This window comes from Streptomyces sp. NPDC058257 (assembly GCF_042881845.1).
In the GTDB taxonomy this organism is placed as follows: Bacteria; Actinomycetota; Actinomycetes; order Streptomycetales; family Streptomycetaceae; genus Streptomyces.
Genome location: NZ_JBHVXJ010000016.1, coordinates 32,561 through 203,144 on the forward strand (window position 1 = coordinate 32,561; position 170,584 = coordinate 203,144).

159 protein-coding genes, 5 tRNA genes and 1 pseudogene are annotated in these 170,584 nt (G+C 70.7%); 94 read left to right on the forward strand and 71 right to left on the reverse strand.

Going from position 1 to position 170,584, the window contains the following annotated elements:
• Window positions 1-138: 138 nt before the first annotated feature.
• Together ACFVXC_RS30680 and ACFVXC_RS30685 are read right to left on the reverse strand one after the other, a co-directional pair.
• A complete protein-coding gene (locus tag ACFVXC_RS30680; RefSeq protein ID WP_389911703.1) occupies window positions 139-1,233 on the reverse strand; it encodes a PAC2 family protein in 1,095 nt (364 codons plus the stop codon).
• A gap of 141 nt (window positions 1,234-1,374) precedes the next feature.
• Window positions 1,375-2,046, reverse strand: a complete 672-nt coding sequence (locus ACFVXC_RS30685) for a FadR/GntR family transcriptional regulator (protein WP_135332691.1) — start codon at window positions 2,044-2,046, stop codon at window positions 1,375-1,377.
• A gap of 156 nt (window positions 2,047-2,202) precedes the next feature.
• On the opposite strand from ACFVXC_RS30685, the gene ACFVXC_RS30690 reads away from it, so the two are divergent.
• The gene (locus ACFVXC_RS30690) at window positions 2,203-2,745 is read left to right on the forward strand and encodes a MarR family winged helix-turn-helix transcriptional regulator (RefSeq protein WP_389911706.1); all 543 of its coding nucleotides are present in this window, start codon (window positions 2,203-2,205) and stop codon (window positions 2,743-2,745) included.
• Here ACFVXC_RS30690 and ACFVXC_RS30695 read toward each other — a convergent pair.
• From ACFVXC_RS30695 to ACFVXC_RS30745, 11 genes are read right to left on the reverse strand one after another with little or no spacing between them, the layout of a single operon-like run.
• Window positions 2,727-3,737, reverse strand: coding sequence for a Rieske 2Fe-2S domain-containing protein (locus tag ACFVXC_RS30695; protein ID WP_389911709.1), 1,011 nt, complete (start codon window positions 3,735-3,737; stop codon window positions 2,727-2,729). The two genes, ACFVXC_RS30690 and ACFVXC_RS30695, sit on opposite strands and share 19 nt — an antisense overlap.
• A 5-nt stretch (window positions 3,738-3,742) precedes the next feature.
• Window positions 3,743-3,967 (reverse strand): recombinase-like helix-turn-helix domain-containing protein, encoded by a 225-nt coding sequence (locus tag ACFVXC_RS30700; RefSeq protein WP_389911712.1) that lies wholly within the window; start codon window positions 3,965-3,967, stop codon window positions 3,743-3,745.
• A 19-nt stretch (window positions 3,968-3,986) separates the two neighbouring features.
• Window positions 3,987-4,931, reverse strand: a complete 945-nt coding sequence (locus tag ACFVXC_RS30705; protein WP_389912082.1) for a PDR/VanB family oxidoreductase — start codon at window positions 4,929-4,931, stop codon at window positions 3,987-3,989.
• A gap of 28 nt (window positions 4,932-4,959) precedes the next feature.
• A complete protein-coding gene (locus ACFVXC_RS30710; RefSeq protein ID WP_389911715.1) occupies window positions 4,960-6,900 on the reverse strand; it encodes a thiamine pyrophosphate-binding protein in 1,941 nt (646 codons plus the stop codon).
• Window positions 6,901-6,939: 39 nt separating this feature from the next.
• The gene (locus ACFVXC_RS30715) at window positions 6,940-7,725 is read right to left on the reverse strand and encodes an SDR family oxidoreductase (RefSeq protein ID WP_389911717.1); all 786 of its coding nucleotides are present in this window, start codon (window positions 7,723-7,725) and stop codon (window positions 6,940-6,942) included.
• A gap of 19 nt (window positions 7,726-7,744) precedes the next feature.
• Window positions 7,745-8,485, reverse strand: a complete 741-nt coding sequence (locus ACFVXC_RS30720) for an SDR family oxidoreductase (protein WP_389911719.1) — start codon at window positions 8,483-8,485, stop codon at window positions 7,745-7,747.
• Complete coding sequence (locus ACFVXC_RS30725) at window positions 8,478-8,999, reverse strand: cupin domain-containing protein (RefSeq protein ID WP_389911722.1); 522 nt, start codon at window positions 8,997-8,999, stop codon at window positions 8,478-8,480. The genes ACFVXC_RS30720 and ACFVXC_RS30725 overlap by 8 nt, the downstream gene beginning before the upstream one ends.
• A gap of 14 nt (window positions 9,000-9,013) precedes the next feature.
• Window positions 9,014-9,802, reverse strand: a complete 789-nt coding sequence (locus ACFVXC_RS30730) for an alpha/beta fold hydrolase (protein WP_389911725.1) — start codon at window positions 9,800-9,802, stop codon at window positions 9,014-9,016.
• Window positions 9,799-10,596, reverse strand: a complete 798-nt coding sequence (locus ACFVXC_RS30735) for an aspartate dehydrogenase domain-containing protein (protein ID WP_389911728.1) — start codon at window positions 10,594-10,596, stop codon at window positions 9,799-9,801. The genes ACFVXC_RS30730 and ACFVXC_RS30735 overlap by 4 nt, the downstream gene beginning before the upstream one ends.
• On the reverse strand, window positions 10,593-11,531 hold the full coding sequence (locus tag ACFVXC_RS30740; RefSeq protein ID WP_389911731.1) for a VOC family protein: 939 nt from the start codon (window positions 11,529-11,531) through the stop codon (window positions 10,593-10,595). The genes ACFVXC_RS30735 and ACFVXC_RS30740 overlap by 4 nt, the downstream gene beginning before the upstream one ends.
• A gap of 23 nt (window positions 11,532-11,554) precedes the next feature.
• A complete protein-coding gene (locus tag ACFVXC_RS30745) occupies window positions 11,555-13,042 on the reverse strand; it encodes an aldehyde dehydrogenase family protein (RefSeq protein ID WP_389911734.1) in 1,488 nt (495 codons plus the stop codon).
• Window positions 13,043-13,454: 412 nt separating this feature from the next.
• On the opposite strand from ACFVXC_RS30745, the gene ACFVXC_RS30750 reads away from it, so the two are divergent.
• Window positions 13,455-14,834: an MFS transporter gene (locus ACFVXC_RS30750; protein WP_389911736.1), complete on the forward strand. Its 1,380-nt coding sequence runs from the start codon at window positions 13,455-13,457 to the stop codon at window positions 14,832-14,834.
• Window positions 14,835-14,991: 157 nt separating this feature from the next.
• Here the strand turns inward: ACFVXC_RS30750 and ACFVXC_RS30755 are convergent, their stop codons facing one another.
• Genes ACFVXC_RS30755 through ACFVXC_RS30790 form a run of 8 tightly spaced genes read right to left on the reverse strand, consistent with a single transcriptional unit; the run spans window position 14,992 to window position 23,391 of the window.
• Complete coding sequence (locus ACFVXC_RS30755; RefSeq protein ID WP_389911739.1) at window positions 14,992-15,738, reverse strand: ferredoxin reductase; 747 nt, start codon at window positions 15,736-15,738, stop codon at window positions 14,992-14,994.
• A gap of 34 nt (window positions 15,739-15,772) precedes the next feature.
• On the reverse strand, window positions 15,773-16,411 hold the full coding sequence (locus tag ACFVXC_RS30760; protein WP_389911742.1) for a sulfite oxidase-like oxidoreductase: 639 nt from the start codon (window positions 16,409-16,411) through the stop codon (window positions 15,773-15,775).
• The gene (locus tag ACFVXC_RS30765; RefSeq protein WP_389911744.1) at window positions 16,408-17,808 is read right to left on the reverse strand and encodes an amidohydrolase; all 1,401 of its coding nucleotides are present in this window, start codon (window positions 17,806-17,808) and stop codon (window positions 16,408-16,410) included. Before ACFVXC_RS30765 ends, ACFVXC_RS30760 begins: the two co-directional genes overlap by 4 nt.
• A 60-nt stretch (window positions 17,809-17,868) precedes the next feature.
• The gene (locus tag ACFVXC_RS30770; RefSeq protein ID WP_389912085.1) at window positions 17,869-18,624 is read right to left on the reverse strand and encodes a nucleoside phosphorylase; all 756 of its coding nucleotides are present in this window, start codon (window positions 18,622-18,624) and stop codon (window positions 17,869-17,871) included.
• Window positions 18,625-18,638: 14 nt separating this feature from the next.
• Window positions 18,639-19,535 carry an ABC transporter permease gene (locus ACFVXC_RS30775; RefSeq protein WP_389911747.1) on the reverse strand — a complete coding sequence of 299 codons (897 nt, stop codon included), beginning with the start codon at window positions 19,533-19,535 and terminating at the stop codon, window positions 18,639-18,641.
• Window positions 19,532-20,620, reverse strand: coding sequence for an ABC transporter permease (locus ACFVXC_RS30780; protein WP_389911749.1), 1,089 nt, complete (start codon window positions 20,618-20,620; stop codon window positions 19,532-19,534). Before ACFVXC_RS30780 ends, ACFVXC_RS30775 begins: the two co-directional genes overlap by 4 nt.
• 1 nt (window position 20,621) lies before the next feature.
• Complete coding sequence (locus ACFVXC_RS30785) at window positions 20,622-22,331, reverse strand: ABC transporter ATP-binding protein (protein WP_389911752.1); 1,710 nt, start codon at window positions 22,329-22,331, stop codon at window positions 20,622-20,624.
• On the reverse strand, window positions 22,315-23,391 hold the full coding sequence (locus ACFVXC_RS30790; RefSeq protein ID WP_389911755.1) for a BMP family ABC transporter substrate-binding protein: 1,077 nt from the start codon (window positions 23,389-23,391) through the stop codon (window positions 22,315-22,317). The genes ACFVXC_RS30785 and ACFVXC_RS30790 overlap by 17 nt, the downstream gene beginning before the upstream one ends.
• A 349-nt stretch (window positions 23,392-23,740) precedes the next feature.
• On the opposite strand from ACFVXC_RS30790, the gene mtnA reads away from it, so the two are divergent.
• A complete protein-coding gene (mtnA, locus tag ACFVXC_RS30795) occupies window positions 23,741-24,844 on the forward strand; it encodes an S-methyl-5-thioribose-1-phosphate isomerase (protein ID WP_389911758.1) in 1,104 nt (367 codons plus the stop codon).
• 79 nt (window positions 24,845-24,923) lie between these two features.
• Here mtnA and mtnB read toward each other — a convergent pair whose 3' ends face one another.
• From mtnB to ACFVXC_RS30840, 9 genes are all read right to left on the reverse strand, one after another.
• Entirely contained in the window at window positions 24,924-25,541 is a 618-nt protein-coding gene (gene mtnB, locus ACFVXC_RS30800) for a methylthioribulose 1-phosphate dehydratase (protein ID WP_389911761.1), read from the reverse strand.
• Window positions 25,538-26,263 carry an acireductone synthase gene (gene mtnC, locus ACFVXC_RS30805; protein ID WP_389911764.1) on the reverse strand — a complete coding sequence of 242 codons (726 nt, stop codon included), beginning with the start codon at window positions 26,261-26,263 and terminating at the stop codon, window positions 25,538-25,540. The genes mtnB and mtnC overlap by 4 nt, the downstream gene beginning before the upstream one ends.
• A complete protein-coding gene (locus ACFVXC_RS30810; protein ID WP_389911766.1) occupies window positions 26,260-26,844 on the reverse strand; it encodes an acireductone dioxygenase in 585 nt (194 codons plus the stop codon). Before ACFVXC_RS30810 ends, mtnC begins: the two co-directional genes overlap by 4 nt.
• Before the next feature lie 71 nt (window positions 26,845-26,915).
• On the reverse strand, window positions 26,916-27,980 hold the full coding sequence (locus tag ACFVXC_RS30815) for an LLM class flavin-dependent oxidoreductase (RefSeq protein ID WP_389911769.1): 1,065 nt from the start codon (window positions 27,978-27,980) through the stop codon (window positions 26,916-26,918).
• Between the two features lie 79 nt (window positions 27,981-28,059).
• Window positions 28,060-29,145 (reverse strand): LLM class flavin-dependent oxidoreductase, encoded by a 1,086-nt coding sequence (locus tag ACFVXC_RS30820; RefSeq protein ID WP_389911772.1) that lies wholly within the window; start codon window positions 29,143-29,145, stop codon window positions 28,060-28,062.
• 132 nt (window positions 29,146-29,277) lie between these two features.
• Window positions 29,278-30,885 (reverse strand): FAD-dependent oxidoreductase, encoded by a 1,608-nt coding sequence (locus ACFVXC_RS30825; protein ID WP_389911775.1) that lies wholly within the window; start codon window positions 30,883-30,885, stop codon window positions 29,278-29,280.
• Window positions 30,886-30,890: 5 nt separating this feature from the next.
• Complete coding sequence (glpK, locus tag ACFVXC_RS30830) at window positions 30,891-32,438, reverse strand: glycerol kinase GlpK (RefSeq protein ID WP_389911778.1); 1,548 nt, start codon at window positions 32,436-32,438, stop codon at window positions 30,891-30,893.
• A gap of 67 nt (window positions 32,439-32,505) precedes the next feature.
• On the reverse strand, window positions 32,506-33,297 hold the full coding sequence (locus ACFVXC_RS30835) for an MIP/aquaporin family protein (protein WP_389911781.1): 792 nt from the start codon (window positions 33,295-33,297) through the stop codon (window positions 32,506-32,508).
• 344 nt (window positions 33,298-33,641) lie between these two features.
• Entirely contained in the window at window positions 33,642-34,406 is a 765-nt protein-coding gene (locus ACFVXC_RS30840; RefSeq protein ID WP_389911784.1) for an IclR family transcriptional regulator, read from the reverse strand.
• Window positions 34,407-34,685: 279 nt separating this feature from the next.
• On the opposite strand from ACFVXC_RS30840, the gene metH reads away from it, so the two are divergent.
• From metH to ACFVXC_RS30860, 4 genes are all read left to right on the forward strand, one after another.
• The gene (metH, locus tag ACFVXC_RS30845; protein WP_389911787.1) at window positions 34,686-38,204 is read left to right on the forward strand and encodes a methionine synthase; all 3,519 of its coding nucleotides are present in this window, start codon (window positions 34,686-34,688) and stop codon (window positions 38,202-38,204) included.
• A gap of 98 nt (window positions 38,205-38,302) precedes the next feature.
• Window positions 38,303-39,004 (forward strand): HAD-IA family hydrolase, encoded by a 702-nt coding sequence (locus ACFVXC_RS30850; protein WP_389911790.1) that lies wholly within the window; start codon window positions 38,303-38,305, stop codon window positions 39,002-39,004.
• A gap of 320 nt (window positions 39,005-39,324) precedes the next feature.
• The gene (locus tag ACFVXC_RS30855) at window positions 39,325-40,932 is read left to right on the forward strand and encodes an ABC transporter substrate-binding protein (RefSeq protein ID WP_389911793.1); all 1,608 of its coding nucleotides are present in this window, start codon (window positions 39,325-39,327) and stop codon (window positions 40,930-40,932) included.
• 71 nt (window positions 40,933-41,003) lie between these two features.
• Window positions 41,004-42,590: an ABC transporter substrate-binding protein gene (locus ACFVXC_RS30860; protein WP_389911795.1), complete on the forward strand. Its 1,587-nt coding sequence runs from the start codon at window positions 41,004-41,006 to the stop codon at window positions 42,588-42,590.
• 71 nt (window positions 42,591-42,661) lie between these two features.
• Here the strand turns inward: ACFVXC_RS30860 and ACFVXC_RS30865 are convergent, their stop codons facing one another.
• Window positions 42,662-43,333: a response regulator gene (locus ACFVXC_RS30865; RefSeq protein ID WP_389911797.1), complete on the reverse strand. Its 672-nt coding sequence runs from the start codon at window positions 43,331-43,333 to the stop codon at window positions 42,662-42,664.
• 14 nt (window positions 43,334-43,347) lie between these two features.
• Window positions 43,348-44,229, reverse strand: a complete 882-nt coding sequence (locus ACFVXC_RS30870) for a RecB family exonuclease (protein ID WP_389911800.1) — start codon at window positions 44,227-44,229, stop codon at window positions 43,348-43,350.
• A 128-nt stretch (window positions 44,230-44,357) separates the two neighbouring features.
• Between ACFVXC_RS30870 and ACFVXC_RS30875 the strand changes: the two genes are divergently transcribed.
• The 3 genes from ACFVXC_RS30875 to ACFVXC_RS30885 all read left to right on the forward strand — a co-directional run bounded on the left by ACFVXC_RS30875 (window position 44,358) and on the right by ACFVXC_RS30885 (window position 47,698).
• Window positions 44,358-45,953 (forward strand): site-2 protease family protein, encoded by a 1,596-nt coding sequence (locus ACFVXC_RS30875; RefSeq protein ID WP_389911802.1) that lies wholly within the window; start codon window positions 44,358-44,360, stop codon window positions 45,951-45,953.
• Window positions 45,954-46,000: 47 nt separating this feature from the next.
• Window positions 46,001-46,912, forward strand: a complete 912-nt coding sequence (locus ACFVXC_RS30880; RefSeq protein WP_383285533.1) for a tRNA (adenine-N1)-methyltransferase — start codon at window positions 46,001-46,003, stop codon at window positions 46,910-46,912.
• A 207-nt stretch (window positions 46,913-47,119) separates the two neighbouring features.
• Entirely contained in the window at window positions 47,120-47,698 is a 579-nt protein-coding gene (locus tag ACFVXC_RS30885) for a hypothetical protein (protein ID WP_389911805.1), read from the forward strand.
• A gap of 90 nt (window positions 47,699-47,788) precedes the next feature.
• Here ACFVXC_RS30885 and ACFVXC_RS30890 read toward each other — a convergent pair whose 3' ends face one another.
• Window positions 47,789-48,103 (reverse strand): ferredoxin, encoded by a 315-nt coding sequence (locus tag ACFVXC_RS30890; protein WP_389911807.1) that lies wholly within the window; start codon window positions 48,101-48,103, stop codon window positions 47,789-47,791.
• A gap of 254 nt (window positions 48,104-48,357) precedes the next feature.
• Here ACFVXC_RS30890 and arc point away from each other — a divergent pair, with 254 nt between their 5' ends.
• The 6 genes from arc (at window position 48,358) to prcA (ending at window position 54,144) form a co-directional block, all read left to right on the forward strand.
• The gene (gene arc, locus ACFVXC_RS30895) at window positions 48,358-50,124 is read left to right on the forward strand and encodes a proteasome ATPase (RefSeq protein ID WP_389911810.1); all 1,767 of its coding nucleotides are present in this window, start codon (window positions 48,358-48,360) and stop codon (window positions 50,122-50,124) included.
• Window positions 50,125-50,337: 213 nt separating this feature from the next.
• Entirely contained in the window at window positions 50,338-51,849 is a 1,512-nt protein-coding gene (gene dop / locus ACFVXC_RS30900) for a depupylase/deamidase Dop (RefSeq protein ID WP_389911813.1), read from the forward strand.
• Between the two features lie 124 nt (window positions 51,850-51,973).
• Entirely contained in the window at window positions 51,974-52,192 is a 219-nt protein-coding gene (locus ACFVXC_RS30905) for a ubiquitin-like protein Pup (protein WP_160503981.1), read from the forward strand.
• A gap of 97 nt (window positions 52,193-52,289) precedes the next feature.
• Window positions 52,290-52,529 carry an endonuclease domain-containing protein gene (locus ACFVXC_RS30910; RefSeq protein WP_389911815.1) on the forward strand — a complete coding sequence of 80 codons (240 nt, stop codon included), beginning with the start codon at window positions 52,290-52,292 and terminating at the stop codon, window positions 52,527-52,529.
• The gene (prcB, locus tag ACFVXC_RS30915; RefSeq protein ID WP_389911817.1) at window positions 52,481-53,326 is read left to right on the forward strand and encodes a proteasome subunit beta; all 846 of its coding nucleotides are present in this window, start codon (window positions 52,481-52,483) and stop codon (window positions 53,324-53,326) included. The genes ACFVXC_RS30910 and prcB overlap by 49 nt, the downstream gene beginning before the upstream one ends.
• A gap of 53 nt (window positions 53,327-53,379) precedes the next feature.
• Window positions 53,380-54,144, forward strand: coding sequence for a proteasome subunit alpha (gene prcA / locus ACFVXC_RS30920; protein ID WP_389911820.1), 765 nt, complete (start codon window positions 53,380-53,382; stop codon window positions 54,142-54,144).
• A gap of 96 nt (window positions 54,145-54,240) precedes the next feature.
• Here prcA and ACFVXC_RS30925 read toward each other — a convergent pair whose 3' ends face one another.
• Entirely contained in the window at window positions 54,241-55,266 is a 1,026-nt protein-coding gene (locus ACFVXC_RS30925) for a LacI family DNA-binding transcriptional regulator (RefSeq protein WP_389911823.1), read from the reverse strand.
• 127 nt (window positions 55,267-55,393) lie between these two features.
• Between ACFVXC_RS30925 and ACFVXC_RS30930 the strand changes: the two genes are divergently transcribed.
• From ACFVXC_RS30930 to ACFVXC_RS30985, 12 genes are all read left to right on the forward strand, one after another.
• Entirely contained in the window at window positions 55,394-56,653 is a 1,260-nt protein-coding gene (locus tag ACFVXC_RS30930) for an MFS transporter (protein WP_389911826.1), read from the forward strand.
• A 9-nt stretch (window positions 56,654-56,662) separates the two neighbouring features.
• Window positions 56,663-58,024 (forward strand): Pup--protein ligase, encoded by a 1,362-nt coding sequence (gene pafA / locus ACFVXC_RS30935; RefSeq protein WP_055550703.1) that lies wholly within the window; start codon window positions 56,663-56,665, stop codon window positions 58,022-58,024.
• Window positions 58,025-58,154: 130 nt separating this feature from the next.
• Window positions 58,155-59,159: an FKBP-type peptidyl-prolyl cis-trans isomerase gene (locus ACFVXC_RS30940; RefSeq protein WP_389912088.1), complete on the forward strand. Its 1,005-nt coding sequence runs from the start codon at window positions 58,155-58,157 to the stop codon at window positions 59,157-59,159.
• 43 nt (window positions 59,160-59,202) lie between these two features.
• Complete coding sequence (locus ACFVXC_RS30945; protein ID WP_389911829.1) at window positions 59,203-59,577, forward strand: FKBP-type peptidyl-prolyl cis-trans isomerase; 375 nt, start codon at window positions 59,203-59,205, stop codon at window positions 59,575-59,577.
• Between the two features lie 162 nt (window positions 59,578-59,739).
• A complete protein-coding gene (locus ACFVXC_RS30950) occupies window positions 59,740-60,693 on the forward strand; it encodes a helix-turn-helix transcriptional regulator (RefSeq protein WP_389911832.1) in 954 nt (317 codons plus the stop codon).
• Between the two features lie 14 nt (window positions 60,694-60,707).
• The gene (locus ACFVXC_RS30955) at window positions 60,708-61,706 is read left to right on the forward strand and encodes a helix-turn-helix transcriptional regulator (RefSeq protein WP_389911835.1); all 999 of its coding nucleotides are present in this window, start codon (window positions 60,708-60,710) and stop codon (window positions 61,704-61,706) included.
• A gap of 29 nt (window positions 61,707-61,735) precedes the next feature.
• On the forward strand, window positions 61,736-61,969 hold the full coding sequence (locus ACFVXC_RS30960; protein ID WP_383284939.1) for a hypothetical protein: 234 nt from the start codon (window positions 61,736-61,738) through the stop codon (window positions 61,967-61,969).
• Window positions 61,970-61,978: 9 nt separating this feature from the next.
• Window positions 61,979-62,176 (forward strand): hypothetical protein, encoded by a 198-nt coding sequence (locus tag ACFVXC_RS30965; protein ID WP_383284936.1) that lies wholly within the window; start codon window positions 61,979-61,981, stop codon window positions 62,174-62,176.
• Window positions 62,177-62,426: 250 nt separating this feature from the next.
• Complete coding sequence (gene tatA, locus ACFVXC_RS30970) at window positions 62,427-62,717, forward strand: Sec-independent protein translocase subunit TatA (protein ID WP_361057089.1); 291 nt, start codon at window positions 62,427-62,429, stop codon at window positions 62,715-62,717.
• 47 nt (window positions 62,718-62,764) lie between these two features.
• Entirely contained in the window at window positions 62,765-63,727 is a 963-nt protein-coding gene (gene tatC, locus ACFVXC_RS30975; protein WP_389911839.1) for a twin-arginine translocase subunit TatC, read from the forward strand.
• A gap of 43 nt (window positions 63,728-63,770) precedes the next feature.
• Window positions 63,771-64,688 (forward strand): diacylglycerol kinase, encoded by a 918-nt coding sequence (locus ACFVXC_RS30980; protein WP_389911842.1) that lies wholly within the window; start codon window positions 63,771-63,773, stop codon window positions 64,686-64,688.
• Between the two features lie 43 nt (window positions 64,689-64,731).
• The gene (locus ACFVXC_RS30985) at window positions 64,732-67,542 is read left to right on the forward strand and encodes a DEAD/DEAH box helicase (RefSeq protein ID WP_389911844.1); all 2,811 of its coding nucleotides are present in this window, start codon (window positions 64,732-64,734) and stop codon (window positions 67,540-67,542) included.
• Between the two features lie 211 nt (window positions 67,543-67,753).
• On the opposite strand, the gene ACFVXC_RS30990 is transcribed toward ACFVXC_RS30985, so the two are convergent.
• Window positions 67,754-68,884 carry an LLM class flavin-dependent oxidoreductase gene (locus tag ACFVXC_RS30990; RefSeq protein ID WP_389911846.1) on the reverse strand — a complete coding sequence of 377 codons (1,131 nt, stop codon included), beginning with the start codon at window positions 68,882-68,884 and terminating at the stop codon, window positions 67,754-67,756.
• Window positions 68,885-69,375: 491 nt separating this feature from the next.
• On the opposite strand from ACFVXC_RS30990, the gene ACFVXC_RS30995 reads away from it, so the two are divergent.
• From ACFVXC_RS30995 to ACFVXC_RS31015, 5 genes are all read left to right on the forward strand, one after another.
• On the forward strand, window positions 69,376-71,004 hold the full coding sequence (locus ACFVXC_RS30995) for an ATP-binding protein (protein ID WP_389911849.1): 1,629 nt from the start codon (window positions 69,376-69,378) through the stop codon (window positions 71,002-71,004).
• A complete protein-coding gene (locus tag ACFVXC_RS31000; RefSeq protein WP_389911852.1) occupies window positions 71,001-71,408 on the forward strand; it encodes a roadblock/LC7 domain-containing protein in 408 nt (135 codons plus the stop codon). Before ACFVXC_RS30995 ends, ACFVXC_RS31000 begins: the two co-directional genes overlap by 4 nt.
• Window positions 71,405-71,794, forward strand: coding sequence for a DUF742 domain-containing protein (locus tag ACFVXC_RS31005; RefSeq protein WP_389911855.1), 390 nt, complete (start codon window positions 71,405-71,407; stop codon window positions 71,792-71,794). The genes ACFVXC_RS31000 and ACFVXC_RS31005 overlap by 4 nt, the downstream gene beginning before the upstream one ends.
• Entirely contained in the window at window positions 71,775-72,389 is a 615-nt protein-coding gene (locus tag ACFVXC_RS31010; RefSeq protein ID WP_389911858.1) for an ATP/GTP-binding protein, read from the forward strand. Before ACFVXC_RS31005 ends, ACFVXC_RS31010 begins: the two co-directional genes overlap by 20 nt.
• A gap of 90 nt (window positions 72,390-72,479) precedes the next feature.
• Window positions 72,480-73,970: a cytochrome P450 gene (locus ACFVXC_RS31015; protein ID WP_389911861.1), complete on the forward strand. Its 1,491-nt coding sequence runs from the start codon at window positions 72,480-72,482 to the stop codon at window positions 73,968-73,970.
• Here ACFVXC_RS31015 and ACFVXC_RS31020 read toward each other — a convergent pair.
• The 4 genes from ACFVXC_RS31020 to ACFVXC_RS31035 all read right to left on the reverse strand — a co-directional run bounded on the left by ACFVXC_RS31020 (window position 73,964) and on the right by ACFVXC_RS31035 (window position 77,493).
• A complete protein-coding gene (locus ACFVXC_RS31020) occupies window positions 73,964-74,926 on the reverse strand; it encodes a pseudouridine synthase (protein WP_389911864.1) in 963 nt (320 codons plus the stop codon). The genes ACFVXC_RS31015 and ACFVXC_RS31020 overlap by 7 nt on opposite strands.
• A gap of 51 nt (window positions 74,927-74,977) precedes the next feature.
• Window positions 74,978-75,574 carry a GNAT family N-acetyltransferase gene (locus tag ACFVXC_RS31025; protein WP_389911867.1) on the reverse strand — a complete coding sequence of 199 codons (597 nt, stop codon included), beginning with the start codon at window positions 75,572-75,574 and terminating at the stop codon, window positions 74,978-74,980.
• A 118-nt stretch (window positions 75,575-75,692) separates the two neighbouring features.
• Window positions 75,693-76,535: a siderophore-interacting protein gene (locus tag ACFVXC_RS31030; RefSeq protein WP_389911870.1), complete on the reverse strand. Its 843-nt coding sequence runs from the start codon at window positions 76,533-76,535 to the stop codon at window positions 75,693-75,695.
• A 52-nt stretch (window positions 76,536-76,587) separates the two neighbouring features.
• Window positions 76,588-77,493 (reverse strand): 5'-3' exonuclease H3TH domain-containing protein, encoded by a 906-nt coding sequence (locus tag ACFVXC_RS31035; protein ID WP_389912091.1) that lies wholly within the window; start codon window positions 77,491-77,493, stop codon window positions 76,588-76,590.
• Between the two features lie 321 nt (window positions 77,494-77,814).
• Between ACFVXC_RS31035 and ACFVXC_RS31040 the strand changes: the two genes are divergently transcribed.
• From ACFVXC_RS31040 to ACFVXC_RS31060, 5 genes are all read left to right on the forward strand, one after another.
• Window positions 77,815-78,975, forward strand: coding sequence for a glycine betaine/L-proline ABC transporter ATP-binding protein (locus ACFVXC_RS31040; RefSeq protein WP_389911872.1), 1,161 nt, complete (start codon window positions 77,815-77,817; stop codon window positions 78,973-78,975).
• Window positions 78,968-81,580 carry an ABC transporter permease/substrate binding protein gene (locus ACFVXC_RS31045; protein WP_389911875.1) on the forward strand — a complete coding sequence of 871 codons (2,613 nt, stop codon included), beginning with the start codon at window positions 78,968-78,970 and terminating at the stop codon, window positions 81,578-81,580. The genes ACFVXC_RS31040 and ACFVXC_RS31045 overlap by 8 nt, the downstream gene beginning before the upstream one ends.
• A gap of 183 nt (window positions 81,581-81,763) precedes the next feature.
• Window positions 81,764-82,747 carry a hypothetical protein gene (locus ACFVXC_RS31050; RefSeq protein ID WP_389911878.1) on the forward strand — a complete coding sequence of 328 codons (984 nt, stop codon included), beginning with the start codon at window positions 81,764-81,766 and terminating at the stop codon, window positions 82,745-82,747.
• A 105-nt stretch (window positions 82,748-82,852) separates the two neighbouring features.
• A complete protein-coding gene (locus ACFVXC_RS31055) occupies window positions 82,853-83,425 on the forward strand; it encodes a helix-turn-helix domain-containing protein (RefSeq protein ID WP_389911881.1) in 573 nt (190 codons plus the stop codon).
• Window positions 83,426-83,448: 23 nt separating this feature from the next.
• Entirely contained in the window at window positions 83,449-84,171 is a 723-nt protein-coding gene (locus ACFVXC_RS31060) for a helical backbone metal receptor (RefSeq protein WP_389912094.1), read from the forward strand.
• A 63-nt stretch (window positions 84,172-84,234) separates the two neighbouring features.
• Here ACFVXC_RS31060 and eno read toward each other — a convergent pair whose 3' ends face one another.
• On the reverse strand, window positions 84,235-85,551 hold the full coding sequence (eno, locus tag ACFVXC_RS31065) for a phosphopyruvate hydratase (protein WP_389911884.1): 1,317 nt from the start codon (window positions 85,549-85,551) through the stop codon (window positions 84,235-84,237).
• A 179-nt stretch (window positions 85,552-85,730) separates the two neighbouring features.
• Between eno and ACFVXC_RS31070 the strand changes: the two genes are divergently transcribed.
• A complete protein-coding gene (locus ACFVXC_RS31070; protein WP_389911887.1) occupies window positions 85,731-86,153 on the forward strand; it encodes a MarR family winged helix-turn-helix transcriptional regulator in 423 nt (140 codons plus the stop codon).
• A gap of 16 nt (window positions 86,154-86,169) precedes the next feature.
• Here ACFVXC_RS31070 and ACFVXC_RS31075 read toward each other — a convergent pair whose 3' ends face one another.
• Entirely contained in the window at window positions 86,170-87,300 is a 1,131-nt protein-coding gene (locus ACFVXC_RS31075) for a TDT family transporter (RefSeq protein WP_389911890.1), read from the reverse strand.
• Between the two features lie 70 nt (window positions 87,301-87,370).
• Here ACFVXC_RS31075 and ACFVXC_RS31080 point away from each other — a divergent pair, with 70 nt between their 5' ends.
• Entirely contained in the window at window positions 87,371-88,321 is a 951-nt protein-coding gene (locus ACFVXC_RS31080) for a LysR family transcriptional regulator (protein ID WP_389911893.1), read from the forward strand.
• A gap of 230 nt (window positions 88,322-88,551) precedes the next feature.
• On the opposite strand, the gene ACFVXC_RS31085 is transcribed toward ACFVXC_RS31080, so the two are convergent.
• The 3 genes from ACFVXC_RS31085 to ACFVXC_RS31095 form a co-directional block, all read right to left on the reverse strand.
• Window positions 88,552-89,292: a gamma-glutamyl-gamma-aminobutyrate hydrolase family protein gene (locus ACFVXC_RS31085; RefSeq protein ID WP_389911896.1), complete on the reverse strand. Its 741-nt coding sequence runs from the start codon at window positions 89,290-89,292 to the stop codon at window positions 88,552-88,554.
• Between the two features lie 27 nt (window positions 89,293-89,319).
• Window positions 89,320-90,768 (reverse strand): ethanolamine permease, encoded by a 1,449-nt coding sequence (gene eat, locus ACFVXC_RS31090; RefSeq protein ID WP_389911898.1) that lies wholly within the window; start codon window positions 90,766-90,768, stop codon window positions 89,320-89,322.
• Window positions 90,769-90,915: 147 nt separating this feature from the next.
• Entirely contained in the window at window positions 90,916-91,662 is a 747-nt protein-coding gene (locus ACFVXC_RS31095) for a FadR/GntR family transcriptional regulator (protein ID WP_389911901.1), read from the reverse strand.
• 77 nt (window positions 91,663-91,739) lie between these two features.
• On the opposite strand from ACFVXC_RS31095, the gene ACFVXC_RS31100 reads away from it, so the two are divergent.
• The 6 genes from ACFVXC_RS31100 (at window position 91,740) to ACFVXC_RS31125 (ending at window position 99,018) form a co-directional block, all read left to right on the forward strand.
• Window positions 91,740-93,104, forward strand: a complete 1,365-nt coding sequence (locus tag ACFVXC_RS31100; RefSeq protein ID WP_389911904.1) for a glutamine synthetase family protein — start codon at window positions 91,740-91,742, stop codon at window positions 93,102-93,104.
• A 7-nt stretch (window positions 93,105-93,111) separates the two neighbouring features.
• Window positions 93,112-94,500: an aldehyde dehydrogenase family protein gene (locus ACFVXC_RS31105; protein ID WP_389911907.1), complete on the forward strand. Its 1,389-nt coding sequence runs from the start codon at window positions 93,112-93,114 to the stop codon at window positions 94,498-94,500.
• A gap of 6 nt (window positions 94,501-94,506) precedes the next feature.
• Window positions 94,507-95,289 carry a 3-oxoacyl-ACP reductase gene (locus tag ACFVXC_RS31110; protein WP_389911910.1) on the forward strand — a complete coding sequence of 261 codons (783 nt, stop codon included), beginning with the start codon at window positions 94,507-94,509 and terminating at the stop codon, window positions 95,287-95,289.
• Between the two features lie 94 nt (window positions 95,290-95,383).
• A complete protein-coding gene (locus ACFVXC_RS31115) occupies window positions 95,384-96,685 on the forward strand; it encodes an HAD family hydrolase (protein WP_389911913.1) in 1,302 nt (433 codons plus the stop codon).
• Window positions 96,686-96,719: 34 nt separating this feature from the next.
• Window positions 96,720-98,015 carry a haloacid dehalogenase-like hydrolase gene (locus ACFVXC_RS31120; protein ID WP_389911915.1) on the forward strand — a complete coding sequence of 432 codons (1,296 nt, stop codon included), beginning with the start codon at window positions 96,720-96,722 and terminating at the stop codon, window positions 98,013-98,015.
• Between the two features lie 28 nt (window positions 98,016-98,043).
• A complete protein-coding gene (locus ACFVXC_RS31125) occupies window positions 98,044-99,018 on the forward strand; it encodes a DUF2510 domain-containing protein (RefSeq protein ID WP_389911917.1) in 975 nt (324 codons plus the stop codon).
• Between the two features lie 14 nt (window positions 99,019-99,032).
• On the opposite strand, the gene ACFVXC_RS31130 is transcribed toward ACFVXC_RS31125, so the two are convergent.
• Window positions 99,033-100,235, reverse strand: coding sequence for an amino acid deaminase/aldolase (locus ACFVXC_RS31130; protein WP_389911920.1), 1,203 nt, complete (start codon window positions 100,233-100,235; stop codon window positions 99,033-99,035).
• Between the two features lie 321 nt (window positions 100,236-100,556).
• Here ACFVXC_RS31130 and ACFVXC_RS31135 point away from each other — a divergent pair, with 321 nt between their 5' ends.
• From ACFVXC_RS31135 to ACFVXC_RS31145, 3 genes are read left to right on the forward strand one after another with little or no spacing between them, the layout of a single operon-like run.
• Window positions 100,557-102,578, forward strand: a complete 2,022-nt coding sequence (locus ACFVXC_RS31135) for a hypothetical protein (RefSeq protein WP_389911923.1) — start codon at window positions 100,557-100,559, stop codon at window positions 102,576-102,578.
• The gene (gene mycP / locus ACFVXC_RS31140; protein WP_389911926.1) at window positions 102,575-103,744 is read left to right on the forward strand and encodes a type VII secretion-associated serine protease mycosin; all 1,170 of its coding nucleotides are present in this window, start codon (window positions 102,575-102,577) and stop codon (window positions 103,742-103,744) included. Before ACFVXC_RS31135 ends, mycP begins: the two co-directional genes overlap by 4 nt.
• 31 nt (window positions 103,745-103,775) lie before the next feature.
• On the forward strand, window positions 103,776-104,510 hold the full coding sequence (locus ACFVXC_RS31145) for an SseB family protein (RefSeq protein WP_389911928.1): 735 nt from the start codon (window positions 103,776-103,778) through the stop codon (window positions 104,508-104,510).
• A gap of 43 nt (window positions 104,511-104,553) precedes the next feature.
• On the opposite strand, the gene ACFVXC_RS31150 is transcribed toward ACFVXC_RS31145, so the two are convergent.
• Window positions 104,554-104,931: a DUF1844 domain-containing protein gene (locus ACFVXC_RS31150; RefSeq protein WP_389911930.1), complete on the reverse strand. Its 378-nt coding sequence runs from the start codon at window positions 104,929-104,931 to the stop codon at window positions 104,554-104,556.
• Window positions 104,932-105,376: 445 nt separating this feature from the next.
• On the opposite strand from ACFVXC_RS31150, the gene infC reads away from it, so the two are divergent.
• The 10 genes from infC to ACFVXC_RS31200 all read left to right on the forward strand — a co-directional run bounded on the left by infC (window position 105,377) and on the right by ACFVXC_RS31200 (window position 116,549).
• Window positions 105,377-106,060, forward strand: a complete 684-nt coding sequence (gene infC / locus ACFVXC_RS31155; protein ID WP_389912097.1) for a translation initiation factor IF-3 — start codon at window positions 105,377-105,379, stop codon at window positions 106,058-106,060.
• Between the two features lie 105 nt (window positions 106,061-106,165).
• Window positions 106,166-106,360: a 50S ribosomal protein L35 gene (rpmI, locus tag ACFVXC_RS31160; RefSeq protein WP_135330421.1), complete on the forward strand. Its 195-nt coding sequence runs from the start codon at window positions 106,166-106,168 to the stop codon at window positions 106,358-106,360.
• Between the two features lie 94 nt (window positions 106,361-106,454).
• Window positions 106,455-106,838 (forward strand): 50S ribosomal protein L20, encoded by a 384-nt coding sequence (gene rplT / locus ACFVXC_RS31165; RefSeq protein WP_030356289.1) that lies wholly within the window; start codon window positions 106,455-106,457, stop codon window positions 106,836-106,838.
• A gap of 181 nt (window positions 106,839-107,019) precedes the next feature.
• Window positions 107,020-107,865 carry a TrmH family RNA methyltransferase gene (locus ACFVXC_RS31170; RefSeq protein WP_389911931.1) on the forward strand — a complete coding sequence of 282 codons (846 nt, stop codon included), beginning with the start codon at window positions 107,020-107,022 and terminating at the stop codon, window positions 107,863-107,865.
• Window positions 107,866-107,920: 55 nt separating this feature from the next.
• Complete coding sequence (locus ACFVXC_RS31175) at window positions 107,921-109,063, forward strand: ATP-binding protein (protein WP_389911932.1); 1,143 nt, start codon at window positions 107,921-107,923, stop codon at window positions 109,061-109,063.
• Between the two features lie 187 nt (window positions 109,064-109,250).
• Window positions 109,251-110,387 carry a phenylalanine--tRNA ligase subunit alpha gene (pheS, locus tag ACFVXC_RS31180; protein ID WP_389911934.1) on the forward strand — a complete coding sequence of 379 codons (1,137 nt, stop codon included), beginning with the start codon at window positions 109,251-109,253 and terminating at the stop codon, window positions 110,385-110,387.
• On the forward strand, window positions 110,387-112,909 hold the full coding sequence (pheT, locus tag ACFVXC_RS31185; protein WP_389911937.1) for a phenylalanine--tRNA ligase subunit beta: 2,523 nt from the start codon (window positions 110,387-110,389) through the stop codon (window positions 112,907-112,909). Before pheS ends, pheT begins: the two co-directional genes overlap by 1 nt.
• 308 nt (window positions 112,910-113,217) lie before the next feature.
• Complete coding sequence (locus ACFVXC_RS31190) at window positions 113,218-114,264, forward strand: PP2C family protein-serine/threonine phosphatase (protein ID WP_389911939.1); 1,047 nt, start codon at window positions 113,218-113,220, stop codon at window positions 114,262-114,264.
• A gap of 268 nt (window positions 114,265-114,532) precedes the next feature.
• On the forward strand, window positions 114,533-115,882 hold the full coding sequence (locus ACFVXC_RS31195) for a transcriptional regulator (RefSeq protein WP_389911942.1): 1,350 nt from the start codon (window positions 114,533-114,535) through the stop codon (window positions 115,880-115,882).
• Window positions 115,883-116,006: 124 nt separating this feature from the next.
• Complete coding sequence (locus ACFVXC_RS31200; RefSeq protein WP_389911945.1) at window positions 116,007-116,549, forward strand: NUDIX hydrolase; 543 nt, start codon at window positions 116,007-116,009, stop codon at window positions 116,547-116,549.
• Here the strand turns inward: ACFVXC_RS31200 and ACFVXC_RS31205 are convergent.
• Both ACFVXC_RS31205 and ACFVXC_RS31210 read right to left on the reverse strand, forming a co-directional pair.
• The gene (locus tag ACFVXC_RS31205; RefSeq protein WP_389911948.1) at window positions 116,546-116,803 is read right to left on the reverse strand and encodes a hypothetical protein; all 258 of its coding nucleotides are present in this window, start codon (window positions 116,801-116,803) and stop codon (window positions 116,546-116,548) included. The genes ACFVXC_RS31200 and ACFVXC_RS31205 overlap by 4 nt on opposite strands.
• A 260-nt stretch (window positions 116,804-117,063) precedes the next feature.
• Window positions 117,064-117,924, reverse strand: a complete 861-nt coding sequence (locus ACFVXC_RS31210) for a 3-hydroxybutyryl-CoA dehydrogenase (RefSeq protein WP_383271622.1) — start codon at window positions 117,922-117,924, stop codon at window positions 117,064-117,066.
• A 180-nt stretch (window positions 117,925-118,104) separates the two neighbouring features.
• Here ACFVXC_RS31210 and ACFVXC_RS31215 point away from each other — a divergent pair, with 180 nt between their 5' ends.
• Complete coding sequence (locus ACFVXC_RS31215; RefSeq protein WP_389911951.1) at window positions 118,105-119,337, forward strand: glycoside hydrolase family 10 protein; 1,233 nt, start codon at window positions 118,105-118,107, stop codon at window positions 119,335-119,337.
• 19 nt (window positions 119,338-119,356) lie between these two features.
• Here ACFVXC_RS31215 and ACFVXC_RS31220 read toward each other — a convergent pair whose 3' ends face one another.
• Together ACFVXC_RS31220 and ACFVXC_RS31225 are read right to left on the reverse strand one after the other, a co-directional pair.
• Window positions 119,357-119,551: a DUF1918 domain-containing protein gene (locus tag ACFVXC_RS31220; RefSeq protein ID WP_389911954.1), complete on the reverse strand. Its 195-nt coding sequence runs from the start codon at window positions 119,549-119,551 to the stop codon at window positions 119,357-119,359.
• A gap of 106 nt (window positions 119,552-119,657) precedes the next feature.
• Window positions 119,658-120,611, reverse strand: coding sequence for a DMT family transporter (locus ACFVXC_RS31225; protein WP_389911957.1), 954 nt, complete (start codon window positions 120,609-120,611; stop codon window positions 119,658-119,660).
• Between ACFVXC_RS31225 and ACFVXC_RS31230 the strand changes: the two genes are divergently transcribed.
• Complete coding sequence (locus ACFVXC_RS31230) at window positions 120,610-122,055, forward strand: PLP-dependent aminotransferase family protein (protein ID WP_389911960.1); 1,446 nt, start codon at window positions 120,610-120,612, stop codon at window positions 122,053-122,055. The genes ACFVXC_RS31225 and ACFVXC_RS31230 overlap by 2 nt on opposite strands.
• A gap of 67 nt (window positions 122,056-122,122) precedes the next feature.
• Here the strand turns inward: ACFVXC_RS31230 and ACFVXC_RS31235 are convergent, their stop codons facing one another.
• The 3 genes from ACFVXC_RS31235 to ACFVXC_RS31245 form a co-directional block, all read right to left on the reverse strand.
• Entirely contained in the window at window positions 122,123-122,608 is a 486-nt protein-coding gene (locus tag ACFVXC_RS31235; RefSeq protein WP_389911963.1) for a DUF6314 family protein, read from the reverse strand.
• A gap of 65 nt (window positions 122,609-122,673) precedes the next feature.
• Complete coding sequence (locus ACFVXC_RS31240) at window positions 122,674-123,660, reverse strand: aldo/keto reductase (RefSeq protein WP_389911966.1); 987 nt, start codon at window positions 123,658-123,660, stop codon at window positions 122,674-122,676.
• A 127-nt stretch (window positions 123,661-123,787) separates the two neighbouring features.
• Complete coding sequence (locus tag ACFVXC_RS31245; protein ID WP_389911968.1) at window positions 123,788-124,261, reverse strand: VOC family protein; 474 nt, start codon at window positions 124,259-124,261, stop codon at window positions 123,788-123,790.
• 187 nt (window positions 124,262-124,448) lie between these two features.
• On the opposite strand from ACFVXC_RS31245, the gene ACFVXC_RS31250 reads away from it, so the two are divergent.
• The 7 genes from ACFVXC_RS31250 (at window position 124,449) to ACFVXC_RS31280 (ending at window position 131,269) form a co-directional block, all read left to right on the forward strand.
• The gene (locus ACFVXC_RS31250) at window positions 124,449-125,120 is read left to right on the forward strand and encodes a HEAT repeat domain-containing protein (RefSeq protein ID WP_389911971.1); all 672 of its coding nucleotides are present in this window, start codon (window positions 124,449-124,451) and stop codon (window positions 125,118-125,120) included.
• 23 nt (window positions 125,121-125,143) lie between these two features.
• Window positions 125,144-126,211: a MerR family transcriptional regulator gene (locus ACFVXC_RS31255; protein WP_389911973.1), complete on the forward strand. Its 1,068-nt coding sequence runs from the start codon at window positions 125,144-125,146 to the stop codon at window positions 126,209-126,211.
• Between the two features lie 69 nt (window positions 126,212-126,280).
• The gene (argC, locus tag ACFVXC_RS31260; RefSeq protein ID WP_389911975.1) at window positions 126,281-127,309 is read left to right on the forward strand and encodes an N-acetyl-gamma-glutamyl-phosphate reductase; all 1,029 of its coding nucleotides are present in this window, start codon (window positions 126,281-126,283) and stop codon (window positions 127,307-127,309) included.
• An 88-nt stretch (window positions 127,310-127,397) separates the two neighbouring features.
• Window positions 127,398-128,552, forward strand: coding sequence for a bifunctional glutamate N-acetyltransferase/amino-acid acetyltransferase ArgJ (gene argJ / locus ACFVXC_RS31265; protein WP_389911978.1), 1,155 nt, complete (start codon window positions 127,398-127,400; stop codon window positions 128,550-128,552).
• Window positions 128,549-129,502, forward strand: coding sequence for an acetylglutamate kinase (gene argB, locus ACFVXC_RS31270; protein WP_389911981.1), 954 nt, complete (start codon window positions 128,549-128,551; stop codon window positions 129,500-129,502). Before argJ ends, argB begins: the two co-directional genes overlap by 4 nt.
• Window positions 129,499-130,707 carry an acetylornithine transaminase gene (locus ACFVXC_RS31275; protein WP_389911984.1) on the forward strand — a complete coding sequence of 403 codons (1,209 nt, stop codon included), beginning with the start codon at window positions 129,499-129,501 and terminating at the stop codon, window positions 130,705-130,707. The genes argB and ACFVXC_RS31275 overlap by 4 nt, the downstream gene beginning before the upstream one ends.
• 7 nt (window positions 130,708-130,714) lie before the next feature.
• Window positions 130,715-131,269, forward strand: coding sequence for an arginine repressor (locus ACFVXC_RS31280; protein WP_389911987.1), 555 nt, complete (start codon window positions 130,715-130,717; stop codon window positions 131,267-131,269).
• A 148-nt stretch (window positions 131,270-131,417) separates the two neighbouring features.
• On the opposite strand, the gene ACFVXC_RS31285 is transcribed toward ACFVXC_RS31280, so the two are convergent.
• The 7 genes from ACFVXC_RS31285 to ACFVXC_RS31315 form a co-directional block, all read right to left on the reverse strand.
• Complete coding sequence (locus tag ACFVXC_RS31285) at window positions 131,418-132,392, reverse strand: PfkB family carbohydrate kinase (RefSeq protein WP_389911990.1); 975 nt, start codon at window positions 132,390-132,392, stop codon at window positions 131,418-131,420.
• A complete protein-coding gene (locus ACFVXC_RS31290; RefSeq protein WP_389911992.1) occupies window positions 132,389-133,855 on the reverse strand; it encodes a purine-cytosine permease family protein in 1,467 nt (488 codons plus the stop codon). Before ACFVXC_RS31290 ends, ACFVXC_RS31285 begins: the two co-directional genes overlap by 4 nt.
• Before the next feature lie 52 nt (window positions 133,856-133,907).
• Window positions 133,908-134,912: an ADP-ribosylglycohydrolase family protein gene (locus tag ACFVXC_RS31295; protein ID WP_389911995.1), complete on the reverse strand. Its 1,005-nt coding sequence runs from the start codon at window positions 134,910-134,912 to the stop codon at window positions 133,908-133,910.
• Window positions 134,912-135,628, reverse strand: a complete 717-nt coding sequence (locus ACFVXC_RS31300; RefSeq protein WP_389911997.1) for a GntR family transcriptional regulator — start codon at window positions 135,626-135,628, stop codon at window positions 134,912-134,914. Before ACFVXC_RS31300 ends, ACFVXC_RS31295 begins: the two co-directional genes overlap by 1 nt.
• Before the next feature lie 141 nt (window positions 135,629-135,769).
• On the reverse strand, window positions 135,770-136,753 hold the full coding sequence (locus tag ACFVXC_RS31305; protein ID WP_389911999.1) for a bile acid:sodium symporter family protein: 984 nt from the start codon (window positions 136,751-136,753) through the stop codon (window positions 135,770-135,772).
• Window positions 136,754-136,838: 85 nt separating this feature from the next.
• Window positions 136,839-137,552: a L,D-transpeptidase gene (locus tag ACFVXC_RS31310; RefSeq protein ID WP_389912000.1), complete on the reverse strand. Its 714-nt coding sequence runs from the start codon at window positions 137,550-137,552 to the stop codon at window positions 136,839-136,841.
• Window positions 137,553-137,555: 3 nt separating this feature from the next.
• On the reverse strand, window positions 137,556-138,143 hold the full coding sequence (locus ACFVXC_RS31315) for a pyridoxamine 5'-phosphate oxidase family protein (protein ID WP_389912003.1): 588 nt from the start codon (window positions 138,141-138,143) through the stop codon (window positions 137,556-137,558).
• Window positions 138,144-138,306: 163 nt separating this feature from the next.
• Here ACFVXC_RS31315 and argH point away from each other — a divergent pair, with 163 nt between their 5' ends.
• From argH to ACFVXC_RS31335, 4 genes are all read left to right on the forward strand, one after another.
• Complete coding sequence (gene argH / locus ACFVXC_RS31320) at window positions 138,307-139,737, forward strand: argininosuccinate lyase (protein ID WP_389912005.1); 1,431 nt, start codon at window positions 138,307-138,309, stop codon at window positions 139,735-139,737.
• Window positions 139,738-139,825: 88 nt separating this feature from the next.
• Window positions 139,826-140,800: an aldo/keto reductase gene (locus ACFVXC_RS31325; RefSeq protein ID WP_389912008.1), complete on the forward strand. Its 975-nt coding sequence runs from the start codon at window positions 139,826-139,828 to the stop codon at window positions 140,798-140,800.
• A gap of 81 nt (window positions 140,801-140,881) precedes the next feature.
• Window positions 140,882-141,433, forward strand: a complete 552-nt coding sequence (locus ACFVXC_RS31330; RefSeq protein WP_389912010.1) for a TetR/AcrR family transcriptional regulator — start codon at window positions 140,882-140,884, stop codon at window positions 141,431-141,433.
• A complete protein-coding gene (locus ACFVXC_RS31335) occupies window positions 141,430-142,971 on the forward strand; it encodes an MFS transporter (protein ID WP_389912013.1) in 1,542 nt (513 codons plus the stop codon). Before ACFVXC_RS31330 ends, ACFVXC_RS31335 begins: the two co-directional genes overlap by 4 nt.
• A gap of 142 nt (window positions 142,972-143,113) precedes the next feature.
• On the opposite strand, the gene ACFVXC_RS31340 is transcribed toward ACFVXC_RS31335, so the two are convergent.
• Complete coding sequence (locus ACFVXC_RS31340) at window positions 143,114-143,734, reverse strand: 1-acyl-sn-glycerol-3-phosphate acyltransferase (RefSeq protein ID WP_237330157.1); 621 nt, start codon at window positions 143,732-143,734, stop codon at window positions 143,114-143,116.
• A gap of 477 nt (window positions 143,735-144,211) precedes the next feature.
• Here ACFVXC_RS31340 and ACFVXC_RS31345 point away from each other — a divergent pair, with 477 nt between their 5' ends.
• From ACFVXC_RS31345 to ACFVXC_RS31355, 3 genes are all read left to right on the forward strand, one after another.
• On the forward strand, window positions 144,212-145,387 hold the full coding sequence (locus tag ACFVXC_RS31345) for a glycerophosphodiester phosphodiesterase (protein WP_389912015.1): 1,176 nt from the start codon (window positions 144,212-144,214) through the stop codon (window positions 145,385-145,387).
• A gap of 120 nt (window positions 145,388-145,507) precedes the next feature.
• Complete coding sequence (locus ACFVXC_RS31350; RefSeq protein ID WP_389912018.1) at window positions 145,508-146,023, forward strand: RNA polymerase sigma factor; 516 nt, start codon at window positions 145,508-145,510, stop codon at window positions 146,021-146,023.
• 37 nt (window positions 146,024-146,060) lie between these two features.
• The gene (locus tag ACFVXC_RS31355; protein ID WP_389912021.1) at window positions 146,061-146,564 is read left to right on the forward strand and encodes a GNAT family N-acetyltransferase; all 504 of its coding nucleotides are present in this window, start codon (window positions 146,061-146,063) and stop codon (window positions 146,562-146,564) included.
• Window positions 146,565-146,583: 19 nt separating this feature from the next.
• Here ACFVXC_RS31355 and ACFVXC_RS31360 read toward each other — a convergent pair whose 3' ends face one another.
• The gene (locus ACFVXC_RS31360) at window positions 146,584-147,027 is read right to left on the reverse strand and encodes a hypothetical protein (RefSeq protein WP_389912023.1); all 444 of its coding nucleotides are present in this window, start codon (window positions 147,025-147,027) and stop codon (window positions 146,584-146,586) included.
• Between the two features lies 1 nt (window position 147,028).
• The gene (locus tag ACFVXC_RS31365) at window positions 147,029-147,388 is read right to left on the reverse strand and encodes a hypothetical protein (RefSeq protein ID WP_389912025.1); all 360 of its coding nucleotides are present in this window, start codon (window positions 147,386-147,388) and stop codon (window positions 147,029-147,031) included.
• A 70-nt stretch (window positions 147,389-147,458) separates the two neighbouring features.
• On the opposite strand from ACFVXC_RS31365, the gene ACFVXC_RS31370 reads away from it, so the two are divergent.
• The 10 genes from ACFVXC_RS31370 (at window position 147,459) to ACFVXC_RS31415 (ending at window position 160,921) form a co-directional block, all read left to right on the forward strand.
• Entirely contained in the window at window positions 147,459-148,106 is a 648-nt protein-coding gene (locus ACFVXC_RS31370) for an HAD family hydrolase (protein WP_389912027.1), read from the forward strand.
• 407 nt (window positions 148,107-148,513) lie between these two features.
• Window positions 148,514-149,572: a methionine ABC transporter ATP-binding protein gene (locus ACFVXC_RS31375; RefSeq protein WP_389912030.1), complete on the forward strand. Its 1,059-nt coding sequence runs from the start codon at window positions 148,514-148,516 to the stop codon at window positions 149,570-149,572.
• Window positions 149,569-150,306 carry a methionine ABC transporter permease gene (locus ACFVXC_RS31380; protein WP_389912033.1) on the forward strand — a complete coding sequence of 246 codons (738 nt, stop codon included), beginning with the start codon at window positions 149,569-149,571 and terminating at the stop codon, window positions 150,304-150,306. Before ACFVXC_RS31375 ends, ACFVXC_RS31380 begins: the two co-directional genes overlap by 4 nt.
• A gap of 56 nt (window positions 150,307-150,362) precedes the next feature.
• The gene (locus ACFVXC_RS31385) at window positions 150,363-151,196 is read left to right on the forward strand and encodes a MetQ/NlpA family ABC transporter substrate-binding protein (protein ID WP_389912036.1); all 834 of its coding nucleotides are present in this window, start codon (window positions 150,363-150,365) and stop codon (window positions 151,194-151,196) included.
• 2 nt (window positions 151,197-151,198) lie between these two features.
• Window positions 151,199-152,032 (forward strand): MetQ/NlpA family ABC transporter substrate-binding protein, encoded by an 834-nt coding sequence (locus ACFVXC_RS31390; RefSeq protein ID WP_389912038.1) that lies wholly within the window; start codon window positions 151,199-151,201, stop codon window positions 152,030-152,032.
• Between the two features lie 135 nt (window positions 152,033-152,167).
• Window positions 152,168-152,809, forward strand: coding sequence for a GNAT family N-acetyltransferase (locus tag ACFVXC_RS31395; protein WP_389912041.1), 642 nt, complete (start codon window positions 152,168-152,170; stop codon window positions 152,807-152,809).
• Window positions 152,810-152,932: 123 nt separating this feature from the next.
• On the forward strand, window positions 152,933-154,150 hold the full coding sequence (cbiE, locus tag ACFVXC_RS31400; RefSeq protein ID WP_389912044.1) for a precorrin-6y C5,15-methyltransferase (decarboxylating) subunit CbiE: 1,218 nt from the start codon (window positions 152,933-152,935) through the stop codon (window positions 154,148-154,150).
• A 401-nt stretch (window positions 154,151-154,551) separates the two neighbouring features.
• Window positions 154,552-158,502, forward strand: a complete 3,951-nt coding sequence (gene cobT, locus ACFVXC_RS31405; RefSeq protein WP_389912047.1) for a nicotinate-nucleotide--dimethylbenzimidazole phosphoribosyltransferase — start codon at window positions 154,552-154,554, stop codon at window positions 158,500-158,502.
• 177 nt (window positions 158,503-158,679) lie between these two features.
• Window positions 158,680-159,912: a uroporphyrinogen-III C-methyltransferase gene (gene cobA, locus ACFVXC_RS31410; RefSeq protein WP_389912050.1), complete on the forward strand. Its 1,233-nt coding sequence runs from the start codon at window positions 158,680-158,682 to the stop codon at window positions 159,910-159,912.
• Window positions 159,913-160,102: 190 nt separating this feature from the next.
• Window positions 160,103-160,921, forward strand: a complete 819-nt coding sequence (locus ACFVXC_RS31415) for a TrmH family RNA methyltransferase (RefSeq protein WP_389912053.1) — start codon at window positions 160,103-160,105, stop codon at window positions 160,919-160,921.
• Here the strand turns inward: ACFVXC_RS31415 and ACFVXC_RS31420 are convergent.
• Window positions 160,912-162,240 carry a serine/threonine-protein kinase gene (locus ACFVXC_RS31420; protein ID WP_389912056.1) on the reverse strand — a complete coding sequence of 443 codons (1,329 nt, stop codon included), beginning with the start codon at window positions 162,238-162,240 and terminating at the stop codon, window positions 160,912-160,914. The genes ACFVXC_RS31415 and ACFVXC_RS31420 overlap by 10 nt on opposite strands.
• Window positions 162,241-162,436: 196 nt before the next feature.
• Between ACFVXC_RS31420 and ACFVXC_RS31425 the strand changes: the two are divergent.
• From ACFVXC_RS31425 to ACFVXC_RS31440, 4 genes and pseudogenes are all read left to right on the forward strand, one after another.
• Window positions 162,437-162,737, forward strand: a pseudogene (locus tag ACFVXC_RS31425) (hypothetical protein).
• A 219-nt stretch (window positions 162,738-162,956) separates the two neighbouring features.
• Window positions 162,957-163,163, forward strand: a complete 207-nt coding sequence (locus ACFVXC_RS31430) for a hypothetical protein (RefSeq protein WP_160503827.1) — start codon at window positions 162,957-162,959, stop codon at window positions 163,161-163,163.
• Between the two features lie 265 nt (window positions 163,164-163,428).
• A complete protein-coding gene (locus ACFVXC_RS31435; RefSeq protein ID WP_389912059.1) occupies window positions 163,429-164,373 on the forward strand; it encodes an aminoglycoside phosphotransferase family protein in 945 nt (314 codons plus the stop codon).
• Between the two features lie 69 nt (window positions 164,374-164,442).
• Window positions 164,443-164,748: a zf-TFIIB domain-containing protein gene (locus ACFVXC_RS31440; RefSeq protein WP_389912061.1), complete on the forward strand. Its 306-nt coding sequence runs from the start codon at window positions 164,443-164,445 to the stop codon at window positions 164,746-164,748.
• 60 nt (window positions 164,749-164,808) lie between these two features.
• Here the strand turns inward: ACFVXC_RS31440 and ACFVXC_RS31445 are convergent.
• The 5 genes from ACFVXC_RS31445 to ACFVXC_RS31465 form a co-directional block, all read right to left on the reverse strand.
• A tRNA-Val gene (locus ACFVXC_RS31445) sits at window positions 164,809-164,883 on the reverse strand.
• 29 nt (window positions 164,884-164,912) lie between these two features.
• Window positions 164,913-164,984, reverse strand: a tRNA-Val gene (locus ACFVXC_RS31450).
• A 37-nt stretch (window positions 164,985-165,021) separates the two neighbouring features.
• Window positions 165,022-165,093 (reverse strand) — tRNA-Val (locus tag ACFVXC_RS31455).
• A 1-nt stretch (window position 165,094) separates the two neighbouring features.
• Window positions 165,095-165,168 (reverse strand) — tRNA-Cys (locus ACFVXC_RS31460).
• Between the two features lie 39 nt (window positions 165,169-165,207).
• Window positions 165,208-165,280: transfer RNA gene (locus ACFVXC_RS31465), tRNA-Gly, on the reverse strand.
• A gap of 163 nt (window positions 165,281-165,443) precedes the next feature.
• Here ACFVXC_RS31465 and ACFVXC_RS31470 point away from each other — a divergent pair.
• From ACFVXC_RS31470 to ACFVXC_RS31480, 3 genes are all read left to right on the forward strand, one after another.
• Window positions 165,444-166,568 carry a chorismate-binding protein gene (locus ACFVXC_RS31470; RefSeq protein WP_389912100.1) on the forward strand — a complete coding sequence of 375 codons (1,125 nt, stop codon included), beginning with the start codon at window positions 165,444-165,446 and terminating at the stop codon, window positions 166,566-166,568.
• The gene (locus tag ACFVXC_RS31475; RefSeq protein ID WP_389912102.1) at window positions 166,565-167,386 is read left to right on the forward strand and encodes an aminotransferase class IV; all 822 of its coding nucleotides are present in this window, start codon (window positions 166,565-166,567) and stop codon (window positions 167,384-167,386) included. The genes ACFVXC_RS31470 and ACFVXC_RS31475 overlap by 4 nt, the downstream gene beginning before the upstream one ends.
• Before the next feature lie 74 nt (window positions 167,387-167,460).
• Complete coding sequence (locus ACFVXC_RS31480; protein ID WP_389912064.1) at window positions 167,461-168,285, forward strand: GNAT family N-acetyltransferase; 825 nt, start codon at window positions 167,461-167,463, stop codon at window positions 168,283-168,285.
• Window positions 168,286-168,311: 26 nt separating this feature from the next.
• Here ACFVXC_RS31480 and ACFVXC_RS31485 read toward each other — a convergent pair whose 3' ends face one another.
• Window positions 168,312-168,857, reverse strand: a complete 546-nt coding sequence (locus ACFVXC_RS31485) for a DsbA family protein (protein WP_389912067.1) — start codon at window positions 168,855-168,857, stop codon at window positions 168,312-168,314.
• A gap of 203 nt (window positions 168,858-169,060) precedes the next feature.
• Here ACFVXC_RS31485 and ACFVXC_RS31490 point away from each other — a divergent pair, with 203 nt between their 5' ends.
• Complete coding sequence (locus ACFVXC_RS31490) at window positions 169,061-169,507, forward strand: hypothetical protein (protein WP_389912070.1); 447 nt, start codon at window positions 169,061-169,063, stop codon at window positions 169,505-169,507.
• A gap of 211 nt (window positions 169,508-169,718) precedes the next feature.
• Window positions 169,719-169,889, forward strand: a complete 171-nt coding sequence (locus ACFVXC_RS31495; protein WP_389912073.1) for a hypothetical protein — start codon at window positions 169,719-169,721, stop codon at window positions 169,887-169,889.
• Window positions 169,890-169,903: 14 nt separating this feature from the next.
• On the opposite strand, the gene ACFVXC_RS31500 is transcribed toward ACFVXC_RS31495, so the two are convergent.
• Window positions 169,904-170,476 carry a CGNR zinc finger domain-containing protein gene (locus tag ACFVXC_RS31500; protein ID WP_389912076.1) on the reverse strand — a complete coding sequence of 191 codons (573 nt, stop codon included), beginning with the start codon at window positions 170,474-170,476 and terminating at the stop codon, window positions 169,904-169,906.
• Window positions 170,477-170,584: the final 108 nt, after the last annotated feature.

The following is a 170,584-nucleotide window of genomic DNA, read 5'->3' on the forward strand; positions in this document are numbered from 1 at the left end:
GCCCGCACCCAACACCCCCGCAGGCCCGCCCCAGCCCCGCCCCCCCACCCCCCCCACACAGCGGCCCGCCCCCCCAAAGCGGGGGGGGGGGCCCCGGGGGGGCGCCCCCCCCACGTGGTGTTCCGCTCTTCGCTCCAGTCACTCCTCGGAGGAATCAGACGGACCGGAATCGCCGCTGTTCTCCTCGTCCGGACCTGTTCCCGGACCTGTTCCCGTCCCTGTTCCCGGACCCGATCCCGGATCTGTTCCCGGACCCGTCCCCGTTCCCGGCTCCGGTTCAGGACGCGCCTGCGGCTTCGGCGGTCGTGTGCGGTCGCCGCCCTGGCTGTCGCGCAGGTACGAGGCCGCGTCACCGCCCTCCGTGGCGTGGCCGCCGGCTTGCGGAGGACCGCCGCCGTCGCGCCGCCGCAGATAACGCTCGAACTCACGGGCGATCGCCTCACCGGTCGCCTCGGGCAGCTCGGCGGTGTCCCGCGCCTCCTCAAGGGACTGGACGTACTCGGCGACCTCGCTGTCCTCGGCCGCCAGCTGGTCCACGCCCACCTGCCAGGCGCGCGCGTCCTCGGCGAGATCGCCGAGGGGGATCCGCATGCCGATGAGGTCTTCGAGGCGGTTCAGGAGCGCGAGCGTGGCCTTCGGGTTCGGCGGCTGCGACACGTAGTGCGGGACGGCCGCCCACAGGCTCACCGCGGGGACGCCCGCGTGCGTGCACGCTTCCTGGAGAATGCCGACAATTCCCGTCGGGCCTTCGTACTTCGTCTCTTCCAGGTCCATGGTGCGGGCCAGATCCGGGTCGGAGGTGACGCCGCTGACCGGGACGGGGCGCGTGTGCGGGGTGTCGCCGAGCAGCGCGCCCAGGATCACCACCAGCTCCACGCCCAGCTCGTGCGCGAAGCCGAGGATCTCGTTGCAGAACGAGCGCCAGCGCATCGACGGCTCGATCCCGCGGACCAGTACGAGGTCGCGCGGCTTGTCACCGCCGACGCGGACCACCGAGAGCCGGGTCGTCGGCCAGGTGATCTTGCGGACGCCGCCTTCCAGGAAGACCGTGGGGCGGTTGACCTGGAAGTCGTAGTAGTCCTCGGCGTCCAGTGCCGCGAAGACCTCGCCCTTCCACTCCTTGTCGAGATGCGCGACCGCGGTGGAGGCGGCGTCGCCGGCGTCGTTCCAGCCCTCGAACGCGGCCACCATGACCGGGTCGACCAGCTCGGGAACTCCCTCGAGCTCGATCACCCAGGCCTCCTTCCGACGTCCTTTATGTACGACCCAACCTTACGGCTTCCGGCGGGGCCCTCCGCAGCCCCCTCGCTCGGGCTTCAATGTCCGGATCACTGCCCCGCGAGAGGCCCGCGCACTCCCACGGCGGGGGGCGCTTCACAGCGTCGAGCGCAGCCACTGCTCCACGCTCGCGATGTGCACCGTCGCCCACGACCTGGCCGCTTCGGCGTCGCGGTCGCGCAGTGCGGTGAGGATCGCGCGGTGCTCGTGCAGGGTCCGGCTCACGGCGTCCTCCTGGGTGAGCCCGCGCCAGACACGGGCCCGTGTGGTGGGTCCGGAGAGGCCGTCGAGGAGCGAGCAGAGCACCGAGTTGCCGGACGACTGCACAATGCCGCGGTGGAACTCCAGGTCGCAGGCGACCAGTTCCTCCACCGAAGGTGCCGCCCCCAGGGCGTCCAACTGCGCCGTCAGCACGTCGAGTTCGGCCTCGGTGATGTGGACGCTGGCCATCGCCGTGGCGGCCGGCTCCAGGATGCGGCGTACCGCGAGGAACTCAAGGACCGTGTCGTCGCGGTGGAAGTCGACGACGAAGCTCAGGGCTTCGAGAAGCAGCTGCGGGTCCAGGCTCGTGACGTACGTGCCGTCGCCCTGCCGTACGTCGAGGATGCGGATCAAGGAGAGGGCACGCACCGCCTCGCGCAGCGAGTTGCGTGAAAGGCCCAGGTCGGCGGCGAGTTCACTCTCTTTGGGCAGCCGGTCGCCGGGGCGCAGGGCGCCGGAGACGATCATGCCCTTGATCTTTTCGATGGCCTCGTCGGTGACAGCCATGGGACCTCGCCTCGCAAGACAGAAGACATCCGATGTATCGGATGATTATGGCGTGTTCCATGACTGTCGTGCACGTGGGTCCGCCGCATACGTATTTCTCTCAGCGCTAAGATTTCCTTACTGACCACGGCGCGGGCGAGAGGGAGGCTACGGCACATGGCCGGGAAGAAGTCGGCGGGGGCCCAGCGGGACGCGGTCGCATCGATCATCGAGGACTGGGCGCGAGAACGGCCGGAGCTGGACACCGCGCCGCTCGAGGTCCTCGCGCGGCTGCACCGGACCTTCCTGCGCTACAACACCAGGCTCACCACCGCGATCGAGCGGCACGGCCTCGCGGTCGCGGGGTTCGACGTGCTGACCGCGCTCCGCAGGGCCGGGGCGCCTTACCGGCTCACGGCGGGCCAGCTCGCCGACTCCGGCCTCGTCTCGTCGGCGGGGGTGACGCTGCGCATCGACCGCCTGGAGAAGGACGGTCTCATCGTGCGCGAGCGCGACGCGGAGGACCGCCGCGTCGTCTACTCACGGCTCACCGAGACGGGCCTCGCCAAGATCGACGAGGTGTTCACCGAGCATCTCGACAACGAACGCCGGATGCTCGGCGGACTCACCCCGGCCGAGTGCCGCCAGCTGGCCCGTCTGATGTCCAAGCTGGAGCGGTCCATCACCGACTCCGACGAACCTCACGAGACAGAGGCTTGAGCCTGAGCCTCCGCGCGGTACATCCGGCGCAGCCGGACCACACCCAGGTCGTGCTGGTAGAGGTTCTCGCGCTGGTCGGCGTCGGCGGGCATCGCCTCCAGCATCACCCGGTCCTGTTCGAGTACCTGCCAGTGGCGCTCCTCGATGAGGGTCTTGTAGAGGAAGCGCCAGGTGTCGCGCTGCCAGCCCTGGACGCGCCGGTAGCGCCAGAAGAAGACGCCGGTCCGGTTCTCGTCGACGGGGCAGACCATGCCGACGATCCCGAACGGGCCCCCGGGGCCCGCCGACGGCGGGTACGGGATGGTCAGGTCCACCCAGTCCACCCCGGTGCGGCACAGCTCCACCCAGTCGAAGTTGACGCCCCGCTGGTCGGTCTTCTCGAAGAAGTAGCCGCGGTCCGTCTCCCGGATGCGGAACTTCGCGGTGGTGTCGCCGTCGAACATCGTGTGCGACTCGCGGTGCAGGAAGGCGCCGTGCATCGGGTCGAGGAGGTTCTCCACCGCGAACCGCCAAGGGCCGTCCCACTCCGCGTAACAGAGGATCGCGTCGACGTCGGGGTCGGTGAGCGGCTCGGGCAGCGTGAGTTCGGCGGGCTCCGGGTGCCGCTCGTCGCCGAAGTACGCGAGGATCGCGCCGCCGATCTCCCGTACGGGCAGCGACGCGACGAGCTTCCTGCCCTCCAGACTGCACCCCGGCAGTCCCGGTACGGAGGAGACGGTGCCGTCGGTCTCGATCTCCACGCCGTGGTACCAGCAGGCCACCCGGTCACCCAGATGTTTCCCCAGCGAGAGGGGCGCGCCGCGGTGCGGGCAGCGGTCGGCCAGCATCGACAGGGCGCCGTCCGAGCGGCGGAAGAGCAGCCACTGCTCGCCGAGCGCGGTGACCTTGCGCATGGCGCCGGGGGCGACGAAGTCCGAGGGGACGACGGGATGCCATTGGTTGCGCAGGCCGGTGGCGTAGATGTGGTCGGCGCTCGCGGTAAGGGCGGTCATCGGGGTCACGCTCCCAGTCGGATCATCTCGGCACGGAAGGACTCTTCGGTCCACTGGTCGCCGCCGGGCGCGGGCACCTGGCGGGCGTTCAAGCCACGTACGACATCGGGCAGTTCATGGCCCTCCTTGGTGAACACCTCTTCGAGGGTGGCGGCGAGCTTGTACTCGTAGGGGGTCGGCTCGTGTGTCCGGGACTGGTGGATGTGCAGGTAGGGCCAGGTGGTGGTCACTATTGCCTCCGGTGCGGGATTACAGGTCGAGGACGAGACGGCCGGACGCGCGGCGCGAGACGCAGATCATCATCGAGGCGTTCGCGGCGTGCTCGGCCTCGCTGAGCAGGAAGTCGCGGTGGTCGGGCGTGCCGCCGAGCACGCGGGTCTCGCAGCTGCCGCAGATGCCTTCCTGGCAGGAGCTCGTGACACTCAGGCCCGCGGTCTCGGCGGCCCGCAGGATGGACGTGCCGGCGTCGACGGAGAGGGTCACGCCGGAGCGGCGGCACTCCACCTCGAACGCGGAGTCGCCCCCGGCGCGCTCCACGACGGGCGCGGCGAACCGCTCCACGCGCAGCCGCTCGGCAGGGCAGAGCGCCTCCACGGCGGCGAGCAGCGGTTCGGGGCCGCAGCAGTACACGAGCGTGCCGTCGGGCAGTCCGTCGAGCGCCGTCGCGAGGTCGATGTGGCCGTGCTCGTCCTGCGGTACGACGGTCAAGTCGCCGCCCGAGTCGGCCAGTTCACCCAGCTCGTCGGTGAACGCCATCGATCCCCGGTCGCGCCCGCCGTACACCATGCGCCAGTCGGCTCCGCGCCGTGCCGCGTCGCGCGCCATCGCGAGGAGCGGAGTGACGCCGATGCCGCCCGCGACGAAGAGATAGCCGGGGGCATCCTCCAGCGCGAAGTGGTTGCGCGGCTCGGACGCGGTGACCGTCTGGCCGGGCCGCAGCGCGGTGTGCACGTGCCGTGAACCGCCGCGCGAGGAAGCCTCGTTGAGGACCCCGATGCGGTACGCGGACACGTTCCGCGGGTCGCCGCACAGGCTGTACTGGCGTACATGACCGCCGGTGTGGAGGTCGAGGTGCGCGCCGGGGGTCCACGCGGGCAGCGGCTTGCCGTCCGGGTGGGTGAGCTCGACGGAGAGGACTCCGTCCGCCTCCCAGGTCATGCGGCGCACAAGGAGCGTGAGTGCGCTCTCGTCCATAGCGGGGTTGTCCATGGTGGGGTCCTCCTCACTGGCCGGGGATCTTGACGGGCGGGGTGAACGGGTTCTTCATCGGTCCGAGCCGGGCCAGGTCGACCTCCACGAGGGTCGGCCCGGCGGAGGCGACGGCGTGGCTGATCACCGGGTGCGCGTGCTCCTCGGCGGCGATCCTGGCGTAGGCGAGACCGCACGCCCCGGCCAGAAGTTCGAAGTCGGGCGTGGCGAGATCGACTCCGGAGCGGCGCTCGCTGTAGCGGTCCTGCATGTTGCGGAGCACCCCGTATCCGCCGTCGTTGAAGACGATCAGGGTCAGCCGGGGCCGCTCCTGGGCGAGCGTGAGGAGTTCCCCCAGGTGGACGGCGAGCCCGCCGTCCCCCGCGAGGACGACGGTGGGCGCGTCGGGCCGTGCGAGCGCCGCGCCGATGCCCATGCCGAGCCCCTGCCCGATGCCGCCGCCGCGCGGGAAGACGTTGTCGCGGGGGTCGTACATCTCCAGGAGCCGGTTGCCCCAGCTGCTTGACGGGATGGTCACGTCGCGGGCGACGACCGCCTCGCGGGGCAGCGCGGCACGGATGGCGTCGCAGATCGCGGCCTGGGGGCCGATGCTGTCGTGCAGGGTGGCGCGGACGTCCTCGCGGACGGCCGCGACACGTCGCGTCCAGCTCTCGTCGGCCCGGCGGGCGTGCGGCAGCAGGGCCGCGAGCACGTCGGGCGCGTGACCGTGCAGGGCGTGGCGCGCCGGGTAGACGCGGCCGAGGGCGTCGGCGTCGATGTCGACCTGGATGTGTGCCTCGGGGAGCGTGAGTCCGTAGTCGGCGGTCTCGTTGGACCGGAAGTGCGTGCCGACGGTCAGGAGCAGGTCCGCGTCCGCGAGGAGGGAGCGGGCGGCCGGGGTGGTGGCGAAGTTTCCGATCACCTGCGGGTGGTCCTCGGGCACCGAGCCGCGGCCGGAGTTGGAGGTGAGCAGTCCCGCGCTGGTGGCGTGGAGCAGCTCGGCCAGCTCGCCGCGCGCGCGGGTGGCTCCGCCACCGGCCCAGACGACGGGGCGCCGGGCGGCGGCCAGAAGGGCTTGAGCGGAGGCCAGTTCGCCTTCGGCGGGAAACGGGTGACCGGAGCGCCGGTCGCCGAACGGCGAAGGAGCGGCGACTGACCCGCGGTCTGCGAGTGCGGGGGAGGGCGAACTGGGTGACCCGGGTGTCGCGGGTGACTCGGGTGACCCAGGTGTCGCGGGGGAGCCGGTGGCCTCCCGGCCCACGTCCGCCGCGTGGCCCGGACCGGTGGGACGGAGAGTTTCGGTGGTCACCGGTTCGCCTTCTGCCCGCACGCGACCCCAGGTGTCCGCGTCAGCGGCCGGTGCGCGCGCCGGTACTGCGTCGGATGGGTCGGCCGGGTCGGCCGGGTCGGCCGGGGGCGCGCTCGCCGGACTCTGTGGGTCCGTCTGGGCCGCGTACTGCAGATCCACCGGCCACTCCACGCTCGCCGGGCCGCCCGGATCCGTCAGCGCCGCCCGTGCCGCCTCGCGCAGGATCCGGCCCGCCGTGTCGGTGGACGGCACCGTCGCGGCGTACTTGGACACCGCCCCGAGCATGCCCAGCTGGTCCTTGGTCTCGTGGATGAAGCCCCGGCCGCTGCCCAGGAACTCGGCCTCCACCTGACCGGTGACGTGCAGGACGGACGTGCCCGCGCTCAGCGCCTCGACCAGGGAACCCGCCGCGTTGCCCGCGCCGGTGCCGGTCGAGGTGAGCGCGCAGCCCAGGGAGCCGCGCGCACGGCCGTAGGCGTCGGCGGCGTTCACGGCGGTCGCCTCGTGGCGTACCGGCACGAAGCGCAGCTCCCGGTCGACCGCCTCTACCAGCGGCAGATTGTGCACGCTGACGATCCCGAAGACCGTGTCGATGCCGAGTTCCCGCAGGACGGCGACGAGGAGATCGCCGCCGGTGGCGTAGCGCGCGGATGGCGTGGGTGACATGGATGGCGTGGGTGACATGGGTGGCATGGGGTGAGCTCCTCAGAGGATGCCGCGGCCGACGCCGCCGCAGACGTCGATGCTGGTGCCGGTGGTGTAGGAGGCGCGGGGCGAGAGCAGCGCGACGATCGCGTACGCGACCTCCTCCGCGCGGCCGAGCCGCCCGAGGGCGATACCGCGGTCCGCCGCGAGATCGGCCTGCCACTCCTCGTAACCGAGACCGGAGTCGGCAGCCGCGTGACGGCGGGTCCACTGGCCGGTGTCGATCAGGCCCAGGCAGACCGAGTTGACGCGGATGCCTTGCGGGGCGAGCTCCGTGGCCAGGGACTTGGAGAGGTTGAGGATGCCCGCGCGGGCCGCGCTCGTGGTGATGAGCCGGGGTTCGGGCTGCTTGGCGAGGACCGCGTTGACGTTGACGACACTCGCCGCGTCCGACGCCGCCAGGTGCGGCCGTGCGGCGTGCAGGGGGTTGAGAACGCCGGCGAACTTCAGTTCCAGCTCGTCGCGCCAGTCCTCGGCGGTCGACTCGTCCAGGCCCTTCATACGGGACTGCCCCGCGTTGTTGACGAGCCCGTCGACCGAGCCGAAGGTGTCGGCCGCGCGCTCGGTGAACTCCCGCACGGCGTCCGCGTCGCGTACGTCACACACGCCTGTGAGGAGGCGGTCGCCGCCGCCGAGTCCGGCCGCCGCCTTCGCGAGGCGGCCGGCGTCACGCCCGCAGGTCGCGACGCGCGCGCCCTCGTCGAGCAGGGCGCGGACCGTGGCCAGGCCGACGCCCGAGCTGCCGCCGGTGACCAGTACGGTCCGGTCGGAGAGGCCCAGATCCATGACTAGAAGCTCCGTTACGTCAGTTCATGGTGAAGCCGCCGTTTACGGCGATCACCTGTCCGGTCAGATAGCGGGACTCCTCGGAGAGGAGGAAGGAGACGAGCCCGACGAGGTCGTCCGGCTGCTGCGGGCGCGAGATCGCCCGGTTGTCCCGGTAGAGCGCGTGCCGCTCGGCCGGCACCGTCTCGGTGGCCTCGACCTCGGTCAGGCCGGGCGCCACCGCGTTCACGGTGACGCCCTTCTCGCCGAGCTCACGCGCCATCGCCCGGGTCAGCGCGATGACCGCGCCCTTGGAGGCGACGTAGTGGGCCAGGCGCGGCGATCCGTAAAGGGCTGCGTCAGAAGCGATGTTGACGATGCGCCCCGGCGTGCGGAAGAGCGGGTGGAGGGCCTTGGCGACCAGCCACGGGCCGCGGGCGTTGACCGCCATCAAGCGGTCCCACACCTCGACGTCGATGTCCTGGAACTCCTTGCCGCCGACGCCGTTGGCGAGCGCGGCACTGTTGACCAGGCCGTACAGAGGGCCCAAGTCGGCTACGGCGCGGGCGAGTTCTTCGACCGACGCAGGGTCCGCCACATCGCACCGTACGAAATGGGCGTCCAGACCCTCCGTGCGAAGCTCGGCGGCGGCTTCAGCGCCGCGCGCCTCGTCCACCTCCGCGACGACGACCCGAAAGCCGTCCGCGCCCACCCGGCGGGCCATGGCGAGTCCCAGGCCACGGCCCGCGCCGGTGATGACGACGGTGCGGTCGTCAGTCACGGGTGACGCCGTGCATCGGCGAGTGCTCGGGGTACGTGGGCACCTGCGGCTTCTGTGTGCCGATGACGACGCAGAAGAGCGCGTCGGTGTCGCCCTCGTTCTTCAGGGAGCGCGCCACGCCCGCCGGGACGACGATCATGTCGCGGTAGCCGAGCGTGCGGTACTCGGCCTCGCCGGACCCCCGGTGGATGCCCACCCTGACCTGCCCCTCCAGAACGAAGAAGGCCTCCTCGACGTCGTGGTGGGTGTGCTCGGGGCCCTCGGCGCCCGGCGGGAGCAGCATGTTGGAGAAGGTGAAGCCGCCGGACGGCAGGATGCGGCTGTCGTTCTCGTGGTTGCCGGTCGCGCCGGAGCCGACGTAACGGATCTGCCCGCGGCGGTACTGCGGGCCCGCCTTCTCCTGGAAGGACAGCGTGCTGAAGTCCGCGACGCGGGACTCCTTGGTGGCGATCAGCGAGTCGGTGTACTCGCCGAGGTCGCCGCCGTTGTCGTACCCGGTGGTGGTGAGAGGCATGGAGGGGCTCCTTCTCAGAGGTGTTCGGGGATGCGGGCGGTGATGCGGAGGTGGGAGAGGACCCAGGCGTTGAAGGCCTCGGGCCGCTCCTGGTTGGCCAGGTGACCGGCGTCCTTGACGATCACGTAGGCGGTTCTGTGCAGGGCGCCGGCGATGGCCTGTGAGGCCTCGACGCCGGTGACCCGGTCCTGGTCGCCGCAGAGGACGAGGGCGGGAGCGGTGATGGAGGGGATCTCGGCGCGCAGGTCGGCGGCGGCCATGGACTCGGCGGCGTACGCGTATCCGGGCAGGCGCACGGACTCGGCCATGGTGTCGACGACCCGCTGGACGAGCTGAGGGGGCGCTTCTGGCGAGACGAGCCGGGGTCCGCGCCGTTCGGCGAACGCCCGCGGCCCGAGTTCCGCAAGGTCGGCGGCCCGCTGCCGCATGGCGTCGGCCTTCGCGGGGTCGGTGCCGGAGCCGGAGCTGGAGTCCGCGACGATCAGCGAGTCGACCAGCTCCGGGTGCCGGGCCGCGAGCCGCAGCGCGATCACCCCGCCCCACGAGACACCGAGGACGTGGGCGCTCGTGCCGCGCTGCCGGATGAGGGAGGCCGCCGCGTCCGCGAAGCCGTCCAGGTCCAACGGCCCTTTCGGATCGGCTGACTTGGCGTATCCGGGAGCGTCCCAGGCCACGACTCTCACGTACGCGGACAGCTCGGCGAGCTGCGGTGCGAAGGCCGCGGACGAGGAGCCGATGCCGTGCAGGCAGAGCAGGAGCGGCCCGGCGGATCCCGCCTCCTCGACGTGGACGGCGGCGGTCACAGGATCTGCCCCGTCCGTCCCACGAGCGCCGCGAGGCTGCGCAGGACCGCGTACGGCACGACCTGGCTGGTCGCCGGGTTGTCCGGGTCGGGCAGATGCGCGACCTCGAAGCGGTACGTGCCGTGCGCGCCGGACGCCTCGACGACATGCCGCGTGTGGTGGGCGCCGGGATCGGCGACGACCTGGACCCGCACGGCGTCCAGGTCGCCGACGGCGAGGGCGACCGACGCCGCGACATTCGTCGATCTCGGGAACTTCACGGGGACATCGCGCGCGGTCCCGGACATGACCTGGACCGGTCCGGTCGCCGTCCGCATCCGGGACAGCAACTCCTCGTCCATCCAGGGCTGTTCGAGCGTGGACGGCAGCTTCGTGGTGGTGAGCCGCACCTCGTCGAGCGGGCCGAGCGAGCGCACCGCCTGGAGCAGATCGAGACCGCCGACCGCGCCACCGGTGAAGTAGACCCGGCCGGGCCCCGCGGAAAGGAGCCGTTTGGCGAGCTCCTCGTCGGTGAGCGCGCCGGTCGAGGCGATCAGCAGATCGGTCCCGGAGGTGAGGACGCGCTCGCCCCATTCCCGTACGACCCCTTGGCCCGCCGCCTCCACGATGAGATCGCAGCGCTCCATGGCATCGTCGAAGGAGACCTGCGGGGCGGGGGCGCTGTCGCCGAGCGCACGGTTGTCCACGAGGCACGTCAACTCGGCCCCGGTGACGTGGCGTTCGGCGAGTGCGGCACCGACGACGCGGCCGATCGCCCCCCAGCCGACGACGCCGACCTTGCGTACGGCGCTCATGCCTGGACCTCCCGTTCGTTCCGGGGGGACAGCGGGCCGGGATCGGGTGACCCCGCCATGTGGCAGCGGATCTCCTTCGAGGGCGGCCCGGCCGTGCCCCACAGGTCGGACAGCTCGGGGATCCGCCGCCAGACGCGGGCGATCCACGCGTCCTCGACGATCTGGGCGACCTCGGACGTGTACTCGCAGACGAGTCCGGAGGGGTCGGTGAAGTAGGAGAAGGTGTTGTTGCCGGGGCCGTGCCGTCCCGGGCCCCACTGCGGATCGATGCCGTGGTGCCTGAGCCGGCCCAGGCCCCGCATGAAGTGGTCGACCGAACTCATCTCGTACGCCACGTGGTTGAGCGAGGCCCACGGGGCCTGGTTGAAGGCGATGCAGTGGTGGTCGGCGTTGCAGCGCAGGAACGCCATCTGGTGCTCGGACCAGTCGGAGACGCGCAGCCCGAGCACATCGCGGTAGAAGGCGACGGAGGCGTCGATGTCCGCCGTGTTGAGCACCGCGTGCGTGACGCCGACCGGCACGGCGCCGTCCCGGCCGCGCGGCGCCACCGCGTGGACCTCCGCGCTGATCTCGACCAGGCGGTGCTCGGGGTCGGTGAAGCGCAGGCCGTAGCCGCCGCCGACCTGGTCGAGCGGCCCTGGTCCGGCGACCGGCGTGATGCCGCGCGCGAGGAGCCCGCGGGCGGCCTCGTCGACCTCGGCGGGCGTGCCCACCGCGAAGGAGAGCTTGCCCAGGCCCGTGCGGTCGGCGCGGGTGAGCTGGAGGGCGTGGTGCTCGGCGCCGGTGCCGCGCAGCCATGCGGCGGTGCCGCGCTCGGCCTCGACGGTCTCCAGGCCCCATACCTCCTGGTAGAAATCGGCCGCCTCGGTGAAGGAGGGGGTGCGGAGTTCGACGGAGCGCAGGGCTCGTAGACGGGCGATGGGCGGTTGGGTCATGACCTGCTCCAGAGGTACGGGGTTCAGTTGGCCCAGGGGAGAGGCGCGTCGGAGGTGCCCCAGTACAGGGACTTCTGGCGCTGGTAGGCGCGGATGCCGTCGCGGCCCTTCTCGCGGCCGAGGCCGCTCTCCTTCATGCCGCCGAAGGGCGTGGCGATGCTGAACTGCTTGTAGGTGTTGATCCAGACGGTGCCCGCGTCGACTCGCCGCGCGATCCGCCAGGCGGCGCGGTGGTCACGGGTCCAGATGCCGCAGGCGAGGCCGTGGACACTGGAGTTGGCCTGGTGCACGAGATCGTCCTCGTCGTCGAAGGGCAGCGCGACAAGGACGGGCCCGAAGATCTCCTCCTGGCAGGTCCGCGATGAGTTCGGGAGCCCGTCCAGGACGGTGGGCAGGTAGTACGCCCCGTCCCGGTACGCCGAGCCCTCCGGTACGCCTCCACCGCACAGCACCCGTGCGCCTTCCTCGCGGGCGAGATCGACGTACGAGGCGACGGAGTCCCGGTGCTCGTGATGGACGAGCGGGGCGACCTGGGTGCCGGGGTCGATGCCGGGACCGACCCGCAACTTCCGCACGCGCCGCACCAGTTCACCCACGAACTCCTCGTACAGCTCACGTGCGACGAAGAGCCGTGACCCCGCGACGCAGGACTGCCCGCTGGAGGAGAAGACGCCGAACATCACTCCGGCCAGGGCCTGTTCCACGTCGGCGTCGGCGAGGACGACCGTCGGCGACTTGCCGCCCAGTTCGAGCGAGAGGGGCATCAGCTTCTCGGCGGCCGCGTGCGCGAGCGTACGGCCCGTGCCCGTGCCTCCGGTGAAGGTGACCTTGCCGACGCGCGGATCGCGGACGATCGCGTCCCCGACGAGGCTGCCGCGCCCGGTGAGCACGGACAGCAGGCCTGCGGGAAGGCCGAGTTCATCCAGGGCGCGGGTGATCAGGCGGCCGAGCGCCAGGGAGACGAGCGGGGTCCACTCGGCGGGCTTGAGCAGGACCGCGTTTCCGCCCGCGAGGGCGGGGGCGAGCTTCTGGGCGTCGCTGGCGACCGGGGAGTTCCACGGGTTGATGGCGCCGACGACGCCGATCGGCTCGTACACGCTCAGCGTCACGTAGTCGCCGCGCGAGGGCGTGATCGCCTCTTCGGCGGTCTCCAGGGCGGCGGCCGTGTAGCGGAAGGTGGCCGCCGCGCTGCCCACCAGGGCGCGGGTCTCGGTGAGCGCCTTGCCGGTGTCGGCGGTCTGCAGGGCGGCGAGCTCGTCCGTGGACGCCTCGATCAACTCGGCGACGCGGTGCAGGAGCAGGGCGCGCCGGTGGGGCAGGAGGCCGCGCCAGCGGGGGTCAGCCGCGGCGGCGGCCGCTCCCCGCGCCGCTTCGGCGACCTCGTCGAGGGAGACCGCGTGGACGGTGGCGATGACGTGCCCCGTCGCCGGGTCGACGGTGTCGGCGGGGGCGCCCGCTCCGCGTCGCCACTCGCCCGCGATGAGTGCTTCGTCGGCTGGGATGCGGAGCATGGAGGCCTCCTGGCGGGACGGGACTTGGGTGTGGCCGGGCGTGGCTCGGGCGTGGCTCGGGTGTGACTGGGCGTGGCTTGGGCGTGGCTTGGGTGTGACTGGGCGTGGCTTGGGCGTGACTGGGCGGGACCGGGCGGGACTTGGGCCCCGGGCCGAGGTGAGCGCCCGACGTTTTTCGGTAAGCGCTAGAAATCTAAGGGCTTAAATATCCGGAGCGCAAGACCCGGCGGGGGAGCGCTCTTCGCTGATTTCCCCTGCACAGGCTCTTGACGTGCTCCGGGCCCGGGGCGGTACAACTTAAGCCCTTAGAAACTTTGCGCTTACCCGCTTCTTGGCCGGGGTTTCCCCAGACGCCGTGGCCGGTCGCCTCCCCCGCTCGTCCGCCCCCGCCCCCTCAGCAGCGGAGTTCCGCATGACGATCGACGCTTCCCCGGACCGAGCGGTCCGGGCCGCCATTGCCGCCCGCTTCGAGCGGCTCCCTCTGTGCCGCTGGCACGTCACCGTCCGGCTCATCGTGGGCGCGGTCACCTTCTTCGAGGCCTTCGACCAGCTCCTGATCGCCTACGCCCTGCCCGGACTGCGCCAGGAGTGGGACCTCAGCACCTCCGCCGCGACGCTGCTGCTCACCGTCGGCTCGATCGGCATGCTGATCGGGGCGTTGCTCTCCGGGCGGCTCGCGGACCGGATCGGCCGGGTGAAGGTCATCGCGCTGTGCGTGGCGGTGTCCAGCGTCGCCAGCCTGGCCCTCTCCTTCGCCACGTCGCCCGAATCCTTCATGGCCCTGAGGTTCGTCCAGGGCCTGGCGATCGGGGGTGAGGTGCCGGTGGCGGCGACCTTCATCGCCGAGATCACCCGCAGCCACCAGCGTGGCCGCTTCGTCCTGCTCTACGAGCTGGTGTTCCCGGCGGGTCTCACCGTGGGCGCGCTGGTCGCGGCCTGGGTGGTGCCGATTCTCGGCTGGCGCTGGATGTACGCCCTTGCCGCGCTGCCGGGTCTGCTCTGCGTCCTTGTACAGCGAAAGGTCCCCGAGTCGCCGCGGTGGCTGGCGGACCACGGCAGGTCCGATGAGGCGGCCGAGGTGATGAGCGGGATCGAGGCCGAGGTCGAACGGATCACGGGGAAACCCTTGCCGCCCGTTCCCAAGGCGCTGCCCGTCGCGGCTCCCGGGGAAGCCGCGTCCGGACTGCGCGGCCTCTTCACCGGCCGCTACCGGCGCCGGACGCTGGTGATCGGCGTGCTCTGGTTCACCGGCTACTTCGTCAACTACGGCATCACGTCGTGGCTACCGACGATCTACCAGAACCGCTACAGCCTCTCCCTCTCGGACGCGCTCCTCTACTCCACTGTCACGTCCTGCGCGGGCCTGCTCGGCTGCCTCGTCGCCGCGCTCACGGTCGACCGGGTGGGGCGGCGGAAGGTCATCGCCGGGTGTCTGGGAGGGGCGGCGGTGATGCTGGTGGGGCTCGCGGCGGTGGGTGCGGGTACGCCGGTTCAGGTCCTGGTGTGGACCTCGCTGGCGGCGGTCTTCTTCTTCGGCTCCAACATCTGCCTGTACCTGTACACGCCGGAGCTCTTTCCGACGCGGATGCGGGCCTTGGGGAGCAGCGTGGGCGGGGCGATGAACCGGCTCGGCGTCATTCTCGGCCCGATCGTGGTGGGGGCCGTGTACGCGGGCGGGAGTGTGTCCATGGTGTTCGTGATGCTGGGGGCGGTCGCCGTGGCCGGTTGTGTCGTGGCCGCCTTCGGGGCGGAGGAGACGGCGGGGCGGCGGTTGGAGGAGGTTTCGCCGTAGGCGGGGTGGGCCGGGGCGCCTCCAGCGGGCTTCATTTCCCCGACCCCGCCGCTTCCCGGCTGTGACACCTGCGGCTCCGCAGCGGGCCGCCGGCGCGGGGCCTGGTGCCTCGGTCGCCGTCATCACCGGCTCCGCCGAGTTCGTCCGAGGACATCCCCTACCCGAACCGCTCGATGCGGATCCGATCGACCGGCTGGCCCCCGGCGACCAGCAGGCGCGACGCGTGCTCGGCGAACCCGTTCGACCCGCAGACGTACGCCTCCCAGCCCCCCTCGGGCTGAGCCGCGCCGAGCAGCGGCGCCAAGTGCTCGGCGCTCAGCCTGCCCTCCCTGCGCGTGAACACGACCGTGGTCTCGTCGCCGTACTCGTCCGGGTAGATCAGATCCTCCGGCGTGCGCGCCGAGACGACGAGCCGCAGCGGCACCGGACGCCCGGCCCCCCGCCAGTGCCGCAGCATCGACATCAGCGGCACCACACCGGAGCCCGCCCCGAGGAGCAGCGCGGGGCGGTCCCCGGGCCAGGCGAAGAACCCGGACAGCGGACCCCGCACCTCCACCACGTCGCCGACGCGGGCGACCGTGTGCAGATGGCCGGAGACCTCGCCGTCCGGCACGTGGTCCAGGGTCAGCTCGATCTCGCCGCCCTCGTCAGGAGCTGAAGCGATCGAGTAATGGCGCTGAGCCACGTATCCGTCCGGCGCCGTGAGCCGCAGCATCAGGTGCTGGCCCGGCAGATGTCCCTGCCAGTCGGGCACCTTCAGGCGGAAGCTCGACACCGTGCCGGCCGCGTTCTCGCGCCGGACGTCCACCACCACGGCCCGCTGCCACTCCGCCGCCGCGCGATTGCTCACCGCGATCCGCCCGGGCACGGCGAACCGCGTCGGGGGCACGAAAGTCCCAGCCACAGTCCCAGTCCCAGCCACAGTCCCAGCCACAGTCTCAGTCACCGGAGTAACGCTCCTCCCGCCAGGGATTTCCCCGGGGGTGGTAGCCGTTCTGCTCCCAGAATCCGGGCTCGTCGTGGTCCAGGAGCCGCAGGCCCGCGACCCACTTCGCGCTCTTCCAGAAGTAGAGGTGGGGGACGATCAGGCGCGCCGGGCCACCGTGCTCGGGAGGCAGCGGGCCGTCCCCGTACTCCCAGACGATCCACGCCTTCCCGCCCGTCACATCGGAGAGCGGGAGGCTCGTGGTGTAGCCCGTGTACGAGTACGCGACGACGTGGGTGGCCTCGGGACGCGGCCCCGCGGCGGCCAGGAACGCGTCCAGGCTCACCCCGCCGAAGCGCACCCCGAACTTGGACCAGCTGGTCACGCAGTGGATGTCGCCGCGGTACTCGGACGCGGGCAGCGCGTGCGCCTCGTCCCACGTCCAGGTCCGCGGGGAGGTGACGAGACCGTCCACGCGGAACGTCCAGTCCGCGGACGTGAGCTCGGGCGTCACCTCGGCGGACAGGACGGGCCAGCCGTCCGCCGCGTCGTACTGCCCGGGAGGCAGCCGCGGGTCGCGGTCGGCGGCCCGGGCGCGGCCGGTGAAGCCGCGCGTGGGCTCGACGGTCATGCGGGCGGGTTCGATGGTCATACGGTGCTTGCCACTTCGGAGGTGCTTGAGGTGCTTGGTCGCGTTTCGGACGTGCTCGGCGCCGCGGAGGCCGCCGCGTCCCGCAGGGCTCGCAGCGCGCGCTGCTCGTCCACTGTCTCCAGCGTACGGTCCCGCATCAGGACACGACCGTCGACGACGGTGTCCCTGACGTCAAAGGACGCCGCCGCGTACGCCAGCATCGACCACGGGTCGTGCCGCGGTGTGAGATGCGGCCGGGAGAGGTCGAGGACGATCAGGTCCGCGCGCTTGCCCGCCTCCAGGGAACCCAGCTGGTCGCCGAGGCCCAGGGCCCGCGCGGATTCGATGGTCGCCATCCGTACGGCCTGCTCGGCGCCGACCGCCGTCGGATCACCGCCCGCCTTGTGCACGAGCGCCGCGAGCTTCACCGCGCCGAGCAGGTCGAGCGTGTTGGAACTCACCGCGCCGTCCGTGCCCAGGCCCACCGTGACGCCGGCGTCGAGCAGGTCGGGGACGCGCGCGATGCCGCAGCCCAGTTTCAGGTTCGACACCGGGCAGTGCGCGATCGCCGTGCCGGTGCGGGCGATGGTCTCGATCTCGGCGTCCGTGAGGTCGACCGCGTGTGCGAGCAGCGTGTCCGGGCCGAGTACGCCGAGCGAGTCGAGCAGCTCCACGGGCCGCATCCCGTGCTGCTCGGTGACCATCTCCACCTCGCCCGCGTTCTCGGCGGCGTGCAGGTGCAGCAGGGCGCCGTGCTCGCGGGCCAGCGCGCTGATCGCCGTCAGCTGCTCGGGGTCCAGCGTGTACGCCGAGTGCGCGAAGAGGACCGGGCGCGTGCCCGGCGCCGGGGTGCGGGCGGCCAGGTCGGCCGCGGCCCAGCCGAGCCGGTCGGCGTAGGCGCGGCCGTCCGGCGGGCCCGGTACGTCCATGAACGTGGGGCCCGTCAGGAGGCGCCACCCCGCGTCGCGGGCCACGGCCTCGGCCGCCTCGTGGAACCAGTACATGTCGAGCGCGGTGGTGACCCCGCCGCGTACGGACTCGGCGATCGCGCCCCGGATGCCCGCCGTCACCGTCTGCGGGGAGAGCCGCTCCGCCTCGGCCGGGATCACGCGGGCCAGGAAGCCCTGGAGCGTGACGTCGTCCGCGATGCCGCGGAAGAGGGTCATCGCCAGGTGGGTGTGCGTGTTGATGAGGCCGGGCAGGACGAGACAGCCGCGGGCGTCCAGCTCGTCGGCCGCCTCATAGGCGGCGCGCAGCCGCTCGGCCGGGCCGACCTCGACGATCCGCCCGTCGCGCACGGCGACGGCGCCGTGCTCCACGACAGTGCCCGACGCGTCGACGGTGAGGACGTCGCCGCCGTGGACCAGGAGATCTATGGAACCGCCCCGGTCCTGGGCCGGCAGGTCAGTGGGGTGCATCGCTTCTGTTCTCCGTGAGGTGGTTCGAGGCGTCGGTTCGCGTACGGCTCAGCGCTCCGCTCAGTGCTCCGTGGAGGCCAGCAGGCGCAGGGCGTCCAAGGCTATCCGGGCGCCGCGGTCGACTCCCTCGGCCACCACGTCCCGGTGCGGGTTGTAGCCACCGGTGGCTTCCTCGTCGACGAGTTCGTCGGCGTTGGCGCCGTCGACGACGAGCGCGCCGCCCGCCGTGAGGCCGTGCGTGGACGCGAAGACGTACAGCGCCGAGAGCTCCATCTCGATGGCCGTGATCCCGGCGGCCGCGTAGGCCTCGCCGGGCAGCGGCAGGAAGCCCGGCTGGAAAGCGGCCCGCGTCCACACCACGCCGCGGTGGTAGGGCGCGTCGGCGGCGCGGGCGGCACGCTGGAGCGCGATGACCGCCTCGGGAGCCGCGAAGGCCGGGTACTCGGCGGGGATCAGCTGCTGCGTCACGCCGTCGTCGCGTACCGCCGCGTCCGCGATGACCAGATCGCCGTCGCGGATGCCGGGGCGGATCGCGCCCGCGGTGCCGAGCCGCAGGATGGTGGTGACGCCGGCCTCCGCGAGCTCCTGGAAGAGCAGGATCGCGCCGGGGGCGCCGACGCCGTGCGAGGCGACGACGACCGGGGTGCCCTGCCAGCTGCCGGTGAAGGTGCGGTACTCGCGGTGGTACGACACCTCCTTCGCGTCGTCCAGGAGATCGGCGACGGCGCCGGCGCGCGCCGGGTCGCCGACGACGACCGCGCGGGTGGGCAGGCCGGCGCGGGGGACGCGGGTGATGGGCAGCGCGTCGGTGAGCATGTGGGCGTCGGTCGTCATGAAGGTGCTCCTACCAGGGGCGTCTTGCGGCGGCGCCTGCGCGCCGTGGACAGGAAGAGGGCGGCCAGGGTCACCACGTACGGGGCCGCGTCGGTCGCCTGTTGCGGCATGCCGAGCCCCTGGAGACGGAAGCCGACGGCCTCCGCGATGCCGAAGAGCAGCCCGGCGAGCAGGACGCCGAGCGGCAGGGCGCGGCCCAGCATCACGGCCACCACGGCGATCCAACCACGCCCGGCCGTCATGTCCTCGGAGAACAACGTGACGTTGCCGAGAGCCAGTTGGGCGCCCGCGAGACCGCACAGGACACCGGACGTCAGAACGGCGGCGTACTGGTACTTCGCCGGGTTCACACCCAGCGTCGCCGCCGCGTCGGGCGCCTCGCCGACGCCGCGCAGGCGAAGGCCCCAGGGGTGGCGGGCGAGGAAGACCGCCGCCACGGCGACGGCGGCCCACGAGAGGTACACGAGTGCGGAGTGCCCGGACAGGGCCGCCCCGACGAACGGGACGTCGATGCCGTCGAGCCCGGCAAGACCCGGATCGGAGAAGGTGCCCTGCACGCCGAAGACCGTGCGCAGCAGGAAGCCGGTCAGGCCGACCGCGAGGAGGTTGAGCGCGACGCCGAGGACGACGGCGTCCCCGCGCAGCGAGATCGTCCCGACGGCCAGGACCATCGAGTACGCGGCCGACGCGAGGGCGGCGAACACGACACCGAGCCAGGCGCTCCCGGTGAACCAGCTGCCCGCGACGCCGCTGAAGCAGCCGATCAGCATCATGCCTTCGAGGCCGATGTTGAAGACGCCCGCGCGCTCGCAGATCGCGCCGCCGAGTGCGGCGAGGAGGATCGGGGTGAGGGCGAGGAGCGCCGAATGGAACAGCGCGGAGTCGATGCTCATCGCACGCTCACTTCCTTCGTGTCGGTGGGCTCCTGCGCGCCGTCGGGCTTCTTCCTCGCCCGTCGCCACGTCAGGTTCAGCCGGGCCGCCAGAAAGACGATGACGACGGCTTGCAGGACCTGGGCCAGCTCGCGCGGCACCTCGGTGGTCCGCTCCATGGCGAGCCCGCCCACTTCGAGCGCCGCGAAGAACAGGGCGGCGACGGCGGTCCCGATGGGCGCGGCGGCGGCCAGCAGCGCGGCCGTGAGGCCGGTCCAGGTGTGCCCGGCCGCGGTCAGCGAACCGTCGATGAAGCGGTAGGGGAAGCTGAGCACGCCGACGGCACCCACCAGGCCCGCGACGGCGCCGGAGAGCGCCATGAGCCTGAGCGTGAGCCGTGGCCTGTCGACCCCCGCGTACGCGGCGAAGCGTGGATTGAGACCCGTCATGCGGATCTCGTAGCCGGTGGCGGTACGGGCGTCGGCGAACATGAAGACCGCGGCCGCGACCGCCACGAGGAGCAGTCCGACGGTGACGGTCGACGACCCGAACGCGGGCAGCTCGACCCCGTCCGGCAGCCGCCGGGTCTGCGGAAGGCTCGACCCCTCCTCCTTGAGCGGAAAACGCGCGAGGTAGGAGGCGAAGGACATCGCCGGATACCCGAGCAGCAGACTGCTGACGAGCAGCGGCACCCCGAACCGGTTCTGGCACACCGCTGCGAGTGCGGCGTAGGCGGCGCCTGCCGCCATCCCCGCGAGCAGCGAGGCGACGACGGTCAGCGGCGCGGGCAACGGCGAGTAGAGCCCGGTGGCAGCGGCGGCGATCCCGCCGAGCACCAACTGCCCGTCCCCGCCCAGGTTGAGCAGCCCCGCCCGCATGGGGATCGCCAGCGCGACGGCCAGGCCGATGATGCTGGTCCCGGTGGTGAGAGTGGACCCGATGCCGTCGGGCCCGAGCGCGCCACTGACGACGGAGCCGTACGCCCCGACGGGATCGGCGCCGGTCCCGATCAGGAAGAGGGCGCCGACGAGGACGGCGGCGACGACGGAGTGCAGAGCGGGGGAGCGCAGGCTCCGGCCGCCGAGGGAGCGGATCGTGGCGCCCATGTCAGGGAGCCTCCTTCGACGGGACGGGCCGACCGCTGTCGCGGGGAGGCGGAATGGCCGGGCCGGACCCGGGTCCGCCGCCAGGCACGGGCGAGGCGGGGGGAGCGTCCGGTGCGTCGGCGGCGACAGCGACGGGCGCGGTGTGCGAGCCGGTCGCCGCGGTCTCTGTGGCCTCTGCGGTCCCTGCGGTTCCTTCGGCGATGCGGCCCGGGTCGGCGCCGCCCGCCATCGCGAGCCCAAGGGTGCGCTCGTCGGCGTCCGCACGCGCGTACTCGGCGGCCACCCGGCCCTCGTACATCACCAGGACACGGTCGGACAGGCCCCGGATCTCGCTCAGTTCGGCCGAGACCATGAGGATGGCGTGGCCCGCGTCGCGGTGGGCGATCAGCTGGTCGTGGATCGTCTCGATGGCGCCGATGTCGACGCCTCGGGTGGGCTGTTCGACGATCAACAGGGGTGATTCATGGGCGAGTTCACGGCCGATCACCAGCTTCTGCAGATTGCCGCCCGACAGCGAGCCCGCCGTGTGGCGGGACGAGGCCGCCTTGATGCCGAAGCGGTCGATCAGGACGCGCGCGTGCTCACGGAACCAGGCGGGGCGCAGCAGGCCGTGCCCCCGGTGGTGGCCCATCGCCAGGTTCTCGGCGATCGTCGCCCCCGGCGCCGTGCCGACCGCCACGCGGTCCTCGGGGACGTACGAGAGACCCGCCGCCCGGCGCCCCGCGGCCGAGGAGTCCGTGATGTCCTGACCGGAGAGCGTGACCCGGCCGCCGGACACCGGGCGCAACCCGGCGATGGCCTCGACGAGTTCACTCTGACCGTTGCCCGCCACTCCCGCGATGCCCACGATCTCGCCCGCCCGCACGGAGAGCGTCGCCTCGCGCACCGCGTCCGTCGAGACGGACTCGACCGACAGGACCTCGCCGCCCGGCGCACCCGTCGGACGCACGCGGTCGAGCTCCACCGCGCGTCCCGTCATCGCAGCGGCGATCCCGTCCGCGCCGGTGTCGGCGGTCCGCATCCGCGCCGCGACCCGGCCGTCCCGCAGGACGGTCACCGCGTCGCTGCCCTCGATCACCTCACGCAGTTTGTGCGTGACGAGCAGAACCGTGCGCCCGTCGTCGGCCAGGGAGCGAAGGACGCCGAACAGGGCGTCGGCCTCCGCCGGGGTCAGGACGGCGGTCGGCTCGTCGAGGATCAGCGTACGGGCGCCGCGGTAGAGGAGTTTGAGGATCTCCACGCGCTGGCGCACGCCCACCGGCAGGTCCCCGACCTTCGCCGCCGGGTCCACGGCGAGCCCGTGCTCCTCCGCGAGCGCGCCCACCCGCCGCACGGCCTCCCGCCGGTCCGTCAGACCGAATCGGCGCGGCTCGGCGGCGTACACGACGTTCTCGGCGACCGTGAAGGACGGGAACAGCTTGAAGCTCTGGTGCACCATGCCGAGGCCCGCCGCGATCGCCTCGCTCGGACTCGCGAACGTGCGCTCGCGCCCGTCGAGCAGGATCTGCCCGGCGTCCGGCCGCTGAAGGCCGTAGAGCACGGACATCAGCGTCGACTTGCCCGCGCCGTTCTCGCCCATCAGGGCGTGGATCTCACCGCGCGCGACGGTCAGATCCACCCGGTCGTTGGCGAGGGTGCCGGGGTACTCCTTGGTGATGCCCCGCAGCTCCACCGCGGGGGCGGCGGTGGTGGACTCAGGCCGCGGGGTCATTGACCTTCAGCTTCCCCGCGACGATGTCGTCCCGCAGCGACTCGACGCGCTTCAGCACGTCCTTGTGGTCGGCGATCAGGCACTTGGAGTCCGCGAGCCCGGGCTCAAGACCGGTCAGCGACATACCGCCCTCCTTGAGGCCGTACGACACCGTGGTGCCGCCCTTGCCCTTCAGGATCTGCGCGATGCCCTTCTCGACGGCGACATCGGTCTTCTTCAGTACGTTGTCGACGACGGCCCCCGGACTTGTGAGGCACTGGTTCGCGTCGACGCCGTACGCCTCGAAGCCCTTGGACTTCGCGGCTTGGAACACACCGGTGTTGCCGCCCGCGGCGGCCGCCATCACCTGGTCGGCCCCGCCCGAACCGAGCGTCGAGGCCTGGTCCTTGGCACGCGCCGCGTCACTGAACGGGGACTGCCCGCCCACGAAGAGCGTGCGGGACCTGGCCGCCGCCTCGACCTTCTTCGCACCGGCCGCGAACGGCTCGCTGTAGCGCCGGAACTGCACGGAGTCGAGGACGACGACGGCTCCCACCTTCTTGCTCCTGGTGAGCAGCCCGGCCTCGGCGCCCGCGAGGTACACCGCCTCGTGCTCGCGGAAGACCGCACAGGTGACGTTCTCGTACGTCTTCTTCGTGCACGCGTCGACGAGCAGGAACTGCTGGTCGGGATGTGCCTCGGCCTGCTGTGCCGCGATGTCGGCGAACTCGAACCCGACGAGTGCGATGACGTCGGGCGCGGAGTCCACGGCCGACTGCACGTTCTGCTGCCGCGAGGCCGGGTCGCTGCTCTGGAAGACCTTCGGGGCCCCGGCGTCCTGCGCCTTCGCCGCCGACTTCACCCCGCTGACGGCCAGCTTGAGGAACTCGTTCTGGGCCACCGGGTCGGGCGTGACGAGCGTGAACGCCTTGGCTCCGTCGGCTCCGCCGCCGTCCGTACCGCCCCTCTTCGCCGCGGCGTTGCAGCCGGTGGCGAGAAGGGCGGCGCCGACGACGATCGAGGAGAGCCTAAGGGACGTACGACGGGATACGCGAAGCGACTTGCGCAGGGGCATGGACATACGGGAGCGCCTTCTCGAAGGAGCCTGGTGGCCCAGGCGATGGCAGGGAGGTCGGACGTGCGGGGCCGGAGAGCCGGAGCCGGTCAGCGACAACAGCGGCGACAGCGGCACATTCGGCGGCCGTCGGTCACGGCGGGGCAGCGCATGGAGCCGGCGGTCCGCTGGGATTTCATGGCCGTCCTCCTCGCACCGTGGGTCGATCCGTCCTGGGTGGCGGTGAGGGTAGCACCAGATTTCGGACAGCCGCACGAACGTCTCGAAATATGGTTCGAGCAGGTCAGGTACGGTGACGGCACCCCCTCCCCGCATGGCCACAAACGCCCCTGTTCTCCCGGAGTTGAGCAAGCACATGAGCAGCCAGGACCTGCGCGCCGTCACGTGGACGGCAGCCGTGGAGGGTGGCGCGCCGTCCCTCTCCCTCATCGACCAGACCGCGCTCCCGCACGCCTTGGAGCGTCTCGACGTCACGACCGTCGACCAGCTGATCGACGCCATCGTGCGCCTGGTGGTCCGTGGCGCCCCCGCGATCGGTGCGGCCGGCGGATACGGCGTCGCGCTCGCCATGGCGCAGGGCGCGCGCGAGGGTTGGGACCGGGCACGCCTGGACGCGGAGGTCGCGCGGGTGCGTGCGGCGCGGCCCACCGCGGTGAACCTCATGGTGTGCGTGGACCGGGTCGCTCCGCTCATCGGCGCGGGTCTGGCCGCGGTGCTCGCGGAAGCCGACGCGATCGTGCGCGAGGACCTGGAAGCGAACCACGCGATGGGCGCGTTCGGGGCGGACTGGCTCCTCAAGCGCGTGTCCGTGGACCGGCCGCTGCGGATCCTCACCCACTGCAACACGGGTGCGCTCGCCACGGCGGGGTGGGGCACGGCGCTGGGCGTCATACGCGAACTGCACGGCCGTGGAAGCCTGGAGACCGTGTACGCCGATGAGACCCGCCCCCTGCTCCAGGGTGCGCGGCTCACCGCGTGGGAGCTGGTGCAGGAGGGGATACCGCACTTCGTCCAGGCGGACGGGGCGGCCGCGGGCACGATCCTGCGGGGTGAGGTGGACGCGGCGATCGTCGGCGCCGACCGGATCGCTGCGAACGGGGACACGGCCAACAAGGTGGGCACGGTGGGGATCGCCCTCGCGTGCGCGTACGCGGGGATCCCGTTCGTGGTGGCCGCGCCGACGACGACGGTGGATCTCGCCACGGCGACGGGCTCCGACATCCACATCGAACTGCGGGGCGAGGACGAGGTCCTGGAGTGGGGCGGGGTGCGGACCGCTCCGGCGGGGTCGCGGGGCCACAACCCCGCCTTCGACGTGACGCCGGGTTCCTTGGTGACGGGGCTTGTGACGGAGCGGGGTGTGCTGGAGGTGGGCGCGGGGGAGTTGCCGACGGTGGGGCTGAGAGATTCAGCCCCACCGGCGTCCAAGGAGCGGGGTCCGGGACGGAGCCCCAGGTAGGTCCGGGGTGCGGGCACGCCCGCGGCGGAGCCGCTGATCGGTTATCGGTACAGCCGGGAAGCGGCGGGGTCGGGGAAGATCAGCCCCGCGTCAGCTCAAGCTCCAGCAACCACTCCACGACCTCCGTGCGGTGCCGCGCCTCCCGAGGATCCGCCCCCCACACGTACAGCCCGTGCCCGGCGACAACCACCGCCGGCATCCCCGGCTCCAGCGCGGCCTCAAGACGATCCCCCAGCACACCCATGTCCTGGCTGTTCTCGATCACCGGCAGCGTCACGGCGACCTCATGCGTCCCGTGCCCGAGCCCCTTCAGCATCTCCAGGTCCCGGAACGCCACACCCCCCGGCTTCCGGTGCCCCATGGCCACCGACGCCACGGTGTGGACGTGCACCACGGCCCCGGCCCCGGTGAGCGCGGCGACCCGGGCGTGCAGCGCGGCCTCCGCCGAAGGCCGCCCCGCGCCCAGCGCCGCACCGGACTCGTCCGTCAACACCACGTCCTTGGAGGTGAGTTCACCCTTGTCCCGCCCGCTCGCCGTCACCGCGAGCTGAAGCGGCGTACGCGAGAGGACCACGGACAGGTTCCCGGACGTACCCCGCATCCACCCGAACGACGCGAACCGCGCGGCCTCGGCGGCGAGGACGGCCCCCGCCTCCTCCAGGTCGAGAACAGCGGTGGTCCCACTCGTCGAACTCATCGAACGCTCCTCGCAAGGCTGATCTCGTCGAAGGCCGAAACCTCCGCATGCCCGCCGACCCCGGCGGCGAAGTACGGCTCCCCGGCCCGACGTACTCCCACGGTCCGCCACCCGGCGTCCCGCGCCGCGTCAAGCTCCCCGAGCCGGTCGGAGAGGAACAGCGTGCGGCCGGGGTGCACCCCGACCGCGGCCGAAATCGCGCGGTAAGAACCCGGCTCCTGCTTCGGGCCCGCGTTCTCGGTGTCGTAGAAACCGCTCACGAGGTCCATCAGGGAGCCCTCGGGCGAGTACGTGAACCACGCCCGCTGCGCCCCGACGGACCCGGACGAGTACACGTAAAGGCGTACCCCGTCCGCCGCCCAGCCGCGCAGCACGTCGATCACCTCGGGGTAGAAGTGCGAGACCAACTCGCCCCGCGCGAAGCCCTCCGCCCAGAGGATGCCCTGGAGCGTCTTCAGGGGCGTCGCCTTGCGGTCGGCGTCGGCCCATTCGCCCAGGACCTTCTCCACCCGCCCGGCGTCCGCGTCCGGCTCACCGGCCAGTTCCCGCACCTGGGCGAGGGCCCGCGCCACCTCCGGCTCCTCGCCCCGCGAGTCGAGCAGCGTCCCGAAGCGCTCGCGCGCGTAGGGATACAGCACATCCACCACGAACCCCGTGGCGCTCGTGGTGCCCTCGATGTCCAGCACGACAGCGTCGACGTCGAACCCCGAACCCGAGGTCACGCGGCGTATCCCGCGTGAATCGCGTCGAAGTCCGGGAAGCGGTCCGCGATCGGGCTTCCCGTGAACGTGCCGATCCAGCCGTCCTCCTCGTGGAAGAAGCGGATCGCCGTGAACGCGGGCGACGTGCCCATGTCGAACCAGTGGGTCGTGCCGCGCGGCACCCCGAGCAGATCGCCCTTCTCGCAGTAGACCGCGTGCACTTCGCCTGCCACGTGCAGATAGAAGATCCCGGCGCCCGCGACGAAGAACCGCACCTCGTCATCGTCGTCGTGCGTGTGCTCGGCGAGGAACTTCTGCCGGGCCGCCTTCGCCTTCTCGGGCCACTCGGGGTCGTCGCTGGGGTGCAGCGCGACCACGTCGACCGTCTGGAAGCCCTCCTCGGCGTTGAGCTTGTCGATCTCCGCGCGGTACGCGGCGAGGACGGTGTCGCTGTCCGCGTCGGCGGGTACGTCCTCGCGCACCGGCCACTGCTCGTAGCGCACGCCGACCGGGGCGAGCGCGGCGGCGATCTCGGCCGGGTCCGCCGTGCGGCGTATGACGGTCTCGGTGCCGGACTCCGGCCAGGTCGTCAGGAGGGTCATGGCTCGCTCCAGAAGGGGACAAGGTGGGTACGGGGGATCGTAACTCCCAGGTCAGCCGACGTCAGCCGCGCTCACTGGGTGTCCCACAGCGTGGACGGCGCGGCCCTGCGGACCACCGGCGCGATCTCCTCGGCGAACCGCTGGAGCGTCTCGATCTGCTCGCCACGCTCCAGACCGAACCCGTCCACGGTGATGGACTGCAGGTCGTGCCCGTACACCTCGTGGTAGCCGAGGATCTTGTCGATGATCTGCTGCGGCGAGCCGATGAGCTGCGGCCCGTCGGCGATCGCGTCCTCGATGGTGCGGAAGGGGGTGTTGTAGCCCGCCTTTCCCTCCAGATGCGGCTTGAAGGTCTGACGCACCTTCGCCTCGTACAGCTCGCGGTAGCGCGAGGCCGCCAGCTCCGCGGAGTCCGCGATGAGCAGCCCGCCGGAGCCCGCCGCCACCCGGGCGCGCGCCGGATCGTGCCCGTACTCCTCGAACCGCGCGCGATAGTGCGCGATCAGCTTCGCGTACGCGGCGCGCGGCTGGATGGCGTTGGCGGTGAAGAGCGGATCCCCGTGCTTGGCGGCCAGATCGGGGGAGTTGAGGGACGTCGCCGAGCCGTGCCAGACGCGCGGCAGGCCCGCGTACGGGCGCGGCACCGTGGTCACGTCCTTCAGGGCGGGCCTGAACTCGCCCTCCCAGTCGACGTTCTCCTCGCTCCACAGGCGGCGGAGCAGTTCGTACTTCTCCTTCTGCAGATCCCACTGCCGCTCCTCGTCGAGCCCGAAGAGATCGAAGTGCCCGGCCTCCGCGCCCTTCCCGATCACCAACTCGACGCGGCCGCGCGAGATCTGATCGAGTGTCGCGTAGTCCTCGGCGACCCGGACCGGGTCGAGGATCGCCACGACGGTGACACCGGTGAGCAGTTTGATCCGGGTGGTCCGGGCGGCGAGTGCGCCGAGCACGACGGTGGGGCTCGACGACAGGAATGCGCCCGCGTGCCGCTCTCCCACGGCGTACGCGTCGTAGCCGAGCCGCTCGGCGGCCACACCGACCTCGATCACGTCCGCCAACCGGTCGGCGGACGTGGGCAGGTGGCCGGTCAGCGGGTGGGGGGCATGCCCGATGATCGACAGGACCTGGAACTTCATGGTGCCCTCTTTCGTGAATCGAGCCGCGGCGAACCGTGCCGCGGCGAACCGTGCCGCGGCGAACCGTGCCGCGGTGGGATCAGCCCTGCTTCTGCCAGGCCTGCGCAAGCAACTCGTACGACCGCACCCGGTCCGCGTGGTCGTGCGTGATGGTGGTGATGAGCAACTCGTCCGCACCCGTGGCCTGCCGGAGTTCCGCCAGGCCGTCCGTCACCGTCTCGGGACCGCCCACGAACTGCGTGTCGACGCGGTCGGCGACCAACTCCCGGTCCTCCCGCGTCCATTCGATGCGGTCCGCCTCCTCCGGCGTGGGGAACTCGATCGCACCCTCCGCCCTGCGGATGGACCGCACCCACGGCGCGTACCCGGACGCGAGCCGCCGCGCCGAAGCGTCGTCGGGCCCGACCACGGCGTCGGCGGACACCAGGACATAGGGAGCGGAGAGCGCCGCCGATGGCCGGAACGCGGCGCGGTAGGCGTCCACCGCCTCGATCACCGTGGCCGGACTGACGTGGTAGTTCGCCCCGAACGGCAGCCCCCGCGCCCCCGCCACCTCGGCACTCTCGCCCGCGCCGCTGCCCAGGACCCACACGTCGACATCGGCGCCTTCACCGGGTATCGCGTGCGCCTCGGTGCCGTCATCGCCACGGTACGTACCGCCGAAGAGCGCGAGGATGTCGCCGACCTGCTCGTCGTACGCCGGAGTCCGCGCGCCCGGCTGCTGGAGCAGTTCGAACTGCAGCCGGAAGCGCGGCGACCGCAGCAGCCGGGCCAGGCCCGCGGGAACCCCGGAGCCTCCGGGGGCGTCGGACCCCGTGGCGCGCGGGCGCCCGGACCTGCCGAGCCCCAGATCGATCCGCCCCGGATACAGCGCGTCCAGAATCCCGAACTGCTCCACGACGGACAGCGGAGTCTGATGCCCGAGCAGCACCGCGCCGGAGCCCACCCGGATCTCCCGCGTCGCCTGCGCCACCGCCTGGATCACCAGGGCGGGCGCCGAACCCGCGACACCGGGATTGAGGTGGTGCTCGGCCAGCCAGTAGCGGCGGAAGCCGAACTCCTCGGCCGCGCGGGCCAGTTCGACGGTGTCGCGCAGCGCCGTCGGAGCGTTCGAACCGGAGGTGACGGGGACCAGATCGAGTACTGAGAGAGGAACCGGAGGCATCCTCCTACTCTCCCCGTGCCGTATTGCACGCGTATGTACGCGGTGTGGCGGCCCGGCCGGGTACGCCGAAGGGGCGGCCCCCAAAAGAGAGGGAGCCGCCCCTTCGACCAGCCAGTTTCTACCAGCCAGTGCTTACTTGCCGTCGAGCACGTCCTGGACCTTGCCGCGGACCTCGTCCGTGGCGAGGCCGCGGATCGTCAGCGTCGTACGGCGACGCAGGACGTCGTCCGCCGTCTCGGCCCACTCGTGGTCACGGGCGTAGACGACCTGCGCCCAGATCTCCGGGGCGTCCGGCGAGACGCGCTCGGCGAGCTCCGGGTTCTCGTTCGCGATACGGGCGATGTCGAAGGAGAGCGAGCCGTAGTGCGTCGCCAGGTGCTTGGCGGTGTCGGCGGACATGCGCGGGCCCGGCGCCGGACCGTCGACGAGCAGGCGGTGCGCGACCGCGCGCGGGTTGGCGATGCCGGGCAGCGGCAGACGCTTCTGCAACTGCGAGATCGGCTCGTAGTCGTCGCCGAGGGGGTGACCCGGCAGCGACTCCAGCTTCTTCATCACCGTACGGCCGATGTGGCGGAAGGTCGTCCACTTGCCGCCCGCGACGGAGAGCATGCCGGCCGCGCCCTCGGTGACGACCGTCTCGCGCTTGGCCTTCGACGTGTCGCCGGGCCCGCCGGGCAGCACGCGCAGACCCGCGAAGGAGTACGTGATCAGGTCGCGGGACAGCTGCTGGTCGCGGATGGAGAACGCGGCCTCGTCCAGGATCTGCGCGGTGTCGGACTCGGTGACGCTCACGTCGGCCGGGTCGCCCTCGAACTCCTCGTCCGTCGTGCCGAGAAGGAGCATGTCCTCCCACGGCAGGGCGAACGTGATGCGGTACTTGTCGATCGGCGTGGCCAGCGCGGCCTTCCAGGGTGCGGTGCGCTTGAGGACCAGGTGCGCGCCCTTGGAGAGGCGGATGGAGGGTGCCGCGTCCGGGTTCTCCATCTTGCGCAGGTGGTCGACCCAGGGGCCGGTCGCGTTGAGCACGAGGCGGGCGTTGACGCCGAACTCGTCGCCGCTCATGCGGTCCTTGAGCTCCGCGCCCGTGACCCGGCCCTTGGTGAAGCGAAGGCCCGTGACCTCGGCGTGGTTGAGGACGACGGCGCCGGCCTCGACAGCCGCGCGGACCGTCATCAGGGCCATGCGGGAGTCGTTCATCTGGTCGTCGCCGTACACGGCGACGGCCTTCAGGTTGTCCGTGCGCAGCTCCGGCACGTCCTGCGCGGCCTTCGAGGGGCTGAGCAGGTGGCCGACGCCGTCGCCGAAGGCGGAGAGCGCCGAGTAGGCGAAGACGCCCGCGCCCAGCTTGGCGGCGCCGTGCGGGCCGCCCTTGTAGACGGGCAGGTAGAAGGTGAGCGGGTTCGCCAGGTGGGGGGCCACCTGACGCGACACCGCGCGGCGCTCGAAGTGGTTCTCCGCGACCAGCTTCACCGCGCCGGTCTGCAGGTAGCGCAGACCGCCGTGGAGCAGCTTGGAGGAGGCGGAGGAGGTGGCGCCGGCGAAGTCACCGGCGTCCACCAGGGCCACCCGCAGGCCCGACTGCGCGGCATGCCAGGCGGTGGAGATGCCCAGGATCCCGCCGCCGATCACCAGGAGGTCGTACGTCGCCTTGGAAAGCTGCTCCCGGGTCTCGGCGCGGCTCGGGTTGGAACCGGCAGCCGGATGCGTCCCGAGGGCAGGGACGCTCTGCAGGGTGGTCATGTTGATTACTCCTCGCCACTTTCGTCGAGCCAGCCCATGGAACGTTCCACGGCCTTGAGCCAGCTCTTGTACTCACGGGCGCGGGTGTCCGCGTCCATGGAGGGGGTCCACTCCGCCGCCCGGCGCCAGTTGGCGCGCAGCTCGTCGGTGCCGGACCAGAAGCCGACGGCGAGACCGGCGGCGTAGGCGGCGCCGAGGCAGGTCGTCTCGGCCACCATCGGGCGCACCACCGGTGCGTCGAGGAAGTTCGAGAGCGTCTGCATCAGCAGGTTGTTGGAGGTCATGCCGCCGTCGACCTTGAGGGCCGTGAGCTCGACGCCGGAGTCCTTCGTCATGGCGTCGGTGATCTCACGGGTCTGCCAGGCCGTGGCCTCCAGGACGGCGCGCGCGATGTGCGCCTTGGTGACGTACCGGGTGAGACCGGTGATCACACCGCGGGCGTCGGAGCGCCAGTACGGGGCGAACAGGCCGGAGAAGGCCGGTACGAAGTAGGCGCCGCCGTTGTCCTCGACCGACGACGCGAGCGTCTCGATCTCGGCGGCGGAGTTGATCAGGCCCATCTGGTCGCGCATCCACTGCACCAGGGAACCGGTGACCGCGATGGAACCCTCGAGCGCGTAGACCGGCTTCTGGCCGCCGATCTGGTAGCCGACGGTGGTCAGCAGGCCCGAGTAGGAGTTGATGGCCGACTCACCGGTGTTCATCAGCATGAACGTGCCGGTGCCGTACGTCGACTTGGCCTCGCCCTTGGCGAAACAGGTCTGGCCGAAGAGGGCCGCCTGCTGGTCGCCGAGCGCGGAGGCGACGGGGACGCCGGGCAGGAGGTCGCCGAGCTTGCCGCCGGTGACCTCGCCGTAGACCTCGGCGGAGGAGCGGAGCTCGGGGAGCATCTGCATCGGCACGCCGATGGACTCGGCGATCTTCTCGTCCCACTTCATGGTGTGCAGGTTCATCAGCATGGTGCGCGACGCGTTGGTGACGTCGGTGACGTGCTTGCCGCCGTTGACACCGCCCGTCAGGTTCCAGATGACCCAGGAGTCCATGGTGCCGAAGAGGATGTCGCCCGCCTCGGCGCGCTCGCGAAGCCCTTCGACGTTGTCGAGCAGCCAGCGGGCCTTGGGCCCCGCGAAGTAGCTGGCGAGGGGCAGGCCCGTCTCACGGCGGAAGCGGTCCTTGCCGACGTTGCGGCCGAGCTCCCTGCACAGGCCGTCGGTGCGGGTGTCCTGCCAGACGATGGCGTTGTGCACCGGCTCGCCGGTGTTCTTGTCCCAGAGCAGCGTGGTCTCACGCTGGTTGGTGATGCCGATCGCCTTGATGTCCTCGTGGGTGATGCCGGCCTTGGAGATGGCGCCGGCGACCACTTCCTGGACGTTCGTCCAGATCTCGCTCGCGTCGTGCTCGACCCAGCCCGGCTTCGGGAAGATCTGCTCGTGCTCCTTCTGGTCGACCGAGACGATCCGGCCGTCCTTGTCGAAGACGATGCAGCGGCTCGAAGTGGTGCCCTGGTCGATGGCCGCGATGAAGGGGCCTGCGGTGTGTGCGTCGGTGCTCACGGTGTACTCCTGGTCTTCTTTGCTCTCGGCGGTCTTCCTGGGGCGGTCGTCGGCGGCGCTCGCGGTCCTACTTGAACGCGAGGTTGTAGATGCCTCCGGCGATGGCGCCACCGATCAGCGGACCGGCGATCGGCACCCATGCGTACGCCCAGTCCGAGCTGCCCTTGTTCGGCAGCGGGAGGAGGGAGTGCACGATGCGCGGACCCAGGTCACGGACCGGGTTGATCGCGTAGCCCGTGGGGCCACCGAGCGAGAGGCCGATGCTCACCACGACGAGGGCGGTGATCAGCGCGCCGAGAGTGCCGATGCCGTTGCCGCCGTCGTTCAGGCCCTGGGTGAGGATCGCGAGGACCAGTACGACCGTCGCGATGATCTCGGTGAGCACGTTCTGCGCGTAGTTGCGGATCTCGGGGCCGGTGGCGAAGACGCCGAGCACCGGGCCGGCCTTGGGCGCCGCCTTCTGATCGACGAGCCCCTCCTCCATCGGCTGCGCCGCGAGGACCTCCGGGTCGGTGAGGTGGGCCTTGAACTGACCCAGGTAGGCGAGCCAGACCAGGACGGCGCCGATGATCGCGCCGAGCAGCTGAGAGGCGAGGTAGAGCGGAACGTCGCTCCACTTCGTGCCGCCCTCGATGGCCAGGCCGATGGTGACCGCCGGGTTGAGGTGGGCGCCTGACACGCCACCTGCCAGGTAGGCGCCGGTGAGCACCGCGAAGCCCCACCCGAAGGTGATCGCGAGCCAGCCGGCGTCCTTGGCCTTGGAGGCCTTGAGCGTGACGGCGGCACAGACGCCGCCGCCGAGCAGTACGAGAATGGCGGTACCGATGGTCTCGCCGATGAAGATGTCGGAGCTGGACACCCGCGACTCCTTTGTCCTTCGTCCAGGGGAAGGCGAACCCCGGGTCCCTCCGGTGGTCCGCGACCTCAGGTGAGGTCTTGCCGGCCCTTGGCCTTGTCACACTCTAACGCGTAATGCCGGTAGGTGTTCGACAATGCCGACCGATGGACGCGAGTCTCACCCCGGCGTTACTTGCCCGTCAAGAGTTCTGTAATTGAAAATACGATCGTTATTGATCGTTTCGGGTTATCGGTCGCGGCAGGGGTCGCCACCGGACGAATCACCGTCACACGATGATCGCTCGGAAGGGTGTCCGCTGCATGTCGAGCAGCGGGGGGCGTGCCCCGTAAGGACGCTAGGGGCGCTCAGAAGCGCCCGGCACCCAGGTCCCGCGACACGGCGCGGGCGCAGTCCCGTACCGCCGCGATCAGATCGGGGCGCAGCTCCCCGTCCTTCTGGACGCGCTCCACCGCACCGGTGATGCCGACCGCGCCGACCGGCATGCGGCGCCGGTCGTGGATGGGGGCGGCCACGGAGGCGATGCCCTCCCAGGTCTCCTCGATGTCGGCGGCGTACCCGCGTGCGCGGGTCAGGTCGAGGATGCCCTCGAAGCCGTCGGGGTCCACGACGGTGCGCGAGGTGAAGCTCTGCCAGTCGGCCTCCGCGGCCTCACTGTGCGCCACGGGGTCGTTGGCGGCGAGCACCTTGCCCAGGGCCGTGGAGTGCAGCGGATGCATCGCGCCCACTTCCAGGACCTGGCGGCTGTCGTCGGGCCTGAAGACGTGGTGCACGATCAGGACGCCCTGCTGGTGCAGGACGCCGAGGTAGACGCTCTCGCCGCTGGACCGGGCCAGGTCGTCGGTCCAGACCAGGGCGCGGGCCCGCAGCTCGTGCACGTCCAGATAGCTGTTGCCCAGGCGCAGGAGCTCGGCGCCGAGCTGATAGCGGCCCGACGCGGACTCCTGTTCGACGAAGCCCTCCGCCTGCAGGGTGCGCAGAATGCCGTGAGCCGTGCCCTTGGCAAGGCCGAGGGCGGACGCGATCTCCGAGAGGCCGAGCCGCCGCTCCCCGCCCGCGAGGAGCCGCAGCATCGCGGCCGCCCGTTCGAGCGACTGGATGTTCCGTGCCATCGCAGCCCCTTCCTCCGTCCCCTCTGACTCCACGTTCGACAATGCTGAACACTATCGGTCGTTGCCGACCTCCCGCGACAGAGCGGCACGCTGGGTTTGTCGCGAGTTCTCGCCATTTCCCGCCGGGCCGCGAGCCACACCTCCTGGCGGCGATGGACCGGCCACGCGTCCGCCCCGTGAACACTCCAGCGCTCTGGACCTTCGTCCGGCTACCCTGACCGGGTGCGCCTTCCACCGAAGCGCAAAGCCGACAGCCGTCGCACCTCAGGGAGCTCTTTCATGGCCTCGTTGCCGACCCCCTCGTCCGGTTCCTCGAACGGAACCCGGGCCGACGCCCTCCGCGAAGCACTCGCCACCCGTGTGGTGGTGGCCGATGGTGCGATGGGCACCATGCTCCAGGCCCAGGACCCCAGCCTCGAGGACTTCCAGAACCTCGAGGGCTGTAACGAGATCCTGAACGTGACCCGCCCGGACATCGTCCGCTCGGTCCACGAGGAGTACTTCGCGGTCGGTGTGGACTGCGTGGAGACCAACACGTTCGGCACGAACTTCGCGGCCTTGAGCGAGTACGACATCCCCGAGCGGAACTTCGAGCTCTCCGAGGCGGGTGCCCGTATCGCCCGCGAGGTCGCCGACGAGTTCACCGCGTCCACCGGGCGGCAGCGCTGGGTCCTTGGCTCGATGGGCCCGGGCACGAAGCTGCCGACGCTGGGGCACGCCCCGTACACGGTGCTGCGTGACGCCTACCAGACCAACGCCGAGGGCATGATCGCGGGCGGCGCGGACGCCCTCCTGGTGGAGACCACCCAGGACCTCCTTCAGACCAAGTCCGCGATCCTCGGCGCCCGCCGCGCGCTGGACGCCACCGGCGCGAACCTCCCGCTGATCTGCTCGGTCACCGTCGAGACGACCGGCACGATGCTCCTCGGCTCGGAGATCGGCGCGGCGCTGACCGCCCTGGAGCCGCTGGGCATCGACATGATCGGCCTGAACTGCGCCACGGGCCCGGCCGAGATGAGCGAGCACCTGCGCTATCTGGCCCGCCACTCGCGCGTCCCGATCTCCTGCATGCCCAACGCGGGCCTGCCGGTCCTGGGCAAGAACGGCGCCCACTACCCGCTGACCGAGGCGGAGCTGGCCGACGCCCAGGAGACCTTCGTACGCGAGTACGGCCTCTCCCTGGTCGGTGGCTGCTGCGGCACGACGCCTGAGCACCTGCGCCAGGTCGTGGAGCGGGTGCGCGGCGCGGAGACGGTCCGCCGTGAGCCGCGCCCCGAGCCCGGCGCCGCCTCGCTCTACCAGACCGTGCCCTTCCGCCAGGACACCGCGTACATGGCGATCGGCGAGCGTACGAACGCCAACGGCTCGAAGAAGTTCCGCGAGGCCATGCTGGAGGGCCGCTGGGACGACTGCGTGGAGATGGCCCGCGACCAGATCCGCGAAGGCGCCCACATGCTCGACCTGTGCGTCGACTACGTGGGCCGCGACGGCGTGACGGACATGGCCGAGCTGGCGGGCCGCTTCGCCACCGCCTCCACCCTGCCCATCGTCCTGGACTCCACCGAACTGCCCGTCCTGCAGGCCGGGTTGGAGAAGCTGGGTGGGCGCGCCGTCATCAACTCCGTCAACTACGAGGACGGCGACGGACCCGAGTCCCGCTTCACGAAGGTCACCGCCCTCGCCAAGGAGCACGGCGCCGCGCTGATCGCGCTGACCATCGACGAGGAGGGCCAGGCCCGCACCCCCGAGCACAAGGTCGCCATCGCCGAGCGCCTCATCGACGACCTGACGGGCAACTGGGGCATCCACGAGTCGGACATCCTCATCGACACCCTGACCTTCACCATCTGCACCGGTCAGGAGGAGTCCCGCAAAGACGGCATCGCCACCATCGAGGCGATCCGCGAGCTCAAGCGCCGCCACCCGGACGTGCAGACCACCCTGGGCCTGTCGAACATCTCCTTCGGCCTCAACCCGGCCGCCCGTGTCGTCCTGAACTCCGTCTTCCTGGACGAGTGCGTCAAGGCCGGCCTGGACTCGGCGATCGTGCACGCCTCCAAGATCCTGCCCATCGCGCGCCTGGAGGAGGAGCAGGTCAAGGCCGCCCACGACCTGATCTACGACCGCCGAGAAGAGGGCTACGACCCCCTGCAGAAGCTCATGGAGCTCTTCGAGGGCGTCAACATGAAGTCGATGAAGGAGGGCAAGGCCGAGGAGCTTCTCGCCCTGCCGCTGGACGAGCGCCTGCAGCGCCGCATCATCGACGGCGAGAAGAAGGGCCTTGAGGCCGACCTGGACGAGGCCCTGGAGTCCCGGCCGGCGCTCGACATCGTCAACGACACCCTCTTGGAGGGCATGAAGGTCGTCGGCGAGCTCTTCGGCTCCGGCCAGATGCAGCTGCCCTTCGTGCTGCAGTCCGCAGAGGTGATGAAGACCGCGGTCGCCCATCTGGAGCCGCACATGGAGAAGTCGGACTCCGAGGGCAAGGGCACGATCGTCCTGGCCACCGTGCGCGGCGACGTCCACGACATCGGCAAGAACCTCGTCGACATCATCTTGTCCAACAACGGCTACAACGTGGTCAACCTCGGCATCAAGCAGCCGGTCGCCGCGATCCTGGACGCCGCGGCCGAGCACCGCGCGGACGTGATCGGCATGTCGGGCCTCCTGGTGAAGTCGACCGTGATCATGAAGGAGAACCTGGAGGAGCTCAACCAGCGCAAGATGGCCGCGGACTTCCCGGTCATCCTCGGCGGCGCCGCACTCACCCGTGCCTACGTCGAGCAGGACCTCCACGAGATCTACGAGGGCGAGGTCCGCTACGCCCGCGACGCGTTCGAGGGCCTGCGCCTGATGGACGCCCTCATCGCGGTCAAGCGCGGCGTCCCCGGCGCCACGCTGCCCGAGCTGAAGCAGCGCCGCGTGGCCAAGAAGGACACCCCCGCCCTGGAGGTCAGCGAGGACGAGGGCCCCGCCCGCTCGGACACCTCCGTCGACAACCCCGTGCCCACCCCGCCGTTCTGGGGCACCCGCGTCGTCAAGGGCATCCAGCTCAAGGAGTACGCCTCCTGGCTGGACGAGGGTGCCCTGTTCAAGGGCCAGTGGGGCCTCAAGCAGGCCAGGAAGGGCGACGGGCCCACCTATGAGGAGCTCGTCGAGACGGAGGGACGCCCCCACCTGCGCGGCTGGCTGGACGAGCTGCACACCAAGAACATGCTGGAGGCGGCCGTCGTCTACGGCTACTTCCCCTGTGTCTCCAAGGGCGACGACCTGATCATCCTGGACGACGAGGGCAACGAGCGCACCCGCTTCACCTTCCCGCGCCAGCGCCGCGGCCGGCGCCTGTGCCTGGCGGACTTCTTCCGCCCCGAGGAGTCAGGCGAGAGGGACGTGGTCGGCCTCCAGGTCGTCACCGTCGGCTCGAAGATCGGCGAGGCCACCGCGAAGCTCTTCGAGGCCGACTCCTACCGCGACTACCTCGAACTGCACGGCCTGTCCGTCCAGTTGGCCGAGGCTCTCGCCGAGTACTGGCACGCGCGCGTGCGCGCCGAACTCGGCTTCGGCGGCGAGGACCCCGCCGACGTCGAGGACATGTTCGCCCTGAAGTACCGCGGCGCGCGCTTCTCCCTCGGCTACGGCGCCTGCCCCGACCTGGAGGACCGCGCGAAGATCGCCGAGCTCCTGGAGCCGGAGCGGATCGGAGTGCAGCTCTCCGAGGAGTTCCAGCTCCATCCGGAGCAGTCCACGGACGCCATCGTCATCCACCATCCCGAGGCGAAATACTTCAACGCGCGCTAAGCCGACAAGTCGTACACTTGTCGGTCCAGCGCAGGCCGGTTGCTCACCCGTCAGAAGGGAGCAACCGGCCTTCTCGTCCCTCACGGAGGTGTGCCCGGATGACCAGTACGGTTCCCGCGCTCGATACCCGAACGGCCGAAGGCTCCGACCTTCAGGCGGTGCTTCTCGACATGGACGGAACACTCGTGGACACCGAGGGGTTCTGGTGGGACGCCGAGGTCGCGGTGTTCGCCGCACTCGGACACACGCTCGACGAGGCCTGGCGTGACGTCGTCGTCGGCGGGCCGATGACCCGCAGCGCCGGATTCCTCATCGCGTCCACCGGGGCCGACATCACGGTGCCCGAGCTGACCGTGCTGCTCAACGACGGCTTCGAGGACCGCATCGGCCGCGCCCTGCCGATGATGCCGGGCGCCGCCCGGCTGCTCGCCGAACTCGCCGCGCACGAGGTGCCGATGGCGCTGGTCTCCGCGTCGCACCGGCGCATCATCGACCGCGTGCTCGACTCGATCGGATCCCACCACTTCACGCTGACGATCGCGGGCGACGAGGTGACCCGGACCAAGCCGCACCCCGATCCCTATCTCCTCGCGGCGGCGGGGGTTGGGGCAGAACCGGCCAGATGTGCCGTCATCGAGGACACCGCGACCGGCGTCGCGGCGGCCGAGGCGGCGGGCTGCCGAGTGGTGGCCGTGCCGTCCGTCGCGCCCATCGCGGCGGCGGCAGGCAGAACCGTCGTCCCGTCCCTCGAACACGTCAACCTGCCTTTCCTGCAAGGTCTGATGGCCGGAAAGCGCTGAGCCGTCGAAGGTGTGATCTTTCCCACTTCACAGGGGGTCGACAGTCGGTCAGGGCTGTGTCGGAGCGCCGATTTGCGCGAGTTGCGGAGTGGTGTTGTGTCCTGATTGAGGGGAACCTGACGAAACCTTCCTGTGTCGGGTTATCGGTGTGTCCGCGCCCGGTTTCACTGTGTGATTGAGGGGCAACTCCGGTGCCTTCCGGCCCTCCTGGCGGCGCGGACTAATGTCTTCGCGAGAACAACGCCACACCCCACGGTCCGACTGACCCCACCCCTCGCTGTCGGTCCGCACGGGACCAACAGCTCTGGAGAACGTCGAGCATGAACCGTAAGACTTTGGTGCTGCCTGCCTTGGCAGGTCTGCTCGCTCCCGCGCTCGCGGCGTGCGGTGGGGCAGGTGACGGTGGGGGAGACGACGCGATCGCTGTCGGCACCACGGACGTGTTCTCCACCTCACCGGAGGTCCCTGCCCCCTTCGACCCGGCGTTCGCCTATGACGCGGGCTCCTGGAACATCCTGCGCCAGACGGTCCAGACGCTGATGGCGTCGCCGCGCGGCGACGGAGAGCCGGAGCCCGACGCCGCCCAGAAGTGCGGCTTCACCGACACCGGCAACGAGCGTTACGAGTGCACGCTCCGCAAGGGCCTGACGTTCGCCGACGGCAAGCCGCTGACCGTCAAAGATGTGAAGTTCTCCATCGAGCGCGTGCGCGACATGAAGATCAAGGACTCCACCGGCTCCTCCAGCCTGATGGCCAACGTCGACGCGATCGAGACCGAGGGCGACCGGGGCATCGTCTTCCACCTCAAGAGCGCCGACGCGACGTTCCCGTACAAGCTGGCCACGCCCGTCGCGGGCGTCGTCAGCTCGGAGCACTACGGGAAGAACAAGCTGCGCGACGGCTTCGACATCGACGGTTCGGGCCCCTACACCGCCAAGCAAGAGGTCAAGGGCGACACGCTCGTCAAGACGGTGTTCTCCAAGAACTCCAACTACAAGGGCGCGTTCAAGCCCAAGAGCGACAAGATCGAGCTGGTCGACTACGCCTCCACAGAGGCCATGGGCAAGGCCCTCAAGGACGGCGACATCGACATGATGACGCGCACCATGTCGCCGGAGCAGATCAAGCAGCTCGACGCGAACCCGGGCAACAACATCGACCTGGTCGAGACGCCGGGCCTCGAGATCCGCTACATCGGCTTCAACACGGACGCCACCACCGTCAAGTCCAAGGCGGTCCGTCAGGCCATGGCGCAGGTCGTCGACCGCGGCGCCCTCGCGGCCGGCGTCTACGGCGACGCGGCCGAACCGCTCTACTCCCTGGTGCCGGCCACGGTCGTGGGCCACACCAACTCGTTCTTCAACAAGTACGGCAACCCGAGCACCGCCAAGGCCCGCGACCTGCTGCAGAAGGCCGACATCAGCACGCCGGTGAAGCTCACCCTGCACTACACGACGGACCACTACGGACCGGGCACCAAGAAGGAATTCCAGGTCCTGCAGAAGCAGCTCAACGACAGCGGCCTGTTCGACGTGTCGATCAAGGGTGAGGGCTGGACCACCTTCCGCCCCGCCGAGCAGAAGGGCGCGTACGACGTCTACGGAATGGGCTGGTTCCCCGACTTCCCGGACCCCGACAGCTTCGTCGCGCCGTTCCTCGACAAGGGCAACTTCCTCAACTCGCCGTACGCGAACCCCACCATCATCGACGAGCTGATCCCGCACTCGCGCCGTGAGGCGGACCGCCTCTCCGCCGCCAAGAGCATCCAGAAGATCCAGGACATCGTCGCCGAGGACGTGCCGTTCATTCCCCTCTGGCAGGGTAAGCAGTACATCGCCGCCCGCGACGACATCACGGGCGTCGAGTGGGCCCTGAACTCCGCCTCGAGCCTGCAGCTGTGGGAGCTCGGCCGCGGTGTGAGCGACTAGTCCTCGCGCACACCGGCACACACCCCGCCGGGCTTCGCTTTACCGATTGACATCAACGACAAGGCACGTTCGTGAATTTGCGCAACCAGTGGCTGGCCCTCCCCCTCACGGGAGGGCTGGCCGCCGCCCTGCTGACCGGCTGCGGAACGGAATCCGGCGGAGCGGGGGCGGACGGTGACGCGGTGGTGATGGGCATGTCGGACGACGTCGTGGCCACCGACCCGGCATCGGGCTACGACCCCGGGTCGTGGCTCCTGTTCAACAACGTCTTCCAGTCCCTGATGAGCTTCCCGAGCGGGGCCACGGAGCCGGAGCCTGAGGCCGCCAAGGAGTGCGGCTTCACCGGCTCGGGGACCAAGGTCTTCGAGTGCACGCTGCGCGACGGCCTGAAGTTCAGCAACGGCAACGCGCTGACCTCGAAGGACGTCAAATACTCCTTCGACCGCATGATGAAGATGAACGACCGGGCCGGTCCGGCGATCATGTTCCCGATGCTCGACCGCGTCGAGACCCCGAACGCCAAGAAGGTCGTCTTCAAGCTCAAGTACGCCGACGCCACCTTCCCCAGCAAGATCGCGTCCGGTGCCGGATCCATCGTCGACCACGCCTCGTACGACATGGACCGGCTGCGCGGCGACGGCCAGGCCACGGGTTCGGGACCGTACAAGCTCGACTCCTTCAACGAGGATCAGGCGGTGTTCTCGGTCAACCCCGAGTACAAGGGCACCGCCAGGGTGAAGAACAAGGGCGTCACCCTCAAGTTCTTCCACGACGACCAGAAGGGCCTGAAGAAGGCACTCCTGGACGACAAGATCGACATCGCGTACCGGGGCCTCGCCTCCGACGACGTCGCGGACATCGAGCAGGACACCTCCGACGCGAGCCAGAACATCGACGTCGTCGAGGGCACGAGCGCCGAGGTGCAGCACCTGGTCTTCAACATGAAGGACCCGGTCGCGGGCAAGCTGGGCGTCCGCAAGGCCATGGCGTACCTGCTCGACCGTGACGCCCTGGTCAGAGACGTCTACCGGGACACGGCGACGCCGCTGTACTCGATCGTCCCGGCCGGGATCGGCGGTCACGGCACCGCCTTCTTCGACACCTACGGCGCCCGCCCGCAGCGCTCCAAGGCCGCGGCAGCCCTGCGCGACGAGGGCCTGAGCGGCAAGGTCGACCTCACCCTCTGGTCCACGCCCTCGCGTTACGGCCCCGCCACCGACCAGGAGCTGAAGACCATAGCCAAGCAGCTCAACGCGAGCGGACTCTTCGACGCCGACGTGAAGTCGGTCCCGTTCAGCCAGTACGAGCAGGACATCAAGGCCGGCAAGTACGGCGTCTACGTCAAGGGCTGGGTGCCTGACTACCCGGATCCGGACAACTTCACGCAGCCGTTCTTCGGCAAGGGCAACGTCCTTGGCAACGACTACCGGAACAGCGACATCACCGGGAAGATCATCCCCGGCACCGCCGCCGAGACCGACCGCACCAGGACCGACGAGGAGTACGCGCGGCTCCAGGACACCGTCGCCGACGAACTGCCGATCCTGCCCGTCTGGCAGGCCAAGCAGTACGCGGTCATCCGCGACGACGTGTACGGCGTGGAATCGTGCCTCGACGCGTCGACGGTCTTCCGCTTCTGGGAACTCAGCAAGTCCTGATCACACGGACACATGAGAAGGCGGCCGCCCCGGGAGGGACGGCCGCCTTCTCATGTGCCGCTGCACTGCTGTCACTGGGCGCCGGGACGCACCAGACCGCTCTCGTACGCGTACACGGCGGCCTGCACCCGGTCGCGGAGCCCGAGCTTGGTGAGCACATGGCCCACATGCGTCTTGACGGTCGTCTCGCTCACGAACAGGTCCGCCGCGATCTCCGCGTTCGACAGGCCGCGCGCCACCAGCTTGAGGACCTCGACCTCCCGCTCGGTGAGCGTGTGCAGAGTGTCCGGCACCGGCTCGTCGCCCGACGGGAGATGACCGGCGTACTTGTCGAGTAGCCTGCGCGTGATGCTCGGCGCGAGCATCGCCTCGCCCGAGGCGACCACCCGGATCGCCTGGACCAGCTCGACCGCGGGGGCATCCTTGAGCAGGAAGCCACTGGCACCCGCGCGCAGCGCCTCCACCACATACTCGTCGAGGTCGAAAGTGGTCAGGACCAGGACCTTCGCCGGTCCGTCCCGGCCAGGCCCGGTGATCTGCCGGGTCGCCTCGACGCCGTCCATCCGCGGCATACGGATGTCCATCAGGACCACATCCGGCTGCAGCGCCCGCACCTGGTCGAGAGCCTGCAGGCCGTCCCCGGCCTCGCCGACGACCGCGACATCCTGCTCGGCCTCCAGAATCATCCGGAACCCGGTGCGCAGCAGTGGCTGGTCATCGACCAGTAGGACACGGATCGCCACGTAACTCTCCTTCGCTAGCCCGGGGCCATTCTGCCCTGCGCGTCCTCTTCGGACTCGGGCACCCTCGCAGCAAGGGGGTACGGCGGGGGAGTCCCACCGAATTCGGGACAAACGGCCTGATGATCGCACCAACCGCAGAGTTTCGTCGGCCGGGGCCGCCAGTCACCGCTCTCGGTGGCGAGCGTGATCGCCTCCCACAGCGCGTGCAGCTTCCGCTCGACCTGCTCGAGGTCCTCGGTCCTGGGGTCGTACGTGATGACGTCCCCGCTGCCCAGATAGACGAGCTGGAGGCGGCGCGGGACCACGCCCTTCAGACGCCACACCACCAGGGCGTAGAACTTCATCTGGAAGAGCGCGCCCTCGGAGTACTCGGGGCGGGGGGCCTTGCCCGTCTTGTAGTCGACGATCCGCACCTCGCCGGTGGGCGCCACGTCCACGCGGTCGATGATGCCGCGCAGCTTCAGGCCCGAGTCCAGCTCAGCCTGCACGAACAGCTCGCGCTCGGCGGGCTCCAGACGGGTCGGGTCCTCCAGGGTGAACCACCGCTCGACGAGCTTCTCCGCGTCCGCGAGCCAGCGCGTGAGCCGCTCACCCTGCTCGTCGTCGGCGAACAGCTCCGTCAGCTCCGGCCTCGCCTCGCGCAGACGGTCCCACTGACCCGGGATCAGGGCCTTGGCGCGCGGCGCGGTCCGCTCGCCCGCGGGCGCGTCGAAGAGCCGCTCCAGGACGGCGTGCACCAGCGTGCCGCGGGTCGCCGCCTCGCTCGGCTTCTCCGGCAGCTTGTCGATCACCCGGAACCTGTAGAGCAACGGGCACTGCATGAAGTCACTGGCGCGCGAGGGCGACAGGGACGCCGGGCGCACGGCCTTCACGGCACCCTCGGTGCTGGTTTCCATGAGGACAGACCCTACGACCCGCCACTGACAACGGCCGCATACCATCGACGACAGACCCTCTCACCCTGCATGATCGTGCGTGTACCGCGCCGGACAGGGGCGAGGGACGCTTCGAACAAGGGGACATCGTGGACGAGAGCGCCGGGAGCGGCAGGCCGCAGCCCGACGGGACGGACGGTCGGAGGCCGGAGGCCCCAGACGGCTCCGGCCACTCGGAATCGTCACGTCCGGTGGACACGGCCGACTCCGCGAGGCCCGCGCGGGGCGGATCCGAGAGCGGGGAGGGCGCGGAGGGCGCCCGGCCCCAGGCTCCTGAGGAAGCACCCCGACAGGCGCCCGAGGAAGCACCCCGACAGGCGCCCGAGGAAGCGGGGCGCCCCCCGGAGGAGTCCACGCGCCCCGGCGACCGCCTCGCGAAGGCCCCGCACGACACGCCAGGCAAGGCCCCGCACGACACGCCAGGCAAGGCCCCGCACGACACGCCCGGGAAGAACCCGCACGACACTCATCCCGAGTTCGCGCACGCCACCCACGGCCCCGCGCCCAAGACGACCCCGCCCAAGGGGAAGAAGGGACCCGGGGGAGGGCTGCTCATGGGGCGGCCGTTCGGCGTGCCCGTGTACGTGGCGCCGAGCTGGTTCCTCGTGGCCGCCCTCATCACGTGGGTCTTCGGCGGCCAGCTCGACCGTGTCCTGCCCGAACTCGGCGCCGCCCGCTATCTCGTCTCGCTCTTCTTCGCCGTCGCCTTCTACGCCTCCGTGCTCGTCCACGAACTGGCCCACACCGTCGTCGCCCTGCGCTACAAGCTGCCGGTGCGCCGCATCCAGCTGCAGTTCTTCGGCGGCGTATCGGAGATCGAGAAGGAGTCGGAGACGCCCGGACGCGAGTTCGTCCTCGCGTTCGTCGGGCCGCTGCTCTCCCTCGTCCTCGCGGGCGTCTTCTACGCGGGCATGCGCGCCGTCGAGCCCGGCACCGTGCCCGGCGTCCTGCTCGCGGGACTGATGATCTCAAACCTCATCGTCGCCGCCTTCAACCTCCTGCCGGGCCTGCCCCTGGACGGCGGCCGCATGCTCCGCGCCGTCGTCTGGAAGATCACCGGCAAGCCCATGAGCGGCACGATCGCCGCGGCCTGGGTCGGCCGCGCGCTCGCCATCTCCGTCCTGATCGGCCTGCCCCTCCTCAACCAGTCCGGCGCGCTCGGCGGCGAGACCCAGGACATCGGCGGCATGGACACCGTCATGGACGCCCTGCTCGCCGCGATCCTCGCCGCGATCATCTGGACCGGCGCGGGCAACAGCCTCCGCATGGCCCGCCTGCGCGAACACCTGCCCGAGCTTCGCGCCCGTGCACTGACGCGCCGCGCGGTGCCCGTGGAGACAAGCACTCCGCTCTCCGAAGCGCTGCGCCGCGCCAACGACGCCGGGGCAAGGGCCCTCGTCGTGGTCGACGCCGACGGCGACCCCATGTCGGTGGTCCGCGAGGCCGCCATCGTCGGCGTGCCCGAGCACCGCCGCCCCTGGGTCACCGTCAGCGGCCTCGCCCAGGACATCACCGAGGGCATGCGGATCTCCGCCGAGCTGGCCGGCGAGGAACTCCTCGACACCCTCCGGGCGACGCCCGCCACGGAGTACCTCGTGGTCGAGGCCTCCGGCGAGATCTACGGAGTGCTCTCCGCCGCCGACGTGGAGCGCGCCTTCGTCAAGGCGATGGCCCGCCCCAGCTGACGCCCACCGTGGTCCTCGGCCCCCGCAGGGGCCGGTAGGCTGGTCACATGTCCGAACCGACCGGTGCCGCCCGCCGACGCGGGCCCTTCAAGGTCGGGGACCAGGTTCAGCTCACCGACCCCAAGGGCCGCCACTACACGTTCACGCTCGAGGCCGGGAAGAACTTCCACACCCACAAGGGTTCCTTCCCCCACGACGAGCTGATCGGTGCTCCCGAGGGCAGTGTTGTCCGCACCACGGGAAACGTCGCCTACCTCGCGCTGCGCCCCCTGCTCCCCGACTATGTCCTGTCCATGCCCCGCGGCGCCGCCGTGGTCTACCCCAAGGACGCGGGGCAGATCCTGGCCTTCGCCGACATCTTCCCCGGCGCACGCGTCGTCGAGGCGGGTGTGGGCTCCGGCTCGCTCAGCAGCTTCCTCCTGCGCGCCATCGGCGACCAGGGAATGCTGCACTCGTACGAGCGCCGCGAGGACTTCGCCGAGATCGCCCAGCAGAACGTGGAGCGCTACTTCGGCGCCCCGCACCCCGCCTGGCAGCTCACCGTCGGAGACCTCCAGGACAACCTGAGCGACACCGACGTCGACCGCGTCATCCTCGACATGCTCGCTCCCTGGGAGTGCCTGGACGTCGTCTCCAAGGCGCTCGTCCCCGGCGGCATCCTCTGCTGCTACGTGGCGACCACCACCCAGCTCGCGAGGACCGTCGAGTCCATCCGTGAGATCGGCGGCTTCAACGAGCCGACCGCCTGGGAATCGATGATCCGCAACTGGCACGTCGAGGGTCTCGCCGTCCGCCCCGACCACCGCATGATCGGGCACACCGGCTTCCTGCTCACCGCCCGCCGCCTCGCGGACGGCGTCGAGCCGCCCATGCGCCGCCGCCGCCCCTCCAAGGGCGCCTACGGCGACGACTACACAGGCCCGAACGCCGACGGCGGCACACCCCGCGCGGAGCGCTGAGAACCCCGCGGGTGCCGACACCCGCGCACCACCGTTGAACGCACTGGCGCCGCCGTCGAGTTCCCCCTTCGCCCGGGGAACTCGGCGGCGGCGTCTTTTCGTTCATGCCGGTCCGTTCACCGACCCCGGTGTTCCGCCGCACTGTGAGGTATGGCACGATGCTGGCCACCTCCCCCACCGGCACAGCCCTCACAGGAGACACTCCTAGTGCAGCACCCCGCCGTCCCGGAACTGGCACACAACACCACCCGCCCCATCCACTGGCTGGCCACCGCGGCCGCGCTCGCCGCCGTCATCGCGGGCTCGTCCTTCTTGCAGCCCGACCCCGCGAACGCCGCCCAGCCGAGTTCCAAGCCGCCCGGCAAGACGGCGGCGGCCCCCGCGCCCGCCCCGGATCCGGCCACCGTCACGTACCCCATCACCTGCGGCAACGTAAAACCCGTCGTCAAGACGAAGGCCTCCGGGGACCTCGACGGGGACGGCAGCCCCGAGACCGTCGCCGTGGTGCACTGCGCCGCCGGATCGGGCACGCCGCCCGACGGCGTGTACGTCGTCACCCGTGCCACCGGAGGCAAACCCCGGGTCGTCGCCACGCTCGTCGATCCGAAGGACCGCCAGAACGTCAGCGACTTCGCCGTACGTGCCGGTGTGATCACCGCCACGCTCCACGGCTATTCGACACCGGACGTGCCCAGCTGCTGTCCGGACCTCAAGGACGAGGCCAAGTGGCAATGGAAAGACGGCACGTTCGCCCGGTCCACGCCCGCCGGGGCTCACAGCGTGTGACGACAGCGCCATGAAGAAGGGCCTGTGCCCGCCGGTCGACGGCGGGCACAGGCCCTTCTTCATGGCTGAGTTGTCGGTGAGCTCGCGACCTCACGCCGCGTCGGGGCCGTAGACCTCCACGCTGTCCGAAACGCGACGCACGTGGATGCAGTCGCCGGGGCACTCCTTCGCCGAGTCCGCGACATCGCGCAGAAGCGTCGGCGGAACGGGCGTTGTGGCGCCCGGCGTCTGCAGGAGTGCGTCGTCACCGCTCTTCACATAGGCCAGACCGTCGATGTCCAGCTCGAAGACCTCGGGCGCGTACTGGGCGCAGATGCCGTCGCCGGTACAGAGGTCCTGGTCGATCCAGACCTCCAGGAGATCGCGCCCCTCAGGGCCGGTCCCAGCCTCGTTCTGCACGGTCATTTCTCCTGCCGATCGCTGCGTCGAGCGAACCGACTTGAGGACAAGTCGGGCCAGCCCTGACGGGTGTTGAACACTTCGACGATACAACCGCCCGCTTTCCGATGTTGTTGGGTGGGTATCCATCTGGTGTGAGGGAGAGCGCAAGGGTGAAGATCGGACACACCTCGACCGTCTTTGTGATCTAGGGGTTTCAATCGACACCCACCCAGGTAGGGTCTGGAAGCGTCCAGCTCCCCTTGGAGGAGGTGAGGACCGTGGCAGCCCACGACGACGACATCAACCGCGGCATCCGGCCGGGGCGAGGGTCTGAGGACCCCGCCGGTCAGGTTGCCTATCTCGAGCAGGAAATCGCCGTCCTGCGACGTAAGCTCGCCGACTCTCCGCGTCATACGAGGATTCTCGAAGAGCGGATCGTCGAGCTGCAGACAAATCTGGCCGGCGTATCCGCACAGAACGAGCGGCTCGCCAACACGCTCCGTGAGGCCCGCGACCAGATCGTGGCCCTCAAGGAGGAAGTCGACCGGCTCGCGCAGCCGCCGGCCGGCTTCGGAGTCTTCCTCATGGCGAATGAGGACGGCACGGCCGACATCTTCACCGGGGGCCGCAAGCTCCGGGTGAACGTCAGCCCCAGCGTCGAGCTCGAAGAGCTCAGGCGCGGCCAGGAACTCATGTTGAACGAAGCGCTCAACGTGGTCGAGGCCATGGAGTACGAGAGCGTGGGGGACATCGTCACCCTCAAGGAGATCCTTGAGGACGGCGAGCGTGCCCTGGTGGTCGGGCACACCGACGAGGAGCGAGTGGTGCGGCTCGCCGAACCACTCCTCGACGTCACCATCCGCCCCGGCGACGCACTCCTGCTCGAACCCCGCTCCGGGTACGTCTACGAAGTGGTTCCCAAGAGCGAGGTCGAAGAGCTCGTCCTCGAAGAGGTACCGGACATCGGCTACGAGCAGATCGGCGGCCTGGGCAACCAGATCGAGCTGATCCGCGACGCGGTCGAACTGCCCTACCTCTACCCGGACCTCTTTAGGGAGCACGAACTGCGGCCGCCCAAGGGCGTCCTGCTGTACGGGCCTCCCGGCTGCGGCAAGACACTGATCGCCAAGGCCGTCGCCAACTCCCTTGCCAAGAAGGTCGCCGAGGTGACCGGAGCGGCTCAAGGGAAGAGCTTCTTCCTCAACATCAAGGGCCCCGAGCTCCTCAACAAGTACGTCGGCGAGACCGAGCGTCACATCCGCCTGGTCTTCCAGCGTGCGAGGGAGAAGGCGAGCGAGGGAACCCCCGTCATCGTCTTCTTCGACGAGATGGAATCCCTCTTCCGCACCCGCGGATCCGGAGTCAGCTCGGACGTGGAGAACACCATCGTCCCCCAGCTGCTCGCCGAGATCGACGGCGTGGAAGGCCTGGAGAACGTCATCGTCATCGGCGCCTCCAACCGCGAGGACATGATCGACCCCGCGATCCTGCGGCCCGGACGACTCGACGTGAAGATCAAGATCGAGCGCCCCGACGCCCAGGCGGCGAAGGACATCTTCGCCAAGTACCTCACCGAGCGGCTCCCGCTGCACGCGGACGACCTCGCCGAGCACAGTGCCGACCGGCGCACCACTGTGGACGGCATGATCCAGTCGGTCGTGGAGCAGATGTACGCGGAGTCCGAGGAGAACCGCTTCCTCGAGGTGACGTACGCCAACGGAGACAAGGAAGTCCTGTACTTCAAGGACTTCAACTCGGGCGCCATGATCGAGAACATCGTCGGACGCGCCAAGAAGATGGCCATCAAGGCCTTCCTCGACGCCGACCAGAAGGGCATCAGGGTCTCTCACCTCCTGCAGGCTTGCATCGACGAGTTCAAGGAGAACGAGGACCTGCCCAACACCACCAACCCGGACGACTGGGCCCGCATCTCCGGCAAGAAGGGCGAACGGATCGTGTACATCCGTACGCTCGTCACCGGAAAGCAGGGCGCGGACACCGGACGCTCCATCGACACGGTGGCGAACACCGGTCAGTACCTGTAGAAAACAGGGCGGCTGCGGGTGTCCTTCGTGGGTACCCGCAGCTGTCTGTTTTTCAATGGACGCAATGATCTGCCCACCAGCGCAAAGGCGCTCTAGGCTCTTCGGTACCGCCGAGTCGCGCAGTGCGGGGACGGGCACCGCACACGCACCGGAGAACCAGCGGTACTTGAGCGCTGTTCCCGAAGGGGAGCGCCGCCGGGCAAGGAGGGCCGCATGACCGTACGGCGAGTAATGGGCATCGAGACGGAGTACGGCATCTCCGTCCCCGGCCACCCGAACGCCAATGCCATGCTCACCTCGTCCCAGATCGTCAACGCCTACGCCGCGGCGATGCACCGGGCGCGACGCGCCCGCTGGGACTTCGAGGAGGAGAATCCGCTGCGGGACGCACGGGGCTTCGACCTCGCACGTGAGACCGCCGATGCCAGTCAGCTCACGGACGAGGACATCGGTCTCGCCAATGTGATCCTCACCAATGGGGCGCGCCTCTACGTGGACCACGCGCACCCCGAGTACAGCTCACCCGAGGTCACCAATCCCTGGGACGCCGTCCTGTGGGACAAGGCCGGCGAACGCATCATGGCGGAGGCGGCCGAGCGGGCCGCGCAGCTGCCGGGTGCCCAGCCGATCCACCTCTACAAGAACAACACCGACAACAAGGGCGCGTCGTACGGCACGCACGAGAACTATCTGATGAAAAGGGAAACCCCCTTCTCGGACATCGTGCGCCACCTGACGCCGTTCTTCGTCTCCCGGCAGGTCGTCACGGGCGCGGGACGCGTCGGCATCGGCCAGGACGGGCACGAACACGGCTTCCAGCTCAGTCAGCGCTCCGATTACTTCGAGGTCGAGGTGGGCCTGGAGACCACCCTCAAGCGGCCCATCATCAACACCCGGGACGAGCCGCACTCCGACGCGGAGAAGTACCGCCGCCTGCACGTCATCATCGGCGACGCGAACCTCTCCGAGATCTCGACCTATCTCAAGCTCGGCACCACATCCCTGGTCCTCGCCATGATCGAGGACGGCTTCATCGCGGTGGATCTCGCCGTCGACCAGCCCGTGCGCACCCTGCACCAGGTCTCCCACGACCCGACGCTCAAGCGGCTCATCACGCTCCGTAGCGGCCGCACACTCACCGCCGTACAGCTCCAGATGGAGTACTTCGAACTGGCCCGCAAGTATGTGGAGGAGCGGTACGGCTCCGATGCCGACGAGCAGACCAAGGACGTCCTCAGCCGCTGGGAAGACGTCCTCGGCCGCCTGGAGAGCGACCCGATGAGCCTCTCCGGAGAGCTCGACTGGGTCGCCAAGCGAGAACTCATGGAGGGCTACCGCCGCCGTGACAGCCTCGACTGGGACGCGGCGCGGCTGCACCTCGTCGACCTTCAGTACGCGGACGTACGGCCCGACAAGGGCCTCTACAACCGTCTGGTGGCCCGCGGCAAGATGAAGCGCCTCCTGGAGGAGCCTCAGGTAGAGCGCGCCCAGACAAAACCGCCGGAGGACACCCGCGCGTACTTCCGCGGCCGCTGCCTGGAGCAGTACGCGGACGACGTGGCCGCGGCCTCCTGGGATTCGGTCATCTTCGACCTGCCGGGCCGCGACTCGCTCCAGCGTGTGCCCACACTGGAACCGCTGCGCGGGACGAGGAATCACGTCAAGGAGCTCCTCGACCGCTGCCGTACGGCGGAGGATCTGGTACGAGTGCTCTCCGGAGGCTGAAAGACCCGGCGTGTGGGAATCATCGAGGTGGTCCCCGGACGTTGCAGTAACTACGGGGCCGATGTCAGACCTGGCTTATAGGGTCTGATCAAGTGCATCGAACCTAACGAGCGGGGTGAGGTAGATGGCGACCAAGGACACCGGCGGCGGACAGCAGAAGGCGACGCGTTCCACCGAGGAGGTCGAGGAGCAGACAGAGGAAGCGCAGGGCTCCGAAGACCTCAAGGAGCGCCAGGAGAAGTTGAGCGACGACGTGGACTCCGTCCTGGACGAGATCGATGACGTCCTTGAGGAGAACGCCGAGGACTTCGTGCGGTCCTTCGTTCAAAAGGGTGGAGAGTAGGCGATTCCACCTTCGTTTCGAAGGGTGGAGTCGAAGTTCGGGATGGGGGTTGCTGGGTTGACCGACGACCGGCGGGCGCAAGACCGTCGTGCCTCGGATGACCTGGCGACGCTCCCCGGCGGGGCCCCGTGTGATCTCTGCGAACGCTCCAGCCGTTCATGTGGATCACCGCCATGAGGCGGGTAGGGTCCCTGGCATACGGTGCTTCAACTGCAATGCGGCCATCGGCAAGTTGGGAGATGTTCCCGACACCTTGCGTCGGGCCGTCACCTACCTGGAAGGAAACGCGTGGAAGCCAACACTCGTAGCACCGGGCGTCTACCGGCTGCCTTCCTGACGCCTGGTTCATCGTCCTTCATGGACTTTCTGTCCGAGCACCAGCCCGACATCCTGCCGGGCAACCGGCAGTTGCCGCCCACGCAGGGTGTGATCGAGGCGCCGCACGGCACGACGATCGTGGCGACGACGTTCCCCGGTGGAGTGGTGCTCGCCGGTGACCGGCGGGCGACCATGGGCAATGTCATCGCGCAGCGCGACATCGAGAAGGTCTTCCCGGCCGACGAGTACTCAGCGGTCGGCATCGCGGGCACCGCCGGTCTCGCCGTGGAGATGGTCAAGCTCTTCCAGCTGGAGCTTGAGCACTTCGAGAAGGTCGAGGGTGCCACGCTCTCCCTGGAGGGCAAGGCGAACCGCCTTTCCACGATGATCCGGTCAAACCTGGGAATGGCCATGCAGGGCCTGGCCGTCGTCCCGCTCTTCGCGGGGTACGACGTGGACCGCGAGAAGGGCCGCATCTTCTCGTACGACGTCACGGGCGGCCGCTCCGAGGAGCACGGCTTCGCGGCCACCGGCTCCGGTTCGGTCTTCGCGCGTGGTGCGATGAAGAAGCTCTACCGCAACGACCTGTCGGAACAGGAAGCCACGACACTCGTCGTCCAGGCGTTGTACGACGCCGCGGACGACGACTCGGCGACGGGTGGTCCGGATGTCGCTCGCCGCATCTATCCGATCGTCACTGTGATCTCCGACGAGGGTTTCCGGAGGCTGGGAGATGAGGAGTCTTCCGAGATCGCCCGCTCGATCCTTGAGCGGCGCCTGGAGCAGCCCGACGGCCCGCGGGCCGCGCTGCTCTGATCGATCCGTATTCGCCACTGACTGAGTCACTGACAGAAAGGGACGGATAGCCGGTGTCGACGCCGTTCTATGTCTCACCCCAGCAGGCCATGGCCGACCGGGCGGAATACGCCCGCAAGGGCATCGCCCGCGGTCGCAGCCTTGTAGTGCTGCAGTTCGCCGATGGCATCGTGTTCGTCGGCGAGAACCCGTCCCGTGCGCTGCACAAGTTCAGCGAGATCTATGACCGGATCGGCTTCGCGGCCGCCGGCAAGTACAACGAGTACGAGAACCTGCGGATCGGTGGCGTGCGGTACGCCGATCTCCGTGGATACACCTACGACCGTGACGACGTGACGGCCCGTGGGCTCGCGAACGTCTACGCCCAGACGCTGGGCACGATCTTCTCGAGCCAGGCGGAGAAGCCGTACGAGGTCGAGCTGGTCGTCGCCGAGGTGGGCGCCACGGCTGACTCCGATCAGATCTACCGGCTGCCGCACGACGGTTCGATCGTGGACGAGCACGGCTCGGTCGCGGTCGGCGGCAACGCCGAACAGATCAGCACGTATCTGGACCAGCGTCATCGTGACGGCATGACGCTCGCCGAGGCACTGAAGCTGGCCGTGCAGTCGCTCTCCCGCGACACGAACGGCAGCGAGCGGGAGATCCCCGCGGAACGGCTCGAAGTCGCGGTGCTCGACCGTACGAGGCCGCAGCAGCGGAAGTTCAAGCGGATCGTCGGGCGTCAGCTCGCTCGGCTGCTCGAAGGCGGCGCGTCGGCCCCCACGGACGCCGAGTCCGACAACGAAGAGCCGGATGCCGATTCCGACGAGAAGTAAGCCCGGGAAGCAAGCCGAGAGGTAAGTAGTCCGGTTTGGCGTACGCCCCGTGTTCCGGCCCCGTGGCCGGAACACGGGGCGTACGCATGTGCGCGGCTAGCGGGCGGCGGGGGCCGTCGAGCCTCGGGTCACCAGTTCGACGGGAAGGACGTCGGTCCGCGGCGTACGGCCGTCGAGGACGGCGAGCAGGGACGCCATTCCGCGTTCGCCGAACTGCTCGGCGGGCAGCCGCACGGTGGTGAGTTCGGGCTCCACGGCGGTCGCCAGGGTGAGGTCGTCGAAGCCGGTCACCGAGAGGTCCTCGGGTACGCGCAGGCCGAGGCGGCGGGCCGCCTTGCAGGCGCCCGCGGCGAGGATGTCGTCGTCGCAGACGAGTGCGGTGGGGCGGGGCCCGGGGGTGCGCAGGGCGGCTTCAGCGGCCGTGCGGGCGTCGTCGACGGTGAGGAGTGCCCGGGCGGTTCGTACGGCCGCTCCGGTGCCCCTCAGCGCCGCCGCGAGGGCGTCGGAGCGTACGTCGAAGGTCCAGGAGTCGACGCCCGCGGCGAGGTGCAGGAAGTCGCGGTGGCCCAGGGCGAGCAGATGCTCGGTCACCTGGCGCATGCCGTCGCCGATGTCGAGGTTGACGGTGGCCGCGCCGAGGCTGTCCGCCGGGTCGCTGTCGAGCATGACCAGGGGGAGCGCGTCACCCTGGATGGTGGCGAGGGCGTCGGAGGCCATGGAGGACGCGAGGACGCCGTCGAGGGCGCCCCGGCTGGAGTCGAAGGGGTCGCGGGCGGGGCCGACGCCTTCGGGGGAGGGGTAGAGGACGACTCCGACGCCGTGCTCGGCGGCGACGCGGGCGGCTCCGGTGTAGACACGGGCGAAGAACTCGTTCGTGAGGGCGGGGACGACGAGGAGCGCCGTCCTGGTGCGGCCGAGGCGGAGGTTCCGGGCGGCGAGGTTGGGGCGGTAGCCCAGTTCGCGCGCGGTGGCCCTGACGCGCTCGGCGGTGCGCTCGGCGACGCGGCCGCGCCACTTCTCGCCGAACACCAGGGAGACGGTGGCCTGGGACACCCCGGCGGCGCGTGCGACGTCGCGGCTCGTGGGGCGTGCGCCCCCGGCTTCTTGCTGCGGTCCGGCCACCGGCACCTCCCAGATAGTGCCCGCGGGACGGGGCAGCGGTGGACCCGTGGACAGCGCACATGGTACGTATGACGCTCGAAGTTATACGTAACACCTAGGCGCGTCAGCGCGGGGGAGGGAGCATCACATGGCTTCCGGATACGCGGAGATCCTCCGTGCGCGGTACGTGACGCGGCTGCTCGCGGGCACCTTGGTGGGGCGGCTGCCGAACGCGACCGCGCCGATCGCCATCGTGCTCTTCATCCGCGCCGAGGGAGGCTCGTACAGCCTGGCGGGAGCGCTTGCCGCGGTCTACGGAGTGGCCAACGCCGTCGGACAGCCGCTCCTCGGACGCCTGGTGGACCTCTACGGCCAGCCGCGCGTGCAGCTGCCCGCGGCCCTGCTCTCCGCCCTGGGCATGGCGGCCTTCGCCTTCACCGGCCCCGACGCGCTCGCCCTCGCCTACGCTTCGGTCGCCGCGGCGGGTCTGACCACGCCACCCCTGGAGGGCGGTCTGCGGGCGCTGTGGCCGAGCGTGCTTCGCGAGGAGAAGCAGGTGCACGTCGCGTACGCCATGGACGCGGTGGCGCAGGAGATCATGTTCACCGTCGGGCCGCTCCTCGTCACCGGATGCGTCGCGCTCTGGTCGGAGCAGGCCGCGCTGCTCGTCGTCAACGCCGTCGGAATCCTGGGCGCCCTCTCCGTGGTGGTCTCCAAGCCCTCGCGCGCGTGGCGCTCGGCCGACCGTGCGGCGCACTGGCTCGGGGCGCTGCGCTCACCCGGGCTCCTCGCGCTCCTCGGCGCGTATCTCTTCGTCGGCGTGGCACTCGGCTCCATCAACGTCGCCGGCTCGTCGTACGCCGACGGGAACGGCGGCGACGTCGTGTACGGGTGGCTCATCGCGGCGGTGGGGTTCGGCGGGCTCGTCGGCGGTGTGGTGTACGGGGCGCGGGAGTGGAAGGGCGTACCGGAGAAGCGGCTCACCGTGCTCGTCGCGCTGCTCGCCGTCGGCTACCTGCCCCTGACGCTCACGCCCGGCGCGGTCGCGATGACGCTGCTCGCGGCTCTCGCCGGGGTCTTCCTCGCGCCTTCCCTGGCATGCGCGTTCATCGTCGTCGACCGGCACGCTCCGGCGGGCACGGTCACGGAGGCGTTCTCCTGGCTGGTGACCACCTTCATGGTCGGCGCGTCCCTGGGGACGGCGGGCGCGGGTCCCGTCGTCGAGTGGGGCGGGACCACGGCGGGCTTCGTCATCCCCGGGGTCGCCGGGGTGGCCGCCCTGCTGGTTCTGCTGGCCACGGCGCGGACGCTCGCGCTCCCCGCTGAATCGGCGGTGGTTGCGGGTTCATCCGAAAATGATCGAAACGGTGCCGTCGAACCCGGTTTCAGGGCAGGGCATCAGGCGTAATGTTCAGTCATGGACCGCCGCATTTTCGGGCTGGAGAATGAGTACGGCGTCACGTGCACGTTTAGGGGACAGCGCCGTCTGTCGCCTGACGAGGTGGCGCGCTACCTCTTCCGCCGTGTTGTCTCATGGGGCCGCAGCAGCAACGTCTTTCTGCGGAACGGCGCCCGCCTCTATCTTGACGTCGGGTCACATCCGGAATACGCGACACCGGAATGTGACAACGTGACCGAGCTGGTCACCCACGACAAAGCGGGCGAGCGCATTCTGGAAGGCCTGCTCGTCGACGCCGAACGCCGCCTGCACGAGGAGGGAATCGCGGGCGACGTCTATCTCTTCAAGAACAACACCGACTCGGCGGGAAACTCCTACGGCTGCCACGAGAACTATCTGGTGGCCCGGCACGGGGAGTTCTCGCGGCTCGCGGACATCCTCATTCCCTTCCTCGTCACGCGACAGCTGCTGTGCGGCGCGGGCAAGGTGCTGCAGACTCCGCGCGGCGCCGTGTACTGCGTCAGTCAGCGTGCCGAGCACATCTGGGAAGGGGTCTCCTCCGCGACCACCCGCTCCCGGCCGATCATCAACACCCGCGACGAACCACACGCGGACGCCGAGCGCTACCGCCGGCTGCACGTCATCGTCGGCGACTCGAACATGTCCGAGACGACCATGCTCCTGAAGGTCGGCGCCACCGACCTCGTCCTGCGCATGATCGAAGCGGGCACGGTGATGCGGGACCTGACATTGGAGAACCCCATCCGGGCGATCCGCGAGGTCAGTCACGACATCACGGGCCGCCGCAAGGTGCGTCTGGCCAGCGGCCGTGAGGCCTCCGCCCTCGAAGTACAGCGCGAGTACTACGAGAAAGCCGTGGACTTCGTGGACCGCCGCGGCATCCGCACGGGCACCGTCGAGCAGGTCCTCGAGCTGTGGGGCCGCACGCTCGACGCGATCGAGGCCGAGGACCTCGACCGCATCGGCACCGAGATCGACTGGGTCATGAAGTACAAGCTCATCGAGCGGTACCGGGCGAAGAACAACATGACCATGTCGCATCCGCGGGTCGCGCAGATAGACCTCGCCTACCACGACATCCACCGCCGGCGCGGGCTGTACTACCTCCTGGAGAGGAAGGGGCAAGCCGCCCGCATCTGCAACGACTTGAAGATCTTCGAAGGCAAGTCGGTGCCGCCGCAGACGACCCGCGCGCGGCTGCGCGGCGACTTCATCCGCAGGGCCCAGGAGCAGCGCCGCGACTTCACGGTCGACTGGGTGCACCTGAAGCTCAACGACCAGGCGCAACGCACCGTGTTGTGCAAGGACCCCTTCCGGTCGGTGGACGACCGGGTGGAGAAACTGATCGCCGGTATGTAAGCCCAGATGCAGGAGATGCGTTGCGGGAACGCAACGCGGGGCGCCGTACGTTCCTCGTGCGGCGCCCTTCTCCATGCGTAGAGTTGCGCGCACGCCAACCGACAAGATCGACCGATACGAGGCCCCCACCGTGCGCCGACGCTCACTTCTCCTCGCTGTTCCGGCAGGCCTGCTCACGCTGGCCGGCTGTGGTGACGACAAAAAGGCCGACAAGGCCAAGTCCAGCGACAGTCCATCCCCTTCCAACTCGTCGTCGGCCGCGCCGACGGCGAAGATCGTGGACGGGCCGCTGCCCGAGATCACGAAGGGGACGAAGTTCGGTCAGAAGCCGACCGTCGCCAAGGGGCCCGGCAAGGCGTCCTCCGACCTCGCGGTCAAGACCCTGGTCGAGGGCAAGGGTGACGTGGTCAAGAAGGGCGACTACCTCCAGGCGAACTACCTCGGCCAGATCTGGGCCACGGCCAAGGTCTTCGACAACTCGTACGACCGCGGCAACCCCACGGTCTTCCCGATCGGCGTCGGTCAGGTCATCCCCGGCTGGGACCAGGCCCTGGTCGGCAAGAAGCTCGACAGCCGCGTGCAGCTGGCGATCCCGCCGAAGATGGGTTACGGCACCGAGGGCAACAAGCAGGCGGGCATCAAGGGCACGGACACGCTGGTGTTCGTCGTGGACCTCGTGGGCACCTTCAGCAACAAGAGCTCGGCCAAGGGCAAGGAGGTCGCGCAGTCCAACATCGACCTCCCCAAGGTCGGTACGAACACGGACGGCAAGGCCCCCTCGGTCGAGATCCCGAAGAAGAAGGACGCCCCCGAGAAGCTCGTCGCGACGTACATCCTCGAGGGCGACGGCGACGAGATCAAGGAGACCGACAGCCTCCTGTGCCAGTACAAGGGCGTGCTGTGGGCCGACGGCAAGGAGTTCGACTCCTCGTACAAGAGCGGCCAGCTCGCCTCGTTCCAGCTGGCGCAGGTCGTCAAGGGCTGGGCGCAGGGTCTGACCGGCAAGAAGGTCGGCAGCCGCGTCCTGGTCGTCGTCCCGCCGAAGCTCGGTTACGGTGACAAGCCGCCGCAGGGCAGCACCATCAAGAAGGACTCCACGCTGGTCTTCACCGTGGACATCCTCGCGAAGATGTAACACTGTCCCGGCCGGTCATTCGTATCAAGCAGGAGCATTAAACGTGAGCATCGAGAAGCCCGAGATCGACTTCCCCGACGGTCCGGCCCCCACCGACCTCGAGATCGTGGAAATCTGGGAGGGTGAAGGACCGGAGGCCAAGGCGGGCGCCACCGTCTCCGTCCACTACGTGGGTGTGGCTTTCTCCACCGGTGAAGAGTTCGACGCCTCCTGGAACCGCGGCACGCCGCTCCAGTTCCAGCTGGGTGCCGGCCAGGTCATCGCCGGCTGGGACCAGGGTGTCCAGGGCATGAAGGTCGGCGGACGCCGCCGGCTGACGATCCCCGCGCACCTGGCGTACGGCGACCGCGGCGCCGGTGGCGGCCGTATCGCGCCCGGCGAGTCGCTGATCTTCGTCTGCGACCTCGTCAGCGTCTGAGCGACGACTGAGGTCAGGGTCTGAGCGACGACTGAGGTCAGGGTCTGATCAGACCTGCCCACTGAGGGCCCATGCCTGTTCCGGCATGGGCCCTCAGCTTTCACCGAGACACCCCGGGGCGGTACGGTCGGCGGTCGGAAGTCATGTGGAGAAAGGGCGTCGATGGCCATTGCCAAGGCCGAGCGGCTGATGAACCTGGCGCTGTGTCTGCTCGGGACACGGCGGCCGCTCAGCAAGCGCGAGCTTCGCGAGTCCATCGAGGCCTATCTGGAGGCCGGGTCCGACGACTCCTTCAACCGGATGTTCGAGCGCGACAAGGACGATCTGCGCGAACTCGGCCTGGTCATCGAGACGGTGGAGAACCTCGACGGCGAGGTGGGCTATCTCGCGCGCCGCGACAGCAACCGCCTGCCGCCCATCACCATCGACGCCGAGGAAGCCGCCGCGCTCGGCCTCGCGGCCAAGGTCTGGCAGCAGGCCCGGCTCGCCGGAGCCGCCAGCGGCGCCCTGCAGAAGCTGCGCGCCGCCGGACTGCCGGAGGACGTCGACCCGTACGAGGCGCACAGCGCCCTCGAGCCGCGCATCCCCGTGCACGAGGCGTCCTTCGAGCCGCTGATGCTGGCCTGCCGCGACCGCCGACCGGTCGTCTTCGACTACCGCAAGGCCACCGCGGCCCGCCCCGAGCCCCGCCACGTCGAACCGTGGGCCCTTGAGTGCTGGCGCGGCCACTGGTACCTCGCGGGCTGGGACCGCGACCGCGGCGCCGAGCGCGTCTTCAGGCTCTCCCGCATCACCGGGAAGGTCCGCGCCCGCGCGGGGAAGTTCACCGCCGACATCCCCGACGTGGTCACGGTGCGTGAGACCGTCGCGAGCTGGGCGGGGGAGAGCGCCGACCGCTCCGCCCTGATCAGACTGCGTACGGGTGCGGGCTATCCGCTGCGCGCCAAGGCCGCCCGCATACGCGAAGTGGGCGAGGGGTGGGACGAGTTGGAGATTCCGTACGGGCACGGGCTCGACGCCTGGCTGGTGGAGTTCGGGCCCGATGTGGTGGTCCTTGAGCCCGCTGAGCTGCGGGCCGACGTAGTGGACCGGCTGCGCGCCGTGGCCAAGGGTTGAGGGGACGTACGACCATGGCCTCGAACGCCATCGACCAGACCCGCCGGATGCTCTCGCTGGTGACCTACCTGCGCGAGCGCCCCGGCGCCCACGTCAGTGACGTGGCCCGCGCCTTCGGGATCACCGAGGACGAGCTGATCTCGGACCTGGACGTGCTGCCGCTGTGCGGGACCAGCTTCCGCGGCGGCGATCTTCTGGACATCGACACCGACGGCGACCGCATCTGGTGGCACAACCCGGACGACGTGGCGGCGCCCCTGCGGCTCGCGGCCGACGAGGCCACCGCGCTCCTGGTGGCCGCCCGCGCGGTCTCCACCCTCCCCGGCCTGCGCGAGAGCGACCGGCAGGCGCTCCTTCGCGCCACCGCGAAGCTGGAGGCGGCGGCCGGTGAGAACGCTGGCGCGAGCGCGCGGCTCTCGGTGACCTTCGAGTCCGAGGGCGGTGTCTTCGCCGACGTCGACCGCGCCATCTCCGAGCGGCGCAGGCTCTGGCTGCGCTACTACTCGCCCGCGCGCGACGAGCTCACCGAGCGCGAGGTCGACCCGATCCGGCTCTTCGCCGTCGGGCACACGTACATGGAGGCGTGGTGCTACCTCTCCGAGGCGCGCCGCACCTTCCGCCTCGACCGGGTGGCCGAGATCAAGATCCTGGACGAGCCGTCCTCGCCGCCCGAGGTCGAACTGCGGGACCTCTCCGAGGGGCTCGTGCAGCCCGCCGCCGAGGACCCCGAGGTGGTCGTCGAGGTCGGGCCCGGCGGCCGTTGGGTCGCCGAGTACTACCCCCACGACAGCGCCGATGAACTCCCCGACGGCGGCCTGCGGATCACGCTGCGCACCCCGGACCCCACCTCGCTGCGCAGGCTCGCGCTGCGGCTCGGCGGGGACGGGCACATCGTCTCCCCGGCGGATCTCGCGGACAGTGCGCGCAAGGCGGCGCGCGAGGCGCTCGCGGCCTATGACGAGCACGACAAGCACCCCGGCGGGTCGTACGACAGGCAGGAGCAAGGGCGTTGAACACCAGCATCTTGTCCGAGATTCCCGGAATGTCGAGAATTGCCCCTGTGCTCTTCAAGGCCGCCTGCCCCGACTGCCGGGCCCGCTTCGAACTCTCCGCGGGCTCTCTGCGGCTGGCGATCGGTGCCTCGGCCCGCACCACCTTCTACTCGTTCACGTGCCCCGAGTGCGGCACCGCGGTGCGCAAGCCCGCCGGTGAGCGCATCGTCGAACTCCTCACCGGCGGCGGGGTGCGGACGCTGCGTCTGCACTCGACCGTCTAGGCTCGGCGCATGTTCTGGGCGATGCTGGCGATTGCCGCGGGGTTCTGTGGCCTCGCCGTGCTCGGCGTACTGGCGATTCGGGTCTTCATCGAGGCGCAGCGCCTCAGCAGTCAAGTGACGCAGACCACACAGCGGATCAACCGTGCCGCGGAGGATCTTGAGGCGGCTGCGACGGGTGTGGCCCGTGCGAGCCGGGACACCCTCTAGAGCCCGTGAATCCTGGCCGTACGGCTGAGACGCGTATCGACACCGCGGCCTGTCAACTTCCCTTGTCCGGCGGGTACGCTGCTGAAGTGGCCCGGAGTGCGAGGCGCGGGCCGCAACTGGGAGTACGCACAGGGATTGCCCTGCGTTCACCCCTGAGCGTTACGATCGCTGCCAGCACGGTGGCCGGACAGCCAAGTCCGGCCTGTCCGGCAGCCCCGCCCCTGCCGCCTCGGTGAGAAGGTAAAGACCTATGTTCGGAAAGATCGGCGCCCCCGAGATCATTCTCATTCTCGTCGTCATCGTTCTGCTGTTCGGCGCGAAGAAGCTTCCCGACATGGCCCGGTCGCTCGGCAAGTCCGCGCGCATCCTCAAGAGCGAGGCCAAGGCGATGAAGACGGACGGCAAGAAGGACGAAGCCGCCCCCGCCGACCCGCCCGGTGACCCTTCCGCCGCTCAGCCGCGCACGATCCAGGCCGCGCCCGGCGACGTGACCAGCTCCCGTCCGGTCACCGAGCCCACCGACAGCACGACTAAGCGCTGATCCAAGGCCGGCGACGGCCGGCCTGCCGCACGAGATGAGGACGTGGGTTGCTCAAGTCTGCCCGCAAGAAGGAACAGGATCCCGAGGGGCGGATGCCTCTTGCGGAGCACTTGCGCGAGCTCCGCAATCGGCTCGCGAAGGCCGTGCTGGCCATCATCGTCGTCGCGATCGTCGCCGCGTTCTTCTACAAGGACATCATCGAGTTCTTCACGGACCCGATCCTGAAATCCGTGGGATGCGAGTCCAGCTTCGCCGAGCTGGCGGAGACGGGCGGCCACGAGACCTGCGCGCGCATCGTCCTGAACGGTCTGCTCACGCCGTTCACGCTCGCCCTCAAGGTGTCCTTGATGGCGGGCATGGTGCTCGCGGCGCCGGTCTGGCTCTACCAGCTCTGGGCGTTCGTCGCACCCGGTCTGCACCGCAGCGAGAAGAAGTACGCCTACGGGTTCGTGGGAGCGGGCTTCCCGCTGTTCCTCGGCGGCGGCTTCTTCGCGTACAAGACGCTGCCGACGATGGCCCGCGTGCTGCTCGACTTCTCGCCGGGCGGTGTCGACAACCAGCTGCCCCTCGACGAGCTGCTCGACCTGGTCACCCGCATGGTGATCGTCTTCGGTCTCTCCTTCGAGCTTCCGCTGCTCCTGGTGATGCTGAACCTCACCGGGGTGCTCTCCGGCAAGCGGATGCTCGGCTGGTGGCGCGGCATGATCATGGGCATCACGGTCTTCGCGGCCGTGGCGACGCCCAGCACCGACCCGCTGACCATGATGATGCTCGCCGGACCGATCTGGGTGCTCTACTTCGCGGCCACCGCCTTCTCGATCCTCAACGACCGGCGCAAGGCCAGGATCGAAGAGGCGGGGCCCGATGACGACGAGGCCTCCGACCTGGACCTCACCCCTGAGGACGTCGACGAGATCGAACCGGTGTCCGCGAACCGTGCGCTGCCCGAGCAGGCGAGCGGCGACGGCGCGAACCGGGATCGGGTGAACGGTTTCGACGACGTGACCTGATCTTGTAGGGTCCTCCCTCAAACTCCGTCCGGGGGGACCCTCAGTGACCAGCGAGATCACTCTCTTCGTCAATCCCACCGCGGGCCGCGGCCGGGGCGCCCACGCGGCGCAGCCGGCCGCTTCCGCGTTGCGGGCGGCGGGCTTCTCCGTGCGCACGGTCATCGGCGAGGACGCCGCCGACGCGCTGCGCCGGGCCCGTGACGCCGTCGACGCCGGTACGGGCGCGCTGATAGCCGTCGGCGGCGACGGCATGGCGAGCCTCGCGCTGCAGGCGGTCGCGCAGACGCCCACCCCGTTGGGGGTGATCGCCGTGGGCACCGGCAACGACTTCGCGCGTGCCCTCGGGCTTCCGGTGCGCGACCCGGCCGCGGCGGGGGCGGCCGTCGCCGCCGCGCTCGACGCGGGGCGCGCGCGGGACGTCGACCTGGGGCGGGTGGGCAAGACGTGGTTCGGCACCGTGCTCGCCTCCGGCTTCGACTCGCGGGTCAACGACCGGGGCAACCGGATGCGCTGGCCCACAGGGCGCTTCAAGTACGACCTGGCGATGGCCGTCGAGCTGGCCGCCTTCCGGCCCGTCCCGTACCGGATCACGCTGGACGAGGGCAGGGTCCACGAGGTCGACGCGACGCTCGTCGCGGTGGGGAACGGACCGTCGTACGGCGGGGGCATGAAGATCTGCGCGCGGGCCGACATGAGCGACGGCCTCTTCGACGTCACGGTCGTCGGCGACTGCAGCCGTACGACGCTCCTCAAGGTCTTCCCGCGTGTCTACAAGGGCACACACCTCGACCATCCCAAGGTCACCGTGTTCCGGGCCGCGAAGGTGGAGCTCGCCGCGTCGGGCGTCACCGCGTACGCGGACGGGGAGCAGCTCGGGGGACTGCCGCTGGCTGCGGAGTGCGTGCCGGGGGCCGTGCGGATACTCGGGCCCGAGGGTCCGAAGGGACCCCAAGACGGATAATGATCGTCCGTTGTCAGTGGTGGCCGGTAGTCTCGAAAGCACGATGACAGAGGACCTCTCACCGGCCGAGCGGTACGCGGCGGCGCGCGAGCGCGCTGTCGAGCAGGCCACCGCACTCGCTGGCTTCCGCGAGATGTACGAATTCGGCCTCGACCCCTTCCAGATCGACGCCTGTCGGGCGCTCGAGGCGGGCAAGGGCGTACTCGTGGCCGCTCCCACGGGCTCGGGCAAGACGATCGTCGGCGAGTTCGCCGTGCACCTCGCCCTGCTGCAGGGCAAGAAATGCTTCTACACGACGCCCATCAAGGCGCTCTCCAACCAGAAGTACGCCGACCTCTCCAAGAGATACGGCGCGGACAAGGTCGGTCTGCTGACCGGCGACAACAGCGTCAACTCCGATGCCCCGGTGGTCGTGATGACCACCGAGGTGCTGCGGAACATGCTGTATTCGGGATCGCAGTCGCTCCTCAACCTCGGCTATGTGGTGATGGACGAGGTGCACTACCTCTCCGACCGCTTCCGTGGCGCCGTCTGGGAAGAGGTGATCATCCACCTCCAGGAGTCGGTGACGCTGGTCTCCCTGTCGGCGACCGTCTCGAACGCCGAGGAGTTCGGCGACTGGCTCGACACCGTGCGCGGCGACACGCAGGTGATCGTCTCGGAGCACCGGCCCGTCCCGCTTTTCCAGCACGTCCTGGCCGGACGCCGGATGTACGACCTCTTCGAGGAGGGGGAGGGCCAGCGCAAGGCCGTCAACCCCGACCTCACGCGCATGGCGCGGATGGAGGCCAGCCGTTCGTACAACCCGCGTGATCGCCGCAAGGGCAAGATGATCCGCGAGGCCGACCGCGAGCGCGAGCGCAGACAGCGGTCGCGGATCTGGACGCCTGGCCGGCCCGAGGTCATCGACCGGCTCGACTCCGAGGGTCTCCTTCCCGCGATCACGTTCATCTTCAGCCGCGCGGCCTGCGAGGCCGCCGTGCAGCAGTGCCTGCACGCGGGACTGAGGCTGAACGACGAGGACGCGCGGGCACAGGTCCGCGAGATCGTCGAGGAGCGCACGGCCGCCATCCCGGACGAGGACCTGCACGTCCTTGGTTACTACGAATGGCTCGAAGGCCTTGAGCGCGGCATCGCCGCGCACCACGCGGGCATGCTGCCGACCTTCAAGGAGGTCGTCGAGGAGCTCTTCGTGCGCGGGCTCGTGCGCGCGGTCTTCGCCACCGAGACCCTCGCGCTCGGCATCAACATGCCCGCGCGCAGCGTGGTCCTTGAGAAGCTCGTCAAGTGGAACGGCGAGCAGCACGCGGACATCACACCCGGTGAGTACACCCAGCTGACCGGCCGTGCCGGGCGACGCGGCATCGATGTCGAGGGCCATGCGGTGGTCCTGTGGCAGCGTGCCATGAGCCCGGAGCACCTCGCGGGCCTCGCGGGCACACGTACGTACCCGCTGCGTTCCAGCTTCAAGCCGTCGTACAACATGGCCGTGAACCTGGTCGAGCAGTTCGGGCGGCACCGCTCGCGTGAGCTCCTGGAGACGTCCTTCGCGCAGTTCCAGGCCGACAAGTCGGTCGTCGGGATCTCCCGGCAGGTCCAGAAGAACGAAGAGGGCCTTGAGGGCTACAAGGTCTCGATGACCTGCCACTTGGGCGACTTCGACGAGTACGCACGCCTGCGCCGTGAGCTGAAGGACCGGGAGACCGAGCTCGCCAAGCAGGGCGCCAACCAGCGCAGGGCCGCGGCCGCCGCCGCCCTGGAGAAGCTCAAGCCCGGTGACGTCATCCACGTGCCGAGCGGGAAGTACGCGGGCCTCGCGCTCGTCCTGGATCCGGGGATCCCCGCGGGGCGGGTCAACGGCCACCGCGGCTTCGAGCACCAGGACGGGCCGCGCCCCCTCGTCCTCACCTCCGAGCGGCAGGTCAAGCGGCTCGCCTCGATGGACTTCCCGGTGCCGGTCGAGGCCCTGGAGCGGATGCGCATCCCGAAGTCGTTCAACGCGCGCTCGCCGCAGTCGCGCAGGGACCTGGCGTCCGCGCTGCGCACGAAGGCCGGGCACATCGTGCCGGAGCGCCATCGCAAGGGGCGCGCGGTCGCCGCCGACGACCGCGAGATCGCCCGGCTCCGTACGGAGTTGCGGGCGCACCCCTGCCACGGGTGCGACGAGCGGGAGGACCACGCCCGGTGGGCCGAGCGCTACTACCGCCTGCGGCGGGACACCGTGCAGTTGGAGCGGCGCATCGAGGGGCGCACGAACACCATCGCGCGTACCTTCGACCGGATCGTCGCGCTCCTGACCGAGATGGACTATCTGCGGGGCGACGAGGTCACCGAGCACGGCAAGCGGCTCGCCCGGCTCTACGGAGAGCTGGACCTCCTTGCGAGCGAATGCCTGCGGGAGGGCGTGTGGGAGGGGCTCAGTCCGGCTGAACTGGCCGCGTGCGTCTCGGCGTTGGTGTTCGAGGCCCGGATGGCTGACGACGCGCTCGCCCCCAAGCTGCCCTCCGCGAAGGTGAAGGCCTCCCTCGGCGAGATGGTGCGGATCTGGGGGCGGCTCGATGCCCTTGAGGAAGAGTTCAAGATCAACCAGGCGGAGGGGGTCGGGCAGCGGGAGCCGGACCTCGGCTTCGCCTGGGCGGCGTACATGTGGGCGTCGGACAAGGGTCTGGACGAGGTGCTCCGGGAGGTCGAGATGCCTGCGGGGGACTTCGTCCGGTGGTGCAAGCAGGTGATCGATGTCCTTGGGCAGATCTCAGCTGCCGCTCCCCGCGAAGGGTCGACCGTGGCCAAGAACGCCCGCAAGGCCGTGGATCAGCTGCTGCGGGGTGTGGTGGCGTACAGCTCTGTCGGGTGACGGTGGCTGGGGCGGGCCGGGGGAGATCCATTCCCCGAGTCCGCCCCCTCCCGGATCCAGGGGCAGGCCCCTGGATCCCACCGCGTGGTGGCCGTCGACTGCGGCCTAGGCCTGGCTCGTCCTCAAGCGCCGGACGGGCTGTGGAGGATGTCCTCAAGCGCCGGACAGGCTGAAGGATGTCCTCAGATGCCGGACGGGCCGAAGCGTGTCCTCAGACGCCGGACGGGCTGAAAGACGCGCCGGACCGGTTGGGCAGCTCGGCGTCCCGCTTCGCGACCTCTTCCCGCACGATCGGGATCACGTGCCGTCCGAAGTCGATCGCGTCGTCCAGGAGGTCGTAGCCCCGGGCGGAGAGGATCTCCACTCCCAGGTCGTAGTAGTCGAGGAGGGCCTGGGCGACCGTCTCCGGAGTGCCCACCAGGGCTGTCGAGTTGCCCGCGCCGCCCGTTTCGGTGGCCGTCGGGGTCCACAGCGCGCGGTCGTGGCGCTCACCCGAAGCCGCCGCCGCGAGCAGGCGCTGGGAGCCTGAGTTCTCGGGGTTCTTCAGCGGGTGGCGGCGGGACAGGGGCGCGCCCGCCTTGCGGGCCTTGATGCGGGCCAGCGTCGCGTGCGCCTTCTCCCAGGCAAGTTCCTCGGTCGGCGCGATGATCGGGCGGAAGGCCACCTGGATCTTGGGGACGTCCGTGCGCCCGGCCGCCTTCGCCGCCGCCTTCACCGACTCGATCTGCTCCGCGGTCTGCGCGAGCGGCTCGCCCCACAGGCAGTAGATGTCGGCCTCCGCGCCCCCGGCGGCGTACGCGGCGGGTGACGAGCCGCCGAACGAGACGCGCGGATGCGGCTGTTGGACCGGGAAGGTGTCGCTGACGAAGTCGTTGAAGCGGTAGTGCTCACCCTCGTGGTCGAAGGGTTCGTGCGAGGTCCACGCCTTCTTGATGATCTGGATGGCCTCGCGGGTGCGCGCGTACCGATCGTCCTTGGTGTGGAAGTCACCCTCGCGCTGCTGCTCGTGGTCGTTGCCGCCCGTGATGAAGTGCACCGCGAGCCGGCCGTCGCTGATGCGGTCCAGGGTCGCGAACGTCTTCGCGGCGAAGGTGGGGTACGAGACGTTCGGGCGGTGCGCGACCAGGATCTGGAGCTTGTCCGTGCGGGCCGCGATGTAGGCGGCGGCGGGGGAGGGGTCGGGGGATCCTGATCCGTACGCGAACAGGACCCGGTCCCAGCCGTGATCCTCGTGGGCCCGGGCCAGCCGGAGTGTGTAGTCCTTGTCGAAGGACGCGCCCGAGCGTGCGGTGACTTCGGAGCCTTCGTTGGTCGCGGCGATGCCGAGGAACTCGACGGGCATGGCGGATTCTCATCTCAACTTGTCGTGGTGTGCGCTGACTTGGGAGCAGTCAGAAGCAACACGACGCGGACCACACGCGACCGAAGTCGATGTGGTCGCGGGTGACAAGACGCAGCTGAGGGCGCATGCGCTCAGTGGAACAGCAGTCCATACAGGGCGTCAACCACGACCGTGCCGCAGCTGTTCCCGTCTGTACGACGCCATTACTCCACGTGTTCGATTGATCGCCGGGCGTGCAAATGGGGCCGAGTGTATGCCCGTCGATGAGCCCGATGCAGAGGGTTGCCGAATATGACTCAGCGCTGTTTTCGGCGGACTAAGCTCGCCCGGAGCGCGGCGAGTTGAAACGAGTTGCGATAGATTCGCGCGTTTGTTCCTAGACCTTTCGAAAGTTCGGATACGTCCATCACTCTCAACCTCTCCTACAATCCCCACATTTCACGGCATCAACCCCCTTCCTTTCCCCCAAGACAAGTGTTCAGAGGGCATACATGGTGAGTGTTCAAACGCCTCCCGGTGGCCGAGAAGTCCCTTACGCACGCGCGCTGTTGCTGCCCGCCATGCTGATGGCCGCGGCGACCGGAGCCGCTGTCGCGGCAGTAACGGAACCCGCCCGTATCGCGGTGGGCTGTTGCGGTGCGATCGCGACCCTCGTGGTCGTCGCGGTCGGCGCCGAAGCGGTACGCCGCGGCCGGTCCCTCCGGGCGGCGCGCACGCGGTACGCGCAACGGATCGCCTTCCTGGAGCGACGCATCGCGTCCCACGACGACGAGACCATCCGCCTGGGCAGGGAGATCATTCCCGAGGCCGTCTTCCGGCTCCGGCAGGGCGAGGCGCCCTCGGAAGTGATCCGCCACCTCGTCGACAGCGACGAGTCCTTCTCCGGTCTCCCGCAGTCACAGCGCCAGATGCTCCGCCACGTCCTGGACACCCTGGACACCGGAGAGGCGATGCGCGAGTCCTCGCAGCGCGCCTTCGTCAACATCGCCCGCCGCGTCCAGGCCATCGTCCACCAACAGGCGGCGGAACTACGCGAGATGGAGGAGTTCCACGGCCGTAACCCCGAGGTCTTCGACGACCTGCTCCGCATCGACCACGGCACCGCCCTCATCGGCCGCCTCGCCGACTCGATCACCGTGCTCGGCGGCGCCCGCCCGGGACGCCAATGGCCCAAGCCCGTACCGCTGTTCAGCGTGCTGCGCGGCGCCATGTCCCGGATCCTGGATTACCAGCGCGTCGACCTGCACTCGATCGCCAAGGTCGCCATCCACGGCACATCCGTCGAACCGCTCATCCACGCCTGTGCCGAGCTGCTCGACAACGCCACCCGCTACTCTCCGCCGCAGACCCGCGTGCACGTCACCGCCGTCGAGGTGCAGACAGGCATCGCCATCGAGATCGAGGACGGCGGCGTCAGCCTCAGCGAGGAGGCGCGGGCACGGGCCGAGCGCATGCTCGCGCAGGCGCAGGCCGGCATCGACCTGAACGACCTCGGTGAGAGCCCCCGCCTCGGCATGGCCGTCGTGGGCCGGCTCTCGCAGATGTACAACCTCCAGGTCTCGCTGCGGCAGTCCGCGTACGGCGGCGTCCGCGCGGTGCTCATCGTCCCGCGCGAGATGATCACCACCGGACCCGCGCCCGGCCTCGCGCACGGCATCGGCGCCTCCGCCGTGCCCCGCGTGAACTCCGAGGGCCAGCCCATCCAGGAGGCCCACGGCATCCGGCGCAAGAAGCCCCGCGTGATGACGGCCGGGCCGCCGATCTCCAAGGGGCTCACCGCCGCCATGGAGGACGACATCCCGGAGGTCACCGAGTGGACGCCGAACGGTCTTCCGCAGCGCCGCAGCCGGGTCCGCACCCCGCTGGGCGAGCGGCTCGCCCAGGAGGCCGCCGACGAGAAGTACGCGGCGCAGCGCGCGCAGTACTCCCCGCAGCCGGCGGCGCCGGTCGTTCCCGAACAGGCGAAGAAGGAGGAGAAGGAGCCCGGTCTCTGGATCGAGGCCTTCATGAAAGGCGTCAACGGCGACGACTGCGCGACCGATGACCCGCTGTTCCCCAAGGGGCACAGCGAGAACGACCACGGCAACGCCGACAACGCCGACGAGGAGGGCTGGAAGTGATCCAGCAACGGGCCAATTTCGACTGGATGCTCAAGGAACTCGCCGACGGGGTGCCGCAGACCCGGCAGATCGTGGTGCTCTCCGCGGACGGCCTGCGCATCGCGCGCTACGGCGGCGACCCCGACGGCGCCGACCGTCTCGCCGCGGCCTGCGCGGGTCTTCAGTCCCTGGCGGCCGCGGTGGCCACCGAGATCCCGCAGAGCGGCGGCGGGATGCGCATGGTGATCATCGAGGTCGACGGCGGTTACTTCTACCTGATGGCCGCGGGAGCCGGTGCCTACCTCGCCGTGCTCGCCGACGAGACCGTCGACGCGGGCCTGGTGGGCAACCGCATGCGGGACCTGGTCGTGCGGATCGGCGCCCATCTGACGAGCCCGCCCCGGCGTGACGGGCAGGCCGTATGAGTCCTCCGCAAGGCGAGAACCCCTCCCACCGGGACGACCCTCCCCAGCGGGAACGGCGCAGCCCGGAGAATCCCGAGCGGCTCTACATCCTGACCGGCGAGGACACGGAGCGGGCGCCCCTCGACCTCGTCACGCTGATCGTCGCGCACGGCGAGGCACCGCCCACGGCCGAACCGGAGCACTCCTCCGTCCTGCGGCTGTGCAAGACCCCGCTGTCCGTCGCCGAGCTCTCGGCATATCTCGCGCTGCCGTTCAGCGTGGTGACCGTTCTGCTGACGAAGATGCTCGGGGTCGAACTCGTACAGGCGCGGGAGCCGATCGTCCGCTCCACGCTCCCCGACCGTTCCCTCCTCGAAGCGGTGATGCATGGACTTCAAAAGCTCTGACACGATCACCGGGCCCAGCAGCGAAGAGGTACTGCCGCACACGACCACGGCCGCCGTGAAGGTCGTGATCGTGGGCGGGTTCGGGGTCGGCAAGACGACGATGGTCGGCTCGGTCAGCGAGATCCGTCCGCTGACCACCGAAGAGACCATGACCCAGGCCGGCATCGGCGTCGACGACAACTACGGCTCCGAAACCAAGACGGCCACCACCGTCGCGATGGACTTCGGCCGGATCAGCCTCTCCGAAGAGCTGGTGCTCTATCTGTTCGGCACCCCGGGCCAGGAGCGCTTCTGGTTTCTGTGGAACGGCCTCTTCGAAGGTGCGCTCGGCGCCGTCGTCCTCATCGACACCCGCCGTCTTGAAGTCAGCTTCGACGTGATCGGCCGCCTTGAGGAGCGCGGCGTGCCGTTCGTCGTGGCCGTCAACGACTTCCCCGACGCGCCCAGTCACCCGATGGACGCGCTGCGCCGTGCCCTCGACCTCGACGAGGGGGTGCCGATGGTGAAGTGCGACGCCCGGCAGCGCGCGTCGAGCCGGGACACCTTGCTGACCCTCATGCGGTACCTGCACTCCCTGACCGTGGCCCCTGTCTGACGCCTCATCTCATCCGCAACCGGAATTTCATCCGCAACCGGAATCTCTTCCGAAATCCGGAATCTCTTCCGCAACCCCGGAGCGAAGAACGTGACGACTCCTTCCCACTCTGACCCCGGCATGGAATCCCCGGCCATGCCGCCGCCCGGCTGTCCCGCGCACGGCCTCGGCCCCGGCGGCCTGCGCCGGCTCTACGGGCCCGAGGCGGACACCGACCTCGGTGGTCTGTACGAGAAGCTGCGCGCCGAGCACGGCGCGGTGGCCCCGGCCCTGCTGCACAACGACGTACCCATCTGGGCGGTCCTCGGCCACAGCGAGAACCTCCACATGATCCGTACCCCCTCGCAGTACACCCGCGACTCGCGCCAGTGGCGGGCCGTCCAGGACGGCTCCATGGGCCCCGAGAACCCGCTCGCCCCCGTCGTCACCTGGCAGCCCATGGCCAGTTTCGTGGAGGGCGACGTGCATCAGCGGCTGCGCGACGCGGTCACCGGCGCCATGGCGGGCCTCGACCACCGGGGCATCCGCCGCTCCATCAACCGCTACAGCAACCTCCTGCTCAACGACCTCTGCCAGCGCGGCCGGGCCGACCTGGTGAGCGAATTCGCCGAGCATCTGCCGATGATGGTGATGTGCCATGTCCTCGGCATGCCCGAGGAGTACAACGAGCGGATGGTGCAGGCCGCCCGCGACATGCTCCGGGGCACCGAGACCGCCATCGCCAGCAACGCGTACATCATGGAGGCGCTGATGCGCCTGGTGGCGCGGCGCCGGGCGCAGGCCGAGGAGGACTTCACCAGCAACCTCATCGCGCGGCCGGAGCAGCTCACCGACGAGGAAGTCGGCGCGCACCTGCGGCTCGTGCTCATCGCCGCGTACGAGGCGACGGCCAACCTCATCGCGAACGCGCTGCGCATGGTCCTGACCGACCCGCGCTTCCGCGCCCAGCTCAGCGGCGGTCAGATGACGGTCCCGGAGGCGGTCGAGCAGTCCCTGTGGGACGAGCCGCCGTTCAGCGCCATGATCGGCTACTTCGCCAAGCAGGACACGGAGCTCGGCGGCCAGCAGATCAAGGCGGGCGACGGTCTGATCTTCGGTATCGCGCCGGGCAACGTGGACCCCGTCGTACGTCCCGACCTCGCCGCCAACATGCAGGGCAACCGCTCGCATCTGGCGTTCGGCGGCGGGCCGCACGAGTGTCCGGGGCAGGACATCGGCCGTGCCATCGCCGACACGGGTGTGGACGCGCTCCTCATGCGCTTCCCGGATGTGGAACTCGCCGTCGAGGAACACGAGTTGAGGTGGACCTCGTCGATTCTCTCCGGGCACCTGGTGGCGCTTCCGGTGCAGTTCTCGCCGCGGCCTCCGCAGGACGTGATGGCGCGGCCCATGGCGCGGGTGCCCGACGCGCGAGGCGACTGGCAGGTGTCGTCCCCGACGCCGCGGGCCGCGCAGCCGGCGACGTCGCAGCCGGTGCCGCCGCCCGCAGGACCGCCGCCCGTGCCGGAGTCCGCACCGGCGGCGTCCGTGCCGCGCCAGGGGGCGTGGCGGCGGCTCGTCACCTGGTGGCGGGGTTACTGACCGCCCGCTGACGGGTTCGCCCAGCTGTCGTACGCGGCCCAGGCGCCCAACTCGCGCGCGCTGACGAAGCGATGGCCGACGCCCGTGACGGGGTCGGTGAACTCCAGGACGCGGGACAGGAGTTGAAGGGGCCGCCGGAAGTCGTCCGGCGGCACCGGCCCTCTCACTAGCGGGTAGAGCGGATCGCCGAGGATCGGCAGGCCCAGGGTGTTCATATGGACGCGCAGCTGGTGGGTGCGGCCGGTGTGCGGGATGAGCCGGTAGCGCGCCAACTCGCCCTGCCGGTCGGCTAGTTCGATGCGGGTCTCGCTGTTGGGCTCGGCGTCGGGGACTTCGTACGCGGCGATGACGCCGCGCTCCTTCACGATATGGCTGCGCGTGGTGCGGGGAAGTTCGACTCCGGGGTCGTGGGCGGCCACGGCCTCGTACTCCTTGCGCACCCGCCGCTCGCCGAACAGCGTCTGGTACGCGCCCCGTTCCTCGGGACGCACGGTGAAGAGGATCAGCCCGGCGGTGAGCCGGTCGAGACGGTGCGCGGCGCCGAGCGCGGGGATGCCGAGATCGCTGCGGAGCCGGGCCAGCGCGGTCTCGACGACGTGGCTGCCGCGGGGTGTGGTCGCCAGGAAATGGGGCTTGTCGGCAACGACGATGTGCTCGTCGCGGTAGACGACGTCGATGCCGTACGGCACCGGAACCTCGTCCGGCGGATCCCGGTGGAACCACACGAAGGCGCTGGGCACATAGGGGGCGTCCGGCGCCACGGGAATCCCGTCCGCCCCGACGACGAGCCCGTCCCGCAGCATCCCGTCGATCACGCCGGGCCCGGCCTTGAGCCGCTCGACGAGATGGTCCCGTACGGTCGCCCAGGTTCCGTCGGCGGGCAGCTTGACCCGCATGGGGTCGATGCCGCGCCGCTGCGGCAGGGGAGAGGGCGGGATGCGGGGCTTACGGGTCACAACGGGCAAGAATACGGGGCCCGGCGGCAGCGCCCTACCGTTCTCCCCAGGTCAGCGGGGTGCTGGCTGGTCCCCTTGTACGCGGGCGTGCAGATGCATGTCGTGCCAGCCGTCCGCGTGCAGGACCGCGCTGCGCTTGGTGCCCTCCGGCGCGAAGCCCGTCTTGAGCGCGACGCGGCAGGAGGCTTCGTTGGCCACCGCATGGGTGAGTTCGAGGCGGTGCAGGCCCACTTCACCGAAGGCCCAGTCGCTCAGCGCGCCGAGGGCGCGCGGGGCGACGCCCCGGCCGCGGGCGGCGGGCATGGTCCAGTAGGCGACTTCGGCCTGGCCGTCGCCGAGCACGATGAGGCGCAGCGCGATCCGGCCCACCAACGTGTCCGTCGTGGCGTCGGCGATGGCCCAGTACGCGTCGCGCTCCTGGGGCCAGGCCTGACGCCAGCCGTCGATCCAGCCCCGGGCCTCGTCGACGGAATCGGCGTCGCGCGCGTGCCAGCGCTGGATCACCGGGTCCTGGAAAGCCTCGTACACGGCGGGCGCGTCGTCGGGCGACCAGGGTCGGATGACAAGACCGCCGGGGACGGGGATGGCCGGCTGCTTCTTACTGGCGAAGGTGCCTGACGGAACGACGTCAGGGATCTTGGAGGGCATTCGGGCATGGTGCCAGCGCGCGACAGTGGGGGAAACCGGTTTTGGTACCACCTCGTCCGCGGGCTGGTGGGGGCTTGTCGCGGCGCTCCCCGCGCCCCTGCCGGGACCACCCGCAGGGTCACGCCGAGGGCACCGACTCCTGCTCCGCCTCCACCTGCGCGTTCCAGTCGCGCTTGGACGCCTGCCAGCCGTCCTCGTTGTGGCCAAGACGCCAGTACCCGGAGATCGAGAGGCGCTCGCGGGGCACCTCGCGCTCCATGCGGAGGTAGCGGCGGAGCTCCTTCACGAATCCGGCCTCGCCGTGCACGAACGCCTGCACGTCGCCCGCCGGGAAGTCGAGGGAGCGTACGGCCTCGACGAGGGCCTCGCCGACGGGGCGCTGCCCGCGGTGCAGCCACTGGATCTCCGCGGCCGAGTCGACCTTCTGCTCCTCGTCCGCGTCGGCGACCTCCACGAAGGCGTACGCCTTGGCGCCGTCGGGCAGTGCTTCGAGGGCTGCGGCGATCGCGGGCAGCGCGCTCTCGTCACCGGCGATCAGGTGCCAGTCGGCCTCGGCGTCCGGGGCGTACCCGCCGCCCGGGCCGAGGAAGTGGATCGTGGCGCCCGGCTGGACGCTCTTGGCCCACGGTCCCGCCAGGCCCTCGTCGCCGTGGACGACGAAGTCGACGGCGAGCTCGCGGGAGCGCGGGTCCCAGGAGCGCACCGTGTACGTACGCGTCACGGGCCACTGGTCGCGGGGGAACTCCTCGCGGATCCGCTGGATGTCGAAGGGCTCCGGGTAGGTCACGCCCGGAGCACCGAAGAGCAGCTTCACGTAGTGATCGGTGGAGTCGCCCGCCGTGAACTCGGCGAGCCCCTCGCCGCCCAGGATCACGCGCTGCATGTGCGGGGTGAGGCGCTCGGTGCGCACCACCTCTGCGAGGTGGGTCTTCTGTGCCTTGCGTGCCGGACGTTCTGCCATGGCGGCGGCCTCCCCTGATCAAATGCTGCTTAGGCTTACCTAAGCTAACACCTCAGCCTTGGAGAGTCGTGAGCAATCGCTTCAGTGCCCCACCGAGGCCCCACCGGGCGGCCAGCTCGTCCAGGGCCGCGGGATCACGGGGCTCGCCCGGAAGCGCGAGGTCCACGTCCGGCAGCGGTACGTCGCCCGCGACGCGGACCACCGTCGGCGCGACGGCCACATAAGCGCGGGACTCGTCGAGCCGCTTGCGCTGGGAGGGCGTCAGCTTGCTCTTCGGGTCGTCCACGGCGGCCATGATTCCGGCCAGATTCCCGTACGCGTCGAGCAGCTTGGCCGCTGTCTTCTCGCCAATGCCGGGCACGCCGGGCAGGCCGTCGCTCGGGTCGCCGCGCAGCAGGGCCAGGTCGACGTAGCCGGAGCCGTCCACTCCGTACTTCTCGCGGAGCCAGGCCTCGTCCGTGAGCTGGAGGGAGCCGACGCCCTTGAGGGGGTAGAGGACGCGGATGCCGCGCTCGTCGTCGACCAGCTGATAGAGGTCGCGGTCGCCGGTGACGATGTCGACCGGGCCGGTGGCGCGGCCTGCGTAGGTGCCGATGACGTCGTCCGCCTCGTACGACGGAACGCCGACGCGGGCGATGCCGAGCGCGTCCAGGACGTCCTCGATGATGGGGACCTGTGGCGCGAGGGTGTCCGGGGTCTCCTCGGCGTCCGGGCCCTGCTCGACCTCCTCGGCGACGCGATGCGCCTTGTACGACGGGATCAGCTCGACCCGCCAGTGCGGGCGCCAGTCCGCGTCCATGCAGGCGACCAGGTCGTCGGGGCGGTGGTCCTGGACGAGCCGGGCGATGAAGTCGAGCAGCCCGCGCACCGCGTTGACCGGTGTGCCGTCCGGGGCCTTCACGGAGTCGGGGACCCCGAAATAGGCGCGGTAGTACAGGGACGCCGTGTCGAGCAGCATGAGCCGTCGCGTTCGCTGAGTCACCTTCGCATCATGCCGCACGGCACTGACAGTGGACCGGCTCCGGCTCCGTCAAGGTGTTGTTTCCGCCCCGGTGGAGAGGGGCCTGATCGTGGTGCGTCGCGGGGGACTGAAGTGAACAGGATGTGAACTGGGTCACTCTTGCGTTTGTTCTGTGTAAGTCGGGGCAGGCGCCGAGCCGGAGCGCCTCCGGTCGAGAATTCAACTATTTCACCGGGCAAATAGCGGGCAGAAACCGCGTCGCTCCACGGCCCGCCGGCGGGGGAGGCGGGCCGTCTTGGTTCAACCCGAGAGGTGTATGTGTCCAGGCTGCAAGCCGAACACCTGTACAAGGTATTCGGCAGACGACCCGCTGACGCGGTGGAGAAACTCCGCCACGGAACCGACCGAGAGGAACTGCGCGCCGAAGGCACCACCGCGGCCGTGATCGACGCTTCCTTCACGGTCGAGCCGGGCCAGATCTTCGTCGTCATGGGTCTCTCCGGATCCGGCAAGTCCACGTTGCTGCGCATGCTCAACGGCCTGTCGGAGCCGACGGCCGGGCAGGTGCTCTTCGAAGGTCAGGACCTGACCGGACTGAGCCCGCGTGAGCTGCGCGAGGTGCGCTCCAAGAAGATCAGCATGGTCTTCCAGCACTTCGCGCTCTTCCCGCACCGCAGTGTCCTCGAGAACGCCGGTTACGGCCTTGAGGTGCAGGGCGTGCCGCGCGCCGAGCGCGAGGAGCGCGCCACGGTGGCGCTCGAACTCGCGGGACTCAAGGGCTGGGAGAAGTCCTGGCCCGACGAGCTGTCCGGCGGTATGCAGCAGCGTGTGGGCCTGGCCCGCGCGCTCGCCACCGACGCGGACCTGCTCCTCATGGACGAGTCGTTCAGCGCGCTCGACCCGCTGATCCGCCGTGACATGCAGGACCAGCTCCTCGAGCTCCAGAAGCGGCTGAAGAAGACCATCGTCTTCATCACCCACGACCTGAACGAGGCCATGCGCCTGGGCGACCAGATCGCCGTCATGCGCGACGGCGAGATCGTCCAGATCGGCAACGCCGAGGACATCCTGGTCACCCCGGCCAACGACTACGTCGCCGCGTTCACGCAGGACGTCGACCGCTCCCGTGTCCTCACGGCGGGCGCGATCATGGCCGAGCCCGAGACCGCGTTCGGCACCAGGACGGCCGACGGCAAGGAGCTGAAGACCGCACAGGACGTGCTGTCCGAGGCCCCCGCCACGGTCAAGGCCGGGACGCCGATCATCGAGCTGTTCACGCCGTGCTCCACCAGTGACGTGCCCGTCGCCGTGACCGACGACGAGGGCAAGCTCACCGGCGTCGTGCCGCGAGCGCGGTTGCTCGCGGTGCTCGGCGAGCCGATGACCCCCCAGAACGAGGCGCAGGACGACGCTGTCCCGCTCGACAAGGCGCAGGACAACGGCGGACAGGCCGTGGGCAAGGTGGTCAGCGGTGCCTAGGATTCCCTTCGGCGAGTGGGTCAACGACAGCGTCGACTGGCTGCTCAGCCACATGGCCTGGCTGTTCGACTTCTTCCAGACCGTCTTCCAGGGCGCGTACGACGGCATATCCGACGTGCTCCAGGCGCCCGAGCCGCTGCTTCTCGCGGGCATCTTCGCCGTCATCGCGTTCTGGCTGCGGGGTGCGATCGCCGGTGTGCTGACGTTCGCGGGCTTCGCGTTCATCGTCTCGCTCGAACTGTGGGACCACGCGATGATGACGCTGGCCCTGGTGCTCGTCTCGACGATCATCGCGCTGCTCATCTCCGTGCCCGTGGGTATCTGGGCGGCCCGGTCGAGCACGGTCAGCGGCATCGTCCGCCCGGTGCTCGACTTCATGCAGACGCTGCCGGCGATGATCTACCTCATCCCCGCCATCCTCTTCTTCGGAATGGGCGCCCCCGCGGGCATCGTCGCCACCCTGATCTTCGCCCTGGCCCCCGGCGTCCGTATGACGGAGCTGGGCATCCGCCAGGTGGACAAGGAACTGGTCGAGGCCGCAGACGCGTTCGGCACCACGCCGCGCGACATCCTGCTGCGTGTCCAGCTGCCCCTCGCGCTTCCCACGATCATGGCCGGTGTCAACCAGGTCATCATGCTGGGTCTGTCCATGGCCGCCATCGCGGGCATGGTCGGCACGGAGGGCCTTGGCGCCGACGTCAACGAGGCCATCGGCCAGCTCAACGTCGGCCTCGGCTCCGAGGCGGGCGTCGCGATCGTCATCCTGGCGATCTACCTGGACCGGATGACCAGCTCGCTCGGCAGCCAGGTCTCCCCGCTCGGCCGTCGCGCCGTCGCGAAGCTGCGTGCCGCGCAGGGCCTGAACATCTTCACCTACCGCCCGCAGGCCGCCGTCGCGGTCATCGGTGTGGTCGTCCTCGCGCTCGTCGCGGGCGGCATGGGCGTCTTCGGCGGCTCCGCGTCCGACGAGACCACCGCGGACTCGAAGAACGTCGGCCAGGGCAAGGAAGTCAACATCGGCTACATCCCCTGGGACGAGGGCGTGGCCTCCACCTTCCTCTGGAAGGAGATCCTGGAGCAGCGCGGCTTCAAGGCGCAGACCAAGCAGCTGGAGGCCGGTCCGCTGTACACCTCGCTCTCGCAGGGCAGCATCGACTTCCAGACCGACTCCTGGCTGCCGACGACGCACGCCGCGTACTGGAAGAAGTACGGCAAGGAGCTCGAGGACATGGGCTCGTGGTTCGGCCCGACCTCGCTCGAGCTCTCCGTGCCCTCGTACGTGAAGGGCGTCGACTCGCTCGAGGACCTCAAGGGCAAGAGCGGCAAGTTCAAGGGCAAGATCGTCGGCATCGAGCCGAGCGCCGGAATGATGGGGCTGCTCAAGGACAAGGTCCTCAAGGAGTACGGCCTCGACAAGGAGTACAAGGTCGTCGACGGCTCCACCCCGGCCATGCTGGCCGAGCTGAAGCGCGCGTACGCCAAGAAGGAACCGATCGTCACCACGCTCTGGTCGCCGCACTGGGCGTACAGCGACTTCGAGCTGAAGAAGCTCAAGGACCCGAAGGGTGCCTGGGGCAAGGGCGACGGCGTGCACACGCTCGCGCGCAAGGGCTTCTCCGACGAGAACCCCCAGGTCGCCAAGTGGCTCAAGGACTTCAAGATGAGCGAGAAGCAGCTCACGGACCTTGAGGCGGAGATCAACAAGGCGGGCAAGGGCAAGCAGCAGGAAGCCGTCCGTGCCTGGCTGAAGAAGAACCCGGGTGTCGTCAACAAGCTGGCCCCGCTGCCGAAGAACACCACCCCGGCCGAGGCGAAGCGTCCGCTGAACACCGCGTACTTCGCGTGGGACGAGAACATCGCCGTCACCAATCTCTGGAAGCGTGTTCTGGAGAAGCGCGGCTACAAGATGAATCTGAAGCCGTCCGACGTCGGCCCGGTCTACACCGGTCTCGCCCAGGGCGACCTCGACCTGGATCTCGACGCCTGGCTGCCGACGGCCCAGAAGCAGTACTGGGACAAGAACAAGGCGAATCTCAAGGATCTGGGCTCCTGGTACAGCCCGACGTCCCTTGAGATCGCCGTCCCGTCCTACGTCAAGGGCGTGAAGTCGCTCGAGGACCTCAAGGGCAAGGGCGACAAGTTCAAGGGCAAGATCATCGGCATCGAGCCCGGCACGGGTGTGATGACGGCGCTCAAGAACAAGGTCCTGCCCGGCTACGGCCTCGACAAGGAGTACAAGATCGTCTCCGGTTCGACGCCCGCGATGCTCTCGGAGCTGAAGTCGGCGTACGCCAAGAAGGAGCCGGTCGCGGTCCTGCTCTGGTCGCCGCACTGGGCGTACAACGAGTACAAGCTCACCAAGCTGAAGGACCCCAAGGTCGGCTTCGGCAAGGGCGACACGATCCGGACGATCTCCAGCAAGGAGTTCCCCAAGCAGTACCCGCAGCTCACGAAGTGGCTCAAGGACTTCAAGATGAGCGAGAAGGAACTGGCCAGCCTGGAGAACGAGATCAACAAGGCGGGCAAGGGCAGTGAGCCCAAGGCCGTCGACGCCTGGCTGAAGAAGAACCCGGGCTTCGAGCAGAAGATGACTCCGCAGTCATAGTTCCGCAGTCCTGACTCTGCACCGCTGAACTCGCTGAATTCGCCGAGTCCGCTGAATTCGCTGAGTCACCCCGAGGGGTGGGCCTCGTCCTTGTGGCGAAGCCCACCCCTCGCGGCGTTCCCGGGGACACTCCCGCTCCCTAGGCTGGGCACCCTCCCGCCACTCGAACGTAAGTGCCCCTCCGTGACCGCCCATGCGACGCCCCGCCTCCTCCTCACCGTGGCCCTCGCCCTCGTCGCCGCCCTGTTCCTGGCGCACCTGGCCGACGCGAGCCCCGCACCGGCCTCCGCGGGCACCGCGCGTCTCGCCGGACTGGCGGGCGACGTGCGCACCGCCGACGGCCACCGCTACGACACGCGGGACGACACCGGCCGCACCATGGACGCCGCCCAGATCGCACAGACCCCCGACGGCACGTACCTGGCCGTCTACCACACCCTCCTGGACGACGGCCGCTTCCACGCCGCCGTCGCCACCTCCGCCGATCTGCGGCACTGGCACCGCCACCACGACTTCGGGCCAGGCACCCACCAGGCGTCGCTCGCCGACGACGGGCGCGGCGGATACGTCCTCGCGTACGAGAAGGACCCGCGGAACCACATCGCCGTACGCGCGTACGGCGACGAGGCGGCGCTGCTGCACGGGCGCGCCGAGCGTGCCTACGACGCGCCGCGCACCCTCTCGCGGTGCGCCGAGGGCACGCCGAGCATCACCGCCGTACGCGGGAACACGATCGAGCTGACCGGGCACTACCGCGCGGACTGCGACACCGACCGCCAGCTGCGCGCCACCCTCACCGGGTTCCGCGACTGGCACGCGGCGCCGGACCGGCGGCTCGACCGGGCGCTTCAGGCGTGGGGCAACGGCGGGAACCTCGGGGACCGTGCGCCGGTCGAGCTCGAAGGGCAACGGGTGCTGCTCGTGGAGGGACAGCGCTCGCGGGGCGACTTCGGGAGCTGGCGCACGTACGCGTACGACCCCGCGAGCGGCAGGGCCGACCGGCTCGCCGTCTCCACGCACGGCGGGAGCCGCGCCTTCGCCAATCCGTCGGCGACCCTCGTCACCGACCCGCGGGGCAGGCCCGCCCTGCTGGTCAGCCTGTTCATACCGGGGCAGGGAGCGGCCCCCGGAGAGGCGGGTCAGCTTGTCTACTGGCACAAGCTGTAGAAGGCGGTCTGCGCAACGGGGCGAAACCGTTTGGCGAACATGCGTAGGGTGCAGAAAACCCATCAGGGTTGAGAGTGGACCGACGCGCAGAAGGGAGCCGAGGCGATGGACGAGCAGAAGGAAACCCTCCGGGTGGGCTCGGCCGTGCGGCGCCGCCGCCGGCAGCTGGAGCTCACACTCGCCGTGGTGGCCGAGCGCAGCGGTCTCTCGGTGCCCTTCCTGAGCCAGGTCGAGAACGAGCGGGCGCGGCCCAGCAGCCGTTCCCTGCAGCGTGTCGCCGACGCCCTCCTGACGACCGACGTCGAACTGCTCGCCGCCGCGGATCCCGCGTGCACGGTCGACCTGATGCGCGCCGGCGACGGCGAGGGGGAGGGCTCATCGCCTGCCGCCCGCGTACGCAATCTGGTGCGCGGTCACCACCAGCTGCACGCCGTCGAGTTCACCGGCGACCACGACGAGGGACGTGAGTTCCAGCACCGCAACGACGAGTTGATGTACGTGATCGGCGGCGCCGTCGAGGTCGAGGCGGAGGGCAGGGCCTACCGGCTCGGGCGCGGCGACAGCCTGTATCTGACGGGCGGGGTGCGGCACAGGTGGCGGGCGACCGTGCCGGACAGCCAGGTGCTCGTGGTGGCCGTCGGTGATCACATCGAAGCGGTGGACGGCTCGCGGCGCTGAGGGGGGATCGCTCCGTGGCCGGAGTGCGCGTCGTCTCGCTGGTGCCCTCGTTGACGGAGGCGGTCGCCGTCAGTGTGCCGGGAGCGCTGGTGGGCGCCACGGAGTGGTGCAGCCATCCGGAGGACCTCGACGACCTCGGCGTCGTCCGTGTCGGCGGCACGAAGAACCCTGACGTGCCCCGGATCATCGGCCTGGCCCCGGACCTGGTGATCGCCAACGAGGAGGAGAACCGCGAACCGGATCTCGCCGCGCTGCGGGCGGCGGGGGTCGAGGTGCTCGTGACGGAGGTACGCGATCTGCCCGGCGCCTTCCGCGAGCTGGCCCGGGTGCTTGCCGCCTGCGGGGCGGGGCGGCCCGGCTGGCTTGACGAGGCCGAGACCGCCTGGGATCAACTCCCCTCGCCGGAAGCCCGGTTGACGGCGGTGATTCCCGTCTGGCGGCGCCCCTGGATGGTCCTGGGCCGCGACACGTTCGCCGGGGACCTGCTGCGGCGCCTCGGCGTCGACAACGCGTACGCGACGCACGAGGAGCGCTATCCGCGTATTCCGGTCGAGGAACTGCGCTCCGTCGCCCCGGACGTGATGGTCCTGCCCGACGAGCCCTACCGCTTCACCCGCCAGGACGGCCCCGAGGAGTTCACCGCGCCGTCGGCGCTCGTCAGTGGCCGCCACCTCACGTGGTACGGCCCGTCGCTCGCGCAGGCGCCCGCCTCGCTCGGTGCGGCACTGCGAGCGGCCCGTCCGTGACCGGCTGGTGCGGGGCCCCGATCGTGATCGGGGCCCCGCACGATCCCTACCGCTGCCTGCCGCTCACGCCCGACGCAGTGCGGAGCGGCCCGCGAAGCGCGCCGACTCGCCCAACTCCTCCTCGATCCGGATCAGTTGGTTGTACTTCGCCGTGCGATCGGAGCGGGAGAGCGAACCGGTCTTGATCTGGCCGCAGCCGGTCGCCACCGCCAGGTCCGCGATGGTGGTGTCCTCCGTCTCGCCCGAGCGGTGCGACATGACGGCCGTCCAGCCCGCCTGCTGGGCCGTGGCCACCGCGGCGAGGGCCTCCGTCAGGGTCCCGATCTGATTGACCTTGACCAGGACCGAGTTGGCGACGCCGGTGCGGATGCCCTCGCGCAGCAGCGTCTCGTTGGTGCAGAAGACGTCGTCGCCGGTGAGCTGGCAGCGGTCGCCGACGCGGGCGGTCAGTTCGCGCCAGCCGTCCAGGTCGTTCTCCGCCATGGGGTCCTCGATGGAGACGATCGGGTAGGCGTCGATGAGCTTCGTCAGGTAGTCGGCGTTCTCGGAGGGGGTGCGGCGGACCCCCTCGCCCGTGTAGTCGTACACCCCATCGCGGAAGAACTCCGACGACGCCGGGTCCATCATCAGGCCGATGTCCGTGCCGGGGCGGTAGCCGGTGCGCTCGATGGCGGTCATCACGAAGTCGAGCGCCTCCTCGGCGGTACGCAGCGCGGGCGCGAAGCCGCCCTCGTCACCGACGCCCGTGGAGTGCCCTGCGGCCAGCAGGTCGCGGCGCAGGGTGTGGAAGACCTCGCTGCCCATGCGGACGGCTTCGGCGAAGGTGTCCGCGCCCACGGGCGCGATCATGAACTCCTGGAAATCCAGCGGGTTGTCGGCGTGGGCGCCGCCGTTGACGATGTTCATCATCGGCAGCGGCAGGAGGTGGGCGTCGGCGCCGCCGAGGTAGCGGTAGAGGGGCTGGCGGCAGGCCGCGGCGGCGGCCTTGGCGGCGGCGAGGGAGACTCCGAGGATCGCGTTGGCGCCGAGCCGGGACTTCGTGGCGGTGCCGTCGAGGGCGACGAGGGCGGCGTCGAGGCCCGCCTGGTCCGCCCCGTCCCGGCCGCGCACGGACGCCGCGATCTCGCCGTTGACATGGGCCACCGCGCGGTCGACGCCCTTGCCGTGCCAGCGCGAGGAGTCTCCGTCGCGCAGCTCCACGGCCTCGCGGGCGCCGGTGGAGGCACCGGAGGGGACGGCCGCGCGCCCCAGGGACCCGTCGGCCAGGACGACGTCGACCTCGACCGTGGGGTTGCCCCGGCTGTCGATGATCCGGCGGGCGGTGACGGCCTCGATGGCGGTGTCTGCGGTTTCGGCGGGTTCGACTGCCTTTTCGGGCATGGGAGTTCCTCCCCGTTGTCGTGTGCCGTGGCCCCGGCTGCGACAACGCTGGCGCTGAGCCCGACAACGCCAAACATTACAGCAATGCTGCTCAGTTCTGCTGTGCAGTTTCGCTGTACAGCACTGCTGTGCAGGTCAGGTGCACAGCTTTGCTGAGCAGCGACGGGGTAAAGTGCCCTATGCCCACCCCGGAAGCCGCCGCCATCGCCGCAGAACTGCGTACCGCGATGGGCAAGCTCACCCGACGCGTCAAGCACGAGGACCACATCCCGCTCGGCCAGGTCGCCGTGCTCGGCGCACTCGACCGCGACGGCGCCATGACCACCAGCGACCTCGCAGCCGACCAGCGCGTCCGTCCCCAGTCGATGGCCAGGGCGGTGGGGCTGCTCATGGAACAGAACCTGATCACGCGCCGGGGACACCCCACGGACGGCCGCAAGTCGCTGGTCGACCTCTCGGACGAGGGCAGGGCCGCGCTCGAAGCGGAGCGCGGCCGCAGGGCCGGTTGGCTCGCGCAGGCCATCGAGGCCGAACTCACGGATGAGGAGCGGGCGTTGCTGGCCCGGAGCGCCGCCCTGCTGGAGCGGCTCGCCGCGCGCTAGCGCCGGACAGGCGGCGTTACAGGGGCGCCGCGAGCAGCTTGCCGCTGATCACGCCGCGCAGAGTCTGCGTGAGCGCCACCGCCCAGGCCGTCACCAGCAGGGCGTACAAGGCGAGTGCCAGCCAGTCGTAGACCGCGAGGCCGGTGTGCTTGCCCAGCCCCTCGGCGCCCGTGACGCACGTGCCGACGGGGAACGTGAACGCCCACCAGGTCATCGCGAAGCCCATGCCCCGGCGTCGGGCCCGCACCACCATCGCGCCCGCGAGCGCGAGCCACAGCAGGGCGAAGCCCATCACCGGGACGCCGTAGAGCACGGCGAAGACGGCGAAGCCCTGGTCGTACGGGGCCGGGACGACGCCTGTCGCGGCGGTGTCCGCGAACTTGTTCACGGCTGTCGTCGACTGGCCGAGCGGGCCGAGCACCAGGAAGAGCGTCGGTGTGAGCGCCAGCGGGAACGGGCCGCCGGTCAGCAGGCGGGCGAAGATCAGCGGCAGCATCACCAGGGTGGCGAGCAGGCTCAGGCCGAACATCGCCAGGCAGCCGAAGAGGAGTGTCTCCTGGGCCTGACCCGCCGGGAGGTGGGGCACCAGGAGGGGGCCGAGTGCGGCGGACACCATGGGCGCCACCAGGGGGAGCAGCCAGACGGGCGATGCCTGGCCCGGCTCCGTGCGGTGCCTGACCACCATCAGGTACGGGATCGCGACGGCGGCCGCGAGACCGATGGCCGTACCGGCCACGAAGAGCACGGCGTCCAGCGCGACCGCCGCGCTCGTGCCGATCCAGTCCTCGCCCACGAGGAGGGCGCCGCCGCCGACCGCGAGCAGGGCCATGGAGAGACAGCCGTAGAAGGGGGCGACGGCCGGATCGAGGAGGTGGGCGCGGGCCTGGTCGCGGTGGTGGATCCAGTGCAGGGTCCGGGCGCCGATGAGTGCGACCAGCATGATCAGGGAGAGCGCCCAGATCGCGGTGCAGGCCGTCCGCAGGCCGGGGATGTGGACCGGCAGGGTCGCGCCCGCGCCGGCGATGATCGCCGTGCCCATGACGGTGGCGTACCAGTTCGGGCCGAGGTGGCGGGTGGCGAGAGCGGTGCGAGGAGTGGTGGGGACGGCGGTGTGCGGGGGTGCCTGCTGGTGGGCGACGGTGACCATGAGTCCACGGTCGCCGTTCGGCGGGCCCCCCACCAGGAGGCATCTTCGTATGAGGGCATAACCTGGGCTTATGGGTAGGTCTTCTGGTTTCGCCGGTGCGTCCGATACGTCGCCGGGTGCGGCGCCGCTCGCTCACCGGGTGCCGGACCTCGGTGCGCTCGAACTGCTGCTCGCCGTGGCGCGGCTCGGCAGTCTGGGGCGGGCGGCGAAGGAGCTGGGCATCACGCAGCCCGCCGCGAGCAGCCGCGTCCGGTCGATGGAGCGGCAGCTCGGGGTCGCGCTCGTCGACCGGTCGCCGCGCGGCTCGCAGCTCACGGACGCGGGGGCGCTCGTCACTGACTGGGCGCGGCGGATCGTGGAGGCGGCGGAGGCGTTCGACGCGGGGGCGCAGGCGCTGCGCGACCGGCGGGACTCGCGGCTGCGGGTCGCGGCGAGCATGACGATCGCCGAGTATCTGCTGCCGGGCTGGCTGATCGCGCTGCGGACGCAGCGGCCGGACACGGCGGTGTCGTTGACGGCGGGCAACTCGGCCGCGGTCGCCGAGCGGCTCATCGCGGGCGACGCGGACCTCGGCTTCGTCGAGGGGCTCACGGTGCCGACCGGCCTGGACTCGGCGGTCATCGCGCACGACAGCCTGATCGTCGTCACGGCGCCGGGACACGCCTGGGCCCGGCGCGGAAGGCCGCTGGGGGCGGCGGAGCTGGCGGCCACGCCGCTGATTCTCCGGGAGGAGGGCTCCGGGACCCGGCAAGTCCTCGACGCCGCTCTGGGCGGACTCGCCCGCCCGCTGATCGAGCTGTCGTCCACCACGGCGGTGAAGGCGTCGGCGGTGAACGGGGCCGGGCCCGCGGTGCTGAGTGAGCTAGCGGTGGGCGAGGAGCTGTCGGCCCGGCGCCTGGTGGAGATCCCCCTGGCGGGGGTTCGGCTGCGCCGGGCCCTTCGTGCGGTGTGGCCCACGGGGCACCGCCCTACCGGGCCTGCGCGGGATCTGCTGTCGCTTACTCGGGCGGGGGTGCTCTAACCGGGCGGGGTCGCCTTCACCCGGAGGGGTGGTCGCCTTCGGCGGGATTTCTTCCGCCCGCCCGCTCGCCCGGCCACCCACCCACCTACCTATCCGATTACCGTGCCTGGTGAGGGTGCGGCGTCCCGCTTTCCGTCGGGTGCTGGGTGCGGGTGCGGGTGCGGGTGCGGGTGCGGCGGCGGTGCGGGCGCGAGGGAAGCCCTGCCGGAGGCAAGCGTGGCGTTGCGGGTTCAGCGGGGCTGATGTGTCCCCTGCGCACGCCGCCGGACCCAAGCCTCCGCCGCGCCGACCAGCGCCGACATCACCCGGACGTCATCCCCCATCTCCGGATGCCACTGGACGCCCAGGACCCAGCCCCCGGAGGGCAGTTCCACTGCTTCCGGCGTGCCGTCCTCCGCGTGGGCCGACACGATCAGGCCCCGGCCCAGGCGGTCCACCGCCTGATGGTGGTACGTCGGGACGGCCGACGAAGCGGCCGGGGCGATGGACTCGTACAGCGTGCCCGGGACCGGCTTCACCTCGTGCGTCCCGAAGACACCCACGGCCTCCACATGCCCCTCCATGTGCTGCACCAGCGTCCCGCCGAGCGCCACGTTCAGGAGCTGCATCCCACGGCAGATGCCGAGGAGAGGTGTGCCGGACGACAACGCCGCCTCGATCAGGGCGAGTTCCCACGCGTCGCGCTCCCGCGCCGGTGGGCCGGTGCGTTCTTCGCGCTCCGCGCCGTAGCGGACGGGCTCGACGTCCGGGCCACCCGCGGTGACCACGCCGTCGAGACGGGCGACGACCTCATCGGCGTACGAAGGATCGTCCGGCGGCAGCATCGCGGCCAGGCCGCCCGCCGCCTGCACCAGGCGCGGGTAGCCGACGGGGAGCAGTGCCGCGGGCAGCTCCCACACGCCCCAGCTCGCCTTCGACTCCAGGTACGTGCTGACACCGATCAGCGGTCGTCGGCCGGTGGTCTCGCTCACCCTCGTCTCCCTCATGCTCAGTCGTGCTCAGTCGCGTTCCAGTTCCGCCTCGGCGGCGGCGAGCGCGGCGAACTCCTCCTCGGGCGCCCGTGCCACAAGGTGCTTACGGCTGTAGAAGCCGAAGTACGCGATCGCCACCACGTATACCGCGAGCGCGATCAGTGCCGCCGTCACGTCCACCAGGAACGTCGCGACCAGCGCCGCGCAGGCGAGCACCAGCGCCACGGACGAGGTCAGCATGCCGCCCGGCGTGCGGTAGGGCCGCTCCAGGCCCGGCTCCCTGCGGCGCAGCACGATGTGCGAGAGCGACATCAGGGCGTACGAGATGGTGGCGCCGAACACCGCCACGTTCAGCATGCGCGCGCCGTCCCCGGTCGCGGCCGCCAGGCCGAAGCCGATCGCCCCGGGGACCAGGAGGCCCAGGTAGGGGGCCTTGCGGCTGCTCGTGAGCGAGAGGAAGCGGGGGAGGTAGCCAGCCCTCGACAGGGCGAAGAGCTGGCGCGAGCCCGCGTAGATGAGGGAGAAGAACGAGGCCACGAGCCCGGCCAGGCCCGCGTAGTTGACGATGCGGCTGAGCGTCGTCGCCTCACCGCCCGGCTGCAACGCCTCCACCAGCGGGTTGCCCGCACCCTGGATCGCGTCCGCGCCGCGCGCCCCGGCCGAAGCGAAGAACGTGAGCAGCGCGAGCACGATGAGGATGGCCATGGACCAGCGGATCGCGCGCGGCAGCGTGCGGGCCGGGTCCTTCGTCTCCTCGGCCGCCAGCGGTACGCCCTCGACGCCGAGGAAGAACCACATGCCGAACGGGAACGCCGCCCAGATGCCCAACAGGCCCATCGGCAGCCAGGAGTTGGCGCCGAAGGCGTCACCGTCCACCGCGATGTCGTTCAGCTTCGAGGCGTCGAAGTCCATGAACGCGCCGACCGCGAAGACGAGCAGCGCCGCCACCGCGATGCCGGTGACGACGAAGCTGAAGCGCAGCGCCTCGCCCACGCCCCACAGGTGGATGCCGATGAAGACGACGAAGCAGGCCAGGTACACCGGCCAGCCGGAGGCGAGGCCGAAGAGGCCGAGCGACTCCACGTAGTCACCGATGAAGATGGAGATCGCGGCCGGCGCCAGGATGTACTCGATGAGGATCGCCGTGCCGGTGAGGAAGCCGCCCCACGGGCCCAGCGCCCGGCGCGCGAAGCCGTAGCCGCCGCCCGCGGTGGGCAGCACCGACGACAGTTCGGCCAGCGAGAACACCATGCACGCGTACATCACGCCCATGAGCGCCATGGCGATCGCGAGGCCGCCGAATCCGCCCTCCGCCAGGCCGAAGTTCCAGCCCGAGTAGTCGCCGGAGACGACGTACGCGACGCCCAGCCCGGTGAGCAGCAGCCAGCCCGCGCTGCCCCGGCGCAGTGTTCTGCGCTCCAGATAGTCGTCCGCCGGTTCGGCGGTGCTGCTCGTCTTGGCGGACTCCACGGTCATGGCACGACTCCTGGGGACGGGTGACGCAATGGAACGGGCGACTCGAACGGGCGACCCAATGGAACGGATCCATACCTTTGTCGTCCCGAGTGCGAGAAATCAAGACCCCTGCGTAACGCCGCCGTAAAACCCCGCGCACCCCGCCCCTTATGTCAGGAACCCCCGCAGCAGGGCGGCCGTACCGGCGCAGTGCTCGCGCATCATCTCGCGCGCCCCGTCCGCGTCCCCGTCGAGCACCGCCTCGACCAGGGCGGTGTGCTGGCGCTGAGAATGCTCCAGGTTGCGCACCAGGAGCGGGATGCAGTCCAGGAGGTCGTTGACGCTCGCGCGGACCGCCGCGTACTGCGCGGTGAGCGAGGGGGAGCCGCACAGTTCGGCAAGGGTCAGGTGCAGGAGGGTGTCCAGGCGGCGGTACTCGGAGAGGGGGGCCTCGTGGGTCCGCGCGAGCGCCGCGCGCAGCCGGTCCCGCTGCTCCTCGGTCAGGCCGTGCGCCGCGCAGAGCCCGGCCGCGCCGACCTCGAGGACCTCACGGAAACGCAGCGCGTCCTCGACGTCGACGTCCGCCACGCGCCGCCGCAGCTCGTCCTCACCGGCCGCCTCGGGGCGCGGACGCACGAACGTGCCGCCGTACCTGCCCCGCCGCGACTCGACGAGGCCCTGGTCCTGGAGCACCTTCAGGACCTCACGCAGCGTCACCCGGCTGATGCCGAGGCGGTCGGCCAACTCGCGCTCCGACGGCAGGCGTTCGCCGCCGGGCACCAGGCCCAGGCGTACGACCTGGAGGATCTGCTCCAGGGCCTCCTCGAAGCCGTTGCCCGCTCGTACGGGGCGCAGGACCGGCGTGAGCCCGTCGTCGCCAGAAGAAGCCGTTGCGTCGGCGTCCGTGTGCGACATCTGGCCGTACCCCCTTCCCAATCAATGGTTCTCGGCAATACCTTATGGCTCTCGGCTGACCCAAGGAGGATTTTCCCGTGGCAGACCGCACACCCCCGCTCGGGATCGAGGAGCTGCGTGCTCTCGTCACGAGCGGCGAGATCGACACTGTCGTCCTGGCCTTCCCCGATATGCAAGGGCGGCTCCAGGGCAAGCGGTTCGCCGCCCCCTTCTTCCTCGACGACGTCCTGGAGAACGGCACGGAGGGCTGCAACTACCTCCTGGCCGTCGACGCGGAGATGAACACCGTCGAGGGCTACGCCATGTCGTCCTGGGACCGCGGATACGGCGACTTCGCGATGCGCCCCGACCTGAGCACCCTGCGCCGCGTCCCCTGGAACGACGGCACCGCGATGCTCATCGCCGACCTCGCCTGGAACGACGCCTCGCCCGTCGTGGCCGCGCCCCGCCAGATCCTGCGCCGCCAGCTCGACCGGCTCGCCGAGCTCGGCTTCACCGCCAACGTCGGCACGGAGCTGGAGTTCATCGTCTTCAAGGACACCTACGAGCAGGCCTGGGACGCGGGCTACAAGGCCCTGACCCCGGCGAACCAGTACAACATCGACTACTCCGTGCTCGGCACGGGACGTATCGAGCCGCTCCTGCGCCGCATCCGCAACGAGATGGCCGCCGCCGGGCTCGTCGTCGAATCGGCCAAGGGCGAGTGCAATCCGGGCCAGCACGAGATCGTCTTCCGTTACGACGACGCCCTCGTCACCTGCGACCAGCACGCCATCTACAAGACCGGCGCCAAGGAGATCGCGTCCCAGGAGGGCGTCTCGCTCACCTTCATGGCCAAGTACAACGAGCGCGAGGGCAACTCCTGTCACATCCACCTCTCGCTCGCGGACGCGGACGGCACCAACGCCATGGCCGGTGACGGGCCCGGCGGCATGTCGGCCGTCATGCGGCACTTCCTCGCCGGGCAGCTCGCGGCGCTGAGGGAGTTCTCGCTCCTCTACGCGCCCAACATCAACTCGTACAAGCGTTTCCGGCCGGGCTCGTTCGCGCCGACCGCCGCCGCCTGGGGCTACGACAACCGGACCTGCGCCCTGCGCGTCGTCGGCCACGGCCGCTCCCTGCGCTTCGAGAACCGTCTGCCGGGCGGCGACGTGAACCCGCACCTCGCGGTCGCCGGACTGGTGGCGGCCGGTCTGCACGGCATAGAGCAGAAGCTCGAACTGCCCGACGAGTGCACGGGCAACGCCTACACCGGTGACTACGCGCACGTCCCCACCACCCTGCGCGAGGCCGCCGAGCTCTGGGAGAACAGCGCCATCGCCAAGGCCGCCTTCGGCGACGAGGTGGTCGCGCACTACAGCAACATGGCCCGGGTCGAGCTGGACGCCTTCGACTCCGCGGTGACCGACTGGGAGCTCCGCCGCTCCTTCGAACGCTTGTGAGGCACCCTTGCTCAAGGTACTGAATCCGGCGACGGAAGAAGTCGTCGCGACCGTCCCCGCCGCCTCCGCCCAGGACGTCGACGCCGCGGTCGTACGCGCGGCCGCGGCGCAGGCGAAGTGGGCCGCCGCGGCCCCCGCCGACCGGGCGCGGCTGCTGCGCCGTTTCGCGGCGGTGGTGGACGAACACATCGAGGAACTGGCCCAGCTGGAAGTGCGCGAGGCCGGTCACGTCATCGGCAACGCCCGCTGGGAGGCCGGCAACGTCCGTGATCTCCTCGACTTCGCGGCCGGGGGAGTGGAGCGGCTGAGCGGCCGTCAGATCCCCGTGCCCGGCGGCCTGAACGTGACGATCCTCGAACCCCTCGGGGTCGTCGGCGTCATCGCCCCCTGGAACTTCCCGATGCCGATCGCCGCCTGGGGCAGTGCCCCGGCGCTCGCGGCGGGCAACGCGGTCATCCTGAAGCCCGCCGAGACGACCCCGCTCACCGCGCTGCGCCTGGCCGAACTCGCCCTGGAGGCGGGCCTGCCCGAAGGCCTCTTCCAGGTCCTGCCCGGCGTCGGCGACGTCGCGGGCGACGCCCTGGTGGAGCACCCCGGCGTGGCGAAGATCGTGTTCACCGGGTCCACCCGCGTCGGCAAGCAGATCATGGCCAAATGCGCCGACCGCGTGAAGCGGGTGACGCTCGAACTCGGCGGCAAGAGCCCGAACATCGTCTTCGCCGACGCGGACGTGGAGGCCGCCGCCCTCGCCACCCCCATGTCGTACCTCGACAACTCCGGCCAGGACTGCTGCGCCCGCACCCGCGTCCTCGTCCAGCGCTCGGTGTACGACCGCTTCCTGGAGATCGTGCGGCCCGCCATCGAGTCGATCGTCGTCGGCGACCCGGCGGACGAGAAGACCCAGATGGGTCCGCTGATCTCCAAGTCTCAGCTGGAGAAGGTGCGTTCGTACGTTCCGAGCGGCGCCGGAATTCACGGCACGGCCCCCGAAGGCCCCGGCTTCTGGTTCCCGCCGACCCTCCTCACCGACGTCGACCCCGAGTCTCCGGTGGCGACGGAGGAGGTCTTCGGCCCGGTCGCCGTCGTCATCCCCTTCGACGACGAGGCCGACGCCATCCGCCTGGCCAACGCGACCGAGTACGGCCTGTCGGGGTCGATCTGGACGCGGGACGTCAGCAGGGCGCTGCGGGTGTCCGGGGCCGTCCGGGCCGGGAACCTCTCCGTCAACTCGCACTCCAGCGTGCGCTATTGGACCCCGTTCGGGGGTTACAAGCAGTCCGGACTCGGCCGTGAGCTCGGCCCGGACGCGCTCGCCGCCTTCACGGAAACCAAGAACGTCTTCATCAGCACGGACAGCACGGACAGCCCGGAAACCCCGGAAAGCACGGAGGCCTGAGCACTCATGACCGAAGCAAACATCTGCCGCCGTCTGGTAGGCCGCACCGCCGTCATCACCGGTGCGGGCAGCGGCATCGGCCTCGCCACCGCGCGCCGCCTCGCCTCCGAGGGCGCGCACGTCGTCTGCGGCGACATCGACGAGAACGCGGGCAAGGCGGCGGCCGACGAGGTCGGCGGGACCTTCGTCAAGGTCGACGTCACCGACGCCGAGCAGGTCGACGCGCTCTTCAAGACGGCGTACGACACCTATGGCTCGGTCGACATCGCCTTCAACAACGCGGGCATCTCGCCGCCCGACGACGACTCCATCCTGGACACGGGCCTGGAGGCCTGGAAGCGCGTCCAGGAGGTCAACCTCACCTCCGTCTACCTGTGCTGCAAGGCGGCCATCCCCTACATGCGGCGCCAGGGCAAGGGCTCGATCATCAACACCGCGTCGTTCGTGGCGAGGATGGGCGCGGCGACGTCCCAGATCTCCTACACGGCCTCCAAGGGCGGCGTCCTGGCCATGTCCCGCGAGCTGGGTGTGCAGTTCGCCCGCGAGGGCATCCGCGTGAACGCGCTCTGCCCGGGCCCTGTCAACACCCCGCTCCTCCAGGAGCTCTTCGCCAAGGACCCCGAGCGGGCCGCGCGCCGCCTCGTCCACATCCCCGTGGGCCGCTTCGCCGAGGCCGACGAGCTCGCCGCCGCCGTCGCGTTCCTCGCCAGCGACGACTCCTCCTTCGTGAACGCCACCGACTTCCTCGTCGACGGCGGAATCTCGGGCGCGTACGTCACGCCCATGTAGCCGGTCCTCCGTGTAGTTCACCCCGCAGCAACCCTCCCGACAGCCGGGCGTCGCACGACGCCCGGCTGTCCTGCGTAGACACAGGAGTGTGTTCATGAACCTCAAGCGCCGCTGTGCCGCGGCCGCAGCCGTCCTCGCCGTCGCCGGAACCGGGCTCGTCACCGTCCAGGCGACCGCGCAGGCCACTCAGCCCGCACAGCCCACCCGCTCCCAGGCCCACAAGTGCCCCACGCTCAGCGTCTCCCGGGGCTGGTACGGCGACAACAAGGCCCGCCTTCAGAAGATGATCGACACGTACGGCCGCTGCGACGACGGCGGGCACAAGGGCGCCACCAGGCCCGTCGCCGCCTTCGACTGGGACAACACGGTCATCAAGAACGACGTCGGCGACGCCACCATGTTCTGGCTCCTGCGCAACAGCAAGATACGTACGCCGCGCAGCGGCGACTGGCACACCACGAGCCGCTACCTCACCGACCAGGCGGCCAAGGGCCTCGCCAAGGCCTGTCCCGCCACCGGCGCCACCCTCCCCACGCGCCGCGACACGAACTGCGCCGACGAGATCGTCTCCGTCTACAGCGAGGGCACCACCACCGGCGGGGACGCGGCCTTCGCGGGCTTCGACCACCGCCGTATGGAACCCCAGTACGCCTGGCTCGCCCAGCTCACCCGCGGCTGGTCCACCCGGCAGGTCAAGGACTTCGCGGCCGCCGCCCGCAAGGAGAACCTCGCCGCGCCCGTCGGCGCCGAACAGCGGGTGGGCACCGGCCAGGTCACCGGCTGGGTCCGCTACTACGACCAGCAGCGCGACCTGATCCGTACGCTCAAGAAGGCCGGATTCGACGTCTACGTGGTCTCCGCGTCGCCCGAGCCGGTCGCCGAGGTGTGGGCGAAGAGCGTCGGCGTCGACGCCCGGCACACCATCGGCATCCGCAACGTCACCGCACACGGGAAGCTGACGGCCCGTCTGGCGGGCTGCGGCTCGGTCAAGGACGGCGACGACTCGATGATCACGTACATCGACGGGAAGCGCTGCTGGATCAACCAGGAGATCTACGGCGTCCGGGGCGCGGCAGCCGAGAAGGTGCAACCGGCCGACAAGCGACAGGTGTTCTCGGCCGGTGACTCCGACACCGACATCTCCTTCCTGCGCGACGCCACGGGCCTGCGCCTCGTCCTGAACCGGAACAAGAACGAGCTGATGTGCCGCGCCTACGACAACGGCGACCGCCGCTGGCTGGTGAACCCCATGTTCATCGAGCCCAAGGGCGAGCTCGCGAAGCCGTACCCGTGCGCCAGCACCGGTTACACCGAACGGGACGGCCAAGAGGGCCCGGTCCGCCGTGCCGACGGGTCCGTCATCCCCGACCAGAAGGACACGGTGCACGGACCCTGACCGGAGCAGAGGGATTCATGTACGGTCCATGCGCATGCGTAACAGACATGCCTTGGCGTTGACGCTGGCTTCGGCCGCCGCGCTGGCGGCCGTGCCGGCGTCGCTTCCCGCGGCCGCCAGCGCGCCCGCGAACACCACCGCTGCGAAGGCCCATTGCCCGCAGCTGTCCAAGAAACTGACCTGGTACGGCGACAACCGGGCCCATCTTCAGCAGATGATCGACGAGCGTGGACGCTGCGGCTCCCACCGGGGGCACGACCAGAAGCGTCCCGTCGCCGCCTTCGACTGGGACAACACCGTCGTCAAGAACGACATCACCGACGCGACGATCGCCTGGTCCCTGCACCACGACAAGATCCTGCGCCCCGCCAGCTGGAAGTCCACCAGCAAGTGGATGACGGACGCGGCCGACAAGGCGCTCACCAAGGCCTGCGGCACGAAGGTGCCGGTCGGCAAGCCGCTGCCCACCTCCACCGACACCGACTGCGCCGACGAGATCTTCGAGGTACGCGAGGACGGCAAGACGATGAGCGGCGCTGCCGCCTTCGCGGGGGAGTGGGACCATCGGCACACCGTCCCGCAGTACGCCTGGGTGCCCCAGCTCTTCGCCGGGCACACCGTGCCCGAACTGGAGTCCTACGCGGCGAAGGCCCGCAAGCAGGTCCTGGCCGCACCCGTCGGCGCCACCCAGACCGTGGGCACGCACGAGATCCCCGGCTACGCCCGCTACTACGACCAGCAGCGCGACCTGATCCGTACGCTCAAGAAGGCCGGGTTCGACGTCTACATCGTCTCGGCGGGCTCCGAGCCGGTGACGGAGGTCTGGTCCAAGGGCATCGGCATCGACCGCGAGCACACCATCGCCATTCGCTCGGTCCTGGACCGCAAGGGGCGGATCACCGCCTATAACCAGGGCTGTGGCGACGTACCCGTGAACAAGGGCGAGGCCATCCCCTACATCGACGGCAAGCGCTGCTGGATCAACCAGGAGATCTACGGCGTCAAGGGCAAGGCGGCCTGGCAGAAGCAGGACCCCTCCCACCGCATCGCCCTCGGCGGCGGTGACGCCGACACGGACGTGACGTTCGTCGGCGACGCCACGGGCGCGCACCTCGTCCTGAACCGCAACAAGAACGAGGTCATGTGCCGTGCGTACGACGACGCCGACGGCCGTTGGGTCGTGAACCCCATGTTCATCGAGCCCATGAAGCAGAAGCCCGACCTCTACCCGTGCTCGACGGCCGCGTACAACGAACCGGACGGCAGCAAGGGCCCGGTCCGGCGCGACGACGGCTCGGTGGTGCCTGATCAGGCGGACACGGTGTTCTGATCTTCACGGCACGTCCTAGAGTGCCGGGATGAGCATGACGCCTCCTCCCGGCTGGTACACGGACCCGTCGGCCCCACCGGCGCAGCACGTAGAGCGCTGGTGGGACGGGTCCGCGTGGACCGAGCACCGGCGTGCGCCCGAAGCCCGTCAATCGGGCGGGGCGCAGCCGGGGTTCGGCCCGTCGCAGGCACAGATACCGGCACAGACGCAGGTCCAGCCGCTGCCGGGGGCGTCCAGCGGAGGCCGGGCCAGGGTGGTGGCGCTGACCACCGCCGGGGTCGTCCTGGTCGCGTCGATCGTCACGGGCACGGTGCTCCTGGGTGAGGACGACGGCGACCCGCAGGGCGGGCTGCCCGAACCGGCCGTATCGGAGCCGGCGGACACGGCCACGAAGACCTCCCCGGCGCCCACTACCTCGGCGGCCGACCCCGACCCCTCCACCCTCGTCGACCAGCTCAACGGCATCACGATCCCCGTTCCCGACGGCTGGGAGAAGGCCGACGACACGGTCGGCGGCGATCCCACCGTCCGTACCCCGAAGACGTACGACTGTCCGGGCGAGGGAAGCCTCTGCCGCCATGGCACGGTCTACTCCCGCACATCGACGGGGACCGACCAACGCTCGCCCCAGGCGCTGGCCCTCAGCGACATCAAGGACGCGGCGGACCGTGCGTACGACGAGGACAAGGTCGGCATGGAGCCGTTCGGCGGCATCGCCCGGCACGAGAAGGTCAAGGAGGGGAACGTCGCGGTCGGGGGCCGCGCCGGCTACTTCGTGCGCTGGCGCGTCCACACGGAGAAGGGCCCCGGTGGATACGTCCAGTCGCTGGCCTTTCCCTCAAGCCTCGGGTCCGAGTCGCTGATCATCGTCCGCTTCGCCATCGACGCCGGGGGCGAGGCGCCGCCGCTCTCCGACATGGAGAGGATCACCAAGGGGATCCGCGCCGTCGGCGACGGCGACACGGGCGGCGGCGTGGGAAGCAGCGTGGGCGCGACGCCCTGACGGCCTGTCGGAGGCTAGAGGAACGTGTGGCCTTCTCCGCGGTACGTCGGCACGGTGGCCGTCACGCGGTCGCCCTCGACGAGGTGCAGCGCGTCGAACCGCTCGCACAACTCCCCGGCCTTGGCGTGCCGGAACCACACCTTGTCGCCGATGAGGAGATCGTCGGCGGGGGCTCCGAGCAGCGGGGTCTGCACCTCGCCCGCGCCCTCCTGCGGGTCGTAGCGCAGCCCCTCCGGGAGGTACGGCACCGGGGAGCGGTCGGGGCCCGCGGCACCCGAAGCGGGGTAGCCGCCGCCGAGCACGGTCACGGTGCCCACGCCGGGGCGGCGCACGACGGGCTGGGCGAAGAGCGCGGCCGGACGCCCGCTGAACGACGTGTAGTTGTCGAAGAGGCGCGGTACGTACAGGCCGGACCCGGCGGCGATCTCGGTCACCGCCCGCTCCGCCGCGGTGTGCTGCACGCTGCCGGTGCCACCGCCGTTGACGAACTCCAGGTCCGGCGCGACCGCCCGCACCGCGCGGATGGTCTCGGCCCGGCGCACCGCGAGCTCCTTGCGGGCGGCGGCCTGCATCAGCCGGATGACCCGCGAGCGCGCGGGGCGCCCGGCGATCGCGTCACCGACGCCCGCCACATGCCCTTCGTACGCCATCACGCCCACGAGCCGGAAGCCGGGCCGCCGGGCCACGGCGCGCGCGAGCGCGGCGACTTGGGCGGGGGAGTGCAGGGGTGAGCGCAGCGCACCGATCCGCACGCGGCCCCCGAGGATCTTGAAGGCGGTGTCGAGTTCCAGGCAGACCCGGACCTCTTCGCGCCCACCGTCCCTGGCCTCGTCGATGAGCCGCAGCTGGGCCGGGTCGTCGACCATCACGGTCACCGATGACGCGAGCTTCGGATCGGCGGTCAGCTCGGCGAAGGCGGCGCGGTCCGCCGAGGGATAGGCGAGCAGGATGTCGTCGAACCCGGACCGCGCGAGCCACAGGGACTCGGCGAGCGTGAAGGACATGATCCCGGTGAAGCCGTCGCGGGCCAGGACGCGTTCGAGCAGCGCACGGCAGCGCACGGACTTGCTCGCGACCCGGATCGGCTTCCCGCCCGCCCGGCGCGCCAAATCGTCGGCATTGGCGTCGAATGCCTCCAGATCGACGATCGCGACGGGGGCGTCGAGGTGTGCGGTGGCCCGGTCGTAGCGGGCCCGGTCTGCTGCACGGGGGGTCATGGCCGAAGCCTGCCAGACGCGATTACCCGAGGGTAGGGGGATGATCCGGGCAGATCGCCCGGGGCCGCGGACTGGTTCCCGCACGGCCGGAATCTGCCCTTAGAGTTACGCGCAGCAGAGCGAGGAAACGGGGGGTGCATGAGCACGGAAGCGCGACGGGCTCCCGTACCGCCACGTCCCACGACGCCGCCTCCGCCGCCGGGCCCGCCCGCGTCCGCGTCGTCCCCGGCGCCTCCCGCTCCGTCCGCGCGCTTTCCGGATCCGCGTCCGCCGGCGGCCGGTCCGGACCCGGACCCAGCGTCCACGGACGGCAGGAGCTCCGTGCTGCCGCCGCAGGCTGATCCCGCGTGGGGTCCGCCGTCCACGGACGGCCAGGGGCCCGTGCTGCCGCCGCCGGTATTCGCTCGATCTCCCCAAGACGGCCGGGACGCCGAGCAGCCGCCGTCGGAGACCGGCCCCGCGCCCGCCGACGGCGATCAGGACTCCCTCCTCGGGGACCTCCTGGCACCCTTCGACCGGGTACGGATGCCGAGGCCCGCGGCATCGCGCGACGACACGGACGACACGGGTGCCCCCGCCACCGACGCACAGCAGTCGCCGCCCCCGCCGCCCGCGTCGGCGCGTTTCCCCGATGTGCCGCCGCCGTCAGTGGCGACACCGATGCGCGCGCCCGGCCTTGATCCCGCGCCGAGCTCCGGTCCCGCGCCGGGTTCCGATCCCGCGCCGAGCTCCGATCTCCTGTCGGTTCCGCCGCCCGCGTCGGCGCGTTTCCCTGATGTGCCGCCGCCGTCAGCGGTGACACTGACGCGCGCGCCCGGCCTTGATCCCGTGCCGAGCTCCGGTCCCGTGTCGGGCTCCGGTCCCGTGTCGGGCTCCGGTCCCGCGCCGGGTTCCGATCCCGCGCCGAGCTCCGATCTCCTGTCGGTTCCGCCGCCCGCGTCGGCGCGTTTCCCCGATGTGCCGCCGCCGTCAGTGGTGACACCGATGCGCGCGCCCGGCCTTGATCCCGTGCCGAGTTCCGATCCCGTGTCGGGCTCCGGTCCCGCGCCGGGTTCCGATCCCGCGCCGAGCTCCGATCTCCTGTCGGGTCCGCCGCCCGCGTCGGCGCGTTTTCCCGATGTGCCGCCGCCGTCAGCGGTCACACCGACGCGTGTGCCGGGCCCCGAGACCGCCCAGGAGCCCGTCCTGCCCCCGCCGCGCCCGTCCGGCCCGCCGAACCACGGCGCACCGGACGCGGGGAGCGCGCCGGGGAACGCGGGCTATCCACCGCGCCTCCCGATGCCCCCGGTGCCGCCGTCGGATCCAGCGGCGGCGGGCATATCCGCGCCCGCCACCGAAGCGCCGCCCGTTCCCGAAGCACCGCCCGCCCCCGAAGCACCACCCGCTCGCGCCCACGCGCACGCCCACACGCCCAAGCCCATATCCACCCCCGCCCCAGCCCCGGCCCCCTCCCCGCGAATGACCGCCGCCCGCCGCGCGGTCGGCGCCGTCGACCTGACGCCGGGCCCCGGGGCAGGGCGGCCCTTCGTGTCGTTCGCGCGGCCCGCGCTGTACGACGACAGCACCACGCGGCTGCGTCCCGTCCGCTCCTGGGTGCGGCCCCGCGTGACCGCGGCCGCCGCCTGCGCCGTGCTCGGGCTCGGTCTCATCGGAGGCGCGGCCACCGGGAGTTGGCTGACCGGGGGCTCCGAGGGGCCGGGCACCACGCGGAACGCGTACGCCGTTGCGGGTCAGCTCTGGCACAGCGTGCCCGTCGACAAGCTCTTCCCTGCGACCCTTGAGGGAGAGGGCGCGGGCCCCGGCGGAGCCGACCGCACCTGGACCCGGATAGCCGTCGCCCCCGACAGCAACTGCAAGAACGCCTTCGACCCGCTCCTGCGCAAGGCACTTGCCCCGGCCGGCTGCCTCAGGCTGCTGCGCGCCACGTACACGGACGCGACCCGCAGCCATGTCACCACCGTGGGCCTGCTGTTCACCAAGGCCGATGCCGACGCGATGCGCTCCCTGCGTACCCGCTTCACGGAGGAGGGCCTCGACCGGCGCACCGACCTGATGCCACGGCCGTACGCGGCCAAGAGCACCCCGGCCGCGGACTTCGGCGACGCCCAGCGTGCCTCCTGGACCGTGTCCGTGCTCCCCGACGCCCCCGTCGTCGCCTTCTCGGTCTCCGGCTTCGCCGACGGTCGTACGGTCACCGAACCCGAGCCCGCCGACGAGGCCGTGAAGACCTCCGCCGCCACGGACCCCGCCCAGGCGGGCCTCGGCAACGAGGCGAAGGGCATCGCCGACCGCGTCGAGCGGCGGCTGCGCAAGACCATCGCGGCGACGGAGAAGTCCTCATGAGAATCCGCCGGTTCGGCGTCGCCGCCCTCGCCGCGTCGATCGCCCTCCTGCCCACCACCGCGCACGCGGATGACGGCATACGCGCCCAGCAGTGGGCCCTCGACGCCATGCACACCGGTCAGGCCTGGCAGACCACCAAGGGCAAGGGCATCACCGTCGCCGTCCTGGACACCGGCATAGACCGCGACCACCCCGACCTGGCGGGCAGCGTCCTGGCGGGCAAGGACATGGTCGGCTTCGGAGCGAAGAAGGGCGACCGCCCCTGGGCCCGGCACGGCACCGCCATGGCCGGCATCATCGCGGGCCACGGACACGGCGCGGGTGGCGGTGACGGCGTGATCGGCATCGCGCCGCAGGCGAAGATCCTGCCGATCCGCGTGATCCTGGAGGACGGTGACCCGGACCGCTCGAAGGCCCGCAACACCCGGGGCAACGCCCTGGCCGACGGCATCCGCTGGGCCACCGACCACGGCGCCGACGTCATCAACCTCTCCCTCGGTGACGACTCCAAGTCCGCCCACCCCGAACCCGCCGAGGACGCAGCCGTCCAGTACGCCCTGAAGAAGGGCGCCGTCGTCGTCGCGTCGGCGGGCAACGGCGGAGAGCGCGGCGACCACATCTCGTACCCGGCCGCCTACCCCGGAGTCATCGCCGCCACCGCCGTCGACTCGGCAGGCGACCGCGCCTCCTTCTCCACCCGCCGCTGGTACGCCACCGTCAGCGCCCCCGGCAAGAAGATCGTCATCGCCGACCCCGACCGTGAGTACTACGAAGGCTGGGGCACCAGCGCCGCATCGGCGTTCGTCTCCGGCGCCGTCGCCCTCATCCGCGCCGCCCACCCCGGCCTGACCCCGGCCCAGATCAAGCAGCTCCTGGAGGACACCGCCCGCGATGTTCCCAGCGGGGGCCGCGACGACTCACGCGGCTTCGGCTTCATCGACCCGGCGGCCGCTATCGCCGAGGGCGGCAAGAAGAAGCCGGAAGAGCTGAGCTCCGCGGCGTACGGAAAGAAGTACTTCGGTTCGGGCCCGGACGCCGCCCGGAGCGACGGCGGACCCGCCGGGTGGGTGGGCCCGGTCGCGGGCGGCCTCGGCGTGGCGCTCCTGGTGGCGGCGGTCTACCTCTGGCGCGGCCGCCGGGGAGCCCGTCCCGGCACCACCCGATAGGCCAAGGGACGCGGTCGGTAGGGTCAGGACCGTGGCGAACAAGAACATCCCGGACCCCGGCTTCGGCGACGACGACGGGTCCGCCGACCCCCGGCTCACCGCGGCACTGACCGCGTGGGCCGCGGACCGCACGGCCCACGGCCCCGTCCTGGAGGCGCTCACCGGCGCCCGGCTGCTCGTCCCCGTGGTCGCCGTGCTCGGCGAGGCCGAGGAGGACGAGAACGGACTGCGCCGCGAGAAGTCGAGCGACATGGCGGTCCCCACCCTCAGGGCGGGTGAGCGCAAGGCACTGCCCGCGTTCACCTCGACCCAGGCCCTCGCCCTGTGGGACCCGCGGGCCAGGCCGGTCGCGGTCCCCCTGCACCAGGCGCTCAAGGCCGCGGCGCACGAGCAGGCCGACACGATCGTGCTCGACCTCGCGGGCCCCGTCCCCTACGAGATCAACCGGCCCGCCCTGATCGCCCTCTCCGAAGGCCGCCACACCCGGGACCCGCTCTTCGACCCCGCCGTCACGGCCGCCGTGCGCGCGGCCGTCGCCGCCGAGCCCGCGGTCCTGCGCGCCTACCTCGGCGCGGGCACCGCGGACGGCACCCTCGCGCTCGTCATCGACGCGTCGGCGGACCCGTCCGAAGCCGCCCAGCGCGTCGCCCGGCACATCGCGGCCGACGAAACACTGAGGGCCCGCCTGGTGGACGGCCTCGACCTGGCACTGCTGCCGGCCGAGGCGACGCCACCGGGCGAGCCCCTTTACGTACGAGAAGGCTGATCACGTACGAGAAGACCGAGAGGTCCTGAGAGGTCCTGAGAGGTCAGCCGAAGATCGGGCCCGTGTACTTCTCGCCCGGGCCCTGACCGGGCTCGTCCGGCACTTCGGACGCCTCGCGGAAGGCCAGCTGCAGCGACTTCAGGCCGTCCCGCAGGGGAGCCGCGTGGAACGAGGAGATCTCTGTGGCGCTCGCGTCCATCAGGCCGGCGAGCGAGTGGATCAGCTTGCGGGCCTCGTCCAGGTCCTTGTGGGTCTCGCCGCCATCGGCGAGGCCCAGGTTCACGGCCGCGGCGCTCATCAGGTGGACGGCGACCGTGGTGATCACCTCGACCGCCGGGACGTCCGCGATGTCACGGGTCAGGGTGTCGAAATCGGGGGAGTCACCGGTGGCGGACTCGGGGGCGGGGGTCGCGTCGCTCATGTCCCACACGATAAGCCCACCCGTCTCCCACCACCGCCCTGCCCGAGGCGCTACGCGCCACCCCCCTTCCTCGAGCCCCGCCCGGGGTGACTCGCGGGAGTGCGTGGGCCCGCTGGTTAGCCCCACCCTCGCGGACCTGCTAACCTTGTGTAACGACCGGCCGGATGCTCGCGTGCCAACGCAGGGACCCGGCCCACAAGTGGAGGCTCCGCTTCCCACCTAGTCGCTTCCAGAGCGACGGGTCACCGGTCAGGCAGCCGCAGTCCCCGAGACTACGGCAGGCCCGAAACGCGCCCCGCGATCACCGCGGAGGTGCTCCGGTAGTAATGGAGCCCCTTCCTGTGATCGGTTGGGGCATTTTTTATGTACTCACTCGGTTGGTCGAGATAACAGACGTAACGCGGCTGTCCGCCAGACCGCCGCGTGGTGCTACCGAGGAGGATCCATCAGCGCCGAGCCCCGCATCAACGACCGGATTCGCGTTCCCGAGGTGCGACTCGTCGGGCCCAGCGGCGAGCAGGTCGGGATCGTTCCGCTTGCCAAGGCCCTGGAGCTCGCACAGGAGTATGACCTCGACCTGGTCGAGGTGGCGGCGACCGCCCGTCCGCCCGTGTGCAAGCTCATGGACTACGGGAAGTTCAAGTACGAGTCGGCCATGAAGGCCCGTGAGGCGCGCAAGAACCAGGCGCACACGGTCATCAAGGAGATGAAGCTCCGGCCGAAGATCGACCCGCACGACTATGACACCAAGAAGGGTCACGTCGTCCGGTTCCTCAAGCAGGGCGACAAGGTCAAGATCACGATCATGTTCCGTGGTCGCGAGCAGTCCAGGCCGGAGCTCGGCTACCGACTGCTGCAGCGTCTCGCGAACGACGTCGAAGACCTCGGGTTCATCGAGTCGAACCCGAAGCAGGACGGCCGAAACATGATCATGGTCCTCGGTCCGCACAAGAAGAAGACCGAAGCCATGGCCGAGGCCCGCGAGGCCCAGGCGGTCCGCAAGGCGGACGCGAAGGCCAACCCGGGCCGCTCGCAGAACGCCGTCGATGAGGAGCTGGACGAGGCTCCTGCCGAGACTGTCGCCGAAGCTCCCGCCGAGGCCCCGGCCGAGGCTCCCGCCGAGGCCTGATCTCGGGACGCGAGTCCAGGGATCGCCAACTGATACGTACGGTTTCCGGATGCCCGGTTTCACGACCGGGCATCCGAGTACCACTGACGAGGAGAGAACGGCGCTATGCCGAAGAACAAGACGCACAGCGGTGCCAGCAAGCGCTTCAAGATCACCGGCTCCGGCAAGGTGCTCCGTGAGCGCGCCGGCAAGCGCCACCTGCTCGAGCACAAGTCGTCCCGTCTGACGCGTCGCCTCAGTGGCAACGCCGAGATGGCCCCGGGCGACGCCAAGAAGATCAAGAAGCTTCTCGGCAAGTGAGTTCGGGCGCGCACCGCGCCTGAACTCTGACCGGGACCCAATCGATACCGGGTCGTGTGAGTCCAACCACGGCCCCGCTACAAGGAGTTAACAAGTGGCACGCGTCAAGCGGGCAGTCAACGCCCACAAGAAGCGTCGGGCGATCCTCGAAGCGGCCAGCGGCTACCGCGGCCAGCGCTCGCGCCTGTACCGCAAGGCCAAGGAGCAGGTCACCCACTCCCTGGTCTACAACTACAACGACCGCAAGAAGCGCAAGGGCGACTTCCGTCAGCTGTGGATCCAGCGCATCAACGCCGCTGCCCGCGCCAACGGCATCACCTACAACCGCTTCATCCAGGGTCTGAAGGCCGCCAACATCGAGGTGGACCGCAAGATCCTCGCGGAGCTCGCCGTCAACGACGCGAACGCGTTCGCGGCGCTCGTCGAGGTCGCGCAGAAGGCTCTGCCGTCGGACGTCAACGCCCCGAAGGCGGCCTGACGCCCACCGCTCGTCCAGAGTGTTGTTCGGACCCGTAAGCCGCCCGGCTTGCGGGTCCGTCTCTGTTCGGCCACTCGTCCGCCGACGTCCGGTCCGCTGCCGTCCGCGGGTCCGTCTCGGCTGGTCGCGCGGTTCCCCGCGTCCCTGGCGGGGCGCCCGTATATCTCCCGAAGGTGAGTTCATGCCCGCCGCTCCTGAGTTGATCTCTCCCAAGTCCTCCCGTGTCAGTGCCGCGCGGCGGCTCGGCAAGCGGAACTTTCGGGGGAAGGAGCGGCTGTTTCTCGCCGAAGGGCCGCAGGCCGTGCGGGAGGCCGCCGCTCATACGGACACGCTCGTGGAGCTGTTCGCCACCGTCGATGCCGCCGAGCGCTACGCCGACATCGTCGGTGAGGCCCGTACCGCCGGTGCCCGTGTGCACCTGGCGGACGAGGACGTCATCGCCGACATCTCGACGACCGTGACGCCGCAGGGGCTCGTCGGCGTCTGCCGGTTCATCGACACCCCTTTCGACAGCATTCTCGCCGCCAGGCCCAAGCTGGTCGCCGTCCTCGCACACGTGCGTGACCCCGGGAACGCCGGCACCGTGCTGCGGTGCGCCGACGCGGCGGGGGCCGACGCGGTCGTTCTGACGGACGCCTCCGTGGATCTCTACAACCCCAAGTGCGTGCGCGCCTCGGTCGGCTCGCTGTTCCATCTGCCCGTCGCCGTCGGCGTACCCGTCGAGCGGGCCGTCAAGGGCCTCAAGGACGCGGGCGTACGCATCCTCGCGGCCGACGGGGCGGGTCAGGACGACCTCGACGACGAGCTCGACAAGGGCACCATGGGCACCCCGTCCGCCTGGGTCTTCGGCAACGAGGCCTGGGGGCTCCCGGAGGAGACCCGCGCACTCGCCGACGCGGTGGTGCGCGTTCCGATCCACGGCAGAGCCGAAAGCCTCAACCTCGCCACGGCCGCGGCCGTGTGCCTCTATGCGTCCGCCCGTGCACAGCGCGCGGCTGGAGGGTGCCGTTCCGTCACCGCCAGCTAGTAGGGTGACGGGCTCGGAGGCCTCCTGCGCCGGTCCGAGAGGTGGGGTACGGGGAATGAGCATCGGCACGAGCGGATCACCGGGAGTACGGGACGTCCTGCGTACTCGCGCGGACCGTGGCGCCCTCGGTGACCTCGGCGGGCTCGGCCTCGACCCGGACGACCTGCCCGACGGCCTCGTCGTAGCGGACGAGTCGGGGCACGTCATCTGCTTCAACGCCGCGGCCGCGCGCATCACCGCGGTGCACACCGCCGACGCCCTGGGCACGCCGCTGGAGCGCGCCCTTCCTTTAGAGGACCTCGAAGGCCGCCGCTGGTGGCAGCTGACCGATCCGTACGGCGGCCTGGCCACCCGCTTCGCCCAGCCCGAGCGCAATCTGCTGCTCCCCGGCGGCCGTGAGGTCCTCGTCTCCGCGCGCTATGTGCGCACCGTGCCCACCGGACCCGTCCGCCGCGTCGTCGTCTGCATCCGTGACACCGAGGCCCGCCGCCGCACCGAGCGCAGCCACGCGGAGCTGATCGCCACCGTCGCCCACGAACTCCGCTCGCCCCTCACCTCCGTGAAGGGCTTCACCGCGACGCTGCTCGCCAAGTGGGAGCGCTTCACCGACGACCAGAAGAAGCTGATGCTGGAGACGGTGGACGCCGACGCCGACCGCGTCACCCGGCTCATCGCCGAGCTCCTCGACATCTCGCGCATCGATTCCGGGCGGCTCGAACTGCGCCGTCAGCCCGTCGACATCGGTGCCGCCGTCGGCCGCCACATCCAGGCCCATGTCGCCTCGGGCCAGGACGCGGACCGCTTCCTCGTCCGGGTCCAGCAGCCGATGCCCGACCTCTGGGCCGATCCCGACAAGATCGACCAGGTGCTCAGCAACCTGCTGGAAAATGCCGTGCGGCACGGCGAAGGAACCGTCACCATCGACGTGGCACCCTCGGCGTCCCCGCGTGAGCGGGGCGGGGCCGAAACGGCCGTGACCGTGAGCGACGAGGGAGCCGGTATTCCGGAGGAATCGATGGGCCGTGTCTTCACCCGCTTCTGGCGGGGCAGCAAACGCGGCGGGACGGGACTCGGCTTGTACATCGTGAAGGGCATCGTGGAGGCGCACGGCGGGACGATCACCGTCGGCCGCGCGCCCGGTGGCGGCGCCCAGTTCCGATTTACGTTGCCCGTGAGCACTCCCGCGTATCTTCTCTGATCTTCCCTGGTCACCTCTGATCAGCGCCGATCGCTTCTGATCCGCCCGAGCGTCGCCCGCGGGCTCATTCACCTGCGCCACCCCCGTTAGACTCGATCCTTGGCACGTTTGCGTCCCCCTATGTGGACGATTCGTCTCCGAGTCGTAGACGGGGACCATCACCAGCCAACCGGAAGCACGGGAAGAGATGTCGGCACCGAACAAGTCGTACGACCCTGTTGAGGTCGAGGCACTGAAACCTGAAGAGATCGAGCGCATGCGGGACGAGGCGCTCGCCGCCTTCGCCGCCGCGGGCGACCTCGAACAGCTCCAGGAAGCCAAGGTCGCGCACACCGGCGGCACCTCGCCGCTGTCCCTCGCCAACCGCGAGATCGGCGCGCTGCCCCCGCAGGCCAAGGCCGAGGCCGGCAAGCGCGTCGGCATGGCGCGCGGCGCGGTCAGCAAGGCGCTCGCCGCCCGGCAGAGCGAGCTCGAGGCCGAGCGCGACGCCCGGGTGCTCGTCGAGGAGGCAGTGGACGTCACGCTGCCCTACGACCGCGTACCGGCCGGTGCCCGGCACCCGCTGACCACGTTCATGGAGCGCGTGGCGGACGTCTTCGTCGCCATGGGCTACGAGATCGCGGAGGGTCCCGAGGTCGAGGCGGAGTGGTTCAACTTCGACGCCCTGAACTTCACCCCGGACCACCCGGCCCGCCAGATGCAGGACACGTTCTTCGTCCAGGGCCCGAACGGCGCCAAGGACACAGCGGGTGACGAGTCCGGTGTCGTACTGCGCACGCACACCTCGCCCGTGCAGGCCCGCGCGATGCTCGACCGCGAGCCGCCCGTCTACATCGTCTGCCCCGGCCGTGTGTACCGCACGGACGAGCTGGACGCGACGCACACCCCGGTCTTCCACCAGATCGAGCTGCTCGCCGTGGACGAGGGCCTGACCATGGCCGACCTCAAGGGCACCCTGGACCACATGGTCCAGTCGCTCTTCGGCGCGGACATGAAGACGCGCCTGCGCCCGAACTACTTCCCGTTCACCGAGCCGTCCGCCGAGATGGACATGGTCTGCTACGTCTGCCGTGGCGAGTCCGTGGGCAACCCCGACCGCCCCTGCCGCACCTGCGGCAGCGAGGGCTGGATCGAGCTCGGCGGCTGCGGCATGGTCAACCCGAAGGTGCTCACCGCCTGCGGTGTCGACCCCAAGAAGTACAGCGGATTCGCCTTCGGGTTCGGCATCGAACGGATGCTGATGTTCCGCCACAACGTCGAAGACATGCGAGACATGGTCGAGGGTGACGTCCGGTTCACCCGGCCCTTCGGGATGGAGATCTGATGCGGGTCCCGCTTTCCTGGCTGCGGGAGTACGTCGATCTCCCCGCCACCGAGACCGGCCGTGACGTACAGGCCAAGCTGATCGAGGTCGGCCTCGAGGTCGAGACCGTCGAGCAGATCGGCGCGGGCCTCACCGGGCCGCTCGTCGTCGGCAAGGTCCTCACCATCGAGGAACTGACGGAGTTCAAGAAGCCCATCCGCTTCTGCACCGTCGACGTCGGCTCCGCCAACGGCACCGGTGAGCCGCAGGAGATCGTCTGCGGCGCACGGAACTTCACGCAGGGCGACAAGGTCGTCGTCGTGCTTCCCGGCGCCGTCCTGCCCGGCGACTTCAAGATCGCCGCCCGCAAGACGTACGGCAAGACCTCGCACGGCATGATCTGCTCCGGCGACGAGCTGGGCATGGGCGACGACGGAAGCGGCGGCATCATCGTCCTGCCGCCCGAGCACGAGGTCGGCACCGACGCCATCAAGCTGCTCGAACTGGTCGACGAGGTCCTGGACATCGCCGTCACGCCCGACCGCGGCTACGCCCTGTCGATGCGCGGCGTCGCCCGCGAGACCGCCATCGCGTACGGCCTGCCGCTGCGCGACCCGGCGCTCCTCGACGTACCCGCGCCGAACTCCCTCGGCTACCCGGTCAAGATCTCCGACCCGATGGGCTGCGACCGCTTCACCGCGCGCACGGTCACCGGGCTGCGTCCCGAGGCCCGCTCGCCGATCTGGCTCCAGCGCCGCCTGCAGAAGGCGGGCATGCGCCCGATCTCGCTCGCCGTCGACATCACGAACTACGTGATGCTGGAGCTCGGCCAGCCCCTGCACGCCTACGACCGCTCCCGCATCGAGGGCACGATCGGCGTCCGCCGTGCCGAGCAGGGCGAGAAGTTCACGACGCTCGACGGCACCAAGCGTGTCCTCGACGCCGAGGACCTGGTCATCACCGACGACCGCGGCCCGATCGGCCTCGCGGGCGTCATGGGCGGCGCCAACACCGAGATCGCGGATCACGAAGAGGCCGCGGGCACCACGGACGTGGTCATCGAGGCCGCGCACTTCGACGCGATCTCCATCGCCCGCACGGCCCGGCGCCACAAGCTGCCCTCCGAGGCGGCCAAGCGCTTCGAGCGCGGCGTCGACCCGCAGGCCGCGTCCGCCGCCGCGCAGCGCACGGTGGATCTGCTCGTCGCGCTCGCGGGCGGCACCGCCGAGGCCGGGGTCACCGAGGTCATCGCGCCCTCGGCGCCCCACACGATCAGCATGCCCGCCGATCACCCGGACAAGGTCGCCGGTGTGGCCTACGGCCGCGAGACCGTCGTCCGCCGCCTGCAGGAAGTCGGCTGCGACGTCTACGGCCAGGACGCCCTGACCGTCACCGTGCCCTCCTGGCGTCCCGACCTCGCCGAGCCGAACGACCTCGCCGAAGAGGTCATCCGGCTCGAGGGGTACGAGAACCTCCCGTCGACGCTGCCCAAGCCCCCCGCGGGCCGCGGCCTGACCGACCGGCAGCGCCTGCACCGCCGCATCGGCCGCGCGCTGGCCGGGAGCGGATTCGTCGAGGCGCCGAACTACCCGTTCATCGGCGAGCAGATCTTCGACCAGCTGGGCCTTGAGCCCGGTGACCCCAAGCGCCGGGTCGTGAAGCTGGTCAACCCGCTCTCCGACGAGGAGCCCGCTCTTCGTACGACGCTGCTGCCGGGGCTGCTCGGCGCGCTGCGCCGCAACGAAGGCCGCGGCAGCCACGACCTGGCTCTCTTCGAGACGGGGCTTGTCTTCCAGCCGCGCGACGAGGCCCGGATCGCGGTGCGCCTTCCCGTCGACCGCCGTCCCACGGCCGAGGAGATCGCCTCCCTGACCGAGGCGCTCCCCGTGCAGCCGCGACACGCCGCCGTCGTTCTGGCGGGCGCCCGCGAGCAGGCCGGCTGGTGGGGCAAGGGCCGTCCGGCCGAGTGGTCCGACGCCGTCCAGGCCGCGCGTGCCCTGGCCGCCGAGTCGGGCACCGAACTGCTCGTGCGCCAGGGCCAGTACGGCCCGTGGCACCCGGGCCGGTGCGCCGAGCTCGCCGTCGTGGTCGCCGACGGCGACACGAGCACGGAGCACGTCATCGGATACGCGGGCGAGCTGCACCCGCGCGTCGTCAAGACGCTCGGTCTTCCCGCCCGCACCTGCGCGATGGAGCTCGACCTCGACCGTCTTGAGGACGCGAGCGCCGGTGTCCCGCAGGGGCCGAAGATCTCCACCTTCCCGGTCGCCACGCAGGATGTCGCGCTCGTCGTCGACGGGGGCGTCCCGTCCGCCGAGGTCGAGAAGGCGCTGCGCGAGGGCGCGGGTGAACTCCTGGAGTCCATCCGCCTGTTCGACGTCTTCACCGGCGAGCAGATCGGTGCGGGCAAGAAGTCGCTCGCGTACGCGCTGCGCTTCCGCGCCACCGACCGCACGCTGACCGTCGACGAGGCCTCCGCGGCCCGTGACGCGGCCGTCGCCCTGGCGGCGGAGCGGACGGGCGCGGTGCTGCGCGGAGCATAGTCACCGCCAGTAGTCGCCACCAGGCGCACAAGAGGCGCACAAGAGGCACAAAGAAGGGCGTATCCGGACCTCCGGGTGCGCCCTTCACTCGTTTGAGTGGCAAGAAAGCCCTCTCTGTTCCGAGCGGCTCATGCGGTCGACAGAATCGGTCCGGCCGCCGGGCAGTGATCCGCGCGGTGCGCGGTCTGCACGCTGAGCAGGGCCTTAGGGGGGCCGTCGGCATGATCGGTATCAGGGCTGGAACTTCCCGCCGGGCACTGCTCCCAGTGAGGAGCCGGACCCGGCTCCGGGCGAGGGCCGGGACGAAGGTGCCCCGGGTGGACCCGCCGCGGATCCGGCGCGTTCTCAACCTCGGCCTTCCGGTGGTGTGGGGAGCGGCCGTCGTCACGTACAGACTCGTCTGCCCGCTCGCCCGGGAGGAGAGCCTCGAAGGGCGGATCGTCAGCAGCGCGGTGTTCCTCACGGTCGGCGCCGGTCTGCTCCTTCACGCTCGCGCCATGCTGCTGCGGGAGTTGCGTCAGCTCCGTGAGGTCGCGGGCGCCGCACAGAACGTCCTGCTGCGCCCGCTGCCGCCACGCGTCGATGGCCTCACGGTCGCGGCCGGGCAGCTCTCCGCGTCGCGCGGCGCCTCCGTCGGCGGCGATCTGTACGAGGTGGTGGCCACCGACCACGGCGTCCGCGTCGTCATGGGCGACGTGCGCGGGCACGGCCTGACCGCCATCGGTACGGCCGCCGCCGTGCTCGGCAGCTTCCGGGAGGCGGCGCATGAGGAGCCCGAGCTGCCGCACGTCCTGAGAAAGCTGGAGCGCTCCCTGGGCCGGCACCTGCGGGAGCGGTCGCGGGCCGAGCATCCGGCGAGCGGGGTCGCGGCTCCGGAAGGTCCGGTGGTCGAGGAGTTCGTCACCGTACTCCTGATGGAGATCGGCCCCGACGGCCAGATGACCGCGCTCAACTGCGGTCACCCCTGGCCGTACCGCCTGAGCGGGCGCGCCGAGCCGGTCGTGGGCGGGGAGACCCTGCCGCCACTCGGCCCTTTCCCGCTCCCCGCCGAACTGCCCGTTCTGCACTGCGGATCACTCCTCGCGGGGGAGGCCCTCGTGCTGCACACGGACGGCATGGAGGACGCACGGGACGCGGCCGGACGGTTCTTTCCGCTTCAGGCGGCGCTCACCGAAGCGGCGCGGGTCCCGCCGGTCGTGCCCCGGACCGTGATCCGCCTGGTGTACGCCCAACTCCTGCGTCACACGCGGCGGTTGCCGGCCGACGACGCCGCGCTGCTCGTGCTGCGCAACGACCGGCGACGGGTGCCCCTGCAGCAGCGCGGGACGGTGCACCGGGAAAACACCATGACATGACACACCGTCGGCTTCCGCCGGCCGCGCGCCGTCCGTCCCCGCCTTGGGAATGTCGGGCAGACAGCGGGGCGGACGGCGCCAGTGAGGGCCGCCGCACTGTGTGAGGGGGAGCCGGCGGCCCGGCCGGCCTCCTTGTGAGGAATCTCAGTCAAGCGTGACTGGAGTGGTGACGGCAGAGCGCACACCCCCCGGATTCGGGCGTTCCGTTCACACCCCGTGTGAAGTCACCTCTACTACGCTGGCCGTACCGAGCCACCGGAGGGCCTCCATGCAGCCCAATACCCTGCTCGACGCGATCCTCGACGAAGCGGGAATCTCCCACGCGGGCCTGGCTGCCCACGTCAATCAGGCAGGGAAGAGGCGAGGCCTCGCCCTGCGTTACGAACACACCGCCGTATCAAGGTGGTTGAAGGGCCAGCGACCGCGCGGGCAGGTGCCCGACCTGATCTGTGAAGTCCTCGCGGGGCGACTCCAGCGCACCGTCACCCTGGACGACATCGGCCTCGGAGTGCCGGGGCTGCCTGCCGCGGCGTTCAGCTCCATGGCCTCGACGCTGTCCGGGTTCGTGGAGCGGGCCACCGCGCTGTGGCGCTCCGACGAACAGCAACGACCGCACCTGCTCGGCGCGCCCGCCGTCACGGGAACGCCCGCGGTGATGCCCGTCTGGGAGTGGGAGAACCCTCCCGAGGACGTGGATGTCTCGCGCGGCGGCAGGCACCCCGTGAGCACGGCCGACATCGACATGATGCGTGCGGCCCGCGCCCACTACGAGCAGATGTACCGCAAGACCGGTGGCATCGCGACCCGCACCCGTATCGTCGGCTTCCTCAACGCCGAGGCCGCGCCCCTGCTGCGCGGCAGCTACACGGACGAGACGGGGCGCCAACTGCACAGATCCACCGGCGGGTTGGTGGCCATCGCGGGCATCTGTGCCTACGATTCGGACGCGCACGGCCTGGCCCAGCGCTACTTCCACCAGGCGCTGCGGCTGGCGAAGGCGAGCGGGGACAGGGGCCTTGGCGCCTATGTCATCGCGCTCCTGGTCAACCAGTCGCTGTACATGCGCGAGTACCGCCAGGCGGTCGCCTTCGCGGAGGCCGCGCTGCGCGCCGCGGGGCGCGATCTCACCCCGGCCCTCGCCTCCGACCTCTACGCCATGCAGGCGAAGTCGTACGCACACCTGGGCGACGGCAGCAGCGCGCTGTCCTGCATCCGGCGTGCCGAGGTCGCCGCGGAACGCATCCGACGTGGACGCGAGCCGGACGAGACCGGCTATGTCCAGCCCGGACTCGTCAACGTACAAGTGGCGGAGGCACTCCTCAGTCTCGGTGACCTCACGGGAGCGTACGAACACGCGGCCGCGGCGGTGGACACACCGGCGCATGACCGGGGCCGGGTCCACCGGCTCGCCATGCTCAGCCAGATCGAACTGCGCCAGGGGAACACCGACGAGGCGGTGGCCACGGCGGTGGAAATGGCGGAGCAGGCGCGGGGGATGGAGTCCCAACGGCTGCGCGACCGGCTCCGGGCCGTGCGGGAACATCTGGTGCGCAGCGACTGCGCGGGCACGGCCGAGGCGGCCGAACTCATCGACGGAGCGCTGCGCGTGCCCCTGTGACGCGCACCGCGCGTACGCCGGTGACGACCCTCGGCGAGCACTGAACCCGCAGGCCGTTCACACGCTGCTCTGACCGTCCTCCTGCTGCGATATTGCCATCTACTCGGCGGAAGGTGGCAGAACCGTGCAGTGGACGAAACAAAGCGAACAAACTGTGTATGGAAACCGATGGTTCACGGTCAATCTGGCAGATGTGGAGTTGCCCGACGGCCGGCACCTCGATCACTTCCTGATCAAGCTGCGGCCCGTGGCCGTGGCCACCGTCGTCAACGAGGCCAACGAAGTGCTTCTGCTGTGGCGGCACCGATTCATCACCGACAGCTGGGGCTGGGAACTCGCCGCGGGCGTCGTCGAGGACGGCGAGGACATCGCGTACGCGGCCGCCCGGGAAATGGAGGAGGAGACCGGCTGGCGGCCGGGCCCGTTACGACACCTGATGAGTGTCGAGCCGTCCAATGGGCTCACCGACGCCAAGCACCACATCTACTGGTCCGATGAGTGCACCTACATCGGTCATCCCGAGGACGACTTCGAGTCCGACCGCCGTGAGTGGGTCCCACTCAAACTCGTCCCTGACATGGTGGGCCGGGGTGAAGTACCGGCCGCCAACATGGCGGCGGCGCTCCTTCTCCTGCACCACCTGCGACTAGGCCAGGACGCACACTAGTGGCCGATGGCCTGCCAGACCGCCACGGCGAGCGCACCGACCGCCGTCAGGGCGAGAAGGGCGGGCAGCGGCCAGCGTGTGTGTTCCAGTGCGGCGATCCGTACGGTCAGATCGTCCTGGTTCTTGACGCTCTGTTCGTCGTGTTGGGTGAGCAACGCCAGCTGTCCGTCGACGCGGGCGAGGCCCACGTCCAAGCTACGGCGTAACTCGGCGAGTTCTTCGGGGACCACGCGAGGTTCGGGGTCGGCGGTCACAAGTCCGCTCCATTCTGTAGCTGTCTTCCCCCTGATGCGCACAGAAAGTCAACTCGCCTGGTGGCCAGGGCGACAGAGTGTGCGAAGGGCATATGCGAGCCCAGCGCGCACACGGTGTGTGAACGCCGCGGGCCCGGCACTCGATCGAGTGCCGGGCCCGCGTGCGGTGCGAAGTGCCGGGTGCCGGTGTGAGCCGGACCGGGCGTACGTATCAGCCGTCCGTGCCAGTCGTAGCCAGTCGTACGGATCAGCTGTACCTGTCAGGCGTACGGATAGAAGCCCGAGCCGGACTTGCGCCCCAGCCGGCCGGCGTCCACCATCCGCTGGAGCAGCGGGGGAGCGGCGTACAGCGGCTCCTTGTACTCGGCGTACATGCTGTCCGCGACCGAGGCGACGGTGTCGAGGCCGATCAGGTCGGCGAGCTTGAGCGGGCCCATCGGGTGGGCGCAGCCGAGCTCCATGCCGTTGTCGATGTCCTCGCGGCTCGCGATGCCCGACTCGAACATCCGGATCGCGGAGAGCAGATACGGGATGAGCAGCGCGTTGACCACGAAGCCCGAGCGGTCCTGGGCGCGGATCGCGTGCTTGCCGAGCACCTTCTCGACCATGGACTGCGCGCGGCTGATCGTCCCCTCGGACGTCGTGAGCGCGGGGATCAGCTCCACGAGCTGCTGCACCGGGGCCGGGTTGAAGAAGTGGATGCCGATGACCGCGTCAGGGCGGGACGTCGCGACGGCCAGCTTCACCAGCGGGATGGACGAGGTGTTGGAGGCGAGGATCGCGTCCTGCCGGGTCACCACCTGGTCGAGCACCTGGAAGATCTCGGTCTTGACCGCCTCGTTCTCGACGACCGCCTCGATCACGAGGTCGCGGTCGGAGAACTCCCCGAGGTCGGTCGTGAAGCTGAGACGGGCGAGCGTCTCGTCGCGCTCCTCGTCCGAGATCTTGCCGCGCTCGGCGGCCTTGGAGAGCGAGTTGTAGAGCCGGGTGCGGCCGATCTCCAGGGCCTCGCCGGTGGTCTCGGCGACCTTCACATCGAGTCCGGAGCGGGCGCAGACCTCCGCGATCCCGGCGCCCATCTGGCCACAGCCCACTACTCCGACGCGTTCAATGTCGGGCATAGAGTCGGTCACCTCGTGCCTTTCGCTGATCAACGGGCGGGCAGCCCCCCGTACGGTTGCGGCGTCTGCCCCAGCGGCGAACGTTACTCCGGAACCTCCGGTGCGTGACGTGGCGGGTCGGGCATGCTGTCCCCTACAGGCCGCGGTTACTGCGGATTCACCAGCCCAGGGGGCGAGCGGATGAGGCGTATGTCACGCCGAGGGTTCACGATTGCGGCGGCCACGATGGTGGCGGGGCTCACAGCGGCGGGGGACGCCGCGGCCGGTCCCGAGCGCGCGCCGTCCCGCCGTGAGCTGCGGGGCATGTGGCTGGCGACCGTCGCCAACCGGGACTGGCCGTCGAAGCCCGGTCTCACGGCGGCCCAGCAGCGTGCCGAGCTGATCGGCCATCTCGATACGGCCGTCCGGCGCAGACTGAACGCAGTGGTCTTCCAAGTGCGCCCCACCGCCGACGCGTTGTGGCCCTCGCCGTACGAGCCGTGGGCGGAGTGTCTCACCGGCGTGCAGGGCAAGCACCCCGGCTGGGACCCGCTGGGCACCGCCGTGACCGAGGCGCACCGCAGGGGTCTTGAACTGCACGCCTGGTTCAACCCCTTCCGTATCGCCAACCACACCGACCCCTCACGCCTCGTCCCGACGCACCCCGCGCGGCTGCACCCCGACTGGGTCGTGCCGTACGGCGGGAAGCTGTACTACAACCCGGGCCTGCCCGAGGTGCGGCGCTTCGTCCAGGACGCGATGCTCGACGCCGTCCGCCACTACGCCATCGACGCCGTGCACTGGGACGACTACTTCTACCCGTATCCCGTCGCCGGGCAGGTCTTCGACGACGACGACGCCTTCGCGCGCTACGGTGGCGGCTTCCCCGACCGGGCCGCCTGGCGCCGCGACAACATCGACCGCCTGGTGCGTGAGATGGCGACGCGGGTGAAGAAGGCACGGGGGCACGTGCAGTTCGGGATCAGTCCGTTCGGGGTCTGGCGCAACGCCTCGACCGATCCGCTCGGTTCGGACACCCAGGCGGGCGTACAGACGTATGACAACCTGCACGCCGACACGCGCGGCTGGGTCAAGAAGGGCTGGCTCGACTACATCTGTCCTCAGCTCTACTGGAACATCGGCTTCACCGTCGCGGACTACGGCAAGCTGCTGCCGTGGTGGGCCGACGTCGTCAGCGGTACACGGGTGCGGCTCTATGCGGGGGAGGCCCTCTACAAGGCGGGCGACCCGGCGCAGCCCGCGCCCTGGCAGGACCCGGCGGAGCTGTCCCGCCACCTCACGTACGCCAAGGGGTTCCCGCAGGTGCGCGGGCATGTGTACTTCTCGGCGAAGGAGGTGGGCGTGGACAAGAACGGTGCGATGGCGCGCGTGGTCGCCGACCACTACCGGAAGCCGGTCAAGCCGCCCCGCTGATCCGCTCCCGGGCCGGGAGCTACTGAGCCGGGTCCTGGTGTCGTACGACTGTGTCGGGGCCCGGCGACATCAGCGTCTGGTGACCGTCCTCGAAGCGGACGCGGTACGGCGGGCCGCCGTCCGCGCCGAGCACCTCGACGACCTCCCCGATCCGGTCGTGCTGCCCGACGGTCCTGCCGTGCAGCACCAGCTCGTCGCCTACGGTTGCACGCATCTGGAGCGACCTCCTCGTCCCACCCTGCGGTTGCTGTCCGTGGCCGCAAGTCTACGTCCGGTGGCGGAAGCTGAGGCCTGGCCGTCGGCCCCTGTAGCGAGAGGCCCTAGCCGCGCGCCCGCTGGGTGACCGCGATGCACACGAGGACGGCGGCGGCGGTGAGCGGTGCGGCGGGCGTGAGGTGCTCGCCGAGCAGGAACACCGACCAGACCAGGGTGAGCAGCGGCTGCGCGAGCTGGAGCTGGCTGGCCTTGGGGACGCCGATCGCCGCCATGCCCCGGTACCAGACGACCAGGCCGAGGAACTGCGAGCCGATGGCGGAGTAGAGGAGCCCGGCGGTGCTGTGTCCGGTGAGCTGGAAGGTCTCGTGCTGCAGGGCGAGTGCCGCGCCGATCGAGGCGAGCGGCAGGCACAGGACGAGCGCCCAGCCGATGACCTGCCAGCCCGGCATCTCGCGGGCCAGACGGCCGCCCTCGGTGTAACCGGCCGCGCAGACGAGGAGCGCGCCGAAGAGGTAGAGGTCCGCGGTCGTCAGGGCGCCGCCGCTCTGCTGCACGGTGAACGCGATCACCGCGGCCGCGCCCGCGAGGGCCGCCACCCAGAACGTCCGCGAGGGCCGTGCCCCGGTACGCAGCGCCGAGAACACGGCGGTCGTCAGCGGCAGCAGGCCGACGACCACGGCGGCATGGGCGGTGGTGGAGGTCTGCAGGGCGAGCGTGGTGAGCAGCGGAAAGCCGATGACGACTCCGGCGCCGACGACCGCGAGCCCGGCCCAGTGGCGGCGCGCGGGCGGCGGAACGCGCAGGGCGAGCAGGGCGCCGCCCGCTATGACCGCGCTCAGGACGCCGCGCAGGGCCACGAACGACCAGGGGCCGATGCCCTCCAGGCCCCAGGCGGTCGAGGGGAAGGTGAGCGAGAAGGCGATGACGCCGAGTGCGGCCATGACGGTGCCGTTGCGGCGGGAGCTGTCGCCCGCGCCCGTGCCTGGCGTGCCAACCGTGCCGGTAACCGTCGTGACCGCTATCCGGCTGGGGCGAGTAGCGCTATCCTGTGCTGTCATGTACGAGAGTAGCAGTGTGGATGAGCTGGCAAAGAAACTGCGGGACGAGCTCGACCGCTACTCGCCAGGTGGAAAGCTGCCATCGAGTCGAGCCCTTGTCGACCGGTTCCGGGTGAGCCCGGTGACCGTGTCGCGGGCCCTGGGGCAGCTGGCCGCCGAGGGCTTGGTCGTCACGCGGCCCGGCGCCGGTGTCTTCCGCGCCGAGCCGCAGGCCGCCGCCGTGCCCGCGGGGGACACCTCGTGGCAGGAGGTGTCCCTGAGCGCGGACGTGGCGACCGAGCTTGTGCCGCGCGCGGTCGACGCCTCCGGGGTCGTGGTCACGCTCGCGGCGCCGTCGCCCGGCGTCATCGAGTTCAACGGCGGCTATCTGCATCCTTCGCTGCAGCCCGAGCGCGCGATGGCCTCGGCCCTCGCCCGTGCCGGACGGCGGCCCGGCGCGTGGGGGAGGCCGCCGCTCGACGGGCTTCCCGAGCTGCGGGAGTGGTTCGCGCGGGGCGTCGGCGGCGCGATCACGGCCGCCGAGGTGCTGATCACCGCGGGCGGCCAGAGCGCGCTCACCACGGCGCTGCGTGCGCTCGCCCCGCCCGGGACGCCGGTCCTTGTCGAATCGCCGACCTACCCCGGCATGCTGGCGATCGCCCGCGCGGCGGGACTGCGGCCCGTGCCGGTGCCGGTGGACACGGACGGCGTACGTCCCGACCTGCTCGCCGCGGCGTTCAAGGCCACGGGCGCGCGGGTGTTCGTCTGCCAGCCGCTCTTCCAGAATCCGACGGGGGCCGTGCTCTCGGCGGAGCGCCGCCCCGAGGTGCTGCGCATCGCACGCGAGGCAGGGGCCTTCGTCATCGAGGACGACTTCGTACGGCGCCTCGTCCACGAGGACGCGGGTCCGCTGCCCAGGCCGCTGCAGTCCGACGACCCCGACGGAGTCGTCGTGCACGTCTGCTCGCTCACCAAGGCCACATCGCCGAGCTTCCGGGTGAGCGCGCTCATCGCACGCGGACCGGTCCTGGAGCGGCTGCGCGCGATCCACGTCGTCGACCACTTCTTCGTGCCGAGACCGCTCCAGGAGGCGGCACTCGAACTGGTCGGCTCCCCGGCCTGGCCGCGCCATCTGCGCAACGTGGCGGGCGAGTTGAAGGAGCGCAGGGACGCGATGGCTGCGGCCCTGCGGTTGAGCCTGCCCGAACTCGCCCTGCCGCACATCCCCGCGGGCGGTTACCTCCTGTGGCTGCGCCTGCCCGACGGAACGAACGAGACGGACCTGGTGGGCGCGGCCCTGCGCGCCGGCGTCGCGGTGGCCCCCGGCCGCGCGTACTTCGCGGCCGAACCCCCGGCGGCCCACCTGCGGTTGAGCTTCGCGGCGGTCGCGGGCGTGGGGGAGATCGGCGAGGGGGTGCGCAGGCTCCGGGCGGCGTGTGACGAGGTGTGGGGCGCGTCCGGCTGAGGTCGCGTCGCGCTGGGTGAAATCCCCTCGACGTACTGGTACATCGACGTCCATCCCCTGTCGATGCTCACGCCGACCGGTCACGGCGGTCGGTGGGACCCGGGGGTCGTCGCCGCGTGTAGGCGGTCGTGAGGATCAGGTCCTTGGCGGGTCCCGCGACCCGCCACCGCGTCCGCCAGCGTCCCTCGTCGTACACCTCGAACTCGCCCCGGTAGAGGTCGAGCGCGCACGGGTGGTCGGCGGTGTGCCTGCCGGTGCGCAGGTCCAGGTCGTGGAAGGGGCGGCCGTCGGCGAAGTGGACGTGCGCGGTGGCCGGGGCGTCGCCCGGCAGGAAGCGGAGGGTACGGTCGGCGGGACGGGCGGTGCCCCGCCAGACGAAGGTGCCGGACTCGCGGTGCAGGAGGCCGCCGTCGTCGTCGAGGCGCGTGAACACCGTCGTGCCCGTGAAGTGCCCCTCCGCGTTCCCGGCCAGGTCCTGTGCGGTCCGCTCGACCGTCCACTCACCGGCCAGGTACGCGAGGACGTCCGGCACCGCGTAGTACGCGTCGCTCATGGCTCCGTACTTTACCCGGGGCTGTCCGCAGGCCGCTTTCGGCCGTTCGCCGGGCTACTGGTCGGCTACTTGTCCACCAGTGCGAGGCTGTTCTCGTCGTAGCGGGTCCCCGCGACCGTACCGGCAGGGGCCACCGCGTCGATCGCCGCGAGCTCATCGGCGGAGAGCTCGACGGCGAGCGCGCCCAGGTTCTCCGTGAGGTACTTCTCGCGGCGCGTGCTCGGGATCGGCACCACGTCGTCGCCGCGGTGCTGCACCCAGGCCAGGGCCAGCTGCCCCGCGGTGACGCCCTTCTCGGCGGCGAGCGCGTCCAGGGCGGCCACGATGGAGAGGTTCCGTTCGAGGTTCCCGTCGGCGAACCGCGGCTGCCCGCGCCGCATGTCGCCTTCCTGGAGGCTGTCGATGGAGGTGTAGCGGCCGGTCAGGAAGCCGCGCCCGAGCGGTGAGAACGGCACGACGCCGATGCCGAGCTCCCGGCAGACCGGCGCGGTCTCCGCCTCCAGGTCGCGCGTCCACAGCGACCACTCGCTCTGCAACGCGGCGACCGGATGCACCGCGTGCGCCCGCCGGATCGTCCGCACGCTCGCCTCGGAGAGTCCGATGTGGCGTATCTTCCCGGCCTCGACGAGCTCGGCCAGCGCGCCGACGGTCTCCTCGATCGGCACGTTCTGATCGACCCGGTGCAGGTAGTACAGGTCGATGTGGTCGGTCCCGAGGCGCCGCAGCGACGCCTCGCACGCCTGGCGTACGTAGGCGGCGTCGCCCCTGATCCTCGGCGGTTCACCGAGCCGGTTGGCGAAGCCGAACTTTGTCGCGACGACGGCCTGCTCGCGCCGCCCGGCAAGGGCGCGGCCGATCAGCTCTTCGTTGTGCCCCGCGCCGTAGAAGTCGGAGGTGTCGAGCAGGGTGACGCCGAGGTCGAGGGCGCGGTGGATCGTCGCGATCGACTGCGCGTCGTCCGCGGCGCCGTACGCGTGACTCATCCCCATGCAGCCGAGCCCCTGCGCGGAAACGGTCAGCTCTCCGAGACGACGGGTGGGAATGCCGGTCATGGCGGTACCTCCAGGTGGAGCCGTTGCCCCTGTTCGGGGCGGACGGCTCCGACCTTAGGAGTTGGAGTCGACTCCAAGTCAAGCCATTCGGCCGGGCGTTGAGGCGGTCACTCGGGCGTTGAGGCAATCACTTCCCGTCCGCCGCCGCGTAGAGCGCCGCCACGTCGAGCTTCTTCATGCCGAGCATGGCCGCCATGGCGCGCTGTGCCCGCCCTTGGTCGGGGTCGGACATGAGCTCGCCCATGGCGGAGGGGACGACCTGCCAGGAGAGCCCGAACTTGTCCTTGAGCCAGCCGCACGGGCCTTCCTCGCCGCCCTCGGAGAGCTTCGTCCAGTAGTGGTCGACCTCTTCCTGGTCGGCGCAGTCGATCGTGAAGGAGATCGCCTCGTCGAAGGTGAACTGGGGGCCGCCGTTGAGCGCCAGGTACGCCCGGCCGTCGAGCTCGAACTCGACGGTCAGCACGGTCCCGGCGGGCCGGGGCCCGGCGTCGCCGTAGCGGGAGATATTGGTGATCTTCGAGTTCGGGAAGACCGAGACGTAGAACTCGGCGGCGTCCTCGCCCTGCGTGTCGAACCAGAGGGTGGGCGTGATCCGGGGCATGGCTTTCTCCTGTCGTCGGCGGAGCGCGTGTCTGTCTGTCTTGCCTGCTGCCTGTACTGACCCTTCCTCCCGCAGAAACTCATCGGTTTCCCGCACAGACTCATCGTGCGACGTGCGGCTGCAGTTCGCCCTGTTTGACCTTGACACGGTGACAAGGTCTTCACTGCTCGCCGAGGAGGTGGTCTCGATGACGACCACAACGCAGGACGCGGACGCGCTACGGGTACTTCACGCGCTTGAGGACGGCCGTTCGTCGGTGCGACTGCGAGCCGCTCTGGCGGTCGGCACGGCGCCCGACCCGCGCTTCGTCGACAAGCTCGTCGACCGATGCGCGATCGAGCCCGAGTTCTTCGTCCGTGACACGCTGACCTGGGCGCTCACCCGCCATCCGGTGTCCATGACGCTGCCGGGCCTGATCCGCGAGGTCCGCTCGGAGCGTCCGCAGGCCCGGAGTCAGGCGCTGCACACGCTGTCCAAGATCGGGGACCGGCGGGCGTGGCCGGCCATCACCCGGACGCTGCTGTCCGACACCGACGACGAGGTGGCCCGCAGCGCCTGGCGGGCCGCGGTCGTGCTCGTACCGGAGGGCGAGGAGCCCGCGTTGGCCACGGTCCTGGCGACGCAGCTCGGGCGCGGTGAGCGGGAGACGCAGCTGAGTCTCAGCCGGGCGCTGGTCGCGCTGGGGGACGTGATCGTGCCCGCCCTGCGTGCCGCGACGACGGCCCCTGACCCGGACGTGCGCACGCACGCGCTCGCCACGGAACAGCTGCTGCGCGACCCGGACGCCGGATTCGAGTTCGCGATCGAGGAGGCGAAACGCGTGGTGGCCCTCGGCGGATCCGGTCAGGGGGGACGATAGGACGGGAGGAGGGACGACGGAACGTGTTGATCGGTGAGGTGGCGCGACGGTCCGGGGTCAGTGCCCGCATGCTCCGGCATTACGAGTCGCTCGGCCTGGTGCGGCCTTCAGGCCGTACGGGCTCCGGCTATCGGGAGTACTCCGGGCAGGACATCCGGCGGATCTTCCATGTCGAGAGCCTGCGGTCGCTGGGTCTTTCGCTGCGTGAGATCGGGCGTGCGCTCGACGAACCCGGCTTCACCCCCTCGGCGCTCGTCGACGACCTCATCCTCCGGACGCGCGAACGCGTCGCGGCCGAGACCGAGCTGCTCACGCGGCTGCGCCGGATCGATGCCGCGGACCCCGCGGGATGGGAGGACGTCCTCCAGGTCGTCGCGCTGCTCCAGGCCCTCGGCTCGAAGAGTCCCGATGCCCGCCAGCGCGCGGCCCTCTCCTCGGCCGACGAGGTTCCGGTGCCGGTGGAGGCCCTGGTCGAGGCGGCACTCGGTGAGACGGAGCCGAACGTGGCCGGGGCCCTTCGCTGGGCCCTTGCGCGGTCGGGCGGCGAGGGCGGCCCGGCACTGCTCGCGCGGGGCCTGGGATCACCGGTGGCCGAGGTGCGGGAGCGTGCCGTTCAGTCCCTCGCCGAGCTGCCCGGCGACGAGGCCGCCGCGCGGCTGCGGGACGCCCTCGGGAACGCCGACGCCGTGGTCCGGGGGTACGCGGCTCTGGCGCTCGGGGCACGAGGCGCGGCCGATGTGGTCCCGACGCTCATCGACATGATCGCGGAGGGAAGGAACGACACCGACGCGGCCGACGTCCTGAGCGTGCTGGCGAGCGGCGCCTCGCAGGCGGATCCCGGGGTGGCGGATCCCGCGATGGCCGATCCCGGGGTGGCCGATCCCGGGGTGGCGGATCAGATCGCGAACGGGCTCGTCGGCCGCCTCGCCCACGACGCCACCGGGTCGCCCGCACGCGGACGGCTGACCCAGGCGCTCGCGGGCATCCCGGGGGCGAGGACATCGCGTGCGCTGGTGGAGTTGACGCACGACGAGGACCGTGCCGTGGCGCTGACCGCGACGTACCTGTTGCGGCTGCGCGAGCCATCCTGACTGCCCCTGGTCGTCATTGCATAAAACTGCGGCTTTGCGTATAGTCATGCTCTCCAAGAGGAGGGTTCCATGGCGGTACGTGCAGCAGTGGCAGGAGCGAGTGGGTACGCGGGCGGTGAATTGTTGCGTCTGCTGCTCGTCCACCCCGAGGTGGAGATCGGCGCCCTGACCGGCAACTCGAACGCGGGCCGGCGCCTGGGTGCGCTCCAGCCGCATCTGATGCCGCTCGCCGACCGAGTCCTGGAGCCGACCGCCGCCGAGGTCCTCGCCGGTCACGACGTCGTCTTCCTCGCCCTGCCCCACGGGCAGTCCGCCGCCGTCGCCGAGCAGCTCGGCCCGGACGTCCTCGTCGTCGACATGGGCGCCGACTTCCGGCTGAAGGACGCGGCCGACTGGGAGAAGTTCTACGGCAGCGAGCACGCCGGGACCTGGCCCTACGGCCTGCCCGAACTGCCGGGCGCCCGTCCGGCCCTCGAAGGGTCCAGGCGCATCGCGGTGCCCGGCTGCTATCCGACGGCCGTCTCGCTCGCGCTCTTTCCCGCGTACGCCGCCGGGCTCGCCGAGGCCGAAGCGGTCGTCGTCGCCGCCTCCGGGACCTCGGGAGCGGGCAAGTCGGCCAAGCCGCACCTGCTCGGCTCCGAGGTCATGGGCTCCATGTCTCCGTACGGCGTCGGCGGTGTGCACCGGCACACCCCGGAGATGATCCAGAACCTCTCCGCCGCCGCGGGCACCCCCGTCACCGTCTCCTTCACGCCCACCCTCGCCCCGATGCCGCGCGGCATCCTCGCCACGTGCACCGCGAAGGCGACGGAGGGCGTCACGGCGGAGTCCTTGCGGGCGGTCTACGAGAAGGCCTTCGCCGACGAACCGTTCGTGCACCTGCTCCCCGAGGGGCAGTGGCCCGCGACCGCCGCGGTGTACGGCTCGAACGCCGTGCAGATCCAGGTCGCGTACGACGAGGCGGCGGGGCGCGTCATCGTGATCAGCGCCATCGACAACCTCGCCAAGGGCACCGCGGGCGGCGCGGTGCAGAGCATGAACATCGCACTCGGGCTCCCTGAGGAGCTCGGTCTCACCGCGGTCGGAGTGGCTCCGTGAGCGTCGCACACGCAGCCGCCGGGCCGCAGACGGCAACGGTTCACGCGCCTGTGCGCTGCGTGGGCGGAGAAGCGAACAAGGAGATGCAGTGAGCGTCACGGCAGCGCAGGGATTCACGGCGGCGGGCATCGCCGCCGGGATCAAGGAGAACGGCAACCCGGACCTGGCCCTCGTGGTCAACACCGGGCCCCGCCTGGCCGCCGCGGGCGTCTTCACCTCCAACCGCGTCAAGGCCGCCCCCGTCCTCTGGTCGGAGCAGGTGGTCAAGGGCGGGCTCGTCTCGGCCGTCGTCCTCAACTCCGGTGGCGCCAACGCCTGTACGGGGCCGCGGGGCTTCCAGGACACGCACGCGACCGCGGAGAAGGTCGCCGAGACGCTTGACCTGAACGCGGGCGAGGTCGCCGTGGCGTCGACGGGGCTCATCGGCGTCACGCTCCCCATGGACAGACTCCTGCCGGGTGTCGAGAGCGCGGCCGGTGAACTCTCCGCGCACGGCGGCGAGAAGGCCGCCATCGCCATCAAGACAACCGACAGCGTGCACAAGACGGCCGTGGTCACCCAGGGCGGCTGGACGGTCGGCGGCATGGCGAAGGGCGCGGGCATGCTCGCCCCCGGGCTCGCCACGATGCTCGTCGTCCTCACCACGGACGCCGACCTCGAAGCCGGTGTCCTGGACAAGGCGCTGCGGGACGCCACGAAGGTCACCTTCGACCGGGTCGACTCCGACGGCTGCATGTCGACGAACGACACGGTGCTGCTTCTCGCCTCCGGCGCGTCTCAAGTCACCCCGGAGTACGCCGAGTTCGCCGAGGCCGTCCGCACCGTCTGTGACGACCTCGCCCGCCAGCTCATCGGCGACGCCGAGGGCGCGAGCAAGGACATCCGGATCGAGGTCGTCAACGCCGCTTCCGAGGACGACGCCGTGGAGGTGGGCCGCTCCATCGCCCGTAACAACCTCCTCAAGTGCGCCATCCACGGCGAGGACCCCAACTGGGGCCGGGTGCTCTCCGCCATCGGCACGACGAAGGCCGCCTTCGAGCCCGACCGGCTGAACGTCGCCATCAACGGCGTCTGGGTCTGCAAGAACGGCAGCGTGGGCGAGGACCGCGACCTCGTCGACATGCGCTACCGGGAAGTCAAGATCACCGCGGATCTGGCGGCCGGCACCGCCGATCCCGTCGTGATCTGGGCCAACGACCTCACCGCCGACTACGTCCACGAGAACAGCGCGTACTCCTCATGAGCGGCAACACGACCAGCGACACGAGCGGCAATCCGACGGCGCGCAAGCACACCGCGCTCCCCAAGGCGCAGATCCTCATCGAGGCGCTGCCCTGGCTGACCAGGCACCGCGGCAAGACCGTCGTCATCAAGTTCGGCGGCAACGCCATGATCGACGAGGAACTGAAGGCCGCCTTCGCCCAGGATGTCGTCTTCCTGCACCACGCGGGCCTGCGGCCCGTCGTCGTGCACGGCGGCGGACCGCAGATCAGCGCGGCGCTCGACCGGCACGGCATCGTCAGCGAGTTCAAGGCGGGCCTGCGGGTCACGACCGAGGACGCCATGGACGTCGTACGCATGGTTCTGGCGGGACAGGTCCAGCGTGAGCTCGTCGGCCTGCTCAACCAGCACGGCCCGCTCGCCGTCGGCCTCACCGGCGAGGACGCGCACACCATCACCGCCACCAAGCACCAGCCCCGCATCGAGGGCGAGTTGGTCGACATCGGCCGGGTCGGCGAGATCACCGAGATCGACACAGGCGCCATCGAGGCCCTGCTCGCGGACGGCCGCATCCCGGTCGTCTCCTCGATCGCCCGTTCCCAGGACGACGGACATGTCTACAACGTCAATGCTGATACGGCGGCTGCGGCACTCGCTGCGGCCCTTGATGCCGAAACCCTCATGGTCCTCACGGACGTCGAGGGCCTCTACGAGGACTGGCCCCACAGCGACGAGGTGATCAGCCGCCTGACCGCGAAGGAACTGGAGAAGCTCCTTCCCGAGCTGGCCAGCGGCATGGTCCCCAAGATGGAGGGCTGTCTGCACGCCGTACGCAACGGCGTCGAGACGGCCCGCGTGATCGACGGACGGGTCCAGCACTCGATCCTGCTCGAGATCTTCACCGACGAGGGCATCGGCACGATGGTCGTGCCGGACGCGCCCGACAACCGGACAGAGGGGGCGGCGGCATGACCGGCAACGAGGAGCTGACCCAGCGCTGGCAGGACGCGCTGATGGACAATTACGGCACCCCCAGGCTGCCGCTCGTCCGCGGCGCGGGCAGCAAGCTGTGGGACGCCGACGGAAAGGAGTACGTCGACTTCGTCGGCGGCATCGCGGTCAACGCGCTCGGTCACGCCCACCCGGCGATCGTCGAGGCGGTCAGCACCCAGATCGCGTCGCTCGGCCATGTGTCGAACCTCTTCATCGCCGAGCCGCCGGTCGCGCTCGCCGAACGGCTGCTCCAGCTCTTCGGGCGCGCGGGCCGGGTGTACTTCTGCAACTCCGGCGCGGAGGCCAACGAAGGCGCCTTCAAGATCGGCCGCCTGACCGGGCGTTCGCACATGGTCGCCACGGACGGCGGCTTCCACGGCAGGACCATGGGGGCGCTCGCGCTCACCGGCCAGCCCGGCAAGCAGGAGCCGTTCCTGCCGCTGCCGGGCGACGTCACGCACGTTCCGTACGGCGACGCCGAGGCCCTGCGCGCGGCGGTCACCGAAGAGACCGCCTTCGTCGTCATCGAGCCCATCCAGGGCGAGAACGGCGTCGTCGTGCCGCCCGCGGGCTATCTGAAGGCGGCCCGGGAGATCACAGCGGCCACCGGAACCCTCCTCGTCCTCGACGAGGTGCAGACCGGAGTCGGCCGCACCGGACATTGGTTCGAGTACCTCGCACACGAGGGCGTGCAGCCCGACGTCGTCACGCTCGCGAAGGGCCTGGGCGGCGGCCTTCCGCTCGGCGCCACCGTCGCGTTCGGCGCGGCGGCCGAGCTCCTCAAGCCCGGTCACCACGGAACGACGTTCGGCGGGAACCCCGTGGCCTGCGCCGCGGGACTCGCGGTGCTCGACACGATCGAGGCCGACGGACTCCTGGAGAACGTGAAGCGGGCGGGCGAGAAACTGCGCGACGGAATCGAGTCACTCGGACACCCCCTCGTGGGCCATGTCCGGGGTGCGGGCCTGCTGCTGGGTATCGTGCTCACCGAGCCGCTCGCGCCCCAGGCGCAGCAGGCGGCTCAGGATGCCGGCTTCCTGGTCAACACGCCCGCCCCCGACGTCGTACGGCTGATGCCGCCGCTGAACGTGCGCGACGACGAGGTGGACGCGTTCCTCCGGGCCCTGCCCGGCGTGCTTGACCGGGCCACCGCGGCGGGCGGGGACGGACGATCCGGAGAATGAGACGACGATGAGTCAGGCGCAAGGCAACGAGCACGTGGAGCACCCGGATCACGCCGGGCCCGCCGTGCCGCAGACCCGCACCGCACGCCACCGCCGGATCGTGGACATCCTCAACCGGCAGCCCGTGCGCTCCCAGAGCCAGCTGGCGAAGCTGCTCGCCGACGACGGCCTCACGGTCACGCAGGCGACGCTCTCGCGGGACCTCGACGAGCTGAACGCCGTGAAGATCCGCAACGCCGAGGGCGATCTGATCTACGCGGTGCCGAGCGAGGGCGGTTTCCGCACTCCGCGTGCGCCCCTTGGCGAGTCCGCCAAGGAGGAACGGATGCGGCGGCTCTCCGCGGAGCTCCTCATCTCCGCGGAGGCCTCGGCCAACCTGGTCGTCCTGCGGACGCCTCCGGGGGCCGCGCAGTTCCTCGCCTCGGCGATCGATCAGGCGGAGCTGCACGACATCATCGGGACCATCGCGGGGGACGACACGCTGATGCTGATCAGCCGGGAGGCTACCGGGGGGCAGGCGTTGGCGGATCATCTGCTGCGCCTGGCATCGAACGAGCACTGATCCATCCCCGACCCAGACCCCGTGCAAGATGTCCTCAGTCGCCGGACGGGCTGAAAACTTCAGCGCGTCCGGCGACTGAGGACAAGGTCCCCGCGCCAGCGGGTTTTCGGGAAGGGGCGGGGTCGGGGAAGCAGAAGGCAGAAGTGCCCTACCTCAGCGACTCACTCAGCGGATCATCCCCCAGAAACGCCACAAGCTCCGCAACCCCCGGCGCCGTAGCCGGCCCCCGCCGCGTCACCGCGTAGGCCGCCGCCGCGTTCGCGCCGCGCGCGGCCGTCAGGGGATCGAGCCCCCGCCCCAACAGGGCGAGGAACGCCCCCACATGGGCATCGCCCGCGCCATTGCTGTCCACCGCGTCGACAGCGAAGCCGGGCACATGAACCACCCCGTCCGAGCCCGGCGCGGCCAACCAGCACCCGTCCTTGTCGGCCCGTACGAGCACCCCCGCCCCGGGCGCCAGCCGCCCGAGCAGGGCGGTGGCGGCAGCCCGCGGCTCCGTGTGGCCGCTCATCAGACGGGCTTCGCGGGCGTTGCAGCTGAGCCAGTCCGTCCGGGCGAGGACAGGATCCAGGACGGACGCGGGGATGTCGGCGACCAGCGGCCCGGGGTCGAAGCAGACACGCACGTCAGCGGGCAGCGCCGCCGCGAAGGCGGAGAGCAGCGGGCCGTTGACCTCCATGACGAGGCTGTACCCGGACAGCTGCACCGTGTCGCCGGGCCGCAGCGCTCCCGTGAGCGCCGCGGTCTCCGCCGCCGTCATCCGCGCGTCCACCCCGAAGCTGGTCACGAACGTCCGCTCGCCCCCGGCGTCGACCAGCGCCACACAGAACCCCGTGTCCCCGTCCGTACGCACCGGATGCAGGGTCGCGATGCCCTCGTCGGCGAGGGAGCGGCGGACGAGATCCCCGTAGGGGCCGGTCCCGTGAAGGCCCGCGTACACCGCGTCGGCCCCGAGGCGCCGCGCAGCCGTCAGCGCGTTGAAGCCGCCGCCCGCGTACAGCTCCGTACGGGAGCCGATCACGTCGCCGCCCCGCTCGGGCAGCGCGGGGACCTCGATGACGAGGTCGGCGATGACGTTCCCCGCGAGGACGAGGCGGGGGCAGGACGATGGGGTGGCGTTCATCGGACGGACTCCTCAAGTGCGGGGGAGGAAGCAGCGGTTGTCGTCGGACCGCGTCGGCCGAAAACGGCGTACACCGCCGCGCCCACCCCTATCGAGATCGCCCAGCCCAGGCCGTTGACGCCCGGCCAGGTGTCGGCGAGCGGCCCGGAGAACCACACGTCGTCCGCGCCGGTCCCGGCGGTCGTGAAGAGGAACCCCGACACGATCGCCGCCACCCAGGCGAGCACGGCGGGCAGGCGGAAGCCGCCGGTGTACCAGTAGCCGCTGGTCCGCGAGGTGTTCATCAGGGCGTCGGAGTCGTAGTCGCGGCCCCGCATCATGTCGACCGCGATCACGCCGATCCAGGCGGAGATCGGCACGGCGAGCAGCGTGAGGAAGGTGGAGAACGGGCCGTAGAAGTCGTCCGCGATCAGCATGAAGTAGATGCCGCCGAGGAACATCAGCACGATGTCGATGACCACGGCCCAGGCCCGCGGCACCCGCAGACCCAGCGTGATCATGGTGAGGCCCGCGGAGTACGTCGACAGGTGGTTCGACATCAGCAGGCCGCCGAAGGCCGCGATCAGATACGGGATCGCCATCCAGGACGGCAGCATCGCGTTGATCGCGGAGACCGGGTCGGACGAGGTGGCGAGCGAGGGGTCGCCCGCCGTGAGCAGGGAACCCAGCGAGATGAGCAGCACGAGCGGGATGCCCGCGCCGAAGGCGGACGCGGTGACCAGGCGGCGCCCCGGGATCGTACGCGGGAGGTAACGGGCGTAGTCCGCGCCGGCGTTGGCCCAGCCGATGCCCGTGCCCGCGGCGATGAAGCCGATGCCCGCGATGACACCGCTGCTCGGGCCCGCCGGGGTTTCGAGGACCTTCGACCAGTCGACGGTCGCGACCAGGAAGCCCATCACGATCAGGTTCAGGACACCGAAGAGGACCGTCGCCCACTTGTTGATCCACATGATCGTGGCGTGCCCGAGGCCGCTGATCAACAGCGTGCAGGTGATGAACACCAGCAGGCACAGGACGGTCAGGAAGGAGTTCTGGTCGACACCGAAGGCCACCCCGAGGAGGGCGAGCAGCGCGTACGCCGCCGTGGTCGTCGTGATCGTCTCCCAGCCGACCCGGCTCAGCCAGGAGACCAGCGTCGGGCCCGCGTTGCCGCGCTGCCCGAACACCGCGCGGGAGAGCGTGAGGGCGGGTGCGCCGCCCCTCTTGCCCGCCAGGCTCAACGCTCCCACCAGCGCGAACGAACCGAACGCGCCGACGATCGCGACCAGCGCGGCCTGCCAGATGTTCAGTCCGCGAAAGGCGACGAGCGTCGCGCCGAGCGGCAGCCCCAGGATCGAGATGTTGGCGGCGAACCAGGTCCAGAACATCTGGCCCGCATGGCCATGACGCTCACTGTCGGGGACCGGCTCGATCCCTCGGGTCTCTACGGTGCCGACCGACACGTTCTTCGTCGAAGCGGTCATGACGGGACCTCCTTGCGCGGTACGTGGAACGGGGACAGGGGGGGAGAGGGATCTAGCGGTGGGTGAGCAACTGGGCCGTCAGCGGCTCCAGTTCGAGGCTGTTGACCGTACGAAGGGTCTGTACGGCGTCGGCGGGCAGACCCGAGAGGCCGCGCACCGACCCCGCGACCGCGCCCGCGATCGCGCCGATGGTGTCGCTGTCGCCGCCGAGGTTCGCGGCGAGCAGGGTGCTGCGCCAGGGGTCCCCGCCGGTCAGGGCGAGCACGGCGAACGCGGCGGGCACCGACTCCTGGCTGGCGACGCTGGTGCCGATGAGGGCGACGACGCGGTCCAGGGCCGTGGCCTCGTCCAGGCCCTCCACCAGCTCGCGGGCCCAGGCGATCCGGGCGGAGATGTCGGCTCCGGCGATCCAGTTGCCGCGCCGGGCCCCGGCCTCGGCCGCCGCGATCGCGGCCTGGAAGACCTCGTCGAGCGTGCCGCCCGCGACGCCCGTGCTCACCGCCGCCGCGACGGCCGCCGCGCCCGCGATGCCGACGTTCGTGTCATGGGTGACCTGGCAGGACTCCACGACCCGGTCGAGGAAGTCCGGAAGGGGATCGGCGGCGAAGGCGATGCCGACCGGGGTGACGCGCATCGCGGCGCCGTTGGTGGTGCCGTACCTGCCCGCTTCCTTGGGGTCGGTGCCGCCCGCGACGGCGTCAAGGGCGGCCTTGGTGGAGGGGCCGAGCAGGTCGAAGGAGCCCTTGGCCTTCATCTCCCGCTCCCAGGACAGGAGCGCGTCGGCGAACCGCTTCGGGGCGATGTGCCCGCCGCCCTCGACGAGCAGCCGCGCCACGATGACCGCCTGGTCGGTGTCGTCGGTGACGGCGCCGGCGGGCATGCCCGCGCTCACGGGGTTGTCGGACCTGGAGGCCTCGAACCCGGTGACGGTGCCGTAGACCCGTACGACGTCCTGGCGGGACATGATCTGGGTCGGCATGCCCAGGGCGTCGCCGAGCGCGAGTCCGTAGAACGCGCCGAGCGCGCGGTCGAGAAGGGCGGGGGGTGCTGTGGTCATCAGTGGCCTCCTCGGCCGGTACGTACGTGCAGTTGGAACCGGGACGGGTCGAGCAGGCTCGTGACCTGTTCCACAACGTCCCCATCGGCATCGCGGAAGACCTGGGAGAGCCGGATGAACGGCTCGCCCGAAGCACGGTGGAGCAGTCCCGCGTCCTTCTCGCCAAGGCCGGAGACCGTGATGTGGGCGTCGCTCGACGCGGCGACGTGTCCCGCGGCGAGCAGGGTCCGGTTCAGGGAGCCGCCTTCGAGGCCGCGCTCCGGCAGGTCGGCGAGGGCGGGCACAGCGGGGACGCGGCTGCGCTCCAGGGAGACGCCGCCGCCGTCGGGCAGTCGCCTGACGCGGTCCAGAGCGATGAAGTGCGGTTCTGTCAGGCCGAGTCCGGCGGCGAGCTCCGGGTCGGCGATCCGCTCGAAGCGGAGGATGTCCGTGGAGAGCTCGGTGCCCTGGTCGGCGAGCGCCCGGGTCCAGCCGAGCTTCTGGTCGAGCGGGGTGCCGTCGAAGGTGACGAGCGAACCGATGCCCGCGTGCGTCTCGATGAGACCTTGCTCGCCGAGCACGCTCAGCGCCTGACGCACGGTGGTGCGACTGACCCCGAACCGCTCCCGAAGGGCGTGCTCGCCGGGGAGGCGGCTGCCGTCGGCGTGGACCCCGGCGCGGATCTCGTCGGCGAGTACGTGCGCGACGCGATGATGTTTATGAACCTGTCCAGGCATGTCTAGAAGGTAAGCGGAGCTGATCCGTCCCGTCTACGGTTTCCGGCAGATTATTTGCTCGGTGAACGATTGCGGGCGTCGTAGACGCTCCGGCGAGGGGCGCGTCGGGCCTGGACGCGGGCCTGGACTGCGGGCCCGTACTCAGGCCTGCACGGCCTGCTTCTCGGCGCGCCGCGCCCGGTGGGACATCCAGGCGGCGACCAGGGCCCCCGAGACGTTGTGCCACACGGAGAACACGGCGGCGGGCAGCGCGGCAAGGGGGCTGAAGTGGGCCGTGGCGAGCGACGCCGCGAGCCCCGAGTTCTGCATGCCGACCTCGAAGGCCATGGCGCGCGAGGCGGGCGGGCCGAGCCGGGCCAGCTTGCCCGCGCCGTAGCCGAGCGCCAGGCCGAGGCCGTTGTGCAGCACGACGGCGACGAACACCAGGAGGGCGGCCGACTTGATCGCCGCGGCGCTGCCCGCGACCACGACGGCCACGATGACGGCGATGGTCAGGGCGGACAGCCACGGCAGGGCGCTGAGGATCCGCTTGATGTAGCGCCCGAACAGCAGGCGCACGACGAGTCCGGCGAGGACCGGGAGCAGCACGGTCTTGAGGATGTCGGTGACCATCGAGCCCGCGTCCACGGGCAGGTACTCGCCCGCCAGGAGCAGCGTGAGCGGCGGCGTGATGAGCGGCGCGAGCACGGTGGAGACGGTGGCCACCGAGACGGACAGGGCCACGTCGCCGCGTGCCAGGTAGGTCACGACGTTGGACGCGGTCCCGCTGGGCGCGCAGCCGACGAGGATCACACCGGCGGCGAGCTGGGGCGAGAGCCCGAGCGCGTGGGCGATCAGCCAGCCGAGCCCCGGCATGATCACGTAGTGCGCGACAAGACCGAGCGCGACGGCCCAGGGCCGCTTGACGACGCCCTGGAAGTCGAGCGGGGTCATGGTGAGCCCCATGCAGAACATCACGAGACCCAGGAGGTACGGGACGTTCGTGCCCCAGTCCTTGAAGGCGTCCGGCGCGAGCAGGCCGAGCGCGCCCGCGGCGAGCACGAGGACGGGGAAGACCGTGACGGCGAGGCGGGCCGCCTTGTCGCCGCTCTCCGTTGAACTGGGGGTCGTCTGTTCGGTTTGCACCCGGCGATGCAACGCCGGGTGCGGCGGGGACGCAACCCCGTCTCGATATGTGGTCGCTACACCGAGCCTCGCCGGGCGGGGCGGCTCAGTACCGCGTGACGGCGGTGGGCCCCGACTCCGTCCCGATCGCCATGTGCGGTCGCCGCCCCTGCTCGGCCCACCGCAGGATCCGCCCCATCGCCTCGCGCGGCACGGACACGCAGCCCGCCGTCGCCCCGCTCCCGTTGACGTGCAGGAAGATCCCCGCGCCGCGCCCCCGCACCGGGCGGTCGTAGTTGAAGCCGATCACCAGGGCGTGCGCGTACTGGGGGTCGTAGGCGATGAGGTGTTCGGACTCGGCGGCGCGGCAGTCGCCGGGGCGTGGCTGGGTCCAGCGGTTGTAGGCGCGGGACTTGTTGTCCTGGCACCACCAGGAGTCCTTCGTGACGCGGCGGTAGGAGTAGTCCGTACCGGACGGCTTCGCCGCGATGCCGAAGGCGTACGGAAGGCGGAAGAGCCCGGTGGGCGTCGTGTTCGTCCCCTGCTCGCGGGAGCCGCCCTCGGCCAGCCCCTTCGCGCCGAACCGCGCTCCCGATGACCCGGACTTCACCCACCGCCCGCCGCGCCGGTCCCACCACGTGACCGTGCCGCTGGTGGAGCCGGTGCGCGCGGCCCGGGCGGTGATGAGCTGGGTGCCGCCGCCCGTGTCGGCCATGCGCTCCGGCAGCGGGACGTCCGCTCCGGGCGCCGCGCCGAGGGTGCCGGTGACGGCGAGGAGGAGGGCGGCGGCGGACGCGAGGGCGGCGGCTCGGGGGCGCATGGCTCAGACCGTACTGGGCGGCAGGGGCAACGGCAGCCCGGGCAGGCCGTCGATGCTCTGTGCGATGTACTCCTTCTTGGTGAAGTACTCGCTCAGCGACGCGTCGTCCTCGCGCGCGAAGCGCCTGCCGTGCAGGTCGCGGTCCTCGTCGTACGACATGAAGGGGACCGCGTATCCGCAGCTGTCACGGACGAGTTCGGCCGTCACGACGATGATCGCGCGCAGGCCGTGCCGGGTCGGGTCGATGTCGGGGAAGTGCCCGAGCAACTCGGCCCAGCGCGGGTCGTCGCGGAAGACGGGTTCGCCGCGGCCGTGCACCCGGACGATGTTCGGCGGGCCCTGGAAGGCGCACCACATCAGGGTGATGCGGCCGTTCTCGCGCAGGTGCGCGACCGTCTCCGAGGTGCTGCCCGCGAAGTCCAGATAGGCCACGGTGTGTTCGTCGACGACGGCGAACGAGCCGGTGAGGCCTTTGGGGGAGAGATTGACCGTGCCGTCGCCGGAGAGGGGCGCGGTCGCGGTGAAGAAGAGAGGCTGGGCCTCGATGAACGAGCGGAGTCTGCCGTCAATGCGTTCGTAGGTCTTTCCCATGGCCAAGGATTATTCGGCAGAGGTCATTCGTCTGTCTAACGACTTACTGTGACGACTCGCGCCGCGGCCCGCTCGGACCATGGATGGATTGACGAAACATACAGAGCACTGCATACTCATGCATGACGGCGAATGCAGGGCGCAGGGTTAAGGAGCACGTGAAGTGAGCAGCAACAACGGCGGTGACGTCCGGCTCTGGGGCGGCCGGTTCGCGGACGGTCCGGCAGAGGCCCTGGCCAAGCTGTCGGCATCGGTCCACTTCGACTGGCGCCTCGCGCCGTACGACATCGCCGGTTCCCGCGCCCACGCGCGCGTGCTCCACAAGGCGGGGCTGCTCACCGAGGACGAGCTGACCCGGATGCTGGCCGGGCTCGACCAGCTCGAAGCCGATGTGGCGTCGGGTGCGATCGTCGGCACCATCGCCGACGAGGACGTGCACACGGCTCTGGAGCGCGGCCTTCTCGAGCGGGTCGGCCCGGACCTCGGCGGCAAGCTGCGCGCCGGCCGCTCGCGCAACGACCAGGTGGCCACGCTCTTCCGGATGTACCTGCGGGATCATGCCCGGATCATCGGAGGCCTCATCGCCGACCTCCAGGGCGCGCTCGTCGGCCTGGCCGAGGCGCACCCGGACGTCGCGATGCCGGGGCGCACGCACCTCCAGCACGCCCAGCCCGTGCTCTTCGCGCACCACGTCCTCGCGCACGTCCAGCCCCTCGCCCGGGACGCGGAACGCCTGCGGCAGTGGGACGAGCGGACGGCCGTCTCGCCGTACGGCTCGGGCGCCCTCGCGGGATCCTCCCTCGGTCTGGACCCCGAGGCGGTCGCCGCCGACCTCGGCTTCGAGCACGGCTCGGCGGCCAACTCCATCGACGGGACGGCGTCGCGGGACTTCGCGGCGGAGTTCGCCTTCATTACCGCGATGATCGGCGTGAACCTCTCCCGGATCGCCGAGGAGATCATCATCTGGAACACGAAGGAGTTCTCCTTCGTCACCCTCCACGACGCCTTCTCGACCGGCTCGTCGATCATGCCGCAGAAGAAGAACCCGGACATCGCCGAGCTTGCGCGCGGCAAGTCGGGGCGCCTCATCGGCAACCTGACGGGCCTGATGTCGACGCTGAAGGCGCTCCCGCTCGCGTACAACCGCGACCTCCAGGAGGACAAGGAGCCGGTCTTCGACGCCTGCGACCAGCTGGAGGTCCTGCTCCCCGCGTTCACCGGCATGATGGCGACGCTCACCGTGCACCGCGAGCGCATGGAGGAGCTGGCCCCGGCCGGGTTCTCGCTCGCCACGGACATCGCCGAGTGGCTGGTCAGGCAGGGCGTGCCGTTCCGTGTCGCACACGAGGTCGCGGGTGGTTGCGTCAAGGAGTGCGAGGCGCACGGCATCGAGCTCGACGAGCTCACGGACGAGCAGTTCGCCAAGATCTCCGAGCACCTCACCCCCGAGGTCAGGACCGTCCTGAACGTCCCCGGCGCCCTGGCGTCCCGCGACGGCCGCGGCGGCACCGCCCCGTCGGCCGTCGCCGTCCAGCTCGCCGAGGTCAAGGCCGATCTGACGGTTCAGCAGGAGTGGGCCGCGGCGCGTAAGTGACGCCCGGGCGGCACGTGCCGCTTCGGCGTGGGCATCGCGGGTTACGTTGGTCGTCCTTCCGCAAGGAGCCGACCGAACGGAGCCCGCGATGCCTTTCTCGCGCCTGGCCGCAGCGACCACCCCCACCGCCCACATCGGGTTCGGCCTCGCCGCCGTCGGCAGGCCCGGCTACATCACGCTCGGCCGTGACGCCGACCTGCCGCCGTCGCGCAGTGTCGAGGCCCTGCGCGAGCGCACCCTCGAACTCCTCGACGCCGCCTACGCCCTGGGCGTGCGGTACATCGACGTGGCGCGCTCCTACGGCCGCTCGGAGGAGTTCCTCGCCGACTGGCTGAACGCCAGGCCCGACATCCGTGACGTCGTGATCGGCAGCAAGTGGGGCTATACGTACACGGCCGCCTGGAACGCCGACGCCGCGCCCCCGCACGAGGTCAAGGACCACAGCCTCGCCGCGTACGTCCGTCAGCGCGAGGAGAGCGCCGAACTGCTCGGCGAGCGGCTCGACCTCTACCAGATCCACTCGGTGACGCCTGGGAGTCCCGCCCTCACCGACAAGGAACTGCACGCGAAACTGGCCGAGTTGGCGGCCGACGGCGTGAGCGTCGGGCTCTCCGTCAGCGGCCCCGAGCAGGCGGAGACGATCCGCGCCGCCCTCGCGGTGACGGTCGACGGCGAGCCGCTCTTCCGTACCGTCCAGGCCACGTACAACGCCCTGGAGACCTCGGCGGGCCCCGCGCTCGCCGAGGCCCATGACGCGGGGCTCACCGTGCTGGTCAAGGAGGCCATGGCCAACGGCCGCCTCGCCGACCCGCACGCCCCCGCCGCCCTGCGCGAGATCGCCGGGGCGACCGGGTTCGGCAGCGACGCGATCGCCCTCGCCCTCGTCCTGCGCCAGCCGTGGGCGGGCGTGGTCCTCTCCGGCGCCGCCACCTCGGTCCAGCTCGTGTCGAACCTGCACGCGGCGGCCGTCGATCTCGACGCGGAGCAGGTGGAGCGCCTCGCGGGGCTCGCCGAGGAGCCGGTCGCGTACTGGGAGCGGCGCGGGCAGCTGCCCTGGCACTGAGCAACCCTCCGGACGGCCTCCGGGTGAGGGGCGCGCGTATCTTGTGAGACAAATTTGTCTCACAAGGTCTATAGTTGTCTCATGTCAGTCGATCGAGACCAGGTGCTGCGCAGTGCCGCGGCGCTCCTCACCCGCAAAGGGTCCGCCACGATGGACGAGGTGGCGCGCGCGGCGGGGATCAGCCGTGCCACCCTGCACCGCCATTTCGCGGGGCGCGACGCTCTCGTACGGGCCCTGGAAGAGCTCGGCATCCAGGAGTGCGAGGCCGCCCTGGAGGCGGCCCGGCTCGGCGACGACAGCGCCGAGGAGGCGCTGCGCCGCCTGGTGAAGGAGCTCCAGCCTGCCGCGGGCCTGCTCGCGTTCCTCGTCACCGAGAACCAGCTCTTCGAGGACGGCGCACAGCACGAGGGCTGGACCCGGCTCGACGACGGCATGGGCGCGCTCTTCCGCCGGGGACAGGAGAGCGGCGAGTTCCGCATCGACCTGAGCGCCGTCTGGCTCACAGAGGCGCTGTACGGCCTCATCGGCGCGGGCGCCTGGGCCGTCCTCGACGGCCGCGTGGCCGCCAAGGACTTCACACACATGATCGCCGAGCTGCTGATCGGCGGAGCACGACGGAGAGTGGAACCATGACCAGCATCGAACAGCGGACCGCGTCGACGGAGGTCGAGCGCAGCCCCGGCCGCTGGCTCGCACTCGCCGTGCTGGTCCTTGCCGTGCTGCTCGTCGCCGTGGACGCGACGGTGCTCGGCCTGGCCACGCCGTACATCAGCGAGGATCTGAAGCCGACCGGCACACAGCTGCTGTGGATCGGCGACGTGTACTCGTTCGTCATCGCCGGTCTGCTCGTCTCCATGGGCAGCCTCGGTGACCGCATCGGCCGCAAGAAGCTCCTGCTGATAGGCGCCGTCGCCTTCGGCGGAGTCTCGGTGCTCAACGCCTACGCGACCACCCCCGAGCTCCTCATGCTGGCCCGGGCGCTGCTCGGTGTCGCGGGCGCGACGCTGATGCCGTCCACGCTCGCGCTGATCCGGAACATCTTCCACGACCCGCGCGAGCGCAGCCTCGCGGTCGGCATCTGGGGCGCGATGGCGTCCGCGGGCGCGGCCGTCGGTCCTGTCGTCGGCGGATTCCTGCTCGAACACTTCTGGTGGGGCTCGGTCTTCCTGATCAACCTGCCGGTGATGGCGGTCCTGGTCGTCGTCGGCATCAAGTTCCTGCCCGAGTCGAAGAATCCGGCGCCGGGTCCCTGGGACCTGATCAGCGTCGTGCTCTCGCTCATCGGCATGATCGCCGTCGTGTACGCCATCAAGGAGGCGGCGGCGCACGGCATCCGCTGGGACGTCGGAGCGGCCGGCGTGCTGGGCGTGGCGGCGCTCACCTGGTTCGTACGGCGCCAGCTCACGCTGACGGCGCCCCTCCTGGACATGCGGCTCTTCCGCAACCGGGGGTTCTCCGGGGCCGTGCTCGCCGATCTCCTCACGGTGCTCGGGCTCTCGGGCCTTGTCTTCTTCCTCTCCCAGTTCCTGCAGCTGGTTCAGGGGCGGCGGCCGTTCGAGGCGGGCCTCGCCGAACTTCCCGCCGCGGTGGGCGCTGTGGCGGCCGGTCTGATCGCGGGCGTGGTCGCGCGGCGGTTCTCGGTCCGTGCGGTGGTCGCCGGTGGTCTCGCGGCGGTGGGACTCGCCCTCGCGGCGCTCACCACGCTGAGCCAGAACACCGGCTACCCGCTCCTGGGGGCCTCGCTCCTGGTCGTCGGCATCGGCGCGGGCTTCTCGTTCACGGTGACCGCCGACGTCATCCTCTCCAGCGTGCCCAAGGAGCAGGCGGGCGCCGCGTCCGCGGTCTCCGAGACGGCGTACGAACTGGGCGCGGCACTCGGCATCGCCCTGCTCGGCTCCATCGTGACCGGCGTCTACCGCGGCTTCACCGCCCCGGCGGGCACCCCGCAGGACGTGGCATCGGCCGCGCACGAATCACTCGGCGGTGCCGTGGAGTCGACGGCGGGCCTCCCCGCCCACGAGTCCCAGGCCCTCCTCGCCTCGGCCCAGGACGCCTTCGTCGACGGCCTGCGCCTCGCGGCGGGCGTGGGCGCGGGGGTGCTTCTCGCTACCGCGGTGGCGGCGTGGTTCCTGTTGAAGGGCTCGAAGCTGGAGGACGGCGTCGAGCACTGATGCCCCGCGGCGCGTGAGCTTCGCGTCTGCGGGCGCGCCGTGGCTGGTCGCGCAGTTCCCCGCGCCCCTTCGGGGCGCTGCCGAGCACGACGAAGGGCCGGACCCCCGTGGGGGTCCGGCCCTTTCGCACGTCTTCGTGCCGTCAGGCTGCTTTCGCCTTGGTGGCATACATGTCCACGTACTCCTGGCCGGACAGCTGCATGACCTCCGTCATGACGGAGTCCGTCACCGCCCGCAGGACATAGCGGTCGCGGTCCATGCCCTCGTACCGCGAGAACTCCATCGGCTCACCGAAGCGCACCGTGACGCGGCCCGGGCGCGGGAGGCCCTTGCCGCCGGGCTGGAGCTTGTCCGTGCCGATCATCGCGAAGGGGACGACGGGCGCGCCGGTCATCAGGGTCAGCCGGGCGATACCGGTACGGCCGCGGTACAGGCGGCCGTCGGGGGAGCGGGTGCCTTCGGGGTAGATGCCGAAGAGCTTGCCCTCCTCCAGGACGCGCCGCCCCGTCATCAGGGCGGCGACACCGCCGTGGCCGCCGTCGCGGTCCACGGGGATCATGCCGGAGCCGGTGAAGAACCAGGCCATCAGGCGGCCCTTGAGCCCCTTGCCCGTGACGTACTCGTCCTTGCCGATGAAGAACACCGGACGCGGGCAGACGAGTGGCATGATCATCGAGTCGATGAACGTGAGGTGGTTCCCGGCCATGATGACCGGACCGGTGCCCGGAATGTTCTCGGCGCCTTCCACCCGAGGGCGGAACATCAGACGCAAGATCGGTCCGAGCACAGCCTTGATGAGCGCGAGACGGGACAACGGGCCCTCCGGTGTCAACGGGTTGACGACGAGTATGTGCAGGTGAGGACGATACTCGCGGGTCCCCGCTCACCGCACATCGGGTTCACGCACTTGATACGCAGAGTTGACGCGCGGGTGCGTGGTCCAGCGCTCGAACCGCCTTCCCTGTGACGACGTTATCCCTGTGTGCCGGGTGTGGCGCGCGCTAGTGGCCCTTGTCACGCACCGCGGTCACGCGCTGCCACCGTGTCCGGCGGCCGTCGGCGTCGGGCCGGACGCGGGCGGCGCCGGGCCGGATCCCACCGAACGGACCCCGCCCCGCACACCAGTCGCCATCCGGCGTCACCCTTCCGTTCGGTCCAGGGTCTCCCTTCCGTCACGTGCGGCCACCTACGATCGTGCCGCTTTGTCAGGTGCAAGGCAGCACATCGGGAGGAGCGCTCAATGGCTACGCAGAAGTCCAGGCAGTCGGAGTCGGGGGAGCGGCGCCCGGGGCGGCGCGCACTGCTGGGAGCGGCCGTACTCGGGGCGAGCACGGCCGTCGTGGGACTGCCCGGCGTGGCGCGGGCCGACGCGAAGCACGGGCACGGGCACGGGGGATACAAGGACCTGCCGGTGCCCACGATCGTCGCGCACCGCGGCACCAGCGGCTACCGGCCCGAGCACACGCTCGGTTCGTACCAGCTCGCCCTCGACATGGGCGCGCACGTCATCGAGCAGGATGTCGTGCCCACCAAGGACGGCCATCTCGTATGCCGTCACGAGAACGACATCACCGCGACGACGGACGTCGCCGCGCACTCCGAGTTCGCGTCCCGCAAGACCACCAAGTCCGTGGACGGCGTCTCGCTCACCGGCTGGTTCACCGAGGACTTCACGCTCGCCGAGCTGAAGACGCTGCGCGCCAAGGAGCGCATCCCCGGCACCCGCCAGCACAACACCCTCTACGACGGCCGCTGGGAGGTGCCCACCCTGGAAGAGGTCTTCCAGTGGGCCGAGAAGCAGGGCCGTGCGCACGGCAAGCGGATCTGGCTGCACATCGAGACCAAGCACCCCACGTACTTCCGCAAGCTGGGCCTCGGCCTGGAGGAGCCGCTCGCCAAGCTGCTCCGCACGTACGGACGGCACAAGAAGAACTCACCGAACTTCCTGCAGTCCTTCGAGCCGAGCAGCCTCCAGCGCCTGGGCAAGCTGGTCGGCCCGCCGCGCGTGGTGCTCCTGTCCACCGCGAACTCCCGCCCCTGGGACTTCGTCGAGGCGGGCGACCCGCGCACCGTCGGCGACCTCATCAAGCCCGAGGGCCTGGAGTGGATGGCGTCGTTCGCGCAGGGCATCGGACCCACGCTCGACCTGATCATCCCGAGGAAGCCGGACGGCAGCCTGGGCACCCCGTCCACCCTGGTCGAGGACGCGCACGGGGCGGGCCTGATCCTGCACCCGTACACCATGCGCAACGAGAACACCTTCCTGCCCACGAACTTCAAGAAGGGCACCGACCCGAACGCCTACGGCGACGCGTTCGGAGCCTTCAAGGCGTACCTGGAGACGGGCATCGACGGGCTCTTCTCCGACAACTGCGACACCGCGCTGCTCGCCCGCGAGGACTTCCTCAAGGGCTGACACCCGTCTGACGTGCGCCGACGGACGAGGCCGCGTCAACAGCTGACCACGCGGCCCCGGTTGGGGTGACAGACGGCCGCTCCGGCAACCTCCTGCCGGGGCGGCCGCGTCCCGCCCTGCATGACTCACTCGCTCATCCCCGCGTTGCGCCCGCTGCTCGCCGCCGAGGCCTCCGCCGCGGCACACGGCTCCGGCACCGACCCCGGCGACCTCGAACAGGCCGTCTGGCTGCGCCTCCTCGAACGCATGGACGCCGCGGACCCACCCGCCGACCCGGCCGGCTGGCTGCGGGCCGCCGTGGCGTCCGAGGCCCGCAGCACCCGGCGTACGGCAGAGCGCGAAGCGGCGTACGCGACCGAGCCCGCCGACGACACGGAGGGCGGACCCGAGCAGCGCGCGCTGCGGGCCGACCGCTACCGCACCCTGCACGCGGCGGTGCGCAGACTGCCCGGCCGCTGCCCCGGTCTCATGGCGGCGCTGCTGTCCCCCAAGGACCTCACCTACCGCGAGATCGCAGGCGAGTTGGGAATGTCACAGGGCAGCCTGGGGCCGGAACGCTCCCGTTGCCTGGGGTGCCTTCGCAGAATGCTCGCGGCGGAGGTTGCAGTTCCCGAACAGCGGGGAATGGAGCGGTAGACAACCGGCGGAGCAGGTGAGCGGGAGGCATGCACACATGGGCATGAGCGTGACCATCTCGGAGGCGGGCGGGCAGGACGCCGAGAAGATCCTCAAACTGCAGTACCTGTGCTACCAGAGCGAGGCAGAGCTGTACGGCGACTACTCCATCGAGCCGCTCACGCAGTCCCTCGACTCCATCAAGGCCGAACTGACCACGGGCAGCGTGCTGGTGGCCCGGCTCGGCGACGAGGTCGTCGCGTCGGTGCGCGGCACGGTCGACCCCGACGGCACGGCGCGGATCGACAAACTCATCGTGCATCCCAGGATGCAGCGGCACGGTCTGGGCGGCCGGCTCCTGGACGCGATAGAGCGGCGGCTCGGCGCGGGCGGCACCGCAAAGTGTTTCCAGCTCTCCAGCGGCCATCGCAGCGAGCAGAACCTCCAGCTCTACCGCAAACACGGTTACGCGGCGGTGGGCGCCCAGCAGGTGAACGAACGGCTGACGGTGGTGACTCTCTCCAAGGACGCCGACGCGAACACCTTCGCGGCCAGCGTGTAGGCGGCCGGGGCGCGCAGCCCTAGGCCCCTTGGACCGAGGCCTTGCGCGCCTTGTTCAGCCAGAAGATCGCCGTCACCGGAAGGATCACCGGGATGAAGAGATAGCCCATTCCGAAGTCCGACCACACCGTGGCGTCGGGGAAGGCGGACGGCTCGACGAGCGTCCAGGTCCCCACCGCCAGGACGCCCACCAGCTCGGCGGCGCAGCACACCAGCGCCGCCTTGCGGGCCTTGTCGCCGCCGCGCACGAGCGAGTACGTGATGAAGCCGTAGACGAGCCCGGCGAGCGCGGACAGCGTGTACGCGAGCGGCGCCTTGTGGAAGTCCGTCGAGATCTGCACGGCGGAGCGCGACACGGCGCCGACCACCATCACCCCGTACAGCCACACCAGGAGGATGCCGGGCCCGCCGATCAGCCTCTGCCGGGTGGGAGTCCCGTGCTTCTCGGGCTCTGTCACCGCCACCTCAGCCTCCCCAGATGTCGTAGAGCCGCACTTGGAGCACGGCGAGGACCACGCCGCCCGCGGCGACCGTGATGGAACCCCAACGGGTGCGCTCGGCCAGGGACATGAAACCCGCGGCCGGGACGCAGGCGAAGGCGCCGATCAGATACGACACGAAGATCGTCGTGCCCTGCTCGGGCTTCTCGCCCCGCGCCAGCTGCACGATGCCGACGATCAGCTGGACCGTGGCCAGGAACGTCACCACGGCCATGCCGATGAAGTGCCAGTCCTTGGTCGGCTGGTCCCGGTAGGCGGCGAAACCGCACCACGCGGCGAGCGCGAGCGCGGCCACGGCGGTCGCGATCGTCAGGGCAACAAGCATGCGGTGACTTTATTACGGGCCCTATGACCCGATGCGCGCACCCCTGGGGTGCCCCGTACGCTCGGACACCATGAAGATCCACGCTGAAGCGCTCCTGTTCGACAACGACGGCACCCTCATCTCCTCCATGGAGTCGGTGTACCGCTGCTGGAGCCGCCTGGCGCAGGAGTACGGGATCTCCGCCGAGGAATTCGAGCGGGTCGAGCTGCACGGCCGCCCCGCCGCCGAGATCATCGCCGACATGCTGCCCGCCGAGCGCGTGGCCGAGGCCGTGGCCCGCATCGAGGAGCTGGAGGTCTCGGACGTCGCCGGCGGTGTCGTCCTGCTTCCCGGCACCCGTGAGCTGCTCGCATCCCTGCCCCCCGAGCGCTGGGCCGTCGTCACCTCCGCCGGGCGGCGCCTTGCCGAGGCGCGGCTCGCCGAGGTCGGCATCGAGCCCGCGATGCTGATCGCCGCCGACGACATCACGCGCGGCAAGCCCGACCCGGAGCCCTTCCTGCTCGCGGCCGCGAAACTGGGCGTCGACCCGGCGCGCTGCGTGGTCTTCGAGGACGCCCCCGCGGGTCTCACGGCGGGGCGCGCGGCCGGTATGACCACCGTGGCGTTGGCCACAACGCACACCGCGGGCGAGCTCTCCGCCGATGTCGTGGTGAAGGACCTCTCGGCCGTGTCCGCGCTGGCCACCGAGGGTGGCGTGGAGATCACCGCCGAGGACTGAGCACCCGCCCTCCGCCGCCCATACCTGTCCACCGACTGTCCGTATAGCGGACGAGGGTGACAGGTCGCGGACACGCGCGTGTTTTACTGGTCCACATGACCACGACGAGCAGCCGCACCCTTGCGACCGAGGCGATCACGACGCCCGGTGCTCGTTGTATGTGTCGAATGTGCGCCTTCTGAGGGCCCCCGCACCACCCCTGAGCATCGCGCCCCGAAGCGAAGCCGCTGTGCCGCGCCCCTATGCGACGTACGCCGTGAAGGCGGACCTGACGTAGGAAGCGAGCCTGCCCCGCGCACACGTCCTCCGGTTCTTTTCGCCACCGCGAGAAACCGTGCCGCGTTCCCCACGAATGCCCCGTGCCCGGCGAGAACCGCGCCGCGCACTCGACAGTGACGGAAACCCCTGTGATCACCACTTCCGGCCTCACCAAGGTCTACCGCTCACGCGGTCGTGAAGTAACGGCCCTCGACGGCGTCGATCTGCATGTCCGCGAAGGCGAGGTGTACGGCGTCATCGGCCAGTCCGGTGCCGGCAAATCCTCCCTGATCCGCTGCGTGAACCTCCTGGAGCGTCCCACCGCCGGCACCGTGACCGTCGCAGGTCAGGACCTCACCGCCCTCGCGGGGCGCGGCAGCCGCGCGAGCAAGGACCTGCGCCGTGCGCGCAGCCGCATCGGCATGGTCTTCCAGCACTTCAACCTGCTGTCCTCGCGCACCGTCCAGGACAACGTCGAGCTGCCCCTGGAAATCCTCGGTCTCAGCGGCGCCGAGCGCTCCCGCAAGGCGCTCGAACTGCTCGACCTCGTCGGCCTCGCCGACAAGGCGAAGTCCTACCCGGCGCAGCTCTCCGGCGGCCAGAAGCAGCGCGTCGGCATCGCCCGCGCGCTCGCGGGCGACCCGAAGGTGCTGCTCTCCGACGAGGCGACCAGCGCCCTGGACCCGGAGACCACCCGCTCCATCCTGAGGCTCCTGCGCGACCTCAACCAGCAGCTCGGTCTGACCGTCCTGCTGATCACGCACGAGATGGACGTCGTCAAGAGCGTCTGCGACTCCGCCGCCCTCATGGAGAACGGGCGGATCGTCGAGTCGGGCACCGTCACCGAACTGCTCGCGACGCCAGGATCCGAGCTGGCCGCCGCGCTCTTCCCGGTCAGCGGCGAGGCGACGGGCGAGGACCGCACCGTCGTCGACGTGACCTTCCACGGCGAGGCCGCGACCCAGCCGGTCATCTCCCAGCTGTCGCGCACGTACAACATCGACATCTCGATCCTCGGCGCCGCGATGGACACGGTCGCGGGCAAGCAGGTCGGCCGCATGCGCATCGAGCTGCCGGGACGCTTCGAGGAGAACGTCGTGCCGATCGGCTTCCTGCGCGAGCAGGGACTGCAGGTGGACATCGCGGGCGAAGACCCCGCGACCACCCCGAAGGACAGCACGCTGCTGGTCAAGGAAGGTGCCAAGTGACCTGGTCGGAGATGCAGCCCCTGCTGGAGCAGGCCTGTTGGGACACCCTCTACATGGTCGGCTGGTCGACGCTGATAGCCGTCGTCGCCGGACTGCCGCTCGGCATCCTGCTGGTCCTCACCGACCGGGGCGGGCTGCTGCAGAACACGGTCCTGAACAAGCTCATCGGGCAGATCGTGAACATCGCGCGCTCGATGCCCTTCATCATCCTCATGGTCGCCCTGATGGGCTTCACACGCTGGATCACCGGGACGACGATCGGCCGCGAGGCCGCCATCGTGCCGCTCGCGATCGGTGCGACGCCGTTCTTCGCGCGTCTCGTGGAGACCGCCGTGCGCGAGGTCGACGGCGGCCTCGTCGAGGCCGTGCAGTCGATGGGCGGCAACACCTGGACCATCGTGCGCAAGGTCCTCGTACCGGAGTCGCTGCCCTCGCTGATCTCCAGCACCACCACGACGATCGTCACGATCATCGGCTACTCGGCCATCACCGGCGCCGTCGGCGCGGGCGGCCTAGGTGACATCGCGATCCGCTACGGATACCAGCGCTTCGAGACCGAACTGATGTGGATCACCGTCGGCGTCCTCGCCGTCGTCATCTCGATCATCCAGTTCGCGGGGGACTACGCGGCCCGCAGGCTGCACCGGCGCGGCGGCCACTCGGGCGCCGCTCCCAAGCTGCGCCTGCTCAAGCTCAAGGCGTCGTCCCCGCCGCCCCCGACCCCCTCGCTCTGAACCCACCCCGCACATCCCATCGCGGGGCGTACCACCCATGGAGAAAGGCACTTTTCGTGCGTAACACCGCCAAGATCACCACCGCTGTCCTCGCTGCCGGAGCCCTCACCCTCGGGCTCTCCGCGTGCGGCTCCGACAAGGACTCCGCGGGCGACAAGGACGGCAAGCTCGTCGTCGCCGCGACCCCGACGCCGCAGGGCGAGATCCTCGACTACGTCAAGCAGAACCTCGCCAAGAAGGCGGGCCTCGACCTCGAGGTCAAGGAGTTCACCGACTACGTCACCCCGAACACCGCCGTCCAGCAGGGCGAGGTCTTCGCGAACTACTTCCAGCACAAGCCGTACCTCGACGACTTCAACAAGAAGAACGGGACGGACATCGTGCCCGTCCCGAACGCGACGGTGCACCTGGAGCCGCTCGGCGTCTACTCCAAGAGCGTCAAGAAGCTCGACGGCCTCAAGGACGGCGCCACGGTCGCCCTGCCGAACGACACCACCAACGAGGCCCGCGCGCTCAAGCTCCTGGCCGACAACGGCCTGATCGAGCTCAAGAAGGGCGTCGGTTACGACGCGACGCCCAAGGACGTCTCGAAGAACCCGAAGAACATCAAGTTCAAGGAGCTCGAGGCCGCCCAGGTGCCCCGCTCCCTCGGTGACGTCGACGCCGCGGTGATCAACGGCAACTACGCCCTTGAGGCCAAGCTCAGCCCGGCCAAGGACGCCATCGTCGCCGAGCCCGCCAAGGGCAACCCATACGGCAACTTCCTCGCCGTGAAGAAGGGCGACGAGAACGACCCGCGCGTGAAGAAGCTCGCCAAGCTCCTCACCTCGCCCGAGGTCAAGAAGTTCATCGACGACAAGTACGACGGTGCCGTCGTCGCGGCGTTCTGATCATGCGTACGCGCGTCATGGCGGCCGCCGCCGGAGCACTCGCCCTCACGCTGGGCCTGACCGCCTGCGGCAGCGAATCGGCCTCCGGCTCGGGAAGCGGCGACGGTGACAAGCTCACCGTCGGCGCCACCCCGACCCCGGCCGGCGAAGTCCTCACGTACATCAAGGAGAACCTCGCGAAGAAGGAGGGACTCGACCTCAGGATCACGGAGTTCACGGACTACGTCACGCCGAACACCGCGCTCCAGGAAGGCTCCCTCGACGCCAACCTCTACCAGCACACCCCCTACCTGGAGGACTTCAACAAGTCCAAGGGGACGAGTCTCGTGCCGGTGACCGAGGTCTACCTGCCCGCACTTGGTGTGTACGCGAAGAAGACGAAGGACATCGCCGAGCTGCCCGCCGGTGCGACCGTCGCCGTTCCAAACGACACCACCAACGAGGGCAGGGCGCTCCAACTCCTCGCCTCCAAGGGCCTCATCGGGCTCAAGAAGGGGGCCGGTTCGACCGCGACCCCCGAGGACATCACGTCCAACCCGAAGAAGCTCACCATCAAGCCGCTGGAACCCGCCCAGCTGCCGCGTGCCCTGGAGGACGTCGACGCGGCGGCCATCAACAACAATTACGCCCTCGATGCCGGGCTCGACCCCAAGAAGGACGCCATCCTTCTCGAGTCGCCCAAGGACAATCCGTACAACAACGTCCTCGCCGTCAAGAAGGGCGACCAGGACGATCCCCGGGTGAGGAAGCTGGCCAAGCTGCTCACTTCACCCCAGGTGAAGCAGTTCATCGAGGACAAGTACAAGGGCTCCGTCCTGCCCGTCGAAACGAGCTGACGCACAGTCCGTTTCCGCCCTCACCACGGGGTCCACTCCTGATGCGGGAGCGGACCCCGTGGTGGGTTTGCGCGCCGACATGCTGCATGCTGGGCTCTTCAGCAGGCCCGAGGGTTCCAGGTTACGGAGCAGCGCATGACTACCTTCCCCGACGTCTCCATCAGCACGGAGCGGTTGGTGCTGCGCCCGTTCGAAGACGCCGACGTCTCCGCGTACGCGGAGATGATGAACGACGAGATGGTCACCGCCTGGACCTCCGCGCCCCAGCCCTACACCGAGGACGACGCCCGCGACTGGATCTCCCGGCTCGCGCCCGCGGAGCGCACCGAGGGCCACGGAATCGCCCTCGCCGTCACCGAGTTCCTCACCCAGCGGCTTGTCGGCACGGTGCAACTGCGCGACACCAGCTGGCGCGTGCGCTCCTGCGAACTCAACTACGTCGTCGCCCCCTGGGCCCGCGGCGAGGGCTACGCCTCGGAGGCGGCGCTCGCCATCGCCCAGTGGCTCTTCAACGATCAGCGCTTCGAGCGCATCGAGCTGCGCACCGCCGCCGACAACACGGCGGCCCAGCAGGTCGCGCAGAAGATCGGCTGCATCAGCGAGGGAGTCCTGCGGGGCGCCTGGATAGCGCGTACGAGGAACGGGGGGGATCCGTTCGGCGGCTGGATCGAGGTCCGCACCGACCTCATCGTGTGGAGCCTGCTCCCCGAGGATCTCGAAGGAGTCGGCGAGCAGCTCGCGGACAGCGGGTTCAGCGCGTTCTCCGAGTGGAACTGACCCCTTGAGCACCTGAGGCCCCCACCAGGTACGCTCGCCCCTGGTCGCACGCGGTTGCCCCCTACACGCGAAGCCCGGCCGCCACCGACACCACGCGAGAACCGACCCAGGAGACAGACGACGATGGCCGACCGCGTCACGGTGATCGGCTGGGACGGTTCGCCGCTGACCGCCGCCGCTCGCTCGGCGCTCGGCGCCGCCACCCTCGTCGCGGGCGCCGCCCACCACCTGGCGCTCACCGAAGTGCCACCGGCCGCCGAACGGATCCGGCTGGGCAGCGTGAGCCTGGCCGCCCGCCGCATCGCCGCCCACCGCGGCACCGCCGTGGTCCTCGCCGACGGCGACCCCGGCTTCTTCGGCGTCGTACGTACCCTGCGCGCCCCCGAATTCGGCCTTGAGGTCGAAGTGGTGCCCGCTGTCTCCTCCGTCGCCCAGGCCTTCGCCCGCGCCGGAATGCCCTGGGACGACGCCGAGGTCGTGGTCGCCCATCCGCGCACCCTGCGCCGCGCGGTGAACGTCTGCCGCGCGCACACCAAGGTCGCCGTCCTCACCTCGCCGGGGGCGGGCCCGGCCGAGCTCGGCCTGCTCCTCCAGGGTGTGCACCGCACCTTCGTGATCTGCGAGGAGCTCGGCACCGAGCGCGAACAGGTCACCGTCCTCACCTCGGACAAGGCCGCCGACCACACCTGGCGCGACCCGAACGTCGTCATCGTCATCGGCGGTCCGGCCGCCGCGTCCGACACCGGCTGGATCGCCGGGCGCGACCCGGGCACCCGGCGCGGCTGGGCGCTGCCCGCCCCCGCCTACGGGGGCGAGGCCCAGCTCGGCGAGGGCGAGAGCGACCGTCTGCGGGCCGCCCAACTCGCCCGCATCGGCCCGCGCGTGGGCGACCTGGTCTGGGACATCGGCTGCGGCAGCGGCGCGTTCTCCGCGGAGGCCGCCCGCTTCGGCGCCGCCGTCATCGCAGTCGACGCCGACCCCGACGCCTGCGCACGCACCATGGCGGTCGCCCGCCACTTCGGCGTCCAGCCGCAGATCGTCCACGGCACGGCGCCGCACATCCTCGAAGACCTGCCCGAGCCCGACGTCGTACGGGTCGGGGGCGGAGGAGCCGAGGTCGTCTCCGCCGTCGCCGACCGCCGCCCGGCGCGCATCGTGACGCACGCGTCGACCCGAGACGCGGCCGAACTCATCGGCAGGGGCCTGACGGAGCACGGATACACGGTGGAATGCGCGCTGCTCCAGTCCGTCGAGCTGGACACGCGCGCGTGGACGGAGCGTGAGCGGACCGTGGTCTTCCTGCTCTCGGGAACATCGGGGCGGCTCGAAGAGCCTCGTTGAGAGGCGGTGGCCGGGCGACGGGTGGGCTTGCCCGATCGCGCCCCGTGACCCTGTTGCCGCACGGTGCGGGGTAGGCTGGCCGATCGTTGTACCGCACCGAGTGCCCGGCAAATAGTTGTCCAATGTCCGGAAAGCTCGCCCGTTTTGGGGGGTGTGTGGTACGGCAGGACCGGAGGGCGCGCAACGTGGCGCAGCCCACAGCGGGCCGTTGCGGATCAAGCCGCCGCGGTGGCAGGCCGACCGGGACAATGCCTGTTGTCCGTACGCGGTTCGTGCCGCGCGGCGTGCACGCTCGTTGAGGATGACGGGCGGTTGGTGCGCCGCTCCGGGCAATGGGGCTTCCCCGGCCAAAGGCTGAGGGGCGGTCGAAGAAGCACTAACCGATGGGCGAGGGGTTACGCATGACCGACACCGGCCAGGTCCCGGGCGAGGGACTGCCGGAGAACGCAGGCATGGTGGAGCAGCCGGGCGTCCCCGCCCCGGGTGCGTACACCTACCTGGACCCCTCCGAGAATCCCGCCGAGAGCGTCGCCCCCGCCGACGATGACGACCTTCTGCTGATGCCGGGTGCCCAGGGCGCCTGGAGCGAGCCGCAGTCGGCTGCCGACCAGTACGGGGTCGCCCAGAGCGGGACCGCGCAGCACGGCGTCGCTCAGCCGGTGGGTGCGCAGCCCGTGGGTGCTCCGGTGGGTGCTTCTGTGGGTGCTCCCGTGGGCGTCCAGGCGCAGGGCACGGGGCAGTACGCGGGTGACCCGTCTCCCGCAGACCCGTACGCGGCCGGTCAGCCCGTGGCCGAGCCGTCCGTGGGGGACCAGTCCCTCAATGGCCAGCCCCTCAATGGCCAGTCCGTCAATGGCCAGTCCGTCAATGGCCAGTCCGTCGGTGGCCGGCACTCGGGCGGCAATTCGCTGGGCGGGCAGCAGTCGCTCGGGCAGCCGCAGGCCATGCACCAGCCGGGCCCGCACGAGACGGCAGGACGCGACAGCGGCTCGGTCGACCTGAACGGCGTCCAGCTGCCCGGCGCGCCCGCGCCGGCGCCCGCCTCGCACCCCGGTCCTTCACGGCGTCCGCTGCACCGGGGTCCTTCGGGCCCCGTCGTGCCCGACGGCACGGGGAGTCCCGTACGTTCGCTCGCCGACCGCGGCCCGGCCGGTGCCCCGCAGCACGCCGTGCCCGTGCGGCACGCGGGTCCGCCGACCGTGGGGCCCGAGTACCTCGACATCCCGCGTGACGGCGAAGGGATGCCGGGACCGCAGCTCGGCGAGATCGCGCCGCAGGGTGCTACGCCGTGGACGCCTCAGCCGCAGTCCCCGCAGCCCTCGCAGTCCCCCCAGCCCTCGCAGGCCGTCGCACCAGCAGAAACGGTCGTCCCGGACGCCACACCCGTCACAGAGGACGCACAGGGCACTCAGGACGCACAGGGCACGCCGGACTCACTCGCCACCGAGGCCCCGCAGCCCGAGGCCCCGCAGCCCGAGCTGACGCCGTCCGCCGCACCCGCCTCCCCCGCCACGCCTGCCGCGCAGACGCCCGCGGCGGCCTTCCCGCAGGCCGCGGACGCCGCCGACCCCGCGATCGCGCAAGGCGCCGAGGCCGACGACCAGTTCGCGCACGCCGCCGCCGAGGCCGGGCAGCCCGCGTTCGCCGTGGCCGCCGAGCAGCCGTCGGCCGTGGACCCGTCCGCGCCCGCCCCGGACACGAGCCAGGAGCTCCCGCCCACCGCCGACGCCGAGCAGGTGGCCGCCGTCGGCCGGACCGCGTACGCGTCCGGTTCCGGCCAGCCGCAGTTCGCCGTGGCCGGAGCGCAGCCCTGGTCGGACGCGCCGCTCGCGGCCGCCGGGCACACGGCGCAGGGCCCGCACATCCCGCAGGCCCCCCAGCACGCGGAGGCCGTCATGGCCCAGGCGCCCGCGCCCCTCGGTCAGTTCGTGCCGGTCGAGGGCTCGGTGCCGACCACGCCCCACCTGGCCCCGACGCCGCCACAAGCCCTGTCCGTGCCTCCGGAGCACTTCGAGGCCCCGGAGCCCGTCGCCCCCGAGGCGCAGCCCGAGCCCGTCGCCGTACCGGCGGCCGACGTCCCTCAGACGCCGGGCACCCCGGAGGTATCCGAGGCCCCCGAGCCCCAGGAGCCCGCGGCTCTCCCGGAAGCCGCGGAGGTCACTGAGGCTCCTGAGGCCCCCGAGGTCGCCGAGGTCACTGGGGCCGTCGAAGTCGCAGAGGCCCCCGAGCCCGTGTCACCCCAGCCCGTGGCCACCGTCCCCGCACCGCGTGACGGGGAAGAGCCCGCGGCGGAGACGCCCGTACCCGAAGCGGTGGAAGAGCCCGTGGCGCACGCGCCCGAACCGACGGAGACGGCAGCCGCCGAAGCCATGCCCCTCGAAGTGAGCGGAGCGCCCGCCGAAGCACCCGCCGAAGCACCCGCCGGAGCACCCGCCGAAGCGGAGACAGCGACAGAGGCACAGGCAGCGGCAGTGGCCGAGGCCCCCGAGCCCGCCGCCGTCGCCGAAGCCGCGCCGCCCGTCGAGGCGCCGGAAGCCACGGACGAGTCGGCCGCCGCCCCGGAGCCGACCCAGGAGCCGATCCAGGAGCCGGTGCCGGAAGCGGTTCAGCAGCCGGAGACGCCCGCCGCCCCCGCCTACGACGACGCCGAGCGCGAAGCCGTGCTGCGTGTCATGCGCGAACGCCGCGACATCCGCAACGGCTTCCGCAGCGACGCCATCCCGCACGAGGTCCTGCTCCGCGTCCTGGAGGCGGCCCACACCGCGCCCTCCGTGGGCCACTCCCAGCCCTGGGACTTCGTCGTCATCCGCTCGGCCGACACCCGGCGCACGATGCACGAGCTGGCCATGCGCCAGAAGGACGCGTACGCGAAGTCGCTCCCGAAGGGCCGCGCGAAGCAGTTCAAGGAACTGAAGATCGAGGCGATCCTCGACACCCCGGTGAACATCGTCGTCACCGCCGACCCGACCCGTGGCGGCCGCCACACCCTGGGCCGCCACACGCAGCCGCAGATGGCCCCGTACTCCTCGGCCCTCGCCGTCGAGAACCTCTGGCTGGCGGCGCGCGCCGAGGGCCTCGGTGTCGGCTGGGTCAGCTTCTTCGACGAACGTGAGATGGTCAGGACCCTCGGCCTGCCCGAGCACCTCGAAGTGGTGGCCTACCTCTGTGTCGGATACGTCGACGAGTTCCCCGAGGAGCCCGAGCTGATGCAGGCGGGCTGGTCCAAGCGCCGCCCGCTCTCCTGGGTGGTCCACGAGGAGACGTACGGCCGTCGTGCCCTGCCCGGCGAGGACCCGCACGATCTGCTCGCCGAGACCGTGTCCAACATCCGCCCGCTGGACGCCAAGGCGCTCGGCGAGGCGTGGGAGCGGCAGAAGCGCATGACGAAGCCGCCGGGCGCGCTCGGCATGCTGGAGATCATCTCCGCCCAGCTGTCCGGTCTCTCCCGGCAGTGCCCGCCGCCGATCCCGGAGCCCGCGGCCGTCGCGATCTTCGCGGGCGACCACGGCGTGCACGCCCAGGGCGTCACCGCCTGGCCCCAGGAAGTGACCGCGCAGATGGTCGCCAACTTCCTCGGCGGCGGCGCGGTCTGCAACGCCTTCGCCAACCAGGTCGGCGCCGAGGTCTGTGTCATCGACGTGGGCGTGGCCAGTGAACTCCCGGCCACCCCGGGCCTATTGCCCCGCAAGATCCGCGCGGGCACGGCTGACATGACGACAGGGCCCGCGCTGAGCCGCGAGGAGGTCAAGGCTGCCATCGAGGTCGGCATCGAGACCGCCCGCGACCTGGTGGCCGCGGGCAACAAGGCCCTGCTCACCGGCGAGATGGGCATCGCGAACACCACGGCGTCCGCGGCCCTCATCTCCGTCTACACGGACACCGACCCGGGCGAGGTGACTGGCCGCGGCACCGGCATCAACGACGAGATGCACAGCCGCAAGGTCGACGTCGTGCGCCGTGCCCTCGAACTGCACCAGCCCGACCCGGCCGATCCGATCGGCGTTCTCGCGGCGATCGGCGGCCTGGAGCACGCGGCGATGGTGGGCCTGCTGCTCGGCGGCGCTTCCCTGCGTACCGCCGTCATCCTGGACGGCGTGAGCGCCGGCGCGGCGGCGCTTGTCGCCCGCGCCATCGCCCCCGAGGTCCTCGCGGCCTGCATCGCGGGCCACCGCAGCGCGGAGCCTGGCCACGTGGCGGCACTCAACAAGCTGGGCCTGCGCCCCTTGGTCGACCTCGACCTCCGCCTGGGCGAGGGCACAGGCGCCCTCCTGGCCCTCCCGGTGGTCCAGAGCGCGGCCCGCGCGATGCACGAGGTGGCCACGTTCGACTCGGCAGGGGTGACGGAGAAGTAGTCCACGACGGGGGCCCGGGGCGGAGCCCCGGTTCGGGGAAGGGGCGGGCTGGGGGAGAGACCCCACTCCGCCCCAGCCATACTGAACCCGCACGTCACAGCAGCAACGCAACGCAGCCGCCCCACCGTCGCAGCGGCACCCGCAAAGCCCCGCGCCCCGCACGAGGAGCCACCCGCCATGGCCGAAAACCCCGCCTACCCCGTAGGTCTCCGCCTCACCGCCCGCCGCACGGTCGTGCTCGGCGGCGGCCAGGTGGCCCAGCGCCGCCTCCCCGCCCTGATCGGCGCGGGCGCCGACATCCTCCTCGTATCGCCGACGGCGACCCCCTCCGTGGAGGCCATGGCGGACGCGGGCGAGATCAGCTGGGAGCGCCGCCGCTACGAGAGCGGCGACCTCAAGGACGCCTGGTACGCCCTCATCGCCACCAGTGACCCCGAGGCCAACACGGCGGCCTCCGCCGAAGCCGAGGCGGAACGCGTCTGGTGCGTCCGCTCCGACGACGCGGAGGAGGCCACCGCCCTCACCCCGGCGACCGGCCGCTCCGAAGGCGTCACCGTCGCCATCCTCACCACGGACATCGACGGCCGTGACCCCCGCCGTACGGCCGCCATCCGCGACGCCGTCGTCGAGGGGCTGCGCGATGGGACCCTCGTGGCGCCCCAGCAGCGCACCCGCACCGCCGGCGTCGCCCTCGTCGGCGGCGGCCCCGGCGACCCGGACCTCATCACGGTCCGCGGCCGTCGTCTCCTCGCCGAGGCGGACGTGGTCATCGCCGACCGGCTCGGCCCCCGCGACCTGCTCGACGAACTCCCGCCGCACGTCGAGGTGATCGACGCCGCGAAGATCCCGTACGGTCGCTTCATGGCTCAAGAGGCCATCAACAACGCCCTCATCGAGCACGCGAAGCAGGGCAAGTCGGTCGTCCGTCTGAAGGGCGGCGATCCGTTCGTCTTCGGGCGTGGCATGGAAGAGGCGCAGGCGCTCGCCGAGGCGGGCATCTCCTGCACGGTGGTCCCCGGCATCTCCAGCTCGATCTCCGTGCCGGGCGCGGCGGGCATCCCCGTCACGCACCGCGGCGTCGCCCACGAGTTCACGGTGGTCAGCGGGCATGTGGCCCCGGACGACGAGCGCTCCCTGGTCGACTGGCCGTCCCTGGCCAAGCTGCGCGGAACCCTCGTGATCCTGATGGGCGTGGACAAGATCGGCAAGATCGCCGAGGCGCTCACCGCGCACGGCCGGTCGCCCGGGACCCCCGTCGCCCTGATCCAGGAGGGCACCACCGCGGCCCAGCGCCGCGTGGACGCCACTCTCGCGACGGTCGCGGCCGAGGTCGCCGCCCACGAGGTGAAGCCCCCGGCGGTGATCGTCATCGGTGAGGTGGTGAACGTGGGTCCAGGCGGCCCCGCGTAACGGGTCCAGGCCCCCGCGTAACGGGTCCACGCCCCCCGCGTAACGGGTCCAGGCCCCCGGCCCCCGGCGCACCCCTCGGCCATCACGGGCCCCACGCACCCCCTGGCCACCACGAGCCCCACGTAACCACCGGTAACCCAACCCGCCCCAAGGCGTTGGCACCACACCCAGGACAAGGCAGTATCACCCTGTGGCTGATCTCATCACCGTTGACGACCCCGCCGACCCGCGTCTGAGCGACTACACGGGCCTGACCGACGTCGAACTGCGCCGCAAGCGGGAGCCCGCCGAGGGCCTCTTCATCGCCGAGGGCGAGAAGGTGATCAGACGTGCCAGGCAGGCGGGCTACGAGATGCGCTCGATGCTGCTCTCCGCGAAGTGGGTCGACGTCATGCGGGACGTCATCGACGAGGTCCCGGCCCCCGTGTACGCGGTCAACCCCGACCTGGCCGAGCAGGTCACCGGCTACCACGTGCACCGGGGTGCCCTCGCCTCGATGCAGCGCAAGCCGCTGCCGACGTCGGACGAACTCCTGACCAGGGCGCGCCGCGTCGTCGTCATGGAGTCGGTCAACGACCACACCAACATCGGTGCGATCTTCCGCAGCGCCGCCGCCCTGGGCATGGACGCGGTCCTGCTCTCACCGGACTGCGCGGACCCCCTCTACCGCCGCTCGGTGAAGGTCTCCATGGGCGCGGTCTTCTCCGTCCCCTACGCCCGTCTCGAATCCTGGCCCAAGGGGCTGGAGGGCGTACGCGAAGCGGGCTTCAACCTCCTCGCGCTCACCCCGGACGAGAAGGCGAAGACCCTGGACGAGGCGGCGCCCCACCGGATGGACCGGGTCGCGCTGATGCTCGGCGCGGAGGGCGACGGCCTCTCCACGCAGGCCCTGGTCGCCGCGGACGAGTGGGTCCGCATCCCGATGGCGCACGGCGTGGACTCCCTGAACGTGGGAGCGGCGGCCGCGGTCGCGTTCTACGCGGTGGCGACGGGCCGCCCTCAGCTCTGAGGGCCGGGCCCCGGGTCCTGCCGCAGGCTCTGCTGTACGGCGTGCGTATCGTGTGCGCCGCCGCTGCCGCCGAGCCCGCGCGCGGGACCCTGGCAGCCCTGGGCCGCCGCGATCGCCAGGGCCACGAGCAGCGTCACGACCACGAACACGAAGAGCCGCTGCCGCAGCAGGCGCGGATTGGCGGGCCGCCGCGCGCCGGAGCGTGTCGTGTTGCGGGGCTGCGCGGGACGTGAGGTGGACCGTGCGGAACTGGATCCGGGGCGCGAGGAATTCGGCCGCGAGGATCCGGTGCGCGACGAACCGTTCCGTGATGATCCGGTCCGTGATGATCCGGTCCGCGAGGAACCCGGCCGTGACGAAGCCGGCCGCGGCGGGGGAGTGCCCTGCGGATGACGCCGCTGGGTCTGCTGATCCGCGTACTCCTCGGCCATGCGTCCCGTGGGCCGGTCCTGGCCCTGGCGGGGCGCGGGCGGCCGGGGATCGCCCAGGCCCTGTGCCTCGCGGGCCGCGATCTCCTTGAGCCTGAGCGACAGTTGGAGCGTGCTGGGACGCTCCTCGGGGTCCTTGGCGAGGCAGGCCCGGATCAGCGGGGCGAGCGCGTCCGGGACCCCGCCGAGCTGCGCCTCCTCATGGACGACGCGGTAGAGCATGACCTCTGAACTGCCGTGTCCGAAGGGCGAGTCCGCCATCCCCGCGTACGCCAGCGTGGCGCCGAGGGCGAACACGTCCGTGGCGGGCGTGACGGCGGCGCCGCGCACCTGCTCGGGCGCGAGGAAGCCGGGCGATCCGACGGCGGTGCCCACGTGGGTCAGCGTCGAGGCGCCGGTGGCCCAGGCGATGCCGAAGTCGATGATCCGCGGCCCCTTCGGGGACAGCAGGATGTTCGACGGCTTCAGGTCACGGTGTACGACACCGGCTTCGTGTACGGCGACGAGGCCTTCGGCGAGCGCCGAGCCGACGACCGCCACGTCGGCCGCGGAGAGCGGCCCCTCGGCGGCGACCTTGTCGTGCAGGGAGGGCCCGGGAACGTACTGCGTGGCGAACCACGGCCGGTCGGCGTCGAGATCGGCGGCGACGAGCCGCGCCGTGCAGCCCCCGCGGATCCGCCGGGCCGCGGAGACCTCCCGCGCGAAGCGCGAGCGGAACTCCTCGTCCTCCGCCAGATCGGGCCGGATCACCTTCAGGGCGACGCGCTGCCCCCGCCGGTCCGACCCCAGGTAGACGACACCCATGCCGCCGGCGCCCAGCCGCCTGTGCAGTCTGAACGAGCCGACGACACGCGGGTCCTCGCGCCGGAGCCGCATCATCGCCATGTCCATCCCCGCTGCCCGGTCCGTTGTCGTGCCACAGCTTACGTTTCCATGGCCGGGCAGGTGCAGAGGCCGCGCCCTCGCGGCCCGACCGATTGTCAGTGCCGGGTGGGAAACGTGAGGAGTGGTCAGGGACGCGGGGGCGGGCGACTGCCGTGCGGGGGCGCCGTTCCCAACCATCCATCGCTGAAGGGGGATTGATTCCGTGAAAGGTGATCGTGTGGAGATGGCCGTGGACGCCGGGGACACGACACGTACGCACGAGGTGATGGCGAGCCGGGCGGGCCACCGGGTGGAGACAGCGGTCCGCGGAGGGGTGGCCGAAGTGAGCGAAGTCACCCGCTGGGGGTCCCCCGTGCCCTTCGGGTAGTGGGCGAGGCTCCGTCGTGCGGACGGCAGGGTTCATGTCGGCCCTCGTCCTGGCTCTGGTCGAGCAACCCGTGCCCAGAGAGGACACATCCGAGCGGGCGGGGGCCCGTCCCCTCCGGGAAGACCCCGAGACCTAGGACCCCGTCTCCACCCACGGGAGTACACGAGCGACGATCGGTCATCCTCCGGGAGGCCCGGCAATCGGTACGAGGGCATGACGCCCCGGGTCTTCGGCGCACCTAAATTTGAAGTCAAGCGGCGGGTGCGGCACTCGTCCCCCGAGGTCAAGCACCCGCCGCCGCGCAGTTCACGTAGTTCCTACAGAAGTTCATACAGACTCGGTCAGGAGAGGAACCATGGCGGACACGGCACCGCGGGCAATGATCCGCACGCAAGGACGGAAGGCCTTCGCCACGTTCGGCGTTCGTCCGTCCGGCACGCGCCACCCCTTGGTGGCGACGGCCATGGTTCTTCCTCTGGCGGCCCTGCTGGTAGTCGTCTTCGGCGGCTGGGAAGCAGTGGTCACACAGGCGTCGTCCGTGGGCGTGATGCTGGGGCGCTGAGCGGCGCCCCAGGCCCGGATGAGCGGTCCGGGCGGGGACATCCGGCCAGGAAACCCCGTGGGGACGGGGGTGCGGCGGACGGCACGAGAAATGCCCGCGCAGCTGGGGAGCTGCGCGGGCACTTCTTTGCGCGGGGCTCCGCCGGTGTCCTTGGGCCGCCCTCGATCACCGGCTTCGCCGAGCTCGTCCTCAAACGCCGGACGGGCTGGATATCCAGCCCGCGTACTCTCACGGGGAACGCCGATCGACGCACCCCGGGGGACCTGTGACCGCCACCGCCTTGCTGCCGGCGCTGACCGCCAAGGTCCGCAGCACAGCCCACCGCACCCCGCGCACCTGCGTCTGCGCCCCCGAAGCGGTCCTCGCGGACCGGGACGACGCCACCGTCGTCCGGCACGGGGACACCGTCGCCAAGGCTCACGCCCCCGGCACCGACCCCACAGAGCTCGCCGCGCGCCTGAAGGTCGCCGCCACCCTGCACGGCACCCTCCTCCCTCCGCTCGACGAGACGGCGATCCCGCTCCACGGCCGTCTGGTCACTCTCTGGGAGGCCGGTACCCCGGTGGACCGCGACGACCCCGACGCCGCCCCCTGGGAAGCCACCGCGACCCTCCTCGCCCGCCTGCACGCCACACCCGCAGCCGAGCTCCCCCACGCGCTCCCGGACATGCGCGGTCCCAGGAAGGCCGCCCTGGCGATGACGCGGATGAGGGCGGCGGGACCACACCCCGCAGCCCTCCCCGTCGAGCGCGCCTGGGCCACGCTCCCCGGCTGGGCCCGCGCCGAGGCGCCCGCACCGCTCCCGGGGCTCCTGTGCCACGGCGACCTGCACCTGGGCCAGCTGATCCGCACATCGGCGGGGCACTGGCTGCTCATCGACGTCGACGACCTGGGCCTGGGCGACCCGGCCTGGGACCTGGCCCGCCCCGCGGCCTGGTACGCCTGTGGCCTGCTGCCCGCGGATGAGTGGACCCGCTTCCTCACCGCCTACCGCGCGGCACGCGGGCCGGCGCTGCCGGCGGACGGCACGGACCCCTGGCCCGCCCTCGACGTACCGGCCCGCGCCCTCACCACGCAGACCGCCGCCCTGGCCGTCGCCAAGTCCGTCAGGGAGCACCGGCCCCTGGACGAGATCGAGCGGGCGTTGGTCGACGCCTGTGATCGAATGTCCGCCCTCCCGCCGGAGTTGGCGCCCACCTCCACGAAGTAGGGTGCAACGCACCGAAGCCGGGCAGTCTTCCGGCGAAACAGTCACGACCGGCGAGGAGTTGAGCCGACCATGCAGTGTCCCAAGTGCCATGCACCGATGCACACGTACAACCGCAATGGCGTCCAGATCGAGCAGTGCAGCGGTTGCCGCGGGATATTCCTCGACTACGGCGAGCTGGAGGCCCTGAGCCGGGTCGAGAGTCAGTGGGGCGGCCAGCAGGCCCCGCCCCCGCCGCCCGGCCCGCAGGGGTACCCGGCCGCTCCCGCCCCGGCGTGGGGTGCTCCGCAGCACGGCGGTCACCACGGCGGCCACGGTGGGCACTACGGCCACAACCAGCGCCACAAGAGCTTCGGACACATGCTCTTCTCCTCCTGATCCCGGCCGGAGGAACGACGAAGCCCCCGGCCATGGGAACGGCCGGGGGCTTCATGCGGATGGTGCGCGATACTGGGATTGAACCAGTGACCTCTTCCGTGTCAGGGAAGCGCTCTCCCGCTGAGCTAATCGCGCGGGTCAGTCTGTGTGTGGTGCGTACTACGTGCGCGATACTGGGATTGAACCAGTGACCTCTTCCGTGTCAGGGAAGCGCTCTCCCGCTGAGCTAATCGCGCGGGGATCCTTGCGGACCAGAACTTCAGTTGTGCTGCGTGCGCGATACTGGGATTGAACCAGTGACCTCTTCCGTGTCAGGGAAGCGCTCTCCCGCTGAGCTAATCGCGCTTGGAGGTGGAGACGGGATTTGAACCCGTGTAGACGGCTTTGCAGGCCGTTGCCTCGCCTCTCGGCCACTCCACCAGGAGTGCGGGGGGTCGGGAAGATCCCCCACTTCCTGCGAGCGGACGACCAGGTTCGAACTGGCGACCTCAACCTTGGCAAGGTTGCGCTCTACCAACTGAGCTACGTCCGCTTGTCTTTCCCGGCCCGCTCACGCGTCCCGGCGACGTGTTGAACTCTAGCGGATTCCTGGGCCAGTACAAAAACGCGTTTGCGCAGCGTGCTGCGCTGTCACCGGCCCGGGGCGCCACCAGGACCCCGGTCATAGACTCGCAGACGTGCACAGCGCTCCCCAGATGTCCTCGTCGCCGCCCTTTGGGGCGGCTCTGCCCATGGCGCGCTTCGGCGGCCTGCTCGCGACCGGCCTCAGGGATGTGACCAGCGATCCCTCGGCCCTGGACTCCCGCGGTTTCTGGGCGGTCTGCGCGAGTTTCGAGGGCGAACTGGTCTGCGCCCGCTTCGACGACGTACGCGAGGAGCCGGTGCCCGCTCCGGTGCCCGGGGCGTGGCGGGGCCCGGCCGCCGGTGACTGGACGTCGTCGCTCGACCGCGCCGCGTATGTGGACGGCGTACGACGTGTGCGCGAACACATCGCGGCGGGCGACGTCTATCAGGCGAACCTCTGCCGCGTGCTGTCCGCGCCGTTTCCGGGCGGCGGGGAGGGCCGGGACGGTGGGGACGGTGGGGACGGTGCGGACGGTGCGGACGGTGGGGACGCCGCGGATATCGACGCCCTGACCGCGCTGCTCGCGCGCGGGAACCCCGCTCCGTACGCCGGGACGCTCCGGCTGCCCGGGCACGGCGTCGAGATAGCGACGGCGTCGCCCGAGCTGTTCCTGAGGCGCGAGGGGCGTGTCGTCGAGTCGGGGCCGATCAAGGGCACGGGCCGGACCGAGGCGGACCTCCTCGAAAAGGACTACGCCGAGAACGTCATGATCGTGGATCTCGTCCGCAACGACTTCGGGCGGGTATGCGTCACCGGCTCCGTGACCGTCCCCGACCTGTGCGTGGTCGAGAAGCACCCTGGGCTCGTCCACCTCGTCTCCACCGTCCGGGGCGAGCTCCGCCCCGGCACCGGCTGGCCCGAACTCCTCGACGCCACCTTCGCGCCCGGTTCCGTCACCGGCGCCCCCAAGTCCAGCGCCCTGCGCATCATCGACGCCCTGGAGACCGCGCCCCGCGGTCCGTACTGCGGCGGCATCGGCTGGGTCGACGCCGACCGGGGCACCGGCGAACTGGCCGTCGGTATTCGCACCTTCTGGATCGACCGCGCTCAGGGCGTGCTGCGGTTCGGCACCGGGGCGGGGATCACCTGGGGTTCGGACCCGGAGGGGGAGTGGCGGGAGACCGAGCTGAAGGCGGAACGGCTGTTGGCGGTAGCGTCGGGGGCGTACGAAGTGAACGGAGGGACCCCATGGTGAAGATCTGGCTCAATGGCGGCCTGCAGGACCTCGAGACCGCCCGCGTCTCCGTGCTCGACCACGGCCTCACCGTCGGCGACGGTATCTTCGAGACGGTGAAGTCGGCCGAGGGGCGGCCCTTCGCGCTGACCCGGCACCTGGACCGGCTCGCCCGTTCGGCACGCGGCCTCGGCCTGCCCGAGCCGGACCTCGACGAGGTGCGCGCGGCCTGCGCCGCGGTTCTCGACGCCAACCCGGTGCCGCTGGGGCGGCTGCGCATCACGTACACCGGAGGTCTCTCACCGCTCGGCTCCGACCGGGGCGACCAGGGGCAGACCTTGGTCGTCGCCATCGGCGAGGCCCAGCGGCGGCCCGACACGACCGCCGTGATCACGGTGCCGTGGACCCGCAACGAACGGGGCGCCCTGACCGGCCTGAAGACCACGTCGTACGCCGAGAACGTCGTCGCCCTCGCGCGCGCCCACGAACGGAGCGCTTCGGAGGCGCTGTTCGCCAACACGGTGGGCCGGCTGTGCGAAGGCACGGGATCGAACGTCTTTGTCGTGCTCGACGGCGAGATCCACACGCCGCCGGTCGATTCCGGGTGCCTGGCGGGCATCACGCGCGCGTTGGCCGTCGACTGGACGAACGCGCGCGAGACGGATCTGCCGTTCGACGTCCTGGACCGCGCCGACGAGGTGTTCCTGACCTCGACGCTCCGTGACGTCCAGGCCGTGCACCGGATCGACGGGCGCGAACTGCCGGGCGCACCGGGCCCGGTGACCGCCAAGGCGATGCGGATCTTCGACGAGCGTGCGGCGGACGACCTCGACCCGTGACCGGTCGGGTGACAGACCGCAAGTGCGCGTAATCCTGATGACGCTCGAGCCGCAGGGCGGGTAGAACACAGACGATGACCACGACCCTGCGGCCGACCGGGCCGCTTCAGCAGAGCGCTGACGGCGCCAAGTCACGCACGTACGAAGTGCGCGTGAACAGCCGTCCTGTGGGCGGGATAGAACTCGCCACGCACGCCGTGTTCGGGCCACGCGTCGCCGAGATGCGGGACCTGAGCATCGACGAACCCGACCGCAGGCGCGGGCGTGCCACCGTCGCCGTGCTCGCCGCCGAGGAGGTGGTGCGCGGCTGGGGTTGCAACCGGATCGAAGTGGCCGTGCCCGCAGAGGCCGCGGCGGCCCATCGCCTCGCCGTCTCCCTCGGCTATGTGGAGCGCAACCGCAACATGGTCAAGCCCCTGACCGCCGAGCCGCCCGCGCTGCCTGCGGGTGTCGAGGGGCGGGAGATGACCGAGGGCGAGTACGAGGTCTGGCTGGCCCGCGAGAAGGAGGACTACGCGCAGACCTGGATCGAGCGCGGGGTCCCGGAGGCGGCGGCGCGGGCCAAGTCCGACGCCGACCACGCCGACCATCTGCCCCAAGGCCTCGCCACCCCCGGCACCAGCCTCAGCGCGCTCACCCACGAGGGCACGAAGGTCGGCACCCTCTGGCTCGCGCTGCGCGACGGCGACGCGTTCGTCTTCGACGTCGAGGTCGACGAGGAGTACCGCGGACTCGGCCACGGCCGCTCCCTGATGCTCCTGGCGGAGACACAGGCCCGCGCGGTGGGCCTGCGCCGCATCGGCCTCAACGTCTTCGCGGGCAACACCCCGGCCCTGCGCCTGTACGAGTCCCTCGGCTACGAACCGGTCATGTACTACGTCCACAAGCAGCTGCTCTAGAGGACTCCAGGAGGCTTCAGGAGGTGCTAGGAGCCGTCCTGCCCGGAGGCCGCGAGCAGGAGGTCCGTCATCTCCTCGACGCGTTCGCGCAGGCCGTCCTGGCTCTTGCCGCCGTCGAGGCGCTCGCCCCCGATGACGTACGTCGGGGTCCCGGTGACGCCGATCGCCTTGCCCTCGGCCTGGTCGGCGTCGACGATCAGGATGTGCCGGCCGTCGACGAGGGCGGTGTCGAACTCCTCGGCGTCCAGTCCGAGCGCGCGTGCGGTCTCGACGAGGAAGGGCTCGCCCTTGCGGTCGAGCTCCTCGACATCGCCGAGCACGGCCTCCACGTACGGCCAGCCCTGCCCCTGCTCGAAGGCCTCCTCGGCGGCCTGGGCGGCGGCGAAGGCGTGCTTGTGCTTCTCGAGGGGGAAGTGCCGCAGGCGCAGGTCGACGCGGTCGCCGTAGTGCTCACGGAGCGCGCGTACGTCGTCGAGGGCGGTCCGGCAGTCCGGGCACTGCAGCTCGCACCAGATGTCGATGACGAGGGGACCGTTGGGGCTGGTGGGGGCAGCGGGGACAGAATCGCTCATGGGGCACAGTCTTCCAGCCCGAGAGCGCCCTCCCAACCGGGGCCGCGGCGGCGACCGGAACCTGCGGAGGAGGCGTGACCCTGATATGTCCCTGAAGTCCGCTCGGGGCGTGGCCTGTGAGGGCCCACCCGGTGCAGGATGGAGGGGAGGACAGTGTTCACGCCACCGTCTGCGCCCGCACGCCGCACGCCTGGAGGATCCGGATGATTGCCGAGACCGTCTGTTCCGCCGTATCCGCGGCCGGCCTCGGCATTGCCGCGATCTCGGCCTACCGCAAGCGTTTCCTCGCGGCGACGCGCCTCGCCGCCTATTCCCTGGTCCCGGTCGGCCTGGTGATGACCGGCGTCGTCGGATGGGTGGCCGACACCGCCTTCAGCATGAAGGCCTGGGTGGGCTTCGGCGTCCTCGGCGTGGCCTGGCTGCTCTTCATGACCACCCGTGCCGTGGAGCGCCGATCCGGCGGCACCCGCAAGGAGCGCAAGGCCGCCAAGGCGGCCCAGCGGGAGGCGGTGGCCCCCGCGGCCTCCGCGCCGTCCCTGGGCCAGGGTGCCCGCCCGGCCGCCCAGGCCGCGGACCGCCCGAAGGCGGCGGCCGCGCCCAAGGAGGACTTCAGCGACATCGAGGCGATCCTGAAGAAGCACGGCATCTGACGTCAACAACCGTCCGCGTCCGAGGGGCATGCGAGTCCCTCGTTCGTGTGGACGGCGGTGCCGCCGAGTCCGACGAGGTGCGTCGCTGCCGAGCCGTGAACGGGACATGCGGTATTCGGACTTGTGCAGGTGGCGGAATGCGGCGAACTCCCGCGCTTTCCTGACGCGTTGGTAATCGGCACCCCTGGGACTGCGTCATCATCGCGGCGAGATGCAGGACACCGCACAGGGCGATGCCGCCCCGCCGAACGATGAGCGAGCCGCGACGGAAGAGCCCAAGGGGTGTCTGTTCGCGCTCTCCCAGCCACCCCTGATGATCTTCCTGGCGGTGATCGGTGTCCTGATCCTGATGGGGTCGTTGCACGATCTGCTGGGGCTCTAGGGGCCGCCACGGGCTCAGCGTGCCGCTTCCTTGCGCCGGGCCCGGTAGGCGGCGACGTGCAGCCGGTTTCCGCAGGTGCGGCTGTCGCAGTAGCGGCGCGAGCGGTTGCGGGAGAGGTCGACGAACGCGTGCCGGCAGTCCGGCGCCTCGCAGCGCCGCAGCCGCTCCTGCTCACCGGCGACCACGAAGAACGCGAGCGCCATCCCGCAGTCCGCCGCGAGGTGGTCGGCGATGGAGGCCCCGGGCGCGAAGTAGTGCACGTGCCAGTCGTAGCCGTCGTGGTCGGTGAGCCGGGGGGTGGTGCCCGCCTCCGCGATCAGTTCGTTGATCACCGTCGCCGCGGCCCGCGGCTCCGGCGCCGCGAAGACTTCGTGGAAGCGGCCGCGGATGTGCCGGACGCCTGCGAGGTCACGCTCCGAGAGCACGCCTACGTCGCTTATGTCGTGGCTTCGTACGAATTCGGCGAGGGCTGCCACATCGGCGAGACCGTCCGTCTCCGCGCTCGCGGCGTCCTCGGTGTCCGGTGCGGTGTTCACCAGATCGACCACCGCGTCGAGTGCGCATCGGGTGTCGTGGGTGATCAGCACGATTTGCTCCCTGGCCTGGGGGTAGTGGGACCTCCCCCGCTCATTGAGAGCTTGGAAGGGTGCCCGCCGATGCTGGCCGATGCTAGCGGCTTCACGACACGACACACC

Excerpts from the sequence above, each read along its gene's own strand:
- ACFVXC_RS31280 (WP_389911987.1), top strand. The coding sequence starts at position 130,715 with ATGAGTCAGGCGCAAGGCAACGAGCACGTGGAGCACCCGGATCACGCC.
- ACFVXC_RS31175 (WP_389911932.1), top strand. The coding sequence starts at position 107,921 with ATGAGCATCGGCACGAGCGGATCACCGGGAGTACGGGACGTCCTGCGT.
- ACFVXC_RS30770 (WP_389912085.1), bottom strand. The coding sequence starts at position 18,624 with ATGCTCACCGACGCGCTGCCCATCACCCGCGTCCCCCGCGCCGGCCTG.
- ACFVXC_RS31195 (WP_389911942.1), top strand. The coding sequence starts at position 114,533 with ATGCAGCCCAATACCCTGCTCGACGCGATCCTCGACGAAGCGGGAATC.
- ACFVXC_RS31365 (WP_389912025.1), bottom strand. The coding sequence starts at position 147,388 with ATGCTTGTTGCCCTGACGATCGCGACCGCCGTGGCCGCGCTCGCGCTC.
- argC (WP_389911975.1), top strand. The coding sequence starts at position 126,281 with ATGGCGGTACGTGCAGCAGTGGCAGGAGCGAGTGGGTACGCGGGCGGT.
- pafA (WP_055550703.1), top strand. The coding sequence starts at position 56,663 with ATGGACCGCCGCATTTTCGGGCTGGAGAATGAGTACGGCGTCACGTGC.
- ACFVXC_RS31355 (WP_389912021.1), top strand. The coding sequence starts at position 146,061 with ATGGGCATGAGCGTGACCATCTCGGAGGCGGGCGGGCAGGACGCCGAG.
- eno (WP_389911884.1), bottom strand. The coding sequence starts at position 85,551 with ATGCCCGAAAAGGCAGTCGAACCCGCCGAAACCGCAGACACCGCCATC.
- ACFVXC_RS30965 (WP_383284936.1), top strand. The coding sequence starts at position 61,979 with ATGTTCTGGGCGATGCTGGCGATTGCCGCGGGGTTCTGTGGCCTCGCC.
- ACFVXC_RS31345 (WP_389912015.1), top strand. The coding sequence starts at position 144,212 with ATGGCTACGCAGAAGTCCAGGCAGTCGGAGTCGGGGGAGCGGCGCCCG.
- cobA (WP_389912050.1), top strand. The coding sequence starts at position 158,680 with ATGGCCGAAAACCCCGCCTACCCCGTAGGTCTCCGCCTCACCGCCCGC.
- ACFVXC_RS31395 (WP_389912041.1), top strand. The coding sequence starts at position 152,168 with ATGACTACCTTCCCCGACGTCTCCATCAGCACGGAGCGGTTGGTGCTG.
- pheS (WP_389911934.1), top strand. The coding sequence starts at position 109,251 with ATGTCGGCACCGAACAAGTCGTACGACCCTGTTGAGGTCGAGGCACTG.
- ACFVXC_RS30855 (WP_389911793.1), top strand. The coding sequence starts at position 39,325 with ATGAACCGTAAGACTTTGGTGCTGCCTGCCTTGGCAGGTCTGCTCGCT.
- ACFVXC_RS30685 (WP_135332691.1), bottom strand. The coding sequence starts at position 2,046 with ATGGCTGTCACCGACGAGGCCATCGAAAAGATCAAGGGCATGATCGTC.
- ACFVXC_RS30760 (WP_389911742.1), bottom strand. The coding sequence starts at position 16,411 with ATGACCATCGAACCCGCCCGCATGACCGTCGAGCCCACGCGCGGCTTC.
- ACFVXC_RS30870 (WP_389911800.1), bottom strand. The coding sequence starts at position 44,229 with ATGGAAACCAGCACCGAGGGTGCCGTGAAGGCCGTGCGCCCGGCGTCC.
- ACFVXC_RS31370 (WP_389912027.1), top strand. The coding sequence starts at position 147,459 with ATGAAGATCCACGCTGAAGCGCTCCTGTTCGACAACGACGGCACCCTC.
- metH (WP_389911787.1), top strand. The coding sequence starts at position 34,686 with ATGGCCTCGTTGCCGACCCCCTCGTCCGGTTCCTCGAACGGAACCCGG.
- ACFVXC_RS30850 (WP_389911790.1), top strand. The coding sequence starts at position 38,303 with ATGACCAGTACGGTTCCCGCGCTCGATACCCGAACGGCCGAAGGCTCC.
- ACFVXC_RS31150 (WP_389911930.1), bottom strand. The coding sequence starts at position 104,931 with ATGAGCGACGCGACCCCCGCCCCCGAGTCCGCCACCGGTGACTCCCCC.
- ACFVXC_RS31220 (WP_389911954.1), bottom strand. The coding sequence starts at position 119,551 with ATGCGTGCAACCGTAGGCGACGAGCTGGTGCTGCACGGCAGGACCGTC.
- ACFVXC_RS30810 (WP_389911766.1), bottom strand. The coding sequence starts at position 26,844 with ATGACCCTCCTGACGACCTGGCCGGAGTCCGGCACCGAGACCGTCATA.
- ACFVXC_RS31470 (WP_389912100.1), top strand. The coding sequence starts at position 165,444 with ATGTCCTCGTCGCCGCCCTTTGGGGCGGCTCTGCCCATGGCGCGCTTC.
- ACFVXC_RS31120 (WP_389911915.1), top strand. The coding sequence starts at position 96,720 with ATGCGTAACAGACATGCCTTGGCGTTGACGCTGGCTTCGGCCGCCGCG.
- ACFVXC_RS31420 (WP_389912056.1), bottom strand. The coding sequence starts at position 162,240 with ATGGACATGGCGATGATGCGGCTCCGGCGCGAGGACCCGCGTGTCGTC.
- ACFVXC_RS31430 (WP_160503827.1), top strand. The coding sequence starts at position 162,957 with ATGGCGGACACGGCACCGCGGGCAATGATCCGCACGCAAGGACGGAAG.
- tatA (WP_361057089.1), top strand. The coding sequence starts at position 62,427 with ATGTTCGGAAAGATCGGCGCCCCCGAGATCATTCTCATTCTCGTCGTC.
- ACFVXC_RS30985 (WP_389911844.1), top strand. The coding sequence starts at position 64,732 with ATGACAGAGGACCTCTCACCGGCCGAGCGGTACGCGGCGGCGCGCGAG.
- dop (WP_389911813.1), top strand. The coding sequence starts at position 50,338 with ATGACCGTACGGCGAGTAATGGGCATCGAGACGGAGTACGGCATCTCC.
- ACFVXC_RS31230 (WP_389911960.1), top strand. The coding sequence starts at position 120,610 with ATGTACGAGAGTAGCAGTGTGGATGAGCTGGCAAAGAAACTGCGGGAC.
- ACFVXC_RS31125 (WP_389911917.1), top strand. The coding sequence starts at position 98,044 with ATGAGCATGACGCCTCCTCCCGGCTGGTACACGGACCCGTCGGCCCCA.
- ACFVXC_RS30905 (WP_160503981.1), top strand. The coding sequence starts at position 51,974 with ATGGCGACCAAGGACACCGGCGGCGGACAGCAGAAGGCGACGCGTTCC.
- ACFVXC_RS30790 (WP_389911755.1), bottom strand. The coding sequence starts at position 23,391 with ATGTCCATGCCCCTGCGCAAGTCGCTTCGCGTATCCCGTCGTACGTCC.
- ACFVXC_RS31390 (WP_389912038.1), top strand. The coding sequence starts at position 151,199 with ATGCGTACGCGCGTCATGGCGGCCGCCGCCGGAGCACTCGCCCTCACG.
- ACFVXC_RS31035 (WP_389912091.1), bottom strand. The coding sequence starts at position 77,493 with ATGCTGCTCGACACGGCGTCCCTGTACTACCGCGCCTATTTCGGGGTC.
- ACFVXC_RS30825 (WP_389911775.1), bottom strand. The coding sequence starts at position 30,885 with ATGACCACCCTGCAGAGCGTCCCTGCCCTCGGGACGCATCCGGCTGCC.
- ACFVXC_RS31235 (WP_389911963.1), bottom strand. The coding sequence starts at position 122,608 with ATGAGCGACGCGTACTACGCGGTGCCGGACGTCCTCGCGTACCTGGCC.
- ACFVXC_RS30710 (WP_389911715.1), bottom strand. The coding sequence starts at position 6,900 with ATGTCACCCACGCCATCCGCGCGCTACGCCACCGGCGGCGATCTCCTC.
- ACFVXC_RS30990 (WP_389911846.1), bottom strand. The coding sequence starts at position 68,884 with ATGCCCGTCGAGTTCCTCGGCATCGCCGCGACCAACGAAGGCTCCGAA.
- ACFVXC_RS31315 (WP_389912003.1), bottom strand. The coding sequence starts at position 138,143 with ATGGGAAAGACCTACGAACGCATTGACGGCAGACTCCGCTCGTTCATC.
- ACFVXC_RS30930 (WP_389911826.1), top strand. The coding sequence starts at position 55,394 with ATGGCTTCCGGATACGCGGAGATCCTCCGTGCGCGGTACGTGACGCGG.
- argB (WP_389911981.1), top strand. The coding sequence starts at position 128,549 with ATGAGCGGCAACACGACCAGCGACACGAGCGGCAATCCGACGGCGCGC.
- ACFVXC_RS31225 (WP_389911957.1), bottom strand. The coding sequence starts at position 120,611 with ATGACAGCACAGGATAGCGCTACTCGCCCCAGCCGGATAGCGGTCACG.
- ACFVXC_RS30815 (WP_389911769.1), bottom strand. The coding sequence starts at position 27,980 with ATGAAGTTCCAGGTCCTGTCGATCATCGGGCATGCCCCCCACCCGCTG.
- ACFVXC_RS31080 (WP_389911893.1), top strand. The coding sequence starts at position 87,371 with ATGGGTAGGTCTTCTGGTTTCGCCGGTGCGTCCGATACGTCGCCGGGT.
- ACFVXC_RS31130 (WP_389911920.1), bottom strand. The coding sequence starts at position 100,235 with ATGACCCCCCGTGCAGCAGACCGGGCCCGCTACGACCGGGCCACCGCA.
- ACFVXC_RS31070 (WP_389911887.1), top strand. The coding sequence starts at position 85,731 with ATGCCCACCCCGGAAGCCGCCGCCATCGCCGCAGAACTGCGTACCGCG.
- ACFVXC_RS30750 (WP_389911736.1), top strand. The coding sequence starts at position 13,455 with ATGACGATCGACGCTTCCCCGGACCGAGCGGTCCGGGCCGCCATTGCC.
- ACFVXC_RS30880 (WP_383285533.1), top strand. The coding sequence starts at position 46,001 with ATGTCCGAACCGACCGGTGCCGCCCGCCGACGCGGGCCCTTCAAGGTC.
- ACFVXC_RS30840 (WP_389911784.1), bottom strand. The coding sequence starts at position 34,406 with ATGGCACGGAACATCCAGTCGCTCGAACGGGCGGCCGCGATGCTGCGG.
- ACFVXC_RS31025 (WP_389911867.1), bottom strand. The coding sequence starts at position 75,574 with ATGCCCTCCAAGATCCCTGACGTCGTTCCGTCAGGCACCTTCGCCAGT.
- rpmI (WP_135330421.1), top strand. The coding sequence starts at position 106,166 with ATGCCGAAGAACAAGACGCACAGCGGTGCCAGCAAGCGCTTCAAGATC.
- ACFVXC_RS31340 (WP_237330157.1), bottom strand. The coding sequence starts at position 143,734 with ATGTTCCGCCCTCGGGTGGAAGGCGCCGAGAACATTCCGGGCACCGGT.
- ACFVXC_RS31115 (WP_389911913.1), top strand. The coding sequence starts at position 95,384 with ATGAACCTCAAGCGCCGCTGTGCCGCGGCCGCAGCCGTCCTCGCCGTC.
- ACFVXC_RS30780 (WP_389911749.1), bottom strand. The coding sequence starts at position 20,620 with ATGGGCGCCACGATCCGCTCCCTCGGCGGCCGGAGCCTGCGCTCCCCC.
- ACFVXC_RS31075 (WP_389911890.1), bottom strand. The coding sequence starts at position 87,300 with ATGGTCACCGTCGCCCACCAGCAGGCACCCCCGCACACCGCCGTCCCC.
- ACFVXC_RS31295 (WP_389911995.1), bottom strand. The coding sequence starts at position 134,912 with ATGACCACAGCACCCCCCGCCCTTCTCGACCGCGCGCTCGGCGCGTTC.
- ACFVXC_RS31030 (WP_389911870.1), bottom strand. The coding sequence starts at position 76,535 with ATGGCAGAACGTCCGGCACGCAAGGCACAGAAGACCCACCTCGCAGAG.
- ACFVXC_RS31310 (WP_389912000.1), bottom strand. The coding sequence starts at position 137,552 with ATGCGCCCCCGAGCCGCCGCCCTCGCGTCCGCCGCCGCCCTCCTCCTC.
- ACFVXC_RS30690 (WP_389911706.1), top strand. The coding sequence starts at position 2,203 with ATGGCCGGGAAGAAGTCGGCGGGGGCCCAGCGGGACGCGGTCGCATCG.
- ACFVXC_RS30745 (WP_389911734.1), bottom strand. The coding sequence starts at position 13,042 with ATGCTCCGCATCCCAGCCGACGAAGCACTCATCGCGGGCGAGTGGCGA.
- ACFVXC_RS30950 (WP_389911832.1), top strand. The coding sequence starts at position 59,740 with ATGGCCATTGCCAAGGCCGAGCGGCTGATGAACCTGGCGCTGTGTCTG.
- ACFVXC_RS31095 (WP_389911901.1), bottom strand. The coding sequence starts at position 91,662 with ATGTCGCACACGGACGCCGACGCAACGGCTTCTTCTGGCGACGACGGG.
- ACFVXC_RS31055 (WP_389911881.1), top strand. The coding sequence starts at position 82,853 with ATGGACGAGCAGAAGGAAACCCTCCGGGTGGGCTCGGCCGTGCGGCGC.
- eat (WP_389911898.1), bottom strand. The coding sequence starts at position 90,768 with ATGACCGTGGAGTCCGCCAAGACGAGCAGCACCGCCGAACCGGCGGAC.
- ACFVXC_RS30995 (WP_389911849.1), top strand. The coding sequence starts at position 69,376 with ATGGTGAGTGTTCAAACGCCTCCCGGTGGCCGAGAAGTCCCTTACGCA.
- ACFVXC_RS31440 (WP_389912061.1), top strand. The coding sequence starts at position 164,443 with ATGCAGTGTCCCAAGTGCCATGCACCGATGCACACGTACAACCGCAAT.
- ACFVXC_RS31325 (WP_389912008.1), top strand. The coding sequence starts at position 139,826 with ATGCCTTTCTCGCGCCTGGCCGCAGCGACCACCCCCACCGCCCACATC.
- ACFVXC_RS31245 (WP_389911968.1), bottom strand. The coding sequence starts at position 124,261 with ATGCCCCGGATCACGCCCACCCTCTGGTTCGACACGCAGGGCGAGGAC.
- ACFVXC_RS30820 (WP_389911772.1), bottom strand. The coding sequence starts at position 29,145 with ATGCCTCCGGTTCCTCTCTCAGTACTCGATCTGGTCCCCGTCACCTCC.
- ACFVXC_RS31210 (WP_383271622.1), bottom strand. The coding sequence starts at position 117,924 with ATGCCCGACATTGAACGCGTCGGAGTAGTGGGCTGTGGCCAGATGGGC.
- ACFVXC_RS31005 (WP_389911855.1), top strand. The coding sequence starts at position 71,405 with ATGAGTCCTCCGCAAGGCGAGAACCCCTCCCACCGGGACGACCCTCCC.
- ACFVXC_RS30960 (WP_383284939.1), top strand. The coding sequence starts at position 61,736 with ATGTCGAGAATTGCCCCTGTGCTCTTCAAGGCCGCCTGCCCCGACTGC.
- cobT (WP_389912047.1), top strand. The coding sequence starts at position 154,552 with ATGACCGACACCGGCCAGGTCCCGGGCGAGGGACTGCCGGAGAACGCA.
- ACFVXC_RS30705 (WP_389912082.1), bottom strand. The coding sequence starts at position 4,931 with ATGGACGAGAGCGCACTCACGCTCCTTGTGCGCCGCATGACCTGGGAG.
- ACFVXC_RS31495 (WP_389912073.1), top strand. The coding sequence starts at position 169,719 with ATGCAGGACACCGCACAGGGCGATGCCGCCCCGCCGAACGATGAGCGA.
- ACFVXC_RS31285 (WP_389911990.1), bottom strand. The coding sequence starts at position 132,392 with ATGAACGCCACCCCATCGTCCTGCCCCCGCCTCGTCCTCGCGGGGAAC.
- ACFVXC_RS30695 (WP_389911709.1), bottom strand. The coding sequence starts at position 3,737 with ATGACCGCCCTTACCGCGAGCGCCGACCACATCTACGCCACCGGCCTG.
- ACFVXC_RS31335 (WP_389912013.1), top strand. The coding sequence starts at position 141,430 with ATGACCAGCATCGAACAGCGGACCGCGTCGACGGAGGTCGAGCGCAGC.
- ACFVXC_RS30785 (WP_389911752.1), bottom strand. The coding sequence starts at position 22,331 with ATGACCCCGCGGCCTGAGTCCACCACCGCCGCCCCCGCGGTGGAGCTG.
- cbiE (WP_389912044.1), top strand. The coding sequence starts at position 152,933 with ATGGCCGACCGCGTCACGGTGATCGGCTGGGACGGTTCGCCGCTGACC.
- ACFVXC_RS30955 (WP_389911835.1), top strand. The coding sequence starts at position 60,708 with ATGGCCTCGAACGCCATCGACCAGACCCGCCGGATGCTCTCGCTGGTG.
- ACFVXC_RS31110 (WP_389911910.1), top strand. The coding sequence starts at position 94,507 with ATGACCGAAGCAAACATCTGCCGCCGTCTGGTAGGCCGCACCGCCGTC.
- ACFVXC_RS30735 (WP_389911728.1), bottom strand. The coding sequence starts at position 10,596 with ATGAGCGCCGTACGCAAGGTCGGCGTCGTCGGCTGGGGGGCGATCGGC.
- ACFVXC_RS31485 (WP_389912067.1), bottom strand. The coding sequence starts at position 168,857 with ATGAGCGATTCTGTCCCCGCTGCCCCCACCAGCCCCAACGGTCCCCTC.
- ACFVXC_RS30725 (WP_389911722.1), bottom strand. The coding sequence starts at position 8,999 with ATGCCTCTCACCACCACCGGGTACGACAACGGCGGCGACCTCGGCGAG.
- ACFVXC_RS31240 (WP_389911966.1), bottom strand. The coding sequence starts at position 123,660 with ATGACCGGCATTCCCACCCGTCGTCTCGGAGAGCTGACCGTTTCCGCG.
- ACFVXC_RS31250 (WP_389911971.1), top strand. The coding sequence starts at position 124,449 with ATGACGACCACAACGCAGGACGCGGACGCGCTACGGGTACTTCACGCG.
- ACFVXC_RS31350 (WP_389912018.1), top strand. The coding sequence starts at position 145,508 with ATGACTCACTCGCTCATCCCCGCGTTGCGCCCGCTGCTCGCCGCCGAG.
- mtnA (WP_389911758.1), top strand. The coding sequence starts at position 23,741 with ATGAGCAGCCAGGACCTGCGCGCCGTCACGTGGACGGCAGCCGTGGAG.
- ACFVXC_RS30715 (WP_389911717.1), bottom strand. The coding sequence starts at position 7,725 with ATGGATCTGGGCCTCTCCGACCGGACCGTACTGGTCACCGGCGGCAGC.
- ACFVXC_RS30775 (WP_389911747.1), bottom strand. The coding sequence starts at position 19,535 with ATGAGCATCGACTCCGCGCTGTTCCATTCGGCGCTCCTCGCCCTCACC.
- ACFVXC_RS31275 (WP_389911984.1), top strand. The coding sequence starts at position 129,499 with ATGACCGGCAACGAGGAGCTGACCCAGCGCTGGCAGGACGCGCTGATG.
- ACFVXC_RS30890 (WP_389911807.1), bottom strand. The coding sequence starts at position 48,103 with ATGACCGTGCAGAACGAGGCTGGGACCGGCCCTGAGGGGCGCGATCTC.
- ACFVXC_RS31330 (WP_389912010.1), top strand. The coding sequence starts at position 140,882 with ATGTCAGTCGATCGAGACCAGGTGCTGCGCAGTGCCGCGGCGCTCCTC.
- ACFVXC_RS31290 (WP_389911992.1), bottom strand. The coding sequence starts at position 133,855 with ATGACCGCTTCGACGAAGAACGTGTCGGTCGGCACCGTAGAGACCCGA.
- ACFVXC_RS31490 (WP_389912070.1), top strand. The coding sequence starts at position 169,061 with ATGATTGCCGAGACCGTCTGTTCCGCCGTATCCGCGGCCGGCCTCGGC.
- ACFVXC_RS30910 (WP_389911815.1), top strand. The coding sequence starts at position 52,290 with ATGACCTGGCGACGCTCCCCGGCGGGGCCCCGTGTGATCTCTGCGAAC.
- mtnB (WP_389911761.1), bottom strand. The coding sequence starts at position 25,541 with ATGAGTTCGACGAGTGGGACCACCGCTGTTCTCGACCTGGAGGAGGCG.
- mycP (WP_389911926.1), top strand. The coding sequence starts at position 102,575 with ATGAGAATCCGCCGGTTCGGCGTCGCCGCCCTCGCCGCGTCGATCGCC.
- ACFVXC_RS30740 (WP_389911731.1), bottom strand. The coding sequence starts at position 11,531 with ATGACCCAACCGCCCATCGCCCGTCTACGAGCCCTGCGCTCCGTCGAA.
- pheT (WP_389911937.1), top strand. The coding sequence starts at position 110,387 with ATGCGGGTCCCGCTTTCCTGGCTGCGGGAGTACGTCGATCTCCCCGCC.
- ACFVXC_RS31215 (WP_389911951.1), top strand. The coding sequence starts at position 118,105 with ATGAGGCGTATGTCACGCCGAGGGTTCACGATTGCGGCGGCCACGATG.
- ACFVXC_RS30765 (WP_389911744.1), bottom strand. The coding sequence starts at position 17,808 with ATGCACCCCACTGACCTGCCGGCCCAGGACCGGGGCGGTTCCATAGAT.
- ACFVXC_RS31010 (WP_389911858.1), top strand. The coding sequence starts at position 71,775 with ATGGACTTCAAAAGCTCTGACACGATCACCGGGCCCAGCAGCGAAGAG.
- ACFVXC_RS31300 (WP_389911997.1), bottom strand. The coding sequence starts at position 135,628 with ATGCCTGGACAGGTTCATAAACATCATCGCGTCGCGCACGTACTCGCC.
- ACFVXC_RS31170 (WP_389911931.1), top strand. The coding sequence starts at position 107,020 with ATGCCCGCCGCTCCTGAGTTGATCTCTCCCAAGTCCTCCCGTGTCAGT.
- ACFVXC_RS31480 (WP_389912064.1), top strand. The coding sequence starts at position 167,461 with ATGACCACGACCCTGCGGCCGACCGGGCCGCTTCAGCAGAGCGCTGAC.